The organism is Lactococcus allomyrinae, assembly GCF_003627095.1.
Classification (GTDB): domain Bacteria; phylum Bacillota; class Bacilli; order Lactobacillales; family Streptococcaceae; genus Lactococcus; species Lactococcus allomyrinae.
Genome location: NZ_CP032627.1, coordinates 1,441,789 through 1,672,474, shown reverse-complemented (window position 1 = coordinate 1,672,474; position 230,686 = coordinate 1,441,789). Strand labels below are relative to the sequence as shown.

The following is a 230,686-nucleotide window of genomic DNA, read 5'->3' as shown; positions in this document are numbered from 1 at the left end:
TGCCGCATAACTTATATCTTCATTCTTCAATTTCTCAGTCAAGAAAGATTAATCATAAGGATAAAGCAGATATTGCGCGAGCTGTACGTTTCTCTACTTGGGATTCTAATATTCAGCTGACTCTGGCTTTTGTCGTCAATTCTTTATTGCTTATTATGGGGGTGGCAGTTTTCAAGACTGGGGTGATTAAAGACCCCTCATTCTTTGGTTTGTATGATGCTTTATCAAATCCAACTGTTTTGAGCAATGGTGTACTTGCAGAAGTGGCTAAAACAGGTGCTTTATCTACATTATTTGCTGTTGCCTTACTTGCTTCTGGACAAAATTCGACAATCACAGGGACATTGACTGGTCAAGTTATTATGGAAGGTTTTATACATATGAGAATGCCAATCTGGGCAAGAAGATTGCTTACTCGCTTACTATCAGTTATTCCTGTATTGATATGTGTGTCAATGACAAAAGGATATAGCTTACAAGCTCAACATGAGATGATTAATAATCTGATGAATGACTCGCAAGTCTTTCTCGCCTTTGCACTTCCATTTTCGATTATTCCCCTCCTTATGTTGACAAATAGTAAGAATGAGATGGGAAGTTTTAAAAATAATTGGGTGGTTCAGTCATTAGGTTGGCTCTCTGTCGTTGCACTGACCTATCTTAATCTGATTGGTTTACCCAGTCAAATTAAAGTATTCTTTCCAGAAAATTGGTCAAGTTTTGCGGAAGTTATTGCAATTCTCTTAATTATTTTGGTTTTAGCTTTATTAGCTTGGACAATTGTTGAGCTTTATCATGGAAACAAAAAAATACTTCTTGTCAACAATGAATCTAAATAATCTGTGATGAATCATTAAAATGAGGTTAGGAAAACTCCTAACCTTTTATTTTAAAGCATTTCCCTATCGTGCAAGTCTTTCGAAGAAAAAAGTGATAAAATGAAGTCATAATAACGGAGTTAAGGAGAATTTTATGATAAATACTTTGCAAAACGGGCAGCTTACAGTTGTTATTGATAGTTTTGGTGCGGAAATGAACTCTATCAAATCTAATGATATTGAATACCTCTGGCAAGCAGACAAAAATTTCTGGGCACGCCACGCTCCAGTCCTTTTTCCTATCGTTGGTAAGTTGAAAAATGGGGAATATCATTATGGAGAAGAAACTTACAAGATGGGCGGACATGGCTTTGCGCGTGATAGTGAGTTTAAGCTGGTGAAAGAAGATGATGATGAACTTATCTATGAACTGTGCCAATCAGAAGAAAGCTTATTACATTATCCTTTTAAATTTACTTTCCGAGTTTCTTACATACTCAATGGAAACAAGATTAAAATTCGTTATGAAGTAAAAAATGAAGATGAAAAATTTATGAATTTTGGTGTTGGGGCCCATTCAGCCTTTAATGTTCCTTTAATAAATGGTTCATTTGAAGATTATACTTTGACGATTTCACCAAATGAAAAGAGAACATTTATCCCGCTTAATCCAGCATCAGGCACATTAAAACTGGATGAAAAGTCTGAAGTAGAAGTTTCCAAACTTCCATTGACACATCAACTTTTTGACCAAGATGCTTTGGTTTATACTTCTTCAGATGAGATGAAGGTCTCATTGACGAATGACCTTGATGATCATAGTGTTACTGTAACATGGAAAAATATGCCCTATTTTGGATTATGGTCACCTTATCCTGCTGAAGCATCATTTGTCTGTATTGAACCCTGGTGTGGAATTGCTGATGATGAAAATACAGACGGTGATTTGACGACAAAATTTGGAATCAATGAACTTGCGCCAGAAGGAAAATTTTCTTGCGAATATATCATTGAAATTAAGTAAGAATGTAAAATAAACTTTATTCAAACTCTTGAATTAATCAAGAGTTTTTTATATTATGGCTCATTCGCCGCAAAAAAAATAATGAATATCAACTTTAGGGTGTGAAAGTGGCATTGTGATATGTTATTGCAGTTCATCGTTAGTCATTTCGTTTTGTCGTTCTAGTGAGTGATTTAGTGATAGTGTAGATTATTTTAACAAAGATACTTAATCAGTTCTTTAAGCTAATGTTTGCTTATACTAGTTCATTTTTAAATTTAATAATTGAACTGCAGAAATACTATCTTGCGTTAGCACAAGAAGTAGGTTACCCTTTGTACGCTTTAACTTTTAAAAATTCCTTTTGGGAATTAAACAGGATTAAGAGTTAGAACTTTAAAAATAAAAGACAAATGATGGTTAAAATTTCCCAAGGAAACAAATGGCTTAAAAAATGATAGAATTAAGAAAAATATAAAAATTAATGATAAGTTATTTGATTTGCTCTAATTTATAAATAAACATTTAAAGATATAGCTATAAGTTTCCATGAACTAAAAAAGTATAGAAAACCAACAGAATGGGAGAAAATGACAACTATTATTTTAAATGCACTTAGCATTTTGCTTGTGCTAATTCTTGCTATTGTGCTAAAAAAAATTGGTCTGGTTCAACAAAAAGATGGGGCTCTTGTTTCGAAAATAGTGGTTTATGTTACCCTACCTGCGACAATTTTGCTGGGTGTGAACAATACCAGACTTTCAAGTTTGTACTTCATACTTATGGCCATGGGAGTATGTTCTAACCTTGTTCTAATTTTTATTGGTAAATTTTTAGGTCGAAAATCAAGCATAGAAGAAAGAGGTTTGTATATGTTTGACTTGTCCGGCTATAATATCGGAAATTTCTCTATTCCATTTGTAAGCAACTTTTTTCCAGCGGCTATTCCTTTTCTGGCTATGTTTGATATGGGGAACTCTTTTATGGTAACGGGTGCGACACAGGCGATTGTTGAATCTACAAGTAGAAAAAATAAACATGGATTTATTTTACGTGAGGTGCTTGGAGTTTTATTTAGAAATCCTCCCTTTGTTGTTTATGTTTTGATGTTTATTCTTGCGATATTTGGTTTGAGTTTTCCTGAAAAATGGCTTATTCCTATTCAGCCGATGGCAAATGCAAACACCTTGCTTTCGATTTTTACGATAGGTTTATTTATGGAGTTTAAACTTCCTCAAGGAAAATTTGGATTAGTTTTGAAGATTTTATTTTGGCGTTATATTTTGGCAGCTGTTCTTTCAATAATAACCTATCTTTTCTTACCTTTTCCTCATTTGGTAAAAGTAGTATTACTTCTTATCTTTTTTTGCCCAATGTCATTTTTGCATATGCTGCAGGCAACAGAATTTGGTAATGATAGAGGAACGGCAGGGTTGGCGATTAGCTTGTCAATGTTTATCTCATTAATTTTAATGAGTGCTGTTGTTATTTTTTTATAATAGATTGTTATAAGATTTGGAGAAAAAATGAAAAATGAATTACAAATTTTGTTAGAAAATTTTGTTCCACGAGGGGAGCAGGAAATTTCTGATTTGAAAATATTTCGTGAGTCTGCAAAAGATTCACGAAACTTGACGAGAGATTCGATTGCTCATTTTACCGCGAGTGCATTTGTTTTGAATGAAAAGCATGATAAGATATTGGGTATTTTTCATAAGATTTATCAAAGTTGGGGCTGGATGGGCGGTCATGCGGATGGTGATGTCGATCTGCTCAGAGTGGCGCAAAAAGAAGTTCATGAGGAAAGTGGACTTGCAGAATTAAAAATATTATCTGAGCAGCCGATTTCAATAGAAAATGGACCAGTTGCTGGACATTTTCATCGAACACATGGTTACGTATCAGCACATATCCATCTGAATGTAACATTTTTATTTGAGGCGGATGAAAAGGCTTTGTTGCATAAAAACGAAGAAGAAACCGCGGGTGTTGCATGGATTCCAATTGATGAATTTGTTGAAAAATCGTCTGAACCCGAAATGAAAATCATTTATGAAAAGATTATTTCAAGAATAAAAGAAAAATATTGAAAAAAAGAGGAAAGAACAAATGAAATTTAATGAATCACTGGCACTACGCTCAGGTGTTGTTTTAAGAAATAGATTGGTTATGGCGCCAATGACTATTGTGTCAAGTTTTCACGATGGTACGGTGACAAAAGAAGAAATACAGCATTATGCAATGAGAAGTAAAGGGTTAGGAGCGGTAATTACAGGAACAGCTAATGTTACTGATAATGGTAAGGGATGGCCCGGAGAGTTGACGATTGCGACGGATGAAGCGATTGGGGCCTTGACTCAACTTTCTGAAGGAATTCATCAATCGGGGGCGAAAGCAATTTTGCAGATTTTTCATGCTGGACGGATGACTTCTCAGAAAACAATTGGTGAACAACCTGTTTCTGCATCGGCTTTTGCGGCAGAAATTCCAAATGCAGAACAACCACGTGAGCTAGATAATTTTGAGATTGAAGCGATTATTGAGGCATTTGGTCAAGCAACAAGAAGAGCAATTGCTGCGGGATTTGATGGAGTTGAAATTCATGGGGCAAATACTTATTTGTTGCAACAATTTTTCTCACCACATTCTAATCGTCGGACGGATGAATGGGGCGGAAGTCTGGAAAAAAGAGCAAAATTTCCTTTGGCAGTGATTGATCGAGTTCTTGCAGAAGTGAAAAATACAGCGGGCAGACCTTTTGCGGTGGGCTACCGTTTGTCTCCTGTCGAAATAACAGAACCTGGGATTAAATTTGAAGATACGCTTTGGCTGGTTGAGCAATTAAAAGCGAAAGAATTAGATTATTTACATCTTTCGTTGAAACATTTTGGACGTAAGTCAAATGATAAAAATTATCAGGATAAATCAGAACTAGCTTATATTCATGATGCTTTGAAGGGGAGAGTACCGTTGATTGGTGTTGGAGGTGTGAGAAGTCTTGAAGATGTAGAGGGCTTACTTGAAAATGCGGAGTTTGCCGCAATTGGCCAACAACTTTTGATTGATCCTGAGTTTGCTGTTAAATTGATTGCAAAGCGTACGGATGAAATTATTAGCAAACCTTTTGGTGAAGCAATTCAGGATTTGCCGATGCCACATCCAATGTTTAAGTATTTGGAAAAACGGTATCAATGAAATAAAACTCTGTCAGCATACTGACAGAGTTTTTGCTTACTAAGTTCGTTTGTCAGCATGCTGACGATTTTTTCTCATAAAATTTTTAAATCTCATCATCATGGAATTATATTGCCAAACTATTGAAAATAGGTTTTGAAGGGCTATAATTAAACCTAATTATAAAAATAATGAGAGATTTAGGGGAATTATGCCAGTAAAAGTGATAAAAAATCTGCCCGCGATAGAAGATTTGCGGGCAGATAATATTTTTGTAATGGATAGTGAGCGAGCGCGAAGTCAGAATATTCGTCCGTTGAATTTGTTAGTGGTCAATTTGATGCCCAGAAAAACGGTGACAGAAACTCAACTTCTGCGTCTCTTATCAAATACTCCGCTTCAAATTGATGTGGACTTTTTATATACTGCAACACACGAAGTGAAGAATACGCAACAGCATCATTTAGATAGCTTTTATAAGTCTTTTGATGAAGTTAGGGCACGCTTTTACGATGGTATGATTGTGACGGGAGCTCCTGTGGAGCAGTTAGAGTTTGAAGAGGTTGATTACTGGGAGGAGTTTCTTGAAATCATGGATTGGAGTAAGAGCCATGTTTACTCAACTTTGCATATTTGCTGGGGAGCTCAAGCAGGACTTTATGCGCGTTATGGTATAGAGAAAGTTGATTTATCCAGAAAGTTATGTGGAATTTATGAGAATTCTGTTGAGAATCCTAAACACCCACTTTTTAGAGGCTTCAATGATAGCTTTTTTTGTCCTCACTCACGGTATACAGCTTCTGATGAAGTAGAGCTGTCAGCACTGACAGATTTTGAAATATTATCAAAATCTCATGATACAGGTTTGTCAGTGCTGACAAAGAGTAATTTAAGAGAAGTTTATCTTTTTGGGCATTTAGAGTATGATAGAGAGACATTATCGTGGGAATATCATCGAGATAAGAATGCAGGTCTGGAGCCAGATTTTCCTGAAAATTATTTTCCAGAAGATGACGATACAAAGCAACCTCGAATGACTTGGTCATCTGCAGCATCATTGTTCTTTTCTAACTGGCTTAACTATGCGGTATATCAAGGAACGCCTTATGTTGTTGAACGGCTGAGTAAGCATCTGGAAGCAGATTATGATTTTAATAATCATGAGAATTAATGCTGTTTTATCAAAGCAAGTGCAAGCTATCATCGCCTTTTCGGGCTACGCTGTCGATGCTTGCTATGGCGCTTAAAGCGCCTAGTCCCAATCGCAATACTCCGAACTTTTAGGTTGGAGATAAAGCAGCACTACGCCTTGAGTTTCGTCCGACTGCCCTAGGACGTTAGTGCTCTAGCACTTAGGCTTCTGAGACAAGGTGACCTTATATCGAGGATGTTAAGCAGACTGTTGTAGCTTTAACTCCGTACAGGTCGCTTAGTTGTTACACCTAGAGGTTGTACCTTAAATCCAGTGGGAGTAGAAACCCATACTGGATAAGTCTTGACTTCATTAGAAATGAGAGAAAATGTATGAGTAAAAAATTAGACACAATTTTAGCACAAGCTGGAAATCGACAAGATAAAATTACAGGAGCTTTGGTTAGTCCACTGCATTTTTCAACGACCTATCAACACCCTGAATTTGGCAAATCAACTGGTTTTGACTATACAAGAACAAAAAATCCGACGCGTGCGAATTTGGAGGAATCCTTAGCAGCTATTGAGTCAGGTCAATATGCTTTGGCTACTTCATCGGGAATGTCCGCTGTTGTTCTTGCGTTGGAAATTTTTCCTGTAGGAAGCAAAGTCGTGGCAAGTCGGGATTTGTACGGCGGTTCATTCCGTTGGTTTGATGAACAAGAAGCTCAAGGAAGATTCTCATTTTCCTATGCTAATGATGAGCAAGAGATGATAAATTTAATCACGCCAGAAACGGATATTGTCTATATTGAAACACCGACAAATCCAATGATGGTTGAATTTGATATTGAAAAAATAGCTGATAAAGCGCAGGAAAATGGCGCAAAAGTTCTCGTAGATAATACGTTTTATACTCCTATTTATCAGCGTCCGTTGGAGCTTGGAGCGGATTTGGTTATCCATTCTGCGACGAAATATTTGGCGGGGCATAACGATGTTTTGGCAGGGGCTGTGATTGTTCGAGATGAGCTGTTGTATGAGAAATTACTCCATCATCTCAATACAACAGGAGCAGTTTTGTCACCGTTTGACAGTTATTTGGTGTTGAGAGGGTTGAAAACATTGAGTTTACGTGTGGAGAGAGCTACTGACAATGCACGCAAAATTGTATCAGCACTTACAGAAAATCCGTCAGTAAAGGAAGTCATTTATTCTGGAAAAGGAGGGATGATTTCACTTAAAGTAAGAGATGAAAAACAGATTCCACAGATTTTAAATCGCCTGAAAGTTTTTACATTTGCAGAAAGTTTGGGTGGGGTTGAGAGTCTAATTACTTATCCTGCGACTCAGACTCACCATGATATTCCAGAAGAAATTCGTGTGAGTTACGGGCTGACTAATGATTTGCTGCGCTTGTCAATTGGGATTGAAGATGTCAGCGATTTGATTGCAGACCTTGAGCAAGCTTTGGAAAAATGACAAAAATTCTCCAGTAAGTTAAAAAAGTCTGTCAGTATGACGAATCAACTTGCGATTTGAAATTCCGACTTTATAGGATAGCCGTTGACGGATGGTTAATTGGTTGAAGTAAGTGGCTACTAGGAAAATGGGCAGCGTAGTAAAGCGGAGCTAGACAGACTAGACCTTCGAGTGCCAAAGATACGAAGATGACAAAAAATGAGAAAGTTAAAATAAAATGACAAAATATGATTTTACAACAATACCTAATCGTTTGAACCACCACTCTGTCAAGTGGAAAGAGGTTGAAAAAGATGAAGAACGTCTGCCTTTGTGGGTGGCAGACATGGATTTTATTGCTCTACCAAAAATAACGGAAGCTATTCACGAATATGCAGATTATGGTGTTTATGGTTATTCCTACGTGCCAGAGCAACTGCTCACATCAATCCAGCATTGGGAAAGTACGCAACACGGTTATGATTTTCCCAAAGAAGCTATCGTTCTTGCCGATGGTGTCGTTCCAGCAATTGGCATTGCGGTTCAAGCATTGACTGAAGAAAATGATGCAGTGCTGATTAATACACCTGTTTATCCTCCTTTTGCAAGGACGGTAAAACTCAATCAACGCCAATTAGTTGAAAATTCGCTGACAGAGATTAATGGTGAGTTTGTCATTGACTTTGAACAATTAGAGCGAGATATTATTGACCATGAAGTTAAGCTCTATATTCTTTGCAATCCCCATAATCCAGGGGGACGTGTTTGGCGAAAAGATGAACTTCAAAAAATCGGAGAACTTTGTCAAAAGCATCATGTGATTTTAGTGTCAGACGAAATTCATCAGGATTTAGTGCTATTTGATAATGTTCATCATAGCTTCAATACTCTCTCGCCAGAATTTAAGAATTTTACTATTATTTTATCATCAGCGACTAAAACTTTTAATATTGCAGGAACGAAATGCTCTTTTGCTATCATTGAAAACAAAGATTTACGCGAGAAGTTTATGGCAAAAAGACTTTCTAATAACCAACATGAAATTAATACTTTGGGGATGATGACAACGCAAGCAGCACTGACAAACGGTGCCGAATGGCTGTCAGAATTAAAGGAAGTACTTGAAAATAACATCAATTACATTCTGTCAGTACTGACAGAAAAAACAAAGATTAAAGTAATGAAGCCACAAGGAACTTATCTGATTTGGCTGGATTTCTCAGAGTATTCGTTGACAGAAGCAGAGCTTCAAGAAAAATTACATAATCAGGCAAAAGTCATTCTCAATAAAGGAAATTCCTTTGGGATCGAAGGAACGCTTCATGCAAGACTCAATGCAGCAGCACCATTTGAAATAATCAAAGAAGCAACAGAACGAATTGTGAAAACGTTTGTATTTTAACGATTTCTGTGGATAACTTGTTTAGCTCTAATAAAATTATGTTAAAATTAAGAGATGAATGATATTTTACAACTCACGATTATCCTTGTTGCTTCTCTCATTGCAACCCTTCTTTCAAGACGTCTGAAAATCCCTGCTGTTGTGGGACAAATGCTAATTGGTATTCTACTTGCCCCATCCATTTTGGGGTGGGTTCACGGCGGTCATGTTATCGAAGTAATGTCGGAGATTGGCGTTATTTTGCTGATGTTTTTAGCTGGTATTGAGAGCGATTTGACAGTGCTCAAGAAGAATTTCAAAGCCTCAATGCTTGTTGCAATAGGAGGAGTTGCAGTCCCTCTTATTGTTTTTGCTTTAGTTGCAGCAGGGCTCGGTTATGGTTTTTCAACAAGTTTTTTCTACGGAATTGTTTTTGCGGCGACTTCGGTTTCAATTACCGTTGAAGTCCTTCAAGAATATGGTAAACTTAGTACGCGAGCAGGTTCAATCATTCTCGGAGCAGCAGTAGTTGATGATATCCTAGCTGTCCTAGTCTTGTCCATTTTTACAAGTTTTAAAAATGGTGGTTCGGGTACACAACTCCTATTCCAATTTTTATTAGAAATTCTCTTTTTCGTTTTCCTCTTTGTTGTTCACAAACTTATTCCAAAACTTTGGAAGTTTGTCGAAAAACTACCTATCGCGGTTAAAAATACAACAGTTGCACTGATTATATGTCTAGGTTTGAGTCTTTTAGCAGATAGTGTGGGAATGTCAGCGATTATCGGTAGTTTCTTTGCAGGACTTGCGATTTCTCAGACTGAAGTGAGTCATAAGATTGAAGAGTATACATCAGCGATTGGCTATGTGATTTTCATCCCAGTTTTCTTTGTTTCAATCGCACTTTCAGTACAATTTGATAGTCTAATTCACCATCCTTGGATTATTATCTTATTTACTATTTTAGCGATTGTGACAAAATTTCTTCCTGCCTATTTTGTTGGAAAATCAAGTCAATTGACTACAAATGAAAGTCTTTTGATTGGTACAGGGATGATTTCACGAGGAGAAATGGCATTGATTGTTGCTCAAATAGGTTTAGCAAGTAGCATTGTAACAGATGAAGTTTATTCCGAACTCGTCATCGTTATCATCCTAGCGACTTTGATTGCACCATTCCTGATTAAGCTAGTCTTAAAAAGAAACGAAAGTAAAAATTCCACTGCGATTAGGTAGCTCCTAAACAGCTGGACAGGATAGTGAAACGGAGATACTGTTGCTCAATTTACTATCTAAAAAAATAGCAATACTTATTAAGTTAAAAAAACATGAAAATTAGACCCATACAGTCTCAAGACGATGAACAACTTTATCAACTCATCCGCAAGATTTTAAAAAGTGAAAGGCTTGACCTTCCAGGAACCGCATATTATGATTCCAATCTAGCGCATTTAGAAGAATTTTATAGAAAAAACGCTCATGCAGCATATTTCGTGATTGCTGATGAAAATAATCATATTTTTGGAGGAGTAGGCGTAGCACCATTTGTTGGAGAGATTTGTGAGCTTCAGAAACTTTACATTTCAATCGAAATTAGGCAACAAGGCTGGTCAAAAAAGTTAATGGATACCGCACTGTCATTTGCCCAAAAATATTATAAACAAATTTATCTTGAGAGCCATACAAATCTCAAAACTGCCTTGAAACTTTATGACAAATATCACTTTGAGGCTTTAGAGAGACCTTTAGAAGGAAGCGAACATTCACTAATGAATGTCTGGCTCTTAAAAGATTTAGACTAATTTGTGAAAAAGTGGTAAAATATAAGGCGGAACTTGTCCAGTTAAAGCCCTATTTAGACTGGATGATAAGGAGATTTCTTCACTCTGTAATGAACAAATCTGCTCTATAGTACTGTAAAGGATCGCTTAGGCGTATTGATGAACAGTCAAGTAAATGTCAAACTGGTGTGATTAAAACACGACCTATCCACAAACTTTTATAGAAAAGTATCGAAAGGAAGCACAAATGTCAAAATTTCAAGTTGTAGAACATCCATTAATTCAACACAAACTCTCAATCTTGCGTCGTAAAGAAGCATCAACAAAAGAATTCCGTGAACTTGTAGATGAGATTGGGATGCTCATGGCTTACGAAGTATCACGTGATTTGCCACTTGAAGATGTTGAAATTGAAACACCAGTTCAAAAAACAACTGTAAAACAAATTGCAGGTAAAAAATTGGCTATTGTTCCAATTCTTCGTGCAGGAATCGGTATGGTAGATGGTATTTTGAAACTCATTCCTGCTGCGCGTGTTGGACATATCGGAATGTACCGTGATGAAGAAACACTCAAACCTGTTGAGTATTTGGTGAAGCTTCCTACCGACATTGCAGAGCGTCAAATCTTCTTGGTAGATCCGATGCTTGCGACAGGTGGTTCAGCAATTTTGGCAGTGGACTCACTTAAAAAACGGCAAGCAACAAATATTAAATTTGTTTGCCTTGTTGCTGCTCCAGAAGGTGTGAAAGCACTTCAAGAAGCACACCCAGATATCGAAATTTATGCAGCAGCATTGGATGAGAAGCTCAACGAACATGGTTATATTGTTCCTGGACTTGGTGATGCTGGTGACCGTTTATTTGGTACAAAATAATAAATGATTAAAACTCACTTCATCATAATGAAGTGAGTTTTACACATTTTACTGTTGAAAAAGAAGAATCATAAAAATTTTCATATTTTGAGTTAAAATAATTTACAACTGTAAATTTATATGATAAGATTACATATGTAAACAATAAAAATAAAAAAAGGAAAAAAACATTATGTCATTTATTAAATCACTTGAAAATCGTCGTACTATCTACGCTCTCGGAAAAAATGTTGGAGACGAAGAAAAAGTAATTGAAACAATCAAAGAAGCAGTTCGTCTTTCACCAACAGCATTCAACTCACAAACAGGCCGTGTTTTGATTGTGACAGGTGATGCTCAAAACAAACTTTGGGATGAAATCGTGGCACCAGAACTAAAAGCAGCAATGGAAGCTCAAGGTGCACCTGAATCAGCATGGGATGGAACACGTGCGAAACTTGACGGCTTTAAAGCAGCCTTTGGTACAGCACTTTTCTTTGAAGACGAAGACGTAGTAAAAGGACTTCAAGAACAATTTGCACTTTATGCTGACAATTTCCCAGTTTGGTCAGAACAAGGCACAGGAATTATCTCAGTAAACGCTTGGACAGCACTTGCAGAACTTGGACTTGGTGCTAACCTTCAACACTACAATCCATTGATTGATGAAGCAGTAGCTAAAGAATGGAATATTCCATCAAGCTGGAAACTTCGTGGACAACTTGTATTCGGTTCAATTGAAGCACCAGCAGGTGAAAAAACATTTATGGACGATGCTGACCGTTTTATCGTTGTAAAATAATTGAATAAAAGCCATCAACTATCATAGTTGATGGCTTTTTCTTACTTGATTTTTAACTTTGTAATTATTATCGTTAGGTGTTATAATATTTGACAAGAATTACAGAAAATGTGAGAAAATAATTGAGAAAATTTTTACGAGATAAGCGACATCCAGCATTAGATTTTTTACGTTATGTTGGTCCAGGACTAATCGTTGCTGTTGGTTTCATTGACCCAGGGAATTGGGCGGCTAACCTTGCCGCAGGTTCACAGTTTGGCTACAAATTACTTTGGGTTATCACTTTATCGACCATAATGCTTGCTTTTCTTCAGCATAATGTTGCACATTTAGGCATTGTTACAGGGAAGTGTCTATCGGAAAATGCTACCCAATATTTGAAACCCGTGGTTAGTCGAATTATTTTGGGAACAGCAGTTTTGGCATCAATTTCTACGGCGGTAGCGGAAATACTAGGTGGAGCGATTGCTTTAGAGATGTTATTCAAGTTGCCGATTCCGGTGGGGGCGGTACTTACTGCTGGTCTTGTGATTTGGTTTCTTTTTAGTAATTCATATTCAAAAATCGAAAAAGTTATTATTGGCTTTGTTAGTCTGATTGGTCTTGCACTTCTTTTTGAAATTTTTATCATTCCACACATTGATTGGATATCTGCGGCAAAGGCAACCATTCGTCCTTCAATCAGCAGTGCTTCAATTCCTATTATCATGAGTGCTTTAGGAGCAGTTGTGATGCCGCATAATCTTTTTCTACACTCTGAGGTTATCCAAAGTCGTCAATGGAATTTGGAAAACGAAGCTGTGATTCAAAAGCAACTAAAATTTGAGTTTTTTGATACGCTTTTTTCAATGTTTTTGGGTTGGGTTATTAACAGTGCCATTATCATTATTGCTGCAGCGGTGTTTTTCCCCAAAGTTGTTACAGAAATCAATCAGGCTCAGGAAATGTTAACTCCTCTTTTAGGACCAGCTAGTGCCATTATTTTTGCTCTTGCTTTTCTTTTTGCTGGGATTGCCTCATCTGTGACTGCGGGTATGGCTGGAGGTTCAATTTTTGCTGGAATTTTCAGCGAACCCTATGATATTCATGATCCACATAGTAAATTAGGTGTGTTGATTACAATTGTTGCTGCGACAATCGCAATTTGTGTGCTTAGTCTAGTGACCACAACTTTTAATATTTTAATTTACTCTCAGGTTTTTTTAAGTCTCCAATTGCCAATTACCATATTTCTACAAATTTACCTCACTAGTTCAAAAAAAGTGATGGGCAAATATAAGAATGTATGGTACACAAAAATGTTACTTTTGTTGATGGGATTGCTTATTACAGTCCTTAATATCATTTTAGTGATGAATACATTTAGTTAATAGAGAGAATTTTGATATAATAAAGCTAAGAATGAATTAGTTGGAGGTAAAATATGCAACCAAAATTACTCAATAAAGTTGTAATCAAACGAAATGGACGTGTTGTAGATTGGGACAGTTTCCGTATTCAAACGGCAGTTTTTAAAGCTGCAATTAATGGAAAATATGCAGACAAGCCTTTACACGCTAACATGATAGCAAATAATGTCACAAAAGTTGTAGAAAAAGTTATTGCTGAACTTCCATTTGAAAAAATCGAAATTGAAACGATTCAAAATCAAGTCATCAAACAACTTAATGATTTTGACAAAGATGTTGCACGAGATTTCCTTTCCTACAAGACAAAGCAAAATATCGAACAAAGACATTGACGGATTTCAAGTGTTGTTAGAAACTTATTATTTTTACTCAAAAGTTTTTAAAAGATTTAGCACCTATGGGTGCTTTTTTGATAAAATTAATAGTATTGGATAAAAATAAATATTTAAAACTTAATACGCTAAGTTTATATAAACAGGGGAGCGTTTCATGCCAAGAGAAGTTAATGTTGGTCCAAAAATACGATATGAAAAATCTACCGTTACACGCATGATCAAATTATATTGCACGAAGAACCACGGGTATAAAAAAGAGCTTTGTGAGGATTGTCAAAAAATTCATGACTATGCTCAGATCAGACTGACTTATTGCCGTTTTGGTGACGATAAGACAACTTGTCAAAAATGCACAGTTCATTGCTATAGCAAGAACATGAGGGAAAAAATTCGAGTAATTATGAGATATTCGGGACCACGCATGATAATCTATCATCCATTATTTGCAATACGTCACATGATAAAAAATCATCGTTAGATTGTTAATTTTCTTCTTGACAAACCACTGTATAAAATTTACAATATAAAAAGAGACAAGTTTTTAGTGAAAATTTTAAAGAAAGTAGGCGGTTGATGCAAGTCTATAGATAGAAACTAAAAATACCACTCGTACAAAGTAATAAGAGATAAAACTCAAGTGAAATTTCTTTCTGGAAATAACAGAAAGCGTTGCTGGCACGTTACGTCAAAGACAAGTAAGTCACTGACAGGATTCTGTCGGTAACTAAACAAAGGTGGTAACACGCAAATTGCGTCCTTTTAGGATGATGATTTGCGTTTTTTTTATTTCTATAAATCTGTCAGTACTGACAGATTATTAAAACAAACAAAGGAAGGCAAAAATATGATTAAAATCACATTTCCAGACGGTAACATCAAAGAGTTCGAATCTGGTGTAACAACATTTGAAATCGCAAAGTCAATCTCACCTAGTCTCGCCAGAAAAACTTTAGCAGGAAAAGTTAACGGCAAACTTATTGATGCAACACGTGCAATTATGGGAGATGCAGATTTTGAGATTGTGACACCGGAACACGAAGATGCATTAGGGATTCTTCGTCACAGTGCTGCCCACCTTTTTGCTCAAGCAGCAAAACGTCACTTCCCAAATATTCATCTTGGGGTAGGACCAGCGATTCAAGACGGTTTCTATTACGATACCGATAATAACGAAGGTCAAATTACCAATGAAGATCTTCCAGTTATTGAAGCAGAAATGAAGAAAATTGTGAAAGAAAACTTCAAATCTGAAAGAAGAGAAGTCACTAAAGAACAAGCAAAGGAAATCTTTGCTCATGACCCATACAAACTCGAGCTCATTGAAGAACACAATGAAGATGAAGGTGGATTGACAATTTATACTCAAGGAGAATACACGGACCTTTGCCGTGGTCCTCATGTTCCTAGTACAGGAGTTATTAAATTTTTCCATCTTTTAAATGTTGCAGGGGCTTACTGGCGTGGAAATTCGGATAACAAAATGATGCAACGTATTTACGGAACAGCATGGTTTACAAAAGATGAGCTTGAAGCAAATCTCAAATTCCGTGAAGAAATGAAAGAACGTGATCATCGTAAACTTGGACGTGAACTTGAACTTTTTGCAAATGTTCAAGAAATTGGCTCAGGTCTCCCAGTCTGGTTGCCAAACGGCGCAACAATTCGACGTACAATTGAACGCTATATTACAGATATGGAAGTTAAACGAGGCTATTGGCACGTCTACACACCAATCATGGCTAATGTTGAACTTTATAAAACATCAGGACACTGGGATCATTATCAAGAAGATATGTTCCCGCCTATGGATATGGGAGATGGAGAGGAAATGGTGCTTCGTCCAATGAATTGCCCGCATCATATTCAAGTTTATAAAAATGATGTTCGTTCATACCGCGAGTTGCCAATTCGTATCGCTGAACTAGGGATGATGCACCGTTATGAAAAATCAGGAGCTCTCTCAGGTCTACAAAGAGTCCGTGAAATGACACTTAATGATGGTCACATTTTTGTTCGTCCAGACCAAATCAAAGAAGAATTCCAAAATGCCTTAACATTGATGATGGATGTCTATAAAGACTTTAATGTCACAGATTATCGCTTCCGTTTGTCATATCGTGATCCAGAAGATACACATAAATATTATGATAATGATGAAATGTGGGAAAATGCTCAAAGTATGCTTAAAGCAGCAATGGATGAGCTTGAACTTGATTATTTCGAAGCAGAAGGAGAAGCAGCTTTTTACGGGCCAAAATTAGATGTTCAAGTCAAAACTGCTCTTGGAAATGAAGAAACACTATCAACTATTCAGCTTGACTTTCTTCTTCCAGAACGTTTTGACCTTAGTTATATTGGTTCAGATGGTGAAAAACATCGTCCAGTTATGGTACACCGCGGTATTGTCTCAACGATGGAACGGTTCACGGCATATCTCATTGAAGTTTACAAAGGAGCATTCCCAACATGGTTAGCTCCAACACAAGCTACAATCATTCCAGTAAACAACGAAATTCATGCTGATTATGCATGGGAAATTCAACATAAACTTCAAGATAAAGGCTTTAGAGTAAAAGTCGATGATACCAATGAAAAAATGGGTTACAAAATTCGTCAATCTCAAACTCACAAAATTCCATATCAAATTGTTATAGGAGATCAAGAACAAGCAGATGGTACGGTTAATATCCGTCGCTATGGTTCAAAAGAAACAACGGTTATTCCGTTTGAAGATTTTATCACCAACATCACAGAAGACGTTGCAAACTTCAGCCGTGTTAACTGACTAAAAAGACTACTTATTAAGTAGTCTTTTTTTATCGAAATTACATAAGATATAATGTATAATGAATACTATCGCTAATTGCTAATTTATATCAACATCATAATAAAGAGTAAGGGGACCTCACGTGATTAACAACATCTACCTGTTTTTTGAAATTTTAGGCACAGTTGCATTTGCTATCTCGGGAACCGTAGTTGGAATTAATCATAAATTAGATGTTTTTGGGATTTTAGTGATGTCCGTTATCACAGCAGTAGGTGGAGGGATTTTTCGAGATTTGTTGTTAGGTATTGTTCCGCCAACATCATTAAAATCACCTTTTTTCATTATTATATCAGTCATTGCTTCAATCACTTCTATGGCAATTGCTACGGTTATAAAATCAAAGAGAGAAGCTTTTAATATTTTTAAAGTTGCACGTTTTTATAATATTCTTTTACTGGTTTCGGACGCTATCGGTTTAGGAATTTTTACAGTTTTAGGGATAGATGCAGGCATTGCTAAAGGATTTGAACATAATTTGTTTTTTATTGTATTTTTAGGAGTTCTCACGGGAGTTGGTGGAGGAATGATCCGCGATATCATAGCCAACCAAGTCCCGATGATATTTCGAGAAAATATTTATGCAGTATCCTGTATTATAGGAGGGATTCTGTACGTTATTTTACGTCCAGAGTTAAATCATTATTTTGCATTGTCAATTGCGGTAGCTTGCATCGTATTCATCAGAATTATATCAGAGGTAAAAAAAATAAATCTCCCAAGAATAGAATACTAGCCCAAATAAAAGACCATGCTCAAGTGGTTTTTTATTTAGTTTAAGGGCTGCTTCTAAGATTAAACTATGTGTCATAAAGGAGGATAAAAAAAAGTTTTGTGAAAACACAACAAATTCTTGACAAAGGAAGTGGTGTTTGATAGAATATAATAGTTGTCGCGAGAGAGGGAAGCCGCTCAAGCGAATAGACCCTTGAAAACTGAATAAAGAAGAATGACTCATGTGATGTAGTAAGATACATCAAAAAAATCTGTCAATCAATAATGAAAGACAAGCCAGTCACTACGGTGACTTAAATACTTTATTTGAGAGTTTGATCCTGGCTCAGGACGAACGCTGGCGGCGTGCCTAATACATGCAAGTTGAGCGCTGAAGGAAGGTACTTGTACCGACTGGAAGAGCAGCGAACGGGTGAGTAACGCGTGGGGAATCTGCCTTTGAGCGGGGGACAACATTTGGAAACGAATGCTAATACCGCATAACAACTTTAAACACAAGTTAAAAGTTTGAAAGATGCAAAAGCATCACTCAGAGATGATCCCGCGTTGTATTAGCTAGTTGGTGAGGTAAAGGCTCACCAAGGCGATGATACATAGCCGACCTGAGAGGGTGATCGGCCACATTGGGACTGAGACACGGCCCAAACTCCTACGGGAGGCAGCAGTAGGGAATCTTCGGCAATGGACGAAAGTCTGACCGAGCAACGCCGCGTGAGTGAAGAAGGTTTTCGGATCGTAAAACTCTGTTGTTAGAGAAGAACGTGTGTGGGAGTGGAAAATCCATGCAGTGACGGTATCTAACCAGAAAGGGACGGCTAACTACGTGCCAGCAGCCGCGGTAATACGTAGGTCCCGAGCGTTGTCCGGATTTATTGGGCGTAAAGCGAGCGCAGGTGGTTTATTAAGTCTGGTGTAAAAGGCAGTGGCTCAACCATTGTATGCATTGGAAACTGGTAGACTTGAGTGCAGGAGAGGAGAGTGGAATTCCATGTGTAGCGGTGAAATGCGTAGATATATGGAGGAACACCGGTGGCGAAAGCGGCTCTCTGGCCTGTAACTGACACTGAGGCTCGAAAGCGTGGGGAGCAAACAGGATTAGATACCCTGGTAGTCCACGCCGTAAACGATGAGTGCTAGATGTAGGAAGCTATAAGTTTTCTGTATCGCAGCTAACGCAATAAGCACTCCGCCTGGGGAGTACGACCGCAAGGTTGAAACTCAAAGGAATTGACGGGGGCCCGCACAAGCGGTGGAGCATGTGGTTTAATTCGAAGCAACGCGAAGAACCTTACCAGGTCTTGACATCCCGATGCTATCCTTAGAGATAAGGAGTTACTTCGGTACATCGGTGACAGGTGGTGCATGGTTGTCGTCAGCTCGTGTCGTGAGATGTTGGGTTAAGTCCCGCAACGAGCGCAACCCCTATTACTAGTTGCCATCATTAAGTTGGGCACTCTAGTGAGACTGCCGGTGATAAACCGGAGGAAGGTGGGGATGACGTCAAATCATCATGCCCCTTATGACCTGGGCTACACACGTGCTACAATGGATGGTACAACGAGTCGCGAGACAGTGATGTTTAGCTAATCTCTTAAAACCATTCTCAGTTCGGATTGTAGGCTGCAACTCGCCTACATGAAGTCGGAATCGCTAGTAATCGCGGATCAGCACGCCGCGGTGAATACGTTCCCGGGCCTTGTACACACCGCCCGTCACACCACGGGAGTTGGGAGTACCCGAAGTAGGTTGCCTAACCGCAAGGAGGGCGCTTCCTAAGGTAAGACCGATGACTGGGGTGAAGTCGTAACAAGGTAGCCGTATCGGAAGGTGCGGCTGGATCACCTCCTTTCTAAGGAATAGTTACAAAGACGTGAGCATTCAACTTTATTCAGTTTTGAGGGGTTTAGTTAATAAACCTAAGCAAGAATCAAATTCTTGATTGTGGGGCCTTAGCTCAGCTGGGAGAGCGCCTGCTTTGCACGCAGGAGGTCAGCGGTTCGATCCCGCTAGGCTCCATTAAGATAGGAAGGGCGGTCCGCTTGCGGAAAGTTCAGTTATCTTATTGTCAACGAAGACATAAAAATAGAATTGAACATTGAAAACTAAATAACAATATCTAATAACGATAAATAAACCGAAAAGCTGTGAATTTTAAAGAATTTACAAACTTATACTTGAAAAACGATGATTTTAAATCATCATGGCAAAGTTAATAAGGGCGCACGGTGGATGCCTTGGCACTAAGAGCCGAAGAAGGACGTGACTAACGACGATATGCGACGGGGAGCTGTAAGTACGCTTTGATCCGTTGATTTCCGAATGGGGAAACCCAGCTGCTACTAGCAGTTATTCATGAGTGAATACATAGCTCATGTAAAGGTAACGCAGAGAACTGAAACATCTAAGTACCTGCAGGAAGAGAAAGTAAAAACGATTTCGTAAGTAGCGGCGAGCGAACGCGAAGAAGGGCAAACCAAGAAGCTTGCTTCTTGGGGTTGTAGGACTGCAACGTGGACTTAAGCATTATAGTCGAATAACCTGGGAAGGTTAATCAAAGAGGGTAATAATCCCGTAGACGAAATAGCGCTTATACCTAGCAGTATCCTGAGTAGGGCTGGACACGCGAAATCCAGTTTGAATCCGGGAGGACCATCTCCCAACCCTAAATACTCCTTAGTGACCGATAGTGAACCAGTACCGTGAGGGAAAGGTGAAAAGAACCCCGAAAGGGGAGTGAAATAGCACCTGAAACCGTGTGCCTACAAGAAGTTCGAGCCCGTTAATGGGTGAGAGCGTGCCTTTTGTAGAATGAACCGGCGAGTTACGTTATGATGCGAGGTTAAGTTGAAGAGACGGAGCCGCAGCGAAAGCGAGTCTGAATAGGGCGTTTTAGTATCATGATGTAGACCCGAAACCTAGTGACCTATCCATGAGCAGGGTGAAGGTGTGGTAAGACGCACTGGAGGCCCGAACCAGGACACGTTGAAAAGTGTTTGGATGACTTGTGGATAGCGGAGAAATTCCAAACGAACTGGGAGATAGCTGGTTCTCTCCGAAATAGCTTTAGGGCTAGCGTCGAAATGTAAGTGTATTGGAGGTAGAGCACTGTTTGGGTGAGGGGTCCATCTCGGATTACCAATCTCAGATAAACTCCGAATGCTAATACACATGTTCGGCAGTCAGACTGCGAGTGCTAAGATCCGTAGTCGAAAGGGAAACAGCCCAGACCAACAGCTAAGGTCCCAAAATATATGTTAAGTGGAAAAGGATGTGGGGTTGCACAGACAACTAGGATGTTAGCTCAGAAGCAGCTATCATTCAAAGAGTGCGTAATAGCTCACTAGTCGAGTGACCCTGCGCCGAAAATGTACCGGGGCTAAACATATTACCGAAGCTTTGGATTGATATTTTATCAATGGTAGGAGAGCGTTCTTAACCGCGAAGAAGGTATACCGTGAGGAGTGCTGGAGCGTTAAGAAGTGAGAATGCCGGTATGAGTAGCGCAAGATAAGTGAGAATCTTATCCACCGTAAGACTAAGGTTTCCAGGGGAAGGCTCGTCCGCCCTGGGTTAGTCGGGACCTAAGGCGAGGCCGAAAGGCGTAGTCGATGGACAATAGGTTGATATTCCTATACTAGATATAATAGTGATGGAGGGACGCAGTAGGCTAAAGGATGCCAGTTAATGGATTCTGGTCTAAGCAGTGAGGTGTGAGATGTGTCAAATGCATTTCTCTTTAACATTGAGCTGTGATGGGGAAGTTTCTACGGAAACGAACTCCTTGATGTCACACTGCCAAGAAAATCTTCTAGCGTTAAATTATATCTACCCGTACCGCAAACCGACACAGGTAGTCGAGGCGAGTAGCCTCAGGTGATCGAGAGAACTCTCGTTAAGGAACTCGGCAAAATAGCCCCGTAACTTCGGGAGAAGGGGTGCTGGTGTAAAAGCCAGCCGCAGTGAATAGGCCCAAGCAACTGTTTATCAAAAACACAGCTCTCTGCTAAACCGCAAGGTGATGTATAGGGGGTGACGCCTGCCCGGTGCTGGAAGGTTAAGAGGAGGAGTTAGCGTAAGCGAAGCCCTGAATTGAAGCCCCAGTAAACGGCGGCCGTAACTATAACGGTCCTAAGGTAGCGAAATTCCTTGTCGGGTAAGTTCCGACCCGCACGAAAGGCGTAATGATTTGGGCACTGTCTCAACGAGAGACTCGGTGAAATTTTAGTACCTGTGAAGATGCAGGTTACCCGCGACAGGACGGAAAGACCCCATGGAGCTTTACTGTAGTTTGATATTGAGTACCTGTAAGTCATGTACAGGATAGGTAGGAGCCATTGAAATAGGGACGCTAGTTTCTATTGAGGCGTTGTTGGGATACTACCCTTGACTTATGGTTACTCTAACCCGCTGGCAATATCGGCCAGGGAGACAGTGTCTGACGGACAGTTTGACTGGGGCGGTCGCCTCCTAAAGAGTAACGGAGGCGCCCAAAGGTTCCCTCAGATTGGTTGGAAATCAATCGTAGAGTGTAAAGGTATAAGGGAGCTTGACTGCGAGAGCTACAACTCGAGCAGGTAGGAAACTAGGGCTTAGTGATCCGGTGGTACCGCATGGAAGGGCCATCGCTCAACGGATAAAAGCTACCCTGGGGATAACAGGCTTATCTCCCCCAAGAGTTCACATCGACGGGGAGGTTTGGCACCTCGATGTCGGCTCGTCGCATCCTGGGGCTGTAGTCGGTCCCAAGGGTTGGGCTGTTCGCCCATTAAAGCGGCACGCGAGCTGGGTTCAGAACGTCGTGAGACAGTTCGGTCCCTATCCGTCGCGGGCGTAGGAAATTTGAGAGGATCTGTCCTTAGTACGAGAGGACCGGGATGGACCTACCGCTGGTGTACCAGTTGTTCCGCCAGGAGCACGGTTGGATAGCTATGTAGGGAAGGGATAAGCGCTGAAAGCATCTAAGTGCGAAGCCCACCTCAAGATGAGATTTCCCATTCGTAAGAATTAAGAGCCCAGAGAGATGATCTGGTTGATAGGCTGGAAGTGGAAGCCCTGTGAGGGGTGGAGCGGACCAGTACTAATCGCTCGAGGACTTTACCAAGAGAGTCAAATATAAAATGCTTATGGTTTAGGAGTTAGAAGAATTGTTATTTAGTTTTGAATGTTCAAAGTAACATTTAATGATTTGGTCATCATTGCGATGGAGATACACCTGTTCCCATGCCGAACACAGCAGTTAAGTCCATCTACGGCGGAAGTACTTGGGGGTTGCCCTCTGGGAGATAAGCTAATGGCCAAGTTTGGGGAGTTTAGCTCAGCTGGGAGAGCATCTGCCTTACAAGCAGAGGGTCAGCGGTTCGATCCCGTTAACTCCCATAGGTTGGTTCAGCCTTTATTTGAATAGGTTCCGTAGTGTAGCGGTTATCACGTCGCCCTGTCACGGCGAAGATCGCGGGTTCGATTCCCGTCGGAACCGTTAGTCGATAGACTAATGACTCGTTAGCTCAGTTGGTAGAGCATTTGACTTTTAATCAAAGGGTCGCTGGTTCGAGCCCAGCACGGGTCATAATTCCTCGCGGATGTGGCGGAATTGGCAGACGCACTAGATTTAGGATCTAGCGCTTAACAGCGTGGGGTTCAAGTCCCTTCATCCGCATTTTTAGGTATTAGCCGACTTAGCTCAGTTGGTAGAGCATCTGATTTGTAATCAGAGGGTCGCGTGTTCGAATCATGTAGTCGGCATTGTCGGAAGACACAAGCGTTGCGAACGTAGTTCAGGGGTAGAACACAACCTTGCCATGGTTGGGGTCGCGAGTTCGAATCTCGTCGTTCGCTTAATTTCTCCCCAGTGGGAGTTTTTCTATAATCACCCGGGGTGGCGGAACTGGCAGACGCACAGGACTTAAAATCCTGCGAGGGGTAACCTTCGTACCGGTTCGAAACCGGTCCTCGGGATTATATAGTTGGTAACTTTGTTACCAACTTTTTTTACTACTTTAGTGTTAAACCGCGTAGTTAAGCGATTACTTTTATCTTTTGATGTGCTAGCACTAGAAAAATACTTCACAAAATGCTATACTAGGTAGGTAATAAAATATTCGGAGGATTTTGAAATGGCAATCGTTTCAGCAGAAAAATTCGTACAAGCCGCTCGTGATAACGGATACGCTATCGGTGGTTTCAACACAAACAACCTTGAATGGACACAAGCTATCTTGCGTGCAGCAGAAGCTAAAAAGACTCCTGTATTGATCCAAACTTCTATGGGTGCGGCTAAATACATGGGTGGTTACAAAATGTGTAAACTCCTCATTGAGACTCTTGTTGAGTCAATGGGTATTACTGTTCCTGTGGCTATTCACCTTGACCATGGTCATTTTGAAGATGCTTTGGAGTGTATTGAAGTTGGTTACTCTTCATTAATGTTTGATGGTTCACATCTTCCAATTGAAGAAAACCTTAAATATGCTGAAGAAGTTATCGCTAAAGCACACGCTAAAGGGATCTCTGTAGAGTGTGAAGTTGGTACTATTGGTGGTGAAGAAGATGGTATCATCGGTGATGGTGAACTTGCTCCTATTGAAGATGCTGTTGCTATGGCTAAACTAGGTGTAGACTTCCTTGCAGCTGGTATTGGTAATATTCACGGACCTTATCCAGAAGGATGGACTGGTCTTCATATTGATCACTTAGAAAAATTGAATGCTGCTTTGGTCGAAGCTATGGGACACAATGTGCCAATCGTACTTCACGGTGGTTCAGGTATCCCTGATGATCAAATTCGTGAAGCTATTGCGAATGGTGTTGCTAAAGTTAATGTTAATACGGAATGTCAACTTGCGTTTGCAGCTGCGACTCGTAAATTCGTTAATGAATTTGATGCTAATGAAGCAGAATACATGAAGAAAAAACTCTTTGACCCACGTAAATTCTTGAAACCTGGTTTTGATGCAATTACTGCGTCTGTTGAAGAACGTATTGATGTGTTTGGTTCAGCAAACAAAGCTTAATAATTAGGAATAAATCTTAATAAAAGAAAATCTGTCATTTTGGCAGATTTTTTTATTTATTATGGTGATATTTTAGATTAACTTACGTATATATAAGTGTGAGAAGTGATTAGCTTGCGTTATAATTTAGAAAGTGTTACAATATTGTAATAAGAGTGTTATCATAAATTTCATTGAGAGCGAGCAGAATAAAAAGAGGTTTTGATTTTGAAGGTTGAAAATAATAAAAAAAGAATTGGAAAGACTTACAAGTTAGTAGCAGGTACAGCACTAGCTCTGGGGATAAGTACGTTTGGTGCTGCGGCTCATGCAGATGAGTTGCCAGTTTCGAATGAGGTGACGTCTACGTCACAGGTCGTGAACAATGGTAATGAATTAGTAACGAGTGATGATTCAGGTCAAATGGAGACAGGAGATACGGGTCAAGCAACAACAGATAATAATAATGAGACACCAAGCAATAGGCCAGATGAGACGGGAAGTAATGGGGAGAGTTCGGAAGGAACGGGAAATTCAGGAGATGATTCGTCAGTCACAGCTCCAGATGAAACCAAACCTGCGGAACCTAGCACACCTCCTACTCCACCGAGTACGCCAGATAAACCGACGGCTTCAAAGCCAAGCACACCAGCATCACCAAGTAAGCCGAAGCCAGTGTCACCTAAGCCAAGTACTCCGAGTAAAACGGGTAGTTCATCTACAAAAACTGTAACAAGTCGTGTTTCTTCGCATTCTGAAACAGTTGTTTCTAGCTATGCGAATTCTGCTTATTATCAGTCTTCGGCAGTGGCAAACTCAAAGCTGAGTAATGCAACATCGATTTATACGGGTCCTGTGTTGAAGAAAATAGAGGCCGCTCAACCTATTAAGAAAATTGATGCGTCTAGCCCAGAAGCTTTCATCAAGAGTATTGCACCTCGAGTACAGGTTTTGGCGGGAAAAAATAATCTTTTTGCTTCAATTATCTTGGCGCAAGCGATTTTAGAGTCAGGCTATGGTCAAAGTAATATGGCTCAGAAGTACTTTAATATTTTCAATATTACAGGGGCTTACTTAGGGAAAGCAGTGACATTCCAAACGCAAGAATTTGCTGGAACTAATCCTTATTTTATTCAACAGAGTTTTCGAGTTTATAGTAACTATGACCAATCTTTAGATGATTACATTAACTTAATGTTGAAAGGGACGACTTGGAATCCAGATATTTATGCAGGTTCATGGAAGTCTCAGGCGAAAACTTATCAAGAAGCAGCGGAATCGTTGCAAGGTGTTTTTGCGACAGATCCTGACTATGCTCAAAAATTGATTGATATTATCCAAGAATATAATCTGAATTTCTATGACAATGTAGATAGCAGTACTCAAGTGTGGGCATCAGATACACCGACAAGTCCTGTGTTGAGTTCAAAATTGGATAGCTCGAATTTCCCCGCTTATAATGGGGTGGAATATCCAGGTTCAGAGAGTTATGCGTTTGGGAATTGTACGCAGTATGTGTATAACCGAATCATTCAACTTGGGGGTCGGATTGGGACTCATATGGGCAATGGTGGTGAGTGGGGGATTAATGCTCAAGCCCAAGGTTATTATACGACGACTGTTCCAACAGAGGGTTATGCAGTAAGTTTCCCTCCTGGTGTTGCAGGTTCAAGTTCTGTTTATGGTCATGTGGCTTTTGTGGAGAAGGTCTATCCTGATAACTCAATATTAGTTTCTGAGATGAATGTTAAGGGGAATAATATTGTGAGTGAGCGTCATATATCTGCTGGGGTGGCGGCATTGGCAACTTATATTCAACCTAAATGAGAAGGTGGGTGAGAGCTGTCAGTACTGATAAAATATTGATGTAAGTCAGTTTAAAGGAACAAATGAAAAATCAGTCTTTGGGCTGATTTTTTTTGTTGGAAAGTTTGAGATAATAAGAGTGTGAGGTTAAGATAACCTCAGATATAAAAAAGTTTTTAAAGATGTTAAGTGCTTTGATAAAGCAAGAAAGGATAAAAAATGGCTAACAAAAAAGATAGAATTATGGATTTGATGCGTCGCGGAATTATTACGGAAGATGAAGCTTTGGAACTTCTTGAAAAAAAGGGTGGAGCTGATGAATCTGTCAATACGGATGAAGAATCCTCATCAAAATTTACATTTACTGACAAGGAAGGCTATGTAAATCATAATGTTGATTTTCCTGATGCAATGAAAAATGTTGCAGAAAGTATCTTTGCAAAAGGTAAAGAACTTTTTCAAGGTGTTTCAAAAGCAGTAGATGACAATATTGATTTTTCAAATGGTTTTCCGAAAGTAAAATCAACGTCTTATCCAGTAGAAAACGATGTTGAGGGAGATTTTGACAAAGTCAACATTGACATTAAGGGCGGAAAAGTAACGGTTCTACCTGGAGATAATGCCCATGTGAAAGCTGAATATAAAGTTTACGGAGCAGTTGACGAGGGAAATATTGAAGCGTATGTTACTGAAAAAACTAAAATTGAAGTTGTTGATGACACGCTTGAAATTGTAGTCAATGGACGCATTGCTGCTGACCTTACATTGTATTTACCAGCAAAGAATTATGACAACATTGAATTGAGTACGGTTCATGCAGAGGTAAAAGTTGAAAAGATCGAAGCAAATGCTTTAAATATCAATCAGGTCAATGGTACTGCTGAAGTCAATGAAGTGACAAGTCGTGCAGTTGAAGTCAGCAATAAAAATGGAGAAATCAAGTTACTTGATGGTACCGTTGATGAAATTAAGTTAAATGGTGTCAATGGTAATATTCGTATTACAGCTGCTTTTGAATCTGCTGATGTGACATTGGTCAATGGTAATATCCTTGTGACTGAAACGATTGGCAAAGCTCGCAAATTAAATGTGAAAAATGTGAATGGTGACATTAAAGTTGCTGTGCCAGAAACACTCGGTCTTGTCGGTCATGTGCGTACGATTTTTGGTGGATATAAGACACGTTTGAACCTTGATACACCATTTGAAGCTGGAAGAAATGGTGCTGCGATTGTTCGTCAAGGAGAAGATACTTTGACTTTTGAATTTGAAACAAAATCAGGAACAATTTGGTTAAAAGACGCTGACAAAGAAGAAAACTAAAGCAGAAAGTTGCTGACAAAATTTTTGTCAGTATACTGACGGAACGAAAAGGATGATAAATGTCTAAGAGAAAACTTACAAGGTCAAGTGATAATAGAGTCATAGCAGGAACCATCGGGGGACTTGGGGAATACTTTGGCTTGAATCGAACGTTAATCAATATTATTCGTATTGTGGTTGTCCTTGGTGCTTTTGGAAGTTGGGGGATATTATTCATTATCTATCTTATCGCTAGTTTGTTAATGACACAGGCAAAGAGTTGAATCAGATGAAACGGAGTTGCTTCCTGATAGCCAATGTTGCTTTAGTAAGTTCAGTATCGGAAGAATAGTGTGTGAGGAGCGCATACTATGAGCTATAAAATATAGTGCACTTGTTTTGAATCGAATCTTCAAAATAAGTGCCTGCGCTCCAAACCTAGAAAGGAAAAAATAATGTCTCAAAGACAATTAACAAAATCTACTAATAATCGTATGATTAGCGGAGTTATCGCTGGGATTTGTGAATATTTTGGTTGGGGTCGTGATGTTGTGACGATTTTACGTATCCTATTTGTAGTATTAGCTTTTGGAAGTTGGGGAGGCTTGATTTTCCTTTATTTCGTGGCAAGTTGGATTATGCCAAGTGGCTATAGCAATCGTGGGAATTACTACAATGAGCGTAATCGGGACAATGAGCGCTATCAAGATAAGTGGGATCGTAAGGCTCAAAAATGGGAAGAAAAAGCAGATAAATGGTCTCGTAAAATGGACGAAAAGTCAGAAAGATGGGCAAATCGTTTTGATGATAAAGCGCGCCGTTATGACGATCGTTTTACCCAAGACTCTTGGAATTCGACAAAATCAAATAATTGGGGCAATCCTTGGGAAGAACAACCTAAAAATCAAAATCACAAGATGAAGGATGCCGAACCAATTTCAGATGAAAAAGAAGATGACTGGTCAGATTTTTAACCAAGATTCTTGAAATTCTGATAGAGTGTGACATCAAAGTTCCAAACATAAGTCATCCAGAGATAAATCAAATAAAAAAACCGGTCCGCCATGACCTAAAACTGGACCTCCTATAATAATATAATAATAATTACGAAAAAATGGACTTAATTAAGTCCATTTTTTTAATGAAATTTCGCCACTAGATAGCACTTTTTGTTGACCGTTAAACAAATCGACAATTAATTCCCCAGCTGCCGTCAAATCTGTCGCGATGCCAATGTAATCCTTACCCGATTGAGTAAATTCAACTTGTTTCCCTAAAATGAAAGAGTGAGCTTTATAAATATCAAAAAAATTTCCATCACTCAAACGATGAAACTCTGACCAAATTTCTGCAACTAACTCAGAACGTGTGACAGTAGGCTGTTCATTAGCAAAAAGTGAAGTTGCTTTTTCAGACAATTCTTCTGGAAAATCGTGAATTGAAAAATTAATTCCAACACCAATAATAATCTGAGGAATCTTGTCAGCATTGACAGAAGCCTCTGCGAGAATACCGACAAATTTTTTTTGTCCCAAATAAATGTCATTGACCCATTTGATTTGAGGTTTTTTATCCGTCAATTTTTCAATCGCACTGACCACAGCAGCGCCAGTCAAAAGCGTATAATTAGGCAATCTGTCAGTGCTGACAGAAGGATGAAGCATTAAACTCATATAAATTCCGCCATCTTCAGCAGCGAAATATTGGCGACCAAAACGCCCATAAGTCGCCAGTTGGCGCTCAGTCATATAAAGACAATTTTCCTGATTATCAAGTTTTGCATCCTTTTGTGTTGACTCAGATTCGGCAAAGATTTTAACATCAGATAGCCAAGGATTTTTTAGTAAAATACTATTTTTTTCTAATTCGTCACTCATATGACTATTATATCAAGATGTGAGCAACACCGTCAAGAAACATAGAGAAATGCCATTTAGCTCTTTGCGCAAAAGAAGCATAAGCAAACGGACAGCGTAGTGCTGGAGGTACAGAGATAGAAAATCTCAAAAAGCAGCGGAATTTTTCAAAGTGATTTATCCTTTTTCATTCATTTCTAATCTAACTTGATTATAAGAGTATTTATTAGATTATTTTAAAGGAGCACAGTCGATATTTCTTCCCAAAAATCGTATGTAATCCTTATATTAATGGGTCTATACATTGTTTCATAAAAAGAAGACTAAACTTTCAGAAAATCTAACGATAGCAACTATTTGACATTCCTTAACCTACAGAGTATAGTTTTTATTAGAATGATGTTAGGAACGAGTTCACTCTCTTATCTTTGAGATTTCTCTATTTTTTGAGTAAATTTTTACAAAAACAGAGATAAACCCCAGAGATGAGCCAACCCGATAGCAAGACCCTAAAAGCTCTACACTTTGTAGTGTAAAACAGACTGGTTTTATAATTCAGAACGAGCGCCCTGCATCTTATTTTGAAAGGAAAAGAACAATTTGGTATTCGAAAAAACAGTATTAAACAAAGCGCTCTCGTCAGCTTTTGACATTCCCATTGAAGTGACTTATTGGAATGGCAAAACAGAAAAATACGGCGATGGTACGACCCAAGCACACATCACATTTAATAAGAAATTTTCATTTAGTGACCTCTCAGCGACACCAACCTTAGTGTTAGCTGAAGCATACATGAATGAAGAAATTGAGATTGACGGAAGTATCCAAGAACTTATCGCGTCAGCCTATCGTAAATCGGGTAGTTTTTTAACAGACCAATCAGGATTTAGCAAGGCAATCATGAAACGACTTCTTGGCAATCATGACCAAAAAGAAAGTCGAGAAGATATTCATAGCCATTATGACATTGGAAATGACTTTTACAAGAAATGGCTCGACCCAACGATGACTTACTCTTGCGCTTACTTTGAACACGAAGAAATGCCTTTAGAGGATGCACAAATTGCTAAAGTACATCATATTCTGGACAAACTCAATAGCAAACCAGGTGGAAGATTACTTGATATTGGTTGTGGTTGGGGAACGCTCATCTTTAAAGCAGCTCAAGAATATGGTCTGGAATGTGTGGGAGTAACACTGTCTGATGAGCAATATTATTATGTTCGCAAAAAAGCCGAAGATTTAGGATTACAAGACAAAGTAAAAGTTTTCCTCATAGACTATCGTGACCTTAAAGAAGGAGAATTTGACTACATCACATCTGTAGGAATGTTTGAACACGTCGGCAAAGAAAATCTTGAAATGTACTTCCAAAAAGTATATGACTATCTGAAACCAAATGGCCGCGCATTGATTCACGGAATCACTGGACAACATCGCGGAGCAGGAGTCGACCCATTCATCGAAAAGTATATTTTCCCTGGCGGTTACATCCCAAATGTTGCAGAAAATATTGACCATATCATGACTGCAAAACTGCAACTTGATGATTTAGAACCTCTTCGTCGTCATTACCAAAAAACACTAGAAATCTGGAATGAAAATTACATAAAGGTTTTTGATGAAGTTGAAACTGAAATGGGTCGCCCATTTGCCAGAATGTGGACTTTATATTTACAAGCTTGTGCGGCAAGCTTTGAGGCGGGGAATATTGACGTTATCCAATATCTTGTGACAAAAGGTTCATCAGGCCAAAGCTTGCCATTGTCAAGAGAATATATGTTTAAAAAGCATTAATCAAACGTTCAGCCAGCTTGTCTGAAAATAGATTTTGTATCGTCTTGCGATGATTGGGAAAACTATCATCAAACGCAAACTTTAATGCTTAATTTCCAAACGGAATTTGTAGAAATTAAACAATATCAGAAACGATAAATCATCATGATAGTGCAATTTTCATGAAAAAAGAGTAGAATAAAAGAGTTACAAGTCCCGAAAGGCTGATTTTTATCAATCAGGTGGTTCTATATCAGTGAAGCGTGGGAGTTTTCAAGATAGCTTCCCTAGTTGAACGATTTAGACCGACAAATCCTTGTAACCGAATCAAAAAAGTAGGGGGACATCAAAATGTCAGAAAAACGTTTATTTACGTCAGAATCAGTATCAGAAGGCCATCCAGATAAGGTCGCAGACCAAATCTCAGATGCTATCTTAGATGCCATCGTTGCACAAGACCCAGACGCCCATGTCGCTTGTGAAACAGTGGTTTATACAGGTACAGTCAATGTCTTTGGTGAAATATCAACATCAGCCTATGTTGATATCGCAGGTGTTGTACGTGATACCATCAAAAAAATCGGGTATACAGATAGTGAAAACGGCTTTGATTACAAATCAGTCGGAGTTCACGTATCGCTCGTAGAACAATCATCAGATATTGCACAAGGTGTCAATGAAGCCGAAGAAGTGCGTGGAAAAGATGGGAAAGTGATTGATCCGCTTGACCTTATTGGTGCAGGTGACCAAGGGATGATGTTTGGCTTTGCAACCAATGAAACAGCAGAGTATATGCCACTCGCTATCTCACTTTCACACAAACTTGTGAAAAAGTTGGCGGATCTTCGCAAATCTGGAGAAATTTCATACCTTCGTCCAGATGCAAAATCACAAGTAACCGTTGAATACGATGACAACGGCAAAGCAAAACGTGTTGATACTGTTGTTATCTCAACACAACACGCAGCAGATGTGACGCTTGAGAAAATCACAGCAGATGTGAAAGAAAAAGTCATCAAAGCAGTTATTCCAGCAGAACTTCTGGATGATGAAACAAAATATTTCATCAATCCTACAGGACGCTTTGTTATTGGAGGCCCTCAGGGTGACTCTGGATTGACTGGGCGCAAAATCATTGTTGATACCTATGGTGGTTATGCGCCTCATGGTGGAGGAGCTTTCTCTGGTAAAGACGCAACAAAAGTTGACCGTTCGGCTTCATACGCTGCGCGCTATGTCGCAAAAAATATCGTCGCAGCAGGACTTGCAGACAAAGCTCAAATCCAGCTATCTTATGCGATTGGTGTAGCCACACCAACATCAATCAATGTTGAAACATTTGGTACAGGAAAAGTTTCTGATGATGAACTTCTTGCTGCTATCCGTAAAGTCTTTGACCTTCGTCCAGCCGGAATCATCAAAATGCTTGACCTTCTCCGTCCAATCTATGCTCAAACAGCGGCTTATGGACACTTTGGTCGTACAGATATTGATCTCCCATGGGAGAGGACAGACAAAGTCGCAGCACTTAAAGCAGCGCTCTCAGATTAAGTTGAAAAACTCAACTGCAAGTGTTATAATAACGCTAACAAAGAAAAAGGTACACAAAAAACCGTGTGCTGCTAACACATGGTGTACTCTGGATTCTTGGTTACGGTTGGCTAGTCGTTATTTACGGCTAGCTTTTTGATTTCGATGATGAGCTTGATAATTTCAAGAATGATCTTAAAAGCGCCCAGTATTGCACCCAAACTAAAGCTCACGAGTACAACAACCATTGAAAAACTTTCCCATAACCAAGAGGTGGCAAATAACCATAGCCTCTACACCTCCTCAGTAAGATTATCTAGAATTGACAGGGAGTGTGTCACCAAGTTATTCAAAGTACGGAGAGAATCTCCACTTATCTATACGTAAAGTGGGTAAAAAAGTAACCAAATGTTTTAACTTAGCAAGTGCGTGCTAATTCCCCCACCAATAAAGTAATCACTTCAAGAGAAGATTGAATGAAAATAATAGGACTAGCCGTAAATCACGGCTAGTTTTTTTCATTTTATGACTTCTCTGAACAAGAGTTTATAAACGTTATTTATATTAATGAGAATAAAATTAGAGAAAGGGAAACTATCAGAAATATTATATTTTCAGTGCTTTACAGGATATTATTTCTTAGTTTTGAAATGATGTGTTAGGATAGTATTATAAAATAATGAGAAAGGAGAAATATGATAAATTATCATATTAGGTGTGAATACTTTCCCTAAAGTCCTTATAAGATACAAAAAACTGAAAATGAAAAGGGGTACCCCTTTTCTCTTGTACTTGTACAAGAGAAACTACTCTAAGAAAAAAATAATAAATAGTGAGGTAATCTATGTCAAATAAGAAACGCAGAAACAACAAAGCGGTCTTCCGCAAATTTGCCAGCACAGCAGCTCTAGGAACGATGCTCATCTCACCAATGGCACCAGCTATGAATGTAGTGGCTGAGGGATTGGAAGGAGAACCGAAGCACTCTCTTGTGCAACCACGTGATGTAAGCCCTACAGCAGAAAGATACTTTGGAGATGAAAGCAATTTAGTTATTTCTGATATTGAGGGCTTGACGGACTTTGTGGTTGAGTCCATTATTAGTGTAGTAAAAGATGAAGAAACGCTTGATAATCATGGACTTGTAGTCGGAGACGGCGGCACTGAGTTGGAATTCACAGATAACCTTGATGTGGGAGTATATATAATTACTTTAGAGGATGATGAAGGGTTTACAAAGGTCATTGAGCTCACAATCACCCCGTTTGTACTATCAGCAGGTGATATTGATGTTATCAGTCAACCAGCAGAAATCTCCCGTGAATTTAATGATGATATCACAATCACTGCGGCTGATATTAATTCTCCAAAAGCAACAATAAATTTGAAGAGTGATGCCCCATTGGACGAGGTAGAACTTGATTTGACGCCGTTAGTAGAAGCAGAACTTGTCTCATTTGCAGATAAGGCTATAGGAGTGGGTAAAGTTGTACAGGTAGATTTCGGAGCAATCACAGAGGACGCTGAGATTGAAGATCTTGTTAACAAAATGTTTGATGGAACAAACTTCACATTGAATAAAGCGGAACTTGGAGCAGATGGTACGGGAAATCCTAAGGCGCTTGCAAGTTGGTTGAATACTAATAGTGGAAACTTCTTCACCGGTGAAATTCTACCAGCTACTCTCTCTGAAGAGACCTTGAATAGAGCGTTCAATGCAGGAGAAATCACTCGTACGATTGTGAATGACGCCGAAAGTGGGTTTACTATTGATACGAAACCAATGCTTGACTTTACGAAAACTGCATTCGCATCTCTTGGTGAGGTTGAACTTAACTTTGAAGTATTAAACGACTACAAAGATGCCTTTACCTTTGAACACAATAATCCTGGTGACGTAGGAGTAGCCTTTGACGTTACTGGCTTTATGAATACTGCATCTCTTGAAGCATTGTTAGGAGAAAAGGCTAATGATGTGATAGATATGTTTAACGCTGAAGGCTCTGTAAATACGTTGCAGAACTGGATTGAAAAAATGGCTGGCAACGTAGAAGATGGAGTGGTTACTCCAGGTCAATTCTTTACAGCGACTAACCAAGTGGACGTTGAATTTAACGATCAAATGCGGATACGTGCTCATGCTACGGGAGAATTTGGTAGTCAAAACAATGTCACTACAGATGAAAACGGAGTACTCCAAGTAGGTACTGTCGGTCAAGCACAGGCGCTTCATACTTTCCAATTGGAATTAAAGGATGAAAATGGCAATCTTATCCCAGGAATTAAGATTGGGGGACACGTGCAAACCACTGGAGATGTAGATGTCGCTAATGGTCAACGTCTCGGTACTGCAGGTCAACGTCTCGAGGGAATCAATATCCATGTGGATGGTGATTATCAGTTGACAGGTAAGTACACTATTGAATATCGGATGCATGTCCAAGGTCAAGGTTGGTTAGACTGGGCAGATATTGAAAACCATGAATTTGCAGGAACTGAAGGATATAGTATCCGAGGAGAAGCAATCCAAGTTCGAGTAGTAGATAAAAATGCTCAAGCCGAAGCCGAATCAGATGGGGGACAGATTGATGCAGCAGGTATTGTATCGCTTGATGCCGCTGAAGGTGCTGTAGGACCTGAGACAAACAATGATTATAAGACCGTAAATGTTGAGGGAATCCATCATATTCATCCAACTGTTCAAATGGGTACGGGGCATGTCCAAGGTTTAGGAAATCTTCATGGTGATGGTGGGTCCGCATCTACGACAGGCGCAGGCATCAAAACAATCGGTACGACTGGACAGGGACGTCGTCTTGAAGAATTGACACTTGGTATTGAAAATGCTGGTCTGCATGGGACAGATGGTCTCGTTAAGGCTGAGGAACTGCAAATTGCAGCTCATTTGCAAGGCATAGGATGGACGAAGGGTGAAGTCGACGAAGATGGTACGGTAACTGTGGGAACACGGGGACAATCACGTCGTCTTGAAGCACTCGCTATTGAGTTGCCAAAAGCAATGCAACAAGTCTTCAGTATTCAATATCGAGTTCATGTCCAAGGTCAAGGTTGGCTAGCATGGACGGCTGATGGAGGACTGGCAGGTACGACAGGTCAATCTCGTCGTATTGAGGCCGTACAAGTTCGTATCGTTCCTCGAGGAGCAGGTCTAGGTCTTCCAACTGGAGGCAGCGCTAATGCTGGTGTGCTGTTCACAGGAGATTTTGCAGATTTGAATACTGTACAGGAGATTCAAAATCCTCCTGCTACTGAACCTGAAACAGAACCAGAAGAATAATCTTGAATGATTTATCTATCGCTTGATAAGATGTCAGAGTGTAAACTCTGATATCTTTTTTTTTAGCTATATCTGTCATCTTTTTAAAAAATGAAAGCGTTGTATAATCAAGAATTGAATAATAAAGCTTAAAATGGTATAATAAACAGGTATCTTGCTCTGCAAAATACTTTAAATTTATAATCAAACTGCTGGTAGTATTGAACCGCAGTATTACTGGCTTTAGAGGAGACAAATGAACATTATTTCTATCGTTCTTTTGGTCTTATTGGTTGTATTAGTTGTCGCTTTCATTTTTTACGCTCAAAATATCAAGAAAAATAAGCAAGATGCTGATTCTCTTTTTAATGAGGCGGAAAATAAAGCAAATGAGGTTATGGCGAGTGCTAAACGTGAAGCAGAACTTCTGAAAAAGGAAGCAGAGACTTTCAAAAAAGAAGCACGTTACACGCTTCGTGAAGAAGAACAAAAGCAACGTCGTGAAATCGAAGATGAATTTAAGCAAGAACGTAAGGAGTTAAAGGAGACTGAAAAACGCCTAAAACAACGTGAAGAAATCTTGGACCGCAAGGATGATACCTTGACGCAAAAAGAAAAAAACTTAGATTCTAAAGAGGAGAACCTCGTTAGAAAGACTGATACGCTCAGTAAGCGCGAAGAACAATTAACGCATATTGAAGAAAAGAAACGTCTGGAGTTGGAGCGTATCTCAAGTTTGAGCACTGATGATGCTCGTGATATTATCCTCTCTGAAACACGAGATGGTTTGACCAAAGAGATGGCACAGATTATTAAGAGTAGTGAGGAGAAAGCACACGCTGAGGCTGATAAACGTGCTAAAAATATTATCTCTCTTGCAATTCAACGTGTCTCATCGGATTCTGTGGCTGAACAAACAGTGTCAGTTGTTAATTTACCAGATGATGGGATGAAGGGACGAATTATTGGTCGTGAAGGTCGTAATATTCGTACTTTTGAAGCTCTGACTGGGATTGATGTCATCATTGATGATACACCAGAAGCAGTTGTACTTTCTGGTTTTGACCCAATTCGTCGTGAGATTGCTCGGATGACTCTTGAACAGCTCGTTCAAGATGGTCGTATCCACCCTGCTCGCATTGAGGAATTGGTAGAGAAAAATCGCAAAGCGCTAGATCATAAGATGCGTGAATATGGTGAGCAGGCAGCCTTTGAAGTTGGTGCTCACAATCTCCACCCTGATTTGATGAAGATTATGGGACGTTTACATTTCCGTACATCTTATGGGCAAAATGTGTTAGATCACTCGGTTGAGGTGGCTCATATTGCTGGTAATTTGGCTGCTGAGATGGGAGAAAATGTAGCACTCGCTAAACGGGCAGGTTTCTTACATGATATTGGTAAGGCACTTGATCATGAAGTTGAGGGAAGCCATGTTGAAATCGGAACAGAGCTTGCTCGTAAGTACAAGGAAAATCCAGTGGTCATCAATGCGATTGCAAGTCACCACGGGGATACTGACCCTATGAGTAATATTGCTGTGTTGGTCGCTGCTGCGGATGCTTTGTCTGCTGCACGCCCTGGTGCTCGTCGTGAGTCTATTGAGAACTATATCAAGCGTTTGAAAGACCTTGAAGCAATCTCAACAAGCTTTGACGGTGTTGAAACTGCCTTTGCTTTACAGGCAGGTCGTGAGATTCGTGTAATGGTTAAACCTGACAAGCTTTCAGATGATAAGATGACCGTGCTTGCGCGTGACATCAAAAATCGTATTGAAAATGAGATGGATTATCCTGGTAATATCAAAATTACTGTTATCCGTGAAACTCGTGCAGTTGACTACGCTAAATAAGAATGAAATCCAACTTTTGAGTTGGATTTTTTCTTTGGATGATATGTTTCTGAAAAAATATTTTTAATTACTTTTTTGTTACAAAAGCTGGTGCTGGTTTTATATTTTTGATAGAATAATTTGTGAACGATAATCATTGTATAGATTTTGTCTGTTATGAAAGATGAAAGAAGACATGATTTTACGAAGTATATCGGAGGATGCGATGCGAGAGCGTGGTTTATTGATTGTCTTTTCTGGACCTTCAGGGGTCGGGAAGGGAACAGTCCGTGCTAAGATTTTTGAAAACGAAAATAATTTCGAATATTCTGTGTCGATGACGACACGCAAGCAACGTCCTGGTGAGTTGGATGGAAAAGATTATTATTTCCGCACTCGTGAGGAATTTGAGGAAATGATTCGTAACGGTCAGATGTTGGAATATGCGGAATATGTCGGTAACTACTATGGCACGCCGCTGACTTATGTCAATCAGACGTTAGATGAAGGCAAAGACGTATTTCTTGAGATTGAGGTGCAAGGCGCACTGCAGGTTAAAGAAAAGGTACCAGATGGTGTTTTTGTATTCTTAACTCCACCAGATTTAGAAGAGCTACGTGGTCGTTTGGTAGGGCGCGGGACGGATTCTGCGGAAGTGATTGCAAGTCGTCTGGAAAAAGCAAAGGAAGAGATTCGTTTGATGAGCGAGTATGACTATGCGGTGGTCAATGATGAGGTGGAGCTTGCGGCTGAGCGTGTTAAGAAAATCATTGAGGCGGAGCATTATCGCGTGGATCGTGTGATTGAGCGTTATGTGCATATGATTGAGGAAGTAAAATAAGATTTTATTTATCTTTGTGCTTCTTGAAGTGATGGTCTGTGCTGTACTGGATTATGTTTGCACTTATTGAATTGGGCGGGCATGATAACGAAATACAGGGTAGCATGGATGATGAAAAAGTTTAGAAATTGAGGTAAAGTATTATGATGTTGGAACCTTCTATTGACAAGTTGTTGGATCAAGTGGATTCAAAGTATTCTTTGGTTGTTTTGGAAGCGAAACGTGCGCATGAATTGCGTGATGGCGAACGCCCAACGAAGAAGTTTAAAGCGGTAAAGCGGACTTTGCAATCATTGGAAGAAATTGCTGATGGTACGGTCAAGATTCACCCAGCACCAGAAGCAAAGCGTAAGACTTTGGTCGAAAAACGTGAGTTGGAACGTTTGCAAGCGAAGATGAAAGAGCAACTCATCAAAGAGCAAATCGCTAAAGAGGAAGCTGAAGAAGAAGCAAAACAAAAAAGTAGTCGTGCTGCGAAAGCAGCTGCGGCTGAGTAAGATGAATAAGCGCCATTGTGCGCTTTTTTTATCGAAATAAGTGCGTGCTAACTTTGAATTTTGTCCGACTAAATTCAGTGGTGAGTTGAAACTCCCACTGAATAAGTCTTGACTTCATTTGTTCGGTATGGAAAACTTCGTAAGGCGAAAAATTTCTTGATTTGATATAATAGAGAGTAATGATTACAGAATAATTGAAATATCGGAGGTCTTATGAAAATAGCTAAAATTATTGTTGATGTGCCTCTGATGCAGACAGATAAAGCTTTTTCTTATCGTGTTCCAGATGAACTTTTGGACTTTTTGATGATTGGAATGCGTGTCCATGTTCCTTTTGGTTCTGCCAATCGTTTGGTGCAAGGAATTGTTGTTGATTTTGCTGATGAAGAAATTTTTTCTGACTTGAAAGCTGTCAGTGAGGTTTTGGACCCTGAACCTGTACTGACAAAAGAGCAGTTATGGTTGGCTGATGAGATGAGACATTCTGTTTTTTCTTATAAAATTTCTTGTTTAAAAGCAATGTTGCCAAATTTACTCAACTCGAGTTATGACAAGTTGTTAGTGGCTGCTGATGGTTCTAAACTTAGATGGTCGCAACTGACAGAAGCGGACAAAGTTTTGTCAGTAAAGAAAGTTCGTTCAGCTGAATTGAGCGTGGAATATATCGCAAAATCGAAAGAAAATCGGAAAACACAAAAATTTGTTGTGGTTAATGATGTTGATAAGTTGTCAGCATTTGAGATTGAAAAACGAGCGAAGAAGCGATTAGAGATGAAATACTACTTGCTCAGACACGCTGACGAAAAGCTGTCAGTAAAAGATTTGGATTTTTCTTCTGCTATTTTAAAATTCTTTGTGGAAAACCAACTGGTTCACATTGAGGAAGTCGAGTTATCACGGACGCAAGCTACATTTGATGCTGTAAGTAGCGACAGTGCAAAAGTACTTAATGATGAACAACAGAATGCTTTTAATCATATTATTAAATCTGTGGAGAAACCATTTCTGCTGGAGGGAATTACGGGTTCTGGGAAAACAGAGGTCTATTTGCAGACGATTGCTCATTTTTTGGAATTGGGAAAGACGGCAATCATGCTAGTTCCTGAAATTTCTTTGACACCGCAGATTACGAACCGCTTTATTGCACGATTTGGTGAGAAAGTTGCCATCATGCATAGTGGTTTGTCAGATGGTGAAAAATATGATGAGTGGCGAAAAATTAAGTCTGGTGCAGCGCAAGTTGTAGTTGGCGCGCGTTCAGCGATTTTTGCACCTGTGGAAAATCTTGGTGTGATTATCATTGATGAGGAACATGAAAGTTCTTATAAACAGGATGCAAGTCCACGTTATCATGCTAGAGATATTGCGCTTTTGCGTGCGAAGTGGCATCATGCAGCATTGGTTTTGGGTTCTGCAACACCAAGCTTAGAGTCGCGTGCACGTGCTATGCGTGGTGTTTATGAGCTACTTTTGCTTACAAAGCGGGCAAATGAGTCTGCGATTTTGCCAGATGTGGAAATCGTTGATATGCGGCGTGAAATTTCAGACCAATCTTCTAATTTTTCTCATGTTTTACTCAGTAAGATAAAGGAAAAAATAGAGAAAGATGAGCAGGTAATTCTCATGCTCAATCGGCGTGGTTATTCTTCATTTGTCATGTGTCGTGAATGTGGATTTGTTGTGGATTGTCCAAATTGTGATATTTCATTGACTTTGCACATGGACACAAGAACACTTAATTGCCACTATTGTGGGCATGTTCAAGGCATTCCGCAGACTTGTCCCAACTGCCAATCGCGCAAAATCAGATACTATGGCTCTGGGACGCAAAAGGTTGAAGAGGAGTTGCATGAAATCCTGCCAGAAGCACGTGTATTACGTATGGATGTAGATACCACACGAACAAAAAATGCGCATGAGAAAATCTTGGAGAAATTTGGACATCATGAAGCAGATATTTTGCTTGGGACTCAGATGATTGCAAAAGGATTAGATTTTCCTAATGTCACTTTGGTTGGGGTCATCAATGCAGATACGGGACTGAATTTGCCTGATTTTAGAGCGAGTGAACGGTCTTTTGAACTCTTGATGCAGGTGGCTGGACGCGCTGGACGGGCGGATAAAAAGGGAGAGGTTTTGATTCAGACTTTTAATCCCAAACATTATGCGATTGAGCTGACAAAATCACAAGATTATGAGAAGTTCTATGAGATGGAAATGAGATTTCGTCGTGAATTATCATATCCACCTTATTATTTTACGGTGCAAGTGTTGGTTTCTCATAAAGATGAGGAAGTTGCCGTCCAAAAATCTTATGAAATTGCTCAGTTGCTCAGGCAAAATTTGACAGAAAAAGCAAAGATTCTAGGACCAACGCCAAGACCCATTGCACGGACACATAATCTCTATCATTACCAGATTTTGGTAAAATACCGCTTCGAGGAATCGCTTGAGCGAGCATTGAATCAAGTCTTGGAGCTGACTCAGTTGCGTGAAAATAAAGAGCTACGGGTTTTGATTGATAGCGAGCCACAAAATTTTGTATGAGGAGAATAGGTGATAAAGATAACAAAAGAGGAGGCACAAGCCTTTCTTCTCTATCGACAAGGTTTGCTTGGAGATAAAATTTTTTCAGGCAAGACGGGTATTTTGGACTATATCAAGCGAGTTGGCTCGATTCAGTTTGATCCTGTGGATGTTTGTGGGATTAGTCCTGAGATTGCTCTACAGGCGCGTGTTGCGAATTTTGATAAGCAGTTATTAGCTGCTCTTCTTTATAAAGAACGGAAACTGATTGATTTTTTTGATAAAAATCTTTGTATTTTTCCTGTGGAAGATCTGCCCATGTTCGTCCAAAAATACGCAGGTATCAGTTATGCAGAATCAATGGCGCGTCAATCCAATGAGCAAGTTTTGCAAATGATACCAAAAATTCGAGAGATACTTGTAAAGGAAAATTTTGTATTTGCGAAAGATTTAAGACATTTAGAAGTTGAAAATATTGTCTGGGATTGGGGAGCCAGCTCATCTGTGGCACGTGCGGCGCTTGAAACGATGTATTTTCATGGTGAGTTAATCATTCATCATAAAACTGGACGTCAAAAAGCTTATGGTTTAGCAGAGAAATTTTTATCATCGCAACTGATAATGCCTCAGCAGATTTTTGAGAACGAGGCGGATTACTATCAACAACTTGTCTTACGGCGAATTGGTGCTGTTGGTTTGCTGTGGAATAAACGGAGTGATGCTTGGCTAGGAATTGAAAACTTCAAAGCTCAGGCCAGAAATCAGGCTTTTCAAGAACTTTTATCATCTGGGGCTATTTTAGAAGTGGCTGTCAGCGGAATGACAGAAAGCCTCTATATGAAAAGTACTGACAAAGCTTTATTGGCGAAGCTGTCAGCACTGACAGAAAGAGTGGCGAGGGTTGAATTTTTGGCACCGCTAGATAGTTTGCTCTGGGATAGAAATTTGATTAAAGAAATCTTTGATTTTGATTATAAATGGGAGATTTATACTCCAAAAGAAAAGCGAAAATATGGGGCTTATGTTTTACCTGTCATTTACGGTCAAAATTTTATTGGTCGGGTTGAGATTGAACGGCGAACAAAGGAGAGTGTTTTGGCTGTGAAAAACCTTTGGTTAGAAGAAAATGAAAAGTTTACTCCGGAATTAGAGCAAGCATTTTCCACCTGTGTAGAACGTTTTAAATTGTTTAATGATTGTGAAAAAATTGAATATGTGAAAGGGTGGCGAGTCATAAATGGGGAAAAGTGAGATTTTTCAGAAAATGATTAACGCTTGGTTGACCAAAGATGCCGATGAATTTCTGTCAGTGCTGACAGAGGATATTTTATACACAGAGTGTTATGGCCCGCAGTACAGTGGAAAGGATGAGTGTGAAAAATGGTTTATCCACTGGAATAAACCTGCGTGCAATCAAGTGAAGTCTTGGCCTGTGGAAAATTATTATTGTGATGGTACGGTTGGTTTTTTCACATGGACATTTACTTGTGTCTATCAAGATAAGGAGAGTGTTTTCGATGGTTGCTCGCTTGTGAAATTTCGAGATGATTTGATTTGTGAAATTCAAGAATTTGAGCAAAAACATGAAAAGTTTCGACCATACAAGAGGAGAAAATGACAGAAATATTGAAGAAATTACTTCATCAGTCGAAAAAGTCCGCCGATGTTAAAGGACAACCTCACATCAAAGAGATGAGATCGTCCTATCCAAGAAGTCTAAGTATGCCCTTGGACAGTGCAACGAAAGCAGAGCTTAGTGATGTTTATTGCGAGGTGGCAGCACTAGCAGGACTTGCTCAGTTGAAACACTTTGGTGTTTATGGGGTTGCTATTAAAAATCAACAACTACTTGTTATCAAGAAAAATCAAGGACCTTATAAAAATCGCTACGATTTGCCTGGTGGCTCGCAAGAAATGGGCGAGTCCATGCAAGAAACGTTAGTCCGTGAACTTCTTGAAGAAACTGGACTGAAAGTGCTTTCGACTAAAAATTCTCGGGTTTATTCTGCATGGGTTCATGAGCAAGAGCGGCAAGTCGTTACGCATCATATTTTTAACTTATATGATGTAGAATTGGATAAGGAGGCACAAAAACTTCCAGAATTTGTTGCTGATGGAAAAAATGATTCTGATGGCATTCTGTGGAAATCTTTGGCAGAATTATCAGAGGAAAACTCATCACCGTTAGTTTTAAAAGTCACTGAAGAATGGGGAAATAATCCTCATGTGGAAAAATCAAAAATTTATAAAAATTGGAAAGTGATTAAAAATAAATGACAAAAACAAAAATTATCTTCATGGGTACACCGCCTTTTGCCGCAACCGTGTTACAAGGATTGATTGATTCAAATCAATATGAGATTTTGGCGGTTGTAACGCAGCCTGACCGCAAAGTAGGACGTAAGCAAGAACTTCGGATGACTCCAGTAAAAGAACTTGCATTGACTGTAAATTTACCTGTGCTCCAACCTGAAAAGCTCTCAGGCTCGTTAGAGCTGACTCAGCTTATTGCGTTACAAGCAGACGGCATTATCACAGCAGCTTTTGGGCAATTTTTACCTGGAAAACTTCTTGATAGTGTGAAATTCGCGGTCAATACGCACGCTTCATTATTGCCAAAATACCGTGGTGGCGCGCCGATTCACTATGCAGTGATGAATGGGGATGCTGAGGCGGGGGTAACTATCATGGAAATGGTCCGCAAAATGGATGCGGGTGATATGATTGCTCAAAGTGCGATTCCAATCACGGATGAAGACAATGTAGGTACTATGTTTGAAAAGTTAGCCATCGTTGGACGTGATTTATTGCTTGAAACTTTGCCGAAATATCTGTCTGGTGAATTAAAACCTATCCCACAAAATGAAGATGAAGTCACTTTTTCACCAAATATTTCTGCAGAAGAAGAAAAGATTGACTGGACACGCACGAGTCGTGAGATTTTTAATCAAATCCGTGGCATGAATCCTTTTCCAGTGGCCCATACTCTATGGAATGGCGAACGTTTCAAGATTTACGAAGCGAAAGTTGCTGACGAAAATTCTGTCAGCGTACTGACAGGAAAAATTGTGGAAAAAACGAAAAAATCATTAAAAATTGCTTGTGGAAAAGGGACTTTAGAACTCAAAATCGTCCAACCCGCAGGTAAACCGAAAATGGACATCGCAAGTTTCCTCAATGGACTAGGACAAAAAATTCAAGTTGGGGATAAATTTGGCGAATAAATCCAACTTGGCTTATACTAGTTTACCTTTAATTTTACGTAGTAAAATTATTAGATGAACCGCAGATATATTGCCTTGCGTGAAACGCAAACTTTGATTTTTAAGCCGTAGGTTTAAAAGTTAAACAGTATTAAAAACCCAACTTTTCCTCAGTTTTATTTGCATTGCTCATCGTCAGGATGGGCTTTTATGTTACAATAGGGCTATGAAAAAAAACGCAAGACAAATTGCACTTGATGTGCTCAATGATATTTTTGGAAATGACGCTTATGCCAACATCTCGCTAGACCGAAATCTGCGCGATTCAGAGCTGTCTCCTGTGGATAAAAATTTTGTGACGGCACTAGTTTATGGTGTGGTTTCAAAAAAAGCTTTACTTGAGTGGCACATTGCACCTTTTCTGAAGAAACAGCCCAAACCCTGGGCAAAAATGCTCTTGCTTTTGACTGTCGATCAAATTCTCTTTATGGATAAAGTTCCTACCTCAGCTGCTGTTGATGAAGCAGTCAAGATTGCAAAACGTCATGATGGACAAGCAACAGCGAATTTTATCAATGCCGTGTTGCGGAATTTTATGCGTTCAGACCATCGCAATGAAGAACCAAAAGATTGGGAAACCAAGTATTCCATGCCAAAACTATTGTTAGACAAGATGGTCAGACAATTTGGCGGAAAGCGCACAGGTGAAATCTTAGAAAGTTTAGAAGTTCCAAGTCATGTCAGCTTACGAAAAGTTGACCCCAATGTAATCGTTGCTGACAGTCGTCCGTCAGTGCTGACAGAAAGTGCTTTGATTGCTGACAGCGGCAATTTTGCGGCAACAGCAGCTTTTAAAGCTGGTCAAATCACGATTCAAGACGAAAGTAGCCAATTGGTTGCACCGCTACTTGAAATTGCAGGTGGAGAAAATATTCTTGATGCTTGTGCAGCACCAGGTGGTAAAACCACACACATGGCACAATATTTAACAACAGGTCATATCACAGCATTGGACTTGTATGATCATAAGTTGGAGCTGATTAGACAAAATGCAGAACGCCTTCATGTTGCGGATAAGATTACAACTCAGAATGCTGATGCAACACAAATCTTTGAAACTTTTGGCGAGGAAAAATTTGATCGTATTTTGGTTGATGCACCATGCTCAGGTATTGGACTCATTCGTCGTAAGCCAGATATCCGCTATCGTAAAGAAAGTTCGGATTTCCTGAATTTACAAGAAATTCAGCTGGAAATTTTAGCGAGCGCCTCGAAAAGCTTGAAAAAAAGTGGTATAATGGTATACAGTACCTGTACTATCTTTGATGAGGAGAACTTTGATGTTGTTCATAAGTTTCTTGAAACCCATCCAGATTTTGAACAGGTTGAGATTTCACATGAAAAATCTAATCTTATTAAAGAAGGGTGTATTTTTATTACACCAGAACTCTATCATACAGACGGATTTTTTGTCGCGAAATTTAAGAAAAACTGATTTTCATTAGAAATTGGTTTAACAAAACTTTGTTCTTTCTAAGGAGAAAAAGTGGAATACAGTATTTTATCAGACATTGGTTCAAAGCGTGGAACTAATCAGGACTATGCCGATAGTTACGTTAATCGAGCAGGGTATCGTCTATTTCTTTTGGCAGACGGCATGGGTGGTCACAAAGCGGGAAATGTTGCGAGTAAACTTACCGTAGAAGATCTCGGCAAACTCTGGTCAGAGACGTTTTTTGATGCAGGAACACCGGAAGCAACCCTTGAGTTATGGCTGCGTAATCAAATTCGTAATGAAAATGAGAATATTGCTAGTCTCGGCAAACTTGATGAATATCAAGGGATGGGAACAACGCTTGAAGCGGTAGTCATCAAAGAAAATGTGGCAATCTCAGCTCACGTTGGTGATAGTCGAACTTATTTAATCCGAGATGGCGCACTCAGTAAAGTAACGACAGATCACTCTTTGGTTCAAGAACTTGTTGATGCAGGGCAAATTACTGAAGAAGAAGCTGAAGTTCATCCAAACAAAAATATTATTACACGTTCTTTAGGTCAAACAACAGAAGTGCAAGCAGATATTCAATCTTTTGAACTTCAAGAAGGTGATGTTCTGTTGATGAACTCTGATGGTCTTACTAACATGGTTTCAGCTGGAGAAATCCTAGAAATCTTTGCTAGAGAAGACTTGACTTTGGATAACAAATCAGAAGCATTGATTCGCCTTGCGAACGAGCATGGTGGTTTTGACAACATTACAGTAATTTTGATTAAATTTGATGGACAATCTGAAACGGAAGTACAGGAGGTTAACTGATGATTCAAATCGGCAAAATCTTTGCGGACCGTTATCGGATTATCAAAGAAATCGGTCGTGGTGGTATGGCCAACGTGTATCAAGGAGAGGATACTTTTCTTGATAACCGTAAGGTAGCCATAAAAGTTTTACGTTCCAATTTTGAAAATGACGATATTGCTATTGCTCGATTTCAACGTGAAGCCTTTGCGATGGCTGAACTTTCTCACCCTAATATTGTCGGAATTTCTGATGTCGGTGAATTTGAAAATCAACAATATATCGTTATGGAATTTGTTGATGGTCTGACACTTAAACAATATATCAATGAACACGCACCATTATCAAACGAAGAAGCGATTGAAATCACTACAGAAATTTTGTCAGCGATGGAAATGGCACACTCACATGGTATTATCCATCGTGACTTGAAACCTCAAAATGTATTGGTTTCACACAATGGGACAGTCAAAGTCACAGACTTTGGGATTGCCAAAGCTTTATCAGAAACATCATTGACACAGACCAATACCATGTTTGGTTCGGTTCATTATTTATCACCAGAGCAGGCGCGTGGTTCAAATGCAACGGTTCAATCAGATATTTATGCGATTGGGATTATCTTATTTGAGCTGTTGACAGGGCAAATTCCATTTGATGGAGACTCTGCTGTTGCTATTGCGCTGAAACATTTCCAAGAGAATATTCCAAGCATCATTAATCTCAATCAAAATGTTCCTCAAGCTCTTGAAAATGTTGTTATTCGTGCGACTGCAAAGGACATTTCTGACCGATATGCGAATGTTGAGGAAATGATGAATGACTTGGCTACGTCTACAAGTTTAGACCGACGTGGGGAGCCAAAACTTGTCTTTAGTAAAGACAAAGATGCAACGAAGATTATGCCAGCAAACTTGATAAATCCTTATGACACAAAGCCTTTAATTGACAAAAAAGAGGGTGAAGATTCTGAGAAAAATATCGAGGAAGCGGCGGCTGCAAAGAAAAAGAAATCTAAAAAAGGAATCATTGCAACGATTATCATTTTATTGTTGGTCATTGGTGGTTCCGCTGCTGCGTGGGTTGCTTTGACTCCTGAGAATGTGAGAGTACCTGATGTAAAAAATATGACCTTAAAAGAGGCAGAAGCAAAAATAAAGAGTGCTAAACTTAAAGTTGGAACAGTTCGACATGAGTCCAGCTCTTCCATTGCTCAAGATAAAGTTACTCGGACAGACCCTATGGCAAAAACGTTAGTACGAACAAATAGTAAAATTAATATCTATGTTTCAGAAGGCGGAAATTCCTTCAAGATGAAGAATTATGTTGGGAAACAATATCAAGATGCTTTAGATGATTTGATGATTAATTATAATGTGTCAGAGAGTCAAGTGGTTTCTAAGAATGTTCAGAGTTCTCAACCAGCAGGAACAATTTTGAAACAAACGCCTGCAAAAGGGGATTATTTCAATCTCGATGGTAATAAGCAGATTGAGTTTGAAGTTTCAGAAGGTGAGCAAGGAACAATGCCTGAGTTTAAAAACAGGACTTGGAAACAAGTGAAGGCAGATTTGATTTCGATGGGTGTACCAGAAGGAAACATTATTTTGGATCAACAGCCAAACACGGATTATGCTAATGGTGAGAACTACGTTTATGCTTCAAATCTTGACGCAGGTGAGTCTTTCAATATTGCAACACAACAAATTACGCTAACTTATTTAGGCCCTTATCAACCGGCTTCAAGCGTATCAACAACAAGTGAAAGTTCATCTAGTACATCGGAATCGGCAAAAGATTCAAGTTCGTCTTCAGCCGATGGGAATGATTCATCAAATGGTAATCAGCAAGAAGCTCCAAAAAATTCTACTACGGAGTCCTCATCCAGTAATTAAAAACCTGTCAACTGACAGGTTTTTTTTGTAGTCTCACTTGTAAAAAAAGTTGAAAAAGTGTATGATAGGAGAGTAGTTTTTTACAACCCGCTCTTGGTTTCATGCTTGCCAAGCTGTCACTCGGATTGGGCAATAAATTTAAAGGAGAAAAACTCATGGCAATTTCAAAAGAAAAAAAACAAGAAATCATCACTCAATACGCTCGTAAAGAAGGCGATACTGGTTCACCAGAAGTACAAATCGCTGTATTGACTTGGGAAATCAACCACCTTAACGACCACATCAAAACTCATAAAAAAGACCACGCAACTTATCGTGGTTTGATGAAAAAAATTGGTCATCGTCGTAATCTTCTTGGTTACCTTCGTGAAAAAGATGTTCAACGTTACCGTGAACTTATCGCTTCATTGGGACTTCGTCGTTAAAAAGAATTTTTGTTACTGTTTTGCAGTACGAAAAATTTTCTTTGTATAGGGCTTCTTGCGCAGCAGGAAGTCCTTTTTCTGTTTCTGGAAAATCTTGTGGATAATTTGCCATAAAAGTAATAATGAGTTGAGGTTGAGGCCTAATATTATTTGATTTTTAAATGCTCTGTTTAAAAGTTAAAGTGCGTATCTTGCGCTTGATACAGAACATCAAGGTTGTGAATGAGAAACGTAGGGCTTTTTTAATCGTTGTGAGATAGTTTTTTGCAATCTTTTTTTCACAACTTAAAGAGGGGTAACATCTAACAGAGTTAAAGTACTACTAGTATAGTAACTGTCATGACTTTAGCCGCTTGTAGATAGAATTTACAAATGAATCAAAAAAGTTACTGACAACTTTCTGTCAGTAACTTTTAGTTTAGTTTAATTGTTTTTCGCGCTCAATGGTTGCGGTAATTGCATCGATGACATTCCCAACAAAACGATTTTGCTCAAGACTGACAACGCCAGCTACAGTTGTACCTGCTGGACTTGAAACTTTATCAACAAGACTCCAAGGATTTTCACCACTTTGTAAAATCATTTCAGCGGAGGCTTGGACAGTTTCTGCAACGATTTTTGTGGCGGTTTCTTTAGGAATACCATGTAAGACACCTGCTCGACTCAAAGCATCAATGAACATATAAATATAAGCTGGACTTGACCCTGCTAGTGCAGTGAAAGTCGAAAAGTCTTTCTCTGCGACTTCGTGAACGGTACCAACAGATTCAAAAATTGACCGAGCTACAGCATAGTCCTCATCATTTACGAATTCATTTTTAACAATGGCGGAGGTTGACTTTCCAATTTGAGCGTTAATGTTTGGCATAATACGGATAATCGGCTGATTTTCAGATTGAGAGAGGTGTTTTAAATCAGCTAAAGTCAAACCAGCTGCAATAGAGATTAGAGTTTTATCTCTTGTCAGCGTACTGACAAGTCCTGTCATTACTGACGGAAGGACCTGAGGTTTGACGGAAAGAATGACAAGGTCTGAATTTTTGACAAGTTCAGTGTGGCTTGCGGCAGAACTAACTTTTAGACTGCGCGCTTGTTCTTCTGTTTTTGTCAAATCACGTCCTGAGATGAGAATGTTAAATTTTGTTTTGTCAATGCCAGAAATGATAGCAGTTGCCATTTTACCAACGCCGATAAATCCGATAGTTTTCATAAAAAATCCTTTCAAGAAAATGAAATGAACCCAAACGTTTTGGAGGGTTTACTAAATGAATAAGAAATGAGAGTGAAATCAAGACTTACTCAGTGGGAGCTTGCAATTTACCACTGAGTTTAGTCAGACAAAATTCAGAGCTTAGTGCTGCTAAAATCCTTAGCATTTTGGTGAGGGTTCTAGTAGGCACTTACTTTGATAAACTCAATTCCAACTGAATACATTTTATCATAATGAAAAGAGAGATTACAAAAAAAGCTCTCTAATATGGTATAATTGGGTTAACATTTTTAAAGTGAGTTTCCTTTTAACTTAGTAATAAACTCACATCTTATCATTGAGCTTAGAGGTTAGAAGCTTAGACAAGGGAATAAAAAGAAACTTGCTTCATGAGGTGCGGGATTACATTTTTCTATCTTGTTTGGCTTCTGAATAAATGCGCTCTCATCTTAAAGGAGAAGTTTTTATGAATAAATTTGCAATTGTCTTAGCAGCAGGTAAAGGGACACGCATGAAGTCTGCTCTTCCTAAAGTACTGCACAAAGTTGCAGGAAAGACTATGCTTGGCCATGTTCTACAAAATGTTTCAGAAATAGAAACTGCAAAACGAGTGGTTATCGTGGGACATGAAGCTGACAAAGTGATTGCAACTCTTCCTAAAGGAACACAATTTGTAAAGCAAGCAGAACAACTTGGGACAGGTCATGCCGTTCGTATTGCAGCAGATTTACTTGCAAATGAAGATGGAGCGACTCTTGTTATTGCTGGAGATACCCCACTTATTACGGGTGAAACGTTACAAGCATTGTTTGACTATCATTTTGAACAAAAGGCAACAGCGACTATTCTTACAGCAATCGCACCAAATCCAACTGGCTATGGACGAATTGTTCGTGGCTCGGATCAGTCTGTTGAAAAGATTGTTGAGCAAAAAGATGCCAATGATTTTGAAAAGAATATTACAGAAATTAATACGGGCACTTACGTCTTTGATAATAAAGCTCTTTTTAAAGCGCTCGGTGAAATCACAACAGACAATGCTCAAGGCGAATATTATTTGACAGATGTCATCGAAATTTTCAAGAAAAATAATCAGACCGTAGCAGCTCATATTCTTGGAAACTTTGAAGAAAGTTTGGGTGTCAATGATCGGGTTGCACTTTCTCAAGCCGAAGCTACAATGCGTACTCGTATTAATCGCACTCATATGGTCAATGGTGTAACGCTTATTGACCCAGCGACAACATATATTGAAGCAGATGTTATCATTGAGCCTGAAACAATTATTGAAGGAAATGTTACGATAAAAGGTCGTACATTTATTGGCAAAAATGTGCTGATTACTAATGGAAGTCGCATTGAAAATTCAGAAATTCATTCAGATTGTGAAGTACGTAATTCTACAATTGAAGGAAGTAGAATGAGTGTTGGAAGCAATGCAGGACCTTATGCTCACCTGCGCACAGGAACAGTGTTGAGTGAAGAGGTTCATGTAGGAAACTTTGTTGAAGTTAAAGGCTCGACTCTTGGAAAAGGAACAAAAGCAGGACATCTCACTTACATAGGAAATGCCACGGTGGGTGAAAAAGTTAATTTTGGTGCAGGTACAATCACAGCTAATTTTGACGGCAAAAATAAATTTAATACAGAAATTGACGATTTTGCATTCATTGGTTCAAATTCAACGATTATTGCTCCGCTTCATATCGGTAAAAATGCACTGACAGCAGCAGGGTCAGTTGTGACTGAAGATGTTCCAGATGAAGCAGTTGAAATTGGACGTGGTAAGCAAGTGAACAAACTTGGACGGGCAAAAAAGATGCCTCATTATCGAGGACAATAATGTATCAGTACTGACAGGATTTCTGTCAGTAAAATCTTGTGCTGACAGAAATGAGAAAATGAGAGAGGGAGGAAGAAGACTCTCTCATTTTGCAAATTATTATTCAGGAGTGGTTATGCTAGATTTTGATGAGAAAAAATTTGAAGAAAAAACGTTGTCTCGAGAAGAAATTTTTCATGGAAAGATTTTTCATGTTGTCCGTGATATTGTGAGCCTTCCTGATAACACAACGAGTTTTCGAGAATTAGTTTTTCACAATGGTGGAGTTGCAATTGCACCAGTTCATGGAGATAAGATGATTTTGGTAGGACAATACCGTAAAGCACTAGAGCAGTTTATTTTTGAAATTCCAGCAGGAAAATTAGAAGTAGGTGAAGAACTGGACCCCCAAGCCGCTGCCTTACGTGAATTAGAAGAAGAGACAGGTTATAAAGCAGAAAATTTAATAGAAATGTCTGCCTTTTACGGTACACCAGGATTTTCATCAGAAAAAACATACGTCTATTTTTCATCAGAATTAACCAAAATCAAGCATCCAAGAGCAGCAGATGTTGGAGAGTTTTTGGAGAAAGTTGAGGTGGCGCTACCTGAAGCAAAAGAAATGATAGCAACAGGTCAAATCTCAGATGCAAAAACAATTCTAGCGATTTGGTATTGGGAAATCCAACAGCTTAAGGCGGAGGTTGAAAAAAATGCCTAGACCACTTTTGACAGATGATATTATTGAGCAAGCAAAACAGGATAAAAAAAGACTAGACCAAAAGTTACAAAGAGAACTTGAAAATGACCGTGAAATTGCAGAAAAGTATGATAATATTGAGCGAGAATTAAGCAAAAATTCAGTCTATAAAAGCCGACGAATTGAAAATGCAAAAGTAAAAAAACGCGGGAAGATAATCAATAAATGGCTTTGGATTGTTACTGTGATTGTGATTCTTCTTGGAATCGCATTTGTCTGGTATTATTTTTGATTATTGAAGCGTATACTAGACTAACTTTAAAATCGGGTACTTATAAAGGGAACTAAAGAAAGGCAATAATGAAATTAGGAATTATCTGCGCAATGGATGAAGAAATCCGCGTACTTATTGAAAATCTAGAAAATGCGGAAAAACATACACGTCACGGGCGTACTTTTCATACGGGTTCAATTGGTCGCCACGAAGTTGTATTGGTAGAGTCTGGCATTGGTAAAGTAATGTCTGCACTCGCTGTAGCGCTTCTCGTTGAGATTTTCGAGGTGGATGCTATCATCAATACAGGCTCGGCAGGAGCTGTAGCACAAGGATTAAATATTGGTGACGTTGTTGTTGCTGATAAGCTAGCTTATCATGATGTGGATGTTACTGCTTTCGGCTATGCTTTTGGCCAAATGGCTCAACAACCCCTTTATTTTGAATCAAGTAAATATTTTGTTTCTGAGTTGAAAAAAGTTTTGGATGATGTCCATATCGGCCTGATTACAAGTTCTGACAGCTTTATCAGTAGTCCCTCACGTATCATTGAAATTAAGAATCATTTTCCAGATGTCTTGGCAGTTGAAATGGAAGGTGCATCCATTGCACAAGCTGCAACAGCTTTAGGTAAACCATTTGTTGTTATTCGTGCAATGTCTGATACAGCTGACCATAATGCTAACATGAAGTTTGATGAATTTATTATTGAGGCAGGTCGAAAATCAGCCAAAGGGCTGATTAGTCTACTAAATAAAATGGTATAATCAAGATATTGAAGTGAACTTTAAGGAGATGGAGATTAACATGATTATCACAACGACAAATACCATTGATGGTGTAGAGATTAAAGGATATAAAGGAATTGTCTTCGGTGAAGTAGTCGCTGGAGTTGATTTTATCAAAGACTTTAAAGCAAGTTTTACAAATATCTTAGGCGGTCGTTCAAAATCTTATGAAAATGAATTAATTCAAGGACGAGAAGAAGCACTCGAGGAATTAAAACAACGGGCAACAGCCCTTGGGGCAGGCGCAGTGGTTGGTGTTAAAGTAGATTATGAAACAATCGGTACTGGTGGGAATAATATGATGATGATTATCGCCTCTGGTACAGCTGTAGAAATTTAAAAAACGCTTACAAAAACCTACTCTCTTAGTAGGTTTTTTTTGGTATAATTGAGTTTGCAACACCAGAGGAAAACTCATCTATTGCAATAGAATTTGGCTAGGGAGAAATTTTAATGGGGAACAGAGATAGATTGATTGAAAAAGTTCATGATTTTTTAAACAATGAAAAATTATTTGAGCATTCACTTGCGGTGGCAACAACGGCAGAAAAGCTCGCTTTTGAGTATGATTATGATAGAAATAAGGCATATATTGCTGGACTTTTGCATGATATTGGTGGAGTTTACCCAAATAATGAGCGCATAGAGAGAGCTGAAAATTTTGGAATTTTTCTATTAGCTGAGGAATATAAATTTCCGTTGATTATTCACCAAAAGTTGTCAAAGCGATTAGCCAAGGAAAAGTTTAAGATAACAGATATCGAGATTCTGGAAGCTATTGAATGTCATACAACACTTCGTGCAAACTATACAAAGCTTGATTTAATTCTATTTTTGGCGGATAAAATCAGCTGGGATGGTGGAGATAATGCTCCATTTAAAGGAGGGTTGCTTTACTCACTCGAAGATTCAATGGAAGTTGCAGCATTGTATTATATTAACTTTATTAAACAAGCAGGTTTAAAAGTTGTTCATCCGTGGTTGATTGATGCGCAGACGGAGCTTTCGGATAGATTAAAGTAACTTTTAGCAAAAATTAATATGTCATGGTGTGAGGTCTTGTACTCTGATGCTATTGTTTTTAAGAGAAATCAGCTGTAGTTGCTGATTTTTTTGATAATTTAGATTATAATAGAAGAATATAGTGAATAATTGAACATCAATGTTTTTGGTGTCTAGTCAAAATATTGACAAAAATGTAGGACTATCGGAGGGAAAAAATGACTTTGACAAAAGATTTCACACAAAAACTCTATGAGAATTTTGCTGAAAATACAAAATTACGTGCAGTAGAAAATGCAGCAACAAAAAATGGTTTGCTTTCTAGTCTTGAAGTACGAGGTTCACACGCGGCTAACTTGCCAGAGTTTTCGATTGATTTGACGAAAGATCCTGTAACGAATCAAAAACAATCAGGACGCTGCTGGATGTTTGCAGCAATGAATACTTTCCGTCACAAATTTATCAATGAGTTTAAAACTGAAGATTTTGAGTTTTCACAAGCCTATACTTTTTTCTGGGATAAATATGAAAAATCAAATTGGTTTTTTGAACAAATTATTAATCATGTTGATATGGATGACCGTCGTTTGAAATTCTTGCTTCAAACTCCCCAACAAGATGGTGGTCAATGGGATATGATGGTTGCGATTTTTGAAAAATATGGTGTAGTACCAAAATCGGTATATCCTGAATCACAAGCATCATCGTCATCTCGTGAACTTAATCAATATTTAAACAAATTACTTCGCCAAGATGCAGAAATTCTACGTTATACTATTGAGCAAGAAGGTGATGTACAGGCTGTTAAAGAAGATTTATTGCAAGAAGTTTTTAATTTCTTGGCGGTAACTTTGGGCTTACCACCACAAAGTTTTGATTTTGCTTTTCGTGACAAAGAAAATAACTTGGTTAAATTTGAAGGTACTCCAAAAGAGTTTTATAGTAAATTTGTAAATGTTGATTTGAGTGATTATGTGTCAGTCATTAATGCACCAACAGCAGATAAGCCTTACAATAAATCTTATACTGTCGAATTTCTTGGAAATGTTGTGGGTGCGCGTGATGTGAAACATTTGAATGTTGATATGGCACGTTTCAAGAAGCTTGCCATTGCACAAATGCAAGCAGGTGAAACAGTTTGGTTTGGTTGTGATGTTGGTCAAGAATCAAATCGGTCTGCCGGCCTCTTGACAATGGATGCTTATGATTTTAAAACAGCACTTGATATTGAATTTACCCAAGATAAAGCAGGGCGCTTGGACTATGGAGAAAGTTTGATGACTCATGCCATGGTTTTGGCTGGTGTAGATTTAGACTCAGAGGGAAACTCTGTTAAATGGAAAGTTGAAAATTCTTGGGGTAAAGATGCAGGGGCTTTCAAAGGTTACTTCGTTGCTTCGGATAGTTGGATGGATGAATATACTTATCAAATTGTTGTACGCAAAGAGTTTCTGACTGAAGAAGAACTTACTGCCTATGAATCAGAACCACAAGTTTTACTTCCGTGGGATCCAATGGGGGCTTTGGCTTAAAGAACATTAACAATAAAATCAGGACTTTGAGTCTTGATTTTATTTTCTAATGAAACTAGTTAATGACCTATCATATACTAGTCACAAGGTCAATCTGTTGGAGCTTTTATTAAATTGAATACGAGGATAATGGTTTATTTATATGAAAAAGATTGCAATTATCGGCGGCGGAATTATCGGAATGACGTTAGCAAATTATATTGATACGACACAATATGAGGTCATTTTATTTGATTCTCAAAAGAATCAAGCGACTCAGGCAAGTGCGGGAATTATTTCACCGTGGCTCTCTAAAAGACGAAATAAGAAATGGTACCAACTCGCTAAAGATGGCGCTGCATTTTTTGAACAATTGGTTAGAGATTTTGATTTACCAGCGGAAGTCTATGAACAATGTGGGACGCTCTTTTTGAGAGAACTAGATGAGCTTGAAAGACTGAAAAAATTGGCGCTAGAAAGAAAAAAGGAAGCTCCAGAGATTGGAGAAGTTCAATTACTTAGTCCAGAAGAAACGGTTGATTTTTTTCCATTGCTAAAAGAATTACCTAGTCTTTATATTTCTGGTGGTGCAAGATTGGATGGTAAGTCTTATTTAGAGCATTTGAAGCGGCGGGCGATAGCTAGAGGAGTGAAATTTGTCACTGAGGAAGCAAGCTTACGCCGAGTAGGTGAGTATTGGGGAATTGAGAGTGTATCTGAAAATATAGAGGTAAAGGAGTTGGTACTTTGTGCTGGACCAGCACTTAAAAATTTATTGAGTTCTATTGACTACGAAACAGATGTTAGACCTCAAAAAGGGCAGCTTCTTTCTTTTGAAACTACTTTTGATACAGGGAATTGGCCAGTTGCGTTTTTAGATGGTGAAGCAGATTTGATTCCATTTCAAAAAGGGAAGATTTTACTTGGTGCAACACATGAGAACGAGGCGGGTTGGGATTTAAAACCTACTCAAGCTGCATTTGAGCAATTGACGCAAGGGGTAGAAAGATTTGTGAGGGAATCTAGTTTTATTAAGGGGAACGTTCAATATCGAGTGGGGACAAGGGCTTATACTTCTGATTTTGCACCATTTTTTGGACCAATAATGAATGAAAAAGGCCTTATCGTAGCGTGTGGGCTGGGTTCATCGGGTTTGACAGTGGGACCTTACATTGCTTATTTGCTGGCTCAGCATCTTAATCATCCAGAAGAGGTCTGGGAAGTATCAAAATATCAAAAAGAAATGGCAAATTATGTGATAAAGAAAAAGGATAATCAGTAAATATATTTGTTTTGTCTTCTATATAATAGGTGAATTTAAACTAATTTTAGTTTCCTAACTATTTTGAGGATATAAATATAATATTTAAAATACGAGGTAGATGTTATATCAGATGATTTAGAATAAGTCATTCACTTTTGAAAATTTAATATAGGAGAGAATAGAATTAGAGAGCTAGAAGATTTTGAAAATAGAGAAATAAAAAATTTATTTAAGAGTTTATTAAGTTATTTAAAATTTACGAGGTCAAACTTATTAAGTAATTATCATAAAAATTATGTAAAATAAGAGTGAGCTTAAATTCAATGTTTTACATAATTTTTTTAAAGCTATTACATAATAAACGAACTAACGAATATTGTCAGGTTTTTTAGAGCAAAAATGTTATAATGTTCTCATGGAAAATACAGATTTAATCTATGGCTTACATGCAGTGACCGAAGCACTAAATGGCGATACTGTGAACAAGCTTTATATTCAAGAAGATTTACGCGGCAAAAATGTCGAAAAGGTAAAAGAGCTTGCGCGAGTTAAGAAAGTTAATATTTCTTGGACACCTAAAAATGAGCTAAATAAAATGACTGAAAATGGAGTTCATCAAGGATTTGTGGCTCGTGTGTCTGAATTTGCCTACGCAGAGCTAGACAATATTCTGTCAGTACTGACAGAAAAAACAGAAGCAACAATTTTGATTCTGGACGAACTGACAGACCCTCATAATTTGGGTTCTATCGCAAGAACAGCAGATGCAACAGGTGTTGATGCAATTATTATTCCAAAACATCGCTCCGTTGGAATTACACCGACAGCGGTTAAGGCTTCGACTGGTGCGCTACAATATGTTCCTGTTGTTCGAGTGACGAACCTTTCTCAAGCACTTGATAGGCTAAAAGCAGAGGGATTCTGGATTTTTGGTACAGATATGGATGGTACTTCGTATCCAAAATGGAATACTGCTGGAAAAGTTGCTCTGGTTATAGGCAATGAAGGACATGGTATTGGGCAAAATCTCAAGAAACAAGTTGATGAAATGATTACCATTCCGATGATTGGACACGTTCAAAGTCTAAATGCCAGTGTTGCAGCTAGTATTTTGATGTATGAAATTTTTAGAAATCGAAAATAAAACTGACAAAAGATCGTCAGTTAGCGGAAATGCTGTCAGTACTGACAGAAAAAGATTACGGAAGGAATTTTATGACTTTTCAAATTATGACGGACTCAACAGCAGATTTGAGTCAGACTTATCTTGAACAACATGACATTACAATACTTGGAATGACTGTGACTATTGGCAACAAAACCTATGAAACAATTGGGAATGAAGCACTAGATAATGCTACGCTCCTTGCAGCAATCAAAAAAGGAGAAACTGTTCAGACATCACAAATTAATTCTGGACAATTTTCAGAAGTTTTTAAGACATTTGCAAAGAAGAATGAGGAGTTGCTATATCTTGCGTTTTCATCTGGGCTTTCAGGAACTTATCAGTCAGCTGTTATCGCACGTGATATGGTTTTAGAGGAGTTTCCAGAGGCAAAAATTATCGTTTTAGATACACTTGCTGCGGCATCTGGAGAAGGTTTCATTGTTGAAGAAGTAGTTAGATTACGTGATGCTGGTAAATCACTGACAGAAACACTGGAGATCCTGTCAGTACTGACAAAACGTTTACAGAGCCGATTTATGGTTGACGATCTGAATCATTTAGCACGAGGTGGAAGAATTCCGAAAGCTGTGGCAGTAGTTGGGACAATGGCTAGTATCAAACCTCTTTTGGATGTTGACACTGAGGGTAAACTTCGTCAAGTTTCCAAAGTTCGAGGAAAGAAAAAAGCAATTAATCAACTGATTGATAAGACACTCGAGGATATGGATATGGCTTATCCGAAAGTCATTGTTTCTTACTCTGGAACAGATGAGATTGCTCAACAAATAAAATCTGAAATCATTGAAAAATCTAAAATTACAGATGTAGATGTTCGCCCATTAAGTCCTACGATTGTAACCCATACGGGAGAAGGGACTATCGCACTTTTTTCAATAGGAAAAATAGATAGAAGTTAATTTAATAAAAAAGTAAAAAAATCACAGCTAAACTCTTGTTTTACTGTGATTTTATGTTAAAATAATTAATGAGTGTAATTGCATACAAAAATATCTGTGCACTTAGCTTTTATTAAAAAAATACGAATCGTGATGTGTGAGGGAAAGGAGTCGCTTTTATGGCAAAAAGTGGACTTTATACAGGCGTAGATATCGGGACAAACACTATCAAAGTGCTTGTTGCGGAGTACGTCTCAGGTGAAATGAATATTATTGGTGTCGGAAATGCAAAATCTGATGGCCTAAAAAATGGAATTATTGTAGATATTGAGAAGGTAGCGCAAGCTTTACGCAAAGCTGTAAATGCGGCTGAAGAACGTGCAGGAATCACGATTGATCGTATCAATGTGAGTATTCCAGCAAATTCCCTCGAAATGGAACCCTGCCAAGGAATGGTGCCAATTGTTGGTGAAACTAAAGAAATTACAGATAACGATGTACTTCAAGTCATTCAAAACGCTTTGATGCGTGGGATTGTTCCTGAACGTGAAATCATCGCTGTGGAAACAACTGAGTTTACAGTTGACGGATTTACAGGTATTTCAGATCCAAGAGGTATGTTTGGAGTACGTCTTGAAATGCGTGGAATAGTTTACACAGGACCTAAAACACTCGTTCATAATGTCCGTAAAGTTGTTGAACGCGCAGGTTTGAGCGTTGACAATATTGTTATCGCTCCGCTTGCAATGTCACAATATGTTCTTTCAGAAGGTGAACGTGAGTTTGGGACAATCATGGTTGATTTGGGTGCTGGTCAAACGACAGTAACAGCTGTAAAAGAACAAGCACTTAAGTTTACGCATACAAGCCCTGAAGGTGGTGACTATGTAACCAAAGATATCTCAACAGTTTTGAATACATCAATCTCCGCTGCCGAAGATTTGAAAGTAAATTATGGTGAAGCAAGCACTGAACGTGCAAGCCAAGATGAATATTTTCTTGTTGATGTTGTTGGAAAAGATGAACCAGAACAAGTAACAGAATATTATCTTTCACAAATCATTGAAGCTCGGATGACTCAAATTTTTGACCGTGTTCGTCAAGATTTAGAACGTGGTCGTACATTTGAGGCTCCTGGTGGATTGATTTTGGTTGGAGGCACTGCTGCGATGCCTGGTGTTGTTGATTTAGCAACGAGAACTTTAGGCATTAATGCTAGACTTTTTGTTCCAGGTGAAATGGGATTAAGAAATCCTGCATTTGCACAAGTGATTAGTGTAGTCAACTACATTGGAAATCGTAGTGATATTGATATTCTTGTTTCACATGCGCTTTCTGGAGATTACGCTTATACACCAGTTGAGGAAACATATGTTGCTCCCGTTCAGAATGTAACTGTTCAGCCTGCTGCACCAGCAGTAAGTGGAGAAAGTGAATTCTACACAGAACAACAAACAAGACCTGTGGTTACACCGAAAGCAGCTGAACCTGAAGAAGAAAAAGAAGGCATTGTTGATCGTGTTAAAAATATGTTCGGCAACCTTTTCGACTAATCTGAAAGTAAATACGGAGAAATAAAAAACATGGAATTTTCATTTGATACAGACTTGACTACTGGTGCTGTAATTAAAGTAATCGGTGTCGGCGGTGGTGGTGGTAATGCCATCAACCGTATGATTGAAGAAGGTGTTTCTGGCGTTGAATTTATCGCTGCAAATACTGATGTGCAAGCACTGCGAAGCTCAAAAGCTGACACAGTGATTCAGCTTGGTCCAAAGTTAACTCGTGGCCTTGGTGCTGGTGCACAACCTGAAGTTGGTAAACGTGCAGCTGAAGAATCAGCTGAAACGGTTGCTCAGTCTCTTGAAGGCTCAGATATGATTTTCATCACTGCTGGTATGGGTGGTGGTACTGGTACAGGTGCTGCACCAGTGATTGCACAAATTGCAAAAGAGCTTGGTGCCTTGACTGTTGCAGTTGTAACACGCCCATTTGGTTTTGAAGGATCAAAACGGAGCTACTTCGCAACAGAAGGTATTGAAGCACTTCGCGCCAATGTTGATACCTTGCTTATCATTTCAAATAATAATTTGCTTGAAATTGTAGATAAGAAAACGCCTTTGACAGAAGCATTGCGTGAAGCAGATAATGTTCTTCGTCAAGGGGTGCAAGGGGTAACAGACCTTATTACAAACCCAGGTATGATTAACCTTGACTTCGCTGACGTGAAAACTGTGATGGAAAACAAAGGAGATGCCCTTATGGGTATTGGTGTGGCTACTGGAGAAGAACGTGTCATTGAAGCCACACGCAAAGCCATTTATTCACCACTTCTTGAAACAACTATTGAGGGTGCTGAGAATGTTCTCTTGAATGTTACAGGTGGTATGGATATGAGTTTGATTGAAGCACAGGATGCTTCAGAAATTGTTATCCAAGCTGCAGGTAATGATGTAAATATTATGTTGGGTACAGCTATTGACCCTAACCTTAAAGACGAAATTCGTGTTACAGTTGTGGCAACTGGTGTTACAAAAGAAGTTGCGGATGAAGCGCTTGGTTTTCAACCAGAAACTCGTCGTCAACCAAATTTGACACACAATACAAATATGGCTGGTAGTCGTCCTGTTCAACAACAACAAGCTACTCCTCAATCACAAAGTCAATCATCAGCATTTGGAGATTGGGATATTCGTCGCGAAAATTCACCACGTCAATCAGTGAATAACACACGTGAAAGTTCGTCAGTTACAAGCTTCAATGGGATTCCAAGTTCTGATGAAGACCTTGATACTCCGCCATTCTTCCGTAAGCATTAATCAATGACAATTATAGAAAATGTTAAACAAATAATGAGTAATGTAGATGCGGCGCAGGCTGCGTCTTCTTATTCTAATCAGTCGGTTTCTGTTATTGCGGTGACAAAATATGTTACTTCTGATGTTGCACGCGAAGTGATTGAAAATGGAATTAAGCATATTGCTGAAAATCGAGTTGATCTCTTTCTTGAAAAATATAATTCTCTGAAGGAGTATGATGTAACTTGGCATCTGATTGGTAATTTACAAAGACGAAAAGTGAAAGATGTGATTAATTTTGTTGATTATTTTCATGCGTTGGATTCTGTGAAACTAGCCAATGAAATTAACAAACGTGCGAATCACGTTATCAAGTGTTTTGTAGAAGTAAACATATCAGGTGAAGAAAGTAAGCATGGATTTTCCGCTGATGAACTTCTGTCAGTATTAACAGAGTTGTCAAAATTAGAAAATATTAAAATTGTTGGTTTGATGACTATGGCTCCGTTTGATGCAACTGAAGAAGAATGTGATGACATTTTCGGACGAACAAAAAAATTACAAGTTGAAATATCTGAGATGAAAATTCCTAATATCCCTTGTACTGAATTAAGTATGGGAATGAGTAGAGATTATCAGAATGCAATTAAAAATGGTGCGACCTTTGTTAGGATTGGCACAGAGTTTTTTAAAGACTTGTAAGCTACTTTCAAAGTAAACAACGGAGGAAAATATGGCCTTTAAAGATTGGATGAATAATCTGCGTGATTATTTTGTAGAGGATGAAGAAGAGTTCGATGAACCTGTTCGTCCTGTGCAAGAATCTAAGCCAACTGTAGTATCTACACCAAAACCTAAAGTTGAGGAGCGAATGCCTAAAGGTACGAGCCAATCTCGTCCTACATCTTCAACTGCAAGAACTCAAACACAAACAGTTGCACCAAAACGCACTGTTTCAAATTTCTCAAAACCTATGCCTGAAAAAATCGTACAACAAGCCTCAGCTACGCAAGCACAATCTCTTGCTTCTGCGGTTTCAACTATTGCAATCAAAGAACCACGTGCCTATGCGGACATCATGGAAGCAGCGCGTATTGTCAAAAATGGTGAATCTGTCCTTGTGAATTTTAAATTTATGGGAGATGCACAAGCGCGTCGTTCAATCGACTTCATGACGGGTGTGGTCTTTACTCTTGATGGTGATATTCAAAATGTCGGAGGTCAGATTTTCTTGATGACTCCTGCCAATATCACTGTTGATGCAGCCAAAGAAATGTCCATCTTGGCTGGCCAAAATTTTGAAAGTTACGATTTATACTAATGCTTACAATTCTTACACTGGTGAGTTGGCTTTTCCGTTTGATGGATGTTTATTCATTTATTCTGGTTATTTATGCTTTAATGAGCTGGATACCTAGTTTATATGGTACATGGATTGGTCAATTAATTATCAAAATCTCTCGTCCTTATCTTAGTTTATTTGAAAATCTTCCTCTACGGATTGCTGGATTAGATTTCACAATATGGGTTGCGATTATTGCTTTGCAGTTGATTCAACGTTTCATTGCAATTGTACTTAATGGTATCTTGTTTTGACATCTGAAAATATTTATCAGCATTTTCATCCTGAGGAGCGAAGATTTATTGATCGTTGTGTGGATTGGATCAATCAAGTTGAACAATCTTATTCAGTGATAACGACTCACTTTTTGAACCCTCGTGAATGTCAAATTCTCCAAAGTCTAGTGAATAAACGAGAAGTACATATTTTTTCAAGTCAGGATTTCGCAGTTACAGAACTTTCAAAAATGATTTTAGCTCCGCAATTTTACATTTTAGATGTTGAGGATTTTGATTTATCCTTGCTTGAAATTAATTATGCAACGAAATTTTCACAAATTTCACATGCTCAAGTTTTAGGAACTTTTTTAGGACAAACAGGAGTCAAAAGGCAAGAGCTAGGAGATATTATTGTTACTGACAAGAATATTCAAGTTTTTGTCAGTAAACATTTGGTAAATATATTTAAGTCTATTGATAAAATAGGCCGTAGTGCAGTAAAAATCAAAGAAATTTCGCTGTCAGCACTGACAGAAACCACTGATAATCCTGTCAGTGATGTTGTTCTTGTAGATAGTTTGAGACTTGATAAAATCATCGCTGTTTCTTTTAAAATTTCTCGCAATATTGCGACGAATATGTTAGAATCAAATAAGGTTAAGATTAATTACCTTGAAATAAATAAAAAAGATTTCTCTGTTACTGAAGGCGATTTGATTAGTGTTCGTGGTTTTGGTCGAGTCAAGATTGTGAAAATTTTGGGGCTGACGAAAAAAGGTAAGCAGAGAGTTGAAATTGAACTTACTAAAAATAGTAAGAAGTAAGATTTAAAAGTTTGATAATCATTATATTTTGATTGAATGATAGCTGATTCGTTGTAAAAGTAGCAATGAGTTGGTAGTGTCATGACAACTATTACAGTCTCGTTCAGTAAATTAAAACGAGGCTGAATATAAAAGATTTTCGCTAATATGAAAAGGAGTGAGCTATGACATTGAATAGTCTGGACGTCCAAAATAAAACATTTAACCCACAATTTCGCGGTTTTAACAAACATGAAGTGGATGAGTTTCTGGATATCGTGGTTCGTGATTACGATGAATTTGCACAAACGATTAAAGACCAAGAGCGAGAGTTGAAATCATTGCGCGAACGCGTAAAATATTTTGACGACATGAAGGATTCGTTGAATAAATCCATTGTTGTAGCACAGGATGCTGCAGATAATCTTCGCTCGCAATCTCAAAATGAAGCAAATAATATTATTGCTGATGCTGGAAATAAGAGTCAGCTCATCATCGAAGCTGCGAAAAAAGAAGCTGGGTTGATTTTAAATGCTGCTTCAGAAGATGCTCGACGTTTGGTTCGTGATACTGACGATTTGAAGCGGAAGATGCGTCTTTATCATCAACGGATGACTTCTATCATTGAGGCTCAGCTTGCTTCAGTACAATCTGATGATTGGGCAGAAATGTTGCAGCCTACTCAGAGTTATGTGACTAACCCCGAAGAAAAACTTCAAGAAATACTTGAAGAACATTTGGGAGATGCAGAAAATACATTGACAAGAACTCAAAGTATTACACCAATTTCTGACGAAAATTTGGAAGTCGAATCGAGTGATATTAAATCTGCAGAAATGCCTGAGTTTTCAGAAATAGAAGAAGATGCAACGGTAGATATCGATGAATTGACTGAAACAGAAGAAGTATCAAGTGAATTTACGGAAGAAACTGCAAATGATGACAGTATGTCAGAGACATCGGAAGCGGATGAAATTTTTCCCGAATTAGAAGCAGAAGTTCCAGAAGTACCAAGCCCACTTGATGATCAAGAAACAATTGATTTAAGTGAATTAAAAAATTAAAGAAGTCAGACCAAGGTTTGAAAAATATATTTCTAGCGAGCGGAAGTTGATGGAAGTTCCGTAATCTCTGTTTTTCTTATCATCAGCTGATTTGTTTCAACATATTTACTGACAAAAATTCTGTCAGTAAACATTCAAGGTGTTCTGAGGCTCATCTTACTTTTGAACATGACTGTTGAGCATAATTTCTTGAACTGAACATTCTGTAAGTTCAAGCGTCGCGTACGTTACACGTTCTGAGTTTCTGTCAGTATACTGACAGAAAAAAATAAGGTGGTACCACGGTTTTTCGTCCTTTGCGAAGACCGTTTTTTTGTTTATTTTTTATTATTACTCATTAATTATCCTTTTGTTATGAATAAAGCTTGTCATAAAACTAATACATCTTTTTATCAATACTCTTTGAAAATTAAATTTCTTTAGTCTACGCTGTCTTAACCATTTGAGGCGCTGATATATTGCAGCAAAGTTGTGAAGCACAAATCGTATTGTACTAGAACTACTTTAATAGGAGTTTTGAAATGTCTGGCAAGTAAACGGACAGCGTAGTGAAACGTAGGGATATAGTATATTCTGGTGCACTTTTTGCACAAAAATAAGTGCAAATCATCGTGATCCATTGATGATTTTTACAATAGTTTATCTATAGTATGATTAGTTTTATTCATAGCAAAAGAGAGAAAGGGAATCTTATGAAAATCAAAGATACATTAAATCTTGGAAAAACTGCATTTCCGATGCGTGCGGGTCTGCCGACGAAAGAACCAGACTGGCAAAAAGGTTGGGAGACCGCTTCGCTTTATGAGAAGCGTCAACAACTCAATGAAGGAAAACCATCATTTATGCTACATGATGGCCCTCCATATGCCAACGGAAACATTCATATTGGACATTCGCTTAACAAAATTTCAAAAGATATTATTGTGCGTTATAAATCAATGGCTGGTTTTCGGGCACCTTACGTTCCAGGCTGGGACACACATGGTTTGCCAATTGAGCAGCAACTTGCAAAAGCAGGGATGAAACGCAAAGAGATGAACTTGCTTGATTATCTTGAAGAATGTCGTAAATATGCCATGAAGCAAGTCGATATGCAACGTACTGATTTCAAATCTTTAGGCGTATTAGCAGATTGGGAACGTCCATATTTAACTTTACTCCCTGAATATGAAGCAGCACAAATTCGTGTTTTTGGTAAAATGGCTGAAAAAGGCTATATCTACAAAGGACAAAAACCAATTTATTGGTCACCATCATCAGAAAGCTCGCTTGCCGAAGCCGAAATCGAGTATCAAGATGTCCGTTCTGCTTCAATTTTTGTTGCTTTTAAAGCAAAAGACACAAAAGGGAAGTTGCCAGAAGATGTTGAGTTTGTGATTTGGACGACAACTCCTTGGACAATCCCATCAAATTTAGGAATTTTTGCACATCCTGACTATGATTATTCAGTGGTGGCAGTAAATGACAGAAAGTTTGTCATCGCTTCTGAAATGTTAGAAACTGTTTCAGAAAAATTAGAATGGGAAAATGCCAAAGTTCTCCAAACAATTAAAGGTTCTGAGTTGGAATATATGGTTGCCACACATCCATTTTATGACCGTGAGACTTTGATTATGAATGCAGACTATGTCACACTAGACTCAGGGACAGGGCTTGTCCATGTAGCACCTGGTCATGGTGAAGATGACTATTTCTCAAGTCGAAAATACAATTTACCTGTCCTTTCACCGATTGATAATCGAGGCTATTATACGGATGAAGCACCAGGACTAGAAGGTGTTTTCTATGATGATGGAAATAAAATCGTAAGCAAATGGCTAGAAGAAAAAGGTGCTTTGCTCAAACTTGAATTTTTCACACACAGTTACCCACACGACTGGAGAACAAAAAAACCAGTTATTTTCCGTGCTACACCACAGTGGTTTGCTTCTATTGACAAATTCCGTCAAAATATCTTGGATGAAGTGGAAAAAGTGAACTGGGTTATTCCATGGGGAAAAACTCGTCTATACAACATGGTGCGTGATCGTGGAGATTGGGTCATCTCACGTCAACGTGCATGGGGTGTGCCATTGCCTATTTTCTATGCTGAAAATGGGGAAGCCATCATTACACCAGAAACTACGGAACACGTGGCAGAACTTTTTGCAAAACACGGTTCAAAAGTCTGGTTTGAAAAGACAGCAAAAGAATTGCTTCCAGCAGGATTTACACATCCAGCTTCACCAAATGGTGAGTTCACAAAAGAAAAAGACATCATGGATGTCTGGTTTGACTCAGGTTCTTCTTGGAATGGGGTGCTCAACGAACGGGACTATCTCAGTTTTCCTGCTGACCTCTATCTTGAAGGTTCAGACCAATATCGTGGTTGGTTTAATTCCTCTATTACAACATCTGTAGCGGTCAATGGCGTGGCGCCTTATAAAGCTGTTTTGTCGCAAGGTTTTGTTTTGGACGGAAAAGGTCGTAAGATGTCGAAATCAATTGGCAACACGATTGTTCCGAAAGATGTGACGAAAAAATTTGGTGCAGATATTCTAAGACTTTGGGTAGCATCTATTGATACAGAGTCAGATGTACGTGTTTCTATGGACATTCTCGGTCAAGTGTCAGAAGTTTACCGCAAAATCCGCAATACTCTGCGTTTCTTGGTCGCTAATACCTCTGATTTTAATCCAAATAGTGATGCTGTAGAATTTGCTGAGCTTCGCGGCGCTGACAAATATATGCTTGTGAAATTTAATGAGCTTGTCAAACAAATTCGTGCAGCCTATGACAAATATAGCTTTATGTCTGTTTACAAGGCAGTCATCAATTTTATCACTAACGATTTGTCTGCATTCTATTTAGATTTTGCTAAAGATGTGGTTTATATTGAAGCTGCAAAATCCCAAGCTCGTCGGTCAATGCAAACCGTAATGTATGTTATTTTGAAAGACCTTGTGAAATTACTAGTGCCTATCTTGCCGCATACAGCTGAAGAAACATGGACTTACCTAACGCATGAACCAGAAGAATTTGCCTATTTGTCAGAAATGCCAGAAGCAGGGGAAGTTGCGGGAGCAGATGAATTGTTAGGCGATTGGGAAGCTTTCTTAGATTTCCGTGATGAAGTTTTGAAAGCTCTGGAAAATGCACGGGAAGCCAAACTTATCGGTAAGTCTCTGGAAGCAACAGTGACAGTTTATCCAAACGAAGTCGTGCGGACTTTACTGACAGCAATTGATGAAAATGTAGCGCAGCTTTTGATTGTGTCAAATTTTGTCATTGCTGATAAGACTTTAGAAGAGGCACCAGAAACAGCAATTAGATTTGAAGATGTAGCAATTACTGTGGAACACGCAGCTGGAGAAGTTTGTGAACGTTGCCGTCGTACAGATGAAACAGTAGGTCATAACACAAATGAACACCTTAAAGCACTTTGTGAACATTGTGCGGGAATTGTTTCAGATGAATTTCCAGAAGTTCTTGAAAATGGATTTGAAGACTAATTAAATAAATTGCTAACTAAAAATATAAAAAAGTTACTGACAGAATTTTGTCAGTAACTTTTTTATTAAGTCATTTTCTGTCAGTACTGACAGAAAATTTTATAGTGCTGAAAGCATTGTAGCAAGTACGCTAAAGACGGTCAAAACAACCATAATGATTACAACGACCATAGTAACTTTTTGAAATGTGCTTTTTTCTGGTTTTTTATATGCCATAATATCCTCAATAAATATATACTAGTCTCACTTTAAAAAGTCAATAACAACTATAATTGGCGATGTTGCCAGTTGTAGTTATCATGAAGCTAGACCGCAAACTCAATTCATTGCAACACTTTACAACAAATGAGTGATAGATTATAATCCATCTTTAATTTTAACAAGAAAAGTTTAACTTTTCAATTCGTTTTTTTCTTTTTTGTTCTCATCTGATTTTGGTTTTAAAAATTTCGCAAATGGGTCGTCTTTTTTGTCAGTAGAAGAAGTAGTTTTATTTTCATCATCAATAACTAAATCTACTGTTGAAACACCTAAATCATCCATCATTTTGTCAAAATCGTCACGTTTTCTGAAAGTAAGTCCCATTATATTCCCCTTGATAGTGTCTAATCATCCCGCCAGTAAAGAAGCGGCACTACCCCTATTTTACTACTTCGTGGAAGAAAAATCTAGATATATGAAGAATTCTCTATTATAATCTAAGAATATCAAGAAATTAACAAAAACATAGAGTTTTATCTCCGTATTTTTCAATAGGTTAAAGTTTTTAGTTGACAAGGAGTTTAAAGTATGATAGAATCATTTCTATTGATTTACAAATAGTATCTATAAAATACTATTTTAATAGAAAACAAAAAATTTAAAAAGATTGAAAGCTCAATCTGATATTTTCTTTACATTATGGAGAGTTACTCAAGAGGCTGAAGAGGACGGTTTGCTAAATCGTTAGGTCGGGAAACTGACGCGAGGGTTCGAATCCCTTACTCTCCTTGATATACACGCATTAATATCAAAAAAGATTGGATCTTTCCCAGTCTTTTTTATTTATTTGACAAACTAATAATGTCAACAAATTATAAAAAATAAAGAGCACATTGTAACCACGATATGCTCTTTTTCTTTGCTATTAACTACTGTTCTATACCGCATATTTCCGAAAATCTTCTATTTTTCGGAAATAGAGGCCAATATTCGAATCTAATATTTTAGAAAATATTATAAATTGATAAATATTGTGACTATATATTTCTTAATAATTATACTACAAGCTCAAAAAAATATCAAATAAGACATAAAAATAACGCTGTGTAACATTTTTTGTAGAAGAATGATAGTGAAAATAATGAAGAAATATATATTAAACAAAATGACTTCTAACAGGATAAACAAAAGGTCTAAATAGTCCAAAATAGAGGCTTATATTTCCGAAAAATAGAAGTTTTTCGGAAAGAAGATTTCCGAAAAAAAAGAAATGAAATATGAGTGAACTCATCAAAAATATTGCTATAAAAATAAATTTGTAACAATTCAAAAAGTAATATTCATTGAAATACGACAAAGTGAAAGGTGAGCAAAATATCAAAAAATGGACATGAAAAAAAACAATAAATATAGAAAATACGAAAAAATAACTAAAAAAATTAAACAAAATATTCCCAAATACAAAGAGATGTCTGATCAAGAATTAAAGAAGCAGACAAAAATCTTTAGAGAACGAATTGAGCAAGGAGAAAAATTAGAGAAGATACTCCCAGAAGCCTATGGTGTTGTGATTGAAGCAGATAGAAGGATATTAGGTTTGAAACCCTACGATGTTCAGATTTTAGGAGCTGTAATCCTCTTCTTTGGAAATGTCGCAGAAATGAAGACAGGCGAAGGTAAAACTTTGACGGCAACAATGCCAATGTACCTCAGAGCACTTGTAGGAAGTGGAAATTTTGTTGTAACTGCAAACGAATATTTAGCATGGAGAGATGCCGAAGATGTCGGCAGAGTGTACCGATGGCTAGGGCTTTCCGTAGCAGTAGGAGTAAAGAAAAATGAATACGATAAGGAGCTGGATAAGCAAATCATCTATTCTTCAGATATCGTATATACGACTCATAGTGCCTTAGGATTTGATTATCTTCTTGATAATTTAGCAGTAGAAAAAGAAAAACAATATATACAAGGATTTAACTTTGTAATTATTGATGAACTAGACTCAATACTTTTGGATATGGCACAAACTCCTTTAATTATTTCAGGAGCTCCAAAGTTACAATCTAATCTCTACGTAATGGTTGATAAGTTTGTGAAAAGTCTAAATTTTAGCGAAGATTATGATTTAAGTGAAGACAAAAGAAGTGTATGGTTCCTAGAGGAAGGTATAAAAAAGGCGGAAACACATTTTGGTGTTCAAGAAATCTTAAGCGAGAATTATAAAGACCTTTATAGGCATGCAGTACTTTCTTTGAAGGCAAATTATGTTTTTAAAAATAATAGAGATTATGTTCTTGATGATCAGGAAATATTTCTTTTAGATGAGATGAATGGGCGAAAGCTTCAAGGGACAAAACTACAAGGTGGGATGCATCAAGCAATAGAAGCAAAAGAGGGCGTAGAGATTACTAATGAAACAAAATCAATGGGGTCAATCACTTACCAAAACTTATTCAAAATGTTTAAAATCCTATCTGGAATGACAGGAACAGCAAAAACAGATGCAGAGGAGCTACGAGAAACATATGGTATAGATGTCATATGCCTTCCCACTCATAAGCCGATTATTAGAACAGATCATGAAGATATAATCTATCTTACTCATAAAGAAAAAATATTGCAGTCATTAGAATTGGTCAAAGATTCAATAAAAAGCGAACGACCAGTTTTAATTTCAACTGGTTCAGTATCAAAATCTCAACTTTATTCAAATCTATTATTAAACAGTCGAATTCCTCATAGCATATTAAATGCATCAACTGCCTATAAGGAAAAACAAATCATCAGCGAGGCAGGAAAGAGAGGAGCTGTGACCGTAGCAACAGCAATGGCTGGACGTGGTACGGACATCAAACTGGATAAATTTAGTGAAAGACACGGCGGATTAATTGTCATCGGGACAGAAAATATGACAAGTGAACGTATTGATAATCAGCTTAGAGGACGAGCAGGAAGACAAGGAGAGCCAGGAGATAGTTATTTCTTTGCTTCCTTAGAAGATAGAGTAGTTGTAGAAAATGCTCCTGACTGGGTCAAAAAATTTAGAAAAAAACAAGAAAACTTGTCAAGTCATGATGCAAGCAGACAAGGAATATTGAAGAAAAGAAAGTATAAGAAACTCGTTTATAAATCTCAAAAAAATAAAAAAAATCAAGATATTAAAATGCGAAAAGACACATTGGATTATGATGACATTGTAAGTGTTCTTAGGAAACGTGTATATGCAGCGAGAAATACAGTAATGGAAGCACAAGCAGAGTATTTTGAAAAAATTATTGAGAAAAGTTTTGAAGAAGTTATAAGCACATTTGTTTCAGACAAAAAAAATTTGGAAACTCAAAAAGTATCAGATTTTATATTTAATAACATTAATTACTCTTACGATAGAGAGGAACTAAAAAACTTAAAAAGTATTGGTCGTAAAGCTACTGCTAACATTTTGGTAGAAAATATTTCTGAGCGAACAAAAATAATGGAAAATAACTTATCAAATAAATATCAGCTAAATTATTATAGGCGGGTTATCATATTGAAATCGTTAGATTCACTATGGATAGATTTAGCAGATGGTCTTGTGCAGCTAAAATCAGTAGTAAAAAATCGAAATTGGGCTCAGCATCAGCCTTTATATGAGTTTCAGATAGAAGCTAATCGATATTTTACAGAAACAATAGAAAAACTCTGGCTAGATATAACTAGAAACTTGCTACTATCTGAATTATTTGTAAATCCTGATGGATCTATAGATATTGAGTTTCCGTGATTTGTGAAGAAACCTAGTGAGCACGTTTAGCGTAGGGTAAAAAATAAAGATAACGATAATGTAGGAACGATATAGGATGAAAGAATATTACGGGGCTATAAAAAGATGTTTATGGACATTTTTATTTATTATAGTTGTTCAGTTTGGAGGAAAACTCCAGCTTCCCTTAACAATGTCAACTAATATAGAATCAGCAGGTATTATGAGAATTTTCGCAAATATGACTGCTGGTAATGCAACAAAATTAACACTCTTTTCTCTTGGACTAGGTCCATATATGATTGCTTTGATTCTTTGGAGTACTCTCACGATGCTTGACATTGATGTAATTAAGAATCTATCAGCGAAACAAGCTGGATTTATACAACGTGTATTGACTTTTATGTTTTGTATATTGCAATCTTTCACAATAATAGCTCATTTTAAAGAGAGCATCATTTACAGTGATGTTGCAATGCTATCCAAAAATGAAGTTCATTTAGCTTTAATGATAATCCTGATAGCAGGCGGAATGATAGTTTCTTATATTGCAGATATGAATATGAAAAAAGGAATCGGAAAACAGATGGTAATTATTTTACCTGGGCTTTTGGCAAATATTCCTGCGATGTTATTTTCAGGGCAAACAGCGGATGGTTTATTCACTACTCCACTCGGATTGGGAATATTGGCACTCGTTACCATCGCGTTTCTTTACATCTCAGTATTTTTATATCGAGGAGAATATAGAATTAAAATTCAGCAGACAGGAATGGATGTTACATTTGAAAATTCATACATCCCTATAAAAGTATTAGCCGCTGGTGCATTACCTTTTATGTTTGGTGTCACTTTGTTTTCCATTCCACAGTTATTAACCATGATCCCATCTCTGAAAGGTAGCGCTTTTTTGTATATTATAACTCAAATGTTCTCATACACTTCTCTTTTAGGAATCATTACGTATGGTGTGATATTAACTATTCTAGGTTACGGCTTTAGTCATGTTAATATTCGAGTTCATGATATTGCTAAATCTTTGAGAGATTCAGGAGACTATATCCTTGGAGTAATACCAGGAGAGGAAACAGAAAAATATCTCCGACGAAGATTAAATATCATGATAATCATGGGAAATATCTATATGCTTATCGTCTCGCTTGTGCCACTGATAATAGGATTAAAGATTTCAGATGTGTCAAATCTAGCATTTTATTTCGGAAGTATTTTCATGGTAATTATCATAGTAGACAATCTTCATGAGGATATTCGATTTATGCTTGCTAAAGGGCATTATAAATTATTTTGAATCGAGGATAGTTTGGATAAAAGTTTAATATATTTGATACCAGATTGGAATGAAAATACTGAATTAGAAGAAGATAGAGTTTTTACATTATCAAAATTTTTTTCTAAAGAAGGTTACCAAAATAAAGTGTTACTGACAAACCCAATTCCCTTTTTACGCTATAAGCTGAATGGAAGTGGTTACACTTATAACAATATTGTAAGGGTATTTGATATCTTACAAAACATCAAAACAGATATGGGACATCCTTTGAGTTTAGAGGATTTAGCGTTACCTCCAGATATAGATAAAATTTATACTCCATCAGCAACATTACTGATTCGAAAAGAGAAAGTTGTTGGTAAGGTATTTTATAACGATTATGGATTTATGTCTAGAATTAGGTACTTACAAGCTGATGGAAGTTTCATTGATGAGGTTTATGACGACAGAGGGTTTGTTTCAGAAAAACATTACCTAAATAAAAAACATGAAGTGTATAAAATAAAATATTTTAATGAATCAGGGGAAAACTCACTAAGTCAAATTGGAAAAGATATCATCATTGAGAAAAAAAGAAACAATTTTCTAAAAGATAAATACACATCGTTAGACGAAGCTATGAGAGAAGTTTTACATTATTTCACGGAAGAAGGCATTAATAAACAGTCTGACCATGATATATCAATAGTAACAACAACAGAAAAGAAAATCATACAACAAACACAAGGTTTAGCGTATAAAGGAAAAATGATACGCATCATTACAGATACCTTAGAGGAAGACAGAGAAGAAGCAGAATTGATTGTTGATACTCAAACTAGGTTGTCAAAAAATGAAGTGCAGAATTATATCCCTATCTTTTTACCGCAGCTCAATTTAGGTGTAAGTGACTCAACTGCACAGATGCAAATCTATTGCAAAATATCATCAATTCATTCACAAGAAGACAAAATCGTCGCTATGATGATTCAGAAAGTCATTAAGGATGAACAGCTTTCTTTGATTTTCGAAATAGATGACTTTAAGAGCACAGAGAGAGCAAAATTTACACAGAAGTTAATCCTTGAAAGTTATTTTGAAGTTAGTATTGATTCAACAGAGTATCTCAAAGTGGAAAAATATATTACTGCAAAGAGAGAAAAGCAACTATTTACCCAAGATGTAGAAGCAGTTAGAGAACTTCAAAATTCATCAGATTGGTCAAGATATGTTGGAGCAGTTAATGCAAACCTCAGAATAGACTATATTTACCAACCAGATTCTGCGGTGGTTGAAGATACTTTAAGCACTGCAAGAATATATTTGGATTTGGAAGATAAATACAATATGTTACGTCACTCCAAAGCGATAAGTGCTGGAATACCGATTATATCAAGACATACAAGTGATTTTATTACAGACGGAAAAAACGGGTTTACGTTGAAGAACTCTAATGCTGAAAAAGAATTAAAAGATTTCATAGATTATTTCATTGATAACCTGAGAAACTGGAATAAAGCATTGGTACATAATGTGAATATTATTGAGCAACATGAGTCCGACAATATAATAAGAAAATGGCAGGAGATTATTACAAAAAAACATGAGGAAAAAAATTGAGATTATTCAGATAGGTGGAAAAAAATTAGACTTTCCAAGTGAAGTAATAGAAAAATTCAATTATGTGATATTACCTGGTAATTATAATTTTATTTCTGATAATGAGCAAGTGGAAATATTTCAGGAAAATAAATTCAATCCCCAAAAAAGCCGAACTATTTTTGTTTTGGGTAATGATGCAATACTTCTTCAAAATTTTCCATCATTATTAGAACAGTTTCCAGCATATCAGGTACTTTTTGATAGTAAAGCATCAATTAAAGAATCGCAGAGAAAGATTCTAGATAGAAAATTTAGTATTCCGATTGATTTAGAAAATGAAGATGAATTACAAAATATAGTTGATATAGCGCTAAATTCTTCCCAAAAGCAATATGGATATAAATTAAGTATGGATTATCTCGAAGTTAGAGAAAGTTTTAAAGGAGCATACAGAAAAAAAGGAAATTGTTATTTAGAATTATCAGGCGACTTCGGGCAAGAGATGAAACAAATTATTTCATGGAAAATTCACCCTCATGGTATTGAAGCAAATAGCAAAGTCACATTTACTCCTGAAATAGCCATTACTTCAGGAACGGTTGAACTGGAATTTAAAATATTTCTGATAGATCAATCTACCAATGAAATCATAAATATTTTTAAAGGAAGTCCAGAAGAATTCAGAAAGCAAATTAAGATTATTAGTAATGAATCAGATTATGTCAGATTTGTAGGAGTTTCACTTTATGCCAAAGGTGGAGTGGGAAAGATTGAAATTGGACAGATTCATTTTAGAAATCATTTGTCAAATAATAGCATGATGTTACCCAATGGAAAAAGGATTATTGACTCAAAAGTGCGTAATGAAGAACTTTTTTACTATTTCCATCCAGGAGATCTAAAACCTCCCTTAGCTGTTTATTTCTCAGGTTATCGTTCGGCAGAAGGGTTCGAGGGTCGAGGAATGATGGGACGTATGGGATGTCCGTTTATTCTAATCGGGGATCCACGACTTGAAGGAGGAAATTTCTATGTTGGAAGTGATGTGCTGGAACACGAAGTGGTCAAGGTTATAAAGGAAAAACTAAAGTGGCTAGGTTTTACAAATGAAGAGTTAATTTTATCAGGACTGTCAATGGGAACTTTTGGTTCGTTATATTATGCTGCAGATTTAGAACCAGCTGCGGTTATCATAGGGAAACCTCTTGCTAATATTGGGAGTATAGCTATGAATGAAAGAATTAGAAGACCTGAAATGTGGGGAACATCTCTTGATATGATTATGCACTTTGGAGGCAAAGCAAATAATGATATAGCAGAGAAATTGAATGAAAAATTTTGGAATAAATTTGAAACAGGAACTTTTAAAAGCACTATTTTTGCTATTGCCTATATGAAAGATGATGACTACGATGGCATTGCTTTTCAAATGATTGCCGATAAGCTCAGAAAAAATTCTCCAGAGGCAGTGATATTACATAAAGGGCTTATTGGTAGGCATAATGATAATACTCTGGGAGTTAATACTTGGTTCATAAAGCAATATAGAAACATACTATGTCATGACTTTGGACGAAAGTTAGATTATAGACTCTAGTTTTTACAAATCAATAAAACGTTATAAGGAGACAAAACATTGGAGGGAATTTCAATAATAAAATGGGGAAATAGATATGTTGATAGTTATTCTTATGGTGCAGAAGTCGTTATAGACAAGAAGGAAACTAAATTTTCATCACCTATGATGCCCGTAGGAGCAAAGATAAAAACATGGAATTCTATAGGAAATTACTCAAAAAATCGTATCTCTCCTTTACTCCCCTTACTGGCAGCAAATCAATACTATGAGATAGGATTGTATCTAGAAGAAGTTGAACAAAATCATCTTCAAGCGACTATAGAGTTTTACGATAAGTTCAACAATAAAATTGGTATGGAATATTTTGAAAATTTGAAATTAGTTTTCAAATATCCTGAGGAAGCAGCTAGTTATAAAATCAGTCTAATTAATCAAAAACATAATGTCATAACCTTCTACTTCCTGCTAATAATGGGTAGTTCTTTTAAAGAAAAATATGAGCTATTGGTAAATAAAAAGATAGGTATTTTAGAATTAGCTAGTCATAAAATAGATGAGAGTAATGAAAAGCTAGAGATAGTGATTAATTATTTACTAAGAGAAACTTCGGTTATTCCATTATCAGATGATAAGGAAGATCGATTATGTCTTTTTGTGAGTAGAGGAGAAGATGACTTTTTAGAGTTCTTAATGAATGTATTAAAGTATATGAAAAATGGTACAAAGGAAATTTCCATATCACGGGGTCAAAATTTTGAGTTTCTTTCAAAACCCTATCACCTTTTACCAAACATTCTATCTTCTTTATTTCCGAGTTACAATATTTTATCAAACATTCAAATCCAGAAGTCGGGGCAAAATGACAGAGAAATTCGGAAATATGTATATATAGCTAAACAAATGCAGCAAAGGATATTGGACGTATCAAATTAAGATAGAACGTCGATTTTATAGTCATAGGTTATCAGAGAGGGAGAAGAAATGAATTTTTTCATTAATAAAGCAATGGGAATAGGGAATTCTGGGGTTGAACATGCTCAGTTTTATAGAGCTAAGTTATTTGATAGTATCAATCTGCCATATAAATATGTCTTTACGGGGCTTGTGAAAGAGCTGTCAGAAGCTATGGAGCACTGGGAGTTAAAACAAAGTCAAGTTATCGATATTTGGGAATTTTTTACCTTCGGGAAAAAAATTATTGAAACGGGAATGGTCAAAAAAAATGAACGTTCAGATAAAATTTTTAAGGACAATTCAGAAACACACCGTATTGTGCAGACATTAACATCAACAGGTATGCTCATAAGGGAACATATTGAAAAATCCCCTAATCCTAAAGATAATAATCTCCTTTTAGTTTCTAGATATAAAATTGAAATTTTTGATTTTGAAACAGGCAAGCGAAAGATAATGTTCAATGAATACCGCCATCCAAGAAGAGGGAGAATACTTGAAAATATCCATGTTTATGACTTTGAAGGAGAAAATTTATTTTTTAAAAACGAGGTCTTATTTCAACGTTATTTCTTTGAATGTTTAGATGAACGTTTTAGTGAAAAGAACACATTCATTTTAGATAGAGGTGAAGAGCCTGAAGTTGCGTTATTCCACCATAAATATTTGGACTGCAATCTCATTGAGGTAATACATGCGGATCACTTAGGAGATAGGGAAATTCTATCAGCACCGATGTGGAATAATTATTATGAGTACCTTTTAACTCATATTGATGCGGCTGATAGAGTTGTTGTTTCTACAGAATTGCAAAGAGAAGATTTTTTAGTAGATTTTCCAAATAAAGATGAAAAGTTCGTTACGATTCCAGTAGGAGGGATTCGAGATAAGGAATATTCAGTTATTGATTGTTCAAAATTCAAGAAGAAACCCACTAGATTTATGACTGCATCAAGATTAGCGAGTGAAAAACATATTAATATTGCGATTAAAGCTTTTGTTTCGATGCATGAAGATTATCCAGATATCATTTTTGATATTTATGGTCAAGGGACAGAAGAAGGTAAATTACAGCAAACGATTACCGAGCTTCAAGCTAATGATTATATTTGCCTTAAGGGACATTCAAACAATTTGGAAGAAGTTTATAAAAAATATGATGTATTCATCTCTGCTTCATATTCAGAAGGATTTGGATTAACATATATTGAAGCTTTAGATGCAGGACTTCCCATAGTGACTTTCAAAGCACGTTTTGGTGCGATGGAGTTAATAAAAAATGGAGAAAATGGATACTTGAGAGATTTTTCTCGTCAAGATGAAGAATTTAGTACTCACCAACTTGCTTTAGGCATTCAAGAAATTCTAAAGAGATACTATCCTAAATTAAAGAAAAGTACAATTACTTCAGTTGAACAATTCCAAGACCATGTTATTGCAGAGAAATGGAGAAGAATGTTAGATGGATTATGAATTAGTAACGATTATTAGACCAGAAGATAAAGTCTGGAAGGAAAGTAAACAAAGAATTGGAGGAAATGGGAAAGTAATTAGTATATTACCGAGTCCAGATTTTGCAAGATTAAAGCGAGATGAAGAAGTTGAAGGAATAAATCTTTTTGATTATTTAACAAACCGAAAATATGATTTGACACAATCTTTATTTTTCAATCAAGCCCCTGTTCCTAGTTTCTCTGAAATTTTTATGAATGAGGATTTTTCAATTTCTATCATTCATGAGGGTGAAGAGATAGGAATAATGGAGCTATTCCCAAATACTAGACGTTTAGTGAAAAATGTCCAATACCATCATGGTGATGGAGAAAAAGATTTTGTGCAAGAGTATACAATTGATGGCAAAATGTTTAGTGAGATTTTCTATTTCGATAATAGACCTCAAGAGATTCATTTTTATAACGAAAAGCATATTCCAATAATTAGTTATTACTTCTATGAAGGAAAATTAAATTATATAACTCTTAATGATGGAAAAACAAGTGAGCCTTTATCTGGATTCAATTCTCTAGATTTATTTATCGCTGAACAACTACCCAAAATAGTAACTCCCAAAGATAGAGTAACCATCTCGTTTTTAGGAATTGAGTTGGCTGCGTTATCCAAAACGAAGTCGCACAATATACTTCAATTGGTAGAATCACCTGTTGACGATAATGGAGATGTAAAAGGGAACCTACTACATATTTTGAAGGATGACATCAAATATATTCAAGAAGTTAAGATGTCTTTAGAGTATAAGCAATTGCTAATAAAAAAGGGTGTTCCTGTATCTAAAGTAACAACTATCAAAAGATAATAAAGAGAGGTGGGACAGATGATTAAAGATAAAAAGTTAGACAAAATAGAACAAAAAACAGCTTATTGGTATAAACCGAGTCAATTAGAGATTGTTATTGAAGAAATGTTTAAAAATGAAAGTGACAGAATTATTAATGATGAGGAAGATACTGGCTATGGAAAGTTTGTAACTAGCTTGATTGCCATAATGATGTCTGCCGTTGTACTTTTGTCTTTTGTATATAAAATTTTGTGAGCGTATAGCTAAAAGAGATAAAAGCCTTGATGATGAAGGAGAAAAAATGAAACGATGGGCGGTAAATGTCATTCAGCCACAGTCTAGAGATGCTGTAACAAAGCCTAAAAGTGATGTGACAGAAATTGCACAAAGTTTGGGGTATGGTCGTATAAGCATACGTATGCAAAATACACGTGAAATGTCGGATGTAGCATTGAAAGCATTAATTGATGGGATAACCTCAGAAGTGGAGCGAGGAGATATTGTTCTCCATCAATTTCCCACTTTACTTGGTTTTCGTTTTGAAGAAATGTTTATAAATTGTCTAAAACAAAAAGATACAAAAATTATTGTACTAATGCATGATTCAGAGTGGCTACGAGGATTTTATCCCAAAGAGAATGATTTCTTAAACTCGGTAGACGTAGTTATAGGGCATGGAGATAAGATGAATGATGCACTTAGAAATTATGGAGTTCGCACAAATATAGTAAAAAAAGAACTCTTTGATTATCTTCAAGAAAAAGGCATCCCTCTTTCTTATACTTTGGAGAAGAAAGCAGTTGTTGCTGGAAATCTTGATAAATCGATATTTATTGAAACGTGGTCTAAGAACATGCCGGAGTTACATGCATTTGGAGGAAAGTCTACGGATAGCTTTGGAGATAATGTCGTCTATCATGGTTCTTTTATTGCCCAAGATTTAGTAGAAAAAATTCCTAAAAATTATTTTGGAATTTCTTGGGATGATAATTTACCAGGAGGAGGAGATTATCAAGGATATACACGTTTTAATAGTCCTCATAAAGTTTCCTTGTATTTAAGTTTGGGAATGCCTGTTATTGTTTGGGAGGAGTCAGCAATAGCTGAATTTATCACAAAGAATCATCTAGGATTTACAATAACAACACCAAACGAAATAAAAGAGAAATTCCAATCTTTAAGCGAAAACCAATTAGTAGAATTTAAAAATAACGCTAATAAAATTTCAAAGGCTTTGAGAAGTGGTATGTTCACTCGTAAAGCAGTTATAGAAGCTGAAAGCATAATAAATGGAATAGAAAATGGATGAGACCATATTTTAACCATTAGAACAAAATGTTGATAAGAATATCTGAATTAAGTCTATATTGTGGCTTATTAAAAAGTAGAGGAATACTAGTATAGATTTCATTATTTAATAATAAGTTTGAAAAAGTCTGGGAGCAGGAAATGATAAGTAATATAGAAATGACGATAGTGAGAGAAGTAAGAGTATGGTTACCAGTTTTTAAACTTCTTTCTGAGTCAATAAACCAGAGGGGCCCCTGAGTAGTAAAACTACTAAATACTCCAAAAAGCAACATTTAAAAAATAATAGGAAATTTATATATGAATTTAAAAAATAAAAATATATCCAAAATTATCTCCGAACCGAAATTAAGATATAGGATGTATAAAAGTAAGAAACGTTGGATGTACGCAGCGATATCGACAGTCAGCGTATTAGGTGGTGGTGCAGCAGGTGTAGCAGTAGCAGTGCAAGCTGAACCTGTTTTAGCCAACACATCTGGAACCACTATACCTTCTACTCAGGCATTAGGAACAACGGCTGGTGGAACTATTAATCAAGTTGCAACAGACCCAGACGTTAATCGTGGAAGTTTTGAAAGCGGTCTTGGTACAACACCTGCATCACCGACATCAGTTACTGTTGCAACTCCTGATCAAGTTGTGAATGATGCTACTTATAAAGCAACCGCAATAGCTAATGGTACCTATGCAAATGTAACAACATATGCACAATTACAAAGTGCATGGGCGAATTCTAATATTACTTACATTGATATTACGGCTAACATTACTTATCCTACTACTGGTGGAACAGCAATGTCTGCTCGTGCCAATGGTGCTAGTGTCATTGTTCAAGGTAATAATAATACAGTTGACCTCGGAACGCAAACATTTAGTTGGGCAAATATCACAACTCCTACTACTTTTACATTAAGTAATATGCAAGCTCAACAAGGATTTGCCGTAAATGATGGAGATGGCTATGCCCTCATACAAACTTCTGGTGGGGCAGGTGGGCAATTAACGGCAAATGTTAATAATGTGACATTAACTAAGAGTGCTTCAAACGGTAATAATCCAATTCATGTACTGGTTAGTTATTATGCAAAAGTAGTATTTTCTGGAACAAATGTCTTTAATATATCAAATGAAGTTACTCGTTACGTTACTGGTGTTAATATTGCGAATAATTCAAGTGTAACACTTAATCGTACCTCCAATGATGTAGCATTTTCAGAATTTTATTTTGCAGTTCGTGCACCATCGGGAACAGCCGGTTATGGAAATACCATTACGATGGGAGATGGTTCTTCAAATACAGCTAATACCTACAATGGACAAGCGGCTAACTATCCTGCAGCATATATGTATGTGGACGGAATAACAGCTGGTGATAATGTTAATTGGACTCAGACTGGTTTCCAATACTTTATCAATGGAACACAAGGAAGCGTTGCGAATGCTACCTTTACTTTTGGTCAAAACTTTAATTTATCTGCTCCTAAGATTGTAGCAGCTGGTGCTATTCAAACAACAGGCACACAAAAAGTTTTATTTAATGCAGGAACAACACTTGATATTCAACAATGGATTGCAGGTAGTGTAATTCAGATGGCAGGAACATCTTCGGTAACCTTTATTTCTCCTAAAAGCTTACATCTCGGAATATATAATGCTTCAGGAAACCCTATTGCAGGTAGGTTAGTTACTGGTGCAGGAACATTTAGCATGAATAATTCTAGCATTGATTCATGGCAAGGAACAAATGCTAAGCCAGCTACTCCAGATGCAACTGGTACCTTTGGAACTTTAACAGTTCAAAATGGAACGACTACAGTTAATGGTGGAACAGCAACATCTAATATTATTAATACTAGTACACGTGAGCTTCAAACTAATGCTTTACCTGTTGGGAATATACAGATTAATTATATTAATCAAAATGGGGATACAGTAGGCAATACAACAGTTCCATTATCCAATGATGCCAACTACATTGGCCAAGATATCAATTTAGTAAATACAACTTATGCTGTTGATAACATGCCTACAGGATATATGTGGGCAATTGGAGGAGCAACTGATAGTCAAATTTATTCAGGAGCACCAACAGGAAGTGGAGGACAACCAGGAGGAGATAGTACAACTACCACCGATAATGGTGATCAGTACGGTCAAGCAAACTTTGCCATTGTTCCTATGTCGGGAACGACTTATACTTATAATATTTACGTTTACGGTCAGGCAAATCCCAACATCAGTTATACATATGTTGATGCACAAACAGGCCTAGCAGTAGCTACATCTTCTAGTCAGGTGGGAATTGAAAGTTCAGGTACTAGTAATGTTCCAGCTAATGTTGGAAATACAATAGATTGGACTCGAAGTCTTTATACACAAACTAATGTTCCAGATGGTTATGTATATGTTCAACCAGGATCGTCATTACTGCCAACGGGAACAAGTCAACCAACTTCAACAGTTGTTACTGATACTACAACAGCAGATAATGAAACAATCTATGTTTACAGTCCAGCTGGAAGCGAATCATTATCTTTAAGTGAATCAGATTCAATAAGTACATCTACTAGCGTATCAACTAGTGATTCCATTTCCATAAGCACAAGTATTTCTCTGAGTGATTCAACAGAAAGTAATACAGGTTCTATGAGTGAGAGCCTCTCATTAAGTGAATCTATAAGTGAGAGCCTCTCTATAAGTGATTCATCTAGTCAAAGTATCTCGTTGAGTAATTCATTGAGTGACAGCGGTTCTCTAAGTGAATCATTGAGTGACAGTCAATCTCTTAGTAACTCATTATCAGATTCAGAGTCTCTATCACTCTCAATTAGTGATTCAAATTCATTGAGCGATAGTATCTCGCTAAGTGATTCTCTTTCAGGTTCAGAATCTCTGTCTATTTCAATCAGTGCTTCAAGTTCTTTAAGCGACTCCCTTTCATCAGAGTCTCTTTCGATTTCGATCAGTGCTTCAAGTTCACTGAGCGATTCTCTTTCAAATTCGGAATCTCTCTCTGTTTCAACGAGTGACTCGAGTTCTTTAAGCAACTCATTATCAGATTCAGAATCTCTATCACTCTCAATTAGTGATTCAAATTCATTGAGTGATAATATCTCGCTAAGTGATTCTCTTTCAGGTTCAGAATCTCTGTCTATTTCAATCAGTGATTCAAGTTCTTTAAGCGACTCCCTTTCAAACTCAGAGTCTCTTTCGATTTCGATCAGTGCTTCAAATTCATTAAGTGATAGTATCTCACTGAGCGATTCTCTTTCAAATTCGGAATCTCTCTCTGTTTCAACGAGTGATTCGAGTTCTTTAAGTAACTCATTATCAGATTCAGAATCTCTCTCACTATCAATTAGCGATTCAAATTCATTGAGCGATAGTATCTCGCTAAGTGATTCCCTTTCAGACTCAGAATCTCTGTCTATTTCAATCAGTGCTTCAAATTCACTGAGCGATTCTCTTTCAGATTCGGAATCCCTCTCTGTTTCAATTAGTGACTCGGGTTCTTTAAGTAACTCATTATCAGATTCAGAGTCTCTTTCACTCTCAATTAGCGATTCAAGTTCATTGAGCGATAGTATCTCGCTAAGTGATTCCCTTTCAGATTCAGAATCCCTCTCTATTTCAATTAGTGACTCGGGTTCTTTAAGTAACTCATTATCAGATTCAGAGTCTTTCTCACTTTCGATTAGTGATTCTAATTCCATGAGTACGAGCACTTCATTGAGTGATTCAGGTTCATTGTCTACCTCAACGAGTGACTCTAATTCTATGAGTACCTCAGACTCTTCAAGCCTGTCTACTTCGATTAGTGATTCGAATTCGTTGAGTACAAGCACTTCATTGAGTGATTCAGGTTCATTGTCTACCTCAACGAGTGACTCTAATTCTATGAGTACCTCAGACTCTTCAAGCCTGTCTACTTCGATTAGTGATTCGAATTCGTTGAGTACAAGCACTTCATTGAGTGATTCAGGTTCATTGTCTACCTCAACGAGTGACTCTAATTCTATGAGTACCTCAGACTCTTCAAGCCTGTCTACTTCGATTAGTGATTCGAATTCGTTGAGTACAAGCACTTCATTGAGTGATTCAGGTTCATTGTCTACCTCAACGAGTGACTCTAATTCTATGAGTACCTCAGACTCTTCAAGCCTGTCTACTTCGATTAGTGATTCGAACTCATTGAGCACAAGCACTTCATTGAGTGATTCAAGTTCGTTGTCTACTTCGATCAGTGATTCGAACTCATTGAGCACGAGCACTTCATTGAGCGATTCAGGTTCATTGTCTACCTCAACGAGTGACTCTAATTCTATGAGTACCTCAGACTCTTCAAGCCTGTCTACCTCAATCAGTGATTCGAACTCATTGAGCACGAGCACTTCATTGAGCGATTCAGGTTCATTGTCTACCTCAACGAGTGACTCTAATTCTATGAGTACCTCAGACTCTTCAAGCCTGTCTACCTCAATCAGTGATTCGAATTCGTTGAGTACAAGCACTTCATTGAGTGATTCAAGTTCATTGTCTACCTCAACGAGTGACTCTAATTCTATGAGTACCTCAGACTCTTCAAGTCTGTCTACTTCAATCAGTGACTCGAACTCCATGAGTACCTCAGACTCCTCAAGCCTGTCTACCTCAATCAGTGATTCGAACTCATTGAGCACAAGCACTTCATTGAGTGATTCAGGTTCATTGTCTACCTCAACGAGTGACTCTAATTCTATGAGTACCTCAGACTCTTCAAGCCTGTCTACTTCAATCAGTGACTCGAACTCCATGAGTACCTCAGACTCCTCAAGCCTGTCTACCTCAATCAGTGATTCGAACTCATTGAGCACAAGCACTTCATTGAGTGATTCAGGTTCATTGTCTACCTCAACGAGTGACTCTAATTCTATGAGTACCTCAGACTCTTCAAGCCTGTCTACCTCAATCAGTGATTCGAATTCGTTGAGTACAAGCACTTCATTGAGTGATTCAAGTTCATTGTCTACCTCAACGAGTGACTCTAATTCTATGAGTACCTCAGACTCTTCAAGTCTGTCTACTTCAATCAGTGACTCGAACTCCATGAGTACCTCAGACTCCTCAAGCCTGTCTACCTCAATCAGTGATTCGAACTCATTGAGCACAAGCACTTCATTGAGTGATTCAAGTTCATTGTCTACTTCAATCAGTGATTCGAATTCGTTGAGCACGAGCACTTCATTGAGCGACTCAAGTTCGTTGTCTACTTCGATCAGTGATTCGAACTCATTGAGCACGAGCACTTCATTGAGCGATTCAGGTTCATTGTCTACCTCAACGAGTGACTCTAATTCTATGAGTACCTCAGACTCTTCAAGCCTGTCTACTTCGATTAGTGATTCGAACTCATTGAGCACAAGCACTTCATTGAGTGATTCAAGTTCATTGTCTACTTCAATCAGTGATTCGAATTCGTTGAGCACGAGCACTTCATTGAGCGACTCAAGTTCGTTGTCTACCTCAATCAGTGATTCTAATTCGTTGAGTACAAGCACTTCATTGAGTGATTCAAGTTCATTGTCTACCTCAACGAGTGACTCTAATTCTATGAGTACCTCAGACTCTTCAAGCCTGTCTACTTCGATTAGTGATTCGAATTCGTTGAGTACAAGCACTTCATTGAGTGATTCAGGTTCATTGTCTACCTCAACGAGTGACTCTAATTCTATGAGTACCTCAGACTCTTCAAGCCTGTCTACTTCGATTAGTGATTCGAATTCGTTGAGTACAAGCACTTCATTGAGTGATTCAGGTTCATTGTCTACCTCAACGAGTGACTCTAATTCTATGAGTACCTCAGACTCTTCAAGCCTGTCTACTTCGATTAGTGATTCGAATTCGTTGAGTACAAGCACTTCATTGAGTGATTCAAGTTCGTTGTCTACTTCGATCAGTGATTCGAACTCATTGAGCACAAGCACTTCATTGAGTGATTCAGGTTCATTGTCTACCTCAACGAGTGACTCTAATTCTATGAGTACCTCAGACTCTTCAAGCCTGTCTACTTCGATTAGTGATTCGAATTCGTTGAGTACAAGCACTTCATTGAGTGATTCAGGTTCATTGTCTACCTCAACGAGTGACTCTAATTCTATGAGTACCTCAGACTCTTCAAGCCTGTCTACTTCGATTAGTGATTCGAATTCGTTGAGTACAAGCACTTCATTGAGTGATTCAGGTTCATTGTCTACCTCAACGAGTGACTCTAATTCTATGAGTACCTCAGACTCTTCAAGCCTGTCTACTTCGATTAGTGATTCGAACTCATTGAGCACAAGCACTTCATTGAGTGATTCAAGTTCGTTGTCTACTTCGATCAGTGATTCGAACTCATTGAGCACGAGCACTTCATTGAGCGATTCAGGTTCATTGTCTACCTCAACGAGTGACTCTAATTCTATGAGTACCTCAGACTCTTCAAGCCTGTCTACCTCAATCAGTGATTCGAACTCATTGAGCACGAGCACTTCATTGAGCGATTCAGGTTCATTGTCTACCTCAACGAGTGACTCTAATTCTATGAGTACCTCAGACTCTTCAAGCCTGTCTACCTCAATCAGTGATTCGAATTCGTTGAGTACAAGCACTTCATTGAGTGATTCAAGTTCATTGTCTACCTCAACGAGTGACTCTAATTCTATGAGTACCTCAGACTCTTCAAGTCTGTCTACTTCAATCAGTGACTCGAACTCCATGAGTACCTCAGACTCCTCAAGCCTGTCTACCTCAATCAGTGATTCGAACTCATTGAGCACAAGCACTTCATTGAGTGATTCAGGTTCATTGTCTACCTCAACGAGTGACTCTAATTCTATGAGTACCTCAGACTCTTCAAGCCTGTCTACTTCAATCAGTGACTCGAACTCCATGAGTACCTCAGACTCCTCAAGCCTGTCTACCTCAATCAGTGATTCGAACTCATTGAGCACAAGCACTTCATTGAGTGATTCAGGTTCATTGTCTACCTCAACGAGTGACTCTAATTCTATGAGTACCTCAGACTCTTCAAGCCTGTCTACCTCAATCAGTGATTCGAATTCGTTGAGTACAAGCACTTCATTGAGTGATTCAAGTTCATTGTCTACCTCAACGAGTGACTCTAATTCTATGAGTACCTCAGACTCTTCAAGTCTGTCTACTTCAATCAGTGACTCGAACTCCATGAGTACCTCAGACTCCTCAAGCCTGTCTACCTCAATCAGTGATTCGAACTCATTGAGCACAAGCACTTCATTGAGTGATTCAAGTTCATTGTCTACTTCAATCAGTGATTCGAATTCGTTGAGCACGAGCACTTCATTGAGCGACTCAAGTTCGTTGTCTACTTCGATCAGTGATTCGAACTCATTGAGCACGAGCACTTCATTGAGCGATTCAGGTTCATTGTCTACCTCAACGAGTGACTCTAATTCTATGAGTACCTCAGACTCTTCAAGCCTGTCTACTTCGATTAGTGATTCGAACTCATTGAGCACAAGCACTTCATTGAGTGATTCAAGTTCATTGTCTACTTCAATCAGTGATTCGAATTCGTTGAGCACGAGCACTTCATTGAGCGACTCAAGTTCGTTGTCTACCTCAATCAGTGATTCTAATTCGTTGAGTACAAGCACTTCATTGAGTGATTCAAGTTCATTGTCTACCTCAACGAGTGACTCTAATTCTATGAGTACCTCAGACTCTTCAAGCCTGTCTACTTCGATTAGTGATTCGAATTCGTTGAGTACAAGCACTTCATTGAGTGATTCAGGTTCATTGTCTACCTCAACGAGTGACTCTAATTCTATGAGTACCTCAGACTCTTCAAGCCTGTCTACTTCGATTAGTGATTCGAATTCGTTGAGTACAAGCACTTCATTGAGTGATTCAGGTTCATTGTCTACCTCAACGAGTGACTCTAATTCTATGAGTACCTCAGACTCTTCAAGCCTGTCTACTTCGATTAGTGATTCGAATTCGTTGAGTACAAGCACTTCATTGAGTGATTCAAGTTCGTTGTCTACTTCGATCAGTGATTCGAACTCATTGAGCACAAGCACTTCATTGAGTGATTCAGGTTCATTGTCTACCTCAACGAGTGACTCTAATTCTATGAGTACCTCAGACTCTTCAAGCCTGTCTACCTCAATCAGTGATTCGAATTCGTTGAGTACAAGCACTTCATTGAGTGATTCAAGTTCATTGTCTACCTCAACGAGTGACTCTAATTCTATGAGTACCTCAGACTCTTCAAGCCTGTCTACCTCAATCAGTGATTCGAATTCGTTGAGTACAAGCACTTCATTAAGCGATTCAAGTTCATTGTCTACCTCAACGAGTGACTCTAATTCTATGAGTACCTCAGACTCTTCAAGCCTGTCTACTTCGATTAGTGATTCGAACTCATTGAGCACAAGCACTTCATTGAGTGATTCAAGTTCGTTGTCTACTTCGATCAGTGATTCGAACTCATTGAGCACGAGCACTTCATTGAGCGATTCAGGTTCATTGTCTACCTCAACGAGTGACTCTAATTCTATGAGTACCTCAGACTCTTCAAGCCTGTCTACCTCAATCAGTGATTCGAACTCATTGAGCACGAGCACTTCATTGAGCGATTCAGGTTCATTGTCTACCTCAACGAGTGACTCTAATTCTATGAGTACCTCAGACTCTTCAAGCCTGTCTACCTCAATCAGTGATTCGAATTCGTTGAGTACAAGCACTTCATTGAGTGATTCAAGTTCATTGTCTACCTCAACGAGTGACTCTAATTCTATGAGTACCTCAGACTCTTCAAGTCTGTCTACTTCAATCAGTGACTCGAACTCCATGAGTACCTCAGACTCCTCAAGCCTGTCTACCTCAATCAGTGATTCGAACTCATTGAGCACAAGCACTTCATTGAGTGATTCAGGTTCATTGTCTACCTCAACGAGTGACTCTAATTCTATGAGTACCTCAGACTCTTCAAGCCTGTCTACTTCAATCAGTGACTCGAACTCCATGAGTACCTCAGACTCCTCAAGCCTGTCTACCTCAATCAGTGATTCGAACTCATTGAGCACAAGCACTTCATTGAGTGATTCAGGTTCATTGTCTACCTCAACGAGTGACTCTAATTCTATGAGTACCTCAGACTCTTCAAGCCTGTCTACCTCAATCAGTGATTCGAATTCGTTGAGTACAAGCACTTCATTGAGTGATTCAAGTTCATTGTCTACCTCAACGAGTGACTCTAATTCTATGAGTACCTCAGACTCTTCAAGTCTGTCTACTTCAATCAGTGACTCGAACTCCATGAGTACCTCAGACTCCTCAAGCCTGTCTACCTCAATCAGTGATTCGAACTCATTGAGCACAAGCACTTCATTGAGTGATTCAAGTTCATTGTCTACTTCAATCAGTGATTCGAATTCGTTGAGCACGAGCACTTCATTGAGCGACTCAAGTTCGTTGTCTACTTCGATCAGTGATTCGAACTCATTGAGCACGAGCACTTCATTGAGCGATTCAGGTTCATTGTCTACCTCAACGAGTGACTCTAATTCTATGAGTACCTCAGACTCTTCAAGCCTGTCTACTTCGATTAGTGATTCGAACTCATTGAGCACAAGCACTTCATTGAGTGATTCAAGTTCATTGTCTACTTCAATCAGTGATTCGAATTCGTTGAGCACGAGCACTTCATTGAGCGACTCAAGTTCGTTGTCTACCTCAATCAGTGATTCTAATTCGTTGAGTACAAGCACTTCATTGAGTGATTCAAGTTCATTGTCTACCTCAACGAGTGACTCTAATTCTATGAGTACCTCAGACTCTTCAAGCCTGTCTACTTCGATTAGTGATTCGAATTCGTTGAGTACAAGCACTTCATTGAGTGATTCAGGTTCATTGTCTACCTCAACGAGTGACTCTAATTCTATGAGTACCTCAGACTCTTCAAGCCTGTCTACTTCGATTAGTGATTCGAATTCGTTGAGTACAAGCACTTCATTGAGTGATTCAGGTTCATTGTCTACCTCAACGAGTGACTCTAATTCTATGAGTACCTCAGACTCTTCAAGCCTGTCTACTTCGATTAGTGATTCGAATTCGTTGAGTACAAGCACTTCATTGAGTGATTCAAGTTCGTTGTCTACTTCGATCAGTGATTCGAACTCATTGAGCACAAGCACTTCATTGAGTGATTCAGGTTCATTGTCTACCTCAACGAGTGACTCTAATTCTATGAGTACCTCAGACTCTTCAAGCCTGTCTACCTCAATCAGTGATTCGAATTCGTTGAGTACAAGCACTTCATTGAGTGATTCAAGTTCATTGTCTACCTCAACGAGTGACTCTAATTCTATGAGTACCTCAGACTCTTCAAGCCTGTCTACCTCAATCAGTGATTCGAATTCGTTGAGTACAAGCACTTCATTAAGCGATTCAAGTTCGTTGAGCGCCTCTATCAGTACTTCAAGCTCAATGAGCACGTCGGATTCCTCAAGTCTGTCTACATCGTTAAGTGATTCAGGTTTGTTGAGTCTCTCAGATTCGACAAGTCTATCAACATTCTTGAGTACATCAGGCTCATTGAGCACGTCAGATTCATCAAGTTTGTCTACATCGTTAAGTACTTCAAATTCATTGAGTTTTTCATATTCTATGAGTTTGTCAACGTCAACAAGTAGCTCAGATTCAATGAGTTTAAGTACTTCTTTAAGTAGTGGAGGTGGAAATACTGGTACGTCAGGTACTTCAAATTCATCGAACGGTGGTTCATCTGGAACGTCAAATGGTATGGTAAATTCTTTACCAAAAACTGGAGAAACCAATGATGCTTTAGCCACTGGAACTGGTTGGGCAACTCTTCTAGGAGCTATTGGCGCAACACTTTTTGGAAGAAAACGTAAAAAAGAAGAAAGAGATGGGGAATAAATAATAGGGTGTTTCACATCTTGAATTTGTAACCCTAAAGAACTAAATAAAAGAAGGCTCTGCATTTGCAGGCTTTCTTTTAGGATGTTCTTGATAATTTACTTTCATAAGCTTTTAAAGGTAAAAGATATTTATATTGAGGAAGATGAATGAGGGAAAAGTTGAAAAAAAATAAAAACAAAACAGATACTTATATAACCTACAAGCTAATGGCAGGTACAGCACTAGCTCTGGGGATAAGTACGTTTGGTGCTGCGGCTCATGCAGATGAGTTGCCAGTTTCGAATGAGGTGACGTCTACGTCACAGGTTGTGAACAATGGTAATGAATTAGTAACGAGTGATGATTCGGGTCAAATGGAAACAGGAGATACGGGTCAAGGAACAACAGATAATAATAATGAGACACCAAGCAATAGGCCAGATGAGACGGGAAGTAATGGGGAGAGTTCGGAAGGAACGGGAAATTCAGGAGATGATTCGTCAGTCACAGCTCCAGATGAAACCAAACCTACGGAACCTAGCACACCTCCTACTCCACCGAGTACGCCGGATAAACCAACGGCTTCAAAGCCAAGCACACCAGCATCACCAAGTAAGCCGAAGCCAGTGTCACCTAAGCCAAGTACTCCGAGTAAAACGGGTAGTTCATCTACAAAAACTGTAACAAGTCGTGTTTCTTCGCATTCTGAAACAGTTGTTTCTAGCTATGCGAATTCTGCTTATTATCAGTCTTCGGCAGTGGCAAACTCAAAGCTGAGTAATGCAACATCGATTTATACGGGTCCTGTGTTGAAGAAAATAGAGGCCGCTCAACCTATTAAGAAAATTGATGCGTCTAGCCCAGAAGCTTTCATCAAGAGTATTGCACCTCGAGTACAGGTTTTGGCGGGTAAAAATAATCTTTTTGCTTCAATTATCTTGGCGCAAGCGATTTTAGAGTCAGGCTATGGTCAAAGTAATATGGCTCAGAAGTACTTTAATATTTTCAATATTACAGGGGCTTACTTAGGGAAAGCAGTGACATTCCAAACGCAAGAATTTGCTGGAACTAATCCTTATTTTATTCAACAGAGTTTTCGAGTTTATAGTAACTATGACCAATCTTTAGATGATTATATTAACTTAATGTTGAAAGGGACGACTTGGAATCCAGATATTTATGCAGGTTCATGGAAGTCTCAGGCGAAAACTTATCAAGAAGCAGCGGAATCGTTGCAAGGTGTTTTCGCGACAGATCCTGACTATGCTCAAAAATTGATTGATATTATCCAAGAATATAATCTGAATTTCTATGACAATGTAGATAGCAGTACTCAAGTGTGGGCATCAGATACACCGACAAGTCCTGTGTTGAGTTCAAAATTGGATAGCTCAAATTTCCCCACTTATAATGGGGTGGAATATCCAGGTTCAGAGAGTTATGCGTTTGGGAATTGTACGCAGTATGTGTATAACCGAATCATTCAACTTGGGGGTCAGATTGGGACTCATATGGGCAATGGTGGTGAGTGGGGGATTAATGCTCAAGCCCAAGGTTATTATACGACGACTGTTCCAACAGAGGGTTATGCAGTAAGTTTCCCTCCTGGTGTTGCAGGTTCAAGTTCTGTTTATGGTCATGTGGCTTTTGTGGAGAAGGTCTATCCTGATAACTCAATATTAGTTTCTGAGATGAATGTTAAGGGGAATAATATTGTGAGTGAGCGTCATATTTCTGCTGGGGTGGCGGCATTGGCAACTTATATTCAACCTAAATGAGAAGGTGGGTGTTCTTGAGATTTAGTATCATCAATAATTGAGTAATTAAAGATTCATTATATTTAGAAGTGTAATAGGGAGGTGAGGATAAAGTGAAATATAATACTAAAAATTATGACTATCTTATAGTTGGAGCTGGTCCTTTTGGCTCGGTATTTGCTTATGAGGCTGCTAAACGCGGTAAGCGTTCACTAGTTATAGATAAGCGGTTACATATTGGAGGGAATATGTTTACACATAAAGAGCATGGTATTAATGTCCATGACTATGGTGCTCATATATTTCATACAAATGATAAACGAATTTGGAACTATATGAATCAGTTTACAGAGTTCATGAGTTATACAAATCAGGTGCTAGCTAATTATAAAGGTGAATTTTATAACCTTCCATTTAATATGAATACTTTTTATCAAATGTGGGGAGTAAAGACTCCTAAAGAAGCAAAGGACAAAATTTTCGAACAGAAAAATGCAGCTGAAATACCTAAGAATCCCAAAAACTTAGAAGAGCAAGCGATTGCTCTGATTGGTACAGATATTTATAAAAAACTTATAAAGGGTTATACAGAGAAACAATGGGGACGAAAAGCGACAGAATTGCCCGCGTTCATTATTCGGAGGTTACCAGTACGTTACACGTTTGATAATAACTACTTTGATGACCGGTATCAGGGAATACCTATAGATGGCTATACACAGATTTTTAATAAAATGCTACATTCTGAATTGATCGATGTTCAGGTGGGAGTAGATTTTTTCGATGATAGAGAAATCTACTTGGAGGAATTTCCACGTATTATCTATACTGGGATGATTGATCAATTTTTTGATTATAAGTTTGGTGAACTTGAGTATCGTTCAATACGTTTTGAGTCACAACTTTTTGAGTCAGATAATATGCAGGGAAATGCTGTGGTTAATTATACTGATTCTGAAACTCCGTTTACTCGTGTGATGGAATGGCGACATTTTGATAGAAAGGCAGAGGGCGATTATACTGTTTTGACTAAAGAATACCCTCAGAAGTGGGATAAGACCAAAGAAGCATATTATCCTATAAATGATAAAAAAAATTCAGAGATATTTAAAAAATATAGAAGGGAAGCTGACAAATATAATCAAGTTATCTTTGGAGGACGATTGGGAAATTATCAATACTATGACATGGATCAGGTTTTTAATGCAGCTTTAAAAGCTATTGACAAAGAATTCAGTAGGGAGTAGGAAACGACAGAAGTGATTTACAATATTTTGTTCAGTATGATGTTGATAATATCAATTGGGATTGTTATAGCGATTTTTATACAGCCATCGAAACAGGATGGAGCAATAAATGTTTTTTCGGGAGGAACAGAAGCATTAGTTGACAGTCATAAATCAAGAGGTACTGAATTTATGATTCGATGTTTTACTTCGGTCATGATTGTACTTTGGTTAGTGATCAGTTTGAGTTTAGTTATTTTATCAGCTTATTAGGAATAGTGTCTGAGAGAGTTTTATGTATCAAATTAGTAATTCGTAGTTACTATTTTGAAGTTATGGATAAATTAAAGAATTATTGAAAAGAGAAAGATATGGATACTCTTCAAAAAGAACAGTTAGATGTCAATGAACAGTTAAAGAAATTGAAAGCAGAAATACGCCGCTATAGAATTCCTATTCTGAAACTTTCAGAAGAGATAGGGTATCCAGCGGCACTAGTATCGGATATTATATTTTTGAGAAAAAAGCCTGATATGAGAATGTTGAGAAAGATAGAAATTGCTTTAAATAATTCGATTAAGGACATAGTAGTATCTCAGAATAAAAGTGATCAGCAAGTTGCAAGTTATGAGCTAAAGAGATTAAAATATTCTACTCAATATGATAAAGATAAGTCGGAAGCAGTAGAAGAACTTGGGGAGAAAGTTAAAACGATAAGAACTAGGCTTCAACTTTCAAAATTTGAATTCGGAGCAAGACTTTCACCTGCCTTACCACCTGAAATGATACAAGAAATAGAGGCAAATCAAATTATTCCAACATTGGAGCATCTCATCCAAATTGCTGATTTAGGAAAAGTTACCCTAGATTGGTTGTTAAGATGTGGTAAATGATAATGACTAAGGGTTGTAAAACCCTTTTTTGATTATGAGGGATAAATCAGTTTGGTTTACTTTTTGAGCTATAAATGTGGTTAAAAATGTTGAAAGAATTGAGCAGACGAAGGTGATAGTACCTGTTTTTGGCTTGACTATTCTCTTTTTTATTGCTATATTAAAGAAACTTGTGTTATAACTAAAACTAAGATAGATAAAAGGCTGGTAAAACTTGCATTTCTGAATGATTTTAAGTATAATGATAAGGAACGGTAGATTGTGATTAAGCAGCCTGCCTATAATAAAAACAATTTTCTCAAAGGAGACATTTTTAAAATGGCTAAACAAGTTTACGACCGTAGCAAACCACACGTAAATATTGGTACTATCGGACACGTTGACCATGGTAAAACAACATTGTCAGCTGCTATCTCTAAAGTTCTTGCAGATAAAGGTTTGGCTGACCAAACTGACTTCGCAGCTATTGATGCTGCACCAGAAGAACGCGAACGTGGGATCACAATCAACACTGCCCATATCGAATATTCAACTGAAAAACGTCACTATGCCCACATCGATGCTCCAGGTCACGCGGACTACGTTAAAAACATGATTACTGGTGCCGCTCAAATGGACGGAGCAATCCTTGTTGTTGCTGCTACTGATGGGCCTATGCCACAAACTCGTGAACATATCTTGCTTTCACGTCAAGTTGGTGTTAAATATCTTATCGTTTTCCTTAACAAAGCTGACCTTGTTGATGATGAAGAATTGATGGAACTTGTTGAAATGGAAGTTCGTGACCTTCTTACAGAATACGATTTCCCAGGTGACGATATTCCTGTAATCGCTGGTTCTGCACTTGGTGCTTTGAACGGTGAACCTCAATGGGTTGCTAAAGTTGAAGAATTGATGGATATCGTTGACGAATACATTCCAACTCCAGAACGTGACACTGATAAGCCACTCCTTCTTCCAGTCGAAGATGTATTCTCTATCACTGGTCGTGGTACTGTTGCTTCAGGACGTATCGAACGTGGTACTGTTAAAGTTGGTGACGAAATCGAAATCGTTGGTATCAAAGAAGAAACTAAAAAAGCTGTTGTTACTGGTATCGAAATGTTCCGTAAAACACTTACTGAAGGTCTTGCTGGCGATAACGTTGGTGTACTTCTCCGTGGTGTTCAACGTGACGAAATCGAACGTGGTCAAGTTATTGCTAAACCAGGTTCAATCACTCCTCATACAACATTCGAAGGTGAAGTTTACGTATTGAGCAAAGAAGAAGGCGGACGTCACACTCCATTCTTCGACAACTACCGTCCTCAATTCTACTTCCACACAACTGACGTTACTGGTTCAGTTAAACTTCCAGAAGGAACTGAAATGGTGATGCCTGGTGACAACGTGCATATCGACGTTGAATTGATCCACCCAGTTGCGATCGAACAAGGTACTACTTTCTCTATCCGTGAAGGTGGACGTACTGTTGGTTCAGGTATCGTTGCTGAAATCAAAGCTTAATTTATAAGCAATAACAAAAATAGTGATGTGAAAATATTACTTCTAAAAACTGTCAGTATGCTGACAGTTTTTTGTTTTAAGTTGGAAGTATAATAAAAAAGCTCTTCTAATTAGGAGCTTTTTTTATTATACTTCCTTTTTTGTAAAGACACCTCTGTCAATAAGCGCATCCATTTGAAAGTAAAATTTTTCTTGGATAATTGGACTGGAATTTTTAAAGATATTGACATTACGAAGTCCAGATTTGTCTGTAATAGATAATTTGAAACCGGTCAAATCTGGATTGACGATAATCTTTAAAAGAAATCCTTCATTGGAATTAGGGACTTCCTCGAGCATTCTTTTGAACTCAAAATTTCCAATTTTTGTTTGGACGAAAGTGGTATCTTTGAGTGTAAATTTTTTTACGGATGGAGCCAGACTGTAAGTATATTTACTGTCATCAAGATGTTTTTCAGTAATAAAAGCCATATTTTCTTCCTCTGATTTTCTGTCAGTATGCTGACAGAATTATTTTAACTTAGCAAGTGAGTGCTAATTCCCCCGCAAGGTGGCGGGATAAGCAGCACTAAGCTTTGCTTTCGTTCTATTAATCATTGGTGGGAGAGAAATAATCCCCACCAATGAAGTAATCACTTCAATAAACTTTTCAGCTTTTCAGCGAAAGCATTAATTTCATCTATCGTGTTTAGTTCTGAAAAAGAGATACGTAGATTTTCTTTTAATTTGGGGGAGTCTTCACCATAAACGGCTTCTAAAACGTGTGAAGGCTCAACAGTTCCAGCTGTGCAAGCAGAGCCAGTAGAAATTGCAAAACCTGCTAAATCTAGTTTTGTCAGTAACAAATCATGATTTTGGTGAGGAAATGCAATATTAATGACGTGTGGCATCGTAGCCCCAAACTCATTTTTGTAAAAATCAATCTCTGAAAGTAGCGACAGAAGGCTGTCATTGAGCTTTTGAACGTGTTGGTAATTTTCATCCATATTTTGTATGGCGATTTCTAAAGCTTTGGTCATACCGACAAGTGAATGAAGATTTTCTGTTCCAGCTCGTCGTTTTTCTTCTTGTTCTCCGCCGTGAATCAGTGCATCAAACTTTAAATCTTCATGATAATAGAGAAAGCCAATGCCCTTTGGTCCGTGGAACTTATGAGCAGAAGCAGTCAGAAAATCAGCGCCAATTTCGTGCGGATGGACAGGGATTTTCCCCATAACTTGCGTAGCATCAACATGAAATACAGCTGGATGAGAGGCTAATAACCGTCCTACTTCTGCGACTGGTAGAAGTTGTCCAGTTTCATTATTTGCCCACATCATACTGACTAAAATAGTATCTGGTTGTAAATTTTGCTCAATTAATTGTGCTGGGAATTGTCCATCAGGATTTGGATTTACGAAAGTAACATCAAATCCATGCCTATCACGGAGATACTGAACAGTATTTAAAACAGAGGGATGTTCAATCGCAGTTGTTAAGATATGATTTCCTTTGTCGCGATTGGCGAGAGCATAGCCGATTAACGCTTGGTTGTTGGCCTCACTTGCTCCAGAAGTGAAAATAATATTTCGATTAGAGACATCAAGTGCTTTGGCTACAGTATCGCGGGCTTGCCTGACCAGTTGATTAGCTTGCCTACCAAAACTATGGATGCTAGATGGATTTCCAAAAGTTGCTGACAGACTTTCTGTCATTGCCGACACGACACCGGGAATGACAGGAGTGGTTGCCGCATTGTCTAAATATATCATGATTATCTTTTTTCTTTCTGTTCCAACACTGTGTTGTAGCACGGTATCCATACTCGCTAAGTCGCAATAATCAGCGTACTGACAGGTTGTCATTGTCTTGTCAGTACAATGATTATTTCTAATTGGTAGCTGAATGTCTGTCAGACTACCCAGCATTAAACATTTATGTCAAGACAGCAAGTAGCGACAACAGAGCGTAGTAATTTCTAAAAATATTTTTAGAAATTAAACAGTGTTAGTAAGTTAATCTTGTGGTTTTTCATGCTCAAAGAGTGGTGAAACAGGGCGACCTTCATGGATACGCAAAATAGCATTAGCTAAGTATTCAGCTGCACTTAAATATTTGACATTTAAAGGTTTACGATGTTCTGTCACTACAGAATCTGTGACAAGAATTTCTTTGATATCTGCTTGTTCAAGAATTTCAGCAGCATTTGTTGTAAACAAACCATGACTTGCAACCGCATAGATTTCGCTAGCACCAGCGTTACGGACAACTTTAGCAGCATTTGCAAAAGTAACACCAGTGTTCAAAATATCATCAATAAGAATAACACGTTTACCTTCAACGTTACCAATTACGTAGCCGTTTTCACGGTTTTTGTCATCATCTTCGTAGTCAACAATAGCGATAGGAGATTCAAGATATTCAGCAAGGGAGCGCGCACGTTTGATTCCCGAATTTTTAGGAGCTACAACGATGACATCATCACCAAACAAACCATTTCTACGGTAATAATCAGCGAAAAGTGGCACAGTGAAAAGATTATCTACTGGAATATCAAAGAATCCTTGAACCTGTACGGCATGAATATCAAGTGTCAAAACACGATCAGCACCAGCTTTAACAATCATATCGGCAACGAGCTTTGCAGTAATTGGTTCGCGTGAAGTTGCAGTGCGGTCTTGTCTGGCATAACCAAAGTAAGGAATGACAACATTGATTGTATGAGCAGACGCACGTTTACAAGCATCAATCATAATCAAAAGCTCCCAAAGATGGTCATTAACAGGACAGCTTGTAGATTGAATGATAAAAACATCCTGACTACGGACGCTCTCTTCCATATTAATCATGATTTCGCCATCGGAAAATTGTTTTGAAGAGAGTTTTCCCAAAGGAATTCCAGTAAACTGGCTAATTTTCTCGGCAAGGCCTGGGTTTGAATTCAAGGCAAAAAGCTTTAGGTGTGAATCAGAGTAAACCACAATTTTTCTCCATTTTCTATTGTGAAATGATATAGGTCTATTTTATCAAAATTATAATGATTTTCATAGTCTATATTGAATGGAAGTTTGATAGAAAAAACAAAATGAGAGAGCAGGGAAACAACGACGCGTAGAATAATCAACTTATTGTCGATTATGTAAAAAGTATTAAACTTCACAAAGTTATGGTTTTAAAAAATAACAAAAATGTTTATAAACGCTGATATAATAAGTTTTGGAAACATTTACATAAAAATAAATGTGAACTTTGTGAAGTTTTCGGCAAACTCTTGCATTTAACAGTCTGAAATGCTATAATATCCGTGTAAGTTTCGTGAAAGAAATCTGTCACGATTAAAATATTTATCTTTTTAGGAGAAAAGAAAATGAAGAAAACAAAAGTAATTTCGCTTCTTGCAGTTTCAGTACTCTCAGTATCTTTGCTTGCTGCTTGTGGAAATAATAACAACTCAAGTTCTAAAGACACAAAAACAGAACAATCATCAAAAGCTGAAGTATTCGCTGGAGCAACAGCTGGTACAAACAGCTTTGCAGACCTTCAAAAAGGTTTCGCTAAAAATGGTGCTTGGTTGAATGCAACAAAAGGTGACATGGACGCTTCTGGTAAGACTTTGACAGTTGAAGGACTTTTCCTAGGAGATGGTGTAGTTGCTCGTAAATTGGCAATTTATAACCAAGATGCTAACCATAAAATCACTGATCGTTACACATTGACAGTAGATAAAATTGAAGTTAAATCTCCAGGTTTCTACATTTCAAATGGTACAGTAAAAGGTAACGTAGATGTATTTGCAGCTGGATTCCACGGACAAACGGGTCAAGGTGTTGCTGGTCAAGCAACAATTGATGGTAATTTGACATTTGCAAGCCAAGATCTTCTTGATGCTTACAACCAACTTCCAGAAGCACAAAAAGTTAAAGTAACAGGTACAACTTCAGTTGTTGCAGGAGATGTAGTTAAAGTTGAAGGTGGTGCAATCACAGCAGGACCTCACGGAAATGTAACTTACTTATTCAAAGGTAACGGTTCAGATGTACAAACAGGTGCAACAACTGGTACAACAGACGCAAGTGTATTGGCTTCAGGTCTTGGTAAAAATGGTTCATTCCTTGTCGCTGCGAGTGGTGATGTTGATGCTTCAGGTAAAGATATTACTGTCGATGGTACATTCCTCAATGAAGCTGGCGTAGTTCAACGTACACTCGCTTTGGCAACAACAAATGATGCTCACCAAATTACAAAAACCTTCACTTTGACTGTTGGACGTTTGATTGTAAACTCTCCAGCAACTGACTTTGAAGGTGGTAATGTTAAAGGTGACGTATACGTTGGAGAAAATGCTTCTCTTCAATCACGTGGTATGAAAGATGCATCAGGTGCATTGTCAGTTTCTACAATCACTGGTAATCTTTACTTCGCAACTCAAGACCAACTTGATACTTATAAAGCACTTCCAGCTGCTAACCAATTCAAAGTAACTGGTACTGTCGGTGTAAAAACTGCTAGCTAATTTATATTAGCCTATCTCTAAATGTGTCATTAACGCAGTTAGATGTCAAACTAGTATTAGTCGATTTTATCAATAGAAAGGCTCCCTGTGAGCCTTTTTTTCTTTGCTAAAATATAGTATAATGGGACATACGTGTTGTTCTATGCAAAAATGAGTTTGTCATTATATTCGCTACCTTACCCTATGAAATATTCATTTGCATTAAAGTGACGAGTTAAAACAGCTGTTAACAACTGGAATTGGTGGTATCATGAAGCTGCGAATGAGCCATAAGAAAATTGAAATTTATATGATAGATTGATTTTTGTTTAGAAACACGTAGAAATTAAAAAAGAACATCGCAAAAGACGATGAACTAGATTGTAAAAGTGATAAGATTGTGAATAAGAAGAGCGATGTTTTTCTATTTATGAGCAAGGCATAGGAAAGCTGGTGCAAGTCCGTGCTTGTTAATATCATATCGAATCCTTTTGGCAAGCTATGTTAAGGAGAAAAATTGGCAAAAGAAACATTTTCTATGGAGTTCGCAGGACGAACTTTGACTGTTGAAACGGGACAAGTAGCAAAACAAGCAAATGGTGCCGTTGTTGTTCGTTATGGAGATACAACGGTATTAACTGCAGCAACAATGTCTAAAAAAATGGCTACAGGAGACTTTTTCCCACTTCAAGTGAACTATGAAGAAAAAATGTACGCTGCTGGGAAGTTTCCAGGGGGATTCAACAAACGTGAAGCACGTCCTTCAACTGATGCAACATTGACTGCTCGTCTGATTGACCGTCCTATTCGTCCAATGTTTGCTGAAGGATTCCGCAATGAAGTGCAAGTCATTAATACTGTGCTTTCTTATGATGAAAATGCCTCTGCTCGTATGGCTGCAATGTTTGGTTCATCTCTTGCACTTGCAATTTCCGATATTCCATTTGATGGACCAATTGCTGGTGTTGAAGTGGCTTATGTTGATGGTGCTTATGTCATCAACCCATCTGTTGCCCAAGTGGAAGCTTCAAGTTTGGAACTTTCTGTTGCTGGTAATATTAATGCTATTAATATGGTCGAATCTGGAGCGAAAGAACTCTCGGAAGACGTTATGCTTGGTGCATTACTAGCAGGTCATGCTGCGGTGAAAGAATTGATTGAGTTTCAAAATGAAATTGTAGCAAAAGTTGGTAAAGAGAAAGCAGATGTTGAACTTTTGCACGTTAATCAAGAACTCAAAGTGGAGATTATCGCACAGTACAATTCTGATTTGCAAAAAGCAGTACAAGTTGAGGAAAAATTGGCGCGTGAAGCAGCAACCCAAGCAGTTAAAGATGTAGTCGTTGCAGCTTATACTGAAAAATATGAATCTGATGAAAATTTTGCAACTATTATTCGTGATGTTGCTGAAATTCTTGAAGGAATGGAACATGCAGAAGTTCGTCGATTGATCACGGAAGATAAAATACGTCCTGATGGTCGTAAAATTGATGAAATCCGCCCACTTGACGCTGAAATTGACTTTACACCACGTACGATTACACATGGTACAGGTCTGTTTACTCGTGGGCAAACACAAGCTTTGTCAACTTTGACTTTGGCACCAATGGGCGAAGCACAAACGATTGATGGACTTGGTGATGAATATAAGAAACGTTTTATGCACCATTATAATTTCCCACAATACTCTGTTGGAGAAACGGGGCGATATGGTGCGCCAGGGCGTCGTGAAATTGGTCATGGGGCACTCGGTGAACGCGCTTTAGCACAAGTTCTACCTACACTTGAAGAATTTCCTTATGCCATTCGTTTAGTTGCTGAAGTATTAGAATCTAATGGTTCATCTTCACAGGCTTCGATTTGTGCGGGAACGCTTGCACTTATGGCTGGTGGAGTCCCTATCAAAGCACCTGTAGCTGGAATTGCGATGGGCTTGATTTCTGATGGTGCAAATTATACAATTTTGACGGATATTCAAGGACTTGAAGATCACTTTGGTGATATGGACTTTAAAGTAGCAGGGACACGTGAGGGGATTACAGCGCTTCAAATGGACATCAAGATTTCTGGTATTACGCCTGAAATTCTTGCCGAAGCGTTGGCACAAGCGAAGAAAGCCCGCTTCCAAATTTTGGATTTGATTGAAGCAACGATAGCAGAACCACGCAAAGAATTGGCACCATCTGCTCCAAAAATTGACACTATTACGATTCCAGTGGATAAAATCAAAGTGGTTATCGGTAAAGGTGGCGAACAAATTGATAAGATTATCGCTGAAACAGGTGTTAAAATTGACATTGATGAAGATGGGCTTTGCTCAATCTTCTCGCCAGACCAAGCTGCAATTAATCGTGCCAAGGAAATTATTACTGAGTTGGTGCGTGAAGCAAAAGTTGGTGATATTTACGACGCAAAAGTTGTCCGTATTGAAAGTTTTGGCGCATTTGTGAATCTTTTTGGTAAAACAGATGCAATGGTTCACATTTCTGAAATGGCTTGGGCACGTACAGCTAAGGTCGAAGATGTTGTGAAACTTGGTGATATTGTCAAGGTTAAAATCATGAAAATTGATGAAAAAGGTCGTGTTGATGCATCAATGCGTGCTTTGGTTGAGAAACCTGAAGGTTATGTAGAGCCAGAGCGTAAACCACGTGAACGCCGTGAAAACGGAGACCGTCGCAATGGAAATGGACGCGGTAATAATGGCTTTGACCGTCGCAATAACGACCGTAACGGAAACAGTGGACATAACTTTGAACGCCGTGACCGTAAACCTCGTCTAGATAATGATTTTCCTGAACTTTCAACTAAAAAGCCAGAATAATGAATGAAGAATTAGAACCAAAATTACGTGCAGCAATTGCTAATAAACGCTTAATTGATGAATTGGATTTCATGGTAGAGCTTAAAAAAACGCCTGTTTTTGCTTTGAAAGAAAAGTTGTGTTTAAACATTCGGGAAAATAAAGTCTTGCCTGTTTTTACGTCAAAGAAATCAGCAACACTTTTTCAGGCAAATTTTGAGCAAAAAGTGGATTTTGATTTATGCATGATTGACAATCTGCTACAAAACACTAATGATGCAGACACGATTGGTTTCAATGTTCGCCCTTTACATATGGAAAACCGAGGTAATCAACAGTATTGGGGTCTAGATTCATTTCGTAATATGCAGGAAAAGTATGAAAAGCTTCTGGCGGAATTTGCTTTGAATGCAAGGATTGATAAATTTGAGAGAATATATTTTGTTCCCGCTTTTGTGGATAATAACAATGTTTTAGCAGGTTCGGAGCGACGCTTTGCAGCTCTAACTGCACCAGATGAACGTTCGTATGTTCCCTTGTTTGATAACTTTGAATCTTTGTTGACGTGGTATTCAGAACCTTACTTTCAGCATATTTTGAATGATAATTCGGGCGAAATCTTGGTGATGACAATTGATGATTTGATGAATCCAAAGACAGGTCGAAATGAATTTTCGTTTGCGGTAGGAGTAACGATTAATCCCTTAGATTATGATATTTCGGAGTTTGAAAAAACATTGGTAAGTTGGGCACAATTGCGCGGTGAAGTGTGAGTTGATAAAAGTATGGTATAGATTTTCTGTCAGTACTGACAGGGTTAAATCAATACATTTGATATAAAAAATTGATGATGGTAGTCTGTCAGTACGCTGACAGACTCTAAATATAGGTAAAAAATAATGGGAAAGCTGTAAAAGCAGTTTGTCAAAGTATAATGTCTAGCCGTAACAGCTAGATAAGTAGCTCAAAGAAGCCCGCTTGCTCATACTAGTTCGCCTCTAAATCTGCGTATCAGATTTAGTAGATGGACTTCAAAGATACTGCTTAGCGACAATTAGGAAAAGTGATGCTTTTCTTATCCGCAACTTTAACTTCTTGTGTCAAGCGCAAGAAGTTAAATAGTATCAAGAAGGGGAATAATCTTTTTTGTCAGTACGTTGACAGCCTGTCAGCAATGATGATGGCAACTTACAATATTAATTCGGAGTTAGATGAGCGTTTGCGTCTGTCCTTAGCGAATCCTGGGCTTTTATGGAGGATTTGTCATTGGCTTATGCTTTTCATCAATTTCCAGTCTTAGCTCCTAAAAAGGTTTTTTACGTACCAATGGCGGAGCGAAAAGCAATACCTGTGTTTACAACAGAAAATGATTTGAATATTTTTCTGTCAGAACTGACAGACTTTGAAACAGAGTGGGAGCTTCATTCGATAATTGAAGTTCTTGAACTTCTGAAAGAAACTGATATTGATATTGTTGCAGTCAATCCAAAATTGCCTCAAGATGAAGATACAGGCAATACAGCTTACTTTGGAACGACTGAGCTGACGAAATTTTTGACACATTATACTGATATTTTGAACACACTTTTTAGCCCAGAAAATCAATCTGCTTCTAAGATGGAAAAATATTATCTCATCCCAGCTTTTGTTTCGGAAAGTGAACGAATTTTTCCAAACCTAGTTGCTCAGGATGGGCAAGAGTATTTGCCTTTGTTTGATAATCTGGATAGTTTGTCAAAATGGTATGATGAACCGTATTTTAGTCAACCTTTCAAAGAAAATAATGGGCAGGTGTTGTTTTTAACAATCCATGAGTTATTGCATCCAGAAGATGTGACAAACAGGTTTGAAAATGCTTCAGGAATTACAATCAATCCATTGGATGACTTAGAACATTACCAAGATACAATTAGCATATGGGATGAATTGTCTGATTAAAGAGCGTCAAGATTAGAACAATCCTAAAAAAGTTTTAGAAATTTTGGATATTAACAATACAATCAATGCTTATGGTATAATCTACTATAAGTATTTTTTAAAAAAGTAGGAAAAAATGGCAAAAAATAAGGAAGGTTTCTGGCGAGAAGCAATTCGGGTAACAAAAGAAAATGACCCTGCAGCAAGAACGGCTCTAGAGGTTCTTTTGACTTACCCAGGAGTTAAAGCTTTAGCGGCACATCGGCTTTCTCATTGGCTTTGGCGACATAATTTAAAGTTACTTGCTCGGATGCACTCACAATTTTGGCGTTTTTGGACGCAGATTGAAATTCATCCGGGAGCAGAGATTTCAACGGGTGTGTTCATTGACCACGGGTCAGGTCTTGTGATTGGTGAAACTGCAATCGTTGAGTCTAATGTAAAATTGTATCATGGTGTAACACTTGGCGGTACAGGAAAAGACAAAGGGAAAAGACACCCTACAGTGCGTCAAGGCGCACTCATCTCTGCCCATTCGCAGCTGTTAGGACCAATTGAAATTGGTGAAAACGCAAAAGTTGGTGCTAGCGCAGTGGTTGTAACCGATGTTCCAGCTAATGTAACAGTTGTCGGTATACCAGCAAAAGTTGTTCGAATTAATGGTAAAAAAGATGTTGAGAAAATCATGACAATTGAAGAAAGACGCGAAGCGAGCTATCATTCGTCGCATTTATAGGAATATGAATAAAAAACGAAAAGTTGCGGTTTATGAGGGACATATGGTTTCCCCATTAAAAAGCTTTACAGACGCTGTGATGTCGATTATCGCAACGATTATGGTATTGGAAATTCCATTGCCAATGGTACTTCGAGGTGGACATTATGATTTTTCAAAAACGATAAGTTCGCTGATTATTTTTTTCGTGAGTTTCCTTGTCGTTGTGAGTTATTATTTTCAGTTTACGAAATTTTTTTCTAAGGTTCATAAGTTATCAGGCTGGCAAATCTTTACATATATCATATTTCTTATGCTGGTTAGTCTTTTTCCTCTGATGACACAGGTTGATAATGCCAGTCATCCGGGTTATTTTATGATTATTTATATCCTCTATATCGTTGGAATTTCTCGACTGGCAAGTTGGATTATTGATTGTGCTTATCGGCTGAATGGCATTAAACGAATCTGGATGATGAAACGAGTACCTTGGGATTTAATGATTATGACTGCTTTATCGATTGGACTGTCATTTACTGGAATCAGGCAGGTATCAGGATATGTTCTGATGTATCTACCCATACGCAGCCTAATTTCAAGTATTGTTTATGATGAAAATGAGGAGAAATAAAAATGTTGAAAATTTATAATACGATGACTCGAAAGAGTGAAGAATTTCATCCTATTGAATCAGGCAAAGTTAGGATGTATGTCTGTGGTCCAACTGTTTATAACTATATTCACATCGGTAATGCACGTTCGGTTGTAGCTTTTGACCTTATCAGAAAATATTTGGAATTTCGTGGTTTTGAAGTAGATTACGTCTCAAACTTTACTGATGTTGATGATAAAATCATTCATGGAGCTCAGCTTGAACATACATCAACAAAATCTTTTTCAGAGCGTTATATTGCGGCATTTTATGAAGATATTGATGCTTTAAATGTCAAACGAGCCGATCACAACCCAAAGGCAAGCGAATATATTTATCCTATGATTGATTTTATTCAAGATTTATTAGATAAAGATTTTGCGTATGTGTCTGAAGGCGATGTTTATTTTCGCGTCTCTAAAGCAAAAGACTATGCCAAATTGGCTAATAAAAATTTAGAAGAATTATTAGCCGGAGCATCTGGTCGTACAGATGAAGAAAGCTTAAGAAAAGAGTCATCAGCTGATTTTGCCTTATGGAAATCAGCTAAATCAGGTGAGATTTCATGGCAAGCACCTTGGGGAGCGGGGCGTCCTGGTTGGCACATTGAATGTTCCGTAATGGCAACGAGTCTTTTAGGAGATACACTTGATATTCATGGCGGAGGAGCAGACCTTGAGTTTCCCCACCATACTAATGAAATCGCTCAATCTGAAGCAAAAACAGGCAAAAAATTTGTTAATTATTGGATGCACAATGGTTTTGTCAATGTAGACGGCGAAAAAATGTCAAAATCATTAGGAAATTTTAAAACCGTTCACGAAATGCTAAAATATGTGAATCCACAGATTTTAAGATTCTTCCTTGCAACAACTCACTATCGTAGACCAGTAGATTTCACAGATGATGCACTGATTGCAAGTGAAAATAATCTGAAAAAGATTGAAAATGCTTATCGCAATATGGATTTGAACACTGACAGCGATTTGTCAGTACTGACAGTATTCAAAAATGATTTTGTCAGTAAAATGGACGAAGATTTTAACATCGCGAACGGTATGACAGTCTTTTATGACTTTATAAGTTGGGTCAATAAAGGAAATGGTGGTATAGAAGTTAAACAATTTTTTGATGAAGTGCTGAATATACTTGGAATTAAATTTGAAGTTGATGAAAATCTGGATAGTGAGATTGAAACATTGATTGAAGCCCGTCAATTGGCGCGTGAAGTAAGAGATTTTGCCAAAGCAGATGAAATTAGAGATGAATTAAAAGCTAAAGGAATTATCTTGGAAGATAGTGCTTCAGGAATCAGGTGGCATCGTGAATAAGAAGCAAGCAGAACTACTTAATGGGATTGCACTTGCATATATTGGAGATGCGGTTTATGAGGTTTTTGTTCGAGATTACTTACTAGGAAAAGGAATTACAAAACCAGCAGAACTCCAAAGGCAAGCGACAAAGTTTGTTTCGGCAAAATCACAAGCTGGTATCATTACTGCAATGGAAGAGGCTCAGTTTTTGAGTGAGTATGAATTGACTTACTTCAAAAGAGGTCGCAATGCTCACTCAAAAACTACAGCCAAAAATACAGATGTTGTAACTTATCGTATTTCAACAGGCTTTGAAGCAGTAATAGGCATTCTACATTTAATTGGAGAAGAAAATCGACTCCAAGAAATTTGGAATTTTTGTGTAGCAAAAGTAGAATCTGAATCTGAAACGAACTATACTAGAACTACTTTAAAATGAACTTATTCATTTTATTAGTCGTTCTGCACAATTAGCGTGTCTTTTTACCAGTTGCTTTAGTGGCTAGAGAAAATGAACAGTGTGCGGCTGTGAATTTGTGAAGTGAGCGTTGACAGGCGTAGGGTATGTAAACTATTGGTGCTTTTTATAATGCTTTAGCTATAGTGCTAATCATCAAAGTTCAGCAAATTAGCCATAGTGCAAAAAGTAATAAAAATTTCAATGTTTTTGCAAACATAAGAAAAAGTATTAAACAAATTATTTTAAAAAAGTAGAAAAATCCGCTAGAATAATAAAAGCAACATAAACAGCGGAAAGAAGAATAATGTATAGAGTAGTTACGATGTACGGCACCGATGAGCCATGGTGGTTCTTTGAGGGCTGGAAAGATGATATTATTTCAGTGAATGAATTTGATGATTTTTATAAGGCACTAAAATGGTATAAAAAAGAATGGTTCAAATTAGCAAAAACTTTTAAAGAGTATACGAGTAAAGAGGGATTGCAAACCGCATTTTGGCAGATAGGTGATGAAGAATGGTGTGAAGACTGTGTAGGCTATTTACAACGTTATCACAGTATTGCGCTTCTTGAAGACTGGCATGCACTTCCGTTTGAAAAGAGTCGGTCAGGCTATGAAAAACAAGCTGGGAGTAAGCCCGACTGTTCATGCACCTTGAAGTAAAGTAAGGTGTTGATTGTGTAGAGTTATTGATGTTTATTAAATTAAAAATTAAAACGAGAAACGCTTATTATGAGCGTTTTTATTTTTAGTATGTAAATAAAAAAATACTATTTCTCTAGGAATTTTGACGAAAATAGTTTATAATTATATTATAATTATTTTATAATTAAAATCTTATTTTGGGAGGTGATTATGAAGAGAACTTTGATTATATTGGATAGTTTATTAATAGCGCTTGTACTCGTTCTTGGTTTTGCTTTGTTTAGAAGTGTTCAAAATCAGCGTAATGAAGTTTCAATATCAAGTTATCAGCAGCAAGTAAACCCCCAGAAAGACTCAGTGACTGATTCAAGACATACAGAACTTGAAGAATTGTCTATTGATGTCCATCAAGTGAAGAATGAAGACTTTTCCACACTCTCTGGACTATGGAAAAATCTCCCAGAATCAAATGAACCGATAGAACTTTTAATTTCAGGATTTTCAGCAACAATGGATAATGTCCAATATGAGTTAGTTCTAGGTGGAATGGAACGTTATAATAATCTACCTTATCTTGAATTAAAGAAATCAGATGTACTATCCAATTTGAGCCTGGGAATCTACCCTCGGGGAACCTATATTCCTGTGTTACTCGCTGATGGAACGATTGAGCAATCAGGAGAACATGACCCAACAAATAATGAGAGGGATAGAATAATTGTAGGTAGAGGAGCATTATTGGTTGAAGATACCAAACATCAGGTGCTTTATAGAGAGATGGAGGAAACGGCATAAGATGACGTTTCTTTTTGGAATTAATAAAAAATGACATTTAAAAAATACTGATGATTATCTGTTGCATAGAGTAACAACGAGTTGATGCTGCTTGAAACTTTATGGTGTAAAAACAATACAGTAAATATCAAATATCAAATGTCACCATTCGCCATTTGACCTAACGACTTACGATTGGCACCTCTAAGTTTAGGTTAGTCAAATCAACAGAAGAGTTAGCGTATAGACACTTGTAGTATAAAATACAAATAGAAAGGAGGAGAGAAATATGAAACAACTTCCTATGTTAATCAAGCCACATACAAATATGTACTATCCACATCCACATGGTGCGCTTGAATTTCTTATGATTCATAATCATGGGCAACCGCAAAAACAAAATGATGAAGAACTATTACCTTTGCAACTTCATCTTCTTGAAGAGAGAGATTAAAAGTTTTTTGTTTATTGATTGGAAAGTATCTCTTGAAAAATATTGAAAAATGAGTTAAAATACCAATATCTAAGATTAGAAACTCGATGGTCAAAGCTCGGGAAAATATGTGAAAAAAAAGATTTGTTAAATTGTACTTTATCTTGGTGCTAGGGCATCAACGTATAGGACAAGATGACAGAAATTTTGTTGCATATTTTTCGCAGCTTTGGCTTTTTTGTTTCTTTCTAAATGGAGATATAAAAAATGGAATTTCAAGATAATTATGATGTCATAGTGGTTGGTGCGGGTCATGCAGGAGTAGAAGCCTCACTGGCTGCAGCACGTATGGGATGTAAGACACTGCTCCTAACGATTAATCTGAATATGGTAGCGTTTATGCCCTGTAACCCTTCAATTGGTGGCTCAGCCAAAGGAATTGTTGTACGGGAAATTGATGCCTTAGGCGGCGAAATGGGCCGAAATATTGATAAAACTTACATCCAAATGAAGATGCTCAACACAGGAAAAGGACCAGCTGTCCGTGCTCTTCGAGCACAAGCTGATAAAGATGAGTATGCTATTGAGATGAAAAATACAGTTTCTGACCAAGAGAATTTAACCCTTCGTCAAGGAATGGTTGAAGAACTTTTAGTTAATGATGATAAATCAGAGGTAATTGGTGTCCGCACTGCAACAGGAACAAACTATGGTGCAAAATCGGTCATAATCACGACGGGAACAGCTCTACGCGGTGAGATTATCATTGGTGAGCTTAAGTATTCATCAGGACCGAATAATTCCCTGTCATCTATTGGACTGGCTGACAATCTGCGAAATCTTGGATTTGAGATTGGGCGTTTTAAAACTGGAACACCTCCACGTGTGCTGGCAAGTTCAATTGATTATTCTAAGACGGAGATTCAGCCAGGAGATGAAAAACCAAATCATTTTAGCTTCATGAGTCGTGACGAGGACTATTTAAAGGATCAAATCCCTTGTTGGCTGACTTATACGACGGAAAGTAGTCATGATTTGTTGCGAAAAAACATTCATCGCGCTCCTTTATTTTCTGGAATTGTTAAAGGTGTGGGGCCACGCTATTGTCCATCTATTGAGGATAAAATTACACGTTTTGCAGATAAGCCACGACATCAACTCTTCCTTGAGCCAGAAGGTCGGAATACGGAAGAAGTGTATGTTGGCGGACTTTCGACTTCTATGCCAGAAGATGTCCAATTTGACCTTTTAAAGTCAATCCCAGGGCTGGAAAATGCGCAAATGATGCGGACAGGTTATGCGATTGAATATGATGTTGTAATGCCCCACCAACTCCGACCAACACTTGAAACAAAGGTGATTTCAGGGCTATTTACTGCGGGACAAACAAATGGAACGTCGGGTTATGAGGAAGCAGCAGGTCAAGGATTAGTAGCAGGGATTAATGCAGCACTTAAAGTACAAGGTAAACCTGAGTTTATTTTGAAACGTAGCGAGGCTTATATTGGAGTGATGATTGATGATTTGGTAACCAAAGGTACACTTGAACCCTATCGTTTATTAACTTCGAGAGCTGAATATCGCTTGATTTTACGACATGATAATGCGGATATGCGCTTAACTGCAATTGGTCATGAAGTAGGATTGGTTTCGGATAAACAGTGGGCGACTTATACTGCTAAGATGGAGCAATTTAATCGTGAAATGAAGCGATTGAATACAGAAAAACTAAAACCTTTGCCAGATGTTCAAGAAAAGCTGGGAATGTTAGGCTTTGGACCGATAAAAGATGCACTCACAGGGGCAGAATTTTTGAAGCGTCCCGAAGTTCATTATGAGGAAGTAATAAAATTCATTGGAGAAAGTGTTGAGCCGATTGACCGTACTGTTATTGAATTGATTGAAACTGAAATTACATATGAAGGTTATATTAAAAAAGCGATGGATCAGGTTGAAAAAATGCACCGTCTTGAAGCAAAAAGAATTCCTAAAAATATGGATTGGGATAAACTTGATTCAATTGCAACAGAAGCGCGGCAAAAATTTAAGAAAATTAATCCAGAAACTTTAGGGCAAGCAAGTCGTATTTCAGGGGTTAATCCAGCGGATATTAGTATCCTTATGGTTTATCTTGAAGGGAAATGAAATCAAGACTTATTTGATGGGAGTTTTGAAAACATTTGTTCATTTTTCTAGCTGATAAAGCGACTAATAAAAGGATAAATTTCTACTGAATCCAGAGTACAACCTCATATTCATGGCGTGAGCGTCATCCTATCATACACCCTACCTTAGAAGTCTGGACGTTTAAAAGAGGGCAGCTATACGAAATTCAAAGATTGTCATTCCGATTAAGCCGTGAGGAGGGTAACCATAGATAGTGCTGCTTTATCTTCTTAAAGAGTACTAGCACACACTTCCTTTAATAAAAAAATTGACCTCAAAGGTCAGTTTTTTTATAGAGTTATCTCTTGTGAAATAAGACGAAGATTGCTAAAATAAAAAATGAAAACGGCATGAGAAAAGAGAAGTAATCATGGATAAAATCAAAAATATTATTTTTGACTGGGATAATACACTTTTTCCATTTAAAGAAAAATACTGGGAAAGTGCTCATAGAAAACTTTTTACTGAACAATTAAATTTTAATGATGCGTATGAACTAGATTTATTTATGGATAAATATCATGATTTTGATGAATTGCTTTGGCCATGTGTTCATCGTAGAGAAATGACGATTGATGAGTTGCGTAATGAGCGTTTACGCCTGACTTTACGCTATTTTGATATTGCTTTTGAAGAAAACTATATCCAAGGTTTTTTTGAGCAATTTTTGAAGACTTTGCTTGATGATATTCAACCTAATCAGTGGCTTATTAATCAATTGGAGCATCTTTCGGGCCGCTATCGTATCGCTATTTTGAGCAATGGGGGCATTGGGAGCAACGTGAAAAATTACGTCGTTCTGATATTGAGGGAAGATACCCTATTTATATTTCGGGAGAAACGGGCTTTTTGAAACCTGATGCGCGTGCTTTTATGAATCTTTTGAATCAGGAACATTTTAAAGCGGTTGAAACTTTAATGGTTGGTGACTTGATTGAACATGATATTGAGCCTGCAAAGAAACTGGGGATGAAGACGGCTTATATTGGGAGGCAAAAGGAAACAATTGCCGATTTTGAGTTTGAAACAATACAAGATTTTTTTAATTTTTTTGTAAAAGAATAAGCGGATGATTGCCCGCTTTATTTTTTTAGTTTTAGTGCTGAATCTTTGAGATAGATGGTGTCAACTGTAAGATTGGTGAGTTGATAAATTCCGTTTTTGTGAAAAGGAATAGTGAATTCTTCAAATTGTCCATCTGACTTTTCACAGTAGAAAGTAAAGGTTCCTGTTAGACCTCCAGTTACGACTAATGCTAAAGTATTTTGGACGTCATCCATTACTTTTATCCAAAAATGAGTATTTAAAATATATTGGATACCAGGTTGTTGACTGAGAAAGAGCGTATGAGAGAAAGGAACTGTTTGGTATGAAACAGAAATTGGTAAAATGGGACAGTCAATAAGTGTAATTTCATCGTATTTGACAAGCTTATCAAGAATTTCTGTTACAAGTTGTGTTGTCAATGTTCGGTCACTTGCTGGTATTATCGGATTTTGCGTACTGTCAGCACTGACAGAGCCGTCAGTAATGGAAAGTTTATCCATTATTGACATACCGTACATACTTTTGCGATGATTAGACCAGTTTTTAGTTTTATCTATTTCTTGTGTAAAATGTTCTAGGTCATGTGGAGCCATGCTAAATTTTCCTTTCATGGAGAGTTTTGTGGATGCAAATCAAGTATATTTTCAAAAGAAAATGAGTTGAGTTGATTTTATGAGAGATATATTGCCTTAACTGCGATGATGGTGAAGGTGAACTCTGGCTTCTAAGATATGGTCAGGAGTAGAATTGCGGATTAAACAGCATCGGGGCAAGATGCTGTTTTTGAATTTTCTGACGTGATAATGGAGAGAAGGGTGTTATCTTCCATAATTTTATAAGTTTTATTGATACTTTTTTCGTTTTTTATTGTTGTATTTGAAATGGTGATTAATTGTTCTTCTTTCATGGTTATTCCTTAATCTAATTTTATTATAATAATATTATCATTTTTTTATCATTTATATAAATGATTTGATTGAGGAATCCAAATAATGTTTATATACTAAGTAGTTTTATAGGTAATCATCAAATAATGCGATGGCGGTTATGTCCCCTATTCCTGCTGGAATGATGGGCTGATGATGAGCATTATTACAGGTTTCAGTTTTTCCATTAATGTTCCAACCTACAAAATCATAGCCGTGAAGTTCGGGTGTTATTTTTATTTGAAAGTCAGTTTCTATTGTTCTCTGTGCAGAATCTGCAGCCCAGTCTAAAGATAAGCCATGAATTGTTCGGGCGATGAAATTAATTTTGTATGAAAGAGGTGTCCATTGTGCATAAAAAGAATAATTATCACTATTTGGTTCGAAATTTTCTCCAGTTTGCCAGAGAAATTCAGAGTCAGCGACACCTGTTGTGTGGATAATTGATTTTTCTCCTGCATAAAGCGCAACTTGAGTGAAAGCATGCTTATGTGGAAGGACATAGTGACTATCGCGAACGATTTTCCAGCCTTCAAATTTGTAACCAGATAAGCTTAGGTCAAAATCTCCTAGAAAATATTTTTCATCGCTTTCAATAATTTTACGGCTTAGTCCAACGGTAATAGAGTTTTCTATGATAGGTGTGAGGTCACTTGTAGCTTCAAAATCAACTTCGTACGAGAGGTTGGCTTTTTGAAGATTTTGTCTCATTTGTGGATTTACATTGAAGTAATAGTTGAGAGTAATTGTGTTTTTAGACATCATAATATTCCTTTCTTTAAATACTTATTTAGTTTTATTTTATAATTTTTCTCTCATAAATTATAATGATATCCTTTTCGTTTTTGATGTAATAAAGGGTGAATATGAATTTTATAAGATGTAAAGTTGTAACTTTTGGAATACTTATAGAGTTAGTGTAGAATAAAGATAAGAAAGCGGTTGAGAGAAAGGGAGAGCGCTAATGATGAGTGAAAAAGAGCAAAATCAACAGGAGATAATTAATCAAGTCAAAAATCATGCTGCAGCAAAAGTAGGGAGTGGATTGCTTTTGAGCGCAACTGTTTTAGGAGCTGGCGCAGTAGTTCAAAATATTGCGCCAATGGCGCTGCGTCCGATTGTAGCTTCAGCAGATATGATATCAAGTCAACTGTATGCTGGCCAGCAAGTGGGTAATAGCTCAAACTTAGTTTCTGATACATTGTCATCAGATTTGACGGATGGGAGTCAGTGGAGTTATTCAACTACATCGGGTACAGTAGGGCAGAAAGAAACTACAGCTCCTGCCGTCCAACAAGCCTCTAAAAGTAATACAAATACGAATGCTCAGTCTCATGCATCTGCTCAAGGAATGGCTCATTCTAACCAAAACTCAGCGCTTCATGGTACAGCTCAGGAACAAACCGTGGCAACTTCTGCTGACAAGGGTGAAGATTCTTCTGTCAGTACTGACAGTACTATGAATGTAGGAAATATGGCAGAGGATAGTACCGAAAGTGAGACTGTTAAAGAACAGGCTCCTGCGACAGATTCAGAACTTTCGTCAGTGAGTACAAATACTGTCAGTGCTGTTACACTTCCGAGTGCTTATAGTGGTACTCAACGTGGCATAGGAATTGGGGGTGGAGGTGCAAACGCTACTCTGAAATCTACCGATGCAGGCTTGGCAAGTTGGAATTCAACTTGGTCAGACACTTATGATGGTTACGCAATGAGTGGAAATTCAGCAGTGACAACTTCTGACAGTAATGTGACGAGTGATAATTTTCAGTCTGTACTTATGCAAGCTAATATTTCTGTTGATAGAGTAGCTTATACAAATTATATTGCTTCGCCGATTATGGTCAATGGTGTGCAATATGCTGGATATTTGACAACGGCAACTGGTACGGTTGGTGATGATTTTGTCATCGTTGTCAAAGCAACAGATGGCTTTACGAACTATAATCTTGGTGCTAATTTTGCATTTATCAATTTATCACTGACAGCAAGTTCGCAAGCATTGCCATCAGTGGCTACGACTTCTGACAATACAACACCTGAACAGCTGTCAGCAACATCAAATGTTTCGTCAGTAGATGATTATTCTGTAAGTAACCCTGATGGGTTCATCAATGAAGCATCAGCAGAAAATGCTTCCTCTCAAACAGAGAACACTCAATCTGAAACTAATTTGAATCAAAGCACAGAAGCTTCAGAAACAAATCCAGCAGAAAAAACGCCTACACCAAGACTTAGTGGTGATAAATTAGTGATGACAGGAGAACAAGGGGAACAACAGGCAGTTGCTCAGTATCATTTCCCACTTGATATGAGTCGTCCTTTTAAATTTGGTGCGCATTTAAACGGACTAGGAACAACACCTTCCTCTCGAAGCAACTATCTAGGGGTGACTTTTACACCAACTCAATCATTAACGGAGCAAACTTCGAGAGCGCTTGGTATTGAAGGGTTACCTTATTCTATTTTTGCTGGGTGGTCATCAGATGAATATCATCATGTTTTGGAAGTATTAACAACGGATTCAAAAGGAACTTTGCTAGAAACAGGACAGTCAGATGTTGGCATCAATCCTAAAGTAGAGCTTCCTGTAAGTGTTGATGGTGTAAGTGCAATGACAGTGGGCTGGAACCCAATGATGCAATTTAACGATGATATTATCACAGGTTCTCTTACTGTAACAGTTGGTGGTAAGACAGTCACTCATGCGAATTTGAAAGTTCCTGCGCAAACCTATTTTGGATTTGTAGGGGCAATAAGCGGTCAGCATCAATCATTAAGTTTTGATTTTTCACAAAGTAGTTTTATTGCAAGTAAGAAAGCAGCACCGATTCTAGTTCATTATCTTGATCAAGCGACAGGTTTTTCACTTGCTGAGCCAACGATAATTAACGGCAAACTTGGACAAGTTTTCTATATCGGAGCGGAAACAAATACTCATGAAACTAATCACTACACTACTCCAAAAATTGCAGGTTATCACGAAGTTAGCCATCGAGAAGAAATTCGAAAAGTAACCAGTGATATCGCTCAAAATGAGGTCAATATTTTCTATGAAGGAAATCCAAGACAGCAAGAAACCACTTATCAATTACCCAACGGTGAAGTGTATCAAGCTACACATCATAGCTTTACAGGTCTTGATTTTCCAGAAGTCGTTATTCCTCAGCTTGACGGTTATACAAGCAAGGTAGATGGTGTTTTCTCAACAGTAATCAAATCTGAGCATACTGACAAGAATCAAGCACACACTGTCACTTATGACTTAATACCTCAAAAAGCATCTTTTGATTTTAGTTATGATTCCACGGTGGCTGATGAACTTCCACAGCTAGCGACAGTTGTGCAAGATGGAACATCACAGGCAATGATTCAAATGCCAACCGTCAGCATTCCAACAGGTTACTTTGTGTCATCTGTCACAACACCTGAAGGAGAAGTATTCACTGGAAATACAGCATTAAAAACAGCACTGACAGCTCATCCTAGCTTTGTCAGCGGAGATAATAACTTTGTGATTACGCTGTCAGCAAGTTATCAAGAAGCGCATTTGACGATTAATCATCCAGATGGTAGTCAAACTTATCAGTTTGCGACAGGAAATACAGGTAAAGTATTCGTGTTCAGCGATTTAGAGCCGAAAGTAACAGATAACAACGGAAACACTTATCACGCCGTATTAACTTCAGCAGATGGAACAGAAATTTCACTGACGGGAACAAACATTTCTGACCGTTTTGATAGTACGATGAATTTTGGAATTGTTGACCAAGCTATTCAACAATACAAGATTGATTACGTTAAAGATGAAACAACCACTGTACCAATTGAAAACATGAAAAACTCACAACAGGCTGTCAGCACTGTGATGCCTTTGTCAGTAACAACGGAGGATTCTGTCAGTAATATCCCCACTGTCAGTAAGACAAATATTCCAAATAATTATAGTGGTACTCAGCGTGGTGTAGGAGTAGGTGGCGGTGGAGCAAATAATTCTTTGACTTCAGTAAATGCAGGATTAGCAAGCTGGAATTCGATTTGGTCAGATACTTATGACGGTCATAAAATTACAGGAAACTCAGCTGTTACTACTTCTGATGGAAATGTCACGGCTAACAATTTTCAAGCAGTAGTTCAAGAAGCTAATATCTCTGTTGATGGAACTCCTTATACTAACTATGTTGCATCACCAATCACAGTAAATGGAGTGCAATATGCGGGATATCTGACGAATTCAGATGGAACAACAGCAGTTGATTTTATGATTGTCGTAAAAAACACAGATGGTTTTGAAGACTATAATCTCGGAGCAGACTTTGCTTATATCAATCCCTCAGTAACAAACACAGCACCAAATAATAATTCTGATAATTCCACTCCAACTGATTCTTCAGAAATAACAACACCTCCCACATCACCAAATTCAACATCTAGTGAGCCAAATCAAACCCCAACAACTTTACCAGATGGCAGTGATGGAGCTACTCCAACAACTCCAGAAACACCCTCATCTCCTGTAGATATTCCTCCCACGGACACAACACCTTCACCAGATGATGATAAATCCACAACAATCCCATCAGAAAACCCTAACTCTACAGATACGACGCCATCAATTCCTAAAGTTGTAGTACCACAGGTAAATACAACTGTCCCACCGACAGGAATGATAGTGCCAACAGTCAAGGTTCCAAAAACAAAATTGCAGGCAGAACACGCAGAAACCACCACAAAAGTACCCACAAAAATAATACCAACCTCTAATGAGGGGGCAAATCAACTCCCTCAAACGGGAGATAAATCAGGAAATCTTGTGGGAGTAGGCGGTCTTCTCACTGCATCAGCGCTTTTGCTAGCGGCACGGCGTAAAAAAGAAGAAAAAGATAAAAAAGAAAAAAGTGAAGCACAACAGCACGATGGCGAATAAATGCAAAGGGGCTGAATAGTCCCTTCAAGCTAGTAACCTAGGTAGAAAATGTTTGAACTTTTATCGCAGAGAACCAAAAGAAAGGAATGAGAAAAATGAAAGTGATTATTATCGGGGGTTCTCATGCAGGGATTGCCTGTGCTAGAAGGGCGAAAGAAGAATTTCCTGATGCACAAATTACAATTTATGAAAAACAAAAAGAAATAAGCTTTATCTCACAAAGTATTCCGCTCTACTTGATGGGGCACAATGATATTCTAAAAAATGGTGGTTATACCACTATAAAAGAATTAGAAGCACAAGGAATTCAAGTTAAAGCACAGTCTGTCGTACGAAATATTGATACACTTACTAAACAAATATTTTTTACACAAAAAGGAAGCAATAACGTAGAGACTGCGACTTATGATAAGCTTGTCTTAGCAACAGGCTCTTATCCGTTGTTACCAATGTTTAGTGGTGAATTTAAAGAACGCTTAATTGTTGTGAAAAATATTGAAGATGCCAAGCGAATTAGATATTTATTTGAAACAGCTAAACGAATAATTGTAGTTGGCGGAGGTTTCATTGGTGTTGAGCTTTCACGTATTTTAGCTTCACATGGGATAAAGATTACTCTCATTCAAGCGCATAGTTATTTACTTGATAAATATTTGGATGAGCCTGCGGCTAGAAACATTGAAGCTTTAATGCAGTCAGAAGGAATCGATATCCAACTATCGACATTTCCAGTAGACATTCGTGAAGAAGAAAATAAAGAAACTGGAACAGCTCTAAACCTTTATACAGACCATTACGAAAAATTTGAAGCAGATGCAATCATTTATTCCGTTGGTTTTCGACCCAACTCATTTCTTCTTGCCAATCAAGTTGAACTTGGTGATATGGGAGCGATAGAAGTTGACGATTATATGCAGACGAGTCATCAGGATGTCTTTGCCGTTGGAGATTGTGCCACATCAAAAGTTAATCGTGTCAAGGGACGACGTTACCTTCCTCACGCAAGTGAAGCAATTCGTCAAGGTGGAATTGCAGCAATTAATCTGGCAGGACCAAAACAAAAAATTATTCCTTCAGAAGGAACCTATAGTATGAATCTGGATGGTCGAACATTATGTGCAACAGGTTTAAACAAAAAGAATGCCGAAGCAGAAGGTCTTGAATGTGGCATGGTTCATTATCGAAATGATTTTCTTAACTCGGATGAATATACTAATATTTGGTTAGTTTATGAAAGAAAGACACATAAAATTTTAGGAGTTCAAGTTGAAGGAACTGCTGAAGGAATCGCAATTTATGCTGACCTTATCTCATTAGCAATTCAACAAAATCTTGCAATTGAAGATGTTGAATTTAGCGATTTTTACTTTAAACACGGTTATAAAAATCCAAATGGAATGATTAAAACGTTAGCTCAACTCATTCGTCAAGAAGACCCAAAACCCTAAAGTTTCCCAAATTTTGAAAAAATATAAAATTGTAAAGAAAGGAGGAAACAATGCCAATTCTAGTGGAAGACACAAAATATGATGATTTAAACTACTGTTACAGCGTATTAGATGCTCTCAAAGCGCTTGAAGAAAACAATACAAAAAGAGAAAATCTTAATCAAACAATTCAGAATAGAACACAGTATAAATCAAATTTTGGTAAGTTAGCAAGTTTGCTTTTGATTCCTCTTATTATGGTATTTACAATACTATTTAGTAGGATGTGGAGTGTGCCAATGATTTTACTGATAATCATTCTTCTAATTGAAAGCTTAGTTTATATTTTAGGGATGATTTGGTGGAAGAAATTTGGAGAAGCACAGATGATTACTTTGGGACAAAAAGAATACAAACAAGAGTTATCAAGAATTGATGAAAAATCAATAAACCTGCTCAATCATCCTCCACTTGTTTCTTTACGGATTGCTGATAAGTATCTTTCAATTGATAGTGTCACTCAGTTAATTGGTTATTTACAAAAACGACATGCAAGTTTCCTCGAAGAAGCAGTTTATATGATGGAACTTGATATTAAAAATACAAAATATGGGAAAAAATCTCTTGTTGAAGACAACATTTTCCAAAAAGAAAAGAAATATATCACAAAAAGGCAAGAAAAAGTTAATGTAACTTGACACTAACCAAACGAATATGATAGAATAATAGAGTTGAAAAGCAGAAGCACCCGCTTCTCGCCTAAGGAGCAAATCGCACTGGGCAAACAAATGGAATTATTCAAAAACGAATGTTTTCATGAGCGGGGCGAGATTATCGTTCCGCTTTTGTTTTTCTTAAATGATACTATTTAGAAGGAGAACGAACATAGCTAAACAAGACAACAGAAAACCTATGATGAACGGTGCAATCCGTGCTCGTGAGGTTCGTCTCATTGGCGCTGAGGGTGAACAGCTTGGTGTAACACCAACTGCGGAAGCACTTATGCAAGCCGAAAATCTTAACATGGACTTGGTTTTGATTTCAAATCAAGAACCGCCAGTTGCAAAAATTATGGATTATACAAAATTCATGTTTGAGCAAAAGAAAAAGCAAAAAGAAGCAAAGAAAAAGCAAGCCGTTGTTAATGTCAAAGAAGTGCGTCTATCGCCAGTAATTGACCAAAACGACTTTGATACTAAACTTCGTCAAGCGATTAAGTTCCTTGAAAAAGGGATAAAGTTAAGGTTTCAATCCGATTTAAAGGTCGGATGATTACTCACCAAGATGTGGGTCGTCAAGTTATGGACAAGTTTGCTGAAGCAACGAAAGAAGTTGCAACAGTGGAACAAAGAGCCAAAATGGATGGTCGCCAAATGTTCTTGCAACTTGCTCCTATTAAAAAATAGGATAACTCGTATTGCTAGAATAGTAAATTTGCTGATTCTTAACACTTTTTTAAACAAGGGTTAAGGATATCATTGGCGCCAATCAAGAAGGGTTAACCTTTCAATATTTAATTAAGGAGAATTACAATGCCAAAACAAAAAACTCACCGTGCGTCTGCTAAACGTTTCAAACGTACAGGTTCAGGCGGTCTCAAACGCTTCCGCGCTTATACATCACACCGTTTCCACGGTAAGACTGTAAAACAACGTCGCCAACTTCGTAAAGCACGTATGGTTTCTAAAGGAGACTTCAAACGTATCAAACGTATGATTGCGACTATGCGTTAAGCAAGCATTGTTTGCTACAATATGAAGCAATTTAGAAAGGCATAGCTTTTCGTCAAAGACTATATGTGAGGTAGACTTATCTGTTACAATCACATAGAGCATAAAATTTGAAATAAATTTGTCGTTTCTGACAGAATATAAAATCTACTAAGAATTAAAGGAGAACACACATGGCACGTGTTAAAGGTAGCGTTGCAACTCGCAAACGCCGTAAACGTATTTTGAAGCTCGCTAAAGGTTATTACGGAGCTAAACATAAACTCTTCAAGACTGCTAAAGAGCAAGTTATGAACTCTTACTACTATGCATTCCGCGATCGTCGTCAAAAGAAACGCGACTTCCGTAAACTTTGGATTGCACGTATCAATGCGGCTGCACGTATGAATGGTCTTTCATACAGCAAGTTGATGCATGGTTTGAAATTGGCTGATATTGAAGTGAACCGTAAAATGCTTGCTGACTTAGCAATCGCAGATAGCGCTGCATTTACTGCACTTGCTGATGCTGCTAAAGCTGCACTTGCAAAATAATTTGCTTATAAACATCCGTTAGAATACTAGCGGATGTTTTTTTGTTTATTTGAATATACTAAATTGTTGAAATAGTCAGAAAAAAGTATTATAATTTAGTAATATTTAAGTTATCATTTATGAAATGGTCAAAACTTAAATATAATGCTGCTCTATTATTTACATCCCCATAATGAAGTCGTAACTTCTTGACGACTAGTGATTGGGTTATAGTGGTGAAGTAGCTTAACTAATGTTTACAAGTTTATTGTAAAAATTCCCTCACTTTAGCGAGAGCTAAAGTCGAAGAAGCTTGGGTAATGTGGCCCGAGCTTCTTTTGTTTTTATATATTTCTTATTTCGTGATAAACTATATTAGGCAAGCTTATCTTTAAATCCATTTGCTGCTCTTGCAGCTTTTGGTAGAGATATTTTGGTGAAAAACTAAAAGGGTGCTTGCGCTCGTTTTGATAAGATTAAAATAGTCTTACTCATTTTGTTAGTCGTTTTGCAGTGAGTTAGTAGTCCTAAAGTGCTTTTTGCGCTAGAATAGGTACGAAGTACCGTAAACCATTGGTACTTTTTACAATGGTTTAGTTATAATAAGTTAAGTAATAGAGAGAATATTATGTTTCGTTTAAGAAATAGTTTACAAAATATAGCCATTTTTTTGTCGGTTTTAATGAGTTTTACGAGTGTAGCTGGGCTTTATATCTGGCATTTACACCCTTTGGGAGTAGCTAGGACACAAAGTTTTTATAATTATATTGCTCCTTATGGGATTATGGCGCATCATCTGCTTGCTTTTACGGTAGGAGTTTTGGGGTTATTAGTTTCTGTTAATCTTTATCGTAGGGTTCGTTCTGCTTGGATTTTAGGGATGATTGGGCAGTCCATGCTGTTTACTTTGCATCTTTACTATACTGGGACTTTGTTTTCCGTATCTTCCTTAATCTCTTTATTTATACTTTTTGTTTTAGGATTTACTGCTAAGGACTTTAGAAGAGTGCCTAAACGGAGAGAAACTTGGCGAGCGATTGGTTTGAGTTTGATTCCTTTTGGACTGGCTTTGTTCAATGCAATTTTGAGTTTGACTTTTTTGAGAAGAGATTATGCTGGGACAGCTGATTTTTTATTGGCTTTGAAACACTCTGTGCGTTTTTTACTTTTGATGGACACTCATGGGGCTGATTTTATACAGCATGAGAATTTTTTATATACTGTTAGTCTGATTGCTATGAGTTGGATTTCTTTAAGTATTGCATTTATTTTGATTTTGAAGCCTTTGGTTTACAACCCAATTGTTAATGGGCGCGAGCGTGCTCATGTTTCAAATTTAGTTCATGAGTATGGGCAAAATCCGATGGCTTATCTTGCTTTAGAGAAAGATAAGGATTATTTTTTTGGTGAGATGATTAACGGTGTGGTTGCCTACATGGTTGTTAATAATGTGATGGTTGTTTGTGGAGATATGATTTGTAAAGAGGAAGAAGCTGTTGTGTTTATGGGCGAGATTACCCGTTTTGCACATAAGAATGGCTGGAAATTGCTTTTTCTTGATATTACTGAGAAACTCAGGCACGCTTACGAAGATTTTGGTTTTGGGTTGATTAAGATTGGAGAAGATGCTTGTATTCGCTTGGAAAATTATGATATGAGGGGAAAGAAGGCAGCCAAGGCGCGAGCAAATATTAATCATGCGAGACGGTTGGGAATTACTGTGGAAGAGTATCAACCGTTAGTAAAACGAGAGGTGGAGGTTGAGCAAGGACTTAATCACATCTCGAAAGAGTGGTTTAAGGTAAAAGGTGCTGAGCTTGGCTTTATGTTAGGAGATTTATCTCTTGAGAGTCCTTATAAAAGACGATATTTTTATGCAAAAGATGCAAAGGGAAAACTGATTGCAATGGTTGTTTTTGTTCCTTATGAAGGTGGAGCAGCTTATATGGCTGATGTGACACGTAGACTCCCTGATGCACCAAATGGGACAATGGAAATTATTATGTTTGAAGCTTTTTCTAAAATGCGTACAGAGGGTGTGACATGGGGAAATTTGGGGCTATGTCCGCTTGCAAATATTGGTTCTGAGGACAATTCTGTGACCAATCAACTTTTACAGTTTATTTATGAAAATATGAATGGTGTCTATGGTTTTAAAGGGCTTTATCAGGCAAAGAAGAAATTTGCTCCGACGGATTGGCAGGAGCGTTTTATTGCTTATGCTCCCAAACCATTCGGTTTTAGCTATGCTTATGCTATTATCAAAGCTCAGAATCCTAAGGGAATTAATAAACTTTTGCTAGAAAAATTACGGATAAAAACAGTGAGCAAGGAGGATAAATGAATTTGTAAAATCAACGCGTTGTAACTAAATCTGTGAGGATGAAGGTTTTAATAGTGATGATATTAATGAAAAAAACTCTGTCAGTATGCTGACAGAGTTTTTGTAAGTGAGTAAAATTTTATTAGATTATTGACGAACAACAAGGACGTCGCAAGGCGCATTTTTTATAATATAATCGGCAACAGAACCAATGAAAATTCTTTCGATGTAAGAAAGACCTGTAGCACCTAGGACGATAAGATCAATGTTTTCCTCTTTTGGAAGTGTTTGACCAAGCATTACTTTTGGTGAGCCAAATTCAACGCGAGTTTTTACACTCTTAACGCCTGCTTTTTGGGCATCGTCAGCAAAGTCACGAATCAGGTTTTCAGCCCCTTTATGCGTGTCATCAGCGACTACGGAGTCATAAGCTGAGATGGATTGGAAGGCGCGAAGGTCAATGATGTTGGCGATGACGAGTTCGGCATCATTACGTAGAGCAGTTGCTACAGCTTTGTCAAAAGCTTTGGTAGCTTCTACTGAACCATCAAGTCCGACGAGAATTTTTTTGTAGTTATCTAACATAAGCGACTCCTTTTCAAAATGTGAGCTATCTTTGATAGGACAGTCCAAAAATCTTGATATCAGGCTGTCTTTCATCTCCGCCATCACTAGAGTTTCATTAAATGTTGTATTGAAAACTCAAGCTACAACAGTCAGGAAGCTAATCTAGAGAAATAATCTTGGATTAACAAGATTTAAAACGGAAAGGTAAACTCAATCTAATTGTTTCTTCTTTATATTTTAATTTTACTCTAATTTTGTCAATTTGTAAAAAGAAAACTGTTCCAAAATCGGTTTGTGGTATAATTGATAAAGTGAATTTTCTAAAATTACTTCTGTCAGTGCTGACAAAAGTGACTTTTAAGAAAAGATAAGAAATGGGTGAGAAATATGACTCGATATGCTGTGGTGGATCTGGAAGCGACCGATGCTCATAGTAGTGAAAATAAGATTATACAGATTGGGATTGCGCTGGTTGAAGATGGTGCGATTATTGGAACTTATGCAACAGATGTCAATCCTCATGAGTTGCTTATGCCAAGGATTAGTGAGCTGACAGGGTTGTCAGATGAACGTTTGAGTTTGGCACCAGATTTTTCAAAAGTTGCATCAAAAGTGAGAAAAGTTTTAGAAGATTGTATCTTTGTTGCTCATAATGCAAAGTTTGATTATGGACTTTTGGAAAAGAGTTTTCTAAATATTGGTTTAGAATTTCCTCCGATGCCGCGGATTGATACTGTTGATTTAGCGCGTGTTTTCTATCCTACTTTTGAAAAATATGGTTTGGAAAGTCTAAGTGAAAAATTAAATCTTTCTCATGAGCATCCTCACGCAGCGCTCTCTGATGCGTATGCAACAGCCGAACTTTTATTAAAAATAGAAATCAAAATTCAAAAATTGCCAAGAGCAAGCTTGGAAGAATTACTTCGACATTCAGACAACTTGCTTTATGAAAGTAAACTTTTCTTACAAGAACAATTGCCCAAGACAGCGCTACATTCTGATGAAATAATGCTTGTTCACAATATTGCAACGAAAAAATTTACTGACAAAACTTCTGTCAGTGCTGACAATAATCTGTCAGCAAGTTTTGCAGAAAATATCAGTAAACTAGAGCTGTCAGTACGTGAAAAACAAGCAAAATTGGCAAAAATAATGGAAGCCGAATTGGCATTTCCACAAGCGACTTTCATTGAAGCGCCTACGGGAATGGGAAAAACTTATGGTTACCTACTTCCGTTACTCATGGCAGATAAAAAAGTAGTTATTTCCACAGCGACAAAAGTTTTACAAAGTCAGTTGCTCCGAGATGTCGGACCAAAGTTGGAACACACCTTTGGCATAAAAATGTCCAAAATTATTGGGACAAGAAATTATATTTCACTTGATAAGTTCTCAAAACTCTTGCTCAATAATACAGATGGGAAAAATTTTGAAATTTTCAAAATGAAAGTGTTAGTCTGGCTCACTGAAACGACAACAGGAGAGCTTGATGAACTATCAAAAGTTATGACAAACGCTGAATATTTTGCTGCAATCAGTCATGATGGATCTATTAATACCAAGCAATTTCATTATGAGCAAGATTTCTGGTTACGAGCACAAGAAAAAGCAAAAGTTTCCCAAGTTGAAGTTGTCAATCATGCCTATCTTGTTGAGCGTCTTGCTGATTATCCGGAAAACTTTCTTGAACATCGTATTCTAGTTGTTGATGAGGCGCAGCAACTTTTTCCGATTATGGAAAATGCTGGTCAACAATCTGTCAAAATTACTGATGAACTCGTCAAGATAGACATTGAAAATTCAGAAAATCCACAGTTGATTAAACGCCTAGAAGAAAGTCTTGTCTTTCAACTCAATAAAAAAGAGCTAAATTTAGAAAAAATAAAAATAGATGCAGAAGAATTAAAGCTGTCAGCACTGACAGAAATTCTGTCAGTACCAAATAGCATTATTTGGCGCAAAAATGACAAAATTTTTGCAAGTAAACAAGATTTTTATAACTTCAGTAAGCTTATCCCAAAAGAAACAAAGCTATTTATGCTCGGAGCAACCTTATCGCTGTCAAAAGATAAGCCGTCCTTTCCTGATTTATTAGGATTTGATGACTATCGTTTCTTCAAGATTGATGGGGAACAAGCAAAAAATCAAGAATTATTTGCACTTATTGACGGCCCCAATGTCAAGAATACTAGTGTTGTTGATTACTCAAATTATACGGCCGATGTTATTGCAGAGCTTGCAACGCTTAATTTGCCTATCATTGTCCTCTTTACTTCCAAAATTTCATTGACTTTTGTGGCAGAAAAACTGTCTGCAGACGGTTTTAATATTTTGGCTCAAGAAATCAATGGCACACCTGCACAACTCAAGAAAAAATTTGATAAAGGTGAAAGTAAAATTTTACTTGGCTTGGGTTCATTTTGGGAAGGAGTGGATTTTGATAAACAAAACCGCTCGCTGTTAGTCATTCCAAGACTTCCTTTCGCAACACCAGATGATATTTTGACAAAAAAATATGCTGCAAAATTTGAGAATCCTTTTTATGATTTTAATGTTCCAATGGCAACACTAAAACTACGACAAGCGTTGGGAAGAGTCAATCGTAGAAAAAATCAGTATTCTAGTATTATAGTTCTTGACAAGCGTTTATCAGGAAAATCTTATGCAAAAAAAATGCGTAAAAATTTGTCAGAAGCGCTACCAGTCAAAAAGCTTGGCTTACACGATGCTATCAGCGAAATCAGAAAATTTTTGATATAATAAAAAATAGTTGAACAAAAATGAAGTCAAGACTTATTCAGTGGGAAGTTTCAACTTACCGCTGGATTTAAGGTGCAACCTCTAGGTGTAACAATTAAGCGACCTGTACGAACAGTCTGCTTAACATCTTTGATATGAGGTCACCTTGTCCTAGAAGCCTAAGTGCTAAAGCACTAATGCACTAGGGCAGTCGGACGAAATTCAAGGGTAGCCATTCCGACTAGCTACTTTGCCTTTTGATCTTGCTGCTTTAACAGTTGAGCAAACGGACAGAGGAGCAACTAAGTTGCGTAGGCCGTTCGTAGAACGGTGCGCGAAGCACGTAGCACTATAGCGAGAATGGACAACGTAGTAGAGCGGAGATAGTGCTGCTTCATCCCCTATCTATGAGGTAGAGGTGTTAGCACGCACTTGTTTTGACAAATCTATCTATCAGCACTGACAGATTGGATTTTGAGGGAAAAAATACATGAAAAATCGAAAAATGACTCGTCATTCGCAGATTATTATAGGGGTATTGACAGTAATCTTAGCGATTTATCTTGCCACCGCTCTTTTCTTTTGGAAAAGTATGAATCCTTATCATTCAATGCGAGCACAGGCTATTACAATTGCCAAGAAAAAAACCGATTTAAAGACTCCCGAAGCATTTGACATCGCAACGACAGATACAACGACCTATTCCATTGTCGGAATCGATAAAGATAACAAAGAGATTGGTGTTCTAATACCCAAAAAAGCGGGTACGATAACCGTTGTGAATCTCAATGAAGGCGTCTCTCCATCAACCTTAACAACAAAGAATACAAAGTCTGTCGTGCTTGCACTTTATAAAAATAAGCCAGCTTGGGAAGTAAATAATAGTAATGGCTTCAAAGTGTATGATTTTAAATCAGGAAAAGCTCTTATAGATTAGGTTATTTGTGTTTTGTTTTTGAGAATAAAAGATAAATTATCGGAGGAATTATGAAAAAATGTTCTGATTTTGTATTAAAAATGGATGAGTCTGTAACCCTAGCAGCAGCAAATCGTGCAAAGGAATTAAAAACTCAAGGCAAAGATATTATAGACCTTACACTAGGTCAGCCTGATTTTCCAACACCTAAAAAAATTGGAAACGCAGCAATTGCTGCAATAGAAAATGGCAAAGCGAGTTTTTATACACAAGCAGGAGGTTTACCTGAACTTAAAGCTGCGGTGCAAGGTTATTGGCAGAGATTTTATGGTTATGAAATTGACAAACAAGAGATTTTGATTACCACTGGAGCAAAATTTGCTCTTTATACCTATTTTATGGCAACGCTTGACCCTGATGATGAAGTGATTATCCCTGCACCTTATTGGGTTTCCTATGTAGACCAAGTTAAAATGGCGGGAGGTAAGCCTATCATTGTAAAGGCTCAACAAGAGAACCATTTTAAAGTCACAGTTGAGCAGTTAGAAGCTGCCAAAACGAATAAAACTAAAATTTTGCTACTTAACTCTCCATCCAATCCGACAGGAATGGTTTACTCAAAAGAAGAGTTAAAACATATTGGAGAATGGGCAGTTGCAAATGATTTATTGATTTTAGCAGATGATATCTACCATCAATTAGTTTATAATGGTGCGAAATTTACAGCTATATCTAGCCTTTCGGATGAAATTCGGGAGCGTACGATGGTCATCAACGGAGCATCGAAAACCTATGCGATGACGGGCTGGCGAATTGGTGTTGCTGTTGGAGATTCAGAAATTATCAGTGCAATGACTAAAATTGCAAGTCAAACGACGTCCAATCCTACAGCCGTTGCGCAATATGCAGCTATCGAAGCTTTTTCTGGAGCAGATGAGGATTTTAAGAAAATGCACGCTGCTTTTGAAGAACGACTAAATGTGATTTATCCAAAACTTGCAGAAATTTCTGGTTTTGAAGTCGTTAAACCAAATGGAGCGTTCTATCTCTTCCCTAAAGTGCTAGAGGCGATGAAAATTAAAGGCTATAATGATGTGACTGAGTTTACTACAGCAATTCTTGAAGAAGCAGGCGTTGCTCTGGTAACAGGTGCTGGCTTTGGTGCTAAAGAAAATGTTCGTTTGAGCTATTCGACAGACTTAGAAACTCTAGAAGAAGCAGTAAAGCGAATTAAGGAGTGGATGGATGCTTGATAAAAATGAAGCAAAAAAATCTTACAAGCTCGCAGAGAAAATTGGCGGCATTGTAGCCTACAAAAACCTAAGTACAGGTAAAAAATATATTGATATTGCACCCGATTTAGGGGGTGCAAAAAATCGTTTTGAGTTTGCAAGAAAAACGGGGAATGGCTTACCTTATGCTATTGAAAAAGATGCAAAAAATGGAGATTTTGAATTCGAAGTTTTAGAAGAACTCAAAAAAGACGAACTTCAAAGTGATAAAGCATTTAAAGAGGATTTAAAAATTCTAAAAGAAATTTGGTTAGAAAAATTCTCGGAAGAGGAATTATACTAATGGCTGAGTTGTTCGCTGATTTATTTGGAGACATTATCATTCAAACTTTGTTTGGAGCGACAAAACAAGGGAAAAGTAAGAGAATATTTTGGATTCAAGGTATTTTCAGGACGCTTATTGTACTTGGATTTGCGATTATTGTCGGAATATTTGCCTTGATTGTTCCCCAATTTATCACAAAGCTTATTCTGACAATTTTATCCTTTGGTGCATTAGTACACTATTTTTATTACACGTTAGAATCAATCAAAAATTATAGAAGGACTTATTTATGAAAGACTTAATTTCAATCATTGATGTGAAAAAACACGTCGGTGAAACAGTAAAAATCGGCGCTTGGGTCGCTGACAAATCTGGTAAAGGGAAACTTCAATTTCTCCAATTGCGCGACGGGACAGCGTTTTTCCAAGCGGTCGTCTTCAAGCCAAATATGATTGAAAAATATGGCGAAGAAATTGGAGTTGCCAAGTTTGATGCAATCAAACACTTATCCCAAGAAACTTCTGTTTATGTGACAGGTATAGTTAAAGAAGATGCACGCTCAAAATTTGGCTATGAACTGGATGTGACTGATCTTGAAGTTATAGGAGCTTCACAAGATTATCCAATCACGCCAAAAGAGCATGGGGTTGAGTTTTTATTAGATAATCGTCATCTTTGGTTGCGTTCAAAACGTCAAATGGCAATTATGCAAATCCGCAATGCCATTATCTATGCCAGCTATGATTTCTTTGCGAAAAATGGTTTTATTAAGTTTGACTCTCCGATTCTTTCAGGTAATGCGGCTGAAAATACGACAGAACTTTTTGAAACGGACTATTTTGGCAATCCTGCATTTTTAAGTCAATCTGGACAACTTTATCTTGAAGCTGGTGCCATGGCACTTGGTCGCGTTTTTGACTTTGGCCCTGTTTTCCGTGCAGAAAAATCTAAAACTCGTCGTCACTTAACGGAGTTTTGGATGATGGATGCTGAGTATCCTTTTGTGACACATGATGAATCTTTGGATATTCAAGAAGCTTATGTCAAAGCTTTGTTACAAGGTGTTTTGGATAATGCAGCTTATGCGTTAGAAACACTTGAACGTGATACCAGTCTTTTACAAAAATATATTGATACGCCATTTATGAGAGTATCTTACGATGATGCAATAGATTTGTTACAAGTACACGAACACGATGAAGATACAGACTATGAACACGTAGAGCATGGCGATGATTTTGGCTCTCCACATGAAACTTGGTTGTCAAACTTTTACGGTGTCCCAACCTTTGTGATTAATTATCCAGCAAGCTTTAAGGCCTTTTATATGCGTCCAGTACCTGGTAATCCTGAGCGTGTCCTCTGTGCCGACTTGCTTGCACCAGAAGGTTATGGAGAGATTATCGGTGGTTCTGAGCGTGAGACAGATTATGATTTGTTGCTTCAGAAAATTGCTGACTTTGGTCTAAATCCAGCAGACTACGAATGGTACTTGGAGCTTCGTAAATTTGGTTCAGTACCTCACGCAGGCTTTGGACTTGGACTTGAGCGAATGGTTACTTTTGCAGCAGGGACAGAACATATCCGTGAAGCAATTCCATTCCCACGAATGATTAATCGTATCAAACCTTAAAAATTAAAGTGATTACTTCAGTTGTGGGGAATTCTTTTCCTACACAGCTGTTAGTAGAACGAAAGCAGAGCTTAGCGCTGCTTATCCCGCCACCTTATAGGGGTGACGGTTGCTAAGTTAAAATTTGTCATGGTAAACTTCATCGCTTTTGTATGAAGTTGCACCGTGGCAATTTTTTTATTGTAAAATGTGAGAGTTTTCTAAAATAATGTTTGGAGCTATACAATCAGATTCATTAGGCTTATGAGATAGATATAGTCTGTAAACTTACTCACCCCAAAATTATCCGCGTTCCATTTCATCTTTGAAGAAAATGATGGATAGATTGCACTAGTTTAGAAAACTTGCGAAAATTTTACAATAACAAAGAACTGTAAGCGTTTTTTTGGTATAATCAATTTATCAATTGAGAGAATTATCACCCGCTTCGTCGGAATGCTGATTGCAGCTGCTAGTTATCCCATCAATCACAAGCCGCTAATAAAGAGCAGGACGAGAAGATTGGTAGCGTTTTTGCGAGGAAGGTGTCAATTCGTTGTTAGTTTTTGTAACGCAGATATAAAGGAGTAATAAAAAATGGCATTTTTAGGGAAAGTAGATTTTAAAAAATTAACGGAGACTGAGAAATCAATCTATAATTATTTACGTGATAATTTTGAAAAAATTCCCTATATGCATGTCAGAGATATCGCGTTAGAGGCTCATGCTGGCTCATCTAGTGTTATGAGACTGATTCGTAAACTAGGTTACGATTCGTATTATAATTTTCAAGAGTTTGTTGAAAATCAGCAAATGAAATCAACTGCTGACAGTGATATGTTTCGTCTATTGTCAGCAAGTCACTATCCCACAGAACTAATAGGAAAATGTCGTCAATTATCAGAAATGATGATAAAAGCTGATAGTATTATCTTTTTTGGTCTTGGCGCATCAGGGAATATTTGCCGATATGCAACTCGCAGGTTTGCGACGTTAAACCTCAATGCTTCAGCATTGACAGATATGACCTATCCTTTGGATTCTCGTCTCATAGAATCACAAGATAGTTTAATTATTGTTTTTTCAATTTCTGGAGAAACGGGGGAACTACTTGAGGTATTGCAGCATGTAAAAAATAAAGATAAGGTTTTGATTGCGTCAGTTACACCCCATGATGAAAGTACTTTAGCAAGAATAAGCAATATCTCTATAAACTACAAAGTAGAAGAACGTCGTATTAATCTTTATGGAGATTTAACAAGCCAAATTCCAGCAATATTTATAATAGAAGTATTATCTGAGATGATTTTGGAAGAAAAATAGCTGGTACCGCAATTTATCCTTCGGAACAATGTAAGTAATAAATTTTGATTTTGTAATAATCGAGGTTCAGAATCGCTAGTTAATGCGATTGATGAATCTCGATTTTTTACATCTTTATTATTTTTGTATGTATTAAGATAAAATTGTACCGTATTTTTGGTACCGCTCCCAAAAGATAATATAGCTATTGACTCTACAATAAAAACAGATATAATGTAAGCGTAATCAAAATTCAAAGGGCTAGCCCTTTCTCTTATCTATGATAAGAGAAATACTAAATGGAAGTTAGACTTTGTATTTTAATTTGTAAAATAAAATTGTTTTCATTAGGAGGAAACAAAATGAAACTTTGGAAAAAAGTTGCACTTGGTAGTGCATCTGTCCTTGCCGTTGCAACACTTGCTGCCTGTGGTTCATCAAGTGCTAGTGGTAACAAAACTGCAGCACCTTCACATGTGCTTACATTTGGTAAACCAGATGGTCCTCAAACGAATAACTCAAATCCTTTCTTAGGGACTTCAGCAGCTTCAGTTCAAGGTTATCGTTATGCGATTTATGAAACATTGGTTCAATATAATGATGTTGACCCCACTCAAAAACCTCAAGGTTGGTTAGCTACAAAATGGGAATGGAACTCAGATTATACCCAAGTTAAATTTACTATTCGTAAAGGTGTGAAATGGTCAGATGGTAAGCCATTGACCGCAGAAGATGTTGCTTATACTTTCAATCTTATGAAGAAAACACCAGCTTTGAATAGCCAATCCATTCCATTTGGAGATATTACCACATCTGGTGATACAGTAACGATCAACTTTACGTCAAATCAATATGTGCATCAAAGTGCAATTTATGGCCAATTTATTATTCCAGAACATATTTGGAAAGACCAAGACGCAACAAAATGGACTGACCAAAAACCAGTAGGTACAGGACCTTACGTGCTTAAATCTTGGTCAACTCAAGGAGTAACTTTGACTGCCAATCCAAATTATTGGGGTGGAAAACTTAAAGTTCCAACGATTCGCTATATTGAATACAATGATAATACTTCTTTGACAAACGCAATGACATCAGGTCAAGTTGACCACGGCTTCGTTTATATCGCAAATTACAAGACAGCGTGGTTGGCAAAAATAAAGCGAATAAAGCATGGTATCCATCAACACTTGGTAACACAACGTTATTTACCAATGATGCCAAAGGGGCTTTTTCAAATCTTAGTTTCCGTCAAGCAGTGTCAACAGTGATTGACCGCGCACAACTTTCTCAACAAGGAACTACAGGTGCATCAAGCCCAATTACGAGTGTTACAGGGCTTCCAGAATCAGGTAAAGATTTTATCTCGTCAGATTATACAGGACAAACTTTCAAGACGAGTCTTTCTGATGCAAAAACAATTCTTACAAAAGCCGGCTACACAGGAGTGGGTACTAAGAATGGATTGAAGGATGCAAAAGGTAATGCAGTAACAGTCATGTTGACAGACCCAGCAGGTTGGTCAGACTATGATGCAGAGCTTCAACTTATTGGTTCTGAAATTGAGTCTTTGGGTGCGAAAGTCACAGTTCAAAATCCATCTTATGATACATGGAATGATCAAATTTCTAAGGGGAACTTTGATGGTGCGCTTCACTGGACAGATTCTGGATTTACTCCATATAACATCTACCTTGATTCAATGGACCAATCTTTCTACAAACCACTTGGGCAAGTTGCAACCTATAATTTTGGTCGTTTCCAAAATCCAGAAGCCTCAGCTGCTCTGAAAGATTATGCTAATGCCACTTCTGATGCACAAAGAACGAAAGACCTTGCCACGATTCAAAAGGTATATGTAGAACAAGTTCCAGTTATTCCTGTACTTGAAGTTCCAGTTTGGGGAAATTATACAGAAAGATACTACACGGGATGGCCAACGAAAGAAAATCCATATACAGATATCAATATGACAACGCCAGCTGAAACCTTAGTTTTAACTAAACTAAAACCAGCAAGTAACTGAATCAAATAAAAGAAGAAGTAAGCAGAAAGGGTTCTTTTGAGCCTTTTCTTTACTATGTTAATCCATCTTTAAGATTCACTGGAATTTTAAAGATAGATGTCATGGTGTGAGTTTTACACTATGAAGTAGTTATTCGTTAAAGCATCTTGTAGCGAATAATTTATAGTAATAAATGTATTTATAAACTTTATTTTTTCATCAAACTCCGTTTGCAAAAGTAAAAGAGTTTCTGAAGAACTTTAATTTAAAAAGAAGGTGCTAAATTGCCAGTGAAAGAAAATATGAAAACTACAATAAATTCAAAAGCAACGGAATCTTCTCGTGAAACAAATGAAAGTCCAGTTTTGAGTGCAAAACACATCGTTAAGCACTTTCCGGTTGGTGGGATTAAACGGGATAAGGTCGTGCACGCGACAGATGATGTCAGCCTTGATTTGTACGCAGGTCAGGTGGTTGCTCTGGTGGGAGAGTCTGGCTCTGGTAAATCTACTATCGCAAAATTATTAAGCCAACTTGTGCCGATTACGAGTGGTACGATTGAGCTTAATGGACAGCCTGTCAATGCAAAATCGGGGAAAAGGTTTCGTGAATATACCAATCAAGTGCAAATGATTTTTCAAGACCCTTTTGGTTCATTGAATGCAGTACATACAATTCGCTATATTCTTGGGCGTGCTTTACAGATTCACAAAAAGGGACTGCGTGGTAAGAAGTTAGAAGAAGCCGTGATTGAATTACTCCAGAGAGTAAAATTAACGCCAGCGGAGCGATATATTGATAAATTTCCTCATGAGCTTTCGGGAGGACAGCGTCAGCGGGTTTCTATTGCACGTGCTTTGGCGGCAGATCCTAAAGTGTTACTTGCTGATGAGCCAATCTCTATGCTAGATGTATCTATTCGTCTGGGCATTCTCAACCTTCTTAAAGATTTGCGTGACAATGAAGGAATTGCGATTTTGTATATTACGCACGATGTGGCTTCGGCTCGGTATTTTGCTGATGAGACTTTGGTTATGTACGCAGGACGGGTGATTGAGCGTGGTCCATCTGAGATGGTCACACAACATCCAGCGCATCCTTATACGGATTTGTTGGTGAACTCGGCACCTGACCCTGATGCGCTCAATGCTTTGCGAGGCGAGGCACACGGGGAAGCACCAAGCTTGATTGATCCACCGTCAGGTTGTCGTTTTCGGACACGTTGTCCGTTTGCTACGGAGCTTTGCGCGCGTGAGGTGCCACCGACAGTACGAGCTGCGACGGGCCAAGAAGTAGCGTGTTGGCTTTATACGGATCATCCTGAAGCGATGGTAAATATCGGAGATAAGGGTGAACTTAAAACAATCCATGATATGGAATTGCCTGATGAAGTCAAAGCAAAAATTGCTCAAAATAAGGAGATTAACTCATGAAATTTTTCATTCGTCGTGCGACTTTTTATATCGTAACGGCATGGGCAGCAGTAACGTTGAATTTCTTTATTCCGCGAATGATGCCTGGAGACCCTGTGCAAGCATTAATTGCGCGCTATCAGGGACAAATTTCGGTTGACGCGGTTAATTCATTGCGTAAACTTTTTGGAATGGATTCACATGAAACCCTTTGGCAACAATATATTGATTATTGGGTCAAGCTTTTTCATGGCAATCTCGGTGTATCCTTGCAAGCTTATCCGACAAAAGTTTCGACGATTATTGCTCAATCTTTGCCTTGGACGATTGGTCTGGTGGGCTTAGCAACGATTATTGCTTTTGTGATTGGGACAACGATTGGTATTATTTTGGGTTGGCGTCGTGGTACAAAATGGGATGCTTTGATTCCTATTACAACTTTCTTTTCATCTGTTCCTTATTTTTGGATTGGCTTGATGGCGATTGCGATTTTTGCAACAGCATTACAATGGTTCCCACAAGGCGGATCTTATTCGATTGATGCGATGCCAGGACTGAACGGTGCTTTTATTTCTTCGGTGGCTTATTATGGATTTCTTCCTGCTTTGACGATTGTTTTAAGCTCAATGGCAGGTTGGATTCTTGGGATGCGGAATATGATGGTCACGGTTTCTTCAGAGGACTATGTGACGGTCGCTCATGCTAAAGGTTTGAGAGAATCAGTCGTTATGTTCCGCTATGCTTCAAGAAATGCGATTTTGCCACAGATTTCTGGGTTTGCTTTATCACTTGGTTTTGTGGTTTCTGGGACTTTGGTTATGGAACAAGTCTTTAATTATCAAGGGATTGGCTATCGTCTGCTTCAAGCAACAAATAATCACGATTATCCATTGATGCAAGGGATTTTCCTTGTGATTACAATGTCGGTACTACTTGCAAATATTGTGGCGGATGTGGTTTATGCCTTTCTTGACCCACGGACGCGAAAGGAGGGGTAAAATGACTGAAGTAAAACAAACATCAGAGCCAAAAGTGGCAAAAAAACAGCATATGGTTTTCTTACGAAATACGAAGTCAATCATCGGTTTAAGTATTTTTGCTTTCTTTATCTTGGTCGCAATTTTTGGACCGATCCTTGCACCATTTGACCCAAATAAAACGTCTCCTTTGTCAAATGCTGCACCGTCTATGCAACATCTTTTGGGGACAACTAATGTGGGACAGGATATTTTCTCACAATTAGTGATCGGAACACGTGGCGTTATGGTGGTGAGCTTATCTACGGGAGTGATTGCGACGGTGCTCGCTGCAGTTATTGGTGTCTCGGCTGGTTTCTTGTCGGGCTGGGGCGATGAGCTGTTGTCCATGTTGACAAATATTTTCTTGGTTATTCCTGGCTTGCCTTTGATTATTATCATCATGGGGACGATGCAAAATGCGGGACTTGGCGCGATTGTATTAGTGATTTCATTTACGGGCTGGGCTTGGGGTGCACGGGTGTTGCGCTCGCAAACGATGTCTTTGCGGACACGTGATTTTGTAGAGGCAGCGCGTGCTTCTGGCGAGTCACGTTGGCGGATTATCATTTTTGAGATTTTGCCAAACTTGACAGCGATTTTGGCTTCGACTTTTATTGGCACGGTAACGGCTGCGATTATGTCACTTGTGACTTTGTCTTATATTGGGATTATCCCGCCTTCAGATTGGTCTTGGGGAACGGTACTTTATTATGCGCAAAATAATGGCGCGTTTACCTCGGGGCAATGGTGGTGGTATGCGCCTGCGGGGCTTTGTGTGGCTTTTCTTGGGATGAGTCTTGCTTTGATTAATTTTGGGATTGATGAATTTGTCAATCCACGCTTGCGTAATACGGGCATGAACGCTAAGATTTTGAAAAAACGTGGCATTCGTCCACGTGTTGGTTTTACGCCGATTGCTAATCGTAATCATGATGAACGAGGGCGTGTCATCAAAGGTCAGGAGGTAAAATCATGACAGATTTTTCAAAAGCAGAGCCTGTACTTGAAATTAAGAATTTGAGTGTAGATTATGGCTATACAGATGATGCGGCACACGTTTTGCGTGGCGTCAGCTTGACCTTGCATGAGGGAGAGGTTTTAGGCTTGGCTGGTGAATCGGGTTGTGGGAAATCAACTTTGGTTTATGGTGCGACGCGTTTATTGCCTCCGCCAGGATTGATTACGAGTGGCGAAGTTTGGATAAAAGGGGTCGATGGCGAACGACGTGATTTGCTGAAAATGTCCGATAAGGAGCTGCGTGAACAACGCTGGGTTGATGAAGCTGTCGTTTTTCAAGGGGCGATGAACTCGCTCAACCCTGTGTATAAGGTGGGACGTCAAATCAAGGATGCCATACAGGCGCACCGCCCAGACTGGGATAAGATGCAGCTGCAAAAGCGTGCGGTGGAATTGATGGAAATGGTGGGAATTTCCCCTGACCGTTTGGAATCTTTTCCTCATCAGCTGTCTGGCGGGATGCGACAACGGGTCATGATTGCGATGGCTTTGGCGCTTGAGCCAAAGGTTTTAATCATGGATGAGCCGACGACGGCACTTGATGTGGTCATGCAGCGACAGATTGTGGAGCAGATTACGGAGTTGCGTAAGAAGCTGGGATTTGCGGTTATTTTTATCACGCATGATATGTCTTTGTTGATTGAGATTGCGGATCGGATTGCGATTATGTATGCGGGTCAGATTATTGAAGATGGGCCTGCGTTGGATTTGTATGAGCACGCGAGGCATCCTTATACTAAAGGCTTGATTAATTCATTTCCGCCTTTGCATGGACCGCGGCGAGAGTTGGGCGGTATTCCTGGAACGCCGCCTGATATGGCGACTTTGGGGGCTGGTTGTCCTTTCGCTGATCGTTGTGCTTTTGTCCATGAGGGCTGTCGGGAGTATGAGGTTGATTTGAAACCGACAGATGTCTCAGGAGATGATGCGAGTCATTTGGTAGGGTGTATTCTCTATGATGAGTTGAGGCAAGGAAAAGAACTTCCAACTCAGCTGACTGGTCATAAAAAGTAAAAAGTGTAAGATGAGCGCTAGAATGAATGGTTTCCTCCTATTATCGTTCTGGCGCTTATTGTTTTGAAGGTGTAAAAAAATGGATGAAAAAAATTTACGACAGTTGTTTGAGTCAATGACTTTGGCTGAGAAGTTGGGGCAGATGACGCAGACGACGGGTGAGCATTTTGTGGGCGAGGAGTTTGCTGATGAGTTGGTGATTACGGGTCCTTCGATGGAGGATTTGGGATTTAATCAGGAGAATATTTATCAGATTGGCTCGGTGCTTGGTGTGTCTGGGGCTGCGGCGATCAATGCGGTGCAGACGGAGTATTTGGCAAAGAGTCGATTGAAGATTCCTTTGATGTTTATGCATGATGCGATACATGGGTATCGGACGATTTTTCCGATTCCTTTGGCGCTTGCGAGTTCGTTTGACCGCGAGTTGCTGCGTGATGTTGGGCGACTGACAGCCTGTGAGTTGCGTGCTTCTGGCATTCAGGTGGATTTTTCGCCGATGACGGATGTGGTGCGTGATAGTCGCTGGGGCGTGTCATGGAGAGTTTTGGCGAGGACGCTATTGTTTCTGGTGAGCTGGGGCGTGCGATGATTGAGGGGTATCAAGGTTCTCGCGATGGTGGGATTGCGCCTGACGGTGTGGTGGCTTGTTTGAAGCATTTTGCGGCTTATGGTGCGCCAGATGGTGGTCGTGATTATGCCAGTGTGGATATGAGTATGAAGGAGTTTTTCGGCTTTTATGCGCGGACTTACGAGCTGTCATTGCAGGCTAAACCTCGAATGGTGATGGCTTCGTTTAATTCGCTCAATGGGGAGCCTGCCACGGCTTCTAAATGGCTACTCGATGAGATTCTGCGTGGGCGTTTTGATTTTGATGAATTATTGATTTCGGACTGGGGCGCTGTGAGTGAGCTGAAAAATCACGGTGTAGCGGCTGATGATGCAACAGCTGGACTTTTGGCACTTGAGGCTGGGATTGAGATTGAAATGGTCTCGAATACCTTTTTGAAACATGGTGCGGATTTTGTGGAGCAATCGCCTGAATTGCTAGGGAAAATTGACACAGCGGTTTGGAAAATTTTGAGCTTAAAAAATGAATTGGGCTTGTTTGAACGTCCGTTTGCTGATGGAGCAAAAGAAGCCGAAATAGTGCGCTCTGATGAGCTGGTCAAAGCGGCTAGAAATGCAGCAAAGGAAAGCTGTGTTTTGCTGAAAAATGACAATGAACTCTTGCCTTTATCAAAAAATGACAATGTGCTTATCATTGGTCCATTTGCCAAAACACAGGAGTTGCTAGGGAACTGGAACTGCAAGGGCAAGGTGTCAGAGACGATTTCTGTCGAAAATGGTTTCCGTCAGTACACTGACAGGGTTTTTGCTTATGAATTTCTTGGCGAGGTGCCAGAGGAAGTGCTTGTCAGTACTGACAAAGTGCTCGTCACAGTTGGTGAGTCGTGGGGTAAGTCGGGCGAGGGGCATTCGTCGGTCAATCTGGAGCTTCCTGCTGCGCAGCAATCTTTGATTTTTGACCTGAAAGCTTTGGGCAAGAAAGTGATTGGACTGGGCTTTGCGGGGCGTCCGCTTGCGCTTGGTACTGTGATTGATGAGCTGGATGCGCTTTTATGGACTTGGTATTTGGGCAATGAAGCAGGGTCAGCGATTGCGGAGTTGGCGCTTGGTCTTGACAGTCCAACAGGTCGTTTGCCGATGAGTTTTCCGCGGGTCAGCAGTCAAGTACCGCTGCGTTATAATGAGTTGCGCTCTGGTCGTCCTGCTAATGACAGCACTTACAGCAGCCGTTATCAAGATTTACCGATTGGTCCTTTGTTTAGTTTTGGGCAAGGATTGCGCTATGGGCGCGTGAAAATGAGTGAAATCAGGCTGTCAGATAGGGTCATGACGAACTTACAGCCTGTCAGTATCAGTTTATTACTGACCAATGAAAGTGAGTATGACACAGCAGAAAGCGTTTTACTTTTCATGGAAGACCCTGTGTCAAAAATCGTTCGGCCTGTGCGCGAGTTGCTTGATTTCAAACGAGTTGCGCTTGACAAAGGAGAAAGTAAGCGTGTTGAATTTTCTGTCAGTACTGACAGCCTGTCAGCAGTGAATAATCAAGGCGAAAAGCAGTTGGAGGCTGGTGTCATTCGGTTTTATATCAATGATTTGACGGAAAAAATTGGCGAAGTTGAGGTGGTAAAATGACAAAAGAATTTCCAAAAAATTTCCTCTGGGGCGGCGCTGTGGCAGCGCATCAGATTGAGGGTGCTTATGACGCGGACGGTCGCGGACTATCCTGTGCGGACGTGATGACGGCTGGCAGCAATGGTGTCGAACGCGAGATTACTGACGGAATTGTCAGTGGCAAATATTATCCAAATCACGAGGCGATTGATTTTTATCATCATTATAAAGAGGACATCAAACTCTTTCAGGAGCTGGGTTTAAAGGCCTTTCGGACGTCGATTTCATGGAGTCGGATTTTCCCCAATGGCGATGATGAATTGCCAAATGAAGCGGGCTTACAGTTCTATGACGCGCTGTTTGACGAGCTTTTGGCAAATGGAATTGAACCTGTGATTACGCTTTCGCACTTTGAAATTCCCTATCATCTCTACACCGAATACGGCGGATTTCGCAATAAAAAACTGATTGACTTTTTTGTCAAATATGCCAAAACCGTCATGACGCGCTATCAGCACAAGGTCAAGTATTGGATGACCTTCAACGAGATCAATAACCAAGCGGACGGTCAGTCAGCACTTCATGTTTGGACCAATTCGGCGGTGAAGATTGCTGATGATGAAAATAAAGAAGAAGTTGTCTTTCAAGCGGCGTTGAATGAATTGATTGCCTCCGCAAAAGTTGTCAAGCTTGGGCATGAAATCAATCCTGATTTTCAAATCGGCTGCATGATGGCTTACGTGCCGATTTATGCGTATTCTTGTAGTCCGCTAGATGCGATGGCGGCGGTCAAGGTCATGGAGCGGCGCTATTTTTACAGCGACATTCACGCACGCGGTCACATTCCGCGCTACACGCTCAAATACTGGGAAAAGCAGGGTTATCAGATGGATTACTCGGCGGACGAGTTGCAAGCGCTTGCTGATGGAACGGTGGATTATATCGGATTTTCGTATTATATGTCAAATGCTGAGACGACGATTGCGGAGCTTGATGGACAGATGATTTCAGATTTTCCAAATGCAAAAATGACCAAAAATCCCTACATCAAAGCGAGCGACTGGGGCTGGCAGATTGACCCTGTCGGCTTACGCTATGTGTTAAATGCCGTGTATGAGCGCTACGAAAAACCATTATTTATCGTGGAAAATGGTTTTGGCGCTTATGACAAGAAAGAAGCGGACGGTAGCGTGCATGACGATTATCGGATTGACTATCTGCGTGCGCACATTGAGCAGATGGAAAAAGCGGTTAATGAAGACGGCGTCGAGCTAATGGGCTACACGCCGTGGGGCGTCATCGACATTGTCAGCTTTGGTTCTGGCGAGATGGAGAAGCGCTATGGTATGATATATGTGGACAAGGACAATCAAGGCAATGGCACACTTGCCCGCAGCAAGAAAGATTCTTTTGCTTGGTATCATGATATAATAGACCATAACGGCTTGGAGGAAGCAATATGAGTGATTTTTTAGCGTTTGACATCGGTGGGACGTTTGTCAAATACGGCGTGGTCGCTGATGACGGCGAAATTTTGGAAAAAGGTAAATTTCCGACACCTGATGAAGAAAAACCGTTTCTGTCAGCGCTGACAGAAATGACAAAAAGTCTGTCAGTGCGCTTTGAGCTTGCGGGCATTGGCATTTCAGCACCAGGCACGCCCAATCGCGACGGGGTCATGGTCAATTTTGGCGGCTTGACAAAAATGTACGGCCTGCCTTTGCGCGAAAAGCTGTCAGCACTGACAGACTTGCCTGTAGTGGTGGAAAATGATGCGAATGCAGCTGCCATTGCTGAAAAGTGGCTCGGTGCTGGCAAGGATTATTCGGATTACATGGTCATGGCGCTTGGCACAGGCATCGGCGGCGGCATTGTCATCAATGACCAGATTTATCGCGGCGGACACGGCATTGCAGGCGAATTTGGGTGGGCGCTGACCAATGGCATCACAGTGGTCGGCGAGCTTGAAGATGTTTCGCAAAACTTCAAAGCAGCAGCCGTCATGGGACTTTTACGGACTTACAACGAAGCGCAAAAATCCATCACCCATGGCCATTTTACGCCATTACTTGAGGCAAAAGAAGTCGTGGATTTGGCACAAGCAGGCGACAAAATCGCAGGTATTGTCTTTGAGCAGTTTCTGTGCGACCTCACGGTCAATCTCATGAACCTGACGGCTTGCTTCGACCCAGAAGTCATCTTGATCGGCGGCGGCATCTCGGCGAATGATTACTTCATAAGAGCGCTTCAAGCGAAATGGTCTGAGCTGATTGAGCGACATTTCGGCCTAAGTCGGATAAAAAATCAAGGTCTGCTGACCGAAATCAAACCCGCTGGTCTGCAAAATGATGCAGGAATGCTAGGGGCGGCATACACGATTAAGATGAAATTGAGACCATGATAGCTTTTTGAAGTTATTAGTGTCAACCATTACAGTGAATTTCTGATGTTACTGACATCTTAATCATCAATTTCTTATGATTAGAAATGAGTGAAAAAAGGTACTCTGCTATCCATTCATTCACTCTATCCCCATTTCGCTGCATTTCTTGGCAATCGTACTCACATCTTGGTATAATAAAATCATGGAAAATGAAGATGATTTTCGCTTGAAACAGGCGGATTCTGAATATGAACCAATGGTGGATTTGGCGACACGCCAATTGGCTGAACGAATGGCGGAGCGTGCGGTGGTGACGCATGAGCTTTATAAATATGATTACTTTGAACCACAGTTTATATCAGATTTTATTGCTGAATTTGTGATTTCTGCTTACGCAAATTATTGGATTAAGCCAGAGCATCTTGACGAAGAAAGTATGCTGATTTTATTTGTCAACTTGGCGAGTGAAAATATGCGAGGTGTTCCTAATGAAGCCGTGCAATATCATCGGCTGTTTGGTCAGCTCTGTGATCTTTACTACGAACAGGGGTGTTTGCGAGGGGTGCTTGTGGATGATTTTGAATATAAGCAAATGCTGCTTGGAATTTTGGCGGATATCTATAGTCAGAAACTGACCTAAATCAGATGGTGAGTTCAAGTTAAAAATAAAATCCAAACATTTAAAAAAATTAAAAATGTTCTCCAATATTGGAGAGCATTTTTTAGTTTGGGGTCAATTATGAATAAATTCTAAATTTTGTATCATTTGATTCTCGATTTTATTTAATATTATGAAAAAATAATATTATGAAAAAATAATGAAAGCATTAAGTTTTGAAAATGCTATAAATATGAGGTGTTATGCTATTGAAGCAGTATATAAGCTTGTGTTATGATATGAAAGTAAAATTAGAAAAGGGGTATTTTATGAGAAAAAGGATTTTACAATTCTTAATAATAATTTCAGTTATTCTACTTGGAAACATTGTTTTGACGAATTTTAGTCACCTGTCAGTGCTGACAGCTTTTGCTGATGCAAGTTCACCCGTGGTAGTTTCAAATGAGGAGCAACTCGTAGCAGCTATTGATAATCCGTCAGTACAAAATATAGAAATTTCTGGTACTTATCAAATCGGAGGACGCGGTTCAGGAATCCAATTAACAAAAGATTTTGATGGTAAAGGAAAAACGATTAAGGTTGCACCAAATAATTACGGTTTGTTGGTGGACGACTCTTATGCCAATAATTCGTATGGAGCTATTTCTCCAAATAAAATCACGATTTCCAATGTGAAGCTTGTTTCAGAAGGTAGTGCAACAGCTCTGCCTGTGCTGAATGTTATCTCGACTGACGATTTAACTTTATCAAATGTCATGCTTGATATGAGCGCTGCTCAAAATTCACAGGCAACGATGAATCTCAAAGCTGTGAGTGATGTTGATTTGAGTGGAGTCACGGCTACTGGAGCAGGGGCTTTTATTGATTATTCACCTAAAACTGCAAATACAATGAATTTAAGTTTTGATAATAGTATGAAGGTGGATACTAGTGCTGCATTGGTGATGGATGAGAGTAATGGTGCAACTTTAAGCTTTGCAACAAACCCAATGGATACTTTCTTTACAGAATTACCCTCTTATGATACAGCAGGGAAGATTGATATTGCAGAAAAAGTCGTTTCTGGAGAAATTCCTGCTCCTTTGATTGCAAGTATTACTTACTCAACGACAACAAAAACAGAAAAAGCCGTTACAGCGACTTTGAGAGCCAATAAAGCGATTACCATCAAAAGTCGTGCTGCGGGTTGGACAGCGACAGATAGTAGCAACAAAGTCTTTACAAAAGTTTTCACAAGCAATGCTTCAGAAACAGTGAATTTTATAGATGATGACGGTGAAAGTGCAACAGCAGATGTTTTTGTTAACTGGATAGTAGCTCCAACTCCGTCTAGCCCCAAACCAACTCCTCCAAGCTCAACAACAGCACCATCAAAACCTGCTCCAAGCTCAACAGAAATGGTAATTTCGTCGACTCATTCGACAAATAATGAACAAAAATCGAAAGAAAAAGCAGAACTTCCAAAAACAAATGATACATCAGGAAGAACACTTAGTTTTGTTGGACTAAGTCTTCTCACAACTTTAGCAACTTTTGAATTTTATAGAAAAATTATCAAAAATTAATTTACAAACTTGTCGTAAAAAGATACGGCAAGTTTTATATTTTTGATGATATGCTATAATTGAGAAAGAGGATTAGAGCGGAGAATTTATGGACTTAAATGAATATCAAGAAGCAATTGTGAAGTTTGACATGAACGGAGATATCCGAAATATAGATAAAATTGATTTTGCTTTTTTGGATAAAGTTTTAGGGTTGTCAGGGGAGTCTGGAGAAGTTGCTGACAAAGTAAAAAAAATAATTCGTGACCAAGAAGGCCTAATAAGAGAAGAAGATAAGCTTGCTCTGAGTAAAGAGCTAGGAGATGTCCTATGGTATGTCGCAACTACTGCTAGGTACTTAGGACTGTCATTAACAAATATAGCTGGGACAAATTTGAGTAAGCTTGAAAGTCGGCTTGAGCGAGGGAAAATTTCAGGGGCGGGTGATAATCGATGAAAATTTTGATTGTCGCAGGTCTAGCCGAAGTTCTTCCTAATGAAAGTTTTGACAGAAAAATCGGTGTAGACCGTGGAAGTTTGTTTTTGATAGAAAATGGACAAGAGCCTGATCTTGCAGTGGGAGATTTTGATTCTGTCAGTGCTGACGAATTTGAAAAAATTTCTGTCAGCAGTAAAGAAATTGTCAAATTGCCTGTCCAAAAAGATAAAACTGATTTAGAAGTTGCTTTAGATTGGGTATTGGAAAAATTTCCAGAGGCAGAACTTACAATTATTGGCAGTCTTGGCGGACGTTTGGATCATTTATTGACCAATGTTTTTTTGCCAACGCGACCTCAGTATCAGACTTTAGCTGAAAAAATAACAGTAATTGATCAACAAAATTTAGTACGTTATTTATTACCTGGGCGCCATATTTTATATCAGATTGAACCTTATCGCTACATTGGTTTTATGCAAGTAGAAAGTGCGGATACGCTTGCGATTGAAGGGGCAAAATATCCTTTGAAAGCCGAAGAAAATTTTAGTCAAATTTATGCAAGCAATGAATTCATCAGCAATAAAATGACCGTATCACTTGATCAGGGAATGGTCATCGTCATTTATTCTAGGGACAGAAAAGAGATAAATTAACTAACCCTTTTTGAAAGGTGTGAAAAAAGATAAAGCTGGGAACTTGTCTGCGACAGAACCTCTAGATTTCCTATTTTTTAACTTTTCAAAACAGTCGAACTCACATCTTACAGCTGAGTTCTGGGCGCTTGAAATTAGTGAAAATAGACAAATTCTAGAACCGTGCTTTCGCACGAACCTGAAATTTTCTAATTTTCATAATTTCAGAACGAGCGCCTCTCACATCTTACAACTGATTTCGGGGTGCTAAAAGCTAGGTGATTAGATAAAATGGAATCTGTGCTTCGTACAGAACTACATTTTCCTAAATTACTACACTTTTGGACGAGCAATCTTCACATCTTAAAATGAAAGGAATTGAGTTCTAGCTTTCTTGTCCAATCTGGCAGGAGTGGTGATTATAAAGTACCAGTGGCAATTTTCATATTGGGACTCACATCTAAAAAATGATTATCGGAGTAATCGGAGCAACATCAAATATTGCAAGTAAAGCTTATTTACCAGTTTATGCAAAAATGCAGGCTGAACATCGCTTTGTTTTGTATTCTCGTGAATGGGAAAAAGCTGAAAAAGTACGTCAACAATACAAGTTTGAGTACGCTACAGAAGATTTAGCTTCACTCGAAACATTGGATTTGCTCATTATCCATGCAGCAACAAGTCAGCATTTTGGACTAGCAAAACGCTATTTAACAGCAGGAGTTCCAGTATTAATGGATAAACCTGTGTCAGAAAATCTAGCGGAAGTTCAGGAATTACAACGACTTGCAGAGGAAAATAATGTTCTTTTTGTCGTTGGCTTCAACCGTCGTTTTGCGCCACAAACGGAAAAACTCAAAGCTGTACCACATAAAAATATGGTAAAAGTGAGCAAAAATCTTGCTCATCAGGCAAGTAGCAATGTGCAATTTTCAATGTATGATATTTTTATTCATCCATTGGATACATTGATTTATCTGTTAGATGATGAAATTTTGGATACGCATACTTCTATCAATTTTGATGAAGACGGAAAATTGGTACGTGCGGCTGTCATGCTTGAAACGGCGACAACGACAGGGATTGCGACAATGAATCTCATGTCAGGTGCCTTTAGGGAAGAATTTACAGTAGAGTCACAAACGGAAACACTACGTCTGTCAGAACTGACAGAACTTGAAAAATTTGTAGGACTTGACTGTCAGCGTTTTGGCATCAACGGCTGGCAATCAGCGACATACAATCGTGGTTTCGACCATTTAGTCCAAGGAATGGTAGAAGCCGTAGAAAATTTTGATGGCGAAAATCGATCTGAACTCTTAAAAACGCTTAAACAAGATAATATCTTCAAGTCACACGAAATCATTTCCAAAATGTTAGAACAAAAGTAATCCTGTCAGTATGCTGACAGCTTGCACCATATCGGAAAAATTCATCAAAAATCCCGTCAGCATACTGACAGGATTTTTGATGAAAAAAATGGCGAAAGATTCAGCTGATTCTTGCAATTTGTTCAAAAAGACAGTATAATTATAGAAAATTCAGGATAAGGAGAACCAGATGTATTCACAACAATTCACAGTCTTTTACTTTTGGCGCAGATAGTTTGTGTTTATGCAGAGGCGTAGATACAACTTTTGAGTACACTCAAAATTCTGCTGCCTGCGATTCTCAGGAAGACCGGATAGTAAAGTGCTATTCGGTTTTTCTTTTTGGATTTTAAAAATTGTGGCAAGTCTTAGGAAATGATAAAATTTCTGACTAAAGTAAAACTAATCGCAAACGACTCCAAGCAGGGTTTTACGTGATTTGACCACAGTGAATTGAGTCAGAACGCTTGAAATCTGTGAAAAAACCAAAACTTATTAAGAAGTTACATTATCTTATTATGGTTTTCTATTTTTCACATTTAAAAGTAAATTCTACTCCTATTTTATAGAAATGGAGAATTTCATGGAAAATTCTAAAAAAGTGTTGAAGTCTTCACTGAAAACTCGACACGTTGTTATGCTCTCACTTGGGGGAGCGATTGGTGCAGGTCTTTTTGCAGGTTCAGGCTCAGCGATAGCTGCAGCTGGTCCATCTGTTATTTTTACCTACTTAATTGCTGGACTTATTTTATTTGTCGTGATGCATGGTGTTGGACAAATTGTACTTCATCAAAAAACACGCTCTGTAGGTATGGCGGGATTGATTGAACCATATGTGGGTAAGCGTTTTGCACACTTTACCGACTGGGTTTACTGGTCAACATGGATGTGTGTCACAGTAGCAGAAGCATCTGCTATCGCTCAATTTTTGAGTGTATGGTGGCCTAAAGTTCCAGATTGGATTTTTGTACTTATTGTAGCGTTGATTACTTTGGGAATTAATCTTTACTCAGTACGGGCATTTGCTGAAACAGAGTACTGGCTTGCCATCGCAAAGATTGCAGTTATTATTGTTTTGATTGTCTTAGGAATTTGGTTTCTCTTTGCTCAAGTGCTTCATATGGGAGTAGCAGATGGATTGGGACGGATGAATGCCTATGGTGGTTTTGCACCCCATGGGATGAAAGGCTTTTTCAACGCTATGCTGATGGTCATTTACTCCTATGGAGGTTCTGAGTTGGTGGCTATTACTGTTTCAGAAGTGGAAGACCCAAAGACAGCGATTCCTAAAGCCATTCGTGGAGTAATGACTCGTATTGTCGCATTTTACTTCATTCCAATGTTTCTTTTTATTGAACTCTACTCTTGGAAGTTTTTAAGCACAACAAAAGAAAGCCCATTTGCACTCATTTTTGATAAATTTGGAATTCCTGGAGCGGCACATATTATCAACTTCATCATCATTTTAGCGCTCTTTTCAGTGATTAACTCAGCAATCTATGCAACATCACGTTCGCTTTACTCACGGACAAAAGATTCAAAACTTGGGGCAGCGCGTTGGTTAAGCGCACTTTCTGAGAAAAATGCGCCTTTACATGCCATTGCTTTCTGTTCTGGACTGCTCTTTATTGGTGTTATCTTGTCTTATATCTTTGGAGCAAATCTTTTCAACTATCTTGCAGGTTCAATCTCATATACGATTTTGATTGTTTGGATTATGCTTTTAATCGCAAGTTTGATTTTCTATTTCAAAGGCGGATATGGTTCAGCCTTTATCAAAATCCTCTCCGTTTTGACCTTAGTTGTATTACTTGTGATTGGTTATTTCACAGTGACTTCAAATCCGTGGGGACTCACTGTTTTTGCAATTGTAATCTGTTTAGCAAGTCTGCTTTCTTATCATAAGGCAAAAAAATAACAAGCGTATCCCTAAGAAGACTATTTTCTTATTATTTAGGAATCTAAAAAGATTAGGAAATTCTAATCTTTTTTGTTTGTTATAATATAATTAAACGAGAACTAAATAAATCATGATAAATCTGAATTTATTAACCTTTTTTGTTTATTTTTTTCTAATGGTTTTGTTAGATGAAATACATTTTGTTTTTTTTTTTTTTTAGAAAAATATGAGAAAATAATAAATGAATTAAAACAAAAGGAGAAAATGATGCAAAAAAAGAAAGTTTTATCTGCTCTACTCTTGAGTACATTGATTTTATCAGAAGCAGCACCAATTTATGCGAGCGTTCAGGAAATTGAAACAAACACCAAAACAGAATTGGTTACAGCTGATTCAACGATTGAGGAAGCGGAAAATAGTATCAATGAACCTGTGCAAGAAACCGAAAAAGAAATAGCAGAGGATGGAGAAAAAAATTTCGGAGATCAACCACTAGAGGATATTGCAAAAGGAAACCTGACTCAAATTACTGAAGAAAGTTTCACTCCGAAATCTGAAGAGATTACTCCTATTTTTTCAGGTGGAGATGGAAGCGCAACCAATCCGTATTTAGTAGCTGATGCAACGGATTTTGACAATATTCGTAATGATTTAAATGCACACTATAAGCTGGTCAACAATATTACGCTGAGTGGAGGTTGGACACCGATTGGAACTTCCTCTTCACCATTTAGAGGGAACCTAGATGGAGGAAACCATACAATCTCAGGATTGTTTATAAGTGCAGCTATTGCAAGAGTAGGATTATTCGCATATGCTAATGGAGCGAGTTTTAAAAACCTCACACTAAACAATATATATGTTAATTCAACGATCGCAGGAGATATTAGTAACAGAGTGAGTGCAGGTGGACTAGTTGCTTATCAGACGGGAGGAGGAGAGTTTTCCAATATTCGAATGAATGGCGGAGAAGTTAGAACTTCTACAAGCGCAACTAATAATTATGTCGCATATATTGGAGGAATGATTGGCTATATTGAGGGAGAATCTAGAATTACAGATTGTTCCTCCTCGATTAATGCCTATGGCACAAGACAAGTTGGAAGTTTAATTGGTTATAGTAATGGCGCAACTATATCGAAGTGTTATGCAACTGGAAATGTGTTAGGTGATGAATATCTTGGGGGCCTTGCAGGAAATTTAGCTAATGGAATAATCACTAATAGTTATGCAACTGGAAATGTATCAGGGCGATATGTAGTCGGAGGAATGATAGGTTCAGCAGTCAGTGGTACTGGACAACAGTCAGTTATTTCGGATAGCTATGCAACTGGAAATGTATCGGCCTCAGGAAGTTCTCAGTATCAGGTTTCTTTTTTGGGGGATTAGTAGGATGGATAGGTACTGGATATATATATAAAAGCTATGCTAAAGGAAATGTTACTGGAGGACTCGACCATGTGGGTGGAGCAGTTGGATTAGCTCGAGGTACCAGCATTTCAGATGTGTACGCAACGGGGAATACTCAAGGTCGAAGCTTTGTGGGCGGAGTTATTGGTGCAGGTTACGGGGAGTTTACAAGACTCTATGCAACTGGTAGGGTAACTTCAACGGGACTTGGTGCTGGCGTAAGTAATACAGGGACATCTTCTATTGCAGGAGGTGTTTTGGGAGGATTTGAAAGTTACGCACCTACTAACAAGCTTACTGATAGTTACGCTATGAATCCAGTTATTTCTGCACCTAATACTGCACCGAAAGAGGTTGGAGTGCTTGTAGGTAGAGTTAATTCAAGTACTATTACCAACAATTACCGTTGGTCTCGGATGGTTCTCCCTACAGATGTGATAGTGGATGATGATGCGGATGGTAAACATGGTGCGCCACTTCATGCAGGACTATTGCGAACTAGAGAAACTTATACAGAAAATCCTACCGCATGGGGCTTTAATGAAACGGGATGGAAGTGGAATGCAGAACAGCGTTATCCCATGTTAGGCTTTGGACCAGAAACGGATGGATTACCTATTGCGACAGTGGGAGAAACTACAATAGAGCCAGTGACTTATAACGGTGCCAATACTACTTTGGCTGCTGCTGATTTATTCCAAACTTTCTATGCTCCGACAGGGGTGATGGGAAATATCAGTCAATATAACTTTTCTTGGAAAAATGCAGACGGATCAATTACAGGTACGGCTAGTTTATCAGCAGATCAACAGTCAATTATTCTTAACTTGACAACAGTTGGAGAAATCACAGTTATTGCTACTCCAAATATTGACCCACGTAGTCTATCTGAAGGACAAAATTGGTTTGAAGCTAATATCACAGTTACACCGAAAGCATTGAATATTAGTGACTTAGCGCTAACAAAAGTATGGGATGGGACACCAGACTTTGAAATCACAGATGATGATATGCTAGACGATATGTTTGATGGTCTGCTTCCAGAAGATGAAGACTACGTTTCTCATAATCTTATTGGAATGTTAGGACAACATACAGTAGGTGATGTTCCTAGTGCTAATGTGGGGACAGGAATTTTTGTTCCAGAAGATGATACACTCGTTGCTTTGGTGGGAGAACGTGCAGGAAACTATAGTTTATCGACCCAGCCAGAGATTACCACAACAATTACAGCTCCAAGCATTGAAGAGGGGTTGATTGATGGTAAAGAGCTTGAGCAAACTTATCAAGGACAGGAAATCCGTATTGCTATTTCAGACTTGTTTGAACTTCATGACAGTATTTTAGACGATACAGTATTTGAGTTGACTTCAGGGCATGGGACACTTGTTCGTGACGGTGATGAGCTTGTCTTGAGTGGCGCGGATGTAGGAATCTATACGATTAAAGCCGAACATAGTTTTGCTCAGGCAGAGGCAGAAGCGGAATTGACAATTATCCCAGCAGTTCTTTCGGTTTCACAAGGCTATATTCCAGGAAAAATATTCACAGGAACTCGTGTTATTTCATCAGAAACTGATGAGAGCGGAATATTGAGTCTTCCCACAGTCGAAGGCGTTGCATCTGGAGAAGAGATTGGTTTTGATTTATCAAAGGAGAATATTACAGGGATTGAGCCTGATTTTCGTGAAGGATATGAGCGCGAAGAAGTATTGGGAACACTTGCGTTTGCTAGCCCGTATGTTACTGCTCATGATGAATTAGGGCATTTTGTAGATAATCGAATTGTGACTAGTGATGAAACGGACGACAATCGTTTGACGCTTAAATTTGGTACTGGAACGAACTCCAATAATTATATCTTGGCAACGGCGATAACAAGTCTTAATGCTCGTGAAGCAACGGAAAATTATAGTTTTGATGTAAATGAGCTTTTTGAAGTAGGGCACATTACTCCATTTGATGGGGCAAAACTCTTTCTAGATGGAGAGAAATTGCAGCTTGATGAAGTGACAGGAACGATTACGATAGGTACAGATTTTGTCAAGTATGATAATGAAATAAGCGTGTTGGATGCTTTGAAACGTCATGAGAATTTCTGGGAGAGTGAAATTTCTGATGCAATAGAATTTCGTCTTTATGATACAAATCCAACAGAAAGTTTGACACGGACCCTACCACTTCAAACTGTGCGAAATAATACGGAGAATCCAAGTTTCACAGCTTTACCTGCAGGAACTTACTATATCGTAGCCGTGCATCAAGCAAGCCAAAATTTCTATACAGGTACTCCTTCAGAGGTCTATATGATTACATTAACAAATGTTGGTGATGGCAATGGCAATGGCAATGGCAATGACAATGGCAATGGCAATGACAATGGCAATGACAATGGTAATGGCAATGGCAATGGCAATGGCAATGGCAATGGCAATGACAATGGCAATGACAATGGCAATGACAATGACAATGGCGGTGATAATGATAATAGAAACCAACTTATTACAGGTGCTGAAAATGTTGAGACACCAAAGTCCCTTCCCATGACTGGAGAAATAATGAGTTTACTCGGATTTGCAGGTGTAGCTCTATTAACTTTAGGGGTGATGATTAAGAGGAAAAAATGAATTAAGAGCAAAAACTCTCGTCAATTTTGTCGAGAGTTTTTATAGTTTATGAAGGTAGATTTAAGCTGTTTATTTTCAATTAGCGTTAATTTTTGTTTGCGGTTTAGTGTGTGCTTAAACCACCATTCGCACTTAGTAGCTTCAGATTTATTATCAAACTCAATCGCAGTCAAGAGTTTGACTGGTAATCTTGATTTTGTATATTTTGCTCCTTTTTTTGCATTGTGTGTAGCTACGCGCTTTTCTATATCATCTGTATAGCCACAGTATAGTGTATTGTCAGCGCACTGTAGAACATAGACATAATAATTTTTGCTCATAAATCAGATTATACCATTTCAGGTGCTCAAAGTTAAGAATTGACTTTGTTTTCGTGGTATAATAGACTTAATTCATTTGTAATTTATAAGGAAACAAATATGCCACAAGATAAAATCGTTATTCACGGAGCGCGTGAACACAATCTAAAAAATATTGATGTTGAAATTCCAAGAGATAAATTGGTCGTTGTCACAGGTGTTTCGGGTTCTGGGAAGTCTTCGCTTGCCTTTGAAACCTTGTATGCCGAGGGGCAACGTCGTTATGTTGAGTCATTGTCTGCCTATGCCAGACAGTTTTTAGGCAATATGGATAAGCCTGATGTAGATAGTATTGACGGTTTGTCGCCTGCGATTTCCATTGACCAGAAAACAACCAGCAAAAATCCACGTTCAACGGTGGGCACAGTGACAGAAATCAATGATTATCTGCGTCTTTTGTATGCCCGTGCTGGTACACCTTATTGTATCAATGGACATGGAAAAATTTCCGCCCAATCTGTTGAAGAAATTGTCGAGCAAATCCTCGAACTACCAGAAAAAACACGGTTGCAAATCCTTGCACCTGTTGTAAGAGGTAAAAAAGGAACGCACGTCAAGATGTTTGAGCGGATTCAAAAAGATGGCTATGTTCGCGTTCGTGTTAATGGCGAGGTTTATGATGTCTCTGATGCACCAGAGCTGGATAAAAATAAAAAGCATAATATTGAAATTGTCATTGACCGTATTGTAGTCAAAGAAGGTATTCGTTCACGTCTATTTGATTCTGTTGAAGCAGCACTTCACCAAGCAGAAGGTTATGTGATTGTAGATAAAATGGACGGCGAAGAACTTTTATTTAGTGAGTTTTATGCTTGTCCAGTTTGTGGATTTACGGTGCCTGAGCTGGAGCCACGCTTGTTCTCATTCAATGCACCATTTGGTTCTTGTCCTGACTGTGATGGTTTAGGGGTTAAGTTAGAACCTGATGTGGATTTGATTATTCCAGATGGTACAAAAACTCTACGCGAAGGTGCGATTGTTTATTGGTATGGTAAAGCCTCCACTTATTATCCAGCACTTTTAGAGCAAGCAATGACACAATTTGGTGTAGATTTAGATACACCTTGGGAAGAATTGTCTGTGGCAGATCAGGAGCTAGTTTTGCAGGGTTCTGGCGAACGTTTGTTTCATTTTTACCATGAAGGTGATTTTGGACTGCGCGACCAAGATATGACTTTTGTTGGTGTGATTCCTAATCTATGGCGTCGTTTTCAATCTGGAATGACAGAGTCGGCACGTGAAATGGCGCGTGCTTACATGACAGAGTTGACTTGCACAACTTGTCACGGCTACCGCCTAAATGACCAAGCGTTGTCTGTCAAAGTTGGTGAAAAAAATATTGCAGAATTTTCTATTTTGTCAATTGGAGATACGCTTGACTATGTGGGAACGCTTCATTTATCTGAAAACAATGAAATTATTGCAAAACCGATTTTGAAAGAGATTAAAGATCGCTTGACTTTCTTGAAAAATGTAGGGCTAGATTATTTGACCTTATCACGCTCTAGTGGAACTTTATCAGGTGGTGAGTCTCAACGGATAAGACTTGCGACACAGATTGGGTCAAATTTGTCAGGCGTTTTGTATATTTTAGATGAACCTTCGATTGGGCTTCATCAGAGAGACAATGACCGATTGATTGAGTCTTTGCAAAAAATGCGTGATTTGGGCAATACATTGATTGTGGTGGAACATGATGAAGACACCATGATGGCGGCAGACTGGTTGATTGATGTTGGACCAGGTGCGGGGGACTTAGGCGGTGAAATCATTGCCTCTGGTACGCCAAAACAAGTGATGAAAAATAAAAAATCCCTGACAGGACAGTATTTGGCAGGCAAACGCAGTATTCCAGTACCCGAAAAACGGCGTGTGGTCGATAAGAAAAAGATGGTCAAAGTTGTCGGTGCTAGAGAAAATAATTTACAAAATATTGATGCTGAATTTCCTCTTGGATTGATGACAGCGGTCACAGGGGTTTCTGGTTCTGGAAAATCAACGCTAGTCAACAGTATTTTGAAGAAAGCTTTAGCTCAAAAATTGAATCATAATTCTGAAAAACCAGGGAAGTACAAGAAATTGACAGGCTATGAAGGTATTGAGCGCTTGATTGATATTGACCAATCTCCGATTGGACGGACACCACGGTCAAATCCTGCGACTTATACTTCAACTTTTGATGATATTCGTGATTTGTTTGCCAATACGAATGAGGCAAAAATTCGTGGTTATAAAAAGGGACGTTTCTCTTTCAATGTCAAGGGCGGACGTTGCGAGGCTTGCTCAGGTGACGGAATTATCAAGATTGAAATGCACTTTTTGCCGGATGTCTATGTGCCTTGTGAAGTTTGTCATGGAAAACGTTATAATTCCGAAACTTTGGAAGTGCATTATAAGGGAAAAAATATCTCGGAAGTGTTGGATATGCGTGTGTCTGATGCGTTAGATTTCTTCCGGCATATTCCAAAAATTGAACGTAAATTGCAAACTATTGTTGATGTCGGATTGGGCTATGTTACACTCGGTCAGCCTGCAACGACGCTTTCAGGTGGTGAAGCGCAGCGGATGAAATTGGCATCTGAATTACAAAAACGAAGCACGGGTAAATCTTTTTATATTTTGGACGAACCGACAACGGGGCTTCATTCAGAAGATATTGCAACTTTGATTAAAGTTTTAGACCGTTTGGTTGACCAAGGAAATACGATTGTTGTCATTGAGCATAATCTTGATGTAATCAAGACAGCAGATTATATCATTGATCTCGGACCTGAAGGAGGCTCTGGTGGTGGTACCATTCTTGCTAAAGGAACGCCAGAAGAAGTTGCCGAAGTTGCTAACAGCTATACAGGACACTATTTGAAAGCAAAATTAGAGAAATGAATTTGTCAGTATGCTGACAGAAGTTTTGTCAGTCGATTCCATGTTTGCGTGAATCGCATAAAGCTGTCAGCGTACTGACAGCTTTGATAAAAGGATGATTTGCAGAGAAAAAGGTGGAAAATGGATAAATTTCAAGAAATTTTTGAGGCAATAAAAGCAGACCCACAAAATGCGGAATACACGGCAAATGGGATTGAACCACTTTATTCGGTGCACAAAGAAGCACGGATTTGCCTGATAGGTCAAGCACCAGGCATACGAGCACAGGAAAGCGGGATGTATTGGAACGACCCTTCTGGGGATCGTTTGCGCGAATGGACGGGAATTGACCGTGAAACTTTCTATCATTCCAATAAACTTGCGATTATTCCGATGGATTTTTACTTTCCGGGTAAAGGAAAATCAGGCGACTTACCACCACGCAAGGGTTTTGCTGAAAAATGGCATCAATTATTATTGGATGAAATGCCTGAGATGGAACTTTTAGTCTTGATTGGTTCTTATGCCCAAAAGTATTATCTGCATTTGTCTTCAAAAGAAAAAACAACGGATGTTATCCGCAATTTTAAATCTTACCTTCCTCAATACTTTCCGCTTGTTCATCCTAGCCCACGTAATAATATTTGGATGGCTAAGAATGATTGGTTTGAACCAGAAGTTTTACCAGAGTTGAAGCGAATTGTTCAAGAAATTATGACAAAGTGATTCTGTCAGTGCTGACAGAGTTTTCGTCAGTAAAAAAGCACTCATCAGAGCGCTTTTTCCATAGTAATATGCTGAATACCTGCCTCTTCAAAAACTTCTCCCACCTCAGAAAAACCATGTTTGGCATAGAGACCACGAGCGGAGAGTTGTGCGTGCAATTCAAGTATATCAATGTTTGAAGACTTTGCAAATTCTGTAAGTTGGCATAGTAAAACATTAGCGTATCCCTTGCCACGTCCTTCTTTAAGAATCGCCATACGTTGAATTAGTCCCGACTTTTTGTCTAGATTAGCAAGGAGTCTAACCGTACCATAGGCTTTGCCGTCAATATAAAGCACAAAGTGGACAGCAGAAGCCTCCTCAACAGGATTTTCAACTTCTAACTCATAAGGGACGCCTTGTTCTTTGACAAAAACTTGGTTTCGAATACGTAACGCATCAAAATAAATGTCAGACATTGTATCACGAGTGATTTTAATTTCCATAATTTTAGGGAGGACTTTCTAATAATTTATAACATTAGCATGAAGTCAGCTCAATTTTTCAAAAACAGAATTGACCTCATCATTTTTATACGAGTTAATCTCTAAACAATTTTAGCCGTTTAGCTAGGTAAATGGTAGTTATACTGCCTTAAGCGATTGGAAAAAGCAATACTTTTCTCATTTAATGTCTTAGCATAAAAAGCAAAGATTGCTTAATAGTCTTTGATTTATTATAATATAAATAGTCTGAAAATTGTTCTAGTACTGTTTAATTTCTAAAATGTTTTTAGAAATTACTCTGCTCCGTTGTTGATGTCCACTATGCGACTAGGTGAAACAATTAGCATATCCATAAGCTGCTTACGCGCAAATGGCTATCCTATAAAGTCGCAACCGTTGCGTCTTACGAAAACCACTTCTTGCACAAGCGCAAGGCAGTATATTTGCAGTTTAACTACTAAACAACTGTGTCGTTTAGAGATGAACTAGTATAATAAATTTGTCAACATACTGACAGTTTCATGTGACTCACGCGAGCATGAGATTGACGAATAAAAATTCTGTCAGTATGCTGACAAAACTATTCACCCTTATCCCATCACTATCACTCGTCCAAACAAAGAAAATATAGGAATTTATGTTTAAAAATAGTAAATTATTTTTCTGGACAATTGAGATTTTGGCTGTAGCCTTATTAATTTTTCTACTGACCCAAATCCAATTCGTCTTTCAACCGGTTAAAACCTTGTTAGCTCTACTATTTATCCCATTTATTATTTCAGGTTTCTTATACTATGTCTTCAATCCTGTCGTAATATTCATGGAGAAAAAATTAAAAATCAAAAAAGTTTTTGGGATTTTTATCGTACTTATCCTCATTGCAGCAATGATTTTTTATGCTATTGCTTCTATTATTCCAAGCATCGTAGGACAGTTGACAGGACTTATCAATGCTAGTACACGAATTTATCCAGAAGTGAGGACATGGGTTGAAAATCTTCAACATAATCCAAGATTTTCTCAACTTTACCAACAAATTGACGTTAATAGCTTGGTTGACCGCCTGAATATCTCTTACACAGACATTCTTCATAACCTTTTAAATAGCATTACAATAAGTGTCGGAAGTCTAGTAAGCATTATTACAAGCATTGTTATGGTTATGATTTTGGTGCCAATCTTACTTTTTTATATGTTAAAAGATGGAGAAAAAATTCTTCCGTTTTTACGCAAAAATATCTTGAAAGAAGACAAACTCAATATTTTTGAATTACTTGAAAATATGAACCGGACCATTTCGCGATATATTTCAGGTGTCGCACTTGACGCACTTTTAGTTTTCATTTTCGTTTTTATCGGATATTTGATTATGGGGATTCCTTACGCATTCCTCTTTGCACTTTTCGCAGGAATTACCAACTTGATTCCATATGCAGGACCCTATATTGGTGTCCTACCAATGGTATTCACTGTTGCTTTCAATCATCCGTGGACAGCATTAATTGCTGTCGCATACGTTTTGATTCTCCAACAACTTGATGGGAATCTCGTTTATCCTAAGATTGTTGGGTCGGCAGTTAAAGTCCATCCAGTCACAGTGATGGTACTCATGCTGATTTCAGGAAGCTTATACGGAATTATCGGTATGATTATTGCAGTGCCAGCCTACTGTTTGGTCAAAGAAATCGTAAAATTCCTTAATAGCCTCTATCAAAATCACAAAGAACAACGCAGAATTCTTTCAAAATAATAACAAAAATATGATATAATAAGTCTTATCTAGCATCTTTTAACCTAGAAAATTATCCAGTTGTTTTCTAGGTTAAAAAGTAGCATAACAATAAAGTTAAAGCTTATTCAGTGGGAGTCTCTTAAAACCTTTGCTCATTAATTAGTCACTTTAGTGTCTAGATAAAATGGCAATTTACCCTGAATGCAAGAGATAATTTTACATCTTATAACTGAGTTCGCCCTCCATGAAAGCTGTGAAAAAGATAAAGCTATGAACCTGTCTGCGGCAGAACATCTAGCTTTCCTATTTTTCAAGCTTTCAAAACAGTTGGACTCACATCTTATTTCAAGGAGCAACAATGTCAAACCCTGATCCCGAGAGTGTATCGATACTCTTGCAGATTTTATTACTTATTTTCTTGACGATTTTAAACGCATTTTTCTCAGCCAGTGAAATGGCAATGGTCAGCCTGAGCCGGACAAAGGTCGAACAAAAGGCAAGTGAAGGTGATAAAAAGTATATTAACCTCGTCAAAATTCTTGACCAACCAAGTAATTTTTTATCAACAATTCAGATAGGGATTACCCTGATTAATATTTTGGCTGGGGCAAGTCTAGCTGATGCTTTAGCATCACGTTTGACCCCTCTTTTGGGTGGGACAGCTTTAGCGCGCACGCTTTCGCAAATTATCATTTTGGCTATCCTAACCTATGTTTCATTGGTATTTGGTGAGCTTTATCCAAAGAGAATCGCACAAAACCTAAAAGAAAAATTGGCTTTGCGAGTTGCACCACCGATTCAATTTCTTGGAGCGGTAATGAAACCTTTTGTTTGGTTTTTAGCAAGTTCCACTAACTTATTGAGTCGATTGACACCTATGAAATTTGATGATGTTGATGAAAGCATGACCAGAGATGAGATTGAATATCTTTTAAATACAAATGATGATGCTCTAGATGACACAGAGCGCGAAATGATTACAGGTGTATTTAGTCTGGATGAGCTTGTAGCGCGTGAAATTATGGTGCCTAGGACAGATGCCTTTATGATTGACATCAATGATGATACACATGAAAATATTACGGCTATTCTTGGGGAATCATTTTCTCGTGTTCCAGTATATGATGATGATAAAGACAATATATTAGGTATTCTTCATGTGAAGAAACTTTTGAGAGCCAGCTTTGAACATGGCTTTGATAAATTAAACATTAGAGATATACTTCAAGAACCTCTTTTTGTCCCAGAAACAATCTTCGTTGATGACTTGATGCGTCAAATGAGAAAAACTCAAAACCAAATGGCAATCCTACTCAATGAATATGGTGGTGTGGAAGGGATTGTAACTCTAGAAGATTTGCTCGAAGAAATCGTCGGAGAAATTGATGATGAAACAGATATCGCCGAAAAAGAAGTCTTCAAAATCGGTGAAAATCTCTATGTTGTTCAAGGGAAAATGACTTTGAATGATTTCAATGAAGAATTCGGCACCCACTTGGAGAGCAATGATGTTGATACGATTGCAGGATATTTCTTAGCAACAACAGGAAAAATTCCAGAAAAAGGTCAACAAATTGTCTTCAAAGTAGATAATGAAGAAGACCATTTCTCATTGACGAGTTTAGAAGTTGATGGAAAACGGATTGTCAAACTTCGTGTTGAGTTTGATGTTATCCCAGAAGAAATTGAAGAATAATTATAAAAGCTCCTAGATTGCTAGGAGCTTTTATGATTTAATTTGCCAAATATTGTCGAATGCGGTATGATATAAGGTATAAATGACTTCCGAATGATTGAGTCTGTTCACTCCAATATCTTTATAATAGCGATACTGAAGTTATCTTTATTAGTAAATATGAGTGCAAAGCAAGACGCAAATTTTAATTTCTAAAAAGTGTCTTTTGGAAGTTAAATAGTATATTAGTCAATTGGGTGAGAAAAGGTTAGAAATTTCGAAAAAAGAAGCGATACAAATGACTAACGACTGAAGCTTAGATAATTGAGCGATACTTTAGTTTTCTTTGCTTTCGTAATTTCTGGAGGAACCTTTCTTATATCTAAAGGAGAAGAGTATGTCTGAAAATATAGAAGAACTTAAACAAGTGACAGGGTTAATCCACTCCACCGAATCTTTTGGTTCAGTTGACGGACCTGGTGTGCGTTTCATTGTCTTTGTTCAAGGTTGTCGGATGCGTTGCAAATACTGCCATAATCCAGACACTTGGGCGATGAAATCTGATAAAGCTACTGTGAGAACAGTGGGCGATGTCATGGACGAAGCTTTACGGTTCAGAGGTTTTTGGGGTGAAAAAGGCGGAATTACTGTATCAGGTGGTGAGGCGCTCCTTCAAATTGATTTTGTGACCGCTCTTTTCAAAGTGGCGAAGTCTCTTGGAGTTCATACAACACTAGATACCGCGGGTCAACCCTATATGACAGATGACTATGTGACGGAACATATCGCAGAGTTACTAGATTATACTGACCTTGTTTTGCTAGATTTGAAAGAGATTAATCCTGAACGTCACAAAGATTTAACTGCAAATAAAGTAGATAACATTCTTGACTTTGCTCAGTATCTTTCCGACCGTGGGCAAGCCATGTGGGTTCGTCATGTTCTTGTTCCAGGAGAAACAGACTATGATGAAGACTTGATAAAGCTTGGCGAGTTTGTCAAAACACTCAAAAATGTCTTGAAGTTTGAAATACTTCCTTATCATACAATGGGTGAATTCAAATGGCGAGAATTGGGCTGGAAATATCCTTTAGAAGGTGTAAAACCACCAACAAAAGATCGTGTTCACAATGCTAAAGAAGTAATGGATACAGAGTCCTACCAAGACTATTTACAAAGAATTAGATAATATTAGAAAATTCCTGATTATCAGGGATTTTTTACTTTGTTTTTGTTATAGTTAAAGTATGATAATGCTCAAAAAAATATTATTTTGGATTCTTCTAATTTTATCAGTCAATCAAGCCATCATTTTAACAAGATTCAATGGAGCTTTTTATATTAAAGGGTTAATAGGAATTGTGCTAACCTTATTTTACTTTTTTTATAATTTTAATCCTCGAACCACGGAATATCCAGCAGAAAAATTAACTAAATTAAGTGCTTGCTATGATATTTTGCAATCATCTGCAGTGGTCTTTTTAGTTCAAGCTTTAATATACCTCTCTATAATAACAGTCTATCCAATACACTGGGTAATATTTTTAACTAATTTTACTGTGAGTCTTTTATTGTGTTACTTTTTAGTTATCAATGGCTTGATAAGAAGTTTTACAATATCACGACAAATTGGGCTTTTGCTCAGAATTGCTTTATTATCTTTTTGGTGGATGCCATTTATTAACAGTATCTTTTCCACTTTTGCAAGTGTGAAAATAAAACAAGAACTCATTTTTGATAATCAAAAATATATCCTCAATCAAAAGCGTAAAGAAAAACAAGTTTGCAAAACAAAGTATCCAATTGTTATGATACATGGAATATTTTTTAGAGATTGGGAAATATTTAATTATTGGGGAAGAATTCCTGAAGCGCTTGAAGATAACGGAGCCCAGATATTTTATGGAGAACATGAATCATCTATTCCTGTCGAGCAAGCTGCGATACAAATTAGGGATAAAATTTTGAGTATACTTGCTCAGACTGGCGCAAGCAAAGTGAATATCATCGCACATTCAAAAGGGGGAATTGATAGTCGGTATGCTATATCTGTGTTAGGGCTCGCTCCTTATGTCGCAAGTCTTACGACAATCAATAGTCCACACTATGGTTCGGATTTAGCGGGGAAAGTATTATCCATGACACCAGAAAAAATTGTGACAAAAATAGGTAATAAGTATTCGAACATATTTATGAGATTGGGAGATACTCAGTGTGATTTTGTTGAGTCAATCAAAGAACTAACCCCTGAACGCTGTGGACAGTTAAATAGAAAAATGACAGATTCACCATATGTCTATTATCAAAGCATTGGCTCATCAATGAAATCTAGGAGGTCAGCATCTTTCCCATTAAATCTCGGCTATGCAATTATTAAACCAATCGCTGGTGATAATGATGGGCTTGTTGCAACAAAGTCAATGCAATGGGGAAATTTTCTAGGCATATTAAGACCGAAAGGAAGAATGGGAATTTCGCATAGTGATATGATCGACTTGAGCCGCAAAAATATTAAAAGATTTGATGTAATGGAATTTTACGTTCAGATGATTTCAGAATTAAGAGAAAAAGGTTACTGATAGTTTTTCTGTCAGTAACCTTTTTTGTCAGTTGTGTATTGTTTTGGTGAATAAGATAAAAATGAGATAATTATATTAAGATTAGAAAGAAGAAAGGACTTATAGAGAAAGTTATTTTTATAAGTGGGGGTGAAAAAATGCTAGAGAAACAACGCGAAGAATTACTTAAACTTCATGAAGTTCTGAGTGGTAGAGAAGAAGATGAGCAGTTTGAAGATTTTGAGGAAAATGGAGTTCCAACTCATAAACCTCATCGGAGGATTAGCCGCTATGGTCGTTCACATCATCGTTTCAATCGAACAATGAAGGGAAATAAATAAAAAATCTGTCAGTACTGACAGAAAGGTAATACATCGAAAGCGTAGATTTTACGCTTTTTTTATTTTAATAAACACTTATAACGAATTAATTATATCTAATGTTACAAAAAATTTAATTTTTTAATAGGAATAAGAGTAGCTATTGCATTAAAAATTTAAAAAAAGAGCCAAATTTTAAGATAAAATCTCTTAAATGAAGAAGTAGACTTTTTTCTTAACGTAATCATAAGGGATTTGGAGCTAAAAAGTAGTAAGTAAAAAGATTTTGTAATAAACGTTTTGTTTGAATCAGAACATTTTAACTAATTATTTTTTTAGAGTAATAAAAATAAAAAAGGCTTAACCACAGGGGTCAGCGATAATGTTAGTTTCAGAAAAATCATAATTTTTCTGAAAGAAAAGTTTGAAAGCGAGTATAAAAACAACTAGATATTATGCAATAAAATAGAAAAGCATTAATTAGTTACAAGAATATTATATAAAAATATCGTAATCTTTTCAACCCTTTCGTGAAGATTATTTTATATAACAACTTCCGTTTTAGGTAATCTCAGTACAACATAGAATCGAATTGGATTAAAAATTTAAAAATAATTATCTATTTAATAGAGATATTCATTCACTATATTATACTATGAAAAACTAAATTTCAGAAAAATTATGATTTTTCTGAAATAGTACTTCTAGAACATTATGCTCATACTAGGAAGGTGTTTTTAAAAAAGGAGGGATGAAACTTTAAAAATTAGTTGTTTAACATAGGTGATATCACTTGCCTAGAAAAACAGAGTATCGCTTTCTCAATCTAGAGAAAAATTAGGAGAAAGAATGAACAAAAAACATTTATTTGCATTGCTTCTGTTGCTTTTAATGATGCCTACAGTTTATGCTCACGCAGCCGAAACAAAGTATAACACGCAAGGCCGTGTAGGGTTTACAGGTGTTTGGACAACGCCCCCGTCCTCAAGTGGTGAGAATGTTGCTCCTGCGGAATCTAAACCAACTCTTCCTAAGGAGCAAAGTATTCTTCCCAAAACGGGAGATGCAACAAATTCTTCAGTTATAACAAGTTTTGCAGGAATGATTCTTTTATTCCTCATTACAGTTTATAAAAAGCATAAAAGGAGGGAAGCCATATAGGAAAATACTAAAGCCAAAGTTTTATTACTCACCATTTGAAAAATAATTTATTTCTAATGGATTAACATTTAAGGAGAAACAGTTAATGAACAAATTAGTATTAAAATCTTCAGCACTATTAGCAACAGTTTTAATTGCAGGACCAGTGCTTATTTCTACCGCAGGTGCAGCAACGACTACTGGTGGTGACTATACTTCTAGTGCCAACCTTACTTTGCAAGCAGGTACAGGGCCAGTAGACCCCCTTGACCCCACTGATCCAACGAATCCCGTCACTCCCGTGGATCCAGGCACCCCAGGAGCACCAGGGAACTTGACAGTTGACTATGGTTCAACACTTTACTTCGGTACACAATCAATCTCTACACAAGCACAAACTTATTATGCTCACCCTGACATGGTAGTAGATAAAGATGATGCGACTAAAATCGTACCCAACTACGCGCAAGTAACTGACCAATCAGGAGATCTGGCAGGCTGGACGTTGACCTTGACCCAAGCCTCAGATCTTCACTTGAGCTCTGGTAGTTCTTCAGATGCAGGTTATGCACTTACTGGAGCACAAATTAACTTCACTGGTGGAACAATTGTAGGTGGGAACGGAATTACCTCAGGTACACCAAGTGATGTTGTGACCTCAGGTTCACTCACACCAGGTGTAGCGACTAAACTTGTTTCAGCAGCTGAAAATGAAGGAGCAGGAACTTGGCTTTACAACTTTGGTGATGTAGATGCGTATGATGCAGCATCAGTAGATACTGCAAACACCTCAGACCAATCCAAAGTTGCGACAAAATCAGCAATTAGTTTAACCGTTCCATCAGGTTTGGTAGAAAAAGCAGCAGCTTATACGACAGATTTATATTGGAGTCTCCAAGCAGTACCAGGCAATGATTGGTCAGGTAACACATCTGCAGTCAGTCAATAAAATCATATCAGATTAAAAATAGGATTATTTAAAAGGAGACAACTCATGAATAAAATGTTACTGAAATCAGCATCAGTATTGACAACATGCCTTGTAGTAGGACCTATGATTGCTGGTACTGTAAGTGCTGCAAGTACAGGTGGAGACTACACGTCTAATGGTTACGTTAACTTTGAAGAAGGGGATAATACAGGGATTAGCCCAGTTGACCCATTAAATCCAACAGTTCCAGTAGGACCAACGAACCCAGATGGTACAGACCCAGCACCAGGGACAGGTGGCGCGCTTTCTATTGACTTTGCGTCAAGTTTGAGCTTTGGTACACAGAAGATCTCATCTAATGATGCCACTTATTATGCACATGCTCAATGGATTAGCAAAGATAAGGATGGAAATGACGTTGATATCACTCGTCCTAACTATGTCCAAGTCACAGATACACGCGGAACATGGGATGGTTGGACTTTAACTGTTGCCGAAAGTGACCAATTTCAAAATTCAGATGGAGATCAGTTGACTGGAGCAGAGCTATCTTTCAGCAAAGGCTATACGGAGGGGACCACAGCAGCAACACCAGGTTATGTTAATACTGATAGTTTTACAGTAGGGACAGCAGCAACTAAGATTTTAGGTGCAGGCACTAATCAAGGAATGGGGACTTGGGTTTACGGTCTTGGCGGCAACGCAGACTACCAAGAAAACGGAGGCCCTCATCTTGATAATGATGCAGTATCAACAGCATCACCAATTACTCTTAAAGTTATTGCAGGGACCAATAAAGCGACAGCTTACACGACTCAACTTAATTGGTCATTAACGAATGCTCCAGGGAACTAAGTCATTTGCTTAACCTCAATAACATGAAAAGGAGGGTACTGTGAAAAAAATAACATTGTTAAGCGTGCCTCTCATCCTGATTTCATTGGGTTTAGCCCATAAAGCTTACGCCGCCACGACACAGACCTACGATTCACAGGGAATTGTTGGATTTAGTACAGGAAGTGGTGTTCAACCCCCTGTAGATCCTAATACACCTGATCCTACCCTTCCTGTAGATCCACAGAATCCAGACGGTTCAAAACCTACTCCTGGCGGAGATGGCCCACTTACAATCGATTTTGCATCAAGCTTTGATTTTGGAACTCACGATATCTCAAATGAAGATGAAACCTATCTTGCGAAAGCTCAAAAGTATTTTAATTCAGAGACTTTAACGCCCAATTACGTCCAAGTAACAGACAGACGTGGCACATTTTCGGGTTGGGCTTTAAAAGTTGTAGAAACTTCTCAATTTACGCAAGTTGGTACAGGTCCCCAGAAATATAAAGTGCTTAACGGCTCTGCGATTTCTTTGAAAAACCCAGTTCCAGCATCTACAAATGGAGCATCTGCTCCCAAAGCTCAAGAAGTACTCAGCTTAATTCCAGGTGTAGAAACGCAAGTCGCACTTGCTACATCTGGTGAAGGTGCAGGGACTTGGGTGATTCGTTGGGGAAGTCAAACTAGTATTACGAAGGATGGTCTCACCCCAGATGTAACACTATTTGTACCTGGTACGACACCAAAAGATGCAGCAGCTTATACCACAACACTAAATTGGATATTATCTGATTTACCAACGAATACTCCAACTTAATACAAGAGGAGTAAGCGATAAAAACTTATTTATATCTCAGAAAGGCAGGACAATTTCATGTCTAAATCAGCAGTAAAATATATTTCATTAGCCACACTTGGACTTTTGGCCGCTTCCATTGCGCCACAAATTGCTAGTGCTGCAACAACACAAGTATACAATTCACAAGGTGAAGTTACATTCACACCTGGTACCGACACAACAGGACCAGTTGACCCACAAGATCCAACTACTCCCGTCACTCCTACAGAACCAGATGGTGTTAACCCTGGAGGTCCAACAATGCCAGATAGCGGTTTGACGATTGTTTATGCATCAAGCTTTGATTTTGGTAGTCATCCAGTCAGCAATAAAGCAGAAGTTTATAATGCAGCAGCACAAAAATTGGACGATGGTACCACACGTACAAACTATGTTCAAGTTGCGGATAACCGTGGAACATTCTCTGGATGGAACTTAAAAGTACAAATGACTGACTTCACTACTTCAGATGCAGGGCTTGTTGCTAATGGTCATGGAACACTTACTGGTGCAACAATTACACTTGGAGATGCAGAAATTCAAGGTGCTGGTACAGCAAATCCAGCCGATATTTCAGCAGCATCAACAGTATTGACACCAGGTGTTCAATCGGGAACAATCCTTGGAGCAACAGCAGGACATGGTTCAGGTAACAGCTTGCTTGACTTTGGTGGCAAAGATGGTGCAACCAAAGATACAGCCGTAACACTCGCAGTTCCAGCGGGTGTAGCTGGTGCAGCTCAATATACAGCAGACCTTACATGGACCCTTGATGACACACCTGCTAACTAATTTTTTAATAATATGTTTAGTGGTGAGAAACAAGTAAGGGAGATTTCATGCAAAGAAAAAACAAATTTAAACTTGTGACTTTTGCAATGTTGCTAGCATTGGTCCCATCTATGAACCTGGGGGCGATTCCTCAAGCTTTTAGTAGCGGACGTGTTACGCCAACATCTCTTGGGAAGATGTTATCACCTCAAGAAGTAGGAGCGACAACGTCTAATACTAGTATGAGTACCATGCTTAAAAGCGTTGTTCCCACTAGTAGTACTTTTAATGGTAAATCAGTTTCACAACCTAGTCGTACCCCCCTTCCTCAAAACACAGTTAGTGATGCAATTGCTCCCAATAGTTTTGGATGGCAACAAAGTATAGGTGGATTAACTTTACCAGCAAATCAGGTTACTGCTGTTCAGAACGGTACAGTTCTCGGTAGTTTTCCCGCAACGGATGCAGGTGTTCAACAAGCATTATACATGATGTATAGCGCCTCTAATGCGAGTACTTCAGATTTTGTACTTTATTTTGGCAGTAATACAACTTTAAATAATTCATTAGTCAAAGCTCCTGTTTCTGCACCAAGTGCAACCAGTATGACGTTTAGTACACTTGTTGGTCATGCTAAAAGCTTAACATGGGTATCTAACCCAGCAGATGCTTTGACCAGTTCCAATACTTCTCAAGCATCGGGGACAAATTACACCGTAACCCTACCGAACAATGTTTATTTTGGAGTACCTACGATATTCCGTAATGTGACTGTCGCTGCTAGCGGTGATAATATTTATGCTCAAGGGAATGCTTTTGCGACAACGAATGGTTCTTGGATTACTGGTGCTCCAAATATTTATGGAGGGACAGATAATACAAACCTTTCGGGGAGTACGAATGTTTATATTGGAGCGACAGGTGGGACGGCAGGATGGAACATCTATGGCGGTAATTCATCTGGTGGAACAATCTCTGGAGATACTCATGTTACGATTACTCAGGCATCGTCAACCCTCACTAATGTAACAGGGGGGAGTGCGGCTGGAGCAACAATCTCTGGAAATACTAACTTGGATATCAATGGTGCAATTGCTGCTCAAGTAACAAATATTTACGGAGGGGGTATTGGAACGTCTGCTTCACCAGTAAAAGTAAATGGAACCGTTACAACCTATGTTAAATCAACAAGCACTAATGCACGCTATCAACTCTATCAAGGTGGTGCTTGCTATGGTAATATCTCGGGTTCTATTTATAATACACTAACTGGTGCTGGAGGTTGGACAAGCACTTCAAGTAATATTAATGGTACCTCCCCTTTTTCTGATTATAACGGTGGCTCTTTCCAAGGTAATATCGGAACATTAGGTGCAGGAAATGTCATTTCCAATAGCTACGACACCTCAGCGTTTACCACGGGGCAAGCTCTTTTCACAGGTGCTAATTCTGGAACTGCAAATACATATGGTGCGGCTACCAGTACGACAAGTGCAGCACAGGGGCTTATTTATGCCAATATTACAAATTACATAAAATCAGCCTTTTCTACAGGTACAGCAGGAGCTGTATATGGTGTTGTTGGTGGGAATGGACATGATTCATTAAAAATTTCTCCAGCTCAATGGGGTTTGGGAAGTCAAACTGGTTTAGATAGTGCTGTTACAGTCACTGATGCAAAAGCCTATGCACAAATTCCTACAAGTACAGTTATTTCCAATGCTCAGAAAATAACAAGTAATGCCATTTATGGAAATATCTATACATGGGAACAATCAGGAGTTATGTCCACCACTGCTGGTGGAGGTAACAATGACTGGACGGGATATTCTTACGGTGCAAGTTCTAACGGATATCTTCAAGGTCAATCTGTTCTTGAAGCAGGAACGTCTAATCCTGACAACTCTGTTGGAGGAGCAGGCGTTGTATATTGTACAGCAATGGGGGGAACAGCAGAAACAACCCTTGCTTCTCAAGGAACAGTAGCCTATGGTAAGACCGACATCACTTCTGCCTATAATTCAGGTTGGGACCTTTGGGGCGGGGGTGGTACCGTTTGGACCTATCGTCAAGCATTTTTACAAAATGGAGATTGTTATTTAATTCATAATAATGATATTTCACGTTGGACTTACGGTGGACAATCTAACGGTAGCCAAGTCGGTAATTCCTATAACATTTTGAACGGTGGTATTGTTGATACTCTTGAAGGAGGGGGCTACACAGGAACAACTAGATGGGGATCTACTACAGCTCAAGTTAATATGGGGCAAGTAAACTGGTTTCTATCAGGTGGTTCATGGGGCGATTTGTATAATACTAATAATGCAACGGTCAATGTTTATAATGGGACAATCAACGCTATAGTTGGTGGTAACTACGGCCAAGCAGGAACAGAAACAATTGCAGGTGACTCTACTGTAAATGTTTACGGTGGTGACTTCTCAGGCAGTCCGCGTACAGGAACTAAGCAACTATGTGGTGGCCCATTCTTTAATGGAAGCTCATCTATTCTAGGTAGTACAGTACTTAATTTGGATTTAACAGGAGCAACTGGTTCAACTTTTAAATTACCTTTAGGAACCTATCTATCAGGAGGCGCCGGCTACAATAATACAGCAACTCATGTCGGTTCGGGAGTAAATAATAGTATCACTGTTAATATCTCTGCAAATTCTTCTTCTGGTAATGTTTTGAATGGAGCTGTCATTTATGGTGATGGTCAATCTAATGGTTCAAGCAGCACATATACTAATATTGGAACCATCAATATGAATATTAATGCAGACGGAAACACAGTAGGTTCTCTCTATGCAACAAATTACGTTGCGATGCCCTCATCTGGTCAGCTCTATAATACCAATATTGAAGTCGGAGATGGAACAACTATCTCAGGAACGGTCTCTTCAGGTGGAAGTAGTGATAATTTGACAGATGCTATTGCATCGGCCAATACTAATACCTCAATAGTCACTCTAGGAAATAACACTTCTCACAATCCAATCACAATTAATGGTTCATTGATTAATTTCAATAGTGCAGAACTTACCTCACAAGCTACAGTTAATGTAGCAGGTTCGTTTAAAAACGGGGGTGGAGCTACAGCTGCGACCCATGCGGCGACATATGCGAAGCACGGAACGATTCAAATGGATAGTAATTCCACGCTTGGAATTACTTCCACATCATCTGTTGTATCTGGTAGTAAACTCATTGTTTATCCAAATGCTACACTCTCTACCCCTTATGTTCAAACATCGGGATTAATTAACCTTTCAGACTTGGATATGTCAACTAATAATGGGAATTTGTTCTGGAATCCGACAGGTACCCCTCCTACAAACATTAGCAATAGTTATGGTGGAGCTTATTGGGGACAACAATCAGGATTTCCTGTGTTAACTTTCAATGGTGGAGATGCCTCCACAAAATCTGGTGCAGCGAATATTACACCTGATAACTTCTCAGGTGTTGACATAACAAGGAATTACGCTTTTCTAGGGGATTATACAATAAATTCACTCTCATCACCTAGCAATCCCACATGGATTGGCTATGTGGTTCCTGGGCAAATTCGTGTATATAATATGACAGGAGATGCAGGTTCCGGTTACTGGCAACATCATCTGAAATCAAATATTACAACAGGTACACCTGTTGCGGGGCAAGCCATGCAGGCTTGGGCTTCAGTTGCAGCTGATACAAATGCTAGCTCTATGAAAGTAATGTATGTCATGGGATATAGTGATAGTACAACTAATCCCTTTACGTTCACAAGTCAGTCTCCATATTATATTAAATCTAGAACAGCATCAGGATTTGACGGACGAGTTTTGAACAACTACCCACAAACAAACCCTAGTTTTGACGTTAGTGCGGGGACAACAGGGGCTACGCGGAGTTTTGCAACCAAAGACTACTTCGTAGGCAACCAACAAGATGGCTCAAATGACCCAACCACTTTTGGAAGTTATATTATTCAAAATGTGGTCACAGATAATACAACTTCGTTGAGTGCAGGAAATTATATCCTACCCAATACAAGTTCAGAGACAAATGCTTCTTCATTGACTCAGGCTCAACTCCAACAAATAGTTGGTTTGAAAGGGGTCGGAGTAATGTCTGATATTACTGTGAGTGCTGGGACTTTATCGAGCATTAACACTGCAGGTACAAGTATTCAAGATCCTACTTCCTCAGAGACAAATGCGCAAGGTCAATCTTATGCAGAAGTTCCAATGACTTGGACACTGGGAAGTAGTACGGCTAAAAGTAATATTGTTGTTGTTCCACAAGCTGCGGTTATTTCCTCAGATCATCAGACTGCTGTGAATGCTTATGATACAAGTATGACAGGGGATGATGCACATGCGCTTAAAAATCAAGCGGATTTAGATGGAAATTGGACTTATGCCTTGGGCTTCAAAGCAGATGGGACAATAGAAGATCCAACGATTTCTACTCCAGTAGATTTAGTCGGCACTTTACAAACCATTACGGCTGATCATCCAATCATTGATGAAAATGGGAATATCGATCCTGTAACTTATACCTACAATGGGGTATCAAAAGAAATCACGATTAATTTAAGCTTTGGATCAATTAGTTTAACCACTCCTACGATGTATGACTTTGGAACATTAAATGTTAGTCCCAAACCTTTGGTTGCTTGGGCACAAAGTCCTTCAAGTGATGTGACAGTCACGGATACTCGTACAGGAACAGGGCTTAAACCTTGGGCCGTTACCGTTGCGCAAACCCAAGATTTGCAAGGCGTCACAAACGGAAATAATCTTGCTCCCTATCTTATCTTCAAGGATGGAACAGGAAGTCAACAAATTACAAGTGCTGCTATGCAAATTTACGCAAATACAGCACCAACAACAGGGACATTCAATTTGAATCAAAATTGGAATTCGGGCACTGGACAAGGGATTCAACTGAATATCCCTGTGCAGAGTCAAGAAAAAGGAACTTACGAAGGACAATTGACTTGGTCTCTCAATGATGTACCAACCAATTAATAGAAGGATTGGTTAATTTATATTTTTGTTCTAAATGGAAATTGCTTTCCATTTAGAACAACGGACTTATTTTATATTTATAGTAAGACAACGATTTACTAATAGAATGATCACTTCATTTTTAGAAAGAGGGAATAATGAAAAAATATAGAAAAATTTTGTTATTAATTGCGACAATCTTTACGCTTGGAGCAATGAGTAAAGTGGCTTATGCCAATGAGTTTAACTTCTCGGTGAACCCCGTTCTCCCAGAAAATCAAATCGGTCAAAGTGGGTATTTCAATTTAGAAATGAACCCTGGTCAATCTCAGACTTTAACGGTTACGCTCAAAAACTCAACAGAGAAAACGGTAATTGTTGAAGAAGCAATCGCAAGTGCGACAACGAATATTAATGGCGTCATCGAATATTCTCCGAATAAGATTAAGCCAGATCGCACTTTAAAGTATAATCTTGCAGACTATGCGACGATGCCTAAAGAAATTACCCTTACTCCTAAATCATCACAACAGGTAAAAATTAATGTTAAGATGCCTGATGAAACTTTTAAAGGGGTTATCGCAGGTGGGATTACATTTAAAGAAAAAGATTCTGGCACAACAGCTTCCAAATCTAAAGGGTTGAGTATTCAAAATAAATATGCGTATGTCGTTGCACTTTTGATGCAACAAGATAAAACAGTGGTTGCACCAGATTTAAAAATGAACGCTGTGGCCCCAGGCCAAGTGAATTATAGAAATGTCATCAATGCTAATCTACAAAATCCAAATGCAGGATACCTTAATCAAATGTATGCGCAAGCAACGATTAAGGGCTTAAGTAATACGAGTTTGTCCTATACTGCAAATAAAGAAATGATGCAAATGGCGCCTAATACTAATTTTGATTATCCTATTGCGATTGGTGAAGGAAAGCGTCTTGAGGCAGGGAAGTATCGTTTAACAATGACGGTCTATGGCCAAAAAGATGCAAATGGAAAGTATTCATCTAAAGATGCGGCAGGTAAAGCGCAGAAATTTGATTATCGCTGGCAATTTACGCGAGACTTTACAATTTCTGGAGAGACGGCAAGAAAATTAAATGCTAAGGATGTCACGGTTAAACCAGAAGCTTGGTATAAAAACTGGTTGATTTGGATGGGAATAATCCTGATTCTTTTGGCCCTGCTTTTCCTCTTCTTCCTCTTGTGGAAACGCCGTAAAGATGAGGAAGACGAGGAAGAACAGCCCTCCGAAAAAGAAGCACTTCAAGCTCAACTTGAAACGATTAAAGCGCAATTGAATGAAGAGAGCAAAGAAGTTTCTGAAAAAGATGAGTAATGAACTAACCTGAAAAACCAAGACTGTGGAAAACAGTCTTGAGTTTATTAGGGTTGAAACGATGGATATCAGAGGAGAGAATGGTGGAGAAAAAAGGTTTTTTTCAAAGAAAGACAGGAGCTAAAGCTTCAGAGGGAGGAACATCAGTTACTGCTCAACAAATTTCTGAAATTGCTCAACAGGTAACATCCTTAAAACAAAAAATAAAAATAGTTGAACAAGAAAAAGAAGATATTAAGGTTCAATATGAAACATTAAAGCAAGTGAAATTGCAAGATAATAAATCGATGCGCTCTCAAAAAAATGCGCAGTCTGAAAAAGTTTTAAATGAGCATCTTCTAAAATATAAGCAGCAAGTTGCATCTCTAGAGCATGAACTAACAAGTAAAAAGAAGCAAATAGAAACTCTTGAAACAAAAGTTCTTGCAGAAAAAGATGAGCAAGTCAATCTTTCTAAGACTTTCGATGAGAAAGTTGCAGAAAAGGACGCTGAGATGATGCGGTTAACAAGAGAAAAACTAGAGATTAAATCAGAAGTTGCGGACGTTTTATTAGAACTTCAAGAACACTTTGCTTACAAGACGGCTTTGCTAGAAAGCGAACGTGAATTAATAGCTCAAGAAAAAAATAAGCAGGAATTACAGAACAATAAGCAGCTTGAAGAATGGGAAAAAATCACGCAAAAGACTCAAAATGAAGCGGATAAGATTCTAGAGGAAGCAAAGACGGAAGCCTCGCAGATAATTAGTAAGGCAGAAGAGGAGGCTGCTACTCAGGAAGCGCAATCCAGATTGAAACTTAATCAATTAAAAGAGCGGATAGAGTATTATTCGACTCAAATTAATGAGGCAGCTCAAACCATTGATCTTCTCTTGAGAAGTGTCAGCCATTTATAAAAATTTGTATCAGATGAAGGAGTTTTGAGTCTTTGAAAGCCACTCAGAACTAAAGGAGAAAAAGGATGAATATTTTTGCCATTGATTTAGGAAACAAACGAATTAAAATGAAAAGTGATCGAGGGGAATATGTCTACCCTGCCTCTTATTTGACAGCAGAAAATGTCACCCAAGGTGTACTGGGGGTTGGAAACTAAAAGGAAATCAGGTTTATTCTATAGATAAAGCAGGAGAAAACCGATTTGTTTGGGGAACAGAGTTAGAGGCCTACCATCTCTCTGAAAAAATGATTGATACTTATGCTCGTTCGGGTCGGATTGAACAGAAAAAAACACAACGTATTTTAGAATTTGCTTTGGGACGTTTAGCTTTAGATTACAAAGAAGCACGTACTAAACCTCTTGTTGTTCGTCTCGTATTGGGTGTACCAATCACAGATTTGCATGAAGAAAGCAAGACCGTCCAAATTTTGAAAGAGCTGATGATTGGACGACACTATATTCGGGTCGATGGGGAGGAGCTAATCATTGAAATTCCTTCTGAGGACTACATCTTGGTTATTCCTCAATACATGGGAACTGCGTTTGAATTGGCTTATGATGAAGGAATGCATCCTGTAGATACCTACGCTAATGGACGTATGGGTGTTTTAGATATAGGTGGCGGAACCATACTGATTAATACATCAAATCGCTTAAATCCAGCACCAATGGGTGCTGAGCGCTTCGAGGGAATTCAGACATTGATTAAAATAATTGCTGGAAAAATTAATTCAACGAAGCTGTTTACGATTGAGAAACTCCTTCGTGAGGGAAGTACGAGTGGAACTTATATTTATCGCCCAAATCGTAATGTCGCTGATTCAAAAGACATCTCCTATATTGTAAAAAGATCAATAGAGGATTATACCCGATTTACTGTCGCCCCTTTGGTAACAGAGAATTTCCCTGATATTGAGGACGTTGACTTCATTATTATGACTGGAGGAGGGGCAAATATTGTGGATAAAACTGCTCTACTGGATGAGATTGGTCAAGAATACTTTAATCGTTTGATTTTTATTGAAGCTTCTGAGTTAGCGAATGTTCGAGGGTTTTATAAATATGCTTTTCTCATTTGGAATGGTTCAAGAGAGGTTCGAGAACCAGAAAAAGTGGAAGAAGTGAGAACAATTTCTAGCGTATCTAATACTACTGAAGAAACTCATCACCCAGTCTATTCTGAGCAATTAAAACAAGTACAAACGAAGTTAAATCGCTTAAGAGAAGAAATTGAACAAGAGATCTAGTTGCTATGGATGATAAATTAGTTGAGGAATCAAAGGATAGCTTGGGTGTACCCATGCCTGCAAGGATTGAAGCCGAGCGAGCAAGCTTATTAATGGAAGTAAAAAAGGTTACTTTAAACTTTAATAAAGTTTTTGCTCAACAACTTGCTAGGAAGAACGATGATTATACTACTTTGCAAGAGAACTTGGCGCAACTTGAAAAAGAATACCTGCTTTCAACAGAGGCAGTAATCGCTAATACTAGGGTGCTGGATAAAATTGAGAAAGAGAATGCTCTTTTGAAGGCAACGAATAAAGGATTAGAGTCGAAAATCGCTGTAAATACTCAAAATTTTGCTAAAAATAAGCAAGAGACGGAGATCAAGCTTAAACAACTATCAGAAGAAAAAGAAGTGTTAGTCGATAATTTCAAAAAGGTAAAAGAAGAAACAAGAGTAAAAACGACAGTGGTATCAGAGCTTGATCAAGAAATCCAAAAATTAAAACAGGATAGAAAAAAACAAGAGCAATTTTTAGAGCAACTTATAAGAGAAAAAGCCCAAATTGAGAAAGAATATTATCGTCTTACAGAATCAGTGCTGGAAGAGAAAGCACTGATTGCGGATTTGTTTCGTAATGCAAAAAGAGTGAAGGCAGTGAGAAAAACGCCCTAAGCATACGAAGGAGTAAAAGAATAAATAGATGAGGAGTGAGGTATTGAGGGAAAATAAGAATGTTCTAAAATCTAGAGGCTTATTTTACTGGCTATTGATTGTTGCTCTCTTTTTGAAAGTCATTTATATCTATCTGGAAATAAAAAGTATTTTTTACTTAGACTATGTACTGCAAGGCTTTGTGCTAACAATTTTAACTCCTGCATTATTTACTGCAATATTGATGGGATTTGCTTCATTTATCCGTAAACAATGGCTTTACTATTGTATTTCCACGGGTGTTAGCTTGATTGGAAGTGCCTTGCTTTTTATGGGGTTAATGTATTATCGGCTTCAGACACACTTTATCTTTTTTCCAAGAAAGATTGCGACTGCGAGTAGAGTAAGTGAGGTACAGCACAATTTTTTCACAATACTTCATGTTGGAGATTTTATTTTCGTTTTTGATTTTGTTATTGTCCTTTTTGTTTTTTTAGTCCTACTTGTTTTTAGTAGACAGAATGGAAGTAAGCTAAAGGTTGAAGCAAGGGCGACACTGGAAGACTATCAAAAAATGACCTCTTCCTTGCACTTGGCTTTAAATCAAGCAAAGAAGGAGCTTGCCCATCAAAAAGCGTTTCTTGGTCAGCTAAAAGATGGAAATGGACGATTAAAAGATAATAATGTGAAGTTATTACAGAAAAAAGCGCTTCTTCAAGAAAAATGCAGTAATAGTCAACCGGGACTCCAAAAAGAACTGGTCTACCTGCAAGCTGAAAATACTAATCTTAGTGAAGGAATGAAAAAATGGAAGGTGAGAATAAAACAACTTGAGCAAATGGAGGTTCAAAAGAGGGCAGAACTAAGGGAATATAGGAAAAATCACGTCACTATCGCTGAAAAAATTGAACGTTTATCAGAAGAAAAGAAGAAAATTGAGAATACTCTAGACTTTGCGGAGAAAAATAAGTTTGAAGCGCTGGCTCGGCTTGAGCAAGCAAAAGAAATTGCTCAAAACGTTTATGAAGAAATGTTGTCCTACTCAGTGAAGTAGAAAATTTGATAAGGGTGGGTTGATCAGGAGATGTGCGTTAGAAAGGATATTTATGAGTGGGTCTATAATGGAACAAACAGAAGTTAATGAACGAATAAAGAATTTTAAAGCAGAAATGCGTCGTTATAGAATTCCTATCTTGAAACTTTCAGAAGAGATAGGTTATCCAGCAGCATTATTATCGGATATTTTATTCTTGAGAAAGAAACCAGATATTACGTTGTTAAGAAAGATAGAGGAAGCTTTGAATGGTTCCATTCAGGATAAGGAGGAGGGCAGGACGGCTAAACATAGAGAATCTGGCTCGATCTTACCTTTGGAAACGTTGAGCCAATCCTATCCTTCTTTAAGTTGCGCACATCCTGAGATTTTGAACGAACTGGGAGGGAAGATTAAGTCGATAAGAACTCGTCTTAATCTCTCAGAAGTTGCGTTTGGGGTGGCACTATTCCCCGTTGTTTCTCCTAGATTTATCAGAGAGATAGAGGAGAATCAATTTGTCCCTTCGTTGGAACACCTGATTCAGATTGCGGATTTGGGAGAGGTAACCTTAGATTGGTTGTTAAGAGGATAGGCGGAAGCCCACGGGGAAGTGGAACATGATCAAGGTTTATCATGGAACGGTGGGGGAAAACTCCTATAAGCAAACTATTGCTTGGTTGGAAAAATATAAACTTGAGTTTGAGAGTATTTCAAAGAATGAACTTTCAGAGGATATAATAAAGCATATATTATCACTTTCTGATGGAGGCTTTGATGAGATTATCGTCTCAGCTAAAAAGTCAATGAAGCCATATAAGGCAGCAAGAAATTATTTCCATGTTAAGCAGCTTACGACATCTGATATGATTCGTTTCATTCTAAATCATACGGAATTTTTGAGAGCACCTATTATATTTGATGATAAAAAAGTTTTGGTTGGTTACCATAAGGATGATATTAGAGTTTTTTTGCCACGTATCAAGGTATAAGGGGGAAAATGAGAATTGTGATATGGAAAATCAGGGGGGTTACTCTGATTTTTTTATTTTGAGAATAACAAGGGCAAGTAGAGCAAAATAGTTATATTTTTGGTATAATTTAAGGGAATATTGCCTGATTGATTCGGGTAAACTGAAGCACTAGAATTTATTTCTGCATTTATTTATGAGGAGGTAGAGATAAGGAGGAGTGTTTTGGGAAAAAATTTTTTAAATGAGGTAGAAAAATGTCTGACAAAATTCTTGTTTTTGGTCATCAAAAACCTGATACTGATGCTATCGGTTCATCTTATGGTTTCTCATATTTGAGTAACCATCGTCCAAATGGCGCGCTTAACACTGAAGTTGTTGCTCTTGGTACGCCTAATGAGGAAACTCAGTTTGTTTTGGATTACTTTGGTGTTGAAGCGCCACGTGTGGTAAATTCAGCAAAGGAAGAAGGCGTGGATACAGTTATTTTGACTGACCATAATGAATTTCAACAGTCGATTTCTGACATTGCTGATGTAACGATTTTTGGTGTGGTTGACCATCATCGTGTTGCAAACTTTAATACAGCATCACCTTTGTTTATGACGGTTGAGCCTGTTGGTTCTGCATCATCTATTGTTTATCGTAAATTCCTTGAGGCTGGTGTTGAAATTCCTAAAGAGGTTGCTGGACTTTTGCTTTCAGGTTTGATCTCTGATACTTTGCTTTTGAAATCACCTACAACTCATGTAACAGACCATAAAGTTGCAGAAGAATTGGCGAAAATTGCTGGTGTTAATCTTGAAGAATATGGTCTTGCAATGCTTAAAGCTGGAACAAATCTTGCAAATAAATCTGCAGAAGAATTGATTGACATTGATGCGAAAACTTTTGAGTTAAATGGTTCTAAGGTTCGTATTGCGCAAGTGAACACTGTTGATATTCCTGAGGTTTTGGAACGTTTGGTTGACCTTAAATCAGCAATCAAATCAGCAATGGAAGCAAATGGTTATGATGACTTTGTTTTTATGATTACGGATATTGTAAATTCTAATTCAGAAATTGTGGAGTTGGGCGCTCATGCTGATAAGATTGAAGCTGCTTTCCACTTTACTTTAGAGGATGACCATGCCTTTCTTGAAGGTGCCGTGTCACGTAAGAAACAAGTAGTTCCTCAATTAACTGAAAGTTTTAATGCCTAATAGAAGTTTTATACTGTGTTATACTAGAACGACTTTAAAATCAACTTGCTTATTTTATTAGTCGTTTTGCAACAGGTGAGTTCTGGAGTGAAGTACCGTAAACCGTGTGTCTTTTTACAATGGTTTGGTTATAGTTTGTTGTAAAAGTTATAGCGTTTGGGTGCTTTGTGTATGAAATTCTGTGGAATTTTAAAGTGGGACTATATGAGTTCCACTTTGAGTTCTTTAGGGAGTATTTTGCTATTTATGATAAAAATTTACAATGAAAATAGGATGACACGTCGCCCATTTTTTAAAGCTCTGATTGAATATTTGGCACACCATGAGGAAACGATTTTGCGTCAGATTCATAAAGAATTTGCTGATGTGAAGAATTTGGATAGACAGTTGGACGCTTTTATTGAGTCTGGATTGATTGTACGTGCTGATAAGCGTTATTATCTAGGCTTTCATGTGTTTTCAGATAAAGATTTTACTGACAGAAATCTGTCAGCACTGACAGAAAGTCTGTCAACGAGAAATGTGTTCACAGAACCGTTTTTTGTGGAAACTGATAGTGAAATTGCAACAAATTTGGATTTGTCATGGAAAATTCAAACCTTATCAAACAGGACTAATAAGGTAAAATTGAATTTTGCTAGTCGTTATAATCTACAAACCGCAACATTGGCAAATTATTTTTATAAAGTGGCTGAGCAATTGTCATTGACGGATTTTGAAAAAGAAATCTATCAGATAATGGGTGATGTAGATTTAGAATATGCGCTCAAATACATGACGACATTTCTTTTGAAATTCATGCGAAAAGAGGTCGTTAAGACAAAAGATGATATTTTTGTTCAAGTGCTTGAGAAATACGAAATGATTGAAAAAGTTGGTGAGCACGAATACAGATGTTTGCTGAATTTTGCTGAGTATGAGATTTCGGAAATTATTTTTGATGATGCCGAAAGTTTTATTGAAGCTCAAATCCAACAAAAAACTCCAATAGAAAATTTTATTTCGTTGGGAGATTAATGTGAAAAATATTTATATGATGCGCCATGGGGAAACTTTGTTTAATGTTCAAGGGAGAACTCAGGGTTGGTGCGATTCGCCACTGACAGAAAAAGGAATTGCTGATGCAAAAAAAGCAGGAATTTTTATGACAAATTTTCCTGTAAGTTTTGACCATTTTTACACATCAACGCAAGAACGTGCTTCTGACACATTGGAGTTAGTATTTCCAGAAGTTCAGTATGAACGTTTGAAAGGGCTGAAAGAGTTAAATTTTGGTCAGTTTGAAGGTCATCCGCAATACCTTGAGGTACGCGATAAAAGTACATTTTTCAAGCAATTCGGAGGAGAAAGTTTTGAAGAAGTTGCTGACAGAATGTTGTCAGCACTGACAGAAATTTGTCAGCGAGATGATACGCAAAATATATTTTGTGTCAGTCATGGTGCGAGTACGTGGTCTCTTCTGATTAGGCTGCTGGGTCGTCGTCCAGTAGAGCTTGGAGGAATTCACAATCTTGAAATGATTCATTTCACTTACAATGAAGAAACAAAAAAATTAGAATTTAAGGAGAAAATTTCAACAATATGAAATACGAAAAACTTTTACCACGGTTTATTGAATACGTGAAAGTGAACACACGTTCAGACGAAAACAGTGAGACAACGCCCTCAACACAAGACCTTGTCGCTTTTGCACACAAGATGGGCGAAGAGATGAAAGCGATTGGTGTTCAAGGTGTTCATTATCTGGAGTCAAATGGCTATATCGTAGGGACTATCCCAGCAAATACAGATAAAAAAGTACGTAAAATCGGACTTTTAGCTCATTTGGATACGGCTGATTTCAATGCTGAAGGTGTTAATCCACAAATTCTTGAAAATTATGATGGTGAATCCGTGATAAAGCTTGGAGCTACTGAGTTTACGCTTGATCCAAAAGATTTTCCAAACCTGAAAAACTATAAGGGGCAAACTTTAGTTCACACAGACGGAACAACACTTCTAGGTTCAGATGATAAATCTGGTGTTGCTGAAATCATGACTTTGGCTGATTATTTGATTAATACCAATCCAGATTTTGAACATGGGGAAATTCGTATTGGATTTGGACCTGATGAAGAGATTGGGGTTGGCGCAGATAAGTTTGACGTGGCAGACTTCAATGTCGATTTTGCTTATACTGTTGATGGTGGACCCCTTGGTGAACTTCAGTATGAAACATTCTCAGCAGCGGGTGCAGTGATTGAGTTTCAAGGGAAAAATGTTCACCCTGGTACAGCAAAAAATACGATGATTAATGCCCTGCAGCTTGCTATTGACTTCCATAATGCTCTGCCAGAAAACGAGCGCCCTGAAAAAACAGAAGGTCGTGAAGGTTTCTTCCATCTTTTGAAACTTGATGGTACACCAGAAGAAGCGCGTGCGCAATATATTATCCGTGACCATGCAGAAGACAAGTTCAATGATCGCAAAGCTTTAATGCAAGAAATTGCAGATAAAATGAACAAAGAGTTTGGACAAAATCGTGTTAAACCAACAATTAAAGACCAATATTACAACATGGCCCAAGTGATTGAGAAAGATATGTCAATCATTGCCATTGCGAAACAAGCAATGGAGAATCTTGATATTGTACCAATCATTGAACCTATCCGTGGCGGAACAGATGGTTCTAAAATCTCATTTATGGGATTGCCAACACCGAATCTTTTTGCTGGTGGCGAAAATATGCACGGTCGTTTTGAATTTGTTTCTGTCCAAACAATGGAAAAAGCAGTTGACACACTCCTTGAAATCATTCGTTTGAATAACGAAGTTGTAAAATAATTGCTGACAGACTTTTGTTAGTAAAAAAATGCTGACAGAAAGCTGTCAGTGAATGAAGTAACGATCGCCGTGCCAAAGTTATATTAGCTCACGGTACTTATCTTATCTCTATTTTAAAATGATCAGAATACTGATATATTCATACTTACAGCATTTTGTAAGTAGCAATTTCTAGGAAATACTGACATTAATCAATCAACAAGTCGCCCAATATGTGCTCAATTAAGAGTTCATATCGAGCGGCTTGCTTTGTTGTTAGTGTGAAATTTTCAGACTAATCTCTAAAATTGGTATAGTTCTGTAACTGTCTATAATTATTATATCTATTCGTTCTAATTAGAGAACTGTACTGATAGATTAAATCTATCGAAAAATTTACTGACAGAAATTTAACCAAGCAAGTGCCTGCTAAATCACCCAACTCTAGGCAGAGGGATAAGCAACACTAAGCTTTGCTTTCATTCTACTAACATCAGTAGGGGAAAAGAATCCTCTACTGATGAAGTAATCACTTCAAAAGTCTTGTCAGTACCATAACAAATAAAAAAACTGACGCTAAGGCGTCCAAAAAGAAAGGAAACCTTATGTCAAAAGATACAAAAGGTAAACTCTCGCTTGTAGGTCTCTCATTGATGATTTTTACAACTGTTTTCGGTTTCGGGAATATTCCTGTTGCCTTCTACCAAATGGGGTATGGTGCCATTCCGTGGTACATTATCGGAGCCCTGCTTTTTTTCCTGCCGTTTGCATTCATGGTTACAGAAATGGGTTCAGCCTTTAAAGATGAAAAGGGAGGGATTTACTCATGGATGAGTGAGTCAGTCAACCCTACCTTTGCATTTGTAGGGACATTTATGTGGTATGCCTCTTATGTCATTTGGATGGTAACAGTAGCCAATAAAATATTAATTCCAATTGTCAATTTGATTTTTGGAAACTCTACCCATACCCCATCACCATTATGGATTTCAATTGCAGCAGTTGTTTGGATGGCGCTTGTCACATTTATGGTTTCAAAAGGGGTTGATACCATAAAGAAATTTACATCAATCGCGGGAATTGCCGTTCTCTCCTTGAATGTTATTTTGATTTTAGGAGCGGTGATTGTTCTCATCGCAAACGGTCACCCAGCGACACCAATTAATCTTCATTCTTTCACATCATCACCCAACCCCACCTTTGATGGAAGTAGCGTTGCATTTATTGCCTTTTTAGTTTTTGCAATCTTTGCTTATGGTGGAGTCGAATCCGTTGCGGGCTTGGTTGACCAAACGGATAAACCAGAGAAAAATTTCCCTCGCGGCATCATTATTTCAGCACTTATTATAGCAATTGGCTATTCTGTAGCAATACTTAGCGTTGGTTTCTTTGTCGATTACTCGCAGTGGCTTCCAGCTATCAAGGCGCAAACCATGAATCTCGGAACAGTACCCTATATGCTTCTTCAAAGCCTTGGAGAAGCAGTCGGGCAAGCTATTGGTTTATCTCATTCAGGCGCAGATATTCTCGGTGGTATCTTTGCACGATACATTGGTTTATCAATGTTGCTAGCATATATGGGAGCCTTCTTTACTCTGACTTATAGCCCAATCAAACAAATCATTACAGGAACACCAGAAAAACTCTGGCCTGGCAAACTTGGTAAACTCTCAGATGATGGAATGCCAAAAGTTGCGATGTGGGTTCAATTTGCCATTGTGACATTAATCGTTGTACTAAATTTTCTCACTTCTCAAGGAGGCGCGAGCAAATTTTTCGAAGTTTTGACCTACATGGCAAACGTTTCAATGACCTTGCCTTACATTCTCATTGTAATTGCTTACTGGTTCTTTAAGAAAAATAAAGAGATTCACAAACCTATTGAATTTTTCAAGTCACATTTCGTTGCAACAGCTTTAACAATCCTTGTTTTGATTGTGGTTATTGGTGCAAACTTCTTTACAATCGTTCAACCTATCGTGAATTACATTGAACTTCCAGCAGCAGCCCACACCTCAAAAGCGTTAACAGATATGCTTACCTCAGTTGTTTCAATGATTGGTGGTCCGGTGATTTTCAGTATTGTCGCTTATATTATGATGCAGCGTTATAAAAAAATAAGTAAATAATCTTTGAGTGTTCATGTTGTTGCAAATTTTTATATTGAACTAACTATAGAAAGAGTTTGAAAGACAACAATCATCATCATTTGTACTTTTAGTACATATGTCAGGAAGCTTCGGCAACAAATCGAGCGTACTTTGGATTTAGAAGTTAATAAAAAGCAAAAAGCTGAGGAATTTCTCAGCTTTTTTTATATTCTTTAATTTTATTGATAAATGAAAAACCATATTTTTCAAGTTTAACAGGTCCGACTCCGCTTACTTGAAGAAAATTTGTATCATCAACAGGCTGAAGTCTAGCCATATCTTTTAAACTAGCATCAGAAAAAATCATAAATGGTGGTACAGACTCACTCTTTGCAATTTCCAATCGTAGAACACGTAAATGCTCAAATAATTCAGCATCAAACGTCTCAGAATGAATGACAGTCTTTTCCGCAATCAAAGTCGCACGACGATGAACTTTTTCCTGACCTTTAAGCACCTTTGCTCCCCTATTTGAAACGATAAGTGTTGGAAATTTTCCAGCAGTCACACTGAGAAAACCCTCAGCAGCTAAGAAGTCAATCAACTCACCCACAGCTTTTTGAGAGAAGTTTTTCATAATACCAAAAGTAGATAATTTTTCAAAATTCCATTTAGCAAGATTTTTATTTTTAGAGCCGACAAGCACTTGTGCCACAGCGGTTTTCCCAAACCTCTCGCCCATCCGAATCACACAAGATAGCACTTTTTGAGTCTCAACAGTAATATCCACATCTTCACGCTCGTCTAAACAATTGCTACACTTTCCACAAGCTTGTCCTTCATCACCAAAATACTCCAAAATATATCGTTGCAAACAAGTTTCAGAACTAGTGTATGCCTGCATTTGACGCAGTTTTTCATATTCATGCTCTTTATGGGAATCATCACCTTCGCTTCTCTCAATCAAAAAATTGCGGATTCGTACATCATTAGGTGAAAAAAGGAGGATTGCATCGGATTCAAGACCATCCCGTCCAGCACGTCCTGCCTCTTGATAATAACTTTCTATCGTTGCAGGGATACTGTAATGAATGACAAAGCGGACATTGGACTTATTAATCCCCATTCCAAACGCATTGGTTGCAACCATAATCGGAATTTCATCATAAATGAATTGTTCCTGATTGGTCTTTCGTTCATTTTCACTGAGACCTGCATGATAACGATTAGCCTTAAAGTTATTGCGATTAAGCCACTCACAGATTTCTTCAACCTCTTTTCTGGTACTGGCATAGATAATGCCCGACTCACCCTTTTCTCGATTTTTGAGATAATTTTTTAGGAAAGTACGTTTATCAACACCTTTAACCACTTCAAATCTTAAATTTTTACGAAGAAATCCTGTCTTTACAGTATTGTAAGGAGTGATAGAGAGGAGATTTTGGATGTCTTCGGTAACCTTTGGGGTGGCGGTAGCTGTTAATGCTAAAATCGTAGGTTGTGTCGGCAAATCTTGCAAATGCTGGGCAAATTCAACATAACTTGGTCTAAAATCATGCCCCCATTGTGAAATACAGTGGGCTTCATCAATAGCCACAAGGTCAATAGGTAAATGTTGTAAAAAGTGATTAAAATAGTCTAAACCAAATCGTTCAGGTGCAACAAAAAGTAATTTTATTGCACCATTTTCGACTTGTTGCATTCTAAAATTAGACTCAAAATCGTCAATCGTTGAATTGATAAAGGTCGCTGGAATACCTGCAACATTGAGCTGGTCTACTTGGTCTTTCATTAAGCTAATCAAAGGCGAGATGACTAAAGTCACACCAGACTGTATCACTGCAGGCAGTTGATAGCAAATTGACTTCCCAGCGCCCGTTGGCAAAATACCAAGCGTATCTTGTTTGGAAAGCACCTGCTCAATAATTTGTTTTTGTCCTTTTCGGAAATTGTCATATCCAAAGATTTCTTTGAGTTTTTCTTCTAAATTCATACTCATTCTATTATACGTAAAAAAAATAAAAAAATCACTTTAATAAAAATAAATAAAAAATGAGAAACTCAAAGTCAATAAATTAGCTATATAATGGCTAAAATCATATCGTTTTTTTTTTTTTTTTAATTTTGTTATAATTTACATTATAAATAAATGAGAAAAAATAAACTATAATTAAACAATTCTCATATTTTGAAAGGAAGACTTATGTCAAACAAACAACGCAGAAACAAAAAAGCTATTTTCCGTAAATTTGCAGCAACCGCTGCGACGACCTCATTACTGGTAAGTCCACTTGCACCAGCAATGAATGCTGTTGCTGATACTATTACAACAAATGAAGCAGAAATCAACACTGAGCAAGTTGTAGAAGTTCCCGAAACGGAGTTTCCAGAGGATGTTGAACTTCCTGCTGACGAATCTGTGGAAGAAGTTGTTTCAGAAACCCCGACCGTAGAAGAAAACACTGCGGGTGATCTGGTTTTACCTAGTGTGAGTACGGATTTCTTAGTTGAGGATACTGCGACTGCGACAGAGTTTGAACTTTTTTCTCGCGAAGGTAGTCCTACACAAAAATGGCGCATGATTAGTACAGACAATCCGATGAACCCACTTCCAAGTCAAGGTTGGGGTACAATTTATAGATTTGCAGGTGAGCAGCCAACAACTATCAATATTACTCCTGGACAGCTCAGTGATGATGCGGCATTAAAAGCACTTATTTTTGAAAAATCAGGGCTTACAGCGCAGGGAGCAAATACATGGGCGGGCGTTGGACCGAATGATGAAAACTGGAATCCATCTTGGGTAGATATTGGAGTAGGTTCATCTGTGGATAACCGTGAAAATGCGAAAGTTGTCGTTGACACATCTGATATCGAAACAAAAGGTATCGCAACAATCCGACTTGTTAATGGCAATAATGACGTGATGCTGTGGGACACAACGAATGATTTTCTTGCTCACCCAGAAAGAGAAAACTTACAGGCAGCACCTGCGATGGTTGAAGTTGCAGTTTCTGTCGGCGAAATTACTCAAGACTGGATTCAAAATCCTGGACTTGGTGTAACACCAGCAGAAGCATCGACATTGACGACTGCGCAGATTGCGGATATGGCACGTCTTCAGTTTACAGGTGCAGATGACGAAACAGTTGCGCTGACCGATGTGGAGTTTGAAGCAGAGGGGTGGACAGCAGGGCCGCATACTGTTGGAGAAGTAATAGACGTAACTTTTAGTGTCGGTGGTGCTGTAAAGGCCATCCCAGTGCGTATCGTAGCAGAATGGCCAGTGAGTCCTTTGCAAGAATGGGAAACACTTGGAGATCAACGTCATCAAGAAAACTGGGGAGATTGGGACCAATCATGGACTTCTGTTTTCCGTCTTAATGGAACAAATAATTCAGTTGTGCTAACACCAGAAGAACTACAACTGGATAATGAAGACCTTGAAGCATTGATTTTAAAGCGTGCCAATGTTTATGGTGAGTGGGCAGAGCTAAAGCCAGCAGGTAATACAGGAATCAGTTTTAACGCAGACTTTGTACCAGAGTGGGAGCGTTTTGGTATTGACCAAGTTGGTGGTAAAGAGGAGTATGCAGTGCGTGATAAAGGAAGTTTGAATGTTGATACCTCCGATATCGAAGATGGAAAGGTTAAGGTTTCTATTCTTAATGGAAATGATAATCTTCTGTATGATGTTGACCGTAGCTTTATGACGGATGCCTTGACGGCTTCACACGCAGCCGCTGGTGAGTTAGAAATCGAGATAGCAATCGTTGATATTAGTTCAGAGGAATTAGTTCCTATGACAGCGGAAGCGTTCGATAATATTTCTAGTGATGATAGTGCCCTAAAAGAAGCGGCAGGACTTGTCGTTAGTGGAATATCTGAAGCTGATGTCGAAGTTAGAGTTGGAGAAGGGCAAGTGACAGAGGATAGCGGTTCAGGCGTAACACGCACGGACTATGAAGTAACTTTCAGCTACAATGGTCTAATAAAGACCACTACAATTTTCCGTACCCTTGAATTTGCAACAACAACTGATGACTCTGAAGATACTATTCAGCAAGTCATCCCAGTAGGTGAAGATGGGACTGCTGCTATCATCAGCTTTAACCCAACAGCAATATCTCATGATGACTTGTCGGAGTTGGATGAGCAAGAAGTAATTGAGATGATCATTAACAGCTCTGATTTTAGACTCTTTATCGTTGATGCCGATGGGGAGGTAAAGGAAATCGAAGGAGACGATTTGCTTGCAGTGATTGAGTTGGATGGCGATGATTTAGAGATGTTTATGAATACTAACCGTTTCTTTGGGGGAATCTACAATATTGGTTATCGTTTGAATCAGGATGCGCTGATACAAACTTTTGGAATTACAAACTTCGCTGAAAGTGATGTGGATGGTCACATTCCAGTTACAGTTTCAGGCTATGATTATAGATTGACTTTAACAGAGGAAGAGGTAGATATTAATCAGAATGAAGTTGCTGATAATGACACAGACTTTAAAGCACAACTTTTAGAACTCATCCAACCTCAAGTTGAACGTAAATACTACGACACAGAAGAAGTGGGAGGATGGGAAGAGCATGAAGCAACTGGAGACTTTGAACTAGAACTTCCAGCAGGATTTAGTATAGAAGAACTCCAACTTGATGAGCAGTTTGACGTAACGGTTAGTTATACAGTCTTTGCGGATTCCGACAGTGAAGAAACAGGGTCTAAAGTTATAACTGAACAAGCGAAAGTCACGATTAATTCGTCAATGTTCAGTGATGTTGATGCAGAGCGCGTTGCAATGAGCCTTGATGAAGCAGTAGATGCAGATTGGAAGAATGATGTGTTTGCAACTGCGACACCTATAGCGATGAAAGGTTACACAGACTTGAATGCTGAGATTATCAATGTCACAGTTCCGTTTTTCGATGGTGAAGAGGGAGTATATAATGCGGTCTTTGAAGTTAAAATTGAAGGTGAGAAAGAATCGAAATATATCAATATGGAAAATGCTGTAACAATCATTGATACAGACGGTGGTAGACTTGCTATGTCCGATGACCTCCGACATTTCGCAGTCTCTAACGATCCGACACTAGCTCTTACAGATATTGATGAGGAAACGATTGATGAAACTTTAGCTGACTCTGTGACTCGTGTGATTCAAGCAGTTGACATTACTACTCCTGTATCACGGTTTGCGGGGAACGGAGAGACTCCTAGGATGCTTGAAGAAGTAGAAAATCCTGCACTTGAGTTTGATACAGAAGAACTCTTAGCTTTAGACACAGCTCATGAGGGGCTTGATGTAGCGTTCTACTTCGGTCCAGATGAAGCTGAGATAACTCCAACTCGCGCTTCAACAAGTCAGTTACCTGGTAATGGCACAATGACAGTTGCTGTAACTGCTGATGAACTATCAGGAGATACTGGAGATAATGAGGTCGATGATGAAACTACTAATGGCGATGATACTATCGTAACTGGTGGTGATAATGTTGATACTGGAACAGGTAAAAATCTTCCTTCAACTGGTGAGATGGCATCAACAGCAGGCCTGTTCGGTGCGGCTTTACTTGGACTTAGTGGTTTGACTGCATGGCTTAAAAAACGTCGTAATTCAGGTAAATAAACTAAAAAAGAGAGAAGATTCTTCTCTCTTTTTAGTCGTTTTTTAGCCACTTGACCTTGTAATCAATGATGATAAACTCAAGCATCCACATGAGACCCGTTGCGATAAAAAGAAAGCGATAAGCGGTTAACGCCGATGGTAGAATCTGAGTCAGTAGTAGGGCAAGGAGCAATCCTAAGACACGTCCAAGGGCAATAGGAAATTCACTAGCAACAATATACTCACGTTGAGAAAAACCGTTTCCGCCACGGGTTGAGAGTCTATAGTTCATTGCGTTAGCAATAGCACTTCCCCAACTTTGGATGATACCAAATATGACGTAGCCCGTAATCATCATGATGGGATTGGCAAAAAGTGCAAGGAACACGAAAGTTAGAAAACTTAGGCTACAAGTGATGAAATACATCATACGTGTATGGCTTTTTTGAAAAAGGCGTGCAAAGATCAGTGAACTGATTGCACTTAAAATCGCTTGAAATGAACCGAGGTTTCCCATCGTACTTTCGTTTTTGAAAATAAGATAGGCAAAGAGGACAAAGATGAGACTATTCAAGACACCTTTGAATCCCATCGAAAAGCTCAAAATTGCATTGGAATCCCAGTAACGATTGCCTCGTAGTTTGAGTACACCTAAGATATTCATTTTCTTTTCAGTCTTAAAACCTGAAATGTTTTTGATGAGGAAAATACCAAATAAAAAGAGAAAAATAGAAATAGCAAAGAGGACGTAGTAGCCTGAGAGACCACCCATACGAACAATCAGAAATCCTGATAGCGCAGGAACGACGATACCAAAGATAAAGCCCATCATCTGCTGGTAGCTGAAAAACTTGGCTTGATTGTCTTCGGTAACGATATCGCCGATTAGGAGATTAAGCGAAAACCAGTAGAGCCCTTGACCCAACCCTGAAAAAATGCCCAAAGGGACAATGAAAGGGAGGAGATTGTTCCGCATGATGAGGATAATCACGTAATAAAGCGCCTGTGCAATAATCCCTAGGCGAAATATCTTGGTAATCGAAAGTTTTGATAGCAGCCGTGTGCCGCTAACAAAAGCAATCAGAAGAATGAGATAGTTGAGAATGCTCTGCCAGATGACGAGGTCGATGCTGTTGTGAGTGGAGCGCATGAGAAAGACGTTGATAAAGGTAGAGGCGACACTATTTCCCGCTGAAAAAAGCATGGCGACTGCGAGGAGAAATTTTGCTTTTGAGGTCATGGATTTATTATACATAAAAAATCGAAGGTCGGCTGTTTTTTTTGTCAGAAAGGTGTTTCATTTTGCAATAAAAAAGCAATAAGCAGGAGCTTATCACTTTGTAAGTTTTGTAGATTAGATGTATTTTTGAGCAGCTTCGGCATCTCCGATATAAGGTTTGCGCTTGCCATTGAGGAGTTGGTAATGATCCGTCCCTTTGCCTGCGATAATGACGGCATCAGCTGGGCTTGAAGTGCGTGAGATGGCGGTTTTTATGGCGATTTCACGGTCGGCGATGTAATCAAGGGGTCTTTGGACATGACTGGCGATTGTATTGGCGATGGCTTTTGGGTCTTCGTGGTTGGAGTCGTCTGTGGTCAAGATGACTTCGAGGCGTTTGTGATTTTCAATCACTTCTCCAAAATCATGACGCCGATTTTCGCCTTTATTTCCAGTAGCGCCGAGGATTAGGAGGAGTTTGCCTGTGTGATGGCTTTCGACGACTTGGACAAGATTTTCAAGTGAAATGCCATTGTGCGCATAATCCACGTAGATGTGTGCACCGTTTTTGGCTGTGAATAATTCCATGCGTCCAGGGACGGTGGCTTTGGCAAGACCGACTTTAATCTGGCTGGTTGAAGCGCCAAGTGCGCGTGTTGCTAGGGCGGTTGCTAAAGCATTTTCTTGATTGAATCGTCCTAGAAGACGAATGTCAAAGCTTCCTGCTACGCTACCAGTCGTTTCAAAATGTAAACCTGCAGATTCGAGGATTCTATTTTCTGTATCTTTTCCGTAAAAGGCATATGGGAGTTCGAGGGCAAGGAGTTCTTCTTTGATGATACCAAAGTGATTCATTTCAGCATTTGCGACAAAGTAGCGTGAGTGATGTAGCAGTTGGCGTTTGCAGTAAAAATAGTCTTCTAAGGTTGGGTGTTCGACTGGGCCGATGTGGTCGGGTGAGATGTTGAGAAAGACACCAACATCAAAGGTTAAGCCGTAAACCCGCTCTGTTTTATAGGCTTGCGAGCTGACTTCCATGACCAAGTGAGTCATGGAATTTTCAACGGCTTTCGCCATCATCTCTAGTAAATCAAGACTTTCAGGAGTTGTTAATTCTGATTTGAAGAAGTTTTTTCCGTCAAGGGTGGTTTCGGCGGTAGATAGGAGGGCAGTTTTTCCACCGTTCATCTCATCAAGGATGAATTTGGCAAAATAAGCGGAAGTGGTTTTCCCTTTTGTGCCAGTTAATGCGAGTGTCTTTAGTTTGTTTTGTGGATAGTCATAAAAAGCCTGTGCGATTAAACTCATGGCACGTTTGACATCAGTGACAATGATAGCCGGGAGTGCGACTTCATAGTCAAATTCTGAGATGTAGAAAGCTGCATTTAAGTCAAGCAGATAATCTTTTTTGAAGTTCAAACCTTTGGCAAAGAAAAGTGTATGTTCATTGACTTTGCGGCTATCATAAGCTAAAGTGTCAAAAGTGACTTCTTGATTCCAATTATAATAATATTCATTTTCAGCAGAGATTTCACGGAAATTTGCATCTTTTTTCAGTATTTCTAAAACTTGTGTTAAAGTAATCATAGAACTATTATAGCAGAAAAATAAGTGACTGATTATTTATATTTGTGGAATTTTAAAGTGGAATTGATTGATTTGGTCCCTAAGTTGTCAAAACTGGTAACTTAGGGTAAAATGGAATAATGGAAAATTCAGGACAAACAATGGATACAGATAGTAAGCCGATAAAAACGGCGACAAAATCGAAAGACCAAATGCTCTCTGGAACTGCATGGCGTACTGGTGCAGATATGATTGGTAAGGTTTTGGGTGTTGTTTATATTATTCCGTGGTATGCATGGATGGGCCGTTTCGGGAATGAGGCGAACTCTCTTTATAGCATGGGTTATAATATTTATGCACTTTTCTTGCTTATTTCAACAGTAGGGATTCCAGCGGCAGTGGCGCGTGAAGTTGCAAGGTATAATACTTTGGATGATCCTAATATGGCTTATCGTCTTGTTCGCCAGATGTTGGGTGTGATGGCTATTTTAGGGATTGTTGCAGCAGGATTGATGTTCTTTCTCTCAGGTCCACTCTCTACTTTGGTTGGAGGTAAAGATAGCGCAGATTTGATTCCAGTGATGAAGAGTCTTGCACTTGCTGTTTTAATCTTCCCGTCAATGTCAGTGATTAGGGGATATTTTCAAGGATTGAATCAAGTTAAGGCTTATGCAATGAGCCAACTTTTGGAGCAAGTGGTCCGTATCGTTTGGATGCTTGCAACAACTTTTGCCATCATGAAACTCGGATCGCATGATTGGCAAAATGCTGTGACTCAGTCAACAACAGCAGCCTTTGTTGGGATGTTGGGGTCTTATGCTGTGCTTCTCTTTTATTTACAACGTTCTGGTAATTTGACTAGGCTCTTGCATCCAGGACCTGCAAAATCTAAGATAAATGCACTTGAAGTTTTGAAAACGACAATGCATACAGCGATTCCGTTTATTGTGATTGGCTCGGCAATTCAGATTTTCAAGATTATTGATAACTCGACATTTATGAATATGATGCCTTGGGTAACAAATTATAGTCATAATGAATTACTGGCATTGATGAGTTACTTTTCAGCGAATACGGATAAGTTGACGATGGTCTTGCTTGGTGTGGCACTAACTTTAGGCTCTGTTTCTGACCCGTTGATTACTGAACATTATGTGCAGGGAAATCGGCGTGAGCTTGCTGTTTTGGTGGGTTATAATTTTCAACTTTATGTTGGCTTTATGCTTCCTGCAGTTGTTGGAATGGCGCTTTTAACTAAACCGATTTATACGATTTTTTATCAGGTGCCGTCAAGTTTACAAAGTAGTTTGTTTGTTTTTGCTATTTTGCAAAGTTTCTTGTTGGGACTTTATATGCTTGTTTATCCTCCACTTACGGTGATGGATCATAAACGTATGGCGATGAAATTTTTCATCATTACTTTGATTGCAAAAGTTGTTTTGCAAGTGCCGATGATTTTGATTTTTCATAGTTATGGACCTCTTTTAGCCACAACTTTATCTTTCTTGCTTGGTGTCTCACTTTTTATCAGAAAACTTCATCAGATTACTCGTTTTTCAATCAAAAATACAATTCGTGGTGCTCAAGGTGCGGCTTTATTGACTGCATTTATGGCTGTTGTCGTTATCGCGGTTGAAATTGTTTTAGGTTTTATTTTTGGTAAAGTGCCAGGACGCGCGGGCTCGGCGGTAATCGCTGTTATCGCAGGAGGCGCGGGTTTTTATACTTATCTTTGGTTTGCTGCAAAACTAGGGTTGTTAGAAAAATGGTTTGGAGTGCGTGGTACAAGTTTACGGAGAAAATTACATCTTTAAGAGATTCTGTCAGTCTAATAAAATACTTTTTTAAAATAAATTTCTGTCAGTATACTGACAGAAATTTTTTGTGATATAATTGTATGGAAAATTCAAGAAAATGGAGAAAATTATGGTCAGAGTTCAAGATGATTTGTTTGCAGCGGTGAATGCGGAGTGGTTGGAACAAGCCGAAATTCCAGCTGATAAGCCACGTATCTCAGCTTTTGATGAGTTGGTTTTGCAAAATGAAAAAAATTTGACAGAAGATTTGAAAAATCTGTCAGTAAATTTGCCAGTGGACAACGCCGAGCTGTTAGAAACAATCAAGTTTTACAATAAAGCGGGAAATTGGGAACGCCGCAATCAAGCGGATTTCACGGCTGTAAAAGCTGAGTTGGACAAGGTTTTGCGGCTGACAGACTTTAAAGACTTTCTGTCAGCACTGACAGATTTGGTTTTTCATTCACAAGCTCCTTTGCCTTTTTCTTTTGGTGTAGAGCCTGACATGAAAGATGCTGTGCATCATGCGCTTGGCTTCACGGGACCTGGCTTGATTTTGCCTGACACGACTTACTATGCGGACGAACATCCAAGAAAGGATGAATTACTAGACTTTTGGGCGAAAAATTCGGCTGAAATTTTGGTGGCATTTGGCATTGAAAATGCAGAACGTATTGCTTCTGACGCGGTCAAATTTGATGCACTTTTAGTGCCATCAGCTAATACTTCTGAAGAATGGGCAAAATATGCTGAATTATACAATCCTGTCAGTACTGACAACTTTGTAAATGGTCTCTCAACAGTTGATTTTGAACCATTTATCGAAAATCTGGTGGGGACACGACCAGAGAAAATTATTGTCTTTGAAAATCGGTTTTATGATCACTTTAATCTACTTGTCAATGAAGAAAATTGGCAACTTATCAAAGCGTGGATGCTGACGAAAACTGCTCGTAAAGCAACATCATTTTTGACAGAAGACTTGCGTATTCTGGGTTCTGCTTACAATCGCTTTTTGTCAAATGTTAAAGAACCACGCAGTCAAGAGAAACATCAACTTGACTTGACGGAAAGTTATTTTAGTCAAGTGATTGGGATTTTCTATGGTAAAAAATATTTTGGTGAAACTGCAAAAGAAGACGTGAAACGTATGGTTTCAGCGATGATAAAAGTTTATCAAGAACGCTTGCGTGCCAACACTTGGCTTAGCCAAGCGACTGCTGAAAAAGCAATTGAAAAGCTTGATGCAATTACGCCTTTTATCGGTTTTCCTGACAAACTTCCAGAAATTTATAAAAAGCTCAAAGTGACTGATGGAAGCTTGTACGAAGATGCGGTCAAATTTGATGAAATTTTGACGGCTCGTCATTATGAGAAATTCGCTGAAGAGGTTGACAAAACACTCTGGCATATGCCAGCTCATATGGTCAATGCTTACTACAGCCCAGACAGCAACACTATCGTTTTCCCAGCCGCGATTTTACAAGCACCATTCTATTCACTTGAACAATCTTCATCACAAAATTATGGTGGAATTGGCGCAGTGATTGCTCACGAAATTTCACACGCTTTTGATAATAATGGAGCCCAGTTTGATAAATATGGTAATCTGAACAAATGGTGGCTGGAAGAAGATTACTCTGCATTTGAAAAGAAACAAGAAGAAATGATTGCACTTTTTGAAGGAGTAGAAACGGAAGCAGGACCAGCCAACGGCAAACTTATTGTATCAGAGAATATTGCAGACCAAGGTGGGATTACGGCGGCACTGACGGCAGCTAAAAATGAATCTGATGTTGACTTAGTCTCATTTTTCAGTCAATGGGCGGCCATTTGGCGTATGAAAGCAAGCCTTGAATTTCAACAAATGTTACTTAGTATGGATGTCCACGCTCCAGCGAAACTTCGTGCAAATATTCCGCCAACAAATCTTGAAGAATTTTATGAAGCGTTCGATATCAAACCTGAAGATAAAATGTATCGAGCTCCTGAAAATCGTGTTAAAATCTGGTAATCAAATGACAGAACTTACAGAAACGACGAAAAAAATTCTGTCAGTACTGATAGAAATACCAGAAGGAACAGTCATGAGTTATAGAGATGTGGGAAAACTTGCAGGGCTTTCTAACGGTGCAAGACAAGTTTCACGCGTCCTACATTCAATGTCAAAAAAATATCAGCTTCCGTGGTGGCGTGTTATTTCATCCAAAGGAGTAATTAGTTTACCAGAGCCAGGACGTACCGAGCAAATTGCGCGTTTACGAGCAGAAGGCTTAGAGGTTTCTACTCAAGGGAAAGTAAAACTATAGCTAATCTGTCATAAAAAATGACAACGAATTGCTGTTGTGCCATTCTGTAAAGTGTCTCCATTCGTTTGATTAGTCGCTATTGTAGCAAGAATGCCAGTGAAGCGGAGATAGAGCGAATGGACAAAAAACCTAACGGATTTTAAAGTGGAACTAGTATAACTGATAATGAAGAAGAATAAAAAATCCTAGATTTAATCTAGGATTCTTCATTTGAAATGAGCGAGCAAGTTTTCACTAGGTCAACAGAGAAATCAAGAGCAAACTAAACCATGCGCTTATCAAAGACGAAAGAATAAACTCTGGTAACACGTAGAGAAAAAGATCAGTTTAAAGGAGCGATGTGGAATGATAGACTTTACCAATCTTGCCACAAGTAACAGGAACATCTTCATACTCGGTATTATCTGACCGATTGAGATAGAACACTTTGCCATCGCCAGTAAGAAGTTTGGCATAATGTTCATGGTCAAGTTGAAAAGTATGAACCGCACTCACTTGGTTATTTTCATCATACTTAATAAATATCAGATTGCCAGTTGCATTAGGGGAAGTTGGCTCTAAAGCTCCACCAACAAGTTCAAAAACAGCATCATAATCCTCAGGAAGCTGGTTAACAGGAAAATTAATCGTACGGTCATTTGACTGTATTGTCCAAGTATCGTTGCCACAATAGACAAACCGCGTAACCGATAAAGAAACGAAAGTTTCATCGATGCTTTTTAGCACATCAATTCTTTCTTGAATGTATTCCAATAGCTTTTGTTTTCTTTCTTCATCAAGCCCATCAAATAATAATTGAGCTTTTTTGTAGCTATATTCATCATCTTTTCCAAGAAGATATTCGGATGTAACCCCAAAATAATCTGCAATCTCAGTCAAACGTTTTGCGCTAGGTTCCTTACCCAAACGATAGTTAGCAAGAGCATTTCTGGGATAACCCAACTCTCTTTCGACACGATTAAAAGATTTATGAGACTCAGTGACTAATTTTTTTAAACGATCATAAAACATATTGTATTCTCCAAATTACAATAAAAGATATATTTTTAAAACATTTGTAATATAGTTATTATAACATAGAATATAAGAAGTGGGAAGAAAAAAATAGGATTATAAACGAAAAAAATAAAAATGTTCCAAATTTTTTAACAAATAACCTGATTTTCCTAATACGTAAGAAGTTTGACACTTGAAGATAAGTGTGATAACATAAATGTAATTAAAAGAATACGTTGTTTTGATTATTATAAATCTAGTTTGGTTAAAACGATATAAGGAGAAAAAGGTGGATAAATTTTTTGATAAAACAAAGCAAATGACAGCTTTACTGAGAACAACACCAGTAGATTTCTCAAAAGAATTCCCTTATCAACTGTTAATGGATAAGCTTGCAGAATTTTTAGGGTGCGACCTTTTTATTGTTGACTCTAAAAGAAATTTCTTAGGGTATCATTATTCACATACAGATAAGCAAAATTCAAACACGCTAAAAACATTTTTTAATTATCAAAAGCTTCCAGAGAGTGTTGCAGCAGCTACCCTAGCATTTTACGAAATCAACCATAATAAAAAGATAGAAGACTCCATTCTTGCATCAGTGAAAGAGCTTGCAGAATATTACTCAGAAAGTTCAGTCACTGTAGCCCCCGTTTATGGCAGCAGTCTACGTATCGGCACGATTTTTATTTTGTCTAATAATCCTCTTGAAGTAGAGCAACTAATATTGGTAGAGTTCTTAGCTTCAATTATTGGCACTCAGCTTTCTTACTTGATGTTAGAAGAATTAGAAAATAAGCGCAGAGACAATACATTAGCAACACTTGTTGGTTCGCTTTCTCGCACAGAGCTAGAATCGTTCAAAGCTATCATTGAAAAAATAGAATTATAGCTATTTTATTAATAGAAATTCTTGAATTAATCTGGTTCTTTTCAATGGCTCATCTCTTGATAAAGTAAACAGAATAGTGTATAATGGGAATAATGGTTTGTCAGCAAAATCTGTGGGATCTATTGTCCCCATAGGCTTTGTAAGCAACGAAAAACAGGAGTTTTCGTTGCTTTTTTGGCGTCTTTCATTAGAGAAATTAGAAAAAGTTATTAAAAAGACAAACTACCGACTTTTCAGATTTTTTTATTAGAAACTCATCAAAAACACAGACTTTTTTAATCAAATCTAAAAAATATAGAGGAGAAAACACTTGGCAGGACATGACGTAAAATACGGTAAACACCGTACAAGACGCAGTTTTTCACGTATCAAAGAAGTAATCGGTTTGCCAAACCTCATTGAAGTTCAAACATCAAGTTATAAGAACTTCCTTGACGAAGGGCTTGCAAATGTCTTCAAAGAAATGTTCCCAATTGACAACTTTGCAGGCACAATGGAGCTCGAATTTGTCGGTTATGAAATGAAAACACCTAAATATACTGTTGAAGAAGCGCGTGCACATGACGCAAACTATTCAGCACCAATTTACGTGACATTCCGTCTTGTAAATAAAGAAACTGGTGAATTGAAAACACAAGAAGTTTTCTTTGGAGACTTCCCGCTCATGACTGAAATGGGTACATTTATCAATAATGGTTCAGAACGTTTAATCGTCAGCCAGTTGGTGCGTAGCCCAGGTTCATATTTCCACCTTAAAACAGATAAAAACGGTCTTGAAAGCTTTGGACACACGACAATTCCTAACCGAGGTGCATGGTTTGAACTTGATACAGATGCTAAAGGGATTGGTTATGTTCGTATTGACCGCACACGTAAGTTAACTTTCACTACAATGCTTCGTGCTCTTGGTTTTGGTTCAGATGACGAAATCCTTGAACTCATGGGCGAAAGCCGACTTTTGACAGATACTATAGCAAAAGATGTTCATAAGAACCCTTCTGATACTCGTGTGGAAGAAGCGCTCAAAGACATCTATGACCGTCTGCGTCCAGGGGAGCCAAAAACGGCTGATAGTTCACGTGGCTTACTCGTAGCACGTTTCTTTGATCCAAAACGTTACGATTTTGCTCCTGTAGGACGTTATAAATTTAATAAAAAACTGGCACTCAAAAATCGTTTGCTTGGTTTGACATTGGCAGAGCCAATTGTTGATCCAGAAACTGGGGAAATCCTTGTCAATTCAGATACATTGGTGACACGTGATGTGCTTGATGTGATTGAACCACTTCTTGATAATGGACTTGGTAATTTCATTGTAGAACCATCTTCAGATGCAGTAGTGCCAGAACCTATCACTTTGCAAAGCGTAAAAGTATACTCACCAAAAGATTCAGAACGTGTAGTAACTCTGCTTTCAAATGGTACTCCTGATGCCGAATGTCGTGTATTGACACCAGCAGATGTAATTTCAAATATTAACTATTGGTTAGGACTTTCTGAAGGAATTGGTAAAGTAGATGACATTGACCACTTGGGTAACCGTCGGATTCGTTCAGTAGGTGAACTACTCCAAAACCAAGTTCGTATCGGTCTTTCACGTATGGAACGTGTGATTCGTGAACGTATGTCCTCATCGGAAAATGAAAATATCACACCGCAAGGTTTGATTAACATTCGTCCTGTGACAGCTTCAATTAAAGAATTCTTTGGTTCATCTCAACTTTCACAATTTATGGACCAACATAATCCTTTATCAGAGCTTTCTCACAAGCGCCGTTTCTCTGCCCTTGGTCCTGGTGGTATCTCACGTGACCGTGCTTCCTACGAAGTTCGTGACGTGCATTACACTCACTACGGTCGGATGTGTCCCATCGAAACACCTGAAGGTCCAAATATCGGGTTGATTAACAACTTGTCTTCTTATGCAAAAATCAATGAATATGGCTTCATTATGTCACCATATCGTCGTATTGACCGCTCAAATGGTGTTGTTACAGATGAAGTAGAATATCTTACAGCTGATGAAGAAGATAATTATACAGTAGCTCAAGCGAATTCACCATTGACTGAAGAAGGAAAATTTGCAAACAGTACAGTTATGGCTCGTCATACAGGTAATAACATTGAAGTTGAGGCTTCAACTGCTGATTACATGGATGTTTCACCTAAACAGGTTATCGCTGTAGCTGCAGCGTGTATTCCTTTCCTTGAAAATGATGACTCAAACCGTGCCCTTATGGGAGCAAACATGCAACGTCAAGCAGTGCCGCTGATTGATCCGCATGCCCCTTGGATTGGTACTGGTATGGAACACCAAACTGCACGCGACTCAGGTGCTGCTATTATTGCCAAACATGACGGAACAGTAGAATACGTTGATGGCGAAGAAATCCGTGTACGTCGTACCTCTGGTGAACTTGATATTTATGGTATTACAAAATATCGCCGTTCAAACTCAGGAACTTCATACAACCAACGTCCTTTGGCTCAACTTGGTGAAAAGGTTGAAAAAGGCGATATCATTGCTGATGGTCCTTCTATGGAAAATGGAGAGATGGCATTGGGACAAAACCCACTTGTTGCCTACATGACATGGGAAGGATATAACTTCGAGGATGCGGTTATCATGTCTGAACGTCTAATTAAAGATGACGTTTATACTTCTATTGCCATTGAAGAATATGAATCAGAAACTCGGGATACCAAGCTTGGCCCTGAAGAAATCACGCGTGAGATTCCAAACGTTGGTGAGGAAGCACTCAAAAATCTCGATGAATCAGGTATTATTCGTATTGGTGCCGAAGTAAAAGATGGTGACCTTCTTGTTGGTAAAGTAACACCTAAAGGTGAAACAGACCCAACACCTGAAGAACGCTTACTTCGTGCGATTTTCGGTGAAAAAGCACGCGAGGTGCGTGATACTTCACTCCGTGTTCCTCACGGAGGTGGCGGTATTGTCCATGATGTTCGCGTATTTACTCGTGAAAATGGTGATGAATTACCTTCAGGTGTGAATAAGTTGGTTCGTGTGTTTATTTCGCAAAAACGTAAAATTCACGTTGGGGATAAGATGGCTGGACGTCACGGAAATAAAGGTGTCGTTTCAAATATCGTTCCTGTAGAAGATATGCCTTATCTTCCAGATGGTACACCAATTGATATCATGTTGAATCCACTTGGTGTCCCTTCACGTATGAACATTGGACAGGTTATGGAACTTCACCTCGGTATGGCTGCACGTACACTCGGTATCCACATCGCAACACCAGTCTTTGATGGTGCCTCAGATGATGATATCTGGGATACAGTTAAAGAAGCTGGAATGTCAGCAGATGCAAAAACTGTTCTTTATGATGGCCGTACAGGAGAACCATTTGATAACCGTATCTCTGTTGGTGTCATGTATATGATTAAACTTCACCACATGGTTGATGATAAACTCCATGCCCGTTCAGTTGGTCCTTACTCACTTGTAACACAACAACCGCTTGGTGGTAAAGCACAATTTGGTGGACAACGTTTCGGAGAAATGGAAGTTTGGGCACTTGAAGCTTATGGTGCTGCAAATGTTCTTCAAGAAATCTTGACTTACAAATCAGATGACGTGATTGGACGTACGCGCGCTTATGAAGCAATTGTCAAAGGTGAACGTATTCCTAAACCAGGTCTTCCTGAATCATTCCGCGTGTTGGTTAAAGAGTTACAATCTCTTGGTCTTGATATGAAAGTCCTTGATGCAGATAGTAATGTTCTTGATTTGCGTGAATTAGATGAAGATGAAGTAATGGCTCGTCCTGATAATACAGAAATTACTCCAGAAATGCTTGAAGCGCAAGAGGCGATTGTTGCACAAGCGGAGACTGAAGAAGAAGCTCTTATTAACGCTGAAAATGAAGAATAATTAATACTGGTTCAGCCTATAGATACTGCTTCACTTCTAAAATCCTTTTAGAAGTGAAGCAGTCTTAAAAATGAACAGTATTTAGATAAATCATCAACAGTTCTGTTGACAAAAAGATGAGAAAATTTTGAAAATGAGAATTTCTAGTAGACGATGTCGTTGTCAGAAATTCTCAAAATCAAAACAGCGTTAAATTTACTAGAAGTGGAGAAAAAATTGGTCGATGTAAATAAATTTGAGAGCATGCGAATTGGTATCGCATCTCCACAAAAAATTCGTTACTGGTCGTTTGGTGAAGTTAAGAAACCAGAAACAATCAACTATCGTACACAAAAACCAGAACGTGAAGGGCTTTTCGATGAACGTATCTTCGGTCCGCAAAAGGACTGGGAATGTGCTTGTGGGAAACTCAAAGGTGTTTTCTATAAAAACCAAGTTTGTGAACTTTGTGGTGTTCAAGTAACAACAGCAAAAGCGCGTCGAGAACGTATGGGACATATTGAGCTTGCTGCTCCAATTTCACATATTTGGTATTTCAAAGGTATTCCGTCACGTATGGGGCTTGCACTTGATATGAGCCCTCGTGCACTTGAAGAAGTAATTTATTTTGCAAGTTATGTTGTTATTGATCCTAAAGAAACTGATCTTGAGAAAAAACAACTTTTGACTGAGCGGGAATATCGTGAACAACTTCTTAAAAATGGATTTGGTTCATTTGTTGCAAAAATGGGTGCAGAAGCAATCCAAGATTTGCTCAATGATGTTGATATTGATAAAGAGGTTGCAGAACTTAAAGAAGAACTTAAAGCAGTATCTGGTCAACGTCGTGTGAAGATTATTCGTCGTTTGGATGTTTTGACAGCTTTCAAGAAATCAGGGAATGCACTTTCTTGGATGGTATTGAATGTGTTACCAGTTATTCCACCAGATTTGCGTCCTATGGTTCAACTTGATGGTGGTCGTTTTGCCACATCTGACTTGAATGACTTGTATCGTCGTGTGATTAACCGTAATAACCGTTTGAAACGTTTGATGGAACTTAACGCTCCAAATATTATTGTTCAAAATGAAAAACGGATGCTTCAAGAAGCTGTTGACACATTGATTGATAATGGTCGCCGTGGTCGCCCAATCACTGGTGCTGGTAATCGTCCTTTGAAATCACTAAGCCATATGCTTAAAGGTAAACAAGGTCGTTTCCGTCAAAACTTGCTTGGTAAACGTGTTGACTACTCTGGACGTTCGGTTATCGCTGTTGGTCCGACTTTGAAAATGTATCAATGTGGTGTGCCACGTGAAATGGCGATTGAATTGTTCAAACCATTTGTTATGTCTGAACTCGTGAAACGTGAGTTGGCTGCAAATATTCGTGCGGCTAAACGTAAAGTTGAACGTCAAGATTCAGATGTTTGGGATGTGCTTGAAACAGTTGTTAAGGAACACCCTGTTCTTCTAAACCGTGCACCTACGCTTCACCGTTTGGGTATTCAAGCTTTTGAACCAGTCTTAATTGATGGTAAAGCAATCCGTCTTCACCCACTTGCTTGTGAAGCCTATAACGCCGACTTTGACGGTGACCAAATGGCCATTCACTTGCCATTGTCTGAAGAAGCACAAGCTGAAGCACGTCTTTTAATGCTTGCTGCTGAACATATTTTGAACCCTAAAGATGGTAAACCAGTCGTTACACCATCTCAAGATATGGTCCTTGGTAACTACTACCTCACGATGGAAGAAAAAGGTCGTGAAGGCGAAGGAATGATTTTTGCAACTCCTGAAGAAGTTGAAATTGCAATGCGTAATGGATATGTGCATTTACATACACGTATTGGTATCGCTACAAAATCAATCAATAAACCTTGGACACCAAATCATCAAGATAAAATCTTGATTACTACCGTTGGTAAAGTAATTTTCAACTCAATCATTCCAGAAGGTATGCCTTACCTGAATGAGCCAACTGAAGCAAATCTGACAGGTGCTACAGATGACCGATTCTTCATGGAACATGGTCAAGACATCAAAGAAGTCATTGCAGGGCTTGAACCAACTAAACCTTTCAAAAAAGGTTATCTTGGAAAAATTATCGCTGAGGTCTTCAAACGTTATCGGACAACAGCGACTTCTGAATACCTTGACCGTCTGAAAGACCTTGGTTATCATCAATCTACTTTGGCTGGTTTGACCGTGGGTGTTGCAGATATTCCTGTTGTTGAAGATAAGCATGAAATTATCGAAGCCGCTCATAAACGTGTAGAACAAATTACTAAACAATTCCGTCGTGGTTTGATTACTGATGATGAACGCTATAATGCTGTCACTGGCGTTTGGCGTGAAGCTAAAGAAGAACTTGAACGTCGTCTGATTGAAGGTCAAGACTTGTCTAACCCAATCGTTATGATGATGGACTCTGGTGCCCGTGGTAATATCTCAAACTTCTCACAACTTGCTGGTATGCGTGGTTTGATGGCCGCTCCTAATGGTAAAATCATGGAATTGCCAATCATTTCAAACTTCCGTGAAGGTTTGTCTGTCTTGGAAATGTTCTTCTCAACTCACGGTGCGCGTAAAGGGATGACCGATACGGCGCTTAAGACTGCCGACTCAGGTTATCTTACTCGTCGTTTGGTTGACGTTGCACAAGATGTTATTATTCGTGAGGATGACTGTGGTACTGACCGTGGACTTGTTATTTCTGATATCGCTACTGGTAAAGAAATGGTTGAGCCGCTCTTTGAACGTTTGGTGGGTCGTTACACACGTAAGTCAGTTTTCCATCCAGAAACGGGTGAGTTGATTATTGCGGATGATACTTTGATTTCTGAAGATGTAGCGCGTCAAATTGTTGATGCTGGGGTTAAAGAAGTAACGATTCGCTCAGTATTTACGTGTAAAACTCCTCATGGTGTATGTAAACATTGCTACGGTATTAACTTGGCCACTGGTGATGCTGTTGAAGTTGGTGAAGCAGTTGGTACAATTGCCGCTCAATCTATTGGTGAACCTGGTACTCAGTTGACAATGCGTACATTCCACACGGGTGGTGTTGCGTCTAGCTCAGATATTACTCAAGGTTTGCCTCGTGTTCAAGAGATTTTTGAAGCACGTAATCCTAAAGGGGAAGCACTCATTACCGAAGTTACTGGTATTGTTGACTCTATTGTTGAAGATGCAGCGACTCGTACACGTGAAATTACAGTTAAAGGTCAAACAGATACTCGTAGTTATACAGTAGGTATGGCTGATGTCCTTATGGTTGAAGAAGGTGAATTTATTCACCGCGGTGCACCGTTGATTCAAGGTTCTATTGAACCTAAACACTTGCTTCAAGTTCGTGATGCTTTGTCAGTTGAAACTTACCTGCTTGGCGAAGTTCAAAAAACTTACCGTTCACAAGGGGTTGAAATTGGTGATAAGCACATTGAGGTAATGGTTCGTCAAATGCTCCGTAAAGTTCGCATTATGGACAACGGTTCAACGGACATCTTGCCAGGTACTTTGATGGATATCTCTGATTTTGAAGCATTGAATGAACAAGCGCTCTTAAATGGAGAAACACCTGCTACTGGTCGTCCTGTATTAATGGGAATTACTAAGGCTTCTCTTGAAACAAATTCATTCTTGTCAGCTGCATCATTCCAAGAAACAACACGGGTACTTACTGATGCTGCGATTCGTGGTAAAGAAGATCACTTGCTTGGTCTGAAGGAAAATGTTATTATCGGTAAGATTATTCCTGCTGGTACTGGTATGTTCCGCTATCGGAATATCGAGCCATTGTCAGATTTGACCAATGCGCCTGAAGTGAAAAAAGAAGAAACTGAAACGGTTGAAAATTAAGGCGATTATTGCATCAGATACAGGTGTTGTAAAAGCTTTAGGTGCCTAACTAGGTACTCCTATCTCCGTTAAGTTAAAAATTTATCATTTATCAGTTTCATGGAACAAAAAAATGTGAAATTGATGGATAGAAAATCCTGTCAGTATACTGACAGGATTTTTTGGTTACTGACAGAAGCTTAATTTTATTTTGTCAGTAATTTTTTTGTGAAATTTATGCTGTCATACTGACAGAATTTTGTCATTTTTGGTAAAATGATTCTATGACTTATTATCTCCTTGCAAATCCAAATTCTGGTGCAGGTAAAGGCGCACGGACTTTGGAAATTTTGCTTCCCTACTTGGAAAAAAATACGATTGAATATAAATTATTTGCAACTGAAAAAATGGGACAAGAGGCTTCGCTTGTCAAACAAATATTGGATGAAAAAAAACGAGGTGACCGACTGATTATTATCGGTGGTGATGGCACTATTTCGTTAGTAATCAATGAGTTGCCAGCAGATGAGGCATTTGGTTATATTCCAGCTGGTTCTGGCAATGATTTTGCTCGAAGTTTAAAATTGAGTTTGAATCCGATTGAAGCATTTGAAGCCGCATGTTCGCAGAACATTCATGAAATATATATTATGCGATATCGTTCAAGAGGACTGAATGGCTATGCTTTAAATAACATCGGAATCGGACTTGATGCAACGATTGTCAAATCAGCCAATAAAAGTAAAGTAAAAACATTGCTTAACAAGTTAAAACTTGGAAGTTTATCTTATGTTTTGACTGCCTTACACGTTTTAATTACCAAGAAACCATTTTCCATGTCTGTCAGCACTGACCAAAATTCTGTCAGTAAATTTGACGAAATTATGAGAACGGATAACGCTTTTTTGATGACTTTTACAAAGCATCCTTACTTTGGTGGTGGAGTAAAAATTTCGCCAAAGGCATCAAATCTGAATCAGGAAATTCATCTTGTTGAATATGATAAGCATCATTTGATACGTACTTTTTCATTAGTTCCACGAGTGCTCAAGGGGACTCATCTTGAGCATCCGCTATTTATGCATAAAATTAAAACAAATTTTGCAGTTGTGCTTAAAGAAGAAGAGCCCGTACAGATTGACGGTGAAATTTACCATTTGTCAGCAAATGACGAACTCTTTATCAGCACTGAAAAGCGTAAAATTATTTACTGACAGACTGTCAGTAATTTTTTTGAGTATTATTCACAAATAGTTGTATTTTTATACTATTTATATTATAATTATTCTATTCTAAAACGGCTTATCTTTAAATTTTATAGCGATTTAGCGATGAACAAGAGAGTGATGAAACATATTCAATAGAAAAGAGAAAAAATGAATTTTGACTTTTTGCCAAAATATCTCCCGTATTTTAATGATGGGATGATTGTTACTATCCTGATTTCCGCTTTTGTAGTAGCGATGGGAACACTTTTAGGAATTATTGTTGCGTTGGGTAAGCTTTCTAAATTTGCACCACTACGTTGGTTGACAAACATTTACATCGAAATTTTTCGTGGCACACCGATGTTGGTGCAAATTATGCTTGGTTTTGCAATGATGGGAAGTATCTCATTACCAACTTTTCAGGTAGGAATTTTGCAACAAGATCTTGGTCGTTTGGTGCCTGGTATTATCGTCATCTCCTTGAATTCAGGAGCATATATGGCGGAAATTGTACGGGCTGGTATTGAGGCTGTTCCTGCAGGTCAACGGGAAGCAGCGTATTCATTAGGAATTCGTCCAACACAAGCAATGACAACAGTTATTCTGCCACAAGCGATTCGTAATATTTTACCAGCAATTGGAAATGAATTTGTGACAATCATTAAAGATAGTTCTCTTCTTTATACAATTGGAGTGATGGAAGTTTTCAATGGCGCTCAAACCGTTGCAAATTTAACTTACCAAACCATTTCACCAATGCTTTTCGTCGCTTTATACTACTTTGTCACAACTTTTGTTGTGAGTCGTTTACTTGCTATATTTGAGAAAAAACTTGGGAAAGGATATGCCAAATAATGAGTGAATATTTAATCGAAATCAAAAATCTGCATAAATATTTTGGTAAAAATGAAGTACTCAAAGGACTTGATATCCAGATAAAAAAGGGAGAAGTCGTTGTCATGATTGGACCATCAGGTTCAGGGAAATCAACATTTTTACGAACAATGAATCTTCTTGAAAAACCAACCAAAGGTGAGGTCTATTTTGAAGGGACAAACATTGCTGATAAATCAGTTGATGTTTTCAAACACCGTGAGAAAATGGGAATGGTCTTTCAACAATTTAACCTTTTTCCAAATATGACTGTGCTTGATAATCTTACATTAGCACCTATAAAAACAGGACGAATGACGAAAGAAGAAGCAACGATTAAAGCTAAAGAACTACTTGAGCGTGTTGATTTATCAGACAAAGAGGTTGCCTATCCCCAATCTTTGTCAGGAGGACAACAGCAGCGTGTTGCTATCGCTAGAGCGCTTGCAATGAACCCAGATGTTATGCTTTTTGATGAACCTACATCTGCACTTGATCCTGAGATGGTTGGGGAAGTCTTATCCGTTATGCAGGAACTTGCTAAAGAAGGGATGACAATGGTTGTTGTTACACATGAAATGGGATTTGCAAAGAATGTTGCTGACCGAGTGCTATTTATGGCTGACGGTGTTATCGTTGAACAAGGTGCTCCAATAGAAGTCTTTGATTCTCCAAAAGAAAAAAGAACACAAGATTTCCTTGCTAAAGTGCTTTGATAACGTTGTTTTGTGAAAAGTAAAATTCAGTTTTATATGACTAAAAGCGAAACAACCAAAGTATAAAATGGTGATAAACAGCCCTTGTGCTGTTTTTTTTCTGGTCTGTGGTATAATGGTTAGTAAGAAATTGAAAAGAAATAGAAAGTAAGACTGTTTAATTTTTAAGCGTTCTGCTTGAAAGATAAAGTTTGTTTGCGTTATCTTCATAACTCCATCGCCGTACTTTTAGGCACAACTTGCATCTCCGCAAACGTTAAAGCGTGAGTGGCTGTTCTATAAAGTGATGGAGAGAAGTAATCTACGTAAACAGTTTTCTGCGCCTGACGCATTGCGTCAAAATTGTGAATAAGAAAAGTAATTCATTTTTCACTCATGCGCAAAGCAGTCTGTCTACGATTCATCTTATATATTTTTAGGAAAGATTAGAGATGAACGAGTATAAAATGCTAGATAGAAAGGAAGCAGGTCGCCAGTTTCTCACCTTTGAGAGATTAGGCTAGTTTAATTAACCCATTTGTTGATAAACTGTAAATAGACTACCTTGTGTATGCAGAAGAAAAGCTGCTGTTGAGCACAAGAAATTTCTACCTCTAAAAAACTCTTAGAGGAAGTAGTATAAGGCCTGCACGTGAATACAAATGAAATTTGAAGATATAAATGAAAATACAATAAAAATTACCCTGTCCTTTGACGATTTAACAGATTATGATATTAAACTGTCTGATTTTTTTGGTAATCAAGAGGTTATAGAGCAATTTTTCTATGAGTTAGTTGATGAATTGGGATTAGAAAATCGTTTTGGAAATGTCGGAATGCTTACATTCCAAATTCAACCTTTCCCACAAGGTGTCCATATGATTGTTCATGAAGAGGCACTTTTGGGTGAAGGTGGAGAAATTCCTGATGACCCAGAAGAATTTGAAGAGTTGATGACTGGCTTCTATGATAAGCTCAATGAAATTGGAGCAAATATGGCAAAAGAGCGAGGAATCACCGATTTTAATCCCGGATTGGGTCTTCCAGGAGCAAAAAAAGATGAAGTGGAACAAGATCCAGATTTCATTTACTACTCTATCCGTTATGATGATATGCTTTCAGTACTGACAGGAATCAAAAATGTCAAATTTGCCGATGAAGAATCAGAATTTTATAGTTATGATGGTGATTTTTATCTCGTTGTTTTAGATAATCAAAAATCTAAAGGGAAAATGCATGTTGAAAGCACACGTGCCAGAATGATGGAATACGGTGAAGCGAGTAAAATTAGCCGAGAATTTTTGCAGGAGTATGGAGAATGTCTGATTTCTACACGTGCTCTAGATGTTCTTAGAAAAATCTAAATATGGTTGATACTTTAAAAGAAATACCCTTTGCGTTGAAATTTTTGATTACTGTTATGATGACTTTTGGTATATCCGTTATTCTGACGCCAATCATGACCTTTGTTTCTCGTATGATTGGCGCAGTGGATAAACCTAATGAACGGCGAATCAATAAAAAACCTATGCCTTCTGCAGGAGGTCTGGCCATCTTTATCGCTTTTGCAGTTGCAACGTTGCTCATCTTGCCTCATATTGTTCATAGTCAACCTCCTTATGTTGGGAATGTTCAACCTCTTGCGCCCAATGCTGGTCCTCCTCGTTTAGAGAGTTATTTTGACTATATCTGGCCTTTTGTGGTTGCGAGTGGTATTGTTGTACTCACTGGGTTAATTGATGATATCAAAGAAATTTCGCCAAAAATGAAACTGTTAGGACTCATTATTGCTGCGAGTTTCATCTGGTTTTTTACTCATGCACGTTTTGATAATATCAAAATACCGTTTGGTGGTCCATTCTTAAGTTTTCCAGCATGGCTTTCCTATATATTTACCGTTTTTTGGATTCTAGCAATTACTAATGCCATCAACCTCATTGACGGATTAGATGGATTAGCTAGTGGTGTATCAGTAATATCATTGACAACGATGGGGATTGTTTCCTATTTCTTCCTTCCGAGCCCAAATGTGTTCTTACCAATAACGATTTTTACTATCGTTGCGGCAATTATGGGATTTTTCCCTTATAACTATCATCCAGCAATCATCTATCTAGGGGATACTGGGGCGTTGTTTTTAGGATTTATGATATCTGTTGCCTCGTTGCAAGGTTTAAAAAATGCAACAGCTGTTGCAGTGTTGACTCCTCTTTTAATCTTAGGAGTTCCTCTAACGGATACTATTGTCGCAATGATTCGTAGAAAACTGAATCGTCAATCTATTGCAACAGCAGATAAGCGACATCTTCATCATCGTTTAATGGCACTTGGTTTTACTCATCGTGGCGCTGTGCTTGTTATCTATGCTATTGCAGCAATTTTTGCATTCATTTCATTAATTTTGCAAGTTTCAAGTCGAATTGGTGGTATTTTCCTCGTTGTGGCTTGTTTGTTCGGTTTAGAAATTTTTATAGAACTGGTAGGAATACTAGGGGAGAATCGTCAACCAGTCTTAAAAACGATGAAATTTATTGGAAATTCAAGTTACAGAGAAGAAGTACTGCACTCAAAAGCAAAAGATGAAGACAATGAGACATCTGAAGATGAAGAATCTACGCAAGAATTTCCTATGCGTCGTTTGAGTAGAAAAGATAAGAAGTAGCATTGATTAATCAATGTTACTTTTATTTGATGATAAATTTTTCAAAGAATATAACAAAAAATTGACAAAAAGTCATGAAAGCGCTATAATTCAGTATGAAATTGGAATAAAAGGAGAAAGCTATGGGGCGAACAGGGATTGTTTTAATTATTATCATTGCTGTCATTATTATTGCGCTCTTGCTTACTGTCTTGTTTATTCCAATAATGTCTTTATTTAATTCTGTTAGTGACCAACCCTATCAAGCTGACGAAAAAAATCTTTTGGTAGGCAGGCTGACAGTTGGGATAGATGATAACGGTGCTGTAGGTGAAGTGATGACAGAGTTTGTCAATGAGTCACGAAAAACTTTACCAGCGAGAATTTATCATCAAAAACAACATCCAGTCACTTCAATTTCTAAAAATGAGGAAGTATTGATTATTGAAGTGTTAAATGGTGTGGCATATGTCATTCCATACCAATCAAAATTTTGAAAAGTAGATAACACAGCCAAATTTTATTCTTATAAATGGCAATGAGCTTTTAGTTAAAAGGAGAAATCGTATGAATCCACTATTTATTTTGGGAGGGGCTGCAGTTGTTGTGGTATTAATTATCATTGCAATTATTGTAGTCAACTATAAAAAGTCTGGTCCACAGGCTGCATTAATCGTATATGGAGCGATGTTAGGCTCAAAAGGGGTGAATAAAGACACTCAAGGAAATAAACTGAAAGTTGTTCGGGGTTCTGGAACATTTGTTTTACCTGGATTACAAAGCGCACGATATTTAAGTTTACAATCTTCAGCCTTAGATATTCAAGCTGACAAAGTTTATTCGAAAAATAAGATTCCAGTTACTGTGGATGCGACTGCTATGATTAAAGTTGGTTCATCTTTACAAGAAATTGCTACTGCTGCTGAGCAATTTTTAGGAAAAAAAGATGCAGAACGTGATGGAATGGCAGATAGAGTTTTGAAAGGACATTTGCGCGCGATTATTGGGACAATGACTGTTTCAGAACTTATCGAAGACAGGGATAAGTTTTCAAAAGAGGTTCAAGCTCAGGCAGCAACTGACCTTGCTAAAATGGGCTTGCAGGTAGTGTCATTTGTTGTTAATGATATTCGCGATAACCAGAATTATATTCAAGCTTTAGGTGCAGAAGAAGTGGCACGCGTTCAACAAAATGCTGCTGTTGCTGTTGCTGAGGCAGATAAGCAAACACGGATTAAAAAAGCTCAAGCAGATCAAGAGGCTCAACAAGCAGAAGCTGAAAGTGCAACACGTATTGCAGATGCTCAAAAAGGTAAAGCAATTCAACTTGCTTCGTTTGACCAAGAAGAGCATATTGCACAGGCTGATGCAAAGACACAAGCGGATATAGCGCAAGCGAAAGCTGACCAAGCCTACGCAATCCAAGAAGCGAAGTCTAAACAAGAAACAACTGATGCAGAAATGCAAGTTGAAATTATCAAGCGTAAACGTGCTACTGAACTTGAACAACAAGAAGTGCTTCGGGCAGCTCAAGAAAAACAAGCAACAATTGTTGCTGAGGCAAATGCGCAAAAAGAAGCTCAAATCGCAAAGGCACAGGCTGAAGCAGAAGAACAAAAAATTAAGGCACTTGCGGAAGCTGAGGCCATCCTTGCAAAAGGTAAAGCGCAGTCTGAAGCTATTCGCTTGAATGGTGAGGCAGAAGCTGAAGCTATTGAGAAAAAGGCCGAAGCCATGAAACATATGACTGATGCAGCAATTCTCAATATGGCGATGGAAGTTTTACCAAAAGTTGTCGGCTCTGTTTCGGAGAATCTTCGTGCAGTTGATTCTATCAAGATATATGGTGGAGAAGGTTCAGATAAGATTATGGGGATGTCTGCTTCAGGACTTCAAAAGGGGTTGGATGTTATGAAAGAGATGGGTGTTGATATTCCACAGCTTATGACTGACTTTGCGAGTCGTAAGAACACAACACCAATAGAAGAAAAAAATGACGGAGATTTCACAAAATAAAGTTGTAATAAGAAAATATTTCTTGTCAAAACCAAAAAATAAGCTAGAAGGTTTTCTAGCTATTTTTTATTAGATAAAAACGGTAACAGAAAACAACAAATACCACGAGAATTTTGATAAAATAGAAATTATAAAATGTCAAAAATTATTGACAATTTATGAAATGAACGAAATGGTGATAGAGAATCTCCGTTTCAGTCAGATTGAAGGAGAGAAAAATGTCAACACTTGAAATTAAGAATCTTCATGTATCAATCGAAGATAAAAAAATTCTCAATGGGGTAAACTTGACGATAAATACAGGTGAAATCCATGCAATTATGGGACCTAATGGGACAGGGAAATCAACTCTATCAGCTGCAATCATGGGAAACCCTAACTATACAGTGACAGAGGGTGAAGTGCTTTTCGATGGCCAAAATGTTTTGGAAATGGGAGTTGATGAGCGCGCACGTCTTGGGCTTTTTCTTGCGATGCAGTATCCATCAGAAATTCCTGGAATTACAAATGCTGAATTTTTACGTGCCGCAATTAATGCAAAACGTGCCGAGGATGATAAAATTTCTGTGATGCAATTCATTAAAAAATTGGATAAAAATATGGAATTGCTCAATATGAAAGAAGAAATGGCTGAACGTTACCTCAATGAAGGTTTTTCAGGTGGTGAGAAAAAGCGGAATGAGATTCTTCAATTGTTGATGCTTGAACCTACTTTCGGTATTCTTGATGAAATTGACTCAGGTCTTGATATTGATGCATTAAAGGTTGTTGCAAAGGGTGTGAATTCAATGCGTGGAGAAAAGTTTGGAGCTTTGATTATTACTCACTATCAACGACTTTTAGACTATATTACACCTGATGTTGTGCATATTATGATGGAAGGTCGTGTGGTTAAGACGGGTGGAGCGGAGCTTGCTAAACGTCTTGAGGTTGAAGGTTATGTAAATATCGCAGAAGAACTCGGTATTGAATATAAGGAAGAAGTTTGATATGGATCAAGAAATTTTAAACTTTTCACAAATGCGATTGGAACCAGAGTGGTTGGTGCAAACGCGTCAGGAAGCGGTGGAAAAATTTGAAAGTTTGGAGCTTCCAAATATTGAACGGGTCAAAATTAATCGTTGGGGGATAGACAGTCTGACGATTGCGGAGTCCACAGAAGATGGGGCAGTCCCTACGTTTACTGAACTGCCTAATCATCCATTGTTGGTTCAGGTGGGCACTCAGACGGTTTTGGAACAAACAACACCTGAGCTTGAAACTCAAGGAGTGATTTTTTCTGACTTCCATCGTGCGTTGAATGAAATTCCAGAAGTGATTGAACGATATTTTGGTAAGGTTGTTCCATTTGACGAAAGTCGTATTACTGCGGCGAATACAGCGGCTTTTAATTCAGCTGTGGTGCTTTATGTCCCAGATGGAGTCGAAGTTGATTTACCTGTAGAATCAATTTTAATGCAAGATGCAGATTCAAATGTTCCTTTTACTAAACGTGTGTTGATTATTGTTGGGAAAAATGCAAAAGTCAATTATCTTGAACGTTTGGAAACAACGGGTGAAGGTACTGTGAAAGTTACTGGAAACATTGTTGTGGAAGTTATTGCTGAGGCGGGAAGTACGGTAAAATTTTCAGCGATTGATCAACTGGGTGAGAATGTGACTGCCTCAGTAATTCGTCGTGGATTGATTGGCGAAAATGCGACGGTTGACTGGTCGGTTGGTGTGATGAATGACGGAAATATTGTAGCCGATTTTGATAGTGACCTCAAAGGAGATGGTTCTCACTCAGAAATAAAAGTAGTGGGTATTTCAACAGGACATCAAATTCAAGGTGTTGATACAAGAGTGACCAATTTTGGTAAATCTTCTGTTGGTCATATCTTGCAAAATGGGGTCATCTTGGATAGAGGAACGCTGACTTTCAATGCAATTGGTCATATCATCAAAGGAGCTAAAAATGCTGATGCACAACAATCTTCACGAGTTTTGATGTTGTCAGACAAAGGGCGTGGTGATGCGAACCCGATTTTATTGATTGATGAGAATGAAGTTACAGCAGGACATGCGGCTTCTGTTGGGCAGGTTGATGAAGAAGATTTGTTTTACTTGCAATCTCGTGGGCTTGATGAAGATACAGCCAAACGCTTGGTTATTCGCGGTTTCTTAGGTTCTGTTGTTGGGGAAATTCCTGTGGCTTCTGTCCGTGAGGAATTTATTGCGACGATTGAAAGAAAGCTGGGCATGTAATGCTTGATAATATCAAAAAAGATTTTCCGGTACTTGATCAGAATGTAAATGATGAACCATTGGTTTACTTAGACAATGCGGCAACGACACAGAAGCCACTTTCGGTTCTGTCAGTACTGACAGACTACTATAAAACTGATAATGCCAATGTTCATCGTGGAGTACATACTTTGGCAGAACGAGCAACAGCAAAATATGAAGCTGCTAGAGAGAAAGTTCGTGCCTTTATCAATGCAAAATCGACAAAAGAAGTATTATTTACACGTGGGACGACCACATCACTTAATTGGGTGACACGCTTTGCTGACCAAGTTCTGTCAGCTACTGACGAGATTGTCATTTCAATTATGGAACATCATTCTAACATTGTCCCTTGGCAACAGGTGGCAGAGGCTACTGGCGCAACATTGAAATTTGTTTATCTTAAAGATGGGATGCTTGACATGGATGATTTGCGAGCAAAAATTACTGACAAGACCAAATTTGTCAGCATTGCTCATGTATCCAATGTACTTGGAGTAATTAATCCGATTAAGGAAATTGCTAATATTGCACACACTCATGGTGCCTATGTGGTTGTTGACGGTGCACAATCTACACCTCATATGAAGGTTGATGTTCAAGAATTAGATGCAGATTTCTTTGCTTTTTCTGGACACAAAATGATGGGGCCCACAGGCATTGGCGTGCTTTATGGCAAAGAAGAACTTCTGATGCAGATGAATCCCGTTGAGTTTGGTGGCGAGATGATTGATTTTGTTTATGAAAGTCATTCAACTTGGACAGAGTTGCCTTGGAAATTTGAAGCTGGTACACCAAATATAGCAGGTGCAATTGCTCTGGGTGCTGCAATTGACTATATTAATTCGCTTGGACTTGATGAGATTCACCAGCATGAGCGCGAATTGGTTGATTATGTGATGCCAAAGCTGCGCGAAATAGATGGCTTAACGGTTTATGGACCAGTGGATAATGCGAAACGCAGTGGAGTCATTGCTTTTAATTTAGAAGGACTTCATCCTCACGATGTGGCAACAGCTCTGGATATGGAAGGTGTTGCGGTACGTGCAGGTCATCACTGTGCGCAGCCACTTTTAAACTACCTTGATACTCCTGCAACGGCGAGGGCTAGTTTTTATGTCTACAATACAAAAGAGGATTGCGATAAATTGGTTGAGGCAATATTAAAAACGAAAGCGTTTTTTAGTTAATGAAAAATGATTCGCGTGTTGACCAGTTTATTGCTCAACTTCCTCTCTATCAGCAAGATTTTGCCAGACAAGTTCGTCGCATTTTGCATGAGGCAGATAGCGAAGTTGAGGAGACAATTAAGTGGACAAATATGCCCTACTTTGTGCTTGAAGGTAATATTTGCGCTCTAAAAACAGCAAAGAATCATTTAGCGATTTTCCTTTATGATGGCGGGATTGTGCTCGATCCAGAGCATATTATTACAGGTGGATTTGATAATAAAACGTCTAGGCAGATTTCGCTTTATGAGCATGATATACTTAATGAAAAAGCGTTTTTGATAATGGTTCGTCAGATAATCAAAAATAATCGTGCAGGTGGCTGGCGAAAGTTGAAGAAAGAATTGTAAAAATGACGAAAATTTTAACAGATAAATTTTTAGAATTATTGAAATACGAAGGCGAAGTTGCGCTCACATCTTGGGGTTCAGAAGAAGCTCCTCATGCGACAGGGACTTGGATATCTTATCTGACATTGACAGAGGATGGACGTCTTTTAGCACCAGCTGCTGGTTTTACACATTTTGAGGCAGATATTAGGATAAATGATACTGTATTTGCTCTAGTTGCTGTTCGTGAAGTGACAGGTTTTAATGATTATCCTGGAATTGGTTTTAGGCTGACAGCAACAGCGAGATTGCTTGATGATGGTGCGGATTTTGCGTTGGTTAAGGGTAAGTATCCGTGGTGTCGTCAAGCGCTTGAGTTGGTACCAACAAAACTAGAACAATTGCTTTGAGCAAATTTATAGAAAGAGTGAGAGAGTGGCTTTATCTAAATTAGATAATTTATATCGTGCAGTGATTTTGGACCATTCATCAAGCCCACGTCATGCTGGGGAATTACATACGGGATGTATGATTGATTTAAATAATCCAACTTGTGGAGATGTTATTCGTCTAACCGTTGTCTTTGATGGTGATGTGATTTCAGATATTGCTTTTAGTGGGCATGGTTGCACGATTTCAACGGCATCAGCTTCGATGATGACAGTAGCAGTACTTGGGAAAACAAAGCAAGAAGCATTAGAGTTAGCAAATATTTTTTCAGCAATGGTAACAGGAGCGGAGGATGAACGTCAGGAAGAACTTGGCGATGCACAATTTCTTGCAGGAGTAAGTAAGTTTCCATCACGTGTGAAATGTTCAACTTTAGCTTGGAATGCCCTAAAGAAAGCACTTGAAATGGGTGAAGCAGAATCCAAAATTACTCATGGTGAATGAAGTCAAGACTTATTCAATGAGAGTTTCAACTTCTACTGAATTTAAGATACAACCTCACATCAAAGATATGAGGGATTGCTTTGGTGAAAATCACTGACAAAAATTCTGTTAGCTTAATAGCTTAATGCAAATCAAGACAGGTACTGAATCAATGGATAAGAAATTGTCAGTGAACTCGATAATTTTGTCATTATACTGATAGAGCTGTCAGTGCAATTTGAATCAGCCGATGAGTGTAAAAAGCGGATGAAATCTTTCGTCAGTATGCTGACAGAACCGTCAAGAACCAAAAAGTAAAAGAATGGACCAAAAATCTTTTCAAAAAAGAAACTGAGAGGATAAAAATGACAGAAGAAAAAATCGTCAACACCGCAGATGATGCGGTTGAAGGCTTAGAAGAATATAAATTTGGTTTTCATGATAATGCGAAACTGGATTTTACAACTGGTTTAGGCTTGACAGAAGAAGTTATTCGTGAGATTTCTGCCACAAAAAATGAACCAGAATGGATGCTTGATTTTCGTCTAAAATCATTTGAAGCATTTAAAAAAATAGACTTACCAAAATGGGGCCCAGACCTCTCTGACATTGACTTTAATGATATCGTCTATTATCAAAAGCCGTCAGCAAAAGCGGCGCGTTCATGGGATGATGTCCCTGCTGAAATCAAAGATACTTTTGAAAAAATCGGTATTCCAGAGGCAGAGCGTTCATACCTTGCTGGGGCTTCTGCGCAATACGAATCAGAAGTTGTCTATCACAATATGCGTGAAGAATTTGAAAAGTTGGGCATTGTTTTCACAGATACAGACTCAGGATTACGTGAGTATCCAGAGCTTTTCAAAAAATATTTTGCAAAACTCGTGCCACCAACAGATAATAAGCTGGCAGCATTGAACTCCGCAGTTTGGTCAGGTGGATCCTTCGTTTACATTCCAAAAGGGGTCAAATGTGACATTCCGATTCAGGCCTATTTCCGAATTAATAACGAAAAATCAGGACAATTTGAGCGGACATTGATTATCGTAGAAGAGGGAGCATCTGTTCAATATGTTGAGGGATGTACGGCGCCAACTTATTCTGCGAGTTCACTTCATGCAGCTGTGGTTGAAATTTTTGTGGAAGAAGGCGGCTATATGCGCTATTCAACCATCCAAAACTGGTCAGACAACGTTTATAATCTTGTGACAAAACGTGCAAGTGCAGCTACAAATGCGACAGTTGAATGGGTTGATGGGAACCTCGGATCTCGTGTTTCTATGAAATATCCAGCCGTTCATCTGAATGGTCCAGGAGCACGTGGGACGATGCTCTCCATTGCATTTGCAGGGGCTAACCAAAATCAAGATACAGGTGCAAAAATGATTCATAATGCACCTAACACATCAAGCTCGATTATTTCAAAGTCTATCGCCAAAAATGGTGGAGCAGTCAATTATCGTGGACAAGTCACTTTCGGAAAAAATTCGAAAAAATCAGCTTCTCATATTGAATGTGATACAATCTTGATGGATGATTTATCAAAGTCTGATACTGTTCCGTTCAATGAAATTCATAACTCACAAGTTGCTCTTGAGCACGAAGCAAAAGTATCAAAAATTTCTGAAGAACAACTTTATTATTTGATGAGTCGTGGGCTGACAGAAAAAGAAGCAACTGACATGATTGTCATGGGATTCATTGAGCCATTTACCAAAGAACTTCCAATGGAATATGCTGTTGAACTCAATCGCTTAATCTCTTACTCAATGGAAGGTTCGATTGGATAAAAATAAAAATAAAAAGCTTTGTCAGTACGCTGACAGAGTTTTTATTTTTTATGAGACATAGAATTTGTCATCAAAATTTTTGACAAAAAATGAAAATGTCAGAATTTATCAAACCTTAGTGTAAGTCCCAAAAATTAGTTGCTTGACTTTCTTTTTATGCTATAATGTAAACAGTGTGTAAATGGTAAAAGTCACTTGATATTGGAAACGACAGTTTTAGTCGTTCTTTTTGTGTGATAGATAAAACCATATTGCTTTGCAAAGAGGAGCTAGAGCGCTCCTAACGTAGAGCGAGTATCCATATGATAGTTAGGAGAAGTAGTGGAACAATCAGCTACTGGACGCAAATCAAAGCACATTCTGCAAGCAGTTTGGAATTGGTTTTTGGTCGATAAGGTTTTTCTTGTCGCTTTTATTATCGCAATTATTGCCGTCGTTTTTGGCGGATTTACAACACGTTTTTTTGATTATAAGGTAGTTGTAACCGTGTTTGGATTGATGCTTGTTATTGCAGGTTTTCGTTCAACAGGACTTTTGCGCTATCTAGGAGAATCATTAGTAAAACGGAGTAAGACAACACGTCAGCTTGTACGATTTACAACAATGCTCACTTTCTTTCTTGCTATATTTTTTACAAATGATCTTACAATTTTGACTATTTTGCCTCTATACTTGGCAATCACAAAAGAGATTAAGAATCGAAAATCAGTTTATATTGGAGCAGCGATGATTGTTCCTGCTTGTCACACAGGTTCAAGCTTGCTTCCTCAAGGTAATCCCCATAATCTGTATCTCTATTCATTTTATCAAAATGCAGCACATCATGGTGGTCATGTTTTGACAAATTTAGAGTTTTTTAAAGGAACAGGACTACTTTGGTTGGCGGGATTAATCTTGCTCAATGTTGCTTGTCAGTTCATTGATAATGAACCCTTAGTAATTGAGACAAAAGTTGATAAGTTTAATAAATTAGAAACATCAATTTTTGTGATTCTGATGATTATTATGGCAGCATCCGTATTTGGTTATATTAATTTTTATTTAGCAGCAGCGATTGTCGCAGTAGTTGTGTTAATTTATCGCCCGCAGTTATTTAAAGGTGTGGACTATCATCTTCTTTTAACCTTTGTTTGCTTCTTTATAATCGTTGGAAATATTGCTAATATCCATGCACTCACTGACTTTATTAGTCGTACGTTTGTGGGACCACAAGCAGCGTTTTTGGGTACTGTGATTACAAGTCAGGTTATCTCAAATATCGCAGCTCCTATTCTTATCTCTCCATTCACGCCTCATGCGGTGTCAGTTGTACTTGGTGCTGACATCGGTGGAATAGGAACGATGGTTGCTTCAATGGCGACATTGATTGCTTACAAAGTGATTCGAATGCAGGCACGTGGCGAAACTTCTGGTTTTGTAAAATATTTCATGATTATTAACGCCAGTTTTTTAGGTATTTTAGTAGTTTTTGGATTAATCATCGTAAGTTTTTTCGGTTAAATAATAAAAGAAATAAGTTGGTTAACACCAGCTTTTTTTATATAATAAAAGAAAATGAGTAGGTAACTTTATCAATAGAGGATAAAGAACGGAGAGAATGATAAGCATTTAATCAATTAAAGTTAGGAGGCAAAAAATGGACAAAAAAATCAAAGTAAACGTTGATGTGTCAAGTGCAATGTACTTTATGGGATTCTTGGTTGCTACTGGTATGCATTTTGCAGAAAATGGTGGAGCATTTTGGAATGCAGTTTGGCATGGTTTTCTGAGCTGGGCGTATGTTGGCTATTGGATTGTTGAGTTTTTGACCCACCATTAAGTAGGGAGAAAAGATGGTTATACTAGAAGAAATTTCTATTGATGACAAAGCAACATTAGAAAATTTACTTGAGAAATATATCTATGAATTTTCTCAATACACTCAAGCTAAAGTCGAGAAAGATGGGCTATTTCACTATCGTGTAGATGATATTTTCAATGATAAAAATCGTTATTCATACTTCATAAAAGTTGATGGTGAACTTGCGGGTTTTGCATTGATTAATAATTTTTTAGAGATAAATATTTCGACAGATAAAACAATGTACGAATTTTTTATCACTTATCCTTTCCGAAGGAAGGGAATTGGGAGACAAGCCGCATACCAAATCTTTAAGCAATTTTGTGGGAGTTGGCAGTTGAAATATCATCCCCAAAATAAAAGTTCGGAAAAATTTTGGAATAAAATTGTTTCTGAAATAGATTCTAATTATAAAATAATTACTAATGAACAAATGGCAGTGTACCCTGATGGTACAATTGGACATGTACTACTCTTTGAGAGTCACTAGATGTTAGATTGAAAATAATCTTAGCTCATATTTCTGAAACATGACCTTTTCTTTAAATTTTAATATAATTAAGGTATCACATTTTTAGAAGGAGTTATTTTTATGTCACTAGTAGGTAAAAAAATTGGAGAATTTTCCGTACAAGCATATCATGATTTAGAATTTAAAACAGTTACAAATGAAGATTTTTTAGGAAAATGGAATGTGTTAGTGTTTTATCCAGCGGATTTCTCATTTGTCTGCCCAACAGAACTTGAAGATTTGCAAGAACACTATACAACATTAAAAGCTTTGGGAGCAGAAGTATATTCAGCTTCAACTGATACTCATTTTGTCCATGCTGCTTGGCACATGGATAGCCCTAAAATCGGAAAGATAGAATATCCAATGCTTGCAGACCCAAGCTGGAACTTGTCACGTGTATTTGATGTTCTTGATGAAGAAGAAGGACTAGCACAACGTGGCACATTTATTATTGACCCTGATGGTGTGATTCAAGCAGTTGAAATTACGGCAGATGGTATTGGGAGAAATGCTTCTCAACTTGTTAATAAAGTGAAGGCAGCACAATTTATTCGTCAACATCCAGATCAAGTTTGTCCTGCAAAATGGGCAGAAGGAGAAAACACTCTAACACCAGGTTTAGAATTAGTAAATCATCTTTAGGATTTAGTTAATATTCAGGAACTCTGAGGAAGTTATTTTTTCCTCGGAGTTTTTTTATTAATTAAGAAATAGAATTGTAAATCACAAACAAACTGATTCCTATAAAGATATTTAATCCAAAATTGTGTATAATATTCAAAAGAGAGTCAGGAGAAATAATGAAATTTAGATTAGCAACAACAGCGGATGCAACCGAATTATTAAAAATTTATAAGCCATATGTGGAAAAAACAGCGATAACTTTTGAATATGAGGTTCCAACTGTGGAAGACTTTGCTCAACGA

The 230,686-nt window shown here is 38.2% G+C and carries 183 protein-coding genes, 9 tRNA genes, 3 rRNA genes, 3 pseudogenes and 1 other annotated feature (2 of these 199 running past the window's edge); of the genes and pseudogenes, 180 read left to right on the top strand and 18 right to left on the bottom strand.

What is annotated here, in order from left to right:
- From D7I46_RS07700 to D7I46_RS07540, 33 genes are all read left to right on the top strand, one after another.
- On the top strand, positions 1-839 hold the 3' portion of the coding sequence (locus tag D7I46_RS07700) for an Nramp family divalent metal transporter (RefSeq protein WP_120772362.1). 712 nt of this gene lie to the left of the window's left edge; 839 of the gene's 1,551 nt are visible here — the last part of the coding sequence; its start codon lies off the left edge, out of view; its stop codon occupies positions 837-839.
- A 133-nt stretch (positions 840-972) separates the two neighbouring features.
- The gene (locus tag D7I46_RS07695) at positions 973-1,842 is read left to right on the top strand and encodes an aldose 1-epimerase family protein (protein WP_120772361.1); all 870 of its coding nucleotides are present in this window, start codon (positions 973-975) and stop codon (positions 1,840-1,842) included.
- 569 nt (positions 1,843-2,411) lie between these two features.
- Positions 2,412-3,320: an AEC family transporter gene (locus D7I46_RS07690; protein ID WP_120772360.1), complete on the top strand. Its 909-nt coding sequence runs from the start codon at positions 2,412-2,414 to the stop codon at positions 3,318-3,320.
- Positions 3,321-3,347: 27 nt separating this feature from the next.
- Positions 3,348-3,911: an NUDIX hydrolase gene (locus tag D7I46_RS07685; RefSeq protein WP_120772359.1), complete on the top strand. Its 564-nt coding sequence runs from the start codon at positions 3,348-3,350 to the stop codon at positions 3,909-3,911.
- 19 nt (positions 3,912-3,930) lie between these two features.
- Positions 3,931-5,016 (top strand): NADH-dependent flavin oxidoreductase, encoded by a 1,086-nt coding sequence (locus tag D7I46_RS07680; protein ID WP_120772358.1) that lies wholly within the window; start codon positions 3,931-3,933, stop codon positions 5,014-5,016.
- A gap of 190 nt (positions 5,017-5,206) precedes the next feature.
- A complete protein-coding gene (locus D7I46_RS07675) occupies positions 5,207-6,166 on the top strand; it encodes a homoserine O-succinyltransferase (RefSeq protein ID WP_120772357.1) in 960 nt (319 codons plus the stop codon).
- Positions 6,167-6,519: 353 nt separating this feature from the next.
- Complete coding sequence (locus D7I46_RS07670; RefSeq protein WP_120772356.1) at positions 6,520-7,608, top strand: cystathionine gamma-synthase; 1,089 nt, start codon at positions 6,520-6,522, stop codon at positions 7,606-7,608.
- A gap of 217 nt (positions 7,609-7,825) precedes the next feature.
- Positions 7,826-8,989, top strand: a complete 1,164-nt coding sequence (locus tag D7I46_RS07665; RefSeq protein ID WP_120772355.1) for a MalY/PatB family protein — start codon at positions 7,826-7,828, stop codon at positions 8,987-8,989.
- A gap of 54 nt (positions 8,990-9,043) precedes the next feature.
- A complete protein-coding gene (locus tag D7I46_RS07660; RefSeq protein ID WP_120772354.1) occupies positions 9,044-10,204 on the top strand; it encodes a cation:proton antiporter in 1,161 nt (386 codons plus the stop codon).
- A 92-nt stretch (positions 10,205-10,296) separates the two neighbouring features.
- Complete coding sequence (locus tag D7I46_RS07655; RefSeq protein ID WP_120772353.1) at positions 10,297-10,770, top strand: GNAT family N-acetyltransferase; 474 nt, start codon at positions 10,297-10,299, stop codon at positions 10,768-10,770.
- A 226-nt stretch (positions 10,771-10,996) separates the two neighbouring features.
- Complete coding sequence (gene upp, locus D7I46_RS07650; protein WP_120772352.1) at positions 10,997-11,626, top strand: uracil phosphoribosyltransferase; 630 nt, start codon at positions 10,997-10,999, stop codon at positions 11,624-11,626.
- 172 nt (positions 11,627-11,798) lie between these two features.
- A complete protein-coding gene (locus D7I46_RS07645; protein WP_120772351.1) occupies positions 11,799-12,407 on the top strand; it encodes a nitroreductase family protein in 609 nt (202 codons plus the stop codon).
- Positions 12,408-12,529: 122 nt separating this feature from the next.
- On the top strand, positions 12,530-13,777 hold the full coding sequence (locus tag D7I46_RS07640) for an Nramp family divalent metal transporter (protein ID WP_120772350.1): 1,248 nt from the start codon (positions 12,530-12,532) through the stop codon (positions 13,775-13,777).
- 53 nt (positions 13,778-13,830) lie between these two features.
- Positions 13,831-14,148: an ATP cone domain-containing protein gene (locus D7I46_RS07635; RefSeq protein ID WP_120772349.1), complete on the top strand. Its 318-nt coding sequence runs from the start codon at positions 13,831-13,833 to the stop codon at positions 14,146-14,148.
- 157 nt (positions 14,149-14,305) lie between these two features.
- A complete protein-coding gene (locus D7I46_RS07630) occupies positions 14,306-14,629 on the top strand; it encodes a nitrous oxide-stimulated promoter family protein (RefSeq protein ID WP_120772348.1) in 324 nt (107 codons plus the stop codon).
- 366 nt (positions 14,630-14,995) lie between these two features.
- Complete coding sequence (thrS, locus tag D7I46_RS07625) at positions 14,996-16,936, top strand: threonine--tRNA ligase (protein ID WP_120772347.1); 1,941 nt, start codon at positions 14,996-14,998, stop codon at positions 16,934-16,936.
- A 124-nt stretch (positions 16,937-17,060) separates the two neighbouring features.
- Complete coding sequence (locus D7I46_RS07620; protein ID WP_120772346.1) at positions 17,061-17,714, top strand: trimeric intracellular cation channel family protein; 654 nt, start codon at positions 17,061-17,063, stop codon at positions 17,712-17,714.
- A 301-nt stretch (positions 17,715-18,015) separates the two neighbouring features.
- A 16S ribosomal RNA gene (locus D7I46_RS07615) occupies positions 18,016-19,562 on the top strand.
- Positions 19,563-19,656: 94 nt separating this feature from the next.
- A tRNA-Ala gene (locus D7I46_RS07610) sits at positions 19,657-19,729 on the top strand.
- A 186-nt stretch (positions 19,730-19,915) separates the two neighbouring features.
- Positions 19,916-22,814, top strand: a 23S ribosomal RNA gene (locus D7I46_RS07605).
- Positions 22,815-22,897: 83 nt separating this feature from the next.
- Positions 22,898-23,013 (top strand): 5S ribosomal RNA (gene rrf / locus D7I46_RS07600).
- Together the 16S, 23S and 5S rRNA genes with 8 tRNA genes alongside form the textbook arrangement of a ribosomal RNA operon.
- A gap of 3 nt (positions 23,014-23,016) precedes the next feature.
- Positions 23,017-23,089: transfer RNA gene (locus D7I46_RS07595), tRNA-Val, on the top strand.
- A 27-nt stretch (positions 23,090-23,116) separates the two neighbouring features.
- A tRNA-Asp gene (locus D7I46_RS07590) sits at positions 23,117-23,189 on the top strand.
- 17 nt (positions 23,190-23,206) lie between these two features.
- Positions 23,207-23,279 (top strand) — tRNA-Lys (locus D7I46_RS07585).
- Between the two features lie 9 nt (positions 23,280-23,288).
- A tRNA-Leu gene (locus D7I46_RS07580) sits at positions 23,289-23,369 on the top strand.
- A gap of 13 nt (positions 23,370-23,382) precedes the next feature.
- A tRNA-Thr gene (locus D7I46_RS07575) sits at positions 23,383-23,455 on the top strand.
- A 21-nt stretch (positions 23,456-23,476) separates the two neighbouring features.
- Positions 23,477-23,548 (top strand) — tRNA-Gly (locus D7I46_RS07570).
- 34 nt (positions 23,549-23,582) lie between these two features.
- Positions 23,583-23,668, top strand: a tRNA-Leu gene (locus tag D7I46_RS07565).
- Between the two features lie 158 nt (positions 23,669-23,826).
- The gene (locus tag D7I46_RS07560; protein ID WP_120772345.1) at positions 23,827-24,723 is read left to right on the top strand and encodes a class II fructose-bisphosphate aldolase; all 897 of its coding nucleotides are present in this window, start codon (positions 23,827-23,829) and stop codon (positions 24,721-24,723) included.
- A gap of 207 nt (positions 24,724-24,930) precedes the next feature.
- Positions 24,931-26,529, top strand: coding sequence for an amidase domain-containing protein (locus D7I46_RS07555; protein ID WP_120772344.1), 1,599 nt, complete (start codon positions 24,931-24,933; stop codon positions 26,527-26,529).
- A gap of 198 nt (positions 26,530-26,727) precedes the next feature.
- Entirely contained in the window at positions 26,728-27,831 is a 1,104-nt protein-coding gene (locus D7I46_RS07550) for a DUF4097 family beta strand repeat-containing protein (protein ID WP_120772343.1), read from the top strand.
- Between the two features lie 59 nt (positions 27,832-27,890).
- Entirely contained in the window at positions 27,891-28,094 is a 204-nt protein-coding gene (locus D7I46_RS07545) for a PspC domain-containing protein (RefSeq protein WP_120772342.1), read from the top strand.
- 171 nt (positions 28,095-28,265) lie between these two features.
- Positions 28,266-28,784, top strand: a complete 519-nt coding sequence (locus D7I46_RS07540) for a PspC domain-containing protein (RefSeq protein ID WP_120772341.1) — start codon at positions 28,266-28,268, stop codon at positions 28,782-28,784.
- A 150-nt stretch (positions 28,785-28,934) separates the two neighbouring features.
- On the opposite strand, the gene D7I46_RS07535 is transcribed toward D7I46_RS07540, so the two are convergent.
- Positions 28,935-29,687, bottom strand: coding sequence for a biotin--[acetyl-CoA-carboxylase] ligase (locus D7I46_RS07535; protein ID WP_120772340.1), 753 nt, complete (start codon positions 29,685-29,687; stop codon positions 28,935-28,937).
- Between the two features lie 579 nt (positions 29,688-30,266).
- Here D7I46_RS07535 and D7I46_RS07530 point away from each other — a divergent pair.
- The 15 genes from D7I46_RS07530 to rpsO all read left to right on the top strand — a co-directional run bounded on the left by D7I46_RS07530 (position 30,267) and on the right by rpsO (position 49,763).
- The gene (locus D7I46_RS07530) at positions 30,267-31,463 is read left to right on the top strand and encodes an SAM-dependent methyltransferase (RefSeq protein ID WP_120772339.1); all 1,197 of its coding nucleotides are present in this window, start codon (positions 30,267-30,269) and stop codon (positions 31,461-31,463) included.
- A 330-nt stretch (positions 31,464-31,793) separates the two neighbouring features.
- Positions 31,794-32,993 carry a methionine adenosyltransferase gene (gene metK, locus D7I46_RS07525; protein WP_120772338.1) on the top strand — a complete coding sequence of 400 codons (1,200 nt, stop codon included), beginning with the start codon at positions 31,794-31,796 and terminating at the stop codon, positions 32,991-32,993.
- Positions 32,994-33,816: 823 nt separating this feature from the next.
- Positions 33,817-36,270 carry a hypothetical protein gene (locus tag D7I46_RS07520; protein ID WP_120772337.1) on the top strand — a complete coding sequence of 818 codons (2,454 nt, stop codon included), beginning with the start codon at positions 33,817-33,819 and terminating at the stop codon, positions 36,268-36,270.
- A gap of 235 nt (positions 36,271-36,505) precedes the next feature.
- Complete coding sequence (rny, locus tag D7I46_RS07515; protein WP_120772336.1) at positions 36,506-38,101, top strand: ribonuclease Y; 1,596 nt, start codon at positions 36,506-36,508, stop codon at positions 38,099-38,101.
- Positions 38,102-38,306: 205 nt separating this feature from the next.
- Positions 38,307-38,921, top strand: coding sequence for a guanylate kinase (gene gmk, locus D7I46_RS07510; protein WP_120772335.1), 615 nt, complete (start codon positions 38,307-38,309; stop codon positions 38,919-38,921).
- A 143-nt stretch (positions 38,922-39,064) separates the two neighbouring features.
- A complete protein-coding gene (rpoZ, locus tag D7I46_RS07505) occupies positions 39,065-39,418 on the top strand; it encodes a DNA-directed RNA polymerase subunit omega (RefSeq protein WP_120772334.1) in 354 nt (117 codons plus the stop codon).
- A gap of 213 nt (positions 39,419-39,631) precedes the next feature.
- Positions 39,632-41,965 carry a primosomal protein N' gene (locus D7I46_RS07500; protein WP_120772333.1) on the top strand — a complete coding sequence of 778 codons (2,334 nt, stop codon included), beginning with the start codon at positions 39,632-39,634 and terminating at the stop codon, positions 41,963-41,965.
- Positions 41,966-41,974: 9 nt separating this feature from the next.
- Positions 41,975-43,195 (top strand): DNA glycosylase AlkZ-like family protein, encoded by a 1,221-nt coding sequence (locus D7I46_RS07495; RefSeq protein WP_120772332.1) that lies wholly within the window; start codon positions 41,975-41,977, stop codon positions 43,193-43,195.
- Positions 43,182-43,562: a nuclear transport factor 2 family protein gene (locus D7I46_RS07490; RefSeq protein WP_120772331.1), complete on the top strand. Its 381-nt coding sequence runs from the start codon at positions 43,182-43,184 to the stop codon at positions 43,560-43,562. Before D7I46_RS07495 ends, D7I46_RS07490 begins: the two co-directional genes overlap by 14 nt.
- Before the next feature lie 182 nt (positions 43,563-43,744).
- The gene (locus D7I46_RS07485; RefSeq protein WP_420844018.1) at positions 43,745-44,221 is read left to right on the top strand and encodes an NUDIX hydrolase; all 477 of its coding nucleotides are present in this window, start codon (positions 43,745-43,747) and stop codon (positions 44,219-44,221) included.
- Positions 44,218-45,168, top strand: coding sequence for a methionyl-tRNA formyltransferase (gene fmt / locus D7I46_RS07480; protein ID WP_120772330.1), 951 nt, complete (start codon positions 44,218-44,220; stop codon positions 45,166-45,168). Before D7I46_RS07485 ends, fmt begins: the two co-directional genes overlap by 4 nt.
- A gap of 205 nt (positions 45,169-45,373) precedes the next feature.
- Positions 45,374-46,642, top strand: a complete 1,269-nt coding sequence (gene rsmB / locus D7I46_RS07475) for a 16S rRNA (cytosine(967)-C(5))-methyltransferase RsmB (protein WP_120772329.1) — start codon at positions 45,374-45,376, stop codon at positions 46,640-46,642.
- Positions 46,643-46,693: 51 nt separating this feature from the next.
- The gene (locus D7I46_RS07470) at positions 46,694-47,464 is read left to right on the top strand and encodes a Stp1/IreP family PP2C-type Ser/Thr phosphatase (protein WP_120772328.1); all 771 of its coding nucleotides are present in this window, start codon (positions 46,694-46,696) and stop codon (positions 47,462-47,464) included.
- Positions 47,464-49,338, top strand: coding sequence for a Stk1 family PASTA domain-containing Ser/Thr kinase (gene pknB, locus D7I46_RS07465; RefSeq protein ID WP_120772327.1), 1,875 nt, complete (start codon positions 47,464-47,466; stop codon positions 49,336-49,338). The genes D7I46_RS07470 and pknB overlap by 1 nt, the downstream gene beginning before the upstream one ends.
- A gap of 155 nt (positions 49,339-49,493) precedes the next feature.
- On the top strand, positions 49,494-49,763 hold the full coding sequence (gene rpsO, locus D7I46_RS07460) for a 30S ribosomal protein S15 (protein WP_120773322.1): 270 nt from the start codon (positions 49,494-49,496) through the stop codon (positions 49,761-49,763).
- A 418-nt stretch (positions 49,764-50,181) separates the two neighbouring features.
- On the opposite strand, the gene proC is transcribed toward rpsO, so the two are convergent.
- Entirely contained in the window at positions 50,182-50,973 is a 792-nt protein-coding gene (proC, locus tag D7I46_RS07455) for a pyrroline-5-carboxylate reductase (protein WP_120772326.1), read from the bottom strand.
- A gap of 466 nt (positions 50,974-51,439) precedes the next feature.
- Between proC and glmU the strand changes: the two genes are divergently transcribed.
- From glmU to ileS, 18 genes are all read left to right on the top strand, one after another.
- Positions 51,440-52,816: a bifunctional UDP-N-acetylglucosamine diphosphorylase/glucosamine-1-phosphate N-acetyltransferase GlmU gene (glmU, locus tag D7I46_RS07450; RefSeq protein ID WP_120772325.1), complete on the top strand. Its 1,377-nt coding sequence runs from the start codon at positions 51,440-51,442 to the stop codon at positions 52,814-52,816.
- Positions 52,817-52,931: 115 nt separating this feature from the next.
- Positions 52,932-53,516: an NUDIX hydrolase gene (locus D7I46_RS07445; protein ID WP_120773321.1), complete on the top strand. Its 585-nt coding sequence runs from the start codon at positions 52,932-52,934 to the stop codon at positions 53,514-53,516.
- Entirely contained in the window at positions 53,509-53,787 is a 279-nt protein-coding gene (macP, locus tag D7I46_RS07440; RefSeq protein ID WP_120772324.1) for a cell wall synthase accessory phosphoprotein MacP, read from the top strand. The genes D7I46_RS07445 and macP overlap by 8 nt, the downstream gene beginning before the upstream one ends.
- A gap of 68 nt (positions 53,788-53,855) precedes the next feature.
- Positions 53,856-54,536 (top strand): 5'-methylthioadenosine/adenosylhomocysteine nucleosidase, encoded by a 681-nt coding sequence (locus D7I46_RS07435; RefSeq protein WP_120772323.1) that lies wholly within the window; start codon positions 53,856-53,858, stop codon positions 54,534-54,536.
- Positions 54,537-54,576: 40 nt separating this feature from the next.
- Positions 54,577-54,897, top strand: a complete 321-nt coding sequence (locus D7I46_RS07430) for a YbjQ family protein (RefSeq protein ID WP_120772322.1) — start codon at positions 54,577-54,579, stop codon at positions 54,895-54,897.
- A gap of 113 nt (positions 54,898-55,010) precedes the next feature.
- On the top strand, positions 55,011-55,580 hold the full coding sequence (gene yqeK, locus D7I46_RS07425) for a bis(5'-nucleosyl)-tetraphosphatase (symmetrical) YqeK (RefSeq protein ID WP_120772321.1): 570 nt from the start codon (positions 55,011-55,013) through the stop codon (positions 55,578-55,580).
- Positions 55,581-55,777: 197 nt separating this feature from the next.
- Positions 55,778-57,091 (top strand): aminopeptidase C, encoded by a 1,314-nt coding sequence (gene pepC, locus D7I46_RS07420; protein ID WP_120772320.1) that lies wholly within the window; start codon positions 55,778-55,780, stop codon positions 57,089-57,091.
- 142 nt (positions 57,092-57,233) lie between these two features.
- Positions 57,234-58,352 carry an NAD(P)/FAD-dependent oxidoreductase gene (locus D7I46_RS07415; RefSeq protein WP_120772319.1) on the top strand — a complete coding sequence of 373 codons (1,119 nt, stop codon included), beginning with the start codon at positions 57,234-57,236 and terminating at the stop codon, positions 58,350-58,352.
- Between the two features lie 397 nt (positions 58,353-58,749).
- On the top strand, positions 58,750-59,478 hold the full coding sequence (gene rlmB, locus D7I46_RS07410) for a 23S rRNA (guanosine(2251)-2'-O)-methyltransferase RlmB (RefSeq protein ID WP_120772318.1): 729 nt from the start codon (positions 58,750-58,752) through the stop codon (positions 59,476-59,478).
- Positions 59,479-59,549: 71 nt separating this feature from the next.
- On the top strand, positions 59,550-60,419 hold the full coding sequence (locus tag D7I46_RS07405) for a DegV family protein (RefSeq protein WP_120772317.1): 870 nt from the start codon (positions 59,550-59,552) through the stop codon (positions 60,417-60,419).
- A gap of 158 nt (positions 60,420-60,577) precedes the next feature.
- Entirely contained in the window at positions 60,578-61,951 is a 1,374-nt protein-coding gene (gene ftsA, locus D7I46_RS07400; protein ID WP_120772316.1) for a cell division protein FtsA, read from the top strand.
- Positions 61,952-61,981: 30 nt separating this feature from the next.
- Entirely contained in the window at positions 61,982-63,217 is a 1,236-nt protein-coding gene (gene ftsZ, locus D7I46_RS07395; protein ID WP_120772315.1) for a cell division protein FtsZ, read from the top strand.
- A gap of 3 nt (positions 63,218-63,220) precedes the next feature.
- Positions 63,221-63,898 carry a YggS family pyridoxal phosphate-dependent enzyme gene (locus tag D7I46_RS07390; protein WP_120772314.1) on the top strand — a complete coding sequence of 226 codons (678 nt, stop codon included), beginning with the start codon at positions 63,221-63,223 and terminating at the stop codon, positions 63,896-63,898.
- Between the two features lie 31 nt (positions 63,899-63,929).
- Entirely contained in the window at positions 63,930-64,517 is a 588-nt protein-coding gene (locus D7I46_RS07385) for a cell division protein SepF (protein WP_120772313.1), read from the top strand.
- Positions 64,517-64,792 carry a YggT family protein gene (locus tag D7I46_RS07380; protein WP_120772312.1) on the top strand — a complete coding sequence of 92 codons (276 nt, stop codon included), beginning with the start codon at positions 64,517-64,519 and terminating at the stop codon, positions 64,790-64,792. The genes D7I46_RS07385 and D7I46_RS07380 overlap by 1 nt, the downstream gene beginning before the upstream one ends.
- Entirely contained in the window at positions 64,789-65,580 is a 792-nt protein-coding gene (locus D7I46_RS07375; protein ID WP_120772311.1) for a YlmH family RNA-binding protein, read from the top strand. Before D7I46_RS07380 ends, D7I46_RS07375 begins: the two co-directional genes overlap by 4 nt.
- A 164-nt stretch (positions 65,581-65,744) precedes the next feature.
- On the top strand, positions 65,745-66,623 hold the full coding sequence (locus D7I46_RS07370; RefSeq protein WP_120772310.1) for a DivIVA domain-containing protein: 879 nt from the start codon (positions 65,745-65,747) through the stop codon (positions 66,621-66,623).
- 692 nt (positions 66,624-67,315) lie between these two features.
- Entirely contained in the window at positions 67,316-70,114 is a 2,799-nt protein-coding gene (gene ileS, locus D7I46_RS07365; protein ID WP_120772309.1) for an isoleucine--tRNA ligase, read from the top strand.
- Between the two features lie 99 nt (positions 70,115-70,213).
- Here the strand turns inward: ileS and D7I46_RS07360 are convergent, their stop codons facing one another.
- Positions 70,214-70,330 (bottom strand): DUF4044 domain-containing protein, encoded by a 117-nt coding sequence (locus D7I46_RS07360; protein WP_120772308.1) that lies wholly within the window; start codon positions 70,328-70,330, stop codon positions 70,214-70,216.
- Between the two features lie 174 nt (positions 70,331-70,504).
- Positions 70,505-70,699, bottom strand: a complete 195-nt coding sequence (locus D7I46_RS07355) for an SPJ_0845 family protein (RefSeq protein WP_120772307.1) — start codon at positions 70,697-70,699, stop codon at positions 70,505-70,507.
- A gap of 317 nt (positions 70,700-71,016) precedes the next feature.
- On the opposite strand from D7I46_RS07355, the gene D7I46_RS07350 reads away from it, so the two are divergent.
- From D7I46_RS07350 to tuf, 16 genes are all read left to right on the top strand, one after another.
- A tRNA-Ser gene (locus tag D7I46_RS07350) sits at positions 71,017-71,104 on the top strand.
- Between the two features lie 595 nt (positions 71,105-71,699).
- A complete protein-coding gene (gene secA2, locus D7I46_RS07345; RefSeq protein WP_120772306.1) occupies positions 71,700-74,078 on the top strand; it encodes an accessory Sec system translocase SecA2 in 2,379 nt (792 codons plus the stop codon).
- A 76-nt stretch (positions 74,079-74,154) separates the two neighbouring features.
- Positions 74,155-75,366 carry an accessory Sec system protein translocase subunit SecY2 gene (locus tag D7I46_RS07340; RefSeq protein WP_120772305.1) on the top strand — a complete coding sequence of 404 codons (1,212 nt, stop codon included), beginning with the start codon at positions 74,155-74,157 and terminating at the stop codon, positions 75,364-75,366.
- A gap of 12 nt (positions 75,367-75,378) precedes the next feature.
- A complete protein-coding gene (gene asp1, locus D7I46_RS07335; RefSeq protein ID WP_162930858.1) occupies positions 75,379-76,947 on the top strand; it encodes an accessory Sec system protein Asp1 in 1,569 nt (522 codons plus the stop codon).
- The gene (gene asp2, locus D7I46_RS07330) at positions 76,931-78,526 is read left to right on the top strand and encodes an accessory Sec system protein Asp2 (RefSeq protein ID WP_120772303.1); all 1,596 of its coding nucleotides are present in this window, start codon (positions 76,931-76,933) and stop codon (positions 78,524-78,526) included. The genes asp1 and asp2 overlap by 17 nt, the downstream gene beginning before the upstream one ends.
- 39 nt (positions 78,527-78,565) lie before the next feature.
- Positions 78,566-79,441, top strand: coding sequence for an accessory Sec system protein Asp3 (asp3, locus tag D7I46_RS07325; RefSeq protein ID WP_120772302.1), 876 nt, complete (start codon positions 78,566-78,568; stop codon positions 79,439-79,441).
- Between the two features lie 48 nt (positions 79,442-79,489).
- Positions 79,490-80,935 (top strand): glycosyltransferase, encoded by a 1,446-nt coding sequence (locus D7I46_RS07320; protein ID WP_120772301.1) that lies wholly within the window; start codon positions 79,490-79,492, stop codon positions 80,933-80,935.
- Positions 80,925-81,776 (top strand): hypothetical protein, encoded by an 852-nt coding sequence (locus tag D7I46_RS07315; protein ID WP_120772300.1) that lies wholly within the window; start codon positions 80,925-80,927, stop codon positions 81,774-81,776. The genes D7I46_RS07320 and D7I46_RS07315 overlap by 11 nt, the downstream gene beginning before the upstream one ends.
- 18 nt (positions 81,777-81,794) lie before the next feature.
- On the top strand, positions 81,795-82,013 hold the full coding sequence (locus D7I46_RS07310) for a hypothetical protein (protein ID WP_120772299.1): 219 nt from the start codon (positions 81,795-81,797) through the stop codon (positions 82,011-82,013).
- A 46-nt stretch (positions 82,014-82,059) separates the two neighbouring features.
- On the top strand, positions 82,060-83,067 hold the full coding sequence (locus D7I46_RS07305) for a glycosyltransferase (RefSeq protein WP_120772298.1): 1,008 nt from the start codon (positions 82,060-82,062) through the stop codon (positions 83,065-83,067).
- A gap of 299 nt (positions 83,068-83,366) precedes the next feature.
- The gene (locus tag D7I46_RS13805; protein ID WP_420844017.1) at positions 83,367-94,013 is read left to right on the top strand and encodes a KxYKxGKxW signal peptide domain-containing protein; all 10,647 of its coding nucleotides are present in this window, start codon (positions 83,367-83,369) and stop codon (positions 94,011-94,013) included.
- A 149-nt stretch (positions 94,014-94,162) separates the two neighbouring features.
- Positions 94,163-95,773 carry an amidase domain-containing protein gene (locus D7I46_RS07280; protein WP_120772296.1) on the top strand — a complete coding sequence of 537 codons (1,611 nt, stop codon included), beginning with the start codon at positions 94,163-94,165 and terminating at the stop codon, positions 95,771-95,773.
- 92 nt (positions 95,774-95,865) lie between these two features.
- Positions 95,866-96,999: a UDP-galactopyranose mutase gene (gene glf / locus D7I46_RS07275; RefSeq protein WP_120772295.1), complete on the top strand. Its 1,134-nt coding sequence runs from the start codon at positions 95,866-95,868 to the stop codon at positions 96,997-96,999.
- A 36-nt stretch (positions 97,000-97,035) separates the two neighbouring features.
- Positions 97,036-97,251 (top strand): preprotein translocase subunit SecG, encoded by a 216-nt coding sequence (gene secG, locus D7I46_RS07270; RefSeq protein WP_120773319.1) that lies wholly within the window; start codon positions 97,036-97,038, stop codon positions 97,249-97,251.
- Positions 97,252-97,349: 98 nt separating this feature from the next.
- Entirely contained in the window at positions 97,350-97,871 is a 522-nt protein-coding gene (locus D7I46_RS07265) for a helix-turn-helix domain-containing protein (protein WP_120772294.1), read from the top strand.
- A 318-nt stretch (positions 97,872-98,189) separates the two neighbouring features.
- Positions 98,190-99,377, top strand: a complete 1,188-nt coding sequence (tuf, locus tag D7I46_RS07260) for an elongation factor Tu (protein ID WP_120772293.1) — start codon at positions 98,190-98,192, stop codon at positions 99,375-99,377.
- Positions 99,378-99,503: 126 nt separating this feature from the next.
- Here tuf and D7I46_RS07255 read toward each other — a convergent pair whose 3' ends face one another.
- The 3 genes from D7I46_RS07255 to D7I46_RS07245 form a co-directional block, all read right to left on the bottom strand.
- Positions 99,504-99,848: a DUF1831 domain-containing protein gene (locus D7I46_RS07255; RefSeq protein ID WP_120772292.1), complete on the bottom strand. Its 345-nt coding sequence runs from the start codon at positions 99,846-99,848 to the stop codon at positions 99,504-99,506.
- Positions 99,849-100,009: 161 nt separating this feature from the next.
- Positions 100,010-101,128, bottom strand: coding sequence for a cysteine desulfurase family protein (locus D7I46_RS07250; protein ID WP_120772291.1), 1,119 nt, complete (start codon positions 101,126-101,128; stop codon positions 100,010-100,012).
- 243 nt (positions 101,129-101,371) lie between these two features.
- The gene (locus tag D7I46_RS07245; RefSeq protein ID WP_120772290.1) at positions 101,372-102,337 is read right to left on the bottom strand and encodes a ribose-phosphate diphosphokinase; all 966 of its coding nucleotides are present in this window, start codon (positions 102,335-102,337) and stop codon (positions 101,372-101,374) included.
- 386 nt (positions 102,338-102,723) lie between these two features.
- Between D7I46_RS07245 and D7I46_RS07240 the strand changes: the two genes are divergently transcribed.
- The 14 genes from D7I46_RS07240 to D7I46_RS13505 all read left to right on the top strand — a co-directional run bounded on the left by D7I46_RS07240 (position 102,724) and on the right by D7I46_RS13505 (position 116,792).
- A complete protein-coding gene (locus tag D7I46_RS07240; RefSeq protein WP_120772289.1) occupies positions 102,724-103,869 on the top strand; it encodes a hypothetical protein in 1,146 nt (381 codons plus the stop codon).
- Between the two features lie 496 nt (positions 103,870-104,365).
- Positions 104,366-106,672 carry a polyribonucleotide nucleotidyltransferase gene (gene pnp, locus D7I46_RS07235; protein WP_120772288.1) on the top strand — a complete coding sequence of 769 codons (2,307 nt, stop codon included), beginning with the start codon at positions 104,366-104,368 and terminating at the stop codon, positions 106,670-106,672.
- Entirely contained in the window at positions 106,672-107,424 is a 753-nt protein-coding gene (locus D7I46_RS07230) for an SseB family protein (RefSeq protein ID WP_120772287.1), read from the top strand. Before pnp ends, D7I46_RS07230 begins: the two co-directional genes overlap by 1 nt.
- A gap of 493 nt (positions 107,425-107,917) precedes the next feature.
- A complete protein-coding gene (locus D7I46_RS07225) occupies positions 107,918-108,589 on the top strand; it encodes a hypothetical protein (protein WP_240424378.1) in 672 nt (223 codons plus the stop codon).
- A gap of 115 nt (positions 108,590-108,704) precedes the next feature.
- Positions 108,705-109,304, top strand: coding sequence for a serine O-acetyltransferase (gene cysE, locus D7I46_RS07220; protein WP_120772286.1), 600 nt, complete (start codon positions 108,705-108,707; stop codon positions 109,302-109,304).
- Between the two features lie 4 nt (positions 109,305-109,308).
- Complete coding sequence (locus tag D7I46_RS07215) at positions 109,309-109,914, top strand: TMEM175 family protein (RefSeq protein WP_120772285.1); 606 nt, start codon at positions 109,309-109,311, stop codon at positions 109,912-109,914.
- Positions 109,915-109,916: 2 nt separating this feature from the next.
- Complete coding sequence (gene cysS / locus D7I46_RS07210; protein ID WP_162930857.1) at positions 109,917-111,266, top strand: cysteine--tRNA ligase; 1,350 nt, start codon at positions 109,917-109,919, stop codon at positions 111,264-111,266.
- Positions 111,259-111,687: a Mini-ribonuclease 3 gene (locus D7I46_RS07205; protein ID WP_120772284.1), complete on the top strand. Its 429-nt coding sequence runs from the start codon at positions 111,259-111,261 to the stop codon at positions 111,685-111,687. Before cysS ends, D7I46_RS07205 begins: the two co-directional genes overlap by 8 nt.
- Positions 111,688-112,012: 325 nt before the next feature.
- On the top strand, positions 112,013-112,372 hold the full coding sequence (locus D7I46_RS07200) for a DUF1033 family protein (protein ID WP_120772283.1): 360 nt from the start codon (positions 112,013-112,015) through the stop codon (positions 112,370-112,372).
- Between the two features lie 192 nt (positions 112,373-112,564).
- Positions 112,565-113,149 (top strand): hypothetical protein, encoded by a 585-nt coding sequence (locus D7I46_RS07195; RefSeq protein WP_120772282.1) that lies wholly within the window; start codon positions 112,565-112,567, stop codon positions 113,147-113,149.
- 268 nt (positions 113,150-113,417) lie between these two features.
- Positions 113,418-113,582, top strand: coding sequence for a hypothetical protein (locus tag D7I46_RS13290; RefSeq protein ID WP_162930856.1), 165 nt, complete (start codon positions 113,418-113,420; stop codon positions 113,580-113,582).
- A 246-nt stretch (positions 113,583-113,828) separates the two neighbouring features.
- Positions 113,829-115,706, top strand: coding sequence for a tRNA uridine-5-carboxymethylaminomethyl(34) synthesis enzyme MnmG (mnmG, locus tag D7I46_RS07190; protein ID WP_120772281.1), 1,878 nt, complete (start codon positions 113,829-113,831; stop codon positions 115,704-115,706).
- Between the two features lie 391 nt (positions 115,707-116,097).
- Positions 116,098-116,580 carry an HAD family hydrolase gene (locus tag D7I46_RS07185; RefSeq protein WP_240424376.1) on the top strand — a complete coding sequence of 161 codons (483 nt, stop codon included), beginning with the start codon at positions 116,098-116,100 and terminating at the stop codon, positions 116,578-116,580.
- Positions 116,532-116,792 carry an HAD family hydrolase gene (locus tag D7I46_RS13505; RefSeq protein ID WP_338033601.1) on the top strand — a complete coding sequence of 87 codons (261 nt, stop codon included), beginning with the start codon at positions 116,532-116,534 and terminating at the stop codon, positions 116,790-116,792. The genes D7I46_RS07185 and D7I46_RS13505 overlap by 49 nt, the downstream gene beginning before the upstream one ends.
- A gap of 17 nt (positions 116,793-116,809) precedes the next feature.
- Here D7I46_RS13505 and D7I46_RS07180 read toward each other — a convergent pair whose 3' ends face one another.
- The 3 genes from D7I46_RS07180 to D7I46_RS07175 form a co-directional block, all read right to left on the bottom strand.
- A complete protein-coding gene (locus tag D7I46_RS07180) occupies positions 116,810-117,367 on the bottom strand; it encodes a hypothetical protein (protein WP_120772280.1) in 558 nt (185 codons plus the stop codon).
- A 161-nt stretch (positions 117,368-117,528) separates the two neighbouring features.
- The gene (locus tag D7I46_RS13285) at positions 117,529-117,681 is read right to left on the bottom strand and encodes a hypothetical protein (RefSeq protein WP_162930855.1); all 153 of its coding nucleotides are present in this window, start codon (positions 117,679-117,681) and stop codon (positions 117,529-117,531) included.
- Between the two features lie 106 nt (positions 117,682-117,787).
- Positions 117,788-118,465, bottom strand: coding sequence for a hypothetical protein (locus D7I46_RS07175; RefSeq protein WP_162930854.1), 678 nt, complete (start codon positions 118,463-118,465; stop codon positions 117,788-117,790).
- A gap of 199 nt (positions 118,466-118,664) precedes the next feature.
- On the opposite strand from D7I46_RS07175, the gene D7I46_RS07170 reads away from it, so the two are divergent.
- The 7 genes and pseudogenes from D7I46_RS07170 (at position 118,665) to D7I46_RS07140 (ending at position 128,640) form a co-directional block, all read left to right on the top strand.
- A complete protein-coding gene (locus D7I46_RS07170) occupies positions 118,665-122,627 on the top strand; it encodes an LPXTG cell wall anchor domain-containing protein (protein ID WP_120772278.1) in 3,963 nt (1,320 codons plus the stop codon).
- Positions 122,628-122,722: 95 nt separating this feature from the next.
- On the top strand, positions 122,723-124,075 hold the full coding sequence (locus D7I46_RS07165; RefSeq protein WP_162930853.1) for an FAD-dependent oxidoreductase: 1,353 nt from the start codon (positions 122,723-122,725) through the stop codon (positions 124,073-124,075).
- A gap of 50 nt (positions 124,076-124,125) precedes the next feature.
- Entirely contained in the window at positions 124,126-124,752 is a 627-nt protein-coding gene (locus tag D7I46_RS07160) for a hypothetical protein (protein WP_120772276.1), read from the top strand.
- A gap of 32 nt (positions 124,753-124,784) precedes the next feature.
- Positions 124,785-124,911 (top strand) — a sequence feature (ribosomal protein L20 leader region).
- Between the two features lies 1 nt (position 124,912).
- A pseudogene (infC, locus tag D7I46_RS07155) lies at positions 124,913-125,460 on the top strand (translation initiation factor IF-3).
- Between the two features lie 126 nt (positions 125,461-125,586).
- Positions 125,587-125,787, top strand: a complete 201-nt coding sequence (gene rpmI / locus D7I46_RS07150) for a 50S ribosomal protein L35 (protein ID WP_120772275.1) — start codon at positions 125,587-125,589, stop codon at positions 125,785-125,787.
- Between the two features lie 170 nt (positions 125,788-125,957).
- Positions 125,958-126,317: a 50S ribosomal protein L20 gene (gene rplT, locus D7I46_RS07145; protein WP_120772274.1), complete on the top strand. Its 360-nt coding sequence runs from the start codon at positions 125,958-125,960 to the stop codon at positions 126,315-126,317.
- A 607-nt stretch (positions 126,318-126,924) separates the two neighbouring features.
- Positions 126,925-128,640, top strand: coding sequence for a bifunctional lysylphosphatidylglycerol flippase/synthetase MprF (locus D7I46_RS07140; protein ID WP_120772273.1), 1,716 nt, complete (start codon positions 126,925-126,927; stop codon positions 128,638-128,640).
- A 126-nt stretch (positions 128,641-128,766) separates the two neighbouring features.
- On the opposite strand, the gene D7I46_RS07135 is transcribed toward D7I46_RS07140, so the two are convergent.
- A complete protein-coding gene (locus D7I46_RS07135; protein ID WP_120772272.1) occupies positions 128,767-129,204 on the bottom strand; it encodes a universal stress protein in 438 nt (145 codons plus the stop codon).
- 369 nt (positions 129,205-129,573) lie between these two features.
- Between D7I46_RS07135 and D7I46_RS07130 the strand changes: the two genes are divergently transcribed.
- The 22 genes and pseudogenes from D7I46_RS07130 to D7I46_RS07035 all read left to right on the top strand — a co-directional run bounded on the left by D7I46_RS07130 (position 129,574) and on the right by D7I46_RS07035 (position 152,968).
- Positions 129,574-131,946 (top strand): helicase C-terminal domain-containing protein, encoded by a 2,373-nt coding sequence (locus D7I46_RS07130; protein WP_162930852.1) that lies wholly within the window; start codon positions 129,574-129,576, stop codon positions 131,944-131,946.
- A 469-nt stretch (positions 131,947-132,415) separates the two neighbouring features.
- Positions 132,416-132,862, top strand: a complete 447-nt coding sequence (locus tag D7I46_RS07125; protein ID WP_120772270.1) for a cell wall elongation regulator TseB-like domain-containing protein — start codon at positions 132,416-132,418, stop codon at positions 132,860-132,862.
- 50 nt (positions 132,863-132,912) lie between these two features.
- The gene (locus D7I46_RS07120; RefSeq protein WP_120772269.1) at positions 132,913-134,094 is read left to right on the top strand and encodes a pyridoxal phosphate-dependent aminotransferase; all 1,182 of its coding nucleotides are present in this window, start codon (positions 132,913-132,915) and stop codon (positions 134,092-134,094) included.
- Positions 134,087-134,416 carry a GIY-YIG nuclease family protein gene (locus tag D7I46_RS07115; protein ID WP_120772268.1) on the top strand — a complete coding sequence of 110 codons (330 nt, stop codon included), beginning with the start codon at positions 134,087-134,089 and terminating at the stop codon, positions 134,414-134,416. Before D7I46_RS07120 ends, D7I46_RS07115 begins: the two co-directional genes overlap by 8 nt.
- The gene (locus D7I46_RS07110) at positions 134,416-134,691 is read left to right on the top strand and encodes a hypothetical protein (RefSeq protein WP_120772267.1); all 276 of its coding nucleotides are present in this window, start codon (positions 134,416-134,418) and stop codon (positions 134,689-134,691) included. Before D7I46_RS07115 ends, D7I46_RS07110 begins: the two co-directional genes overlap by 1 nt.
- The gene (gene asnS / locus D7I46_RS07105) at positions 134,688-136,031 is read left to right on the top strand and encodes an asparagine--tRNA ligase (RefSeq protein ID WP_120772266.1); all 1,344 of its coding nucleotides are present in this window, start codon (positions 134,688-134,690) and stop codon (positions 136,029-136,031) included. Before D7I46_RS07110 ends, asnS begins: the two co-directional genes overlap by 4 nt.
- A gap of 576 nt (positions 136,032-136,607) precedes the next feature.
- Positions 136,608-137,333: a MurR/RpiR family transcriptional regulator gene (locus D7I46_RS07100; RefSeq protein ID WP_120772265.1), complete on the top strand. Its 726-nt coding sequence runs from the start codon at positions 136,608-136,610 to the stop codon at positions 137,331-137,333.
- Positions 137,334-137,611: 278 nt separating this feature from the next.
- Positions 137,612-138,421, top strand: a pseudogene (locus D7I46_RS13500) (ABC transporter substrate-binding protein); the annotation flags it as partial.
- Between the two features lie 35 nt (positions 138,422-138,456).
- Positions 138,457-139,338 (top strand): ABC transporter substrate-binding protein, encoded by an 882-nt coding sequence (locus tag D7I46_RS13495; protein WP_240424374.1) that lies wholly within the window; start codon positions 138,457-138,459, stop codon positions 139,336-139,338.
- A 281-nt stretch (positions 139,339-139,619) separates the two neighbouring features.
- Positions 139,620-140,750, top strand: coding sequence for an ABC transporter ATP-binding protein (locus D7I46_RS07090; RefSeq protein ID WP_120773317.1), 1,131 nt, complete (start codon positions 139,620-139,622; stop codon positions 140,748-140,750).
- Positions 140,747-141,727 (top strand): ABC transporter permease, encoded by a 981-nt coding sequence (locus D7I46_RS07085; RefSeq protein WP_120772264.1) that lies wholly within the window; start codon positions 140,747-140,749, stop codon positions 141,725-141,727. Before D7I46_RS07090 ends, D7I46_RS07085 begins: the two co-directional genes overlap by 4 nt.
- A 1-nt stretch (position 141,728) precedes the next feature.
- The gene (locus tag D7I46_RS07080; protein ID WP_120772263.1) at positions 141,729-142,724 is read left to right on the top strand and encodes an ABC transporter permease; all 996 of its coding nucleotides are present in this window, start codon (positions 141,729-141,731) and stop codon (positions 142,722-142,724) included.
- Positions 142,721-143,779 (top strand): ABC transporter ATP-binding protein, encoded by a 1,059-nt coding sequence (locus D7I46_RS07075; RefSeq protein WP_120772262.1) that lies wholly within the window; start codon positions 142,721-142,723, stop codon positions 143,777-143,779. Before D7I46_RS07080 ends, D7I46_RS07075 begins: the two co-directional genes overlap by 4 nt.
- A 79-nt stretch (positions 143,780-143,858) precedes the next feature.
- Positions 143,859-145,570, top strand: a pseudogene (locus D7I46_RS13800) (glycoside hydrolase family 3 N-terminal domain-containing protein); the annotation flags it as partial.
- A 72-nt stretch (positions 145,571-145,642) separates the two neighbouring features.
- The gene (locus D7I46_RS13795; RefSeq protein ID WP_420844016.1) at positions 145,643-145,981 is read left to right on the top strand and encodes a fibronectin type III-like domain-contianing protein; all 339 of its coding nucleotides are present in this window, start codon (positions 145,643-145,645) and stop codon (positions 145,979-145,981) included.
- Positions 145,978-147,423: a 6-phospho-beta-glucosidase gene (locus D7I46_RS07065; protein WP_120772261.1), complete on the top strand. Its 1,446-nt coding sequence runs from the start codon at positions 145,978-145,980 to the stop codon at positions 147,421-147,423. Before D7I46_RS13795 ends, D7I46_RS07065 begins: the two co-directional genes overlap by 4 nt.
- The gene (locus D7I46_RS07060) at positions 147,420-148,361 is read left to right on the top strand and encodes an ROK family protein (protein WP_120772260.1); all 942 of its coding nucleotides are present in this window, start codon (positions 147,420-147,422) and stop codon (positions 148,359-148,361) included. The genes D7I46_RS07065 and D7I46_RS07060 overlap by 4 nt, the downstream gene beginning before the upstream one ends.
- Before the next feature lie 184 nt (positions 148,362-148,545).
- Positions 148,546-148,983: a hypothetical protein gene (locus D7I46_RS07055; protein ID WP_162930851.1), complete on the top strand. Its 438-nt coding sequence runs from the start codon at positions 148,546-148,548 to the stop codon at positions 148,981-148,983.
- A gap of 287 nt (positions 148,984-149,270) precedes the next feature.
- Positions 149,271-150,527, top strand: coding sequence for an LPXTG cell wall anchor domain-containing protein (locus tag D7I46_RS07050; RefSeq protein WP_162930850.1), 1,257 nt, complete (start codon positions 149,271-149,273; stop codon positions 150,525-150,527).
- A gap of 88 nt (positions 150,528-150,615) precedes the next feature.
- Positions 150,616-150,963, top strand: coding sequence for a nucleoside triphosphate pyrophosphohydrolase family protein (locus tag D7I46_RS07045; protein ID WP_120772258.1), 348 nt, complete (start codon positions 150,616-150,618; stop codon positions 150,961-150,963).
- Positions 150,960-151,598: a thiamine diphosphokinase gene (locus D7I46_RS07040; protein WP_120772257.1), complete on the top strand. Its 639-nt coding sequence runs from the start codon at positions 150,960-150,962 to the stop codon at positions 151,596-151,598. Before D7I46_RS07045 ends, D7I46_RS07040 begins: the two co-directional genes overlap by 4 nt.
- 446 nt (positions 151,599-152,044) lie before the next feature.
- The gene (locus D7I46_RS07035; protein WP_120772256.1) at positions 152,045-152,968 is read left to right on the top strand and encodes a Gfo/Idh/MocA family protein; all 924 of its coding nucleotides are present in this window, start codon (positions 152,045-152,047) and stop codon (positions 152,966-152,968) included.
- Here D7I46_RS07035 and D7I46_RS13280 read toward each other — a convergent pair.
- Positions 152,954-153,094 (bottom strand): hypothetical protein, encoded by a 141-nt coding sequence (locus D7I46_RS13280; protein WP_162930849.1) that lies wholly within the window; start codon positions 153,092-153,094, stop codon positions 152,954-152,956. The two genes, D7I46_RS07035 and D7I46_RS13280, sit on opposite strands and share 15 nt — an antisense overlap.
- A gap of 436 nt (positions 153,095-153,530) precedes the next feature.
- Between D7I46_RS13280 and D7I46_RS07030 the strand changes: the two genes are divergently transcribed.
- The 3 genes from D7I46_RS07030 (at position 153,531) to D7I46_RS07020 (ending at position 158,884) form a co-directional block, all read left to right on the top strand.
- The gene (locus tag D7I46_RS07030) at positions 153,531-154,865 is read left to right on the top strand and encodes an amino acid permease (RefSeq protein ID WP_120772255.1); all 1,335 of its coding nucleotides are present in this window, start codon (positions 153,531-153,533) and stop codon (positions 154,863-154,865) included.
- A 246-nt stretch (positions 154,866-155,111) separates the two neighbouring features.
- The gene (locus D7I46_RS07025; protein WP_120772254.1) at positions 155,112-156,236 is read left to right on the top strand and encodes a GLUG motif-containing protein; all 1,125 of its coding nucleotides are present in this window, start codon (positions 155,112-155,114) and stop codon (positions 156,234-156,236) included.
- Between the two features lie 71 nt (positions 156,237-156,307).
- Positions 156,308-158,884 (top strand): LPXTG cell wall anchor domain-containing protein, encoded by a 2,577-nt coding sequence (locus D7I46_RS07020; RefSeq protein ID WP_120772253.1) that lies wholly within the window; start codon positions 156,308-156,310, stop codon positions 158,882-158,884.
- A 20-nt stretch (positions 158,885-158,904) separates the two neighbouring features.
- On the opposite strand, the gene D7I46_RS07015 is transcribed toward D7I46_RS07020, so the two are convergent.
- Complete coding sequence (locus D7I46_RS07015; protein WP_120772252.1) at positions 158,905-159,204, bottom strand: GIY-YIG nuclease family protein; 300 nt, start codon at positions 159,202-159,204, stop codon at positions 158,905-158,907.
- Positions 159,205-159,303: 99 nt separating this feature from the next.
- On the opposite strand from D7I46_RS07015, the gene uvrA reads away from it, so the two are divergent.
- Both uvrA and D7I46_RS07005 read left to right on the top strand, forming a co-directional pair.
- Positions 159,304-162,126: an excinuclease ABC subunit UvrA gene (gene uvrA, locus D7I46_RS07010; protein WP_120772251.1), complete on the top strand. Its 2,823-nt coding sequence runs from the start codon at positions 159,304-159,306 to the stop codon at positions 162,124-162,126.
- A gap of 120 nt (positions 162,127-162,246) precedes the next feature.
- On the top strand, positions 162,247-162,831 hold the full coding sequence (locus D7I46_RS07005; protein WP_120772250.1) for a uracil-DNA glycosylase family protein: 585 nt from the start codon (positions 162,247-162,249) through the stop codon (positions 162,829-162,831).
- 44 nt (positions 162,832-162,875) lie between these two features.
- On the opposite strand, the gene D7I46_RS07000 is transcribed toward D7I46_RS07005, so the two are convergent.
- Positions 162,876-163,316 carry a GNAT family N-acetyltransferase gene (locus D7I46_RS07000; protein ID WP_120772249.1) on the bottom strand — a complete coding sequence of 147 codons (441 nt, stop codon included), beginning with the start codon at positions 163,314-163,316 and terminating at the stop codon, positions 162,876-162,878.
- A gap of 637 nt (positions 163,317-163,953) precedes the next feature.
- Here D7I46_RS07000 and D7I46_RS06995 point away from each other — a divergent pair.
- From D7I46_RS06995 to yjeM, 24 genes are all read left to right on the top strand, one after another.
- Positions 163,954-165,066 (top strand): AI-2E family transporter, encoded by a 1,113-nt coding sequence (locus tag D7I46_RS06995; RefSeq protein WP_120772248.1) that lies wholly within the window; start codon positions 163,954-163,956, stop codon positions 165,064-165,066.
- A 340-nt stretch (positions 165,067-165,406) separates the two neighbouring features.
- The gene (locus D7I46_RS06990) at positions 165,407-166,744 is read left to right on the top strand and encodes a hemolysin family protein (RefSeq protein ID WP_120772247.1); all 1,338 of its coding nucleotides are present in this window, start codon (positions 165,407-165,409) and stop codon (positions 166,742-166,744) included.
- Positions 166,745-167,120: 376 nt separating this feature from the next.
- A complete protein-coding gene (gene pflA / locus D7I46_RS06985; protein ID WP_120772246.1) occupies positions 167,121-167,912 on the top strand; it encodes a pyruvate formate-lyase-activating protein in 792 nt (263 codons plus the stop codon).
- A gap of 64 nt (positions 167,913-167,976) precedes the next feature.
- Positions 167,977-169,302: an esterase/lipase family protein gene (locus tag D7I46_RS06980; protein ID WP_162930848.1), complete on the top strand. Its 1,326-nt coding sequence runs from the start codon at positions 167,977-167,979 to the stop codon at positions 169,300-169,302.
- 137 nt (positions 169,303-169,439) lie between these two features.
- Positions 169,440-169,622, top strand: a complete 183-nt coding sequence (locus tag D7I46_RS06975) for a hypothetical protein (RefSeq protein ID WP_120772244.1) — start codon at positions 169,440-169,442, stop codon at positions 169,620-169,622.
- Between the two features lie 828 nt (positions 169,623-170,450).
- On the top strand, positions 170,451-170,762 hold the full coding sequence (locus tag D7I46_RS06970) for an LPXTG cell wall anchor domain-containing protein (RefSeq protein WP_120771756.1): 312 nt from the start codon (positions 170,451-170,453) through the stop codon (positions 170,760-170,762).
- Positions 170,763-170,847: 85 nt separating this feature from the next.
- Positions 170,848-171,690: a WxL domain-containing protein gene (locus D7I46_RS06965; RefSeq protein WP_120771755.1), complete on the top strand. Its 843-nt coding sequence runs from the start codon at positions 170,848-170,850 to the stop codon at positions 171,688-171,690.
- Positions 171,691-171,735: 45 nt separating this feature from the next.
- Positions 171,736-172,527, top strand: coding sequence for a WxL domain-containing protein (locus D7I46_RS06960; protein ID WP_120771754.1), 792 nt, complete (start codon positions 171,736-171,738; stop codon positions 172,525-172,527).
- A 40-nt stretch (positions 172,528-172,567) separates the two neighbouring features.
- Positions 172,568-173,326 carry a WxL domain-containing protein gene (locus D7I46_RS06955; protein ID WP_120771753.1) on the top strand — a complete coding sequence of 253 codons (759 nt, stop codon included), beginning with the start codon at positions 172,568-172,570 and terminating at the stop codon, positions 173,324-173,326.
- Between the two features lie 57 nt (positions 173,327-173,383).
- Positions 173,384-174,139 carry a WxL domain-containing protein gene (locus D7I46_RS06950; protein ID WP_120771752.1) on the top strand — a complete coding sequence of 252 codons (756 nt, stop codon included), beginning with the start codon at positions 173,384-173,386 and terminating at the stop codon, positions 174,137-174,139.
- 47 nt (positions 174,140-174,186) lie between these two features.
- On the top strand, positions 174,187-179,142 hold the full coding sequence (locus D7I46_RS06945; RefSeq protein ID WP_120772243.1) for a beta strand repeat-containing protein: 4,956 nt from the start codon (positions 174,187-174,189) through the stop codon (positions 179,140-179,142).
- Positions 179,143-179,279: 137 nt separating this feature from the next.
- Complete coding sequence (locus D7I46_RS06940; protein WP_120772242.1) at positions 179,280-180,461, top strand: WxLIP family cell surface protein; 1,182 nt, start codon at positions 179,280-179,282, stop codon at positions 180,459-180,461.
- A gap of 80 nt (positions 180,462-180,541) precedes the next feature.
- Positions 180,542-181,357, top strand: coding sequence for a hypothetical protein (locus tag D7I46_RS06935; RefSeq protein WP_120772241.1), 816 nt, complete (start codon positions 180,542-180,544; stop codon positions 181,355-181,357).
- A gap of 65 nt (positions 181,358-181,422) precedes the next feature.
- Complete coding sequence (locus D7I46_RS13660) at positions 181,423-181,554, top strand: hypothetical protein (protein ID WP_276116864.1); 132 nt, start codon at positions 181,423-181,425, stop codon at positions 181,552-181,554.
- Positions 181,555-181,643: 89 nt separating this feature from the next.
- On the top strand, positions 181,644-182,645 hold the full coding sequence (locus D7I46_RS06930; RefSeq protein ID WP_120772240.1) for a ParM/StbA family protein: 1,002 nt from the start codon (positions 181,644-181,646) through the stop codon (positions 182,643-182,645).
- 5 nt (positions 182,646-182,650) lie between these two features.
- On the top strand, positions 182,651-183,298 hold the full coding sequence (locus D7I46_RS06925) for a hypothetical protein (protein ID WP_120772239.1): 648 nt from the start codon (positions 182,651-182,653) through the stop codon (positions 183,296-183,298).
- A 112-nt stretch (positions 183,299-183,410) separates the two neighbouring features.
- Positions 183,411-184,331, top strand: a complete 921-nt coding sequence (locus D7I46_RS06920) for a hypothetical protein (protein ID WP_162930847.1) — start codon at positions 183,411-183,413, stop codon at positions 184,329-184,331.
- A 67-nt stretch (positions 184,332-184,398) separates the two neighbouring features.
- Positions 184,399-184,905: a helix-turn-helix domain-containing protein gene (locus D7I46_RS06915; RefSeq protein ID WP_162930846.1), complete on the top strand. Its 507-nt coding sequence runs from the start codon at positions 184,399-184,401 to the stop codon at positions 184,903-184,905.
- A gap of 25 nt (positions 184,906-184,930) precedes the next feature.
- A complete protein-coding gene (locus D7I46_RS06910; protein ID WP_120772236.1) occupies positions 184,931-185,302 on the top strand; it encodes an ArsC/Spx/MgsR family protein in 372 nt (123 codons plus the stop codon).
- Between the two features lie 236 nt (positions 185,303-185,538).
- Complete coding sequence (locus tag D7I46_RS06905) at positions 185,539-186,483, top strand: manganese-dependent inorganic pyrophosphatase (RefSeq protein ID WP_120772235.1); 945 nt, start codon at positions 185,539-185,541, stop codon at positions 186,481-186,483.
- A 246-nt stretch (positions 186,484-186,729) separates the two neighbouring features.
- Complete coding sequence (locus D7I46_RS06900) at positions 186,730-187,500, top strand: DUF1803 domain-containing protein (protein WP_120773315.1); 771 nt, start codon at positions 186,730-186,732, stop codon at positions 187,498-187,500.
- 1 nt (position 187,501) lies between these two features.
- Positions 187,502-188,068 (top strand): histidine phosphatase family protein, encoded by a 567-nt coding sequence (locus D7I46_RS06895; protein WP_120772234.1) that lies wholly within the window; start codon positions 187,502-187,504, stop codon positions 188,066-188,068.
- On the top strand, positions 188,065-189,306 hold the full coding sequence (gene pepT / locus D7I46_RS06890; RefSeq protein WP_120772233.1) for a peptidase T: 1,242 nt from the start codon (positions 188,065-188,067) through the stop codon (positions 189,304-189,306). Before D7I46_RS06895 ends, pepT begins: the two co-directional genes overlap by 4 nt.
- Before the next feature lie 584 nt (positions 189,307-189,890).
- The gene (gene yjeM / locus D7I46_RS06885) at positions 189,891-191,414 is read left to right on the top strand and encodes a glutamate/gamma-aminobutyrate family transporter YjeM (protein WP_120772232.1); all 1,524 of its coding nucleotides are present in this window, start codon (positions 189,891-189,893) and stop codon (positions 191,412-191,414) included.
- A gap of 175 nt (positions 191,415-191,589) precedes the next feature.
- Here yjeM and recQ read toward each other — a convergent pair whose 3' ends face one another.
- Positions 191,590-193,368 (bottom strand): DNA helicase RecQ, encoded by a 1,779-nt coding sequence (recQ, locus tag D7I46_RS06880; RefSeq protein ID WP_120772231.1) that lies wholly within the window; start codon positions 193,366-193,368, stop codon positions 191,590-191,592.
- Between the two features lie 210 nt (positions 193,369-193,578).
- Between recQ and D7I46_RS06875 the strand changes: the two genes are divergently transcribed.
- Entirely contained in the window at positions 193,579-197,007 is a 3,429-nt protein-coding gene (locus D7I46_RS06875) for an LPXTG cell wall anchor domain-containing protein (RefSeq protein ID WP_120772230.1), read from the top strand.
- 31 nt (positions 197,008-197,038) lie between these two features.
- On the opposite strand, the gene D7I46_RS06870 is transcribed toward D7I46_RS06875, so the two are convergent.
- Together D7I46_RS06870 and D7I46_RS06865 are read right to left on the bottom strand one after the other, a co-directional pair.
- Positions 197,039-198,226, bottom strand: coding sequence for an MFS transporter (locus D7I46_RS06870; RefSeq protein WP_162930845.1), 1,188 nt, complete (start codon positions 198,224-198,226; stop codon positions 197,039-197,041).
- A 114-nt stretch (positions 198,227-198,340) separates the two neighbouring features.
- Entirely contained in the window at positions 198,341-199,792 is a 1,452-nt protein-coding gene (locus tag D7I46_RS06865; protein ID WP_120772228.1) for a UDP-N-acetylmuramoyl-L-alanyl-D-glutamate--L-lysine ligase, read from the bottom strand.
- Between the two features lie 119 nt (positions 199,793-199,911).
- Between D7I46_RS06865 and D7I46_RS06860 the strand changes: the two genes are divergently transcribed.
- The 3 genes from D7I46_RS06860 (at position 199,912) to D7I46_RS06850 (ending at position 203,876) form a co-directional block, all read left to right on the top strand.
- A complete protein-coding gene (locus D7I46_RS06860; protein ID WP_120772227.1) occupies positions 199,912-201,585 on the top strand; it encodes a putative polysaccharide biosynthesis protein in 1,674 nt (557 codons plus the stop codon).
- Between the two features lie 112 nt (positions 201,586-201,697).
- Complete coding sequence (pepO, locus tag D7I46_RS06855; RefSeq protein ID WP_120772226.1) at positions 201,698-203,581, top strand: endopeptidase PepO; 1,884 nt, start codon at positions 201,698-201,700, stop codon at positions 203,579-203,581.
- 4 nt (positions 203,582-203,585) lie between these two features.
- Positions 203,586-203,876, top strand: a complete 291-nt coding sequence (locus D7I46_RS06850) for an MGMT family protein (protein WP_120773314.1) — start codon at positions 203,586-203,588, stop codon at positions 203,874-203,876.
- A gap of 327 nt (positions 203,877-204,203) precedes the next feature.
- On the opposite strand, the gene D7I46_RS06845 is transcribed toward D7I46_RS06850, so the two are convergent.
- A complete protein-coding gene (locus tag D7I46_RS06845) occupies positions 204,204-204,887 on the bottom strand; it encodes an XRE family transcriptional regulator (protein WP_120772225.1) in 684 nt (227 codons plus the stop codon).
- A gap of 274 nt (positions 204,888-205,161) precedes the next feature.
- Here D7I46_RS06845 and D7I46_RS06840 point away from each other — a divergent pair, with 274 nt between their 5' ends.
- The 22 genes from D7I46_RS06840 to D7I46_RS06735 form a co-directional block, all read left to right on the top strand.
- Entirely contained in the window at positions 205,162-205,764 is a 603-nt protein-coding gene (locus D7I46_RS06840) for a GAF domain-containing protein (protein WP_120772224.1), read from the top strand.
- 310 nt (positions 205,765-206,074) lie between these two features.
- Entirely contained in the window at positions 206,075-209,665 is a 3,591-nt protein-coding gene (gene rpoB, locus D7I46_RS06835; protein ID WP_120772223.1) for a DNA-directed RNA polymerase subunit beta, read from the top strand.
- A gap of 216 nt (positions 209,666-209,881) precedes the next feature.
- Positions 209,882-213,505, top strand: coding sequence for a DNA-directed RNA polymerase subunit beta' (gene rpoC, locus D7I46_RS06830; RefSeq protein WP_162930930.1), 3,624 nt, complete (start codon positions 209,882-209,884; stop codon positions 213,503-213,505).
- Between the two features lie 263 nt (positions 213,506-213,768).
- Positions 213,769-214,698, top strand: coding sequence for a diacylglycerol/lipid kinase family protein (locus D7I46_RS06825; RefSeq protein ID WP_120772222.1), 930 nt, complete (start codon positions 213,769-213,771; stop codon positions 214,696-214,698).
- A gap of 162 nt (positions 214,699-214,860) precedes the next feature.
- On the top strand, positions 214,861-215,547 hold the full coding sequence (locus D7I46_RS06820; RefSeq protein WP_120772221.1) for an amino acid ABC transporter permease: 687 nt from the start codon (positions 214,861-214,863) through the stop codon (positions 215,545-215,547).
- On the top strand, positions 215,547-216,281 hold the full coding sequence (locus D7I46_RS06815) for an amino acid ABC transporter ATP-binding protein (protein WP_120772220.1): 735 nt from the start codon (positions 215,547-215,549) through the stop codon (positions 216,279-216,281). The genes D7I46_RS06820 and D7I46_RS06815 overlap by 1 nt, the downstream gene beginning before the upstream one ends.
- A gap of 641 nt (positions 216,282-216,922) precedes the next feature.
- The gene (locus tag D7I46_RS06810) at positions 216,923-217,624 is read left to right on the top strand and encodes an adaptor protein MecA (RefSeq protein WP_120772219.1); all 702 of its coding nucleotides are present in this window, start codon (positions 216,923-216,925) and stop codon (positions 217,622-217,624) included.
- Positions 217,625-217,626: 2 nt separating this feature from the next.
- On the top strand, positions 217,627-218,922 hold the full coding sequence (locus D7I46_RS06805) for an MraY family glycosyltransferase (protein WP_120772218.1): 1,296 nt from the start codon (positions 217,627-217,629) through the stop codon (positions 218,920-218,922).
- 122 nt (positions 218,923-219,044) lie between these two features.
- Complete coding sequence (locus D7I46_RS06800; RefSeq protein WP_120772217.1) at positions 219,045-219,398, top strand: hypothetical protein; 354 nt, start codon at positions 219,045-219,047, stop codon at positions 219,396-219,398.
- Between the two features lie 70 nt (positions 219,399-219,468).
- On the top strand, positions 219,469-220,917 hold the full coding sequence (locus tag D7I46_RS06795; RefSeq protein WP_120772216.1) for a flotillin family protein: 1,449 nt from the start codon (positions 219,469-219,471) through the stop codon (positions 220,915-220,917).
- A 218-nt stretch (positions 220,918-221,135) separates the two neighbouring features.
- Positions 221,136-221,906: a Fe-S cluster assembly ATPase SufC gene (sufC, locus tag D7I46_RS06790; RefSeq protein ID WP_120772215.1), complete on the top strand. Its 771-nt coding sequence runs from the start codon at positions 221,136-221,138 to the stop codon at positions 221,904-221,906.
- A 1-nt stretch (position 221,907) separates the two neighbouring features.
- The gene (gene sufD / locus D7I46_RS06785) at positions 221,908-223,164 is read left to right on the top strand and encodes a Fe-S cluster assembly protein SufD (RefSeq protein ID WP_120772214.1); all 1,257 of its coding nucleotides are present in this window, start codon (positions 221,908-221,910) and stop codon (positions 223,162-223,164) included.
- The gene (locus tag D7I46_RS06780) at positions 223,164-224,375 is read left to right on the top strand and encodes a cysteine desulfurase (protein WP_120772213.1); all 1,212 of its coding nucleotides are present in this window, start codon (positions 223,164-223,166) and stop codon (positions 224,373-224,375) included. Before sufD ends, D7I46_RS06780 begins: the two co-directional genes overlap by 1 nt.
- Positions 224,375-224,764, top strand: coding sequence for a DUF1801 domain-containing protein (locus D7I46_RS06775; RefSeq protein WP_120772212.1), 390 nt, complete (start codon positions 224,375-224,377; stop codon positions 224,762-224,764). Before D7I46_RS06780 ends, D7I46_RS06775 begins: the two co-directional genes overlap by 1 nt.
- Positions 224,765-224,775: 11 nt before the next feature.
- Positions 224,776-225,153 carry a pyridoxamine 5'-phosphate oxidase family protein gene (locus D7I46_RS06770; RefSeq protein WP_120773312.1) on the top strand — a complete coding sequence of 126 codons (378 nt, stop codon included), beginning with the start codon at positions 224,776-224,778 and terminating at the stop codon, positions 225,151-225,153.
- A gap of 25 nt (positions 225,154-225,178) precedes the next feature.
- Entirely contained in the window at positions 225,179-225,637 is a 459-nt protein-coding gene (sufU, locus tag D7I46_RS06765; RefSeq protein ID WP_120772211.1) for a Fe-S cluster assembly sulfur transfer protein SufU, read from the top strand.
- Positions 225,638-225,981: 344 nt separating this feature from the next.
- Complete coding sequence (gene sufB / locus D7I46_RS06760; protein WP_120772210.1) at positions 225,982-227,406, top strand: Fe-S cluster assembly protein SufB; 1,425 nt, start codon at positions 225,982-225,984, stop codon at positions 227,404-227,406.
- A 321-nt stretch (positions 227,407-227,727) separates the two neighbouring features.
- A complete protein-coding gene (locus D7I46_RS06755; RefSeq protein ID WP_120772209.1) occupies positions 227,728-228,906 on the top strand; it encodes an SLC13 family permease in 1,179 nt (392 codons plus the stop codon).
- A 136-nt stretch (positions 228,907-229,042) separates the two neighbouring features.
- A complete protein-coding gene (locus D7I46_RS06750) occupies positions 229,043-229,225 on the top strand; it encodes a hypothetical protein (RefSeq protein WP_120772208.1) in 183 nt (60 codons plus the stop codon).
- 13 nt (positions 229,226-229,238) lie between these two features.
- Positions 229,239-229,736, top strand: coding sequence for a GNAT family N-acetyltransferase (locus D7I46_RS06745; RefSeq protein WP_120772207.1), 498 nt, complete (start codon positions 229,239-229,241; stop codon positions 229,734-229,736).
- Positions 229,737-229,838: 102 nt separating this feature from the next.
- Complete coding sequence (ahpC, locus tag D7I46_RS06740) at positions 229,839-230,402, top strand: alkyl hydroperoxide reductase subunit C (RefSeq protein ID WP_120772206.1); 564 nt, start codon at positions 229,839-229,841, stop codon at positions 230,400-230,402.
- 158 nt (positions 230,403-230,560) lie between these two features.
- Positions 230,561-230,686, top strand: partial view of a GNAT family N-acetyltransferase gene (locus tag D7I46_RS06735; RefSeq protein ID WP_120772205.1) — the 5' portion only. It continues 435 nt past the right edge of the window; 126 of the gene's 561 nt are visible here — the first part of the coding sequence; its start codon is at positions 230,561-230,563; its stop codon lies beyond the right edge, outside the window.

Bases quoted from the DNA above. Each gene is read 5' to 3' on its own strand.
- D7I46_RS07695 (WP_120772361.1), top strand. From the start codon at position 973: ATGATAAATACTTTGCAAAACGGGCAGCTTACAGTTGTTATTGATAGT.
- D7I46_RS07690 (WP_120772360.1), top strand. From the start codon at position 2,412: ATGACAACTATTATTTTAAATGCACTTAGCATTTTGCTTGTGCTAATT.
- D7I46_RS07685 (WP_120772359.1), top strand. From the start codon at position 3,348: ATGAAAAATGAATTACAAATTTTGTTAGAAAATTTTGTTCCACGAGGG.
- D7I46_RS07680 (WP_120772358.1), top strand. From the start codon at position 3,931: ATGAAATTTAATGAATCACTGGCACTACGCTCAGGTGTTGTTTTAAGA.
- D7I46_RS07675 (WP_120772357.1), top strand. From the start codon at position 5,207: ATGCCAGTAAAAGTGATAAAAAATCTGCCCGCGATAGAAGATTTGCGG.
- D7I46_RS07670 (WP_120772356.1), top strand. From the start codon at position 6,520: ATGAGTAAAAAATTAGACACAATTTTAGCACAAGCTGGAAATCGACAA.
- D7I46_RS07665 (WP_120772355.1), top strand. From the start codon at position 7,826: ATGACAAAATATGATTTTACAACAATACCTAATCGTTTGAACCACCAC.
- D7I46_RS07660 (WP_120772354.1), top strand. From the start codon at position 9,044: ATGAATGATATTTTACAACTCACGATTATCCTTGTTGCTTCTCTCATT.
- D7I46_RS07655 (WP_120772353.1), top strand. From the start codon at position 10,297: ATGAAAATTAGACCCATACAGTCTCAAGACGATGAACAACTTTATCAA.
- upp (WP_120772352.1), top strand. From the start codon at position 10,997: ATGTCAAAATTTCAAGTTGTAGAACATCCATTAATTCAACACAAACTC.
- D7I46_RS07645 (WP_120772351.1), top strand. From the start codon at position 11,799: ATGTCATTTATTAAATCACTTGAAAATCGTCGTACTATCTACGCTCTC.
- D7I46_RS07635 (WP_120772349.1), top strand. From the start codon at position 13,831: ATGCAACCAAAATTACTCAATAAAGTTGTAATCAAACGAAATGGACGT.
- D7I46_RS07630 (WP_120772348.1), top strand. From the start codon at position 14,306: ATGCCAAGAGAAGTTAATGTTGGTCCAAAAATACGATATGAAAAATCT.
- thrS (WP_120772347.1), top strand. From the start codon at position 14,996: ATGATTAAAATCACATTTCCAGACGGTAACATCAAAGAGTTCGAATCT.
- D7I46_RS07560 (WP_120772345.1), top strand. From the start codon at position 23,827: ATGGCAATCGTTTCAGCAGAAAAATTCGTACAAGCCGCTCGTGATAAC.
- D7I46_RS07550 (WP_120772343.1), top strand. From the start codon at position 26,728: ATGGCTAACAAAAAAGATAGAATTATGGATTTGATGCGTCGCGGAATT.
- D7I46_RS07545 (WP_120772342.1), top strand. From the start codon at position 27,891: ATGTCTAAGAGAAAACTTACAAGGTCAAGTGATAATAGAGTCATAGCA.
- D7I46_RS07540 (WP_120772341.1), top strand. From the start codon at position 28,266: ATGTCTCAAAGACAATTAACAAAATCTACTAATAATCGTATGATTAGC.
- D7I46_RS07535 (WP_120772340.1), bottom strand. From the start codon at position 29,687: ATGAGTGACGAATTAGAAAAAAATAGTATTTTACTAAAAAATCCTTGG.
- metK (WP_120772338.1), top strand. From the start codon at position 31,794: ATGTCAGAAAAACGTTTATTTACGTCAGAATCAGTATCAGAAGGCCAT.
- D7I46_RS07520 (WP_120772337.1), top strand. From the start codon at position 33,817: ATGTCAAATAAGAAACGCAGAAACAACAAAGCGGTCTTCCGCAAATTT.
- rny (WP_120772336.1), top strand. From the start codon at position 36,506: ATGAACATTATTTCTATCGTTCTTTTGGTCTTATTGGTTGTATTAGTT.
- gmk (WP_120772335.1), top strand. From the start codon at position 38,307: ATGCGAGAGCGTGGTTTATTGATTGTCTTTTCTGGACCTTCAGGGGTC.
- rpoZ (WP_120772334.1), top strand. From the start codon at position 39,065: ATGATGTTGGAACCTTCTATTGACAAGTTGTTGGATCAAGTGGATTCA.
- D7I46_RS07500 (WP_120772333.1), top strand. From the start codon at position 39,632: ATGAAAATAGCTAAAATTATTGTTGATGTGCCTCTGATGCAGACAGAT.
- D7I46_RS07490 (WP_120772331.1), top strand. From the start codon at position 43,182: ATGGGGAAAAGTGAGATTTTTCAGAAAATGATTAACGCTTGGTTGACC.
- fmt (WP_120772330.1), top strand. From the start codon at position 44,218: ATGACAAAAACAAAAATTATCTTCATGGGTACACCGCCTTTTGCCGCA.
- rsmB (WP_120772329.1), top strand. From the start codon at position 45,374: ATGAAAAAAAACGCAAGACAAATTGCACTTGATGTGCTCAATGATATT.
- pknB (WP_120772327.1), top strand. From the start codon at position 47,464: ATGATTCAAATCGGCAAAATCTTTGCGGACCGTTATCGGATTATCAAA.
- rpsO (WP_120773322.1), top strand. From the start codon at position 49,494: ATGGCAATTTCAAAAGAAAAAAAACAAGAAATCATCACTCAATACGCT.
- proC (WP_120772326.1), bottom strand. From the start codon at position 50,973: ATGAAAACTATCGGATTTATCGGCGTTGGTAAAATGGCAACTGCTATC.
- glmU (WP_120772325.1), top strand. From the start codon at position 51,440: ATGAATAAATTTGCAATTGTCTTAGCAGCAGGTAAAGGGACACGCATG.
- D7I46_RS07445 (WP_120773321.1), top strand. From the start codon at position 52,932: ATGCTAGATTTTGATGAGAAAAAATTTGAAGAAAAAACGTTGTCTCGA.
- macP (WP_120772324.1), top strand. From the start codon at position 53,509: ATGCCTAGACCACTTTTGACAGATGATATTATTGAGCAAGCAAAACAG.
- D7I46_RS07435 (WP_120772323.1), top strand. From the start codon at position 53,856: ATGAAATTAGGAATTATCTGCGCAATGGATGAAGAAATCCGCGTACTT.
- D7I46_RS07430 (WP_120772322.1), top strand. From the start codon at position 54,577: ATGATTATCACAACGACAAATACCATTGATGGTGTAGAGATTAAAGGA.
- yqeK (WP_120772321.1), top strand. From the start codon at position 55,011: ATGGGGAACAGAGATAGATTGATTGAAAAAGTTCATGATTTTTTAAAC.
- pepC (WP_120772320.1), top strand. From the start codon at position 55,778: ATGACTTTGACAAAAGATTTCACACAAAAACTCTATGAGAATTTTGCT.
- D7I46_RS07415 (WP_120772319.1), top strand. From the start codon at position 57,234: ATGAAAAAGATTGCAATTATCGGCGGCGGAATTATCGGAATGACGTTA.
- rlmB (WP_120772318.1), top strand. From the start codon at position 58,750: ATGGAAAATACAGATTTAATCTATGGCTTACATGCAGTGACCGAAGCA.
- D7I46_RS07405 (WP_120772317.1), top strand. From the start codon at position 59,550: ATGACTTTTCAAATTATGACGGACTCAACAGCAGATTTGAGTCAGACT.
- ftsA (WP_120772316.1), top strand. From the start codon at position 60,578: ATGGCAAAAAGTGGACTTTATACAGGCGTAGATATCGGGACAAACACT.
- ftsZ (WP_120772315.1), top strand. From the start codon at position 61,982: ATGGAATTTTCATTTGATACAGACTTGACTACTGGTGCTGTAATTAAA.
- D7I46_RS07390 (WP_120772314.1), top strand. From the start codon at position 63,221: ATGACAATTATAGAAAATGTTAAACAAATAATGAGTAATGTAGATGCG.
- D7I46_RS07385 (WP_120772313.1), top strand. From the start codon at position 63,930: ATGGCCTTTAAAGATTGGATGAATAATCTGCGTGATTATTTTGTAGAG.
- D7I46_RS07380 (WP_120772312.1), top strand. From the start codon at position 64,517: ATGCTTACAATTCTTACACTGGTGAGTTGGCTTTTCCGTTTGATGGAT.
- D7I46_RS07370 (WP_120772310.1), top strand. From the start codon at position 65,745: ATGACATTGAATAGTCTGGACGTCCAAAATAAAACATTTAACCCACAA.
- ileS (WP_120772309.1), top strand. From the start codon at position 67,316: ATGAAAATCAAAGATACATTAAATCTTGGAAAAACTGCATTTCCGATG.
- D7I46_RS07360 (WP_120772308.1), bottom strand. From the start codon at position 70,330: ATGGCATATAAAAAACCAGAAAAAAGCACATTTCAAAAAGTTACTATG.
- D7I46_RS07355 (WP_120772307.1), bottom strand. From the start codon at position 70,699: ATGGGACTTACTTTCAGAAAACGTGACGATTTTGACAAAATGATGGAT.
- secA2 (WP_120772306.1), top strand. From the start codon at position 71,700: ATGGACATGAAAAAAAACAATAAATATAGAAAATACGAAAAAATAACT.
- D7I46_RS07340 (WP_120772305.1), top strand. From the start codon at position 74,155: ATGAAAGAATATTACGGGGCTATAAAAAGATGTTTATGGACATTTTTA.
- asp2 (WP_120772303.1), top strand. From the start codon at position 76,931: ATGAGGAAAAAAATTGAGATTATTCAGATAGGTGGAAAAAAATTAGAC.
- D7I46_RS07320 (WP_120772301.1), top strand. From the start codon at position 79,490: ATGAATTTTTTCATTAATAAAGCAATGGGAATAGGGAATTCTGGGGTT.
- D7I46_RS07315 (WP_120772300.1), top strand. From the start codon at position 80,925: ATGGATTATGAATTAGTAACGATTATTAGACCAGAAGATAAAGTCTGG.
- D7I46_RS07310 (WP_120772299.1), top strand. From the start codon at position 81,795: ATGATTAAAGATAAAAAGTTAGACAAAATAGAACAAAAAACAGCTTAT.
- D7I46_RS07305 (WP_120772298.1), top strand. From the start codon at position 82,060: ATGAAACGATGGGCGGTAAATGTCATTCAGCCACAGTCTAGAGATGCT.
- D7I46_RS13805 (WP_420844017.1), top strand. From the start codon at position 83,367: ATGAATTTAAAAAATAAAAATATATCCAAAATTATCTCCGAACCGAAA.
- D7I46_RS07280 (WP_120772296.1), top strand. From the start codon at position 94,163: ATGAGGGAAAAGTTGAAAAAAAATAAAAACAAAACAGATACTTATATA.
- secG (WP_120773319.1), top strand. From the start codon at position 97,036: ATGATGTTGATAATATCAATTGGGATTGTTATAGCGATTTTTATACAG.
- D7I46_RS07265 (WP_120772294.1), top strand. From the start codon at position 97,350: ATGGATACTCTTCAAAAAGAACAGTTAGATGTCAATGAACAGTTAAAG.
- tuf (WP_120772293.1), top strand. From the start codon at position 98,190: ATGGCTAAACAAGTTTACGACCGTAGCAAACCACACGTAAATATTGGT.
- D7I46_RS07255 (WP_120772292.1), bottom strand. From the start codon at position 99,848: ATGGCTTTTATTACTGAAAAACATCTTGATGACAGTAAATATACTTAC.
- D7I46_RS07250 (WP_120772291.1), bottom strand. From the start codon at position 101,128: ATGATATATTTAGACAATGCGGCAACCACTCCTGTCATTCCCGGTGTC.
- D7I46_RS07240 (WP_120772289.1), top strand. From the start codon at position 102,724: ATGAAGAAAACAAAAGTAATTTCGCTTCTTGCAGTTTCAGTACTCTCA.
- D7I46_RS07230 (WP_120772287.1), top strand. From the start codon at position 106,672: ATGAATGAAGAATTAGAACCAAAATTACGTGCAGCAATTGCTAATAAA.
- cysE (WP_120772286.1), top strand. From the start codon at position 108,705: ATGGCAAAAAATAAGGAAGGTTTCTGGCGAGAAGCAATTCGGGTAACA.
- D7I46_RS07215 (WP_120772285.1), top strand. From the start codon at position 109,309: ATGAATAAAAAACGAAAAGTTGCGGTTTATGAGGGACATATGGTTTCC.
- cysS (WP_162930857.1), top strand. From the start codon at position 109,917: ATGTTGAAAATTTATAATACGATGACTCGAAAGAGTGAAGAATTTCAT.
- D7I46_RS07200 (WP_120772283.1), top strand. From the start codon at position 112,013: ATGTATAGAGTAGTTACGATGTACGGCACCGATGAGCCATGGTGGTTC.
- D7I46_RS07195 (WP_120772282.1), top strand. From the start codon at position 112,565: ATGAAGAGAACTTTGATTATATTGGATAGTTTATTAATAGCGCTTGTA.
- D7I46_RS13290 (WP_162930856.1), top strand. From the start codon at position 113,418: ATGAAACAACTTCCTATGTTAATCAAGCCACATACAAATATGTACTAT.
- mnmG (WP_120772281.1), top strand. From the start codon at position 113,829: ATGGAATTTCAAGATAATTATGATGTCATAGTGGTTGGTGCGGGTCAT.
- D7I46_RS07185 (WP_240424376.1), top strand. From the start codon at position 116,098: ATGGATAAAATCAAAAATATTATTTTTGACTGGGATAATACACTTTTT.
- D7I46_RS07180 (WP_120772280.1), bottom strand. From the start codon at position 117,367: ATGGCTCCACATGACCTAGAACATTTTACACAAGAAATAGATAAAACT.
- D7I46_RS13285 (WP_162930855.1), bottom strand. From the start codon at position 117,681: ATGAAAGAAGAACAATTAATCACCATTTCAAATACAACAATAAAAAAC.
- D7I46_RS07175 (WP_162930854.1), bottom strand. From the start codon at position 118,465: ATGATGTCTAAAAACACAATTACTCTCAACTATTACTTCAATGTAAAT.
- D7I46_RS07170 (WP_120772278.1), top strand. From the start codon at position 118,665: ATGATGAGTGAAAAAGAGCAAAATCAACAGGAGATAATTAATCAAGTC.
- D7I46_RS07165 (WP_162930853.1), top strand. From the start codon at position 122,723: ATGAAAGTGATTATTATCGGGGGTTCTCATGCAGGGATTGCCTGTGCT.
- D7I46_RS07160 (WP_120772276.1), top strand. From the start codon at position 124,126: ATGCCAATTCTAGTGGAAGACACAAAATATGATGATTTAAACTACTGT.
- rpmI (WP_120772275.1), top strand. From the start codon at position 125,587: ATGCCAAAACAAAAAACTCACCGTGCGTCTGCTAAACGTTTCAAACGT.
- rplT (WP_120772274.1), top strand. From the start codon at position 125,958: ATGGCACGTGTTAAAGGTAGCGTTGCAACTCGCAAACGCCGTAAACGT.
- D7I46_RS07140 (WP_120772273.1), top strand. From the start codon at position 126,925: ATGTTTCGTTTAAGAAATAGTTTACAAAATATAGCCATTTTTTTGTCG.
- D7I46_RS07135 (WP_120772272.1), bottom strand. From the start codon at position 129,204: ATGTTAGATAACTACAAAAAAATTCTCGTCGGACTTGATGGTTCAGTA.
- D7I46_RS07130 (WP_162930852.1), top strand. From the start codon at position 129,574: ATGACTCGATATGCTGTGGTGGATCTGGAAGCGACCGATGCTCATAGT.
- D7I46_RS07125 (WP_120772270.1), top strand. From the start codon at position 132,416: ATGAAAAATCGAAAAATGACTCGTCATTCGCAGATTATTATAGGGGTA.
- D7I46_RS07120 (WP_120772269.1), top strand. From the start codon at position 132,913: ATGAAAAAATGTTCTGATTTTGTATTAAAAATGGATGAGTCTGTAACC.
- D7I46_RS07115 (WP_120772268.1), top strand. From the start codon at position 134,087: ATGCTTGATAAAAATGAAGCAAAAAAATCTTACAAGCTCGCAGAGAAA.
- D7I46_RS07110 (WP_120772267.1), top strand. From the start codon at position 134,416: ATGGCTGAGTTGTTCGCTGATTTATTTGGAGACATTATCATTCAAACT.
- asnS (WP_120772266.1), top strand. From the start codon at position 134,688: ATGAAAGACTTAATTTCAATCATTGATGTGAAAAAACACGTCGGTGAA.
- D7I46_RS07100 (WP_120772265.1), top strand. From the start codon at position 136,608: ATGGCATTTTTAGGGAAAGTAGATTTTAAAAAATTAACGGAGACTGAG.
- D7I46_RS07090 (WP_120773317.1), top strand. From the start codon at position 139,620: ATGAAAACTACAATAAATTCAAAAGCAACGGAATCTTCTCGTGAAACA.
- D7I46_RS07085 (WP_120772264.1), top strand. From the start codon at position 140,747: ATGAAATTTTTCATTCGTCGTGCGACTTTTTATATCGTAACGGCATGG.
- D7I46_RS07080 (WP_120772263.1), top strand. From the start codon at position 141,729: ATGACTGAAGTAAAACAAACATCAGAGCCAAAAGTGGCAAAAAAACAG.
- D7I46_RS07075 (WP_120772262.1), top strand. From the start codon at position 142,721: ATGACAGATTTTTCAAAAGCAGAGCCTGTACTTGAAATTAAGAATTTG.
- D7I46_RS13795 (WP_420844016.1), top strand. From the start codon at position 145,643: ATGAGTGAAATCAGGCTGTCAGATAGGGTCATGACGAACTTACAGCCT.
- D7I46_RS07065 (WP_120772261.1), top strand. From the start codon at position 145,978: ATGACAAAAGAATTTCCAAAAAATTTCCTCTGGGGCGGCGCTGTGGCA.
- D7I46_RS07060 (WP_120772260.1), top strand. From the start codon at position 147,420: ATGAGTGATTTTTTAGCGTTTGACATCGGTGGGACGTTTGTCAAATAC.
- D7I46_RS07055 (WP_162930851.1), top strand. From the start codon at position 148,546: ATGGAAAATGAAGATGATTTTCGCTTGAAACAGGCGGATTCTGAATAT.
- D7I46_RS07050 (WP_162930850.1), top strand. From the start codon at position 149,271: ATGAGAAAAAGGATTTTACAATTCTTAATAATAATTTCAGTTATTCTA.
- D7I46_RS07045 (WP_120772258.1), top strand. From the start codon at position 150,616: ATGGACTTAAATGAATATCAAGAAGCAATTGTGAAGTTTGACATGAAC.
- D7I46_RS07040 (WP_120772257.1), top strand. From the start codon at position 150,960: ATGAAAATTTTGATTGTCGCAGGTCTAGCCGAAGTTCTTCCTAATGAA.
- D7I46_RS07035 (WP_120772256.1), top strand. From the start codon at position 152,045: ATGATTATCGGAGTAATCGGAGCAACATCAAATATTGCAAGTAAAGCT.
- D7I46_RS07030 (WP_120772255.1), top strand. From the start codon at position 153,531: ATGGAAAATTCTAAAAAAGTGTTGAAGTCTTCACTGAAAACTCGACAC.
- D7I46_RS07025 (WP_120772254.1), top strand. From the start codon at position 155,112: ATGATGCAAAAAAAGAAAGTTTTATCTGCTCTACTCTTGAGTACATTG.
- D7I46_RS07015 (WP_120772252.1), bottom strand. From the start codon at position 159,204: ATGAGCAAAAATTATTATGTCTATGTTCTACAGTGCGCTGACAATACA.
- uvrA (WP_120772251.1), top strand. From the start codon at position 159,304: ATGCCACAAGATAAAATCGTTATTCACGGAGCGCGTGAACACAATCTA.
- D7I46_RS07005 (WP_120772250.1), top strand. From the start codon at position 162,247: ATGGATAAATTTCAAGAAATTTTTGAGGCAATAAAAGCAGACCCACAA.
- D7I46_RS07000 (WP_120772249.1), bottom strand. From the start codon at position 163,316: ATGGAAATTAAAATCACTCGTGATACAATGTCTGACATTTATTTTGAT.
- D7I46_RS06995 (WP_120772248.1), top strand. From the start codon at position 163,954: ATGTTTAAAAATAGTAAATTATTTTTCTGGACAATTGAGATTTTGGCT.
- D7I46_RS06990 (WP_120772247.1), top strand. From the start codon at position 165,407: ATGTCAAACCCTGATCCCGAGAGTGTATCGATACTCTTGCAGATTTTA.
- pflA (WP_120772246.1), top strand. From the start codon at position 167,121: ATGTCTGAAAATATAGAAGAACTTAAACAAGTGACAGGGTTAATCCAC.
- D7I46_RS06980 (WP_162930848.1), top strand. From the start codon at position 167,977: ATGCTCAAAAAAATATTATTTTGGATTCTTCTAATTTTATCAGTCAAT.
- D7I46_RS06975 (WP_120772244.1), top strand. From the start codon at position 169,440: ATGCTAGAGAAACAACGCGAAGAATTACTTAAACTTCATGAAGTTCTG.
- D7I46_RS06970 (WP_120771756.1), top strand. From the start codon at position 170,451: ATGAACAAAAAACATTTATTTGCATTGCTTCTGTTGCTTTTAATGATG.
- D7I46_RS06965 (WP_120771755.1), top strand. From the start codon at position 170,848: ATGAACAAATTAGTATTAAAATCTTCAGCACTATTAGCAACAGTTTTA.
- D7I46_RS06960 (WP_120771754.1), top strand. From the start codon at position 171,736: ATGAATAAAATGTTACTGAAATCAGCATCAGTATTGACAACATGCCTT.
- D7I46_RS06950 (WP_120771752.1), top strand. From the start codon at position 173,384: ATGTCTAAATCAGCAGTAAAATATATTTCATTAGCCACACTTGGACTT.
- D7I46_RS06945 (WP_120772243.1), top strand. From the start codon at position 174,187: ATGCAAAGAAAAAACAAATTTAAACTTGTGACTTTTGCAATGTTGCTA.
- D7I46_RS06940 (WP_120772242.1), top strand. From the start codon at position 179,280: ATGAAAAAATATAGAAAAATTTTGTTATTAATTGCGACAATCTTTACG.
- D7I46_RS06935 (WP_120772241.1), top strand. From the start codon at position 180,542: ATGGTGGAGAAAAAAGGTTTTTTTCAAAGAAAGACAGGAGCTAAAGCT.
- D7I46_RS13660 (WP_276116864.1), top strand. From the start codon at position 181,423: ATGAATATTTTTGCCATTGATTTAGGAAACAAACGAATTAAAATGAAA.
- D7I46_RS06930 (WP_120772240.1), top strand. From the start codon at position 181,644: ATGATTGATACTTATGCTCGTTCGGGTCGGATTGAACAGAAAAAAACA.
- D7I46_RS06925 (WP_120772239.1), top strand. From the start codon at position 182,651: ATGGATGATAAATTAGTTGAGGAATCAAAGGATAGCTTGGGTGTACCC.
- D7I46_RS06915 (WP_162930846.1), top strand. From the start codon at position 184,399: ATGGAACAAACAGAAGTTAATGAACGAATAAAGAATTTTAAAGCAGAA.
- D7I46_RS06910 (WP_120772236.1), top strand. From the start codon at position 184,931: ATGATCAAGGTTTATCATGGAACGGTGGGGGAAAACTCCTATAAGCAA.
- D7I46_RS06905 (WP_120772235.1), top strand. From the start codon at position 185,539: ATGTCTGACAAAATTCTTGTTTTTGGTCATCAAAAACCTGATACTGAT.
- D7I46_RS06900 (WP_120773315.1), top strand. From the start codon at position 186,730: ATGATAAAAATTTACAATGAAAATAGGATGACACGTCGCCCATTTTTT.
- pepT (WP_120772233.1), top strand. From the start codon at position 188,065: ATGAAATACGAAAAACTTTTACCACGGTTTATTGAATACGTGAAAGTG.
- yjeM (WP_120772232.1), top strand. From the start codon at position 189,891: ATGTCAAAAGATACAAAAGGTAAACTCTCGCTTGTAGGTCTCTCATTG.
- recQ (WP_120772231.1), bottom strand. From the start codon at position 193,368: ATGAATTTAGAAGAAAAACTCAAAGAAATCTTTGGATATGACAATTTC.
- D7I46_RS06875 (WP_120772230.1), top strand. From the start codon at position 193,579: ATGTCAAACAAACAACGCAGAAACAAAAAAGCTATTTTCCGTAAATTT.
- D7I46_RS06870 (WP_162930845.1), bottom strand. From the start codon at position 198,226: ATGACCTCAAAAGCAAAATTTCTCCTCGCAGTCGCCATGCTTTTTTCA.
- D7I46_RS06865 (WP_120772228.1), bottom strand. From the start codon at position 199,792: ATGATTACTTTAACACAAGTTTTAGAAATACTGAAAAAAGATGCAAAT.
- D7I46_RS06860 (WP_120772227.1), top strand. From the start codon at position 199,912: ATGGAAAATTCAGGACAAACAATGGATACAGATAGTAAGCCGATAAAA.
- pepO (WP_120772226.1), top strand. From the start codon at position 201,698: ATGGTCAGAGTTCAAGATGATTTGTTTGCAGCGGTGAATGCGGAGTGG.
- D7I46_RS06850 (WP_120773314.1), top strand. From the start codon at position 203,586: ATGACAGAACTTACAGAAACGACGAAAAAAATTCTGTCAGTACTGATA.
- D7I46_RS06845 (WP_120772225.1), bottom strand. From the start codon at position 204,887: ATGTTTTATGATCGTTTAAAAAAATTAGTCACTGAGTCTCATAAATCT.
- D7I46_RS06825 (WP_120772222.1), top strand. From the start codon at position 213,769: ATGACTTATTATCTCCTTGCAAATCCAAATTCTGGTGCAGGTAAAGGC.
- D7I46_RS06820 (WP_120772221.1), top strand. From the start codon at position 214,861: ATGAATTTTGACTTTTTGCCAAAATATCTCCCGTATTTTAATGATGGG.
- D7I46_RS06815 (WP_120772220.1), top strand. From the start codon at position 215,547: ATGAGTGAATATTTAATCGAAATCAAAAATCTGCATAAATATTTTGGT.
- D7I46_RS06810 (WP_120772219.1), top strand. From the start codon at position 216,923: ATGAAATTTGAAGATATAAATGAAAATACAATAAAAATTACCCTGTCC.
- D7I46_RS06805 (WP_120772218.1), top strand. From the start codon at position 217,627: ATGGTTGATACTTTAAAAGAAATACCCTTTGCGTTGAAATTTTTGATT.
- D7I46_RS06800 (WP_120772217.1), top strand. From the start codon at position 219,045: ATGGGGCGAACAGGGATTGTTTTAATTATTATCATTGCTGTCATTATT.
- D7I46_RS06795 (WP_120772216.1), top strand. From the start codon at position 219,469: ATGAATCCACTATTTATTTTGGGAGGGGCTGCAGTTGTTGTGGTATTA.
- sufC (WP_120772215.1), top strand. From the start codon at position 221,136: ATGTCAACACTTGAAATTAAGAATCTTCATGTATCAATCGAAGATAAA.
- sufD (WP_120772214.1), top strand. From the start codon at position 221,908: ATGGATCAAGAAATTTTAAACTTTTCACAAATGCGATTGGAACCAGAG.
- D7I46_RS06780 (WP_120772213.1), top strand. From the start codon at position 223,164: ATGCTTGATAATATCAAAAAAGATTTTCCGGTACTTGATCAGAATGTA.
- D7I46_RS06775 (WP_120772212.1), top strand. From the start codon at position 224,375: ATGAAAAATGATTCGCGTGTTGACCAGTTTATTGCTCAACTTCCTCTC.
- sufB (WP_120772210.1), top strand. From the start codon at position 225,982: ATGACAGAAGAAAAAATCGTCAACACCGCAGATGATGCGGTTGAAGGC.
- D7I46_RS06750 (WP_120772208.1), top strand. From the start codon at position 229,043: ATGGACAAAAAAATCAAAGTAAACGTTGATGTGTCAAGTGCAATGTAC.
- D7I46_RS06745 (WP_120772207.1), top strand. From the start codon at position 229,239: ATGGTTATACTAGAAGAAATTTCTATTGATGACAAAGCAACATTAGAA.
- ahpC (WP_120772206.1), top strand. From the start codon at position 229,839: ATGTCACTAGTAGGTAAAAAAATTGGAGAATTTTCCGTACAAGCATAT.